The 228202-nt window shown below is 73.4% G+C and carries 204 protein-coding genes, 2 tRNA genes and 1 pseudogene (2 of these 207 running past the window's edge); 63 read left to right on the plus strand and 144 right to left on the minus strand.

Annotated elements, in window-relative coordinates; all coding sequences use genetic code 11:
• Positions 1-49: the 3' end of a CehA/McbA family metallohydrolase gene (locus tag ACYU96_RS10945; RefSeq protein WP_460752930.1), read on the plus strand. It extends 1190 nt beyond the left edge of the window; 49 of the gene's 1239 nt are visible here — the last part of the coding sequence; the start codon falls outside the window, past its left edge; its stop codon occupies positions 47-49.
• Positions 50-88: 39 nt separating this feature from the next.
• Here ACYU96_RS10945 and ACYU96_RS10950 read toward each other — a convergent pair whose 3' ends face one another.
• The 3 genes from ACYU96_RS10950 to ACYU96_RS10960 all read right to left on the minus strand — a co-directional run bounded on the left by ACYU96_RS10950 (position 89) and on the right by ACYU96_RS10960 (position 2620).
• Positions 89-643, minus strand: coding sequence for a cupin domain-containing protein (locus tag ACYU96_RS10950; RefSeq protein ID WP_460752932.1), 555 nt, complete (start codon positions 641-643; stop codon positions 89-91).
• Between the two features lie 178 nt (positions 644-821).
• The gene (locus ACYU96_RS10955; RefSeq protein ID WP_460752935.1) at positions 822-1463 is read right to left on the minus strand and encodes an FMN reductase; all 642 of its coding nucleotides are present in this window, start codon (positions 1461-1463) and stop codon (positions 822-824) included.
• Positions 1460-2620: an LLM class flavin-dependent oxidoreductase gene (locus ACYU96_RS10960; protein ID WP_460752937.1), complete on the minus strand. Its 1161-nt coding sequence runs from the start codon at positions 2618-2620 to the stop codon at positions 1460-1462. The genes ACYU96_RS10955 and ACYU96_RS10960 overlap by 4 nt, the downstream gene beginning before the upstream one ends.
• Before the next feature lie 316 nt (positions 2621-2936).
• On the opposite strand from ACYU96_RS10960, the gene ACYU96_RS10965 reads away from it, so the two are divergent.
• On the plus strand, positions 2937-3281 hold the full coding sequence (locus tag ACYU96_RS10965) for an RNA polymerase-binding protein RbpA (RefSeq protein ID WP_460752939.1): 345 nt from the start codon (positions 2937-2939) through the stop codon (positions 3279-3281).
• 22 nt (positions 3282-3303) lie between these two features.
• On the opposite strand, the gene lnt is transcribed toward ACYU96_RS10965, so the two are convergent.
• From lnt to ACYU96_RS11005, 8 genes are all read right to left on the minus strand, one after another.
• The gene (gene lnt, locus ACYU96_RS10970) at positions 3304-5010 is read right to left on the minus strand and encodes an apolipoprotein N-acyltransferase (protein ID WP_460752942.1); all 1707 of its coding nucleotides are present in this window, start codon (positions 5008-5010) and stop codon (positions 3304-3306) included.
• 30 nt (positions 5011-5040) lie between these two features.
• Positions 5041-6714: an amidohydrolase gene (locus ACYU96_RS10975; protein WP_460752945.1), complete on the minus strand. Its 1674-nt coding sequence runs from the start codon at positions 6712-6714 to the stop codon at positions 5041-5043.
• 53 nt (positions 6715-6767) lie between these two features.
• Positions 6768-9692: a DEAD/DEAH box helicase gene (locus tag ACYU96_RS10980; RefSeq protein WP_460752947.1), complete on the minus strand. Its 2925-nt coding sequence runs from the start codon at positions 9690-9692 to the stop codon at positions 6768-6770.
• Between the two features lie 101 nt (positions 9693-9793).
• Entirely contained in the window at positions 9794-10576 is a 783-nt protein-coding gene (tatC, locus tag ACYU96_RS10985; protein ID WP_460752950.1) for a twin-arginine translocase subunit TatC, read from the minus strand.
• Positions 10577-10579: 3 nt separating this feature from the next.
• Complete coding sequence (tatA, locus tag ACYU96_RS10990) at positions 10580-10849, minus strand: Sec-independent protein translocase subunit TatA (protein ID WP_460752953.1); 270 nt, start codon at positions 10847-10849, stop codon at positions 10580-10582.
• 128 nt (positions 10850-10977) lie between these two features.
• Positions 10978-11334: a hypothetical protein gene (locus ACYU96_RS10995; RefSeq protein WP_460752955.1), complete on the minus strand. Its 357-nt coding sequence runs from the start codon at positions 11332-11334 to the stop codon at positions 10978-10980.
• 27 nt (positions 11335-11361) lie between these two features.
• Positions 11362-12330, minus strand: a complete 969-nt coding sequence (locus tag ACYU96_RS11000; RefSeq protein ID WP_460752957.1) for a helix-turn-helix transcriptional regulator — start codon at positions 12328-12330, stop codon at positions 11362-11364.
• Positions 12323-13345, minus strand: coding sequence for a helix-turn-helix transcriptional regulator (locus tag ACYU96_RS11005; protein ID WP_460752960.1), 1023 nt, complete (start codon positions 13343-13345; stop codon positions 12323-12325). The genes ACYU96_RS11000 and ACYU96_RS11005 overlap by 8 nt, the downstream gene beginning before the upstream one ends.
• Before the next feature lie 84 nt (positions 13346-13429).
• Here ACYU96_RS11005 and ACYU96_RS11010 point away from each other — a divergent pair, with 84 nt between their 5' ends.
• Genes ACYU96_RS11010 through ACYU96_RS11035 form a run of 6 tightly spaced genes read left to right on the plus strand, consistent with a single transcriptional unit; the run spans position 13430 to position 18707 of the window.
• Positions 13430-14608 carry a DUF3866 family protein gene (locus ACYU96_RS11010; protein WP_460752963.1) on the plus strand — a complete coding sequence of 393 codons (1179 nt, stop codon included), beginning with the start codon at positions 13430-13432 and terminating at the stop codon, positions 14606-14608.
• Positions 14605-15324: a DUF4129 domain-containing protein gene (locus tag ACYU96_RS11015; protein ID WP_460752966.1), complete on the plus strand. Its 720-nt coding sequence runs from the start codon at positions 14605-14607 to the stop codon at positions 15322-15324. The genes ACYU96_RS11010 and ACYU96_RS11015 overlap by 4 nt, the downstream gene beginning before the upstream one ends.
• Positions 15321-15776, plus strand: coding sequence for a hypothetical protein (locus tag ACYU96_RS11020; RefSeq protein WP_460752969.1), 456 nt, complete (start codon positions 15321-15323; stop codon positions 15774-15776). Before ACYU96_RS11015 ends, ACYU96_RS11020 begins: the two co-directional genes overlap by 4 nt.
• A complete protein-coding gene (locus tag ACYU96_RS11025; protein ID WP_460752973.1) occupies positions 15773-16759 on the plus strand; it encodes an AAA family ATPase in 987 nt (328 codons plus the stop codon). The genes ACYU96_RS11020 and ACYU96_RS11025 overlap by 4 nt, the downstream gene beginning before the upstream one ends.
• Complete coding sequence (locus ACYU96_RS11030; RefSeq protein WP_460752976.1) at positions 16756-18141, plus strand: DUF58 domain-containing protein; 1386 nt, start codon at positions 16756-16758, stop codon at positions 18139-18141. Before ACYU96_RS11025 ends, ACYU96_RS11030 begins: the two co-directional genes overlap by 4 nt.
• Positions 18138-18707, plus strand: coding sequence for a hypothetical protein (locus tag ACYU96_RS11035; protein ID WP_460752979.1), 570 nt, complete (start codon positions 18138-18140; stop codon positions 18705-18707). Before ACYU96_RS11030 ends, ACYU96_RS11035 begins: the two co-directional genes overlap by 4 nt.
• 63 nt (positions 18708-18770) lie before the next feature.
• On the opposite strand, the gene thpD is transcribed toward ACYU96_RS11035, so the two are convergent.
• From thpD to ectA, 4 genes are all read right to left on the minus strand, one after another.
• Positions 18771-19682, minus strand: coding sequence for an ectoine hydroxylase (gene thpD / locus ACYU96_RS11040; RefSeq protein ID WP_460752982.1), 912 nt, complete (start codon positions 19680-19682; stop codon positions 18771-18773).
• A 65-nt stretch (positions 19683-19747) separates the two neighbouring features.
• Positions 19748-20161 (minus strand): ectoine synthase, encoded by a 414-nt coding sequence (locus ACYU96_RS11045; RefSeq protein WP_460752985.1) that lies wholly within the window; start codon positions 20159-20161, stop codon positions 19748-19750.
• 95 nt (positions 20162-20256) lie between these two features.
• A complete protein-coding gene (gene ectB / locus ACYU96_RS11050; RefSeq protein ID WP_460752987.1) occupies positions 20257-21531 on the minus strand; it encodes a diaminobutyrate--2-oxoglutarate transaminase in 1275 nt (424 codons plus the stop codon).
• A gap of 89 nt (positions 21532-21620) precedes the next feature.
• Positions 21621-22109, minus strand: coding sequence for a diaminobutyrate acetyltransferase (gene ectA / locus ACYU96_RS11055; RefSeq protein ID WP_460752990.1), 489 nt, complete (start codon positions 22107-22109; stop codon positions 21621-21623).
• A 142-nt stretch (positions 22110-22251) separates the two neighbouring features.
• On the opposite strand from ectA, the gene ACYU96_RS11060 reads away from it, so the two are divergent.
• Positions 22252-22902: a GNAT family N-acetyltransferase gene (locus tag ACYU96_RS11060; RefSeq protein ID WP_460752991.1), complete on the plus strand. Its 651-nt coding sequence runs from the start codon at positions 22252-22254 to the stop codon at positions 22900-22902.
• Positions 22903-22920: 18 nt separating this feature from the next.
• Here the strand turns inward: ACYU96_RS11060 and ACYU96_RS11065 are convergent, their stop codons facing one another.
• Positions 22921-23547, minus strand: coding sequence for a tyrosine-type recombinase/integrase (locus ACYU96_RS11065; RefSeq protein WP_460752994.1), 627 nt, complete (start codon positions 23545-23547; stop codon positions 22921-22923).
• A gap of 68 nt (positions 23548-23615) precedes the next feature.
• On the opposite strand from ACYU96_RS11065, the gene ACYU96_RS11070 reads away from it, so the two are divergent.
• Positions 23616-24296 carry an IMPACT family protein gene (locus ACYU96_RS11070; protein WP_460752997.1) on the plus strand — a complete coding sequence of 227 codons (681 nt, stop codon included), beginning with the start codon at positions 23616-23618 and terminating at the stop codon, positions 24294-24296.
• A 4-nt stretch (positions 24297-24300) separates the two neighbouring features.
• Here ACYU96_RS11070 and ACYU96_RS11075 read toward each other — a convergent pair whose 3' ends face one another.
• The 5 genes from ACYU96_RS11075 to ACYU96_RS11095 form a co-directional block, all read right to left on the minus strand.
• On the minus strand, positions 24301-26307 hold the full coding sequence (locus ACYU96_RS11075) for a M48 family metalloprotease (protein WP_460753000.1): 2007 nt from the start codon (positions 26305-26307) through the stop codon (positions 24301-24303).
• Positions 26308-26314: 7 nt separating this feature from the next.
• Positions 26315-26938 carry a LemA family protein gene (locus ACYU96_RS11080; protein ID WP_460753002.1) on the minus strand — a complete coding sequence of 208 codons (624 nt, stop codon included), beginning with the start codon at positions 26936-26938 and terminating at the stop codon, positions 26315-26317.
• Positions 26939-27097: 159 nt separating this feature from the next.
• A complete protein-coding gene (locus ACYU96_RS11085) occupies positions 27098-28552 on the minus strand; it encodes a UTP--glucose-1-phosphate uridylyltransferase (protein WP_460753005.1) in 1455 nt (484 codons plus the stop codon).
• 47 nt (positions 28553-28599) lie between these two features.
• Positions 28600-29223: an L-threonylcarbamoyladenylate synthase gene (locus ACYU96_RS11090; RefSeq protein ID WP_460753008.1), complete on the minus strand. Its 624-nt coding sequence runs from the start codon at positions 29221-29223 to the stop codon at positions 28600-28602.
• 12 nt (positions 29224-29235) lie between these two features.
• The gene (locus tag ACYU96_RS11095; protein WP_460753011.1) at positions 29236-30288 is read right to left on the minus strand and encodes a threonine ammonia-lyase; all 1053 of its coding nucleotides are present in this window, start codon (positions 30286-30288) and stop codon (positions 29236-29238) included.
• Between the two features lie 96 nt (positions 30289-30384).
• Here ACYU96_RS11095 and ACYU96_RS11100 point away from each other — a divergent pair, with 96 nt between their 5' ends.
• The 3 genes from ACYU96_RS11100 to ACYU96_RS11110 all read left to right on the plus strand — a co-directional run bounded on the left by ACYU96_RS11100 (position 30385) and on the right by ACYU96_RS11110 (position 33787).
• Complete coding sequence (locus ACYU96_RS11100; RefSeq protein WP_460753014.1) at positions 30385-31338, plus strand: LysR family transcriptional regulator; 954 nt, start codon at positions 30385-30387, stop codon at positions 31336-31338.
• A 31-nt stretch (positions 31339-31369) separates the two neighbouring features.
• Complete coding sequence (locus ACYU96_RS11105; RefSeq protein WP_460753017.1) at positions 31370-32845, plus strand: lipase maturation factor family protein; 1476 nt, start codon at positions 31370-31372, stop codon at positions 32843-32845.
• Between the two features lie 84 nt (positions 32846-32929).
• Positions 32930-33787, plus strand: a complete 858-nt coding sequence (locus ACYU96_RS11110; protein WP_460753019.1) for a hypothetical protein — start codon at positions 32930-32932, stop codon at positions 33785-33787.
• Positions 33788-33833: 46 nt separating this feature from the next.
• On the opposite strand, the gene ACYU96_RS11115 is transcribed toward ACYU96_RS11110, so the two are convergent.
• The 9 genes from ACYU96_RS11115 to ACYU96_RS11155 all read right to left on the minus strand — a co-directional run bounded on the left by ACYU96_RS11115 (position 33834) and on the right by ACYU96_RS11155 (position 48040).
• Positions 33834-35663, minus strand: coding sequence for an ABC transporter ATP-binding protein (locus ACYU96_RS11115; RefSeq protein ID WP_460753022.1), 1830 nt, complete (start codon positions 35661-35663; stop codon positions 33834-33836).
• A complete protein-coding gene (locus ACYU96_RS11120) occupies positions 35660-37531 on the minus strand; it encodes an ABC transporter ATP-binding protein (protein WP_460753025.1) in 1872 nt (623 codons plus the stop codon). The genes ACYU96_RS11115 and ACYU96_RS11120 overlap by 4 nt, the downstream gene beginning before the upstream one ends.
• A 90-nt stretch (positions 37532-37621) precedes the next feature.
• On the minus strand, positions 37622-38284 hold the full coding sequence (locus tag ACYU96_RS11125; RefSeq protein ID WP_460753027.1) for a GNAT family N-acetyltransferase: 663 nt from the start codon (positions 38282-38284) through the stop codon (positions 37622-37624).
• Positions 38281-40518 (minus strand): penicillin acylase family protein, encoded by a 2238-nt coding sequence (locus ACYU96_RS11130; protein ID WP_460753030.1) that lies wholly within the window; start codon positions 40516-40518, stop codon positions 38281-38283. Before ACYU96_RS11130 ends, ACYU96_RS11125 begins: the two co-directional genes overlap by 4 nt.
• Positions 40515-43103 (minus strand): GNAT family N-acetyltransferase, encoded by a 2589-nt coding sequence (locus ACYU96_RS11135; RefSeq protein WP_460753032.1) that lies wholly within the window; start codon positions 43101-43103, stop codon positions 40515-40517. The genes ACYU96_RS11130 and ACYU96_RS11135 overlap by 4 nt, the downstream gene beginning before the upstream one ends.
• Positions 43100-44506 (minus strand): lysine N(6)-hydroxylase/L-ornithine N(5)-oxygenase family protein, encoded by a 1407-nt coding sequence (locus ACYU96_RS11140; protein ID WP_460753035.1) that lies wholly within the window; start codon positions 44504-44506, stop codon positions 43100-43102. The genes ACYU96_RS11135 and ACYU96_RS11140 overlap by 4 nt, the downstream gene beginning before the upstream one ends.
• Entirely contained in the window at positions 44506-46128 is a 1623-nt protein-coding gene (locus ACYU96_RS11145; RefSeq protein WP_460753037.1) for a pyridoxal phosphate-dependent decarboxylase family protein, read from the minus strand. Before ACYU96_RS11145 ends, ACYU96_RS11140 begins: the two co-directional genes overlap by 1 nt.
• A gap of 539 nt (positions 46129-46667) precedes the next feature.
• The gene (locus ACYU96_RS11150) at positions 46668-47117 is read right to left on the minus strand and encodes an ester cyclase (RefSeq protein ID WP_460753040.1); all 450 of its coding nucleotides are present in this window, start codon (positions 47115-47117) and stop codon (positions 46668-46670) included.
• Between the two features lie 47 nt (positions 47118-47164).
• Positions 47165-48040 (minus strand): alpha/beta hydrolase, encoded by an 876-nt coding sequence (locus tag ACYU96_RS11155; RefSeq protein ID WP_460753043.1) that lies wholly within the window; start codon positions 48038-48040, stop codon positions 47165-47167.
• Between the two features lie 170 nt (positions 48041-48210).
• Here ACYU96_RS11155 and ACYU96_RS11160 point away from each other — a divergent pair, with 170 nt between their 5' ends.
• A complete protein-coding gene (locus ACYU96_RS11160; RefSeq protein WP_460753046.1) occupies positions 48211-48771 on the plus strand; it encodes a TetR family transcriptional regulator in 561 nt (186 codons plus the stop codon).
• Positions 48772-48854: 83 nt separating this feature from the next.
• Here ACYU96_RS11160 and ACYU96_RS11165 read toward each other — a convergent pair whose 3' ends face one another.
• The gene (locus tag ACYU96_RS11165) at positions 48855-49043 is read right to left on the minus strand and encodes a hypothetical protein (RefSeq protein ID WP_460753048.1); all 189 of its coding nucleotides are present in this window, start codon (positions 49041-49043) and stop codon (positions 48855-48857) included.
• A 137-nt stretch (positions 49044-49180) separates the two neighbouring features.
• Here ACYU96_RS11165 and ACYU96_RS11170 point away from each other — a divergent pair, with 137 nt between their 5' ends.
• Both ACYU96_RS11170 and ACYU96_RS11175 read left to right on the plus strand, forming a co-directional pair.
• Positions 49181-49975 (plus strand): hypothetical protein, encoded by a 795-nt coding sequence (locus ACYU96_RS11170; RefSeq protein ID WP_460753051.1) that lies wholly within the window; start codon positions 49181-49183, stop codon positions 49973-49975.
• A 25-nt stretch (positions 49976-50000) separates the two neighbouring features.
• Positions 50001-50588 carry a hypothetical protein gene (locus ACYU96_RS11175; RefSeq protein WP_460753054.1) on the plus strand — a complete coding sequence of 196 codons (588 nt, stop codon included), beginning with the start codon at positions 50001-50003 and terminating at the stop codon, positions 50586-50588.
• Between the two features lie 25 nt (positions 50589-50613).
• Here ACYU96_RS11175 and thiD read toward each other — a convergent pair whose 3' ends face one another.
• The 6 genes from thiD to ACYU96_RS11205 all read right to left on the minus strand — a co-directional run bounded on the left by thiD (position 50614) and on the right by ACYU96_RS11205 (position 58126).
• Positions 50614-51456, minus strand: a complete 843-nt coding sequence (thiD, locus tag ACYU96_RS11180) for a bifunctional hydroxymethylpyrimidine kinase/phosphomethylpyrimidine kinase (protein WP_460753057.1) — start codon at positions 51454-51456, stop codon at positions 50614-50616.
• Between the two features lie 239 nt (positions 51457-51695).
• Positions 51696-52541 (minus strand): HpcH/HpaI aldolase/citrate lyase family protein, encoded by an 846-nt coding sequence (locus ACYU96_RS11185; RefSeq protein WP_460753060.1) that lies wholly within the window; start codon positions 52539-52541, stop codon positions 51696-51698.
• Positions 52538-53056, minus strand: coding sequence for a MaoC family dehydratase (locus tag ACYU96_RS11190; RefSeq protein ID WP_460753063.1), 519 nt, complete (start codon positions 53054-53056; stop codon positions 52538-52540). The genes ACYU96_RS11185 and ACYU96_RS11190 overlap by 4 nt, the downstream gene beginning before the upstream one ends.
• A complete protein-coding gene (locus ACYU96_RS11195) occupies positions 53053-54204 on the minus strand; it encodes an acyl-CoA dehydrogenase family protein (RefSeq protein WP_460753066.1) in 1152 nt (383 codons plus the stop codon). The genes ACYU96_RS11190 and ACYU96_RS11195 overlap by 4 nt, the downstream gene beginning before the upstream one ends.
• A gap of 63 nt (positions 54205-54267) precedes the next feature.
• The gene (locus ACYU96_RS11200) at positions 54268-56403 is read right to left on the minus strand and encodes an acetyl/propionyl/methylcrotonyl-CoA carboxylase subunit alpha (protein ID WP_460753069.1); all 2136 of its coding nucleotides are present in this window, start codon (positions 56401-56403) and stop codon (positions 54268-54270) included.
• A gap of 13 nt (positions 56404-56416) precedes the next feature.
• Positions 56417-58126, minus strand: a complete 1710-nt coding sequence (locus ACYU96_RS11205; RefSeq protein ID WP_460753071.1) for a carboxyl transferase domain-containing protein — start codon at positions 58124-58126, stop codon at positions 56417-56419.
• A gap of 178 nt (positions 58127-58304) precedes the next feature.
• On the opposite strand from ACYU96_RS11205, the gene ACYU96_RS11210 reads away from it, so the two are divergent.
• Complete coding sequence (locus ACYU96_RS11210; protein ID WP_460753074.1) at positions 58305-59039, plus strand: TetR/AcrR family transcriptional regulator; 735 nt, start codon at positions 58305-58307, stop codon at positions 59037-59039.
• A gap of 246 nt (positions 59040-59285) precedes the next feature.
• On the opposite strand, the gene chrA is transcribed toward ACYU96_RS11210, so the two are convergent.
• The 6 genes from chrA to ACYU96_RS11240 form a co-directional block, all read right to left on the minus strand.
• A complete protein-coding gene (gene chrA, locus ACYU96_RS11215) occupies positions 59286-60590 on the minus strand; it encodes a chromate efflux transporter (RefSeq protein WP_460753076.1) in 1305 nt (434 codons plus the stop codon).
• A 340-nt stretch (positions 60591-60930) separates the two neighbouring features.
• Positions 60931-61932, minus strand: coding sequence for a hypothetical protein (locus ACYU96_RS11220; RefSeq protein WP_460753079.1), 1002 nt, complete (start codon positions 61930-61932; stop codon positions 60931-60933).
• A gap of 282 nt (positions 61933-62214) precedes the next feature.
• Positions 62215-63243, minus strand: coding sequence for an ornithine cyclodeaminase (locus ACYU96_RS11225; protein WP_460753082.1), 1029 nt, complete (start codon positions 63241-63243; stop codon positions 62215-62217).
• Positions 63240-64133: a dimethylargininase gene (gene ddaH, locus ACYU96_RS11230; protein WP_460753085.1), complete on the minus strand. Its 894-nt coding sequence runs from the start codon at positions 64131-64133 to the stop codon at positions 63240-63242. Before ddaH (ACYU96_RS11230) ends, ACYU96_RS11225 begins: the two co-directional genes overlap by 4 nt.
• Positions 64134-64455: 322 nt before the next feature.
• A complete protein-coding gene (gene katG / locus ACYU96_RS11235; RefSeq protein ID WP_460753087.1) occupies positions 64456-66663 on the minus strand; it encodes a catalase/peroxidase HPI in 2208 nt (735 codons plus the stop codon).
• Positions 66664-66693: 30 nt separating this feature from the next.
• Positions 66694-67122 (minus strand): Fur family transcriptional regulator, encoded by a 429-nt coding sequence (locus ACYU96_RS11240; RefSeq protein ID WP_460753090.1) that lies wholly within the window; start codon positions 67120-67122, stop codon positions 66694-66696.
• 109 nt (positions 67123-67231) lie between these two features.
• Here ACYU96_RS11240 and ACYU96_RS11245 point away from each other — a divergent pair, with 109 nt between their 5' ends.
• A complete protein-coding gene (locus tag ACYU96_RS11245) occupies positions 67232-68470 on the plus strand; it encodes an AI-2E family transporter (RefSeq protein WP_460753093.1) in 1239 nt (412 codons plus the stop codon).
• Between the two features lie 57 nt (positions 68471-68527).
• Here the strand turns inward: ACYU96_RS11245 and ACYU96_RS11250 are convergent, their stop codons facing one another.
• Together ACYU96_RS11250 and ACYU96_RS11255 are read right to left on the minus strand one after the other, a co-directional pair.
• Positions 68528-69394, minus strand: a complete 867-nt coding sequence (locus ACYU96_RS11250) for a formate/nitrite transporter family protein (protein ID WP_460753095.1) — start codon at positions 69392-69394, stop codon at positions 68528-68530.
• Between the two features lie 183 nt (positions 69395-69577).
• The gene (locus ACYU96_RS11255) at positions 69578-70018 is read right to left on the minus strand and encodes a winged helix-turn-helix transcriptional regulator (RefSeq protein WP_460753098.1); all 441 of its coding nucleotides are present in this window, start codon (positions 70016-70018) and stop codon (positions 69578-69580) included.
• A gap of 157 nt (positions 70019-70175) precedes the next feature.
• Here ACYU96_RS11255 and ACYU96_RS11260 point away from each other — a divergent pair, with 157 nt between their 5' ends.
• The 3 genes from ACYU96_RS11260 to ACYU96_RS11270 all read left to right on the plus strand — a co-directional run bounded on the left by ACYU96_RS11260 (position 70176) and on the right by ACYU96_RS11270 (position 72507).
• A complete protein-coding gene (locus tag ACYU96_RS11260; RefSeq protein WP_460753101.1) occupies positions 70176-70946 on the plus strand; it encodes an NAD(P)H-dependent oxidoreductase in 771 nt (256 codons plus the stop codon).
• A gap of 99 nt (positions 70947-71045) precedes the next feature.
• Positions 71046-71912, plus strand: coding sequence for an alpha/beta fold hydrolase (locus ACYU96_RS11265; protein WP_460753103.1), 867 nt, complete (start codon positions 71046-71048; stop codon positions 71910-71912).
• A complete protein-coding gene (locus ACYU96_RS11270) occupies positions 71905-72507 on the plus strand; it encodes a TetR/AcrR family transcriptional regulator (RefSeq protein WP_460753106.1) in 603 nt (200 codons plus the stop codon). The genes ACYU96_RS11265 and ACYU96_RS11270 overlap by 8 nt, the downstream gene beginning before the upstream one ends.
• Positions 72508-72577: 70 nt before the next feature.
• Here ACYU96_RS11270 and ACYU96_RS11275 read toward each other — a convergent pair whose 3' ends face one another.
• Positions 72578-74113, minus strand: coding sequence for an MFS transporter (locus tag ACYU96_RS11275; RefSeq protein ID WP_460753109.1), 1536 nt, complete (start codon positions 74111-74113; stop codon positions 72578-72580).
• Positions 74114-74165: 52 nt separating this feature from the next.
• Positions 74166-74891, minus strand: a complete 726-nt coding sequence (locus tag ACYU96_RS11280; RefSeq protein WP_460753112.1) for an SDR family oxidoreductase — start codon at positions 74889-74891, stop codon at positions 74166-74168.
• Positions 74892-74992: 101 nt separating this feature from the next.
• On the opposite strand from ACYU96_RS11280, the gene ACYU96_RS11285 reads away from it, so the two are divergent.
• Complete coding sequence (locus ACYU96_RS11285; RefSeq protein WP_460753115.1) at positions 74993-75841, plus strand: helix-turn-helix domain-containing protein; 849 nt, start codon at positions 74993-74995, stop codon at positions 75839-75841.
• Positions 75842-75913: 72 nt separating this feature from the next.
• Entirely contained in the window at positions 75914-76297 is a 384-nt protein-coding gene (locus tag ACYU96_RS11290) for a helix-turn-helix domain-containing protein (RefSeq protein WP_460753117.1), read from the plus strand.
• Between the two features lie 31 nt (positions 76298-76328).
• On the opposite strand, the gene ACYU96_RS11295 is transcribed toward ACYU96_RS11290, so the two are convergent.
• From ACYU96_RS11295 to ACYU96_RS11325, 7 genes and pseudogenes are all read right to left on the minus strand, one after another.
• Positions 76329-76916 (minus strand): ClpP family protease, encoded by a 588-nt coding sequence (locus tag ACYU96_RS11295; protein WP_460753119.1) that lies wholly within the window; start codon positions 76914-76916, stop codon positions 76329-76331.
• Positions 76913-77542, minus strand: a complete 630-nt coding sequence (locus ACYU96_RS11300; RefSeq protein WP_460753122.1) for a ClpP family protease — start codon at positions 77540-77542, stop codon at positions 76913-76915. The genes ACYU96_RS11295 and ACYU96_RS11300 overlap by 4 nt, the downstream gene beginning before the upstream one ends.
• Positions 77543-77661: 119 nt before the next feature.
• On the minus strand, positions 77662-78540 hold the full coding sequence (locus ACYU96_RS11305) for an MBL fold metallo-hydrolase (protein WP_460753125.1): 879 nt from the start codon (positions 78538-78540) through the stop codon (positions 77662-77664).
• Positions 78541-78625: 85 nt separating this feature from the next.
• The gene (gene ddaH / locus ACYU96_RS11310; protein WP_460753127.1) at positions 78626-79390 is read right to left on the minus strand and encodes a dimethylargininase; all 765 of its coding nucleotides are present in this window, start codon (positions 79388-79390) and stop codon (positions 78626-78628) included.
• Between the two features lie 82 nt (positions 79391-79472).
• On the minus strand, positions 79473-80126 hold the full coding sequence (locus ACYU96_RS11315) for a maleylpyruvate isomerase family mycothiol-dependent enzyme (RefSeq protein ID WP_460753130.1): 654 nt from the start codon (positions 80124-80126) through the stop codon (positions 79473-79475).
• Between the two features lie 40 nt (positions 80127-80166).
• A complete protein-coding gene (gap, locus tag ACYU96_RS11320; protein ID WP_460753133.1) occupies positions 80167-81165 on the minus strand; it encodes a type I glyceraldehyde-3-phosphate dehydrogenase in 999 nt (332 codons plus the stop codon).
• 243 nt (positions 81166-81408) lie between these two features.
• Positions 81409-82328, minus strand: a pseudogene (locus ACYU96_RS11325) (GlxA family transcriptional regulator).
• A 97-nt stretch (positions 82329-82425) separates the two neighbouring features.
• Between ACYU96_RS11325 and ACYU96_RS11330 the strand changes: the two are divergent.
• Positions 82426-82953, plus strand: a complete 528-nt coding sequence (locus tag ACYU96_RS11330) for a pyridoxamine 5'-phosphate oxidase family protein (protein WP_460753136.1) — start codon at positions 82426-82428, stop codon at positions 82951-82953.
• An 86-nt stretch (positions 82954-83039) separates the two neighbouring features.
• Positions 83040-83705: a DUF1684 domain-containing protein gene (locus ACYU96_RS11335; RefSeq protein ID WP_460753139.1), complete on the plus strand. Its 666-nt coding sequence runs from the start codon at positions 83040-83042 to the stop codon at positions 83703-83705.
• A gap of 23 nt (positions 83706-83728) precedes the next feature.
• On the opposite strand, the gene ACYU96_RS11340 is transcribed toward ACYU96_RS11335, so the two are convergent.
• Positions 83729-85630 carry an ABC transporter ATP-binding protein gene (locus tag ACYU96_RS11340; RefSeq protein WP_460754580.1) on the minus strand — a complete coding sequence of 634 codons (1902 nt, stop codon included), beginning with the start codon at positions 85628-85630 and terminating at the stop codon, positions 83729-83731.
• Positions 85631-85925: 295 nt separating this feature from the next.
• On the opposite strand from ACYU96_RS11340, the gene ACYU96_RS11345 reads away from it, so the two are divergent.
• On the plus strand, positions 85926-86999 hold the full coding sequence (locus tag ACYU96_RS11345; protein ID WP_460753142.1) for a winged helix DNA-binding domain-containing protein: 1074 nt from the start codon (positions 85926-85928) through the stop codon (positions 86997-86999).
• Between the two features lie 225 nt (positions 87000-87224).
• Here the strand turns inward: ACYU96_RS11345 and ACYU96_RS11350 are convergent, their stop codons facing one another.
• On the minus strand, positions 87225-88202 hold the full coding sequence (locus ACYU96_RS11350) for a LysR family transcriptional regulator (RefSeq protein WP_460753144.1): 978 nt from the start codon (positions 88200-88202) through the stop codon (positions 87225-87227).
• A gap of 70 nt (positions 88203-88272) precedes the next feature.
• Between ACYU96_RS11350 and ACYU96_RS11355 the strand changes: the two genes are divergently transcribed.
• Positions 88273-89214, plus strand: a complete 942-nt coding sequence (locus ACYU96_RS11355) for an EamA family transporter (RefSeq protein ID WP_460753147.1) — start codon at positions 88273-88275, stop codon at positions 89212-89214.
• Positions 89215-89228: 14 nt separating this feature from the next.
• Here the strand turns inward: ACYU96_RS11355 and ACYU96_RS11360 are convergent, their stop codons facing one another.
• Positions 89229-89567 carry a hypothetical protein gene (locus ACYU96_RS11360; protein ID WP_460753150.1) on the minus strand — a complete coding sequence of 113 codons (339 nt, stop codon included), beginning with the start codon at positions 89565-89567 and terminating at the stop codon, positions 89229-89231.
• Positions 89568-89846: 279 nt separating this feature from the next.
• Between ACYU96_RS11360 and ACYU96_RS11365 the strand changes: the two genes are divergently transcribed.
• Positions 89847-90566, plus strand: coding sequence for a mycothiol transferase (locus ACYU96_RS11365; protein ID WP_460753153.1), 720 nt, complete (start codon positions 89847-89849; stop codon positions 90564-90566).
• A 5-nt stretch (positions 90567-90571) separates the two neighbouring features.
• Complete coding sequence (locus ACYU96_RS11370) at positions 90572-91432, plus strand: alpha/beta fold hydrolase (protein WP_460753156.1); 861 nt, start codon at positions 90572-90574, stop codon at positions 91430-91432.
• On the opposite strand, the gene ACYU96_RS11375 is transcribed toward ACYU96_RS11370, so the two are convergent.
• Complete coding sequence (locus tag ACYU96_RS11375; RefSeq protein ID WP_460753158.1) at positions 91407-92894, minus strand: flavin-containing monooxygenase; 1488 nt, start codon at positions 92892-92894, stop codon at positions 91407-91409. The genes ACYU96_RS11370 and ACYU96_RS11375 overlap by 26 nt on opposite strands.
• A 188-nt stretch (positions 92895-93082) precedes the next feature.
• Positions 93083-93481, minus strand: a complete 399-nt coding sequence (locus ACYU96_RS11380) for a hypothetical protein (RefSeq protein ID WP_460753162.1) — start codon at positions 93479-93481, stop codon at positions 93083-93085.
• Between the two features lie 126 nt (positions 93482-93607).
• On the opposite strand from ACYU96_RS11380, the gene ACYU96_RS11385 reads away from it, so the two are divergent.
• Together ACYU96_RS11385 and ACYU96_RS11390 are read left to right on the plus strand one after the other, a co-directional pair.
• Entirely contained in the window at positions 93608-94687 is a 1080-nt protein-coding gene (locus tag ACYU96_RS11385) for a sigma-70 family RNA polymerase sigma factor (RefSeq protein ID WP_460753165.1), read from the plus strand.
• 147 nt (positions 94688-94834) lie between these two features.
• A complete protein-coding gene (locus ACYU96_RS11390; protein WP_460753168.1) occupies positions 94835-96547 on the plus strand; it encodes a RyR domain-containing protein in 1713 nt (570 codons plus the stop codon).
• Positions 96548-96592: 45 nt separating this feature from the next.
• Here the strand turns inward: ACYU96_RS11390 and ACYU96_RS11395 are convergent, their stop codons facing one another.
• Both ACYU96_RS11395 and ACYU96_RS11400 read right to left on the minus strand, forming a co-directional pair.
• On the minus strand, positions 96593-97264 hold the full coding sequence (locus tag ACYU96_RS11395; RefSeq protein ID WP_460754583.1) for a response regulator: 672 nt from the start codon (positions 97262-97264) through the stop codon (positions 96593-96595).
• A 56-nt stretch (positions 97265-97320) separates the two neighbouring features.
• Positions 97321-98694, minus strand: coding sequence for a sensor histidine kinase (locus tag ACYU96_RS11400; RefSeq protein ID WP_460753171.1), 1374 nt, complete (start codon positions 98692-98694; stop codon positions 97321-97323).
• 267 nt (positions 98695-98961) lie between these two features.
• Between ACYU96_RS11400 and ACYU96_RS11405 the strand changes: the two genes are divergently transcribed.
• The 4 genes from ACYU96_RS11405 to ACYU96_RS11420 all read left to right on the plus strand — a co-directional run bounded on the left by ACYU96_RS11405 (position 98962) and on the right by ACYU96_RS11420 (position 103487).
• Complete coding sequence (locus ACYU96_RS11405; protein ID WP_460753173.1) at positions 98962-99861, plus strand: alpha/beta hydrolase family protein; 900 nt, start codon at positions 98962-98964, stop codon at positions 99859-99861.
• 237 nt (positions 99862-100098) lie between these two features.
• The gene (locus tag ACYU96_RS11410) at positions 100099-101598 is read left to right on the plus strand and encodes a LuxR C-terminal-related transcriptional regulator (protein WP_460753176.1); all 1500 of its coding nucleotides are present in this window, start codon (positions 100099-100101) and stop codon (positions 101596-101598) included.
• A gap of 92 nt (positions 101599-101690) precedes the next feature.
• The gene (locus ACYU96_RS11415) at positions 101691-102659 is read left to right on the plus strand and encodes a DUF4097 family beta strand repeat-containing protein (protein ID WP_460753178.1); all 969 of its coding nucleotides are present in this window, start codon (positions 101691-101693) and stop codon (positions 102657-102659) included.
• Positions 102660-102737: 78 nt separating this feature from the next.
• The gene (locus ACYU96_RS11420; RefSeq protein ID WP_460753180.1) at positions 102738-103487 is read left to right on the plus strand and encodes a GOLPH3/VPS74 family protein; all 750 of its coding nucleotides are present in this window, start codon (positions 102738-102740) and stop codon (positions 103485-103487) included.
• A 124-nt stretch (positions 103488-103611) separates the two neighbouring features.
• On the opposite strand, the gene ACYU96_RS11425 is transcribed toward ACYU96_RS11420, so the two are convergent.
• A complete protein-coding gene (locus ACYU96_RS11425) occupies positions 103612-104232 on the minus strand; it encodes a TetR/AcrR family transcriptional regulator (RefSeq protein ID WP_460753183.1) in 621 nt (206 codons plus the stop codon).
• A gap of 37 nt (positions 104233-104269) precedes the next feature.
• Here ACYU96_RS11425 and ACYU96_RS11430 point away from each other — a divergent pair, with 37 nt between their 5' ends.
• On the plus strand, positions 104270-105241 hold the full coding sequence (locus tag ACYU96_RS11430) for a DMT family transporter (RefSeq protein WP_460753185.1): 972 nt from the start codon (positions 104270-104272) through the stop codon (positions 105239-105241).
• A 79-nt stretch (positions 105242-105320) separates the two neighbouring features.
• Positions 105321-106340, plus strand: a complete 1020-nt coding sequence (locus tag ACYU96_RS11435) for an epimerase (RefSeq protein ID WP_460753188.1) — start codon at positions 105321-105323, stop codon at positions 106338-106340.
• 54 nt (positions 106341-106394) lie between these two features.
• Here ACYU96_RS11435 and ACYU96_RS11440 read toward each other — a convergent pair whose 3' ends face one another.
• Entirely contained in the window at positions 106395-106601 is a 207-nt protein-coding gene (locus ACYU96_RS11440; RefSeq protein ID WP_460753191.1) for a helix-hairpin-helix domain-containing protein, read from the minus strand.
• 76 nt (positions 106602-106677) lie between these two features.
• Positions 106678-107370: a DnaJ family domain-containing protein gene (locus ACYU96_RS11445; protein ID WP_460753193.1), complete on the minus strand. Its 693-nt coding sequence runs from the start codon at positions 107368-107370 to the stop codon at positions 106678-106680.
• 117 nt (positions 107371-107487) lie between these two features.
• Between ACYU96_RS11445 and ACYU96_RS11450 the strand changes: the two genes are divergently transcribed.
• Positions 107488-108159 (plus strand): 4a-hydroxytetrahydrobiopterin dehydratase, encoded by a 672-nt coding sequence (locus tag ACYU96_RS11450; protein ID WP_460753195.1) that lies wholly within the window; start codon positions 107488-107490, stop codon positions 108157-108159.
• 34 nt (positions 108160-108193) lie between these two features.
• Here ACYU96_RS11450 and ACYU96_RS11455 read toward each other — a convergent pair whose 3' ends face one another.
• The gene (locus ACYU96_RS11455; protein ID WP_460753197.1) at positions 108194-108700 is read right to left on the minus strand and encodes a hypothetical protein; all 507 of its coding nucleotides are present in this window, start codon (positions 108698-108700) and stop codon (positions 108194-108196) included.
• A gap of 133 nt (positions 108701-108833) precedes the next feature.
• Here ACYU96_RS11455 and ACYU96_RS11460 point away from each other — a divergent pair, with 133 nt between their 5' ends.
• Positions 108834-110153: an acyltransferase family protein gene (locus ACYU96_RS11460; RefSeq protein ID WP_460753200.1), complete on the plus strand. Its 1320-nt coding sequence runs from the start codon at positions 108834-108836 to the stop codon at positions 110151-110153.
• 99 nt (positions 110154-110252) lie between these two features.
• Here ACYU96_RS11460 and ACYU96_RS11465 read toward each other — a convergent pair whose 3' ends face one another.
• The 3 genes from ACYU96_RS11465 to ACYU96_RS11475 are packed head-to-tail and all read right to left on the minus strand — an operon-like array spanning position 110253 to position 112968.
• Positions 110253-110828, minus strand: coding sequence for a hypothetical protein (locus tag ACYU96_RS11465; protein WP_460753203.1), 576 nt, complete (start codon positions 110826-110828; stop codon positions 110253-110255).
• The gene (locus tag ACYU96_RS11470; RefSeq protein WP_460753206.1) at positions 110825-112297 is read right to left on the minus strand and encodes an ATP-binding protein; all 1473 of its coding nucleotides are present in this window, start codon (positions 112295-112297) and stop codon (positions 110825-110827) included. Before ACYU96_RS11470 ends, ACYU96_RS11465 begins: the two co-directional genes overlap by 4 nt.
• The gene (locus ACYU96_RS11475) at positions 112294-112968 is read right to left on the minus strand and encodes a response regulator (protein ID WP_460753208.1); all 675 of its coding nucleotides are present in this window, start codon (positions 112966-112968) and stop codon (positions 112294-112296) included. The genes ACYU96_RS11470 and ACYU96_RS11475 overlap by 4 nt, the downstream gene beginning before the upstream one ends.
• Before the next feature lie 112 nt (positions 112969-113080).
• On the opposite strand from ACYU96_RS11475, the gene ACYU96_RS11480 reads away from it, so the two are divergent.
• A complete protein-coding gene (locus tag ACYU96_RS11480) occupies positions 113081-113914 on the plus strand; it encodes an SGNH/GDSL hydrolase family protein (protein WP_460753211.1) in 834 nt (277 codons plus the stop codon).
• On the opposite strand, the gene ACYU96_RS11485 is transcribed toward ACYU96_RS11480, so the two are convergent.
• On the minus strand, positions 113915-116413 hold the full coding sequence (locus ACYU96_RS11485) for a glycosyl hydrolase family 95 catalytic domain-containing protein (protein ID WP_460753213.1): 2499 nt from the start codon (positions 116411-116413) through the stop codon (positions 113915-113917).
• A gap of 206 nt (positions 116414-116619) precedes the next feature.
• On the opposite strand from ACYU96_RS11485, the gene ACYU96_RS11490 reads away from it, so the two are divergent.
• On the plus strand, positions 116620-117360 hold the full coding sequence (locus ACYU96_RS11490; RefSeq protein WP_460753216.1) for a metallophosphoesterase family protein: 741 nt from the start codon (positions 116620-116622) through the stop codon (positions 117358-117360).
• A gap of 144 nt (positions 117361-117504) precedes the next feature.
• On the plus strand, positions 117505-118884 hold the full coding sequence (locus ACYU96_RS11495) for an MFS transporter (RefSeq protein WP_460753219.1): 1380 nt from the start codon (positions 117505-117507) through the stop codon (positions 118882-118884).
• 84 nt (positions 118885-118968) lie between these two features.
• Here the strand turns inward: ACYU96_RS11495 and ACYU96_RS11500 are convergent, their stop codons facing one another.
• A complete protein-coding gene (locus tag ACYU96_RS11500; protein ID WP_460753222.1) occupies positions 118969-119754 on the minus strand; it encodes a DUF899 family protein in 786 nt (261 codons plus the stop codon).
• A gap of 138 nt (positions 119755-119892) precedes the next feature.
• On the opposite strand from ACYU96_RS11500, the gene ACYU96_RS11505 reads away from it, so the two are divergent.
• Both ACYU96_RS11505 and ACYU96_RS11510 read left to right on the plus strand, forming a co-directional pair.
• On the plus strand, positions 119893-120786 hold the full coding sequence (locus ACYU96_RS11505) for an aminoglycoside phosphotransferase family protein (RefSeq protein ID WP_460753225.1): 894 nt from the start codon (positions 119893-119895) through the stop codon (positions 120784-120786).
• A gap of 123 nt (positions 120787-120909) precedes the next feature.
• Positions 120910-120983: transfer RNA gene (locus ACYU96_RS11510), tRNA-Pro, on the plus strand.
• Between the two features lie 186 nt (positions 120984-121169).
• Here the strand turns inward: ACYU96_RS11510 and ACYU96_RS11515 are convergent.
• The 5 genes from ACYU96_RS11515 to ACYU96_RS11535 all read right to left on the minus strand — a co-directional run bounded on the left by ACYU96_RS11515 (position 121170) and on the right by ACYU96_RS11535 (position 127157).
• Complete coding sequence (locus ACYU96_RS11515; protein ID WP_460753228.1) at positions 121170-121871, minus strand: response regulator transcription factor; 702 nt, start codon at positions 121869-121871, stop codon at positions 121170-121172.
• Positions 121868-122998, minus strand: a complete 1131-nt coding sequence (locus ACYU96_RS11520) for a sensor histidine kinase (RefSeq protein ID WP_460753231.1) — start codon at positions 122996-122998, stop codon at positions 121868-121870. Before ACYU96_RS11520 ends, ACYU96_RS11515 begins: the two co-directional genes overlap by 4 nt.
• A 104-nt stretch (positions 122999-123102) precedes the next feature.
• Positions 123103-125637 carry an FtsX-like permease family protein gene (locus ACYU96_RS11525; RefSeq protein ID WP_460753234.1) on the minus strand — a complete coding sequence of 845 codons (2535 nt, stop codon included), beginning with the start codon at positions 125635-125637 and terminating at the stop codon, positions 123103-123105.
• Entirely contained in the window at positions 125634-126425 is a 792-nt protein-coding gene (locus ACYU96_RS11530) for an ABC transporter ATP-binding protein (RefSeq protein WP_460753237.1), read from the minus strand. Before ACYU96_RS11530 ends, ACYU96_RS11525 begins: the two co-directional genes overlap by 4 nt.
• 168 nt (positions 126426-126593) lie before the next feature.
• On the minus strand, positions 126594-127157 hold the full coding sequence (locus ACYU96_RS11535; protein ID WP_460753240.1) for a GtrA family protein: 564 nt from the start codon (positions 127155-127157) through the stop codon (positions 126594-126596).
• Positions 127158-127378: 221 nt separating this feature from the next.
• On the opposite strand from ACYU96_RS11535, the gene ACYU96_RS11540 reads away from it, so the two are divergent.
• Positions 127379-128158 carry an LppU/SCO3897 family protein gene (locus ACYU96_RS11540; RefSeq protein ID WP_460753242.1) on the plus strand — a complete coding sequence of 260 codons (780 nt, stop codon included), beginning with the start codon at positions 127379-127381 and terminating at the stop codon, positions 128156-128158.
• A 30-nt stretch (positions 128159-128188) separates the two neighbouring features.
• On the opposite strand, the gene ACYU96_RS11545 is transcribed toward ACYU96_RS11540, so the two are convergent.
• From ACYU96_RS11545 to ACYU96_RS11560, 4 genes are read right to left on the minus strand one after another with little or no spacing between them, the layout of a single operon-like run.
• On the minus strand, positions 128189-128941 hold the full coding sequence (locus ACYU96_RS11545) for a succinate dehydrogenase/fumarate reductase iron-sulfur subunit (RefSeq protein WP_460753245.1): 753 nt from the start codon (positions 128939-128941) through the stop codon (positions 128189-128191).
• A complete protein-coding gene (locus ACYU96_RS11550) occupies positions 128938-130881 on the minus strand; it encodes a fumarate reductase/succinate dehydrogenase flavoprotein subunit (RefSeq protein WP_460753248.1) in 1944 nt (647 codons plus the stop codon). The genes ACYU96_RS11545 and ACYU96_RS11550 overlap by 4 nt, the downstream gene beginning before the upstream one ends.
• A gap of 58 nt (positions 130882-130939) precedes the next feature.
• A complete protein-coding gene (locus tag ACYU96_RS11555) occupies positions 130940-131752 on the minus strand; it encodes a hypothetical protein (RefSeq protein ID WP_460753250.1) in 813 nt (270 codons plus the stop codon).
• Positions 131749-132033 (minus strand): hypothetical protein, encoded by a 285-nt coding sequence (locus tag ACYU96_RS11560; protein ID WP_460753253.1) that lies wholly within the window; start codon positions 132031-132033, stop codon positions 131749-131751. Before ACYU96_RS11560 ends, ACYU96_RS11555 begins: the two co-directional genes overlap by 4 nt.
• Positions 132034-132357: 324 nt before the next feature.
• Here ACYU96_RS11560 and ACYU96_RS11565 point away from each other — a divergent pair, with 324 nt between their 5' ends.
• A complete protein-coding gene (locus tag ACYU96_RS11565) occupies positions 132358-133134 on the plus strand; it encodes a class I SAM-dependent methyltransferase (RefSeq protein ID WP_460753256.1) in 777 nt (258 codons plus the stop codon).
• Here the strand turns inward: ACYU96_RS11565 and ACYU96_RS11570 are convergent.
• The 10 genes from ACYU96_RS11570 to ACYU96_RS11615 form a co-directional block, all read right to left on the minus strand.
• Entirely contained in the window at positions 133124-133930 is an 807-nt protein-coding gene (locus ACYU96_RS11570) for a hypothetical protein (protein WP_460753258.1), read from the minus strand. The genes ACYU96_RS11565 and ACYU96_RS11570 overlap by 11 nt on opposite strands.
• 162 nt (positions 133931-134092) lie before the next feature.
• Positions 134093-134698 carry a hypothetical protein gene (locus ACYU96_RS11575; protein WP_460753260.1) on the minus strand — a complete coding sequence of 202 codons (606 nt, stop codon included), beginning with the start codon at positions 134696-134698 and terminating at the stop codon, positions 134093-134095.
• 132 nt (positions 134699-134830) lie between these two features.
• Positions 134831-135577 carry a YqjF family protein gene (locus ACYU96_RS11580; RefSeq protein ID WP_460753263.1) on the minus strand — a complete coding sequence of 249 codons (747 nt, stop codon included), beginning with the start codon at positions 135575-135577 and terminating at the stop codon, positions 134831-134833.
• 60 nt (positions 135578-135637) lie between these two features.
• Complete coding sequence (locus ACYU96_RS11585; protein ID WP_460753266.1) at positions 135638-137149, minus strand: RICIN domain-containing protein; 1512 nt, start codon at positions 137147-137149, stop codon at positions 135638-135640.
• Between the two features lie 157 nt (positions 137150-137306).
• Positions 137307-137987, minus strand: a complete 681-nt coding sequence (locus tag ACYU96_RS11590; protein WP_460753268.1) for a response regulator — start codon at positions 137985-137987, stop codon at positions 137307-137309.
• Entirely contained in the window at positions 137984-139225 is a 1242-nt protein-coding gene (locus ACYU96_RS11595) for a sensor histidine kinase (protein ID WP_460753271.1), read from the minus strand. The genes ACYU96_RS11590 and ACYU96_RS11595 overlap by 4 nt, the downstream gene beginning before the upstream one ends.
• A 47-nt stretch (positions 139226-139272) precedes the next feature.
• Positions 139273-141288: a serine hydrolase domain-containing protein gene (locus tag ACYU96_RS11600; RefSeq protein ID WP_460753274.1), complete on the minus strand. Its 2016-nt coding sequence runs from the start codon at positions 141286-141288 to the stop codon at positions 139273-139275.
• Positions 141289-141379: 91 nt separating this feature from the next.
• Positions 141380-142639 (minus strand): RNA polymerase sigma factor, encoded by a 1260-nt coding sequence (locus ACYU96_RS11605; RefSeq protein WP_460753277.1) that lies wholly within the window; start codon positions 142637-142639, stop codon positions 141380-141382.
• Positions 142636-143046 carry a YciI family protein gene (locus ACYU96_RS11610; protein WP_460753280.1) on the minus strand — a complete coding sequence of 137 codons (411 nt, stop codon included), beginning with the start codon at positions 143044-143046 and terminating at the stop codon, positions 142636-142638. The genes ACYU96_RS11605 and ACYU96_RS11610 overlap by 4 nt, the downstream gene beginning before the upstream one ends.
• Before the next feature lie 83 nt (positions 143047-143129).
• Positions 143130-144893: a BCCT family transporter gene (locus ACYU96_RS11615; protein WP_460753283.1), complete on the minus strand. Its 1764-nt coding sequence runs from the start codon at positions 144891-144893 to the stop codon at positions 143130-143132.
• Between the two features lie 237 nt (positions 144894-145130).
• Between ACYU96_RS11615 and ACYU96_RS11620 the strand changes: the two genes are divergently transcribed.
• On the plus strand, positions 145131-146168 hold the full coding sequence (locus tag ACYU96_RS11620; protein WP_460753286.1) for an N-acetylglucosamine kinase: 1038 nt from the start codon (positions 145131-145133) through the stop codon (positions 146166-146168).
• Between the two features lie 173 nt (positions 146169-146341).
• Here ACYU96_RS11620 and ACYU96_RS11625 read toward each other — a convergent pair whose 3' ends face one another.
• The gene (locus ACYU96_RS11625) at positions 146342-146812 is read right to left on the minus strand and encodes a hotdog fold domain-containing protein (protein WP_460753288.1); all 471 of its coding nucleotides are present in this window, start codon (positions 146810-146812) and stop codon (positions 146342-146344) included.
• A gap of 98 nt (positions 146813-146910) precedes the next feature.
• Between ACYU96_RS11625 and ACYU96_RS11630 the strand changes: the two genes are divergently transcribed.
• Positions 146911-147531, plus strand: coding sequence for a class I SAM-dependent methyltransferase (locus ACYU96_RS11630; protein ID WP_460753291.1), 621 nt, complete (start codon positions 146911-146913; stop codon positions 147529-147531).
• Between the two features lie 18 nt (positions 147532-147549).
• Here the strand turns inward: ACYU96_RS11630 and recQ are convergent, their stop codons facing one another.
• The gene (gene recQ / locus ACYU96_RS11635; RefSeq protein WP_460753293.1) at positions 147550-149412 is read right to left on the minus strand and encodes a DNA helicase RecQ; all 1863 of its coding nucleotides are present in this window, start codon (positions 149410-149412) and stop codon (positions 147550-147552) included.
• Positions 149413-149512: 100 nt separating this feature from the next.
• Between recQ and ACYU96_RS11640 the strand changes: the two genes are divergently transcribed.
• Positions 149513-150061, plus strand: a complete 549-nt coding sequence (locus ACYU96_RS11640; protein ID WP_460753295.1) for a GNAT family N-acetyltransferase — start codon at positions 149513-149515, stop codon at positions 150059-150061.
• Positions 150062-150085: 24 nt separating this feature from the next.
• Here ACYU96_RS11640 and der read toward each other — a convergent pair whose 3' ends face one another.
• The 7 genes from der to ACYU96_RS11675 all read right to left on the minus strand — a co-directional run bounded on the left by der (position 150086) and on the right by ACYU96_RS11675 (position 156304).
• Positions 150086-151672 (minus strand): ribosome biogenesis GTPase Der, encoded by a 1587-nt coding sequence (der, locus tag ACYU96_RS11645; RefSeq protein ID WP_460753298.1) that lies wholly within the window; start codon positions 151670-151672, stop codon positions 150086-150088.
• 24 nt (positions 151673-151696) lie between these two features.
• Positions 151697-152461 carry a (d)CMP kinase gene (gene cmk / locus ACYU96_RS11650; RefSeq protein WP_460753300.1) on the minus strand — a complete coding sequence of 255 codons (765 nt, stop codon included), beginning with the start codon at positions 152459-152461 and terminating at the stop codon, positions 151697-151699.
• Positions 152462-152464: 3 nt separating this feature from the next.
• Positions 152465-153391, minus strand: coding sequence for a pseudouridine synthase (locus ACYU96_RS11655; RefSeq protein WP_460753303.1), 927 nt, complete (start codon positions 153389-153391; stop codon positions 152465-152467).
• Between the two features lie 61 nt (positions 153392-153452).
• A complete protein-coding gene (scpB, locus tag ACYU96_RS11660; RefSeq protein WP_460753305.1) occupies positions 153453-154145 on the minus strand; it encodes an SMC-Scp complex subunit ScpB in 693 nt (230 codons plus the stop codon).
• Positions 154142-155224 carry a segregation and condensation protein A gene (locus ACYU96_RS11665; protein WP_460753308.1) on the minus strand — a complete coding sequence of 361 codons (1083 nt, stop codon included), beginning with the start codon at positions 155222-155224 and terminating at the stop codon, positions 154142-154144. The genes scpB and ACYU96_RS11665 overlap by 4 nt, the downstream gene beginning before the upstream one ends.
• Positions 155208-156098, minus strand: coding sequence for a ParA family protein (locus tag ACYU96_RS11670; protein WP_460754586.1), 891 nt, complete (start codon positions 156096-156098; stop codon positions 155208-155210). The genes ACYU96_RS11665 and ACYU96_RS11670 overlap by 17 nt, the downstream gene beginning before the upstream one ends.
• 71 nt (positions 156099-156169) lie before the next feature.
• A complete protein-coding gene (locus ACYU96_RS11675; RefSeq protein WP_460753310.1) occupies positions 156170-156304 on the minus strand; it encodes a hypothetical protein in 135 nt (44 codons plus the stop codon).
• A gap of 18 nt (positions 156305-156322) precedes the next feature.
• Here ACYU96_RS11675 and ACYU96_RS11680 point away from each other — a divergent pair, with 18 nt between their 5' ends.
• Both ACYU96_RS11680 and ACYU96_RS11685 read left to right on the plus strand, forming a co-directional pair.
• On the plus strand, positions 156323-157192 hold the full coding sequence (locus tag ACYU96_RS11680; RefSeq protein WP_460753313.1) for an HpcH/HpaI aldolase/citrate lyase family protein: 870 nt from the start codon (positions 156323-156325) through the stop codon (positions 157190-157192).
• 148 nt (positions 157193-157340) lie between these two features.
• Positions 157341-158291 carry a site-specific tyrosine recombinase XerD gene (locus ACYU96_RS11685; RefSeq protein ID WP_460754589.1) on the plus strand — a complete coding sequence of 317 codons (951 nt, stop codon included), beginning with the start codon at positions 157341-157343 and terminating at the stop codon, positions 158289-158291.
• Between the two features lie 32 nt (positions 158292-158323).
• On the opposite strand, the gene ACYU96_RS11690 is transcribed toward ACYU96_RS11685, so the two are convergent.
• Positions 158324-159385, minus strand: coding sequence for a heme o synthase (locus ACYU96_RS11690; protein ID WP_460753315.1), 1062 nt, complete (start codon positions 159383-159385; stop codon positions 158324-158326).
• A 318-nt stretch (positions 159386-159703) separates the two neighbouring features.
• Between ACYU96_RS11690 and tkt the strand changes: the two genes are divergently transcribed.
• The 5 genes from tkt (at position 159704) to pgl (ending at position 166480) form a co-directional block, all read left to right on the plus strand.
• Positions 159704-161812 carry a transketolase gene (gene tkt / locus ACYU96_RS11695; protein ID WP_460753318.1) on the plus strand — a complete coding sequence of 703 codons (2109 nt, stop codon included), beginning with the start codon at positions 159704-159706 and terminating at the stop codon, positions 161810-161812.
• Positions 161813-161868: 56 nt separating this feature from the next.
• A complete protein-coding gene (gene tal / locus ACYU96_RS11700; RefSeq protein ID WP_460753320.1) occupies positions 161869-162978 on the plus strand; it encodes a transaldolase in 1110 nt (369 codons plus the stop codon).
• A gap of 103 nt (positions 162979-163081) precedes the next feature.
• On the plus strand, positions 163082-164638 hold the full coding sequence (zwf, locus tag ACYU96_RS11705; protein WP_460753322.1) for a glucose-6-phosphate dehydrogenase: 1557 nt from the start codon (positions 163082-163084) through the stop codon (positions 164636-164638).
• A 43-nt stretch (positions 164639-164681) separates the two neighbouring features.
• A complete protein-coding gene (locus ACYU96_RS11710; protein WP_460753324.1) occupies positions 164682-165608 on the plus strand; it encodes a glucose-6-phosphate dehydrogenase assembly protein OpcA in 927 nt (308 codons plus the stop codon).
• The gene (gene pgl / locus ACYU96_RS11715; protein WP_460753327.1) at positions 165605-166480 is read left to right on the plus strand and encodes a 6-phosphogluconolactonase; all 876 of its coding nucleotides are present in this window, start codon (positions 165605-165607) and stop codon (positions 166478-166480) included. The genes ACYU96_RS11710 and pgl overlap by 4 nt, the downstream gene beginning before the upstream one ends.
• A 102-nt stretch (positions 166481-166582) precedes the next feature.
• Here the strand turns inward: pgl and ACYU96_RS11720 are convergent, their stop codons facing one another.
• The 5 genes from ACYU96_RS11720 to gap (ACYU96_RS11740) form a co-directional block, all read right to left on the minus strand.
• Positions 166583-166891 (minus strand): RNA polymerase-binding protein RbpA, encoded by a 309-nt coding sequence (locus ACYU96_RS11720; RefSeq protein ID WP_460753329.1) that lies wholly within the window; start codon positions 166889-166891, stop codon positions 166583-166585.
• Positions 166892-167001: 110 nt separating this feature from the next.
• A complete protein-coding gene (gene secG, locus ACYU96_RS11725; RefSeq protein WP_123814306.1) occupies positions 167002-167244 on the minus strand; it encodes a preprotein translocase subunit SecG in 243 nt (80 codons plus the stop codon).
• Positions 167245-167455: 211 nt separating this feature from the next.
• Positions 167456-168250 (minus strand): triose-phosphate isomerase, encoded by a 795-nt coding sequence (tpiA, locus tag ACYU96_RS11730; protein ID WP_460753332.1) that lies wholly within the window; start codon positions 168248-168250, stop codon positions 167456-167458.
• A gap of 44 nt (positions 168251-168294) precedes the next feature.
• On the minus strand, positions 168295-169503 hold the full coding sequence (locus tag ACYU96_RS11735) for a phosphoglycerate kinase (protein WP_460753335.1): 1209 nt from the start codon (positions 169501-169503) through the stop codon (positions 168295-168297).
• A gap of 178 nt (positions 169504-169681) precedes the next feature.
• Complete coding sequence (gene gap / locus ACYU96_RS11740; protein ID WP_460753337.1) at positions 169682-170686, minus strand: type I glyceraldehyde-3-phosphate dehydrogenase; 1005 nt, start codon at positions 170684-170686, stop codon at positions 169682-169684.
• 600 nt (positions 170687-171286) lie between these two features.
• On the opposite strand from gap (ACYU96_RS11740), the gene ACYU96_RS11745 reads away from it, so the two are divergent.
• Complete coding sequence (locus ACYU96_RS11745) at positions 171287-172750, plus strand: SDR family oxidoreductase (protein ID WP_460753340.1); 1464 nt, start codon at positions 171287-171289, stop codon at positions 172748-172750.
• Between the two features lie 37 nt (positions 172751-172787).
• On the opposite strand, the gene ACYU96_RS11750 is transcribed toward ACYU96_RS11745, so the two are convergent.
• The 6 genes from ACYU96_RS11750 to ACYU96_RS11775 all read right to left on the minus strand — a co-directional run bounded on the left by ACYU96_RS11750 (position 172788) and on the right by ACYU96_RS11775 (position 179935).
• Positions 172788-174131 carry a hypothetical protein gene (locus ACYU96_RS11750; protein WP_460753343.1) on the minus strand — a complete coding sequence of 448 codons (1344 nt, stop codon included), beginning with the start codon at positions 174129-174131 and terminating at the stop codon, positions 172788-172790.
• A gap of 130 nt (positions 174132-174261) precedes the next feature.
• Positions 174262-175242 (minus strand): DNA-binding protein WhiA, encoded by a 981-nt coding sequence (gene whiA, locus ACYU96_RS11755; protein WP_460753346.1) that lies wholly within the window; start codon positions 175240-175242, stop codon positions 174262-174264.
• 117 nt (positions 175243-175359) lie between these two features.
• The gene (locus ACYU96_RS11760) at positions 175360-176340 is read right to left on the minus strand and encodes a gluconeogenesis factor YvcK family protein (RefSeq protein WP_460753349.1); all 981 of its coding nucleotides are present in this window, start codon (positions 176338-176340) and stop codon (positions 175360-175362) included.
• 15 nt (positions 176341-176355) lie between these two features.
• Complete coding sequence (gene rapZ, locus ACYU96_RS11765) at positions 176356-177291, minus strand: RNase adapter RapZ (RefSeq protein WP_460753352.1); 936 nt, start codon at positions 177289-177291, stop codon at positions 176356-176358.
• A gap of 28 nt (positions 177292-177319) precedes the next feature.
• Entirely contained in the window at positions 177320-179362 is a 2043-nt protein-coding gene (uvrC, locus tag ACYU96_RS11770) for an excinuclease ABC subunit UvrC (RefSeq protein WP_460753354.1), read from the minus strand.
• 84 nt (positions 179363-179446) lie between these two features.
• Entirely contained in the window at positions 179447-179935 is a 489-nt protein-coding gene (locus ACYU96_RS11775) for an OsmC family protein (RefSeq protein WP_460753357.1), read from the minus strand.
• Positions 179936-180378: 443 nt separating this feature from the next.
• Between ACYU96_RS11775 and ACYU96_RS11780 the strand changes: the two genes are divergently transcribed.
• Positions 180379-181242, plus strand: a complete 864-nt coding sequence (locus ACYU96_RS11780) for a hypothetical protein (RefSeq protein WP_460753360.1) — start codon at positions 180379-180381, stop codon at positions 181240-181242.
• 111 nt (positions 181243-181353) lie between these two features.
• Here ACYU96_RS11780 and uvrA read toward each other — a convergent pair whose 3' ends face one another.
• The 3 genes from uvrA to ACYU96_RS11795 all read right to left on the minus strand — a co-directional run bounded on the left by uvrA (position 181354) and on the right by ACYU96_RS11795 (position 185099).
• Positions 181354-184311: an excinuclease ABC subunit UvrA gene (gene uvrA, locus ACYU96_RS11785; RefSeq protein WP_460753363.1), complete on the minus strand. Its 2958-nt coding sequence runs from the start codon at positions 184309-184311 to the stop codon at positions 181354-181356.
• 74 nt (positions 184312-184385) lie between these two features.
• A complete protein-coding gene (locus ACYU96_RS11790) occupies positions 184386-184694 on the minus strand; it encodes a YciI family protein (protein WP_460753366.1) in 309 nt (102 codons plus the stop codon).
• A 168-nt stretch (positions 184695-184862) separates the two neighbouring features.
• Positions 184863-185099, minus strand: coding sequence for a hypothetical protein (locus ACYU96_RS11795; protein ID WP_460753368.1), 237 nt, complete (start codon positions 185097-185099; stop codon positions 184863-184865).
• A gap of 215 nt (positions 185100-185314) precedes the next feature.
• Here ACYU96_RS11795 and sthA point away from each other — a divergent pair, with 215 nt between their 5' ends.
• Complete coding sequence (gene sthA, locus ACYU96_RS11800) at positions 185315-186727, plus strand: Si-specific NAD(P)(+) transhydrogenase (protein WP_460753371.1); 1413 nt, start codon at positions 185315-185317, stop codon at positions 186725-186727.
• Between the two features lie 91 nt (positions 186728-186818).
• Positions 186819-187559 carry an MBL fold metallo-hydrolase gene (locus ACYU96_RS11805; protein WP_460753374.1) on the plus strand — a complete coding sequence of 247 codons (741 nt, stop codon included), beginning with the start codon at positions 186819-186821 and terminating at the stop codon, positions 187557-187559.
• Positions 187560-187589: 30 nt separating this feature from the next.
• Here the strand turns inward: ACYU96_RS11805 and ACYU96_RS11810 are convergent, their stop codons facing one another.
• From ACYU96_RS11810 to ACYU96_RS11850, 9 genes are all read right to left on the minus strand, one after another.
• The gene (locus ACYU96_RS11810) at positions 187590-188600 is read right to left on the minus strand and encodes a TerC family protein (protein ID WP_460753376.1); all 1011 of its coding nucleotides are present in this window, start codon (positions 188598-188600) and stop codon (positions 187590-187592) included.
• A gap of 236 nt (positions 188601-188836) precedes the next feature.
• On the minus strand, positions 188837-190948 hold the full coding sequence (gene uvrB, locus ACYU96_RS11815) for an excinuclease ABC subunit UvrB (protein ID WP_460753379.1): 2112 nt from the start codon (positions 190946-190948) through the stop codon (positions 188837-188839).
• 79 nt (positions 190949-191027) lie between these two features.
• Positions 191028-191693 carry a pyroglutamyl-peptidase I gene (locus tag ACYU96_RS11820; RefSeq protein ID WP_460753381.1) on the minus strand — a complete coding sequence of 222 codons (666 nt, stop codon included), beginning with the start codon at positions 191691-191693 and terminating at the stop codon, positions 191028-191030.
• Entirely contained in the window at positions 191690-192355 is a 666-nt protein-coding gene (gene coaE / locus ACYU96_RS11825) for a dephospho-CoA kinase (protein ID WP_460753384.1), read from the minus strand. Before coaE ends, ACYU96_RS11820 begins: the two co-directional genes overlap by 4 nt.
• Positions 192356-192457: 102 nt before the next feature.
• On the minus strand, positions 192458-193951 hold the full coding sequence (rpsA, locus tag ACYU96_RS11830; RefSeq protein WP_460753387.1) for a 30S ribosomal protein S1: 1494 nt from the start codon (positions 193949-193951) through the stop codon (positions 192458-192460).
• A 170-nt stretch (positions 193952-194121) separates the two neighbouring features.
• Positions 194122-195897, minus strand: a complete 1776-nt coding sequence (locus tag ACYU96_RS11835) for a dipeptide ABC transporter ATP-binding protein (RefSeq protein WP_460754593.1) — start codon at positions 195895-195897, stop codon at positions 194122-194124.
• Positions 195898-195914: 17 nt separating this feature from the next.
• Positions 195915-196820, minus strand: coding sequence for an ABC transporter permease (locus ACYU96_RS11840; RefSeq protein ID WP_460754596.1), 906 nt, complete (start codon positions 196818-196820; stop codon positions 195915-195917).
• A gap of 68 nt (positions 196821-196888) precedes the next feature.
• Positions 196889-197896: an ABC transporter permease gene (locus ACYU96_RS11845; protein WP_460753390.1), complete on the minus strand. Its 1008-nt coding sequence runs from the start codon at positions 197894-197896 to the stop codon at positions 196889-196891.
• A 115-nt stretch (positions 197897-198011) separates the two neighbouring features.
• Entirely contained in the window at positions 198012-199655 is a 1644-nt protein-coding gene (locus ACYU96_RS11850) for an ABC transporter substrate-binding protein (protein ID WP_460753392.1), read from the minus strand.
• A 206-nt stretch (positions 199656-199861) separates the two neighbouring features.
• On the opposite strand from ACYU96_RS11850, the gene ACYU96_RS11855 reads away from it, so the two are divergent.
• Positions 199862-200713 carry a class I SAM-dependent methyltransferase gene (locus ACYU96_RS11855; RefSeq protein WP_460753395.1) on the plus strand — a complete coding sequence of 284 codons (852 nt, stop codon included), beginning with the start codon at positions 199862-199864 and terminating at the stop codon, positions 200711-200713.
• An 11-nt stretch (positions 200714-200724) separates the two neighbouring features.
• On the opposite strand, the gene polA is transcribed toward ACYU96_RS11855, so the two are convergent.
• The gene (gene polA / locus ACYU96_RS11860) at positions 200725-203460 is read right to left on the minus strand and encodes a DNA polymerase I (RefSeq protein ID WP_460753398.1); all 2736 of its coding nucleotides are present in this window, start codon (positions 203458-203460) and stop codon (positions 200725-200727) included.
• Here polA and ACYU96_RS11865 point away from each other — a divergent pair.
• Positions 203459-203905 (plus strand): hotdog fold thioesterase, encoded by a 447-nt coding sequence (locus tag ACYU96_RS11865; RefSeq protein WP_460753400.1) that lies wholly within the window; start codon positions 203459-203461, stop codon positions 203903-203905. The two genes, polA and ACYU96_RS11865, sit on opposite strands and share 2 nt — an antisense overlap.
• Positions 203906-203974: 69 nt before the next feature.
• Here the strand turns inward: ACYU96_RS11865 and ACYU96_RS11870 are convergent, their stop codons facing one another.
• The 21 genes from ACYU96_RS11870 to hisI form a co-directional block, all read right to left on the minus strand.
• Positions 203975-204634: a GNAT family N-acetyltransferase gene (locus ACYU96_RS11870; protein ID WP_460753403.1), complete on the minus strand. Its 660-nt coding sequence runs from the start codon at positions 204632-204634 to the stop codon at positions 203975-203977.
• A 155-nt stretch (positions 204635-204789) separates the two neighbouring features.
• Positions 204790-205407 carry an ANTAR domain-containing response regulator gene (locus ACYU96_RS11875; protein WP_460754599.1) on the minus strand — a complete coding sequence of 206 codons (618 nt, stop codon included), beginning with the start codon at positions 205405-205407 and terminating at the stop codon, positions 204790-204792.
• A gap of 210 nt (positions 205408-205617) precedes the next feature.
• Positions 205618-205699: transfer RNA gene (locus ACYU96_RS11880), tRNA-Leu, on the minus strand.
• A 209-nt stretch (positions 205700-205908) separates the two neighbouring features.
• Positions 205909-206838, minus strand: a complete 930-nt coding sequence (locus ACYU96_RS11885) for a carbohydrate ABC transporter permease (RefSeq protein WP_460753405.1) — start codon at positions 206836-206838, stop codon at positions 205909-205911.
• Positions 206835-207944 (minus strand): carbohydrate ABC transporter permease, encoded by a 1110-nt coding sequence (locus ACYU96_RS11890; protein WP_460753407.1) that lies wholly within the window; start codon positions 207942-207944, stop codon positions 206835-206837. The genes ACYU96_RS11885 and ACYU96_RS11890 overlap by 4 nt, the downstream gene beginning before the upstream one ends.
• Positions 207945-208081: 137 nt before the next feature.
• Positions 208082-209395, minus strand: a complete 1314-nt coding sequence (locus tag ACYU96_RS11895) for an ABC transporter substrate-binding protein (protein WP_460753410.1) — start codon at positions 209393-209395, stop codon at positions 208082-208084.
• Positions 209396-209593: 198 nt separating this feature from the next.
• On the minus strand, positions 209594-210913 hold the full coding sequence (locus ACYU96_RS11900; protein WP_460753412.1) for an ABC transporter substrate-binding protein: 1320 nt from the start codon (positions 210911-210913) through the stop codon (positions 209594-209596).
• 202 nt (positions 210914-211115) lie between these two features.
• Positions 211116-212555, minus strand: a complete 1440-nt coding sequence (gene pyk, locus ACYU96_RS11905; RefSeq protein WP_460753415.1) for a pyruvate kinase — start codon at positions 212553-212555, stop codon at positions 211116-211118.
• A 182-nt stretch (positions 212556-212737) separates the two neighbouring features.
• Entirely contained in the window at positions 212738-214234 is a 1497-nt protein-coding gene (locus ACYU96_RS11910; protein ID WP_460753418.1) for a glutamate synthase subunit beta, read from the minus strand.
• Entirely contained in the window at positions 214227-218768 is a 4542-nt protein-coding gene (gltB, locus tag ACYU96_RS11915; protein WP_460753421.1) for a glutamate synthase large subunit, read from the minus strand. Before gltB ends, ACYU96_RS11910 begins: the two co-directional genes overlap by 8 nt.
• A 106-nt stretch (positions 218769-218874) precedes the next feature.
• Positions 218875-219021 carry a hypothetical protein gene (locus ACYU96_RS11920; protein ID WP_460753424.1) on the minus strand — a complete coding sequence of 49 codons (147 nt, stop codon included), beginning with the start codon at positions 219019-219021 and terminating at the stop codon, positions 218875-218877.
• 61 nt (positions 219022-219082) lie between these two features.
• Complete coding sequence (gene trpA, locus ACYU96_RS11925; protein WP_460753427.1) at positions 219083-219961, minus strand: tryptophan synthase subunit alpha; 879 nt, start codon at positions 219959-219961, stop codon at positions 219083-219085.
• Positions 219958-221253, minus strand: a complete 1296-nt coding sequence (gene trpB, locus ACYU96_RS11930) for a tryptophan synthase subunit beta (RefSeq protein ID WP_460753430.1) — start codon at positions 221251-221253, stop codon at positions 219958-219960. The genes trpA and trpB overlap by 4 nt, the downstream gene beginning before the upstream one ends.
• 53 nt (positions 221254-221306) lie before the next feature.
• The gene (trpC, locus tag ACYU96_RS11935) at positions 221307-222122 is read right to left on the minus strand and encodes an indole-3-glycerol phosphate synthase TrpC (RefSeq protein WP_460753433.1); all 816 of its coding nucleotides are present in this window, start codon (positions 222120-222122) and stop codon (positions 221307-221309) included.
• A 158-nt stretch (positions 222123-222280) separates the two neighbouring features.
• A complete protein-coding gene (locus ACYU96_RS11940) occupies positions 222281-222541 on the minus strand; it encodes a hypothetical protein (protein ID WP_460753436.1) in 261 nt (86 codons plus the stop codon).
• 161 nt (positions 222542-222702) lie between these two features.
• Positions 222703-223140, minus strand: coding sequence for a DUF2752 domain-containing protein (locus ACYU96_RS11945; RefSeq protein WP_460753439.1), 438 nt, complete (start codon positions 223138-223140; stop codon positions 222703-222705).
• On the minus strand, positions 223133-223402 hold the full coding sequence (locus ACYU96_RS11950) for a DUF4190 domain-containing protein (RefSeq protein WP_460753442.1): 270 nt from the start codon (positions 223400-223402) through the stop codon (positions 223133-223135). Before ACYU96_RS11950 ends, ACYU96_RS11945 begins: the two co-directional genes overlap by 8 nt.
• Positions 223399-223644: an HGxxPAAW family protein gene (locus ACYU96_RS11955; protein ID WP_460753444.1), complete on the minus strand. Its 246-nt coding sequence runs from the start codon at positions 223642-223644 to the stop codon at positions 223399-223401. The genes ACYU96_RS11950 and ACYU96_RS11955 overlap by 4 nt, the downstream gene beginning before the upstream one ends.
• 58 nt (positions 223645-223702) lie before the next feature.
• Positions 223703-224314, minus strand: a complete 612-nt coding sequence (locus ACYU96_RS11960; protein WP_460753447.1) for a Trp biosynthesis-associated membrane protein — start codon at positions 224312-224314, stop codon at positions 223703-223705.
• An 8-nt stretch (positions 224315-224322) separates the two neighbouring features.
• Complete coding sequence (locus ACYU96_RS11965; RefSeq protein WP_460753450.1) at positions 224323-225912, minus strand: anthranilate synthase component I; 1590 nt, start codon at positions 225910-225912, stop codon at positions 224323-224325.
• Entirely contained in the window at positions 225909-226319 is a 411-nt protein-coding gene (hisI, locus tag ACYU96_RS11970) for a phosphoribosyl-AMP cyclohydrolase (protein ID WP_460754602.1), read from the minus strand. Before hisI ends, ACYU96_RS11965 begins: the two co-directional genes overlap by 4 nt.
• A gap of 340 nt (positions 226320-226659) precedes the next feature.
• Here hisI and ACYU96_RS11975 point away from each other — a divergent pair, with 340 nt between their 5' ends.
• A protein-coding gene (locus ACYU96_RS11975; RefSeq protein WP_460754605.1) for an ABC transporter ATP-binding protein crosses the window boundary here: on the plus strand, positions 226660-228202 show its 5' portion. 317 nt of this gene lie beyond the right edge of the window; 1543 of the gene's 1860 nt are visible here — the first part of the coding sequence; the start codon lies at positions 226660-226662; its stop codon lies beyond the right edge, outside the window.

Raw genomic sequence — 228202 nt, forward strand, 5'->3', positions numbered from 1 at the left:
GCACCGGCTCGAGGCCGCCGACCGCACCCTGCTGGCGGTCAGCCCCTGAGACCCGTGGCCGGTCCTCGTGCGAGGTCAGCCCTCGCGGTCAGCCGCCGCTGCTGAGCGCGTCGCCGTACCCTTCGATGGTCGTGACGAGGTCTCCCGTCGTGGTCTCGTGCGGGATGCGCGGGTCCACCCCGCCGGAGGAGACGAACAGCTCCGCCTTCTCCCCGGTGGGGTTCCACCAGATGCCGGGCCCGACGACGTCGTACGTGCTGTCGCCCGTCCGGTCCAGGACCAGGACGTAGGTGCGGCCGGGTTCCACGACGTCGGGCAGCCCGTCGGCGGGCCGCTCCCGCGTGCCGATCTGGCCGACAAGGATGTTGTCCGACTCCGGATTGCCCAGGACGACGTCGACGACGGAGAACGCGGTGCGCGTGTACGGGACGTCGTCGACCGTCTCCTCGGTGGACGTCTCGGCGGTGCCGCGCACGACCACATCGGCGTCGGCGACCATGTCGCGGAGGTTCTCGTACGACTTCGGGGACGGGGTGCTGCCGGCGTTCGCCGTGCTGGCGCAGGCCGCCAGGGTGGCGGTGGCGGCGGCGACAGCGGTGATGGCAAGCAGCGTGGCAGGTCGTCGTCGACGTGTGTGGCGCATGCGCGTTTCCGATTTCTCTGGGTCGGAGGTCCGCATCTGGGGGGCGGATTTCCCCCGATATTTGCGCGTGGAAGCGCATCCATGCAACGAGCTTCACGGGTGAAATCTGGTCTACGGGACGAAATGACCCTTCATCCACACGCACCGGGCCGCGGCGAACGAGTCCGCGGGCGACCGCTCAGGACTGCTCGCCCAGCAGGTCCAGGAAGTCCGGGGCCGCGGCGAACGGGTCCGCGGGGCCCTCGTTCCGGCGGGCGGCGACACGGTCCGCCAGGGCGCGGCCCGCGCGGTCGATCCGGCCCGCGAGCGGGTTCGCGTCCCGGTCCGTGCCGTGCCCGGCCCCGTCCCTGGCCCAGTCGTCGGTGGCGGCGAACACCGCGGTCGGCACGACGTCGGCCCGCAGGTACGTGAACAGGGGCCGCATCGAGTAGTCGAGCGCCAGGGAGTGGCGCGGCGTGCCGCCCGTCGCCGCGAGGAGCACGGGCATCCCCGTCAGGGCGTCCTTGTCGAGGATGTCGACGAACGACTTGAACAGCCCGGAGTAGGTGGTGGTGAACAGCGGGGTGACGGCGATGACGCCGTCGGCCCGGGTGAGCTCGTCGACCGCGCGCGCCAGGTCGCCCCCGGCGAAGCCGGTGAGCATGGCGTCCATGATCGCGTGCGCGTGCTCGCGCAGCTCGATCACCTCGACGCGTACCCTGTGCCCGTCCCGTTCCAGCTCCTGGGCGGTGGCGGCGGCGAGCCGGTCGGCCAGCAGCCGGGTCTGGGACGGCTGCGACAGGCCGGCGGTCACCACGACGACGGTGCGTGCCTCGCTCACAGCGCTGCCTCCTCGGCGACGGTCCCGGTGACGGGGTCGACGGTGTCGCCCACGGGGGTGGCCGCCGTGCCCCTCGCGGACCGTGCCGCGGCGACGCGCTCGGCGTGGGTGGGCGGGGCCGCCGGGACGTCGTCGGCGGGGCGCTTGGCCTCGGCGATCTTGCGCAGCTCCGGCACGATCTCCCCGGCCAGGAGGTCGATCTGCTCCAGCACGGTCTTCAGGGGCAGGCCCGCGTGGTCGGTCAGGAACATCTGCCGCTGGTAGTAGCCGACCTCGTCGGCGAACGCGCCGTAGCGGTCGATCACCTGCTGGGGCGAGCCCACGGTCAGCGGGGTGTCGCGCGTGAAGTCCTCCATGGACGGGCCGTGCCCGTACACGGGGGCGACGTCGAAGTAGGGGCGGAACTCGTCCCACGCGTCCTGCGAGCGGGGACGGACGAAGACCTGCCCGCCGAGGCCGACGATCGCCTGGTCGGCGCGCCCGTGGCCGTGGTGCTCGTAGCGCTGGCGGTAGAAGCGCACCATCTGCTTGGTGTGGCTCATGGGCCAGAAGATGTTGTTGTGCAGGAACCCGTCGCCGTAGAAGGCGGCCTGCTCGGCGATCTCCGGGGAGCGGATCGAGCCGTGCCAGACGAACGGCGGGACGCCGTCCAGGGGGCGCGGCGTGGAGGTGAAGCCCTGCAGCGGGGTGCGGAACTTTCCCTCCCAGTCGACGACGTCCTCGGTCCACAGGCGGCGCAGCAGCGCGTAGTTCTCGACCGCGAGCGGGATGCCCTGGCGGATGTCCTGCCCGAACCACGGGTAGACGGGGCCGGTGTTGCCGCGTCCCATCATGAGGTCCGTGCGGCCGTCGGCCAGGACCTGGAGCATCGCGTACTCCTCGGCGAGGCGGACCGGGTCGTTCGTCGTGATGAGCGTCGTCGCGGTGGACAGGGTGATGTGCTGCGTGACACCCGCCAGGTAGCCCAGCATGGTCGTGGGCGAGGACGCCACGAACGGCGGGTTGTGGTGCTCGCCCGTGGCGAAGACGTCCAGGCCCGCCTCGTCGGCGTGCTTCGCGATGGTGAGCATGCTGCGGACACGCTCGGTGTCGTCCGGGGTGTGGCCCCCGACCGGGTCACGGGTGACGTCGCTGACGCTGAAGATTCCGAACTGCACGGCCGGCTCCCCTATCGTTCGTTCCTGCATCGGTGCTGCGGACTGCTTCGGAGCGGACCTTCTCCTGCGGCCCGCTTCATGCTTTTGCATACAGTGGCCGGAACGCGGCCGGGGGCGGGTTCATTCCCGTGACATCGCGCACAACCGCCCTCAGTTTGCCGGATCCGGCTTGCACCCACCCGCGCGACGGCTAGCCTTGACAGATCATCGTTTCCGCCGGGCAAGACCTGGAACACGCCAGCGTGTCCGTGCGTTGAAACTTCGGGCGTTCGCAAGACCGTCCACAGTCACCTTTCCCGAGACCCTGGAGGACGACATGGCTGACCGCTCCCTGCGCGGCATGAGCATCGGCTCGAAGAGCATGGAGTCCGACGAGGGCGTGGACTTCGCCCCGCGGTTCCAGGCGTACTACGACTGCCCCAACGGGCATACCATCATCCTCCCGTTCGCGACCGACGCCGACGTGCCGGCCCTGTGGGAGTGCCGCTGCGGTGCCGAGGCGCTGCTGCGGGACGCGGAGCGTCCCGAGGCGAAGCCGGGCAAGCCGCAGCGTACGCACTGGGACATGCTTCTGGAGCGGCGCACCGTCAAGGAGCTGGAAGAGCTTCTCGACGAGCGGCTCGAGCTCCTGCGGGCGGGCAAGCTGCGCCGCTCGGCGTGACGCCCCGCGTCGTCCGGCCGCCTCACCTGACGAGCGCCTCGTGGCCCTGTGCCGCGGGGCGCTCGTCGTGTGTCCGCGTCCGTGCGGTGCGGCGCTCGCGCACGCGGGCCACGACGCCGGCGATCACGAGCAGCCCGGCCAGGCCGCCGGCGATCCAGCCCGGCCAGTAGCCGGCGGCGACGGCGGGCGTGATGCTGTTCCGCAGCGGCAGGGCGGCGGCGAGGGTCTCGTGGGTGAACAGCTCGGTGGTGGCCACGAGCGTGCCGTCGGGGGCGACGATCCCGGAGACGCCGACCGTGGAGACCTGGACGGCGGCCCGGCCGGTGGTGACGGCCTGCATGCGGGTCATCTGGAGCTGCTGGGTGGACTCCGCGGTCCGGCCGAACGCCGCGTTGTTCGTCGGGACGACGAGTACCTGGGCGCCGCGCTGCACGGCGTCGCGCACGATCTCGTCGTAGGCGACCTCGAAGCAGATGATCGTGGCGATGCGTGGGCCGTCGTCCCCGCCGAGCGGGCCGCCGGGCAGGTCCATCACGGCGGGCCCGGTGCCGGGCAGCATGTCGACGGTGACGCGGTCGACCTGGTCGGACAGGAGCCGTACGAGACCACGCAGCGGGATGTACTCGCCGAACGGCGCGGGCCGCTGCTTCGCGTACTCCTGGGTGACGCCTGTCCCTGCCTCCCACAGCAGGGACAGGTTGTAGCGTCCGCCGTCGTCGGGGTACTCCTGGGCGCCCACCAGGACTGGGGCTTCCACGGCGCGGGCGGCGTCGTCGAGCGCGGCCGCGACGCCGCTGTCGGTGCGCGGGTCGGCGCCGGACGAGTCCTCGGGCCAGAGGACGACGTCGAGCTCGCCGGCGAAGTCCTGGGCGAGCTCGTAGGTGCCTTCGAGGTGGTTGCCGAACATCTCGGGGCGCTGGGCGAAGACGCCGAGGTCGGGGTCGCCGACGTTGCCCTGCACGGCGCCGGCCCGCAGGATGCCGTCCTCCGCCTGGTCGCGGCCGGCGTCGTACACCTGGGCGCCGTCGTCGGCGGGGCGGGTGCCGGCGGTCGGTGCGCCGGGCAGGGGCAGGAGCAGGGGGGCGACGACGATCGCCGTCGCGGCCCCGACCGCGCCGGCGGAGCGTCCCCAGGTCGCCGCCGCACGCGGGTGGGCGGCGACCGCGCGGACGGCGGCCGCGAGGCCGAGGCCGGCGAGGCAGACGGCGAAGGTGACGAGCACGGCGCCGCCCAGCCAGGCGGCGCGCCCGAGCGGGGCGTCGGCCATGGCCCAGGCGAGCCGGCCCCACGGGAAGCCGCCGAACGGGACCTCGCTGCGCCACTGCTCGACCGCGGTGAAGACGACGGCGAACGCGACGGCCTGCCAGGCCGCGCCGAGCGGCACGTCCCGGCCGCGCGGGACCGCGCGCACGGCGCGTCGTGCCCACGTCCACAGCGCGCCGAACAGGGCGAGGAACAGGGCCTCCACGGTCGACATCGCGATCCAGGGAGCGACCTCGGTGGCGTTGACCGCCCACCACACGTGCGGGAGGAAGAACGTGATCCCGAACGCGAACCCCCACAGCGTGTTCCACCAGGCGTGGTCCTCGCGCAGCGCCCACCACAGCAGCGCGACGGCGACGAACGCGGCCGGCCACCATCCGGTGCCGGGGAACGCGGCCCACAGCGTCACGCCACCGGTCACGGCGAGGAATAGGTGCAGGAGCCTCTGGGGCGATCGACTGGCCACTCCTCACCCTAAACCGTCGCCGAGGGCGGGCTACGCGAGCGCGTCGTGGATGACGACCCCGTCGCGGACGGTCTGCAGGCACTCGGGCGCGGGGGCGTCGTCGCCGAGGGCGGGCAGGAGGGGCTGCCCGGCGCGCGCCTCCTGGCTCCAGGAGGACAGGCGGCTGAGGCGTTCGGAGCCGGTCTGCACGGTCAGCGCGTCGGCGCGCCAGACGGCGAGGTGGGCGGGCGCGCCGACGCGCAGCTCGCCGGCACCGGTGTGGTCGAGGCCGGCGAGGCGCCAGCCGCCGCGCGTGTGCGCGCGGAACGCGGCGCGGGCGGACATGCGCTGGTCGGGGTCCTCGTGCGCGGTCGCGGCCCGCACGGCGGCCCACGGGCCGAGGGTGGTCACGGGGGTGTCGGAGCCGAACGCGAGGGGCACCCCGGCGCCGACGAGGTCGGCGAACGGTTGCAGCGACCCGGCGCGCACGGGGCCGAGCCGGCCGGCGTACATGCCGGTGGCGCCGCCCCACAGGGCGTCGAACGCGGGCTGCATGGACAGGGAGACGCCGTGCAGCAGCAGGGAGGACAGCGCCTGCGCGTCCACGAACAGGCCGTGCTCGATGCGGTGCCGGCCCGCGCGCAGGCGGGACTCGCCCTCGACCTGCGCGGCGACGTGGAGGCCGAGGAGGACCTCGTCCATCGCGCGGTCCCCGATGACGTGGAACCCGGCCTGCCTGCCGGTGGCGGTCACGGCGCTGAGGTGGTTCGCGATCTCCTCGGCGGACAGGTACAGGTTGCCGTACCAGGCGGACCCGTCGGGGCCGGCGGCCAGGTCGGTGTAGGGGGCGCGCAGGGCGGCGGTGCGCGACCCGATGGACCCGTCGACGGTGAGGTCGCCGGCGATGCCGGTGAGGTAGGGCAGCTCGGCGAGGAGCCCGGTGGCGTCCTCGGCGGTCTCGCACAGCTCGCCCCGGTAGGCGACGACGTGCGGCAGCCCGCTCGCGGCGTCGGCGGTGGCGGTCATGATGTCGGTGAGGCCGTCGCGGGTGTCGAGGTGCGGGGCGCTCATCTCGTGCACGGACACGATGCCGCGGCGGGCCCACCCGGCCAGCGCGGACCGGGACAGGCGGGCGCGGCGCTCGGGCGACATGCGGCGGGACACGTCACGCACGTCGTGGTGCGCCTCGGCGGCCAGGAGACCGTCGGGCGCCGAGCCGGGCAGCCGGTCCACGCCCGCGGCCGACGCCAGGGCACTGGACACGACGGCGGAGTGGCCGTCGACGCGCCCCGCGTAGACGGGCCGCCCGCCGGCGACGTCGTCGAGCTCGGTGCGGGTGAAGGAGCGGCGCTCGGGCCACGCCTGCTCGTCCCAGCCGAACGCGAGGAGGCACTCGGTGCCGCCGGGGTCGGCGGCGTCGAGGCGGCGGGCACCGGCGGCCAGGGCGTCCAGCGCGGCGGCGAGGGTGCGCACCCCGGCGGACTCGGACAGGTCGACGGCCTCCATGGCCAGGCCGGTCTCCAGGACGTGCACGTGCGCGTCGACGAAACCGGGCGTGACCAGGGCGCCGTCGAGCTCGACGACACGGTCGGCGCGGGCTGCGAGCCCGTCGGCGGTGTCGTTCGCGCCGACCCAGGCCACGACGCCGTCGTCGACGAGGACCGCTTCCGCGAACGGGTCGGCGGACGTGTGCACGACGCCCCCGCGATAAAGAATCGAAGTCACGGCCCGAACCTTATGCGATCCGCCGCCTCGGCGACCGTCGGAAGCCGCCGCGGTCAGAGGCTCGAGTACGCGACCACGCCCCGCAGGACGCCGTCGTGCGCGCGGCGGGCGGTGCGGCGCAGCCTGTCCGAGGGGGCGGCGCCGGCGAGCTGGTCCAGGACGTCCAGCACCTGCTTGCACCAGCGCACGAAGTCGCCGGCCGCCAGCTCCGAGGCGGAGTCCAGGGCGACGCTCAGCGGCTTGCCACTGGCCCACCGGTGCACGGGCGCGACGATCCCGAGGTCGAGCCGCCCGGTCGCCTCGATGCCGTGCGCCTCCTCCAGGTCGTCGACCTCGGACCACACCCGCTGCGTGTCGTCCAGGGCGCGCGCCAGGCCCCCGCGGGGGCCGCCGGGCACGAAGGGGTCGCTCTCGCTCTCGCGCCGCCCCTGGTAGACGACGGCCGACACGACGGCGGCCAGACCGGCCGGGTCGAGGTCGTCCCACACGCCGCGGCGCAGGCACTCGGCCAGCAGCAGGTCGTTCTCCGCGTACAGGCGGCGCAGCCACCGGCCGGAGTCGGTCACGCGCAGCCCGGCGGCATGCTCCGGCGCCTCGGCGGCCTCGGCCACGTAGCCGAGCTCGGCCAGCACGTCGAGCGTGCGGTCGAAGATGCGCGCGATGCCACCGGTGCGGCCCTCCACGCGCCGCACGAGCTGGTCGTGCTCCGCCTGCAGCTTGCGCCACCGCTCCGCCCAGCGGGCGTGGTCCTCCCGCTCGGGACAGCCGTGGCACGGGTGCGCCCGGACCGCCGCCCGCAGCCGGGTCAGCTCCTCGTCCGAGGCCGCGTCCCCGCTGCTGCCCGCAGTCCCGCGCGCACCCTTGCCCGGACCGCCCCCACGCGGCGCGTCGGACAGGTCGGCGACCACCGCGCGCATGCGCAGCGCCAGGTCGCGGCGCACGTCCGCCTTGCGCGTGTTGGCGCCCTTGGGGATCTTCACGCGCGCGACCGCGCGCACCCCGCCCGGCACGTCCGCCAGGGTGAGGCGCTTGACCTGCCGTTCCTGGGTCAGCACCGTGGGACGCGGCCCGTCGAACCCGCCCGGCTCCCCCGAGTCCAGCACCAGCACGTAGCCGCGCCGCCGCCCCGTGGGCAGCTGCACCACGTCACCACGTCCCAGCTTCTCCAGCTCCGCGACCACCTCCGCCCGGCGCGCGCTCGTCGCCATCCGCGACAGCTCCTTCTCCCGCCGCGAGATGTCGGTACGCAGCCGCGCGTACTCGGCGAAGTCCCCCCGGTCGCACGTCATCGCCTTCGCGTACCCGTCCAGCGCCTCCGCGTGCGCCCGCGCCTGCTTGGCCAGCCCGACCACACCACGGTCCGCCTGGAACTGCGCGAAGCTCGTCTCCAGCACCTCCCGCGCCCGGTCCCGCCCCACCTGCGCCACCAGGTTCACCGCCATGTTGTACGTGGGCCGGAAGCTCGACCGCAGCGGGTACAGCCGCCGCGACGCCAGACCGGCCAGCGCCTGCGGGTCCAGGCCGTGATGGTCGACGACGACGGCGTGCCCCTCCACGTCGATGCCCCGCCGCCCCGCCCGGCCCGTGAGCTGGGTGAACTCCCCCGGAGTGATCGGCTGGTGCCCCGTCCCGTCCCACTTGACCAGCTTCTCCAGCACGACGGTCTTGGCCGGCATGTTGATACCCAGGGCCAGCGTCTCGGTCGCGAACACGACCTTGACCAGCCCCGCCTCGAACAGCTCCTCGACCGTCTCCTTGAACACCGGCAGCAGCCCCGCATGATGCGCGGCAACACCCCGCTGCAACGCCTGCGACCACGACCAGAAGCCCAGCACCTCCAGGTCCTCCGGCGGGATCGCCGCCGTACGACGCTCCACCACCTCCCGGATCTGCGCCTCCTGCGCCGCGCTCGTCAGCCGCAGTCCCGCCCGCAGGCACTGCTCCACCGCCCCCTCGCACCCCGCACGGGAGAACACGAACCAGATCGCCGGCAGCAGCCCGTCCCGGTGCAGCGCGTCCACCACCGCGAACCGCGGCGGCGTGCGGCGCCGCACCGCACCGCCACCGCCGTCGGACCCCACCTTCCGGCCGCCCCGGCCCCGGTACCCTCGGTCGCCACGCCCCCGGTAACCCCGGTCCCCGCCCCTGCTCCCGCCCCGGCCACCACCGTGGTCACCCGACCGGTTCCCGCGGAACGCCGCCGCCAGGTCCGGGTTGATCGGCGGGTTCGAGCCCGGGTCGAACGGATCCACGTGCCCCGCGTACAGGTCCAGCATCCGCGGGCGCCCCCGCGGCTCCGCCGAGCTCAGCTCCACGTGCTGCCACAACGGCACCGGCCGGCGCTCGCTGACCACGACGGCCGTGTCCCCGCGCACCATCTCCAGCCAGTCGCCGAACTCCTCCGCGTTGGACACGGTCGCGGACAGCGACACCAGCTGCACGTCGTCGGGCAGGTGGATGATCACCTCTTCCCACACCGGCCCGCGGAACCGGTCCGCGAGGTAGTGGACCTCGTCCATGACGACGTAGGCGAGCCCGTCCAGCGCCGCCGAGCCCGCGTACAGCATGTTCCGCAGCACCTCGGTGGTCATCACCACCACGGGCGCGTCGCCGTTGATGGTGGAGTCACCGGTCAGCAGGCCGACGTTGGCCGCGCCGTGCCGGGCGGCCAGGTCGGTGTACTTCTGGTTCGACAGCGCCTTGATCGGTGTCGTGTAGAACGCCTTGCGCCCGCCCGCCAGCGCCAGGTGCACCGCGAACTCCCCGACCACCGTCTTGCCGGCGCCGGTGGGCGCCGCCACGAGCACGCCACGGCCCGCCTCCAGCGCCTGGCACGCGGAGACCTGGAAACCGTCGAGCGTGAAGCCGAGGCGCTCGCGGAACGTGTCGAGCTCGGGGACGTCGGTGGCCCCTGCCACCTGCCTGCGGGACGCGGCGTAACGCTCGGCGGGACTGCGCTCATCGGCACGGCGGCTCATGGGGCACACACTACGTGCCGTGCCCGCCCGCGCGGGTCAGGTTTTCGCGACGCCCCTGCCGGCTCGCCCGCCCCTGCCCGTGCGGGCCGGTGCCGGCCCGGCTACGGCTCGGCGAGCATGCGCTCCTGGCGGCGCTCCTGGCGGCGGTCGTGCAGGTAGGCGAAGCCGAGGGCGACGAAGTAGAGCAGGCAGATCGGCAGGGCGACCAGGATCATCGTCCACGGGTCGGGGGTGGGCGTCATGACGGCGGCGAACGTGAACGCGACGAGCACGGCCCACCGCCAGCCCTTGGCCATGGAGGCGGCCGGCAGGACGCCGGTGAAGTTCAGGCCGGTCAGCACCACCGGGGACAGGAACGCGAGCCCGAACGCGATCAGGAGCCGCATCACCAGGGACAGGTATTCCTGGGCGTTGGTGAACGCGGTGGCGTCATCGGGCAGGAAGCCGGACAGGATCTGGATGGCGTGCGGGAACACGAACCAGGCCATGAGCGCGCCGCCGAGGAACAGCGGGATGGCGGCGCCGACGAACCCGTACGCGTACCGCTTCTCCCGCTTGGTCAGTCCCGGCGTGATGAACGCCCACAGCTGGTACAGCCACCACGGGCAGGTGACGAACACGGCGAGGAACAGCGCGGACTTGATCTTCAGGTCCAGGGCAGCCATCGGCCCGGAGAAGTTCAGCGTCATCTCGTTGCCGCGCATCGCCTCGGCGCTGACCAGCGGCTGCTGCAGGGCCAGGAGCAGCGGGTCGTACAGCAGCCAGCCGGCGACGGCGCCCACGAGGAGGCCGACGGCGATGAGCACGACGCGCTTGCGCAGCTCCCGCAGATGGTCGAGGAGTGGCATCCGGCCGTCGGCCGGACGCGCCTTCGTCCGGGGCACCTGTCAGGCCTTGGGGGCGTCGTCGCCCTTCGGAGCCCGCTGCTGGCCATCGGCCGCGGGCTCGCCCGTCGTGGTGTCCTTCTCCGTCGTGGTGTCCTTCGAGCTGTCCTTGTCGGCGTCCTTGCCGTCCGCGCGCAGCTCGTTGACCTCGGACTTGAAGATCTTCATGGACTGTCCGACGCTCTTGGCGAGCCCGGGCAGCCGGCTGGAGCCGAACAGCAGCAGGATGACGGCGATCAGGACGATCCAGTGCCACGGCTGTAGGGCGCCCATGGTGTCTCCTTGTTCGTAGGACGGCACCGGGGGTGATCGGCCGGCGCCGAACGGACTGATAGGTCGATCCTACGCACGAACGAGCGCCGAGCGGTAACCCTCGGCGGGACACGGGGTGCCCCGTGGCGTCAGTCGTTGAAGTGCTGCCACCGTTCCCACGTCTGCTCGTGGCGGGCGCGGCGCGCGACCTTGCGGTCCGCGCGCGCCTCGCGCACGGCCGCGACGCGCGCGTAGTGGGTGGTCAGGTCGTGCGCGAACATGCTCGCGCGCCGCTCCCCGTCGCTGTCCGACGACGTCCCCGCGCCCTGCGCCTCCAGCGCGGCGTCCAGCCGGACCAGAGCCGGCCCGTGCCGCTCCTCGGCACGCTCGACCTCGGTCGTCAGCGCCTGCAGCGCGCGCCACAACCAGCGTCCCAGCAGCAGCGCGCCGAGGACGGTCGCGACCACCAGGACGCTCCACAGCGTCACCCAGAACCAGACCGGCATGCGTGCCTCCTTCCGTCAGGGGTCTCGTCAGGAGACGAGCTCGTCGTACAGGGCGAGGGTCTCGGCGGCGCTGTCGCGCACCTGCCCGGCCAGGTCGGGCGGCCACACGGACCGCACCTGGGAGGCCATCTCCAGCAGGACGCGACGCAGCCAGTCCGGGTTCGTGACGTGCAGGGTGACCTCGAAGTCCCCGTCGGGCAGGTTCGTGACCGTCTCGACGGGCACCTCCTCGGCGAACCAGCGGGCCGAGGACGCGAGCACCAGCCGCGCCAGCGGCGCCTCCGCGGCCGACACGCCCGACAGGTCCACCTCCCCCACGTCCGGATGCTCGGCGACGGGCTCGTCCAGGAGCGTCGCGGTCAGGATCCGGTCCACCCGGAACGTGCGCGGCCCGCCGGCCCGGTAGCACCACGACGCGAGGTACGAGTGGTCGTCCGTCGTGTGGAGACGGACCGGGTCGACGTCCCGCTCGCTGGCGGCGTCGGACCCGGACACGTACCGGATGCGCAGCCGCCTCCCGGCGCGCAGCGCCGCGGTGAGCCTGGCCACCACCTGCGGGTCCCCGCCCGCGGCGAGCCGCACGTCCAGGGCGTCGGCCGCCTCCCCGGTGGCGTCGGTCAGCTTGGCCAGCGCGGACTCCACCAGGTCCGACTGCGCCGCGTCCGTGGCGACGGCGTCGACCTCCCGCATCGCACGCAACGCCGCCACCAGCGCGACCGCCTCGCTCGGACCGAGCCGCAACGGCCGCGTCATGCCACGCGACTCCGTCAGCCGCACCACGCCCGACTCGATCGAGTCCGCGTCGAAGTCGAGGAGATCGTCCGGCCAGTACCCCGGGGTGCCCGACACCCACAGCGCATCCACGTCCGCGTGGATCTGCGCCGCCGTCACCCCGAACCGGGCGGCGAGCTCCGCCACCGGCACCGGCCCCGCACCATCGAGATACGCGACCAGCCCCAGCAGCCGCACCAGCCGGTCGTCCGCCCGCTCAGCCACGTCCACCACTCCCCTCGACGACCCCCGCAGGCTCCGGCCCGACGACGGTCGCGGCCGCCTCCGACAGCCGCCGCACCACCTCGGACCGCAGCTCGGGAGGATCCAGCACCAGCACCGCCGCACCATACCCGGCCAGGTGCGCACCCATCCCGTACACGCTCCGGAACGGCAGCTCCACCAGGTCCCGCGGCCCGGCCACCCCCGCCGCCGCCAGCACGGCCGAGCCGTCACCCGCCACCTGCTTGCCCCGCGTGCGCAGCTCCGCCGCACGATCCGGAAGGATCGCGAGCAACGCCGTCCGCATCGGCACGTCACGACGCGACTTGCCCAGCATCCGGTCCGTGTCCAGCCCCGGCGGCACCTCGAACGCACCCGGCGGACCCGACAACCTCACCCGCCCCTCGATCCGCGACAACCGGAACACCCGCGGCGAAGAACGCTCCAGGTCATGACACAGCAGATACCAGCCACCACCCCGCGCCGCGATCCGCCACGGCTGCACCTTGCGCACCCGCACCTGCCCGTCCGACGCCGCCCGGTACCGGAACGTCACCACCCGCCGCTCCGACACCGCCTCCAGCAACGGCCCGTACGCGTCCCCCGCCGCACGCACCCGGGGCACCAGCCCCGCCAGCGCATCCCCCGCAGGCCCCGGCGCCCCCGCCGCACGCAGCTTCACCAGCGCCCGCGCCATGTCCGTGCGCAACGCCTTGTCCGCCCAGAACCGCGCCGCCAACGACAGCACCCCCAGCTCCGCCGGCGTCAGATCGATCTGCCCCAGCGCGTACGCGTCCCGATCCACCCGGTACCCCACCTCGTCCGTGTGACCACCCAGCCCCACGGTCGACACCGGGATACCCAGCGCCCGCAACGTGTCCTTGTCCCGCTCGAACATCCTCTCGAACGCCTCGTCGCTCGACGCGTCCGCATACCCCGCCACCGCCGCACGCACCTGCGACCTGGTCATCGCCACATCGGTGTTCACCAAGGCGATGACCAGGTTCAACATTCGCATCGCGGGATTCAGCTGGGGAGTCGTCACGGCACTCACACGGGTCGCAGTCGAAGCGGGCATCGGCACAACGGTAGCCTCGGATCCGTGATCACGTGGCGCATCGGCACCGTTCTGTCCACAGGCAAGCGCTGGCGAGGCGCCACCGAGCTCATCACCGCCCTCGACCGGCCCCTGCCCTCCACCGACCAGGACACCGGCCCCAGCGAGGTCCGCGCCCTGGCCTACACCGACCTCGTCGGCGACCCCCAGCCCGGCGACGCCCTCCTCCTCAACGTCACCGCCCTCGCCCGCGGCCTCGGCACCGGCGGATACGCCCTCGTCGTCGGACCCGCCAGCCGCCACGGCGAACCCCTCGCCGACGTCCCACCCGACCCCCTGCCCGGCCCCGGCCACCTCGTCAAGGCCCGCTACACCCCCCTGCAGACCATGGTCCTCGGCGTCGACGAACAAGAATCACCCCACCACCACACCCTCCGCGACGCCGACGACCTCACCGCCATGCCCGTCGTCACCGCCGACCTCCACTCCGCCCTCCCCGCCGTCATCGCAGGCGCCCGCCACGCCGCCACCCTCGCCGGCCGGCCCCCACCCCGCATCGCCTACGTCATGACCGACGGCGGCGCCCTGCCCGCCGCCTTCTCCCGCACCGTCGCCGCCCTCCGCGCCGCCGAATGGCTCGACACCTGCATCACCACCGGCCAGACCTACGGCGGCGACCTCGAAGCCGTCACCATCCACACCGGCCTCCTCGCCGCCCGCCACATCACCCGCGCCGACCTCGCCGTCGTCGTCCAGGGCCCCGGCAACCTCGGCACCGGAACCACCTGGGGCTACTCCGGCGTCGCCGCCGGCGAAGCCGTCAACGCCACCGCCGCACTCGGCGGACGACCCGTCGCCGCCCTCCGCGCCTCCGGCGCCGACCCCCGCACCCGCCACCACGGCATCTCCCACCACTCCCTGACCGCCTACGGACGCGTGGCGCTCGCGGCCGCCGACATCCCCGTCCCGGTGCCGGCGCCCGACGTGGAGGAGCTGCCCGGGTGGGGCCCCGACCTGACGGACCACATCCGGGCACAGGTCGCCGCGCTGGGCGCGGCCGGACGGCACCGGCTCGTGGACGTGCCGGCCGGCGACGACCTCGTCGCCACCCTGCGGACGTCCCCGGGAGGGCTGCGGACGATGGGCCGAGGGCTCGACGAGGACCCGGCCTCGTTCGTCACCGCGGCCGTCGCCGGCGTGCACGCCCAGCAGCTCCTCGCATGAGGCGGACGGTCGCCGCCACCGTGCTGCTGGTGCTGGTCGTCCTGGCCGCGGCCGCGACCACGCCCTGGGAGCTCAGCGCACCGCACCTGCCCGCGATCCTGCCGTCGAGCCCCACCGACCCGCCCAGCGTGCCGCCCGCACCGACGGGCGCCGCGACCAGCCCGCCGCTGGAGAACGACCTGGACCCCACGGCCCGCGCCGCCCTCCTGGTGGTGCTGTCCGTCCTGCTCCTGGCGTTCCTCGCGTGGCTCGGCACCGTCCTGGGCCGACGGCTGCGCGACCGCTACCTGCCCGAGACCGACGTCCCGCGGCACGCCCCCGCGGGCTCGGCCACCCCCGTCACGGCCACCGAGCTGGCCGCTGCCGTGCAGGACGCCGCCGAGCGTGCCCTGCACACGGTCGACCAGGCGGCCCGGCCGCGGGACGCCGTCGTCGCGGCCTGGGTCGCCCTCGAGGAGGCCGCGGCCGACCACGACGCCGCACGAGACCCCGCCGACACCCCCACCGAGTTCACCGGCACCGTCCTGGCGGCGACCGCCGCACCCGCAGCCGACGTCGCCACCCTGCGCGGCCTCTACCAGCGCGCCCGCTTCACCAGCCGCCCCGTCACCGCCGCCGACGTCGCCACGGCCCGCACCGCCCTCGCGCACATCGCCCGCGCCCTGGACCCCGCACCGCCCGCCCCCACCACGTCCGCCCCCGCGGAGACCCCATGACAAGCCCCGGGACGATCACCGTCGCCGTGCTCCTGCTCCTGACCGCCGGCGCCGTCGCGCTCGCCGGAGCGCTCCCCTGGACCCACGCCCTCGCCGGAGCGCTCGTCGTCGCCGTCCTCGTCGGCGTGCACCGCAGCAACGCGACGCCCGTCGACGACCCCACCTGGCCGCGCCGCGCCGAGGAGCCCCACGCAGGCGGCCGCCACGAGGTCTCCGACCTCGGCTGGTCCCTGCTCGACGGCGACGGCCACGTCAAGGACCACGTCACCCGCCGCGTCCGCACGCTCGCCGCCCGCAGGCTCCACCGCACCGGCCACGACACCCGAGACCTGCCCGCCGCCCTGGCCGACCGGCTCGGCACCGACCTCGGCCCCCGGCCCACCACCCGCACCCTCACCAGCTGGCTCGACGCGATCGACCGCCTCCCCGACGACAAGGATCCCCGCCCGTGAACGAGCACCGCACCGACCCGCTGCCCACCGACGACGTCGCCGCCCTGGCCGCACGCGTGCTGGACGAGGTGCGCACCGCCGTCGTCGGCATGGACCACGCCCTGCCCGTCGCACTCGCCACCATCCTCGCCGGCGGCCACGTCCTGTTCGAAGACGTCCCCGGCCTCGGCAAGACCCTCGCCGCACGCTCCCTCGCCACCGCCCTCGGCCTCGACTTCGCCCGCCTCCAGTGCACCCCCGACCTCCTGCCCAGCGACATCACCGGCTCCGCCGTCTTCGACCCCGCCACCCGCACCTTCGAGTTCCACCCCGGACCCGTCTTCACCGGCCTCTTCCTCGCCGACGAGATCAACCGCACCGCCCCCAAGACCCAGTCCGCACTCCTCGAAGCCATGGCCGAACGACAGGTCTCCGCCGACGGCACCAGCCACCCCCTGCCCCGCCCCTTCCACGTCCTGGCCACCTCCAACCCCGTCGAGTACGAAGGCACCTACCCCCTGCCCGAAGCACAGCTCGACCGCTTCATGGTCCGCCTCGCCGTCGGCTACCCCGACCCCCGCCAGGAGACCGACATCATCACCCGCCGCCTCGCCCGCCGCACCGAGGCCGCACCCGTCACCCCCGTCACCGACCCCGCCACCGTCCGCGCCATGCAGGCCGGCATCGAGACCGTCGAGATCGACCCCGACGTCGTGCGCTACTGCGTCGACCTCGTCCACGCCACCCGCACCCACCCCGCCCTCGAGGTCGGCGCCTCCCCCCGCGGCTCCCAGAACCTCACCCTCGTCGCCCGCGCCCTCGCCGTCACCGACGGCCGCGACCACGTCCTGCCCGAAGACGTCAAGCGCGTCGCCGTCCCCGTCCTCGCCCACCGCCTCACCCTCACACCCGACGCGTGGGCCCGAGCCACCCGCCCCGAAGACATCGTCACCAGCCTCCTTGCCACCGTCCCCACCCCAGCCACCGTCGGGACCAGCCGGTGACCTCCACCACCTCCCGACCCCCCACCTGGACCGCCACCACCAGCCGCCGCGCCGCCATCACCACCGGCCTCGTCCTCCTCGCCACCGCACTCCTCGCCGGCCGCCCCGACCTCGCCCTCCTCGGCACCCCCGTCCTCCTCACCGCCCTCTGGGCCGGCACCGCCCCCACCCGCCCCACCACCGCACGCCTCGACGAACCCCCCGGCGAGACCCGCGCCGGAGAGCTCACCGCGACACTCACCCTCGACGGTGGCGACACCCACCCCCTCGCCCACCTGCGCATCACCGCACCCGGCCACCGCGACACCGAGACCGTCGTCGCCACCGGCCCCGACCCACGCCCCCTCCACCTGCACCTCACCTCCGTACGCACCGGACCCCAGGACACCTTCGACGTCGCCCTGCGCGCCCACCACACCAGCGGCCACTGGGAACAACCCCCCTCCGGCGTCCACGGCGCTCGCCGCCTCGTCCTGCCGGCCACCACCCCGCTGGGCGCCGTCCCCCTCCCCGACACCCTGCGCGGGCTCACCGGCCCGCACACCTCCCGCCGCCTCGGCGACGGCACCGAGCTGCGCGACATCCACCCCTTCCACCCCGGGGACCGGCTGCGCCGCATCGACTGGCGCGCCACCGCCCGCCGCTCCCCGGACCTCGACGAGCTGTACGTCCGGCGCACCATGGCGACCGCCGAGGCCACCGCCCTGCTCGTGCTCGACTCCCGCGACGACGTCGGCCCCGACGTCCGCACCTGGCGCGGCTACGGCACCCGCCGCCCCGACGACCCCACCAGCCTGGACCTCGCCCGCCACGCCGCCGCCTCCGTCGCACGCCGGCTCGTGGAGAACGGCGACCGCGTCGGCATGGAGGACCTCGCCCGGAGACGCCGCCCCGTCCCGCCCGCCTCCGGCCGCCGCCACCTGCGCCGCCTCACCCACGGACTCGCCCTCGCCCACCCCGTGGACCGCGCCACCGGCCACGCGATCCGCGCGCCACGCATCCCCGCCGGCGCCATCGTCTACCTCTTCAGCACCCTGCTCGACGACGAGACCACCGCGCTCGCCCGCGCCTGGCGCGCCCTCGGGCACCGGGTCGTCGTCATCGACACCCTGCCCGGCCTGCGCCCCGTCCACCTGCCGCACCTCCGGCTCGCGTGGCGCATCACCCGCATGGAGCGCGACGACCGGATCGCCGGCCTGCGGCAGTCCGGGACGCCCGTGATCCACTGGGTCGACGCCGCAGCGGCCGGCACGACCGGCACGGGCGGCACCGGTGCACGACGCCGGCTCGAGGCCCTGGCCCGCGCCGGCCGCCGGCACGCGACGACATCACCGGCCGTCCCGGCGCCGCAGACGGTCCCGGCACCGAGGCCCGCGCCATGAGGAACCCCCTCCGGCGGCTCGGCCGGCAGTTCGGGCTCACCGAGGAGAAGCTGCCCCGCGTCGGCGTGCTCACCCGGCCCACCGTCCCGGGCTGGGCACTCCCTGCCACCCAGGCCGCCGCCGCGGCCCTGCTCCTCGCAGGAGCCGCCGGCGGGGCCGGCTGGGCCAGGCACGGCGCTTTCCTCGCGGGTGCCGGCGTACTCACCCTGCTCGTCGTCGTGCGACCCAGCCCCGGCACGGCAGGACTCCTGCTCTGCGCAGCCGGGGCCCTGCTGTGGATCTCCGGCGACGGGCCGTTCGACCCCCGCGTGCTCTGGCTCGCCCCCGTCGGCTACCTGCTGTGGCGCGCGACGTGGTGGGCGGCGCACGTGCCACCGTCCGGCCGCGTGGAGGTGGCCGCGCTGCTCGCCGGACGACGCCGCGCCGCCGCCGCCGTCGTCGCCACCGAGCTGCTGGCGCTGGCGGCCTGGGCGGTCACGACCCTGCCGGGCACCGCACCGGCGATCCTGCTGGGCGCGCTCGCCCTGGCGGCGCTCGCCGTGCTGGCGTTCTCCCGCGAGGGCTGAGACGGCCCCAGACGGCGGCGCGGCCTCGGGGAGGTCGCGCCGCCGTCTCCGGGAGCTGCTGTCTCAGAGCACCTGAGGCACCGGGGTGAAGTCCCGCGCGCCGAGGAACTCCGGGCGCCGGGCCTTGCCGGTGAAGGGCTCCACCGGCTCGTTCTCCACCGAGTTGTACACGAAGTAGAGCGTCGAGCTGGGGTACGGCGAGATGTTGCCGCCGGACCCGTGCATGCTGTTGGAGTCGAACAGCACGGCGCTGCCGGAGTCACCCTCCAGCACCTCGATCCCGTGCCGGTCGGCGAGCTGCGCGAGCGCGGCCGGGCTCGGCGTGCCCGACCCGTGCATGTCCAGCAGCGCCTTCTCCTCCTGGGTGGGCACGATGTCGCCGCACGACACGTAGGTGGTGTGCGAGCCCGGCATGATCATCAGCGGGCTGTTGAACGAGTGGAACTCGCTCAGCGAGATCGTGAAGCTCACCGCACGCATGCGGGGCATCCCGTCCTCGGCGTGCCACGTCTCGAAGTCCGAGTGCCAGTACACGTCGCCGCCGGCCAGGCCGGGCTTGGTGTTGGCACCGCTCTGATGGATGTACACGTCCGTCCCGAGGATCTGGCGAGCGCGCTCGACCAGGCGCGGGTCGTGCGCGACGCTCCGGAACACCTCGCTCGTCTCGTGCACCCCGAAGACGGAGCGCACCTCCTGCGAGGCTTCCTCGATGATCGTGCTGCGCTGGGCCAGGATCTCCGGGTCGGACACCATGCGCTCCAGCTCGGCGCGGAGCTCGGCGACCTCGGACGGCGTGATGAAGCCGTCGAACGTGAGGTAGCCGTTCTCCGCGAAGTCCTCCAGCTCGGAGGCGTCCAGCGGACCGTCGTCGGACGTCCCGTGCACCACGAAGTCTTCCCGCGGCATCAGGAGGAACTCACCCCCCGACCGTCGCGTGGGGTAGGCGTCAGCGACTTCCAGAGACGAGTCGGTCATTGCGGGTTCCTCCTGGACTGGGATCTTGCCAGCTTCGCGGATGAGCCCCGAGAGGCTCGGCACTTTCAGGCGCCGGGGGTCGGCTCGTCCTCCGTGATGAGCGGGTAGACGCCGTTCTCGTCGTGCACCTCGCGGCCCGTGACCGGCGGGTTGAACACGCACGCCATGCGCAGGTCGGTCTTGGCACGGACCGTGTGCTTCTCGTTGCCGTCGAGCAGGTAGCACATGCCGTCGCGGATCGGGTGGACCTCACCGGTCTCCCGGTTCACGAGCTCCCCCTCGCCGCCGACGCAGTACACCGACTCGATGTGGTTCGCGTACCAGAAGTCGCTCTCCGTGCCGGCGTACAGGATCGTCTCGTGGAAGGAGAAGCCGACGCCCTCCTTGGCCAGGACGATGCGGCGGCTGCGCCAGTTGCCGTCCTCGGGTGTGACGTCACGGTCGGTGCCGTCGAGGTCCTCGACGTAGGTGATCTTCACGGCGTGTGCTCTCGTTTCGTTCGGTGGGGTGGCGGGGGCGTCGCAGCACGCGACGACCCCGCCGGTGGGACAGGTGCCTGGGCCGTGCGGTGCCCTCAGGCCGCCGCGGCCTGCGGGGCGCCGAGCACCTCGGCGGCGGCGGTGGCGATGATGCCGAGACCGCGCTGCAGCTCCTCGGAGGTGATGACCAGCGGCGGCATGGTCTTGAGGACCTCGCTGTCGGGGCCGGACGTCTCCACGAGGAGGCCGTGCCGGAACGACGCCGCGGCGATCTTGCCGGCGGTCTCCTTGTCGGGGAACTCGATGCCCGTGAGCATCCCGCGGCCCTTGACGGCGGCGTCCTGGTAGCCGTCGGCGATCTTCTGCAGGCCCTCGCGCAGCTCGCCGGCACGCGCCTGGACCTGCTTCTCGAAGGTGTCGTCGGACCAGAACTTCCGCAGCGCGGCCGCGCCGGTGACGAACGCCGGGTTGTGGCCGCGGAACGTGCCGTTGTGCTCGCCCGGTTCCCACTGGTCCAGGTCGGGCCGGATCAGCGTGAGGGCCATGGGCAGGCCGTAGCCGGACAGCGCCTTGGACATGCAGACGATGTCCGGGACGATGCCCGCCTCCTCGAAGCTGAAGTAGGTGCCGGTCCGCCCGACGCCCGCCTGCACGTCGTCGACGATCAGCAGGATCTCGTGCGCCGCGCACAGGTCGGCCAGCGCACGCAGCCACTCCGGGCGGGCAGCGTTCAGACCGCCCTCGCCCTGCACGGTCTCCACGATGATCGCGGCCGGCAGGTCGACGCCGGACCCGCTGTCCTCGAGCACGCGCTCGAGCCACAGGAAGTCCTCGACGGCGCCCGAGAAGTAGTTGTCGTACGGGATCTTCGAGGTGTTGGTCAGCGGCAGGCCGGCGCCCATCCGCTTCATCGAGTTGCCGGTCACGGACAGCGCGCCGAGCGTCATGCCGTGGAACGCGTTCGTGAACGACAGGATGTGCTGGCGGCCGGTCACCTTGCGGGCGAGCTTCAGCGCCGCCTCGACCGAGTTGGTCCCCGTGGGACCGGGGAACATCACCTTGTAGTCGAGGCCGCGCGGGCGCAGGACGTAGTCCCGGAAGCTCGTGAGGAACTCGCGCTTGGCGACGGTCTGGATGTCGAGCGAGTGCACGATCGCTCCCGAGCGCAGGTACTCGACCAGCGGCTCGGTGAGGTCCGGAGGATTGTGCCCGTAGTTCATCACGCCGGCACCGGCGAAGAAGTCCAGGTACTCCTTCCCGTCTTCGTCCGTGACCGTGGAACCCTCCGCGGTCGCGAGCACGACGGGCCAGTTCCTGCAGTAGCTGCGGACCTGCGATTCGAGCTCGTCGAAGATGGTGGTCTGGGACATGGGGTCTCCGCTCCCGGGCATGGTCGTCGCCGCGGCGCTGCGCGTGGGCACGCCTGCGGTCGGTCTTGTCGTCGGATCGATGATGGTTGTCAGGCCGCCGTGGCGACCGGGCCGATACGGAACAGGTGCTCCGTGTCGTGGCCTCTCCCGAGCATCTCCTCGGTGAAGAGGGGGGTGCGTTCGACAACGGCGCCACGCGCCTGTGCGAACGAGGTGAACAGAGCGATCGACGCCGCGTTGTCCGCGGTGATCGTCGTTTCCAGGTAGGTGCAGCGCGGCACGGAAGAGACCACGTGGTCGAGCATCCTGGCGGCCAGCCGCCGCCCGCGGAACGCGGCGTCGACGGCGACCTGCCACACCATCAGCGTGGTTGGCTCTGCGGGACGGACGTAGCCGGTCAGGAAACCGGCGGGCTGTCCGTCGACCGTCGCGATCACCGACGTGGCGGCGAAGTCGCGGGCCCACAGCACGTAGGCGTAGGACGAGTTGAGATCGAGCGTCCGTGAGTCTCGGGCGATCCGCCACATGGCGGATCCGTCCTCGATCGTGGGCTCCTTCAGGCCCACTTCATCCTGCATAGTCCGTACTTCGTTGAGGTCTTCGTCGGAGGGCTGCATCGCCCATTAACCGTAACGGACTTTATTGACAGTGTCATGTTGCCGTCACAATTCGGCAACAGAGTGTGGGCAATCCCACGGCTCGAATCGATATCGTTCCCCTGTGATCGCCAACCACCGCGACAGCGGATCAACAATCCGGCCCTACCAGGCCAACGACCGGGATGCAGTGACCGAGATCTGCGTCCGGACCGCCGCCGGGGGCCAGGACGCCACGGGCATCTACTCCGACGACCTCCTCATGCCCGACGTGTACTGCCTTCCGTACGTCACCTACGCCCCCGACCTCGCCTGGGTCGTGGAGGCCGCCGACGGTTCTGCCGTCGGCTATGTCATCGCCGTGGCCGACACCCGGGCGTTCGCGACGTGGTGGGCCCGCGAGTGGGCACCCGGGTTCGTGGCACGCCACCCGGCGCCCGGGCCGATGGGCCGCCCGTTCGCGTACAGCGAGGCGGCACTCGTGCGCGACGGCGGCGACGGCGGCCGGATGGTGCGCGGGATCACGGACGAGGAGCTCACCGACTACCCGGCACACCTCCACATCGACCTCCTCCCCGAGGGCCAGCGCCAGGGTCTCGGCCGCCGCCTGCTCGACACCCTGCGCACGGAGCTCGCCGCCCGCGGCGTCCCGGGCGTGCACCTCGGCATGGACCCCGCCAACACGGGCGCCCGCGCCTTCTACGACGCCTACGGCTTCCACGAGCTCCCGTCCCACCGCGCGACAGCACCGCTGCTCGGGATCAGCACCTCCTGACGCCAGGCGGCGACCCGCCTACCGCTCCTGCTCCGCGCCCGTCTCCGTCCAGGCGCGCCGGACCTGCTCGAAGCGGGTGGGCAGCGGTGGGCGGGTCGCGCCGTACTTCGCGTTGGTGCGATGCACGAAGCGCCGCCACGACAGGACCAGGCCCTGGCGCGTGATCGGGAGGCCGCTGGCGACCGTGGTGCCGTTGTCGTGCGTGTGGTGCACCGTGAGCAGCAGCGCCCGCGGGACCGAGCCCTCCAGCTCCACGGCAAGCTCCTCGCGCACCGACATCCAGTGCTTCAGCAGCACCACCAGGTCGGACGGCAGCCGGTGCTTGCGCACCACGCGGTGCTTGCCGTGCCGCACCGTGGCGACCCCCTCTCCGGCGCGGGCCGCGTCCGGCCCCAGGTCGAGGTCCTCCACCCGTATCCGCAGCAGGTCGCCGTACCGCGCGCCGGTGGCGCGGACCAGGCCCGTGATGACAGCGAGCCGGGCGGTCTCCGGCTTCGCGCCCGGGCGCACGGCCTCCGTGGCGAGCTCGCGCCAGACCCACTCGGCCTCGTCGAGCGTGACCGGAGGGCGCGGGTAGCGGGCGTCGTCCGTCGGACCCCCTGGTGTCCTGGACTCTTCTGGTGACGCGCTGTTCTTACTGGCCATGGATGTATTCTACGCTTGGCACACTATTAATTCCAGGACGTCACGACACCTCACGTAGGCTCGGCGCCGTGACCGCGCCCGAACTCCCCAGCACGCTCGCCCGGCCGGTCGACCACGAGCTGGTGATCAAGAAGTCCCGGTTCCTGGCCCACGTCGCTCCCGTCGCCGACGGCACCGGGGCCGACGCCGTCGTCGCCCGGCTGCGCAAGCAGCACTGGGACGCGCGGCACCACTGCCTCGCCATGGTGCTCGGCGTCCGCGCCGACCACGCCCGGTCCTCCGACGACGGCGAGCCGTCCGGCACCGCGGGCGTCCCCATGCTGGAGGTGCTCAAGCACCGGCACCTGACCGACGTCGTCGCCGTGGTGTCCCGGTACTTCGGCGGCGTGAAGCTCGGCGCGGGCGGGCTGGTGCGCGCCTACTCGGGCGCGGTCTCGGAGGCGCTGGACGTCGCGGCCGGTGCCGGGATCGTGCTGCGGCGCGAGATCCTGCACGCGGTCGAGGTCCCGGTCCCCCACGCGGACGCCGGCCGGATCGACAACCTGCTGCGCGACTGGGCGGGGTCGCACGGCGCGGTCGTCGAGGAGCCCGTGTACGACACGGTCGCCAGGCTGCGCCTGCTCGTGCCCGGGGCACGCCTGGCGGCCTTGCGCGGGGACCTCGCCGCCGCGTCGTCGGGCACCCTCTCCCCCGAGGTCGGCGACAGCCGGGTCGTCGACGTGCGCGGTGACGTGCACCGGCGGTGGTGACCGGCTAGACGGCGACCGGCGGGAGCGGGCAGCGGAGCATCCCGCAGACCGTGCGGAGCAGCTCCAGCTCGGGGACGGTGAGCTCCCCGTCGTCGCCGACGACGGTGACCACCGCTTCGACCAGGCGCTGCTTCGCCGCCGGGCCCATCGCGTCGAGCGGGCCCCAGACCTTCTCGAGCGCGGCGACGCCCTCCGCAGGCGGGACGTACGGCGCGCCGGCGCCCCGCCCGTAGAGGCGGCCGAGCCCGGCCGCGAACGCGTGCCCGGCCGTGGACGGGTCCTCGTGCCCGGCGTCGGCGAGGACCGCGAGGAGGGTGACGGTGGCGTGCCGGACCGCCGCGTGCGGGTAGCGGCGGCCCGCCCAGGACGGGCGGTGGTGGCGCGCCTCGTGGAGCTGCTCCTGCAGCAGCCGCGACAGGCAGTACTCGACGACGTCGAGCCTGCCGTCGGCCCGCACCAGGTCGTGCACGGTGGCCATGATCGCGTCCTGCTGCGGGGCGTCGCGCTGCTGCAGCGCGGGGAACGCCAGCTCGGCCAGGGGCAGCCGCAGGTCCGGGGGCAGACCGGACAGGCTCTGCACCGCCCGCCGGACCGTTTCCGCGGCGGGCTCACCGAAGTGTCGCTCCACGGACGTCAGCTGGGCCGCCCGGACGTCCGGGCGGGCCGACAGCAGCAGCCCGAGCACCAGCGACACCGAGCCCTCCGGGCTGCGCGCCTCGGTCCGCAGGTGCTCGGGGATGCGCTCCAGCGTGCTGCCCGCCTGCTGGAGCGCCTCGGGGTCGAGACTCCCGATCGCGGCGACGACGGCGGCCGGGTCCGCACGCACCGTCCCGGGCGGCGCGACGCGCGACGCGGGCTCCGGCGCGGAGCCGCCGGAGCCCGCACTCGTAGGCGCCGACTCCGCCGCGGGGCCCGGTGCCGGCACCCGGGGAGCTTCCTGTCCGTCCCCTCCGTCCCCTGCGTCTCCGGCGCCCCGCGACCCGGAGAGCCCCAGCGCGCGGTCCTCCGCCGCGCCGGACGGCGGGCTCGTCGCCCACTGCCGCCGCAGCCGCTCCAGGTCCTCCGGGCTCGTGCCCGGCTCCAGCACCCGGATGCGGTCGATCAGCGGCGGGTGGGTCGCGAGCAGCTGCCCCTTCAGCCCCCGGGCGGAGCCGAACAGCATGTGGCCGACCTCGTCCGCGCGGGGACTGCGGACCGCCGAGCTCTCCGTCAGCCCCGCGATCTTCTTCAGCGCGCCCGCCAGGCCGGCGGTCTGGCGGGTGTACTGCACCGCGGACGCGTCCGCCAGGTACTCCCGCTGCCGCGACACCCCCGCCTGGATGACCTTGCCGACGCCGTACCCGACCAGCCCGGCCGCGATCATCGCCACGCCGAACAGCGGCACCGGGTTGCGGTTCCCTCCACGCACCATCGTCAGCACCCGGCCGGTGACGAACAGCACCAGCAGCCCGAACAGCAGCCCCATCAGCTTGATGTTGAGCCGCATGTCCCCGTTGACGACGTGGCTGAACTCGTGCGCGATCACGCCCTGCAGCTCGTCGCGGTTCAGCCGGTTCAGGGAGCCCCGCGTCACGGCGACCGCCGCGTCGGACGGCGACCATCCGGCAGCGAACGCGTTGATCCCCCGCTCGTGCTCCAGCACGTACAGGGCGGGCACGGGGGTCCCGGACGCGATCGCGATCTCCTCCACCACGTTGCGCAGCCGCCGGAGGTCCGGGTCCCGCGTGTCGGCGGGGACCGCCGTCCCGCCCAGCGACTCCGCCACCCGCGCACCGCCGCCGTTGCGCAGCGACATCGACTTGAACAGCGACGACAGGCCGATGAGCGCCACCGTGAGCACGCTCGCCACGGTGAGCGACACCGCGACGGTCTCGGCGGGCGACCCGACGCCGATCGCGAACCAGACGGCGAGGTCCACCACCGCCACGGTCCCGGCGACGGCGAGCGCGAAGAGCAGGACGAGGCGCGCGGACATCCGGCGGAGCTGCCGCTGTCGCTCGAAGAAGTTCATCCGGCGCTCAGGCGGGGTAGTCGGGCAGGCCCAGGTCCACCTGCGGCGCCTCGCGCTCGGCCGGGTCCTCGATCTCGAACAGCGCGGCCTCGGTGAAGCCGAAGGGCCCGGCGATCAGGCTGGCCGGGAACACCTCACGCTTGTTGTTGTAGAACATGACGCCGTCGTTGAACGCCTGGCGGGCGAACGCGACCTTGTTCTCCGTGGAGCGCAGGTCTTCCATCGCCTGCAGGAGGGTCTGGTTGGCCTTGAGGTCCGGGTAGCTCTCGGTGAGGGCGATGAACCGGCCCATGGCCTGGGTGAGCATGTTCTCGCCCTCGGCGAGCGCCTGCATCGCCGCAGGGTCGCCGGGGTCGGCGTTGGCGGCGGACTGCGCGTTCACGGCCTGCGACCGGGCCTGGATGACGGCCTCGAGGGTGGAGCGCTCGTGGACGAGGGATCCCTTGGCCATCTCGACGATGTTCGGGATGAGGTCGTGGCGCCGTTTGACCTGGACGTCGACCTGCGCCCACGCGTTCTTGTAGGCGTTGCGAGCGCGGACGAGGCCGTTGTAGATCCCGACCGCCCAGAACGCCAGCACGAGGAGGATGACGACGACGATCGCCAGCACGATGACTGCTCCGATGTCCATGACCGCTCTTTCCGCTCGACCCGCCGCACGTCTCGGGTGCACGTCGCGGGTGCATGTCTCAGGCTCTCGCGGCCAACGTATACCAGGAGGCCGACAGGGTCCCGCAAAGTGCGGCGCCGCCGGGCGGCACCCGCCCGCGACGCCGCCCCCGCGGCGTGGTCAGACGATGCCGTCGGCCCCCACGGTGGCGCCGTCGGGCACGCGGCCGGGCGTCGCCTCGCCGGGCAGGCCGGGCAGCTCGGGCAGGGCTGCCTTGCCGACGGCCGTCACCCCGGAGCCGAAGGTCCAGTTGCCGGCGACCGTGAGGGACTCGGCCGCGGCGAGCGAGGGCGCGCCGGCCTCGAAGCGGGCGCTGAAGTCGTCGATGAGCTTGTAGTAGCGCTTGTCCAGGTCGACGAGCGGGGCGGACTCGCCGGCGCCGGCGTCGAACGTGGCGTTCAGCCGGTAGTCGTCGCCGAGCTCGTACACGTCGGAGCGGAGCAGCAGCAGGTCGTTGGTCGTCTTGACCGGCAGGAAGCGGCTGCGGGGCACGTCGATCGCCGTCGCACCCTCGAAGACGCGCACGGCGGCGCCCATGGCGGACTCGATCTGCACGACGGCGGGCGAGGAGGCGTCCGACGGGTCGACCGTCTTCTCGTTGCGGATGAGCGGGAGCTCCAGGACGCCGCCGGTACGCTCCAGCTCCGCGCCGAGCGCCTCCAGGTCGAACCAGAGGTTGTTGGTGTGGAAGTACGGGTGGCGGGTCGCGTCGAGGGCGTGGGCGAGGTCGTCCGGGTGGGTCTGGGCGGTCTCGCGCTGCACGATGCGGCCGTCGGACCGGCGGCGCACGAGCTGGCCGCCCTTGACGTCGGCGGGGGTCTTGGCGCACATCTCGGCCGCGTACGGGGCGCCGGAGGCGGCGAACCAGCCGGCGATGTCGGCGTCGGGGGCGGCGCCGAGGTTGTCGGAGTTGGAGACCGAGAGGTAGCGGAAGCCGGCGTCCAGGAGCGCGGTGACGATCCCGTTCGCGTGCAGGGCGGCGTAGAGGTCGCCGTGCCCGGGCGGGCACCACTCGAGGGTCGGGTCGGCGGCCCACTCGACGGGTTCGAGGGTGTCGGCGAGGAGCTTCGGCTCACGGTTCTGGAGGAAGTCCAGGGGCAGGCCGTCGACGGCCAGGTCGGGGTACCCCGCGAGCGCGGCCAGCGTGTCCTCGCTGGTGCGGAAGGAGTCCATGAGGATGAGCGGGAGGCGGGCGCCGGTGGCGCGGCGGGCGGCGCGGATCTGGCCGGCGATGATGTCGAGGAAGCTGAGGGTCCTGCCTCCGGCGTCCCGGACGGGCAGGAGGCTCTTGGCGCGGTCCATGCCCATCGAGGTGCCGAGGCCGCCGTTGAGCTTGCAGACGGCGGTCCTGCCGAGGGCGTCGGCGGCGGCCCGGGGGTCGATGTCGAGGTCGGCGTGGCGCGGGATGCCGGTGAGGGGCTCGACGTCGTCCTCGCGGACGAGGCCGGTCTCGCCGGAGGTGAGGATCCCGTAGAACCGGGTGAAGGTCTCGACGGCGGCGGGCGCGACGCCCGCCTCGGTCATCTTGGCCCGTGCCTGCTGCAGGCCGTGCGGCTGTGCGGTCGCATCGCTCATGCCGCCCAGGTTATGCGACGTGGTGGAGCCGGGTCGCCGGGTGCTCGTCAGGCGAAGCGTTCCGGGTCTCCGGCGCCCTCGCGCACGACGTCGGGGTAGCCGCCGGACCAGTCGACGACGGTGGTGGGCTCGGGTGCGCCGGCCTGGCCGTCGTCGAGCACGACGTCGATGACCTTGCCGAGGGTCTCCGAGACGGTGTAGCCGTCGGTGAGGGGTTCGGTCTCGCCGGGCAGGATGAGGGTGGCCGAGAGCAGGGGCTCGCCGAGCTCGCGCAGGAGGGCGGCCACGACGCGGTGGTCGGGGATGCGGACGCCGACGGTCTTCTTGCGCGGGTGCGCGAGGCGGCGGGGCACCTCGGCGGTCGCGGGGAGGATGAACGTGTACGGGCCTGGCGTGGCGGCCTTGATGGCGCGGAAGGCGTTGTTGTCGAGCTTGACGAGCTGGCCGAGCTGGGCGAAGTCGGCGCACACCAGGGTGTAGTGGTGGTGGGCGTCGAGGCGGCGGATCTCGCGGATGCGGCGCACGGCGTCGTGGTTGCCCATGGTGGCGCCGAGCGCGTAGCCGGAGTCCGTCGGGTAGGCGACGAGGCCGCCGTCGTGCAGGACCGAGACGGTGCGGCTGATGCTGCGCGGCTGCGGGTCGACGGGGTGGACCTCGAGGTATTGGGCCATGGGCCGACGCTACTACTCCCCCGCACCGTTCTGCTGCGCCATGCCGCTCGGCGGCACGAGGGCCCGGCGGAGCTCGGCTGCCGACGCGTTGCCGCCGGTGCAGACGACGCCGACGCGGCGGCCGGCGAAGCGCGCGGGATGCCGCACGACGGCGGCGAGGGCTGCCGCGCCGGCCCCCTCGGCCACGGTGCGCGCCGCGGTGAGGTAGGTGTGCTGGGCGGCGGTGATGTCGTCGTCGGACACGAGCAGGAAGTCGGCGAGGTGCTCGCGCAGGACAGCCTGGGTGAGACTGAAGCCGGCGCCGACGGAGAGCCCTTCGGCGCGGGTGGCGGCGGGGCGCTCGACCAGCTCGCCGGCGGCCCAGGAGTCGTGCGCGGCCCGGGCTGCGGCGGACTGGACGCCGACGATCTCGACGTGCGGCGCGACGGCGGCGGCCACGAGGCAGGCGGCCGCGGCGCCGGAGCCCGCGCCGACGGGCACCACGATCGTGTCGAGGCCGGGATCCTGCTCGAACAGCTCGAGGTAGCAGGTGGCGACGCCCGCGACGAGCGCGGGCTCGTTCGCGGCGGACACGAGCCGGGCGCCGGTCGACGCGGCGAGGCGGGCGGCGTGGCCGGCGGCCTCGATGAGGGACTCGCCCACGAGCTCGACGCGGGCGCCCAGCGCGCGCACGGCGCGCTCCTTGACGGGGTTCGGGGGCGTGGGACCGGCGGGCATGAAGATGGTGGCGGGCGCGCCCGTGTGGCGGGCGGCGTAGGCCTGCGCCTGGGCGTGGTTCCCGGTGGAGTAGGCGACGACGCCGCGCTCGCGCTCCTCGGGCGTCATCGACAGCAGGAGGTTGAGGGCGCCGCGCACCTTGAACGCGCCGGTGTGCTGCAGGTTCTCGTGCTTGACGACGACGCTCGCGCCGGTGGCGTCGTCGAGGCCGGCGTAGGAGGTGGCCGGGGTGCGCACCACGAGGGGCTCGATCCGTGCCCGTGCGGCCAGGACGTCGTGCATCCGGGGCACCGCGGGCACGGCGGACGAGGCGGTCGGGGGCAGGGCGATCGGGGCTGCTGCGGACATGCCCATCACTCTGCCTCGCGCCCGACCCATAGGTCCAATACGAGGTTTCGTCAGAACACATAGCATTCACCGATGCGACAGGCGTAGGCTGGTGCCATGCCCGCAGACCTCGACCTGACCCGGTTGCGCGTGCTCGCGGCCGTCGCACGCACCGGCTCGGTGACGTCGGCCGCCCGCGAGCTCGGCTACGCACAGCCGTCGGTCAGCCACCACCTGTCCCGCCTCGAGTCCGAGGCGGGCATCCCGCTGCTCCAGCGCGCCGGGCGCGGCGTCCGGCTCACGGAGGCCGGCCGGCTCCTGGCCGACCGTGCCGAGGAGATCCTGGCCCGCGTCGACGGCGCCGCCAGGGAGCTGGAGGCCCTCGCCGAGATGCGAGCCGGGCGCGCCCGGCTCGCCGCCTTCCCCTCCGCGCTGGCCACCATCGTCCCGGCCGCCGTCGCGACCCTCCGCACGGACCATCCCGGGCTGGCGGTCAGCCTGCTGGAGGCAGAGCCGCCGGAGGCCGTCGACGCGCTGCGCGCCGGGAAGGTGGACGTCGCGCTCGTGTTCGAGCACACCGACGTCGCGCACACCCGCAGCATCGAGGACCTGTCCCGCTTCGAGGTGACCGACGTGTTCGACGAGCCGGTGCACCTCGTCCAGCCCCTGTCCGACGCCCCCGCCGACGTGCACGACGGCATCTGCCAGGCGCCGTCGCTGGCCACCCTGTCGGACGCCGACTGGATCGCCGGCTGCGAGCGCTGCCGCGCCGACCTCATGGCCCGCTGCGCCCAGGCGGGCTTCGCCCCGCGCATCGCGTTCGAGACGGACGACTACGTCGCCATCCAGGCGCTCGTCGCCTCCGGGGCCGGCGTCAGCACCGTGCCCGCGCTCACGCTCCGGGCCCACCGCGACCCCGGCATCGTCACCGCGCCGCTGGCCGGGGCCGTCCGGCGCATCATGGCCCTCACCATCGGTGCGCCCACGCCGCCCGCCCGCGAGCTCATCTCCCGGCTGGCCGAGGTCGGGCGCCGGTTCGCCGACGAGGACCAGCTCGCCGCGGTGTCGTAGCACCCGCCGCACAGCCACGAGGAGCGCCGCCGTGCCCGACTGGACGACCTGGTGGACCACCACCGACTACGACGTCGCGCGCGAGGTGCTCCAGCGCGGCTTCGGAGCCCTCTACGTCGTCGCGTTCTGGGGCGTGCTGCGCCAGTTCCGCCCCCTGTGCGGCACGCACGGCATCACCCCCGCACCCCGCCGCCTCGCCGCCACCACCTGGCGCGACGGGCCCAGCCTCTTCCGGGTGCGGTACTCCGACCGGCTCCTGGCGGTCGTCGCCTGGTGCGGGACGGTCCTCGGCGCCGCCGTCGCGGCCGGGCTGCCGCGGGCCGGGCCCTGGTGGGTACCGATGCTCTGTCTCGGCGCCCTGTGGGCCGGGTACCTGTCGGTGGTGAACGCCGGCGGACGGTTCTACGGGTTCGGCTGGGAGACGCTGCTGTGCGAGGCCGGGTTCCTCGTCGCGTTCCTGGGCTCGCCGGGGGCGTCCCCGGTCGTGGCGTTCCTCGCCGTGCGCTGGCTCCTGTTCCGCGTCGAGCTCGGCGCCGGCCTCATCAAGTGGCGCGGCGACCCCGCCTGGCGCGACCTGACCGCTCTCGACCACCACCACGAGACCCAGCCGATGCCCGGGCCGTTCTCCTGGCACGCCCACCACCTGCCGCGCTGGTGGCACCGGTTCGAGGTCGTCGGGAACCACGTCACCCAGCTCGGCGTGCCGTGGCTGCTGCTCCTGCCCCAGCCGTTCGCGTCCGCCGCGGGCCTCGTCGTCGTCCTCACGCAGGGCTGGCTCGTGGCCACCGGGAACTTCGCGTGGCTCAACTGGGCCACGATCCTGCTCGGGCTCGGCGTCGTGTCCGACGGGACGTGGGCGTGGCTGCTGGGCCGGACAGGGCTGCTGCCCGCCGCCGGGGACGCACCGGTCACGGCACCGTCGGTGGCGCAGGCGGCCGTGGTCGGCGCGGCGATGCTGCTGCTGGCCGTCCTGTCCGTGCGGCCCGCGCGGAACCTCGCCTCCGCACGCCAGCGCATGAACGCCTCGTTCGAGCCGTTCCGGCTCGTCAACGCCTACGGCGCGTTCGGGTCGATGACGAAGCGCCGGATCGAGATCGTCGTCGAGGGCACCTCCGCCGACGCCCTCGGGGCCGCGGCGGACACCGTGCCCGGCGACCCCGCCGTGTGGCGCGAGTACGAGTTCCGCGGCAAGCCCGGCGACCCGGCCCGCCGCCCGCGACAGTGGGCGCCCTACCACCTGCGGCTCGACTGGCAGATGTGGTTCCTGCCGCTCGGGCACGCGTCGGACTGGTTCACCGTGCTGCTGCGCCGCCTCCTGGAGGCCGACCCGCCCACGCTCCGGCTGCTGCGCACCGACCCGTTCGACGGCGACCGTCCCCGCTGGGTCCGGGCGGTGGCCTGGCACTACCGGTACACCACTCCCGCGGAGCGGCGCGAGACCGGACGGTGGTGGGTGCGCGAGGAGCCGCGCGTCGTCGTACGACCGCTGCGGCTCGATAGCGTGTAACGCTCTCGTAAAACGACTTCACTCAAACGTGATATGTCCGTCCCAGTCCTTTTTTTCAGAGTGTGATCATGGCAACATCAGGGTGTGCACCTGATCCGTGAGTTCAGCCCGGCCGCCTACGACTTCGCCCTGTCGTCCTGGGGCTGGCTGGGCGTCACCGATCAGGTGCCCCGGTTCGCCTCGTGCTTCGGTGACATGTTCCTGGAGTCCCGGACCGGCTGGTGGTTCCTGGACACCGTGGAGGGCACGCTGGAGCTGCGCTGGCGCTCCATGGACGAGATGTTCGCCGAGCTCGAGTCGGCGGACGGGCGCGCCGAGTACCTGCTGGAGGAGACGCTGCACCAGGCCGAGAGCCGCGGCATGTCGATCGCCGACGACGAGGTCTTCGCCTTCCTCCCCCCGCCGGCGGTGACCGGCTCCATGGCCGTGGCGAACCTGGCCCCGCTGCGCTTCGCGATCGCGGCCAGCCTCGCCGGGCGCATCCACCACGAGCTGCGCCTGGCCGCGCGGCCCGCGCTGCCCGCCGCACCGGCGTACACCCAGCAGCCGGCGCAGCACTCCGCCCAGTACCCCACGCAGTACTCGCCCCCGCGCCAGGGCGCGCACGCTGCGCCCGCAGCGCCCGAGCCGTACGAGCCGCGGATCTGGTCCACGCCGACCCCGCGGGCGCCGTACGCACCGTCGGCGCCCTACGCGCCCTCGGCCCTGTCCGCGCCGACACCGCAGGCGCCCGCGCCGCGCAACCCGGCCCCCGCCCCGTACCAGGCACCGGCCGCGTACCAGTCGCCGCCGAGCAACCCCGCGCCCGCTCCACGCGCCGCCCCGCGTGCCGTGCCCGAGCCGCTGCCGGCCTGGGCGCCCCCGTCGCACGTCCCGCCGGAGACCACCCTCACGGGCTCCTACCCGGCGGCGCCGCCGGCGCGGGCACGGCACTTCGCCTGACCGGGCGGGACGCCGGGCCCGTCGTGCGGCGCCCGGGCCCCGCGCGTCAGACCAGCGACTCCTGCCAGGCCGCGTCCAGCGCGGCGAACCGGCCGCCGCGCCGCACCAGCTCGTCGGGGCTGCCGTCCTCCAGCACCTGGCCGTCCTCCAGCACGAGCACCCGGTCGGCGATGTCGACGGTCGACAGCCGGTGGGCGATGATGATCGCGGTGCGGTCCGCCAGCAGCGTCTGCAGACCTCGCTGCACCAGCCGCTCCCCCGGGAGGTCGAGGGACGACGTCGCCTCGTCGAGCACCAGCACCGTCGGGTCCGCCAGGAACGCGCGCGCGAACGACAGCAGCTGCTTCTGCCCCGCCGACACCCGCCCGCCGCGCTTGTTCACCTCGGTGTCGTAGCCGTCCGGCATGGCCGTGACGAACTCGTGCGCGCCGACGGCGCGCGCGGCCGCCTCGATCTGCTCGGGCGTCGCGTCGGGCCGCCCGAGCGCGATGTTCTCGGCGACGGACCCGCTGAACAGGTACGCCTCCTGCGTCACCATGACCACGTTGCGGCGCAGCACCGGTGCGGCGATGTCGCGCACGTCGACGCCGTCGAGCAGCACGCGCCCCGCGGTCGCGTCGTAGAACCGCGTCACCAGCTTCGCGATCGTGGACTTGCCCGCACCGGTGGTGCCGACCAGGGCGACCGTCTGCCCGGCGGGGATCGTCAGGTCGAGGCCCGGCAGGACCACCGGCCCGTCGCCGTAGCCGAAGCGCACGTCGTCGAGCCGCAGCTCGCCGCGCGGCCGCGGCAGGTCGGCCGGCCGCTCCGGCTCGACGACGGTCGGTTCCTCCGCCAGCAGCCCCGACACCTTCTCCAGCGCCGCCGCCGCGGACTGGAACGCGTTGTAGAACATCCCGATCTGCTGGATCGGCGCGAAGAACCGCTTCACGTACAGCAGCACGGCGATCAGCACGCCGACCGCGAGGGACCCGGTCAACGCCCGCCAGCCGCCCACGGCGAGCGCGACGACCACGGTCATGTTGCCGATGAGCAGGAGGCCGGGGGCGAACCGGCCGTTGATGCCGAAGATGCGGAGGTTCGCGTCGCGGTACGCCTCGCCGATGCGGTCGTAGTCGGCCTCGGTGGTGTGCTCGCGGTGGAACGCCTGCACGGCGCGGATGCCCGTCATCGTCTCGACGAACTTCACGATGAGGCGTGCCGACCAGGTGCGCTGCTCGCGGTAGGCGGCCTGGGAGTGCTTCTGGAACCACCGCACGAGGAACCAGGCGGGCACGAGCCCGACCGCGAGGACGAGCCCGGACAGCGGGTCCAGGATCGTGAGCCCGATCGCGGTGAACAGCATGACCAGGAGGGACGAGATGACGCCGACGAGTCCGCCGTCGAGCAGCTCGCGCAGGGCCTCGAGGTCGGAGGTCTGCCGCGCGATGATGCGCCCCGAGGTGTAGGACTCGTGGAACTCGAGGCTGAGGCGCTGGGTCTGGCGGAAGACACGGCGGCGCAGCTCCAGCAGCACGTTCTGGGCGATCCTGGCGGCGACCCGGCGGTAGGCGCCGATCGTGACGCCGGCGATGACGGCGGCGGCCAGGTAGGCGCCGCCGATGACGGCGAGCGGCACGACGTCGTCGGGCAGGGCGGGCAGGGCACGGTCGATGGCGAGCGAGACGAGCCACGGCCCGGCGACCTGGGTCGCCGTGGACGCGGTGACGAGGACGCCGGCCCAGACCAGGGTGCGGGTGTGCGGCCGCAGGAGGTTACCGAGCAGCGCGATGGAACGGCGCCGGACGGTACGGGAGGTGGCGCGGTCGAGCCGGGTCTCGTCGTCGTGGTCCGCGTCCGTGGGACGTCGGCGGTCCGTGGCGGCGGGGGCGCTCATGCGTTCACCGCCTCGTCGTGGGCGGAGCCCTGGGCCGGCCGGCACCCGGGATGGTCGTGCGTCACGTAGTCCTCCTCGAGGCTCGAGATGATGTGCCGGTAGTGGGCGCTCGTGGCGAGCAGCTCGCTGTGCGGGCCGACGGCGGTGATCCGGCCGTCGGCCAGGACGGCGACGCGGTCGGCGAGGGCGACGGTGGAGGGCCGGTGGGCGATGACGAGCGTCGTGGTGCCCTCCAGGACCTGTTCGAGGCGGGTGGTGACGGCCTCCTCGGTGGTCACGTCGAGCGCGGACAGCGGGTCGTCCAGCACGAGCACGCGCGGGCGGGCGGCGATGGCGCGCGCCAGGGCGAGGCGCTGGCGCTGCCCGCCGGACAGGGACAGGCCCTCCTCGCCGATGCGCGTCTCGAGGCCGTCGGGCAGGTCGTGGACGAAGCCGGCCTGGGCGACCTCGACGGCCTCGTGCAGGCGCCGGGTCCGTTCGGCCTCGGGGACGGCGTGCGGACCGTCCTCGGGGACGCCGAGGAGCACGTTCTCCCGCACGGACGCGGAGAACAGCGTGGGGTCCTCGAACGCGACGGCGACGTGGCGGCGCAGGTCGTGGCGCGTCAGGTCGCGCACGTCGACGCCGTCGAGCAGCACCCGGCCGCCGGTGACGTCGTAGATGCGCGGCACGAGCATCGCGAGGGTGGACTTGCCGGAGCCGGTGAGGCCCACCAGGGCCGTCGTCGTACCGGCGGGGAGGTCGAGGTCGACGCCGCGCAGCACGTCGGTGTGCGCGTCGGGGTAGGCGAAGGCGACGTCCCGGAGCGCGACGTCGCCGCGGGCCTCGGCGGCGGGCACGACCGGGTGCTCGGGATCGGTGAGGTCCGGCGCGGTCTCCATCACCTCGAAGTACCGGTCGACGGCGGTGCGGGCGTTGAGCGTCATGGACAGCGTCATGCCGAGGTCGACCACGGGACCGTTGACGACGGCGGTCGTGGCGAAGAACAGCACCAGGTCCCCGACGGTCATCTGCCCGGTGCCGGTCAGCCACACGCCGATCATGAGGCAGACGCCGAGCGTGACCTCGGGGATCAGGGTCAGCGCCGTCATGAGGCCCGCGTCCACGGACGCCTTGTGCATCTCGGTGCGGCGCAGGGTGTCGGCCTGGCCGGTGAAGGAGTGCAGGGCGTCGCGGCCGCGGCCGAAGGCCTTGAGGACGCGGATGCCGTGCACCGACTCCTCGACGGTGTTGGCCAGGTCGCCGGACTGGTCCTGGGAGCGCCGCGAGATGACGCGGTACCGCCGCGAGAAGCGGAACACGATGACCGTGACCGGGACGGCGCCGGCGAGGTAGACGAGCCCGAGCCAGCCGGCTGTGGCGACCAGGATGCCGACGCCGACGGCGATGGTGCAGACGTTCAGCACCACCTGCAGCAGGCCGAAGATCAGCCAGCGGCGCAGCAGGCCGAGGTCCCCCATGATGCGGGACAGGAGCTGGCCGCCGGGCCACTTGTCGTGGAACGCGGCGGGCAGGTCCTGCAGGTGGCGGAGCATCGACATGCGCATCGTGTGCTCGACACGCGTGCCGGGGAACATCACCAGGGTGCGGCGCAGCGCGACGAGACCGGCCTCGGCCAGCCCGAACGCGAGCACCAGCACGACGGACCAGGCCAGGCCCGTCCAGTCGTGCGAGGCCATGCCGCGGGTCAGCGGGCCGTCGACGACGTACTGCAGGACGTACGGGATCGCGAGGGCCGCGAGGCTCGCGCCGAGGGCGGACAGGAGGCCGCCGGCCAGGCGCGGGATGGCGGGCCGGACGTAGGGCAGGAGGCGTCGAAACGATGCGAACGTGGACAGGGTGGAGCCTGCGGGATCAGTGGATGGCATCGCCTCCATGATCCCACCGATGGGCAAGTCATTTGCCCGGGCGTACAGTAAGCGGACGCGCTAGGCACACTTTTTCTGGCGCGTGGCCGGTCAGAGCCCTGCCTTCTCGCGTGTCAGGTACGCCAGCTGTGCGTCCTTCGGGCCGTGCGGGGACTCGAAGCGGACCTGGTCACCGGGTTCGAAGCCGATCGCGATCATGCGGGCGACCGCCGCCGTGTTGCGGGCGTCGGGCTCGGCGACGAGGCGCCGGGTGCCGGGCCCGGCGAAGAGGAAGCCCGCGAGCGCCGGCCCGAGGACCGCCCAGCTCTCGGCCGCTCCCCCGGCGCGGGCCGGGAGCTGCGGGGCGCGGAAGAAGTGCAGGCCCAGATCGCCGTCGGCCACCGGGTAGGCGGTGGCGACCGGGTCGTCCTCGGGGTGGTAGGCCTGCACGAGCGCCACCGGCTCGGTGTCCCAGCGCACGAGGTAGGCGTTGTGGGTCGGCAGGGAGTCGACGAGCTCGTAGGTCTCGCGCAGCTCGTCGCGCGTCAGGTCGCCCAGCCCCCAGAACCGGGCGCGCGGTGTGGTGACCCAGGCGTGCACGACGTCGAGGTCGGCCACCGGGTCCAGCACCCGGGCGGTGATCACGCCGTGGGGCGTGGTGGTGCGCCAGACCTCGGCGCCGCGGGGTCCGTGCAGGAGGCGTGGTCCGCCGCCGGCCGGGGTTCCGGCGGTGGGGTCGGGTGTGGTGGGGTCGGGTGTGGTGGGGGTGTTCATCGGTCGTGCCTTCCGGGTCGTCGGCTCAGGTCCACGTGCTCGAGGCGGTCCCAGTCGGTCTCGACCGGGACGGTGTCGCCGGCGGCCCAGGTCGTGTGCTGGTCGGCCGTGTGCGGCGTGCCCGGGCGGCCGCTCGCGCCGAACGGGACCACCCAGCGGCTGTCGCGGCGGTCCGCGAGGTCCCAGATCCAGCGGGCCACCGATCCGCGGGCGGCCCGCGGGGACACGCCGGGCGTGCCGCCGGTGCAGCGGACGGTGTCGTTGTCGCCGGACACCTGTGCGGCCGGGAACCGCAGCACGGGGCCGCCCGGGAGTCGTACCGGGGCGAGGGTGTGCAGGTCGCCCCAGGTGTCGGGGCCGGGGTGGGCGTCCGGGGCGGGAGCGTGCTCGACCGGGGCGGCCGGGACGCCGAGCGCGTCGAGGATCCGCGGCAGGCCGTGGCCGACCACGGCCCGGACGTCGAACCACGGCGCGAAGATCTCGTCGTACGCGGTGGCGCCGGCGCGCAGGCCGCTCAGCCGCGGGTCCGCCGCGACCCGCCGCACCAGCGCGTCGCGCCACCGGGCGAACGCCGCGGCGTCCGTGCTGTCCGCGTCCATCGGCGCTCCCGCGGCGACCCACGCCCGGAACTGCTCCGGCACGCCGGTGCGCTGCATGAGGACCGGTGCCGCGCCGCTCGCGACGTCGGCGTGGATCCGGCGCTGGGTGGCGGGCGACTCCCCGCCCTCGGGCGGGTCTGCCAGCAGGTGGCGGATCCGGTCCGCGCGGTAGGGCGCGTACGACCAGCCGAGCGCGTGCGCCTCCCGGTCCGTGCGGGTGTCGCGCGGGGAGCCGGTCGGCGCTCCGGCCCGCACCGGCGTGACGGGCCGCTCGTTGGCGTCCACGGCGATGCCCGACGTGACCGGCTCCGGGTCGGGCAGCCTGGTCCAGGGACGCTCGCGGGCCGCGTCCGTCCACGCCGGGACGGGCAGGACGCGCTCGTGCCCGGCGCGCCGGGCGACCCGGCCGGCGGTCAGGCTGAGCACCTCGCCGCCCGAGTCCGCGGTGAGCACGCGGTTCACGGGGTCCACCCAGCCGTCCGCGAACGCGTCCGCGACGTCGCGGGCGGTCCGCGAGCGCAGGAGGCGGCGCCAGGTCGGGACGCCGCTGTCGGCCAGGACACGGACCGGCCAGCGGACGGTGAAGCAGGGCGTGTCCTCGTCGGGGGTGCGCTGGTCGGGGCCGTGCTCCTGGCGGGAGCCGATCCAGACGCCGCGCGGGGTCTCGATCCAGCCGACGGGCTCGTCGTCCGCGATCGTCTCGTGGCCGGACGTGGCGGGTTCCCAGCCGTCCGGGCCGCGGGCCTCCCAGCCGTCGTCGGCCGTCCTGCGGAGGCGTTCCTCGAACACCTCGACGTGGTGGGCCTGGGCGTTCGTGATGCCCCAGGCGACGCCGGTGCCGTCGTCGGACACGGCGTGCCCGAAGTGCTGGATGCCGGGCACGCCGGGGAACGCGAGGCCGAGGACGTCGTACGGGACCTCGTCCGGGCCGCCCCGCGCGGTGCAGGCGAGCCGGATCTGCTGGTACGGGCCGGGCAGCTCGAGGATGCGGTGCGGGTCGCCGGCCAGCAGGGGCTTGCCCGACGCCGTCGCCGCGGGGGTGATCGCCCAGGCGTTGGACCCGGAGCCGGTGTCCGCGCCGGGACCTCCGTCGGCCGCGAACCACTCGCAGAGGGTCTCGGGGGGCACGTGCGGGAACGCCGGTGCGAGCGTGCGGGCGACGTGGTCGCGCCACAGCACGGCGGGGAAGCCGTTGAACAGGACGTGGTCGACGAGGAACACGCCGACCGGGGTCCACGGCCGCCAGGGGCCGTCGGGGGCGGCCCCGGCGGCCTCCGGCCCGCCCGCCACGTGTCCCGCGGCCGTGAGCCCGGCGTTCACGCCGCGGGCGTACGCGGCGAGCCAGGCCCGTTCCGGCGCGTCGAGGGCGTCGGTGACGCGGCGGGCGGTGTCGGCGAGGCGGACGCGCACGGCGAACCGGTCCCAGGCCAGGCCGTCGGACCCGGCCTGGCTGGTCAGGGTCGCCTCGGCGCGGTGCCGGGCGGTCTCGACCTGGTCGGCGCGGTCGAGGGCGGTGACGTAGCCCTGGCCGTGGGCCAGGGCTCGTTCGGTGGCGGCACGCAGGTGGGGGATGCCGTGGGTGTCGCGGTAGAGCTGGAAGGGGGGTGTCCGGGGCAGGTTGTGCGGGTGGTTCACGCGGGCACCGTAGCGCCGATCGGGTTGCGCAGGCGGCCGGCGTAGATGAGGGAGGACGCCTGGTCGGCGAGGTCGACCATCTGGCGGGTGTCGCGCAGCTGGAGCCGGTTGAGGCAGGAGTGCGCGAACGTCTCGGCGCGCAGGTCGACGCCGAGCCCGCGGCCGTGCCGGGCGGCGAGGCCGGGGTGCTCGTCGCGGTGCCGGTCGACGACGTCGCCGACGAGCGCCCAGAAGCGTTCGGTGCCCAGGACGCCGTCGGCGGCGAGGATGCCGGACAGGTGGCGCAGGACGCCGTCGAACACGTCGGTGAACACTGACAGGGCCTTCTCCGCGTCCGGCACCACGGCGCGGACGCGCTCGGCGCCCGCGGGCAGGGCGCGCGGTCCGAGCACGGCGGTCTCCTCCCCGATGTCCTTCATGAACGTCCTGGTCACGACGTGGTCGCGGAGCACGAGGACGAGGTTCTCGCCGTGCGGCATGAACACGAGGTCGTGGGCCAGGAGGCAGTGCACGAGCGGGTACAGGTAGGCGTCGAGGTAGGACCGCACCCACTGCTCCGGGCCGAGGCCGGAGGCGGCCACGAGGGCCGTGGCGAGGGCCTGTCCGCTCGCGTCGCGGTGCAGCAGCCCGGCCATGGTCATGGCCCGCTCCCCCGTTTCGAGCCGTGGCACGGGCGACTCGCGCCAGAGGGCGGCGAGCATCTTGCGGTAGGGGTTGGGGGTGGGCGTGCGGTGGTAGACGTCGCCGGTGTAGCCGATGGCGGCGAGCTCGCGCAGCACGCCGAACCGGGCGCCGCGCAGGGTCTCGTCGCCGGTCACGACGCCGGCGACGAAGTCGTTCACCGCGGGGGTGTCGCGCATGTACCGCGGGGACAGGCCGCGCAGGAAGCCCATGTTCTGGACGGCGGTGGCGACCTTCACGTAGTGCCGCCCGGGCCGGGTGGTGTTGAACAGGGTGCGGATGGACTGCTGCGGGGTGTACTCGTCGGCACCGGGGCCGAGGGGCACGAGGTTCTCCCGGGCGACGTCGGCGGCGAACGTGATCGCGACGCGGTGCTCCCACTGCCACGGGTGGACCGGCAGGTACAGGTAGTCGGCCGGGTCGAGGCCGCGGGCGGCGAGCCGGTCGGCGAAGGCGGCGCGCTCGGCCCCGGACAGCTCGCCCGCGGCCGGCGGTCCGCCCGGTCCCGGCCCGGGCGGCGCCGCCCCGTACAGGCCTGCCTCGGTCTGGTCCGCCGCGAGCGACAGGTGCGTGTGCTCGCGCCGCGCCGCCAGCCACAGGAGCCGCAGGGTGCTGCCGCGCTCGGGGGCGTAGGCGCGGTAGTCGGACAGGGAGAAGCCGATGCGGCCGTTGTTCGCGAGGAAGCCCGGGTGCCCCTCGGTCATGGCGGCCTCGACGGCCTGGAAGGAGGCGGTGACCTCAGGCCCGGACAGCGCGTCGACCAGCCCGGCCGACGACGGCGTCGCGCCGAGCTGCTCCCGCTCCCGCTTGGCCATGGCGCCCGCCAGCGTGGAGGACAGCTCCTCGAGGTACACCGGGAGCAGGTCGTCGGGCACGCCGAGCAGGGGCCGCAGCTCGGTGACCAGCTCGAGCGCGTCCGGCGGTGCCGGTGTCGCGGCGCCGCCGGGAGCCGTGCGGGTGCGGGTGATGCTGGGCTCGTCGATCACCCAGTGCTCCAGCGGGTAGCGGCGCGCGGTGAACCGGTAGGTCACGCGGCCCGGCGCGGCGTCGTCCCCGGCGCCCGGCCCGGGGGCGGGGTCCAGCTCCAGCACGTACTCGCGGGGCTCGTCGTGGCTGTCCGCGGTGTCCGACGGCGTGCGGTCGGCACGCTCCGGGAGGAACAGCCGCTCGTGGGTGAGCTCCGCGAGCGCCTTCGCGACCAGATGGCGGTGTGCGGTCCCGGCGAGCGCGGGGCGCAGGTGCGCGGCGGGTGCCGCGCTGAGCGGGCCGGTGCCGCCGCCGAGCGGGGAGGCCGCGAAGTCGTCGCGGGTGCAGGCGCTGAGGCGGGCGCGCTTGGCGTGGCCGTCTGCGACGAGGTCGACGTCGCGCAGCACGCGGAAGCCGGCGGCGGCGTTCTTGGCGTGGATGGCGGTGTTGCGTGCGTCGGGCTCGACGACGACGCGCAGCGCGCCGCGCCCGGGCCGGGGTGCGAAGCAGAACCGCAGGACGGTGGTCATGACCGCGTCGGTGAGGCCGGAGAGGCGCGGGGTCGCGCCGTCGGCGGGGGGCGGGGGCGCGACCAGGACGTGCATGCCGAGGTCGCCGGGCCGGTGGTCCAGGACGTCGGGCGGGAGGCCGTCGAGGACGACGCGGGACGGGTCGTACGTCTCGGCGTAGGCGACGGGTTCGCCGTCGCGGCGCAGCAGCCAGCCGTGCTGGGTGTCCGCGGCGGTCAGGGACGCGAGGTAGTCGTGCACCTGGCCGTGGGTCAGGTCGCCCATCTCCCAGAAGCGGGAGGCGGGGTGGGAGAGCCAGCCGTGCACGAGCGCGGCGTCGCGGACGGCGTCGACGGGTTCGACGCTCGTGGCCCCCACCCGGGTCGTGGTCCGGAAGGTCGTGGTGCTGCTGGTCACGCCGTCGTTCATCGTGCCCCCTCCTGGCCGGCTGCGGTGCTGTGCGTCCGGTCCCTGGTCTCTCCCGGTGGCTCCGCGTCGCGGAGCCCGAAGGTCTGGAACGCGGTCCTGCGCTCGATCGGGTACGGCTCTCGCCCGGTGACCTGGGCGAGGATGACGGAGGCGCGCCAGGGAGCGAAGCCGAGGTCGGGGGCGGTCACGCCGTGCGTGTGCTCCTCGCCGTTGACGACGAAGACGCGTCGCTCGGCGTCGACGGTGTAGTGCCGGGCGACGACGAACCGGCCGCGCACGTCCAGGTCCAGCCGGTCCAGCACGGGCGCGAGGAACTCGGGGGTCTCCTGCGCGTAGCCGGTGGCGGCCACGACGGCGCGGGTGCGGTGCTCGGCCTCCTGGCCGGTCTGGCCGTGGCGCAGGCGCAGCACGTACTCCCCGGTGCCGTCCGCCCCGTCGGGGTCGAGCCGGGCGGCGGTGACCTCGCAGTCGATCAGCAGCGTCGTCGGCGGCTCGGTCCCGTGCACCGACTTGCGGTACAGCGTCTCGTGGATGTCGTCGACGAGCGCGGCGCTGAGGCCCTTGTACAGGCTGCGCTGCTCGCGGCCGACCCGGTCGCGCAGGTCCTGCGGGAGCGCCACGTAGTGGTCGGTGTACTCGGGCGACGTCATCTCGAGCGTGAGCTTCGTGTACTCCATCGGGAAGAAGCGCGGGCTGCGCGTCACCCAGTCCAGGCGCTCGGGACCGGGACCGTCGCCGACGGCCGCGAGGTCCTCGAGGAGATCGCGGTACACCTCCCCCGCCGACTGCCCGCTGCCCACCACGGTCACGGTGCCCGCCGCCGCGAGCGCCGCGCGGTGCGGCAGGTAGCTCCCGGTGTGCACGACGGGGCCGGCTCCGGCCAGGTCGCGCAGCACGGCGGGCACGCGCGGGGCCGTCCCGGTCCCCAGCACGAGGTGCTTGGCACGGTATTTCTCCTCGGTGACGCCGTCCGGGCCGGCCACCTGGGCGGTCAGGACGTAGACGTCGTCGGCGGGGTCGTGCTCGACGGCGGTCACGCGCCGCCCCCACCGCAGCGTCCCGGGCTCCCGCTCGGCGATGCGCCCGGCCGCCCAGCGGCAGTAGGCGTCGTACTCGGCGCGCAGGGGGTAGAACGACTCGCGGACGTAGAACGGGTAGAGCCTCCCGGTCTCCTTCAGCCAGGCCAGGAACGAGTACGGCGAGGTCGGGTCCGCCATCGTGACGAGGTCCGCGAGGAACGGCACCTGCAGCGTGGTGCCCTCGATGAGCATGCCCGGGTGCCAGGAGAAGCCGTCCCGCTGGTCGAGGAACACGCAGGTGACGTCGTCCAGGGGCTGGGCGAGCGCGGCGAGCCCCAGGTTCATGGGGCCGATGCCGACACCGGCGAGGTCGTAGGTGCGCATCAGCTGCTCTCCTCCTGGGCGTCGTCCCGCAGCAGCCGGGGATGGGCGGACCGGCACGGCGGCACGTCGAGGTCCGCGAGCTCGTCGCCCGCGAGCAGCCCCTGCGCGGCCTGCCGGACCAGGTCCAGGACGCGGCGCGTGTCGTCGAGCGTCACGTCGGGGTTGAGCAGCGTGAGCTTGAGGCAGGGCCGCCCGTCGACCACGGTCTTGGCCACGAGCGCCCGGCCGGAGTCGAACAGGACGCGGCGCACCTGTGACACGAGGCCGTCGGCGCGCTCGGGCGCGAGGCCGTCCGGCTCGTAGCGGAACAGCACGGTGGACAGGTCCGTGGGGGCGAGCAGCCGCAGCTCGGGGTCGCCGTCGAGGTCGGAGTGCACGGCGGCGGCGAGGTCGCACACGGCGTCGACCATCCGGCCGATGCCGTCGGCGCCGAGCGCCCGGAGCGTGACCCACAGCTTGAGGGCGTCGAAGCGGCGCGTGGTCTGCAGGGACTTGTCGACCTGGTTCGGGTCGGGGTTGAGCTCCCCGTTCTCGTGGGCCGGGTTGAGGTAGTCGGCGTACCAGGACCCGCGGACCATGTCGGCCGCCTCGCGCACGATCAGGGCGCTGGCGGACACCGGCTGGAAGAACGCCTTGTGGTAGTCGACGGTGACGCTGCGCGCCCGCTCCAGGCCGGTCAGGAGGTGCCGCCGGGTGGGGCTGACCAGCAGTCCGCCGCCGTAGGCCGCGTCCACGTGCAGCCAGGCGCCGGTCGCGTCGGCGAGGTCGGCGACCGGGACGACCGGGTCGACGCAGCCGCGGTCGGTGGTGCCGGCGGTCGCGACGACGGCCATCACGGTGTCGCCGGTGCGGGCCACGTCGGTCAGGGCGCGGCCGAGGGCGTCGGGGTCCATGCGGCCGTCGTCGTCCGTCGGCACGGCTACGACGGCGTCCTCGGCCATCCCGAGCAGCAGCGCGGACTTGGCCACCGAGAAGTGGCTCGCCGCGGTGGCGAGGATACGCAGCCGGGACTGCGCGACGGCGCGCTCGGTGCCGCTGGTCCCCTCCAGCGCCCGCTGCCGGGCGAGGAACATCGCCTGCAGGTTGGACTGGGTGCCGCCGGAGGTGAAGATGCCGTCGGCACCCGCGGCCTCGCCGCGCTCGTCGCGGCCGACGGGGAAGCCGATGCGGTGCGCCGTCCAGTCGATCAGGCGGCGCTCCATGAGGGTCGCGGCGCCCGACTGGTCGTACGTGTCGACCGAGGTGTTGATGGCGGCGAGCATCGCCTCCGCGGCCACGGCGGGCAGGGCCACCGGGCAGTTCAGGTGCGCGGCGTAGGCAGGGTGGTGGAACCACACCGCGTTGCCCGCGTACAGGTCGGCCGCCTCCGCCAGCGCGCCCTCGGTGCCGATGCCCGGGGCGTCGAGGTCGACGGCGTCCGTCCGCGCACCGAGCTCCGCGCGGCCCGTCCCGGCGAAGGGCTGGGTGACGGTGGCCACGCGGGTGGCGACGTCGTCCACGACGGCACGGGTGATCCGGGCGTACTCGACCGCGGTGGCGCCGCGCAGCAGCGCGGTCGTGTCGTGCGCGGCCGGCGCGGACCGGCTCGTGGTCCGGGACGTGGCGGGCAGGGGTGCGGACATGCGTGAGGCTCCTCGCGTGGGGCCGACAGGACGGGCAGCACACCTGGCTCCACCGCCGGAGAACGGCACCAGGTTAGGCTTGCCTGACCTAAGTTAGCCGACACTTCACCCTTGTCCAACCGGGTGCCGCGGACCGGACACGGGCCGCGCCGCACGTTCCGGGCTGCCGTTCCGCGGCACCGCGCCGAAAATGCCGCGCGCAGCGGGTCCGCGGGGACCCTCGCCCCCCGGAAGTGGGCTTCGCCACGCGGACCAGACCATCCCGGACAGGTGGCCTTCGCGACCGCGACCGGACCAGCAGGTCCGGTACTCACGAACGACCGAACTGCCGCGGAGACCCGGGCCGTTTCCGTACCGCGGCGTAGGTCAGCGCGTCGGAACCGAGCAGCAGCCGCAGCGGCGGCTGCTCCATGCCCCCGACCGTGAGCGGGGCGGCAGCCGCCTTCCCGGGGTCTCCGACCGGCCGCCGAGTGAAGAGATCCGGACGACGTGTCCGACCCCCTGCCTCCCGAGGGTCGGAACTGCCGCCTTGCTCACGTTCACGACTCCGAAGAAGCTGGTGCCCCGGGAAGGGAGACGATGTCGAGCTGCATGAGCATGTGCAGGACGTCCTCGCCGAACCAGCCCTCGACGATCTTGCCGTTCTCGAGCGTGTAGATGGCGATGCCCAGCCACTGAGCCTCTTTCCCGCTGGCTGGGTTGCCCATGAACGGCCCGACGTTGCGTCCGGAGTTCGTGAATCGGACGACGACCTTGTTCCCCTGGGCGATGAGGTCCTCCACGGCGAGGTGCATCCCCTCCCAAGCACCGGTCGAGTTCGCTGCGTTGAACGCGCGGAACTGCTCGATGCCGTGGAAGGTCCCCATGCTTCCTCCGTTCCAGGTCAGGTCGTCGGCCCACAGCTCGCCGAGAACGTCCGCGTTTCCGCCGTTGACGACCTCGTCGAGGAAACGCCGGACGACAGCGATGTTGCGGTCCACTTCGTTCATCTTCTCTTCGTCTCTTTCTTCCGTCGGGGTGGTCGGCGCGGGTCGAGTCAGGCGCCGGCCGGGCCATGGGCGGCCTGGAGATGGGTGCCGATCATGACGATCGACTGCCGGGCGACGTCGACGGGCCGGGAGTGCGTGAACCCGTGGTCGACGCCGTCGAACTCGCGGTGGGTGACGGGCGCGCCCGCCGTCCGCAGCGCGTCGGCGAAGTCGTTCATCTCGTGCTTGAGGGTGTCGAGCTCGGCCGTCATGACCAACGTCGGCGGGAACTCGCCGAGGCGCGAGTACATGGCCGGTGAGACCCGCGGGTCGTGCAGGTCGGTTCCGGCGAAGTAGGTGTCCTTCACCAGCTGCATCATCCACGTCGGAACGACCGGGCGGGCCTTCGGCGACTGCCGCAGCTCATCGGGACGCGAGAGGTCGGCGACCCCGTACTCCGCCGACACGGCCCGCGGGGCGAATGCGCCGGCGTCGATGGCCTGGGTGACGACGCTGAGCGCCATCTTGGCGCCCGAGCTCGGGCCCCCGACCGTGGCGCGGTCACCGTCCCAGCCGTTCTCCGCCCCGTGGGCATGGATCCACTGGAAGATGTCGAAGCTCTGCTCCTCCGAGACGGGGAACCGGACCTTCGGGGCCGTGTCGTAGTCAGGCACGACGACGTAGGCGCCGATCTCGGAGGCCAGGTAGCGGGCGACGTTGTCCTCCTGCTGGGGGCGCCGCACGATGAACGCACCGCCGTGCAGGATGAGGTGGACCGGCGGGCGCTGCCCCTGCGACGCGGCCGTCGCGACGCACTCCGCGGTCGGGGCATAGACGAGCGCTGTGACCTCCCCATGCCGGGTCGGGATGCGCAGCCGCGACGGCTTGCCGATCCGCCGTGTCGCGAACTGCACCTCCGGCGACATCGACTGCAGCCGGAACATGAGAGGGAAGGCTGCCTGCATCAGGCGCGCAGAGCGGGCGGACGACCTTGAGATGGCGGGATCGGTGGACAGCATGGGAAGCCCTCCGTGAGTCAACTAACTGGACAGTTAGAAGATAGACCGCGATGACCCGAGTGTCAACTACCTAGTTAGTTGCTAACATGGGGAACATGATCAGAGACGCGCAAGCCACGCAGCAGCGGCTCCTCGACGCTGCCACCGCCGAGTTCGCCGAGTTCGGGATCGAAGGTGCCCGAGTGGACCGGATCGCGGCGGCCGCGTCATCGAACAAGGCGCAGATCTACCACTACTTCGGCAGCAAGGACCGGTTGTTCGACGCGGTGTGGGCGTCCCTCGTCGAACGTGTCGTCACAGACGTGCCGCTCGACGTCGACGACCTTCCCGCATACGCGGTCCGGCTCGCCGAAGGCTACGCACAGAACCCCGCACTGGCCCGCCTCATCACCTGGCAGCGGCTCGAGCGCTCGACCGATGCGCCACTGCCCGCGTCGGTCACCAGCGTGAAGGACAAGATCGACGCCATCCGCAGCGCTCAAGAGCACGGCTTGGTCTCCACGCGGTTCAGCGCAGACGCTCTGCTCATGCTCATCCTGCACATCGCAGCGATGTGGAGCATGTCGAGCCCCGACGTCCTCGCCGCGATGGGGGCGCGAACCGGTGAAGAGATGCTGCAGACAGTCCGGGTCGCGGTGGAGCGCCTGCTTGCATAGCGCGAGCGGCCTCGCCGCGAGGCGTCGCAGGCCGAGCCGGATCTGACCCTCCGCGGTCACGGACGACGTCATGGACCACGACGTCACGTCCGTCCGCGTGAGATCGGCCGGGCGCGTTCCGCGGCGTCGCGCACCTTCGGCGGGGTCCACTCCCCACGGTCGACGAGGATCCTCTCGGCATCCAGCCAGGCCTCGCCCGCCAGCTTGTCGACGAACGGGCGCTCGTACCCTTCGGTGTTCGGGCCGGTGTGACGGGCACGCCAGCTCGTCACCTCCGGTGGGGGGCCAGATGGCCGCAGGTGGCCATCCACGTCCACCACCGCCCAGCGGCCGAGTACCTCTCGCCGGCGAAACGACGCGCCCTGCCGAGGTAGTCGACGCAGAACCGGCAGAGCAGTACGTTTCCCCCATGAGCGACGAGCGCCAGGTCACATCTGACGACGCCGGGGACGACGGCCGCATCGAGCGCCTGCGCGAGCTCCTGACCGCGCCGATCAAGATCCCCGAGTCCGAGAGCAGCGGCGAGCAGCCCGACGGCGGCGACGGGGCGCAGGACGCCGCCGCCGAGGAGTACCCGGCGCCCTCGGTCGACATCCCGCCGCACGTGCGCGCCGCCGCCGAGGCCGCCGCCCACGCCGGCGAGGACGAGCCGCGCCGGACCCGCACCGGCAAGAAGCGCCGGACCTGGGCCGACGCTTTCCTCGACACGGGCAAGCGGGACCTGCCCGCCGACGGCGGCGACGCCGCCGCCCAGCTCCTGGCCCGGCTCGACGAGCTCGACCGCCGCGTCGGCGAGGAGGTCGCCCGCACGCGGGCGACCGCCGACGACGCGGCGGAGGCCGCCGAGGCCGTGCGCCGGGACCTCGGCACGGCACGCACGGAGGCACAGGAGTCGGCCGAGGCGGCGACGGCGCGGATCGACGCGGCCGATCAGGTGGCGACCGAGACGGCAGGGAACCTCGACGGGCTGCGCGGGAACCTCGACGGGCTGCGCGAGAAGGTCGACGGGCTGCGCGAGAAGGTCGACGGGCTGGACGGGACGGCCAAGGAGCAGCGGGACGAGATCTCCCGGCTCACCTCGTCGCTGGCGACCGCCCGCGACGAGACGTCCGCCGCCGCGCGACGGGCGGGCACGGCGACGGTCGTCGCGGTGGTGGCCGTCGTCCTGGCGCTGGTCGCGGTGGTAGCGGCGTTCCTGGTCTGACGCAAGCGCTGGTACCTTCGTCGCCATGGCGCCCCTCGACGACTCCCCCCGGCACGCGACGCCGAAGTCCCAGCGTTCCGGCTGGGATCCCCGGCCGCTCCTGGCGGACCTGAAAGCCGGGGTGCAGGCGCAGCTGTCCAGGACGGACATGCCCGCGCCCTGGTTCGAGGACGAGGCGACGGTCTCCCAGCCCACGGTCGACGCCGGCCTGAGCGATCCCGCCGGGGCCGACGACGCCCGCGTGGGTGGCTCCGCGATGGTGCGGGCACCCGCGCCGGCGGGATCCGCCGAGGCGAAGGACAGGCGGCACGTGCGCCGTGCCGCCGACGCGGCCGAGGCCGCCGCCGCGCAGGCCGCGGGCGCGGCGTCGCAGGCCGCCATCACGGCCGAGCGGGCCCGGTCCGACGCGCAGGCCGCCCGCGCCGAGGCCGCCGCCGCGAAGGCGTCCGCCGGCTCCGCGCTCGGCGAGCTGCAGGCCGCGCGCGAGGAGGTCACGGTGCTGCACGAGGCGCTGGAGACCGTCCGCGCCCGCGCCGGGCGCGACGTGCTGATCGCCTGGAGCGGCGCGGGCGTCGCGCTCGTGGTCGCGGTGGTCGGGCTGTTCGCCGGGTAGCGGCCGGCGCCGTCGGCCTCCTCCCTCAGGCCTCCAGCGCCCGCGCTCGCACGCCGGCGGCGTCCCAGAGCATGCCGAGGTGGTCCACCGGGCCGTGCCCGCCCCGCAGCCCCACCTGAAGGCTCTCGCCGCGGGCGATCGCCGCGCGCAGCCACGTCGTCGCCCGGCGCAGGGCCTCCGGCCACGAACCCGTCGAGACCCGCAGCGTCGCGAGCGCCGAGGAGAGCGAGCAGCCGGTGCCGTGCGTGCTGGTGGAGACCAGGCGCGGGCCGCTGACGCTCGCGATCTCGCCGTGGGCGGAGACCAGGGAGTCCGGCGTGTCGGAGGCCATCAGGTGGCCGCCCTTGGCCAGGACGAGCGCGTCGTGCACGGCGGCGACCTCGCGGGCCTGGGCGAGGGCCATCTCCCAGGTGAGCGCCTCGGGCTCGCCGGTGAGCACGGCGAGCTCGGGGAGGTTCGGGGTGACGACGTCGGCCAGGGACAGCAGGTCGCGCAGCGCCGCTTCCGCGGCGGGATCCAGGAGCCGGTCGCCGCTGGTGGCGATCATGACGGGGTCGAGCACGACGACGGGCGGGCGGACGCGCTCCAGCCAGACGCCGACGACGTCGGCCACGCGCGCCGTGCCCAGCATGCCGACCTTGACGGCGTCCACCTCGATGTCGTCGCTGATGGCGTCCAGCTGCTGTGCGACGAAGGCCGCCGGCGGGGCGTGCACGGCGCGCACGCCCTGGGTGTTCTGTGCGGTCAGAGCCGTGATGACGGCCATCCCGTAACCGCCGTGGGCGGCGATGGACTTGAGGTCCGCCTGGATCCCGGCCCCTCCCGAGGGGTCGGACCCGGCGATGGACAGCACCCGGGGGACGCTCATGCCCGCGCCCCTGCTTCCCGGGGCAGGACGTGGTCTCCGGCGGTACGCGGTGCGACGGCGGTGCGCATATCGACGATCCCTTCGCCAGGACGAGCCAGATCAGGTTCGACGGGTGTGTTCTCGGCTGCCACGATTGCAGCACTCTGTGTCGATTTCTTTCCCAGTTTAGGTCGCCAGCGACGGCTTTGTCGAGAAAAGTCCGGCTCCGCCGTGCTGTCGAATGGGTCACATCCCCCGGGTCAGGGCACCGCTCGGGCCAGCACCGCGCGGGCATGGCGCAGGACCGGTTCGTCCACCATGACGCCGTCCAGGGCGAAGACCCCCGCGCCTCCCCCGGCCCCGCGGTCCGCGCCCACCTCCTGGTCCGCCGCGGCCGCCAGGATCTCACGGGCCCGGGCGACCTCGTCCGCCGTCGGCGCGTACGCCTCGCGGATGACCGGGACGTGCGTGGGGTGGATGCAGGCGGTGGCCGCGAAGCCGGAGGCGACGGCGTCGGTGGCCTCCGCGCGCAGTCCGCCGAGGTCGGCGATGTCCAGGTGGACCGCGTCGATCGCCTGCTTCCCGGCGGCGCCCGCGGCCAGCAGGACCGCCGACCGGGCATGCCGTGCGACGTCGCGGTACTCCCCCGGGGCACCGCGCTCGCCCGGTCCGAACCTGCTCGACGTGCCGCCCAGGGAGGCCACCAGGTCCTCCGCCCCCCACATCAGCGCCACGACGTCGTCCCGCCGGGCGAGCACGGTCGCGTCCACGACGCCCGGCGCCGTCTCGCACAGCGCCACGACGTCCAGCCCGCCGAGCACGGGCAGGCTCGCGTCCGCCTTGGCGACCATGACGGTACGGAACGACGTGGCGCGCACGGCCGCGAGGTCGGCCTCGTGGTCCGGCGTGCCGGGCGGGTTGACGCGCACGATCGTGCGCGCCGGGTCCAGGGAGGCGGCGGCCAGCGCCTCCCGAGCGGCGGGGCGCGCCCCGGGCGCGACGGCGTCCTCGAGATCGAGGATCACGCCGTCGGCCCGGGACGCCGCCTTGGCGAACCGGTCCGGCCGGTCCGCCGGGCAGAACAGGAGCGCGGGTCCGGGGATCACGCGCCGGACTCCTCGTGCGCGACGCGGAGCCAGAACAGGCCGTTGCGCACCGCGCGCGCCACGACGACGTCGTCCTGGTTGCGGCCCACGTGCTCCAGCGTGACGACCCCCTGGCCCGGCCGGGAGGCGGACTCCCGCTTGGCCAGCACGTTCGTCTCGGCGTACACCGTGTCGCCGTGGAACACCGGGGCCGGGAACCCGACCTCCTCGAACCCGAGGTTCGCCACGAGCGTGCCGAGCGTGACCTGCCACGTGGACAGGCCCACCAGGGTGGACAGCGTCCACATCGAGTTCATCAGGCGCTGGCCGTACGGCTGGGTCGCGGCCCACGCCGCGTCCAGGTGCAGCGGCTGGCCGTTCATGGTCAGCGTCGTGAACTGCACGTCGTCGGCCTCGGTGGCGGTGCGGCCGGGGCGGTGCAGGTACCGGTCGCCGAGCTCCATCTCGTCGTAGTACCTGCCCCGCTGCAGGATCTCCCGGCCGGGCCCGCCGTCCGCCGTCGTCGGCTCCGTCACTGCAACCCCATCTCCCGGGCCAGCACCATCAGCTGCACCTCCGTGGTCCCCTCGCCGACCTCCAGGACCTTCGAGTCGCGATAGTGCCTGGCCACGGCGTTCTCGTTGAGGAAACCGTACCCGCCCCAGATCTGCGACGCGTCGCGGGCGTTCGCCATCGCCGCCTCCGACCCGATGAGCTTCGCGAGCGACGCCTCCTGCTTGAACGGCACGCCCTCCACGAGCTTGCGCGCGGCGTCCATCCACGCCAGCCGCGCCGAGTGCGCACGGGACTGCATCCGCCCCAGCATGAACGCGACGTGCTGGTTCGACCCGATCGACCGGGAGAACACCTCGCGCTCCTTCGCCCGCTCCAGCGCCAGCTCGAAGCAGCCGACGGCCGCGCCCGCGCACAGCGCGGCGAACGCGACCCGGCCCTCGTCCAGGGCACGCAGGAAGTTCGCGTAGCCGCGCCCCTGCTCGCCCAGCATCGCCGAGTGCGGCACCCGCACGTCGGTGAACGTCAGCGGGTGCGTGTCCGACGTGTGCCAGCCGACCTTGTCGTAGGGCGGGTGCACCTCGAAACCCGGCGTGCCGGTCGGCACGACGAAGCACGTCAGCTCCGGGCCGCCGTCCGGCCGGCGTCCCGTCACCGCCGTGACCGTGACCAGCGACGTGATCGGCGTGCCCGAGTTCGTGATGAACTGCTTGGAGCCGTTGATGACCCACTCGTCGCCCTCGCGCACGGCGGTGGTCCGCGTGGCGCCCGCGTCGGACCCCGCCTTGTCCTCGGTCAGCCCGAAGCCCGCCAGCGCGCGGCCCGAGAGCAGGTCCGGGAGCCAGCGCTGCTTCTGCTCCGCGCTGCCGTGGCGGAAGATCGGCACGATCCCCAGCCCGACGCCCGCCTCCAGCGTGACACCGAGCGACTGGTCCACCCGGCCGATCGCCTCCACGGCCAGGCACAGCGACACGTAGTCCTTGCCCTGCCCGCCGAGCTCGACGGGGAACGGCAGGCCGAACAGCCCCATGTCGCCCATCGCCGCGATGATGTCGAGCGGCAGCTCGCGCTTCGTGTCGTAGTCGTAGGCGCGGGGCGCGACGACCTCGTCGGCGAACCGGCACACCTCGTCGTACAGCTTGGTCTGCTCGTCGGTGAGCAAGTACTTCATGGTTCCTCCCGGGGTGTTGGGAACGACCGGGACCGCGGGGGTCGTGCGGGCCCGGGGGTCTTCTCAGGCCGTACCGGCGGTCACCGTGGCGAGCACCTGGTCACGACGCACCTGGTCGCCGACGGCGACCCGCACCGCCGCGGCGCCGTCGTGCGGCGCGACGAGGGGGTGCTCCATCTTCATCGCCTCGACCACGACGACCGTCTCGCCGGCGGCGACAGGTCCTTCGTCCGCGACCCAGGCGACGGTGCCGGGCATCGCGGCGCGCAGGTCGGGGCCGGCACCCGCCGCACCCGCCGCCTCCACCGCGGCGGCCGCTCGCCGCTGCGCGAACGCCTGCTCCCGCGTGGGCGCGGCCAGGGCGAGGGTCCGACCGGCCCGGTGCAGCCAGACGGTACGCACGGCACGTCCGGACTCCTGCACGACGGCGACGTCGCCCGGCCCCGTGCCCGGCCCGGGCGCCGCTCCGGCAGGGTCTGCCGCCGTGACCGTGCGGCCCGCGATCAGGTGGCGCACCGGTTCGGGCGGGGCGCCCGGGCGAAAGCCGTCCAGGGCCCACGGACCACCGGAGACCCCGGCACGCTCGCCCCGCACCGCCGAGGCGCCCGGCTCCGGCGCCCACGTGCTGTCATGGCGAGGGCCGCGAGAGCCGGCGGCCCGGCCGGCGGAGGTCGCGAGCGCGCGGGCCGCCGCCGCCAGGTCCGCGTCGGCCGGCACCGGGTCCGTCGGCGGGTCGAGGCGTTCGACGAGGCCCGTGTGGATGTCGCCGGCGCGCACGTCGTCCCGGGCAAGGAGCTCGCGGAGCCAGACGAGGTTCGTGTCCAGGCCCAGCACCACCGTGTCCGCGAGCGCCCGCCCGAGCCGGTCGAGGGCCTGGGTGCGGTCGGTGCCGTGGGCGATGACCTTGGCGAGCATGGGGTCGTATTCGCCGCCGACGACGTCCCCGGCGGCGATGCCGGAGTCGACCCGGACGCCGGGCCCGGCCGGTTCGGTGTAGGCCAGGACGGTGCCGGTGTCGGGCAGGAAGCCGCGGGCGGGGGCCTCGGCGTAGGCGCGGGCCTCGACGGCGTGGCCGGTGAGGGTGACGTCGCCCTGGGCGAGGGGCAGCTTCTCGCCGGCGGCGACGCGGAGCTGGAGCTCGACGAGGTCGAGGCCGGTGACGGCCTCGGTGACGGGGTGCTCGACCTGGAGGCGGGTGTTCATCTCGAGGAACCAGAAGTCGAGGGCGCCCGGGTCCTCGGCGGTCGCGTCGCCCGGGACCAGCATCTCGACCGTGCCCGCGCCGACGTAGCCGCAGGCGCGCGCGACCTCGCAGGCGGCCTCGCCCATGCGGGCGCGGACGGCGGCGGCGACCGGGCCGGGCCGGCCGGCGAGGAGCGCGGAGGGGGCCTCCTCGACGACCTTCTGGTGGCGGCGCTGCAGGGAGCACTCGCGCTCGCCGAGGTGGATGACGTCGCCGTGGGTGTCGGCGAGGACCTGTACCTCGATGTGCCGGGGGTCGGGTACGTAGCGTTCGAGCAGGAGGGTGTCGTCGCCGAACGCCGCGGCCGCGACGCGGCGGGCGGACGTGAGGGCGGCGGGGAGGGCGGCGGCGTCGTCGGCGACCTGCATGCCCTTGCCGCCGCCGCCGGCGGCCGGCTTGACGATGAGCGGGAAGCCGACGTCGCCGGCGGCGGCGATCAGCTCCTCGTCGGTGAGGGTGCCGGTGGTGCCGGGCAGGACGGGGACGCCGCGGGCGGCGACGAGGTCGCGGGCGGCGATCTTGTCGGCCATGGCCTCCATGGCGGCGGGCGGCGGGCCGACGAGGACGACGCCGGCGGCGGCGCACGCGCGGGCGAAGGCGGGGTTCTCGGACAGGAAGCCGTAGCCGGGGTGGATGGCGTCGGCGCCGGTGGCGCGGGCGGCGCCGATCACCGCGTCGATGTCGAGGTAGGACTGCGTGGCGGGGGCGGGGCCGATGCGGACGGCCGTGTCGGCGGCCCGGACGTGGGGCGCGGCGGCGTCGGCGTCGGAGTGGACGGCGACCGAGCGGATGCCGAGCCGGCGCAGGGTGCGCACGACGCGGACGGCGATCTCGCCGCGGTTGGCGACCAGGACGGTGCCGAACGGCCGGTGTCCGGGCTGGCCGTCGCCGCCACGGGAGGCCTCGGGCAGGATGTCGGGGCTGCTGAGGGGTGCGCCGAGGTGCCGGCTGGTCATGGTCTCCTCCCTCTCACATCCGGAACAGGCCGAAGCGCGGGGTCGCGCCGGCGTCGTCGAACGGCACCCGGGAGCAGACGTCGAGGGCCATGCCCAGGACGCGGCGGGTGTCGCGAGGGTCGAGGATGCCGTCGTCCCAGCCGCGCGCGGTGGCGTGGTAAGGGCTGCCGGCGCGCTCGTAGGAGTCGCGCACGGGGGCCTCGAAGGCGGCCTGCTCGTCGTCGGACCAGGTGCCTCCGGCGCCCTCGATCTGGTCGCGCTTGACGGTGGACAGCACGGACGCGGCCTGCGGGCCGCCCATCACGGAGATGCGGGAGCCGGGCCAGGACCACAGGAAGCGCGGGGAGTAGGCGCGCCCGCACATGGAGTAGTTGCCGGCGCCGAACGAGCCGCCGACCATCACGGTCAGCTTCGGCACGCGGGTGGAGGCGACGGCGGTGACCATCTTGGCGCCGTCCTTCGCGATGCCGCCGGCCTCGGCGTCCTTGCCGACCATGAAGCCGGTGATGTTCTGCAGGAACAGCAGCGGAATGCCGCGCTGGTCGGCGAGCTCGATGAAGTGGGCGCCCTTGAGGGCGGACTCGCCGAACAGGACGCCGTTGTTCGCGAGGATGCCGACCGGGTGGCCGTGCAGGCGCGCGAACCCGGTCACGAGGGTGGTGCCGTAGCCGGGCTTGAACTCGTGCCAGCCCGGGACGGGGCCGCCGGGGCCGGGCTCGGGGGCGGCGTCGACGAGGCGGAAGATCACCTCGTGGGCGTCGTAGGGCGCGTTGACGTCCACGGGGACGACGTCGTACAGGCCGTCGGGGTCCGACGACGGCGGCAGCGGGCGGGGGTGCACGTCCCAGACGGGGGCGGGATCGGGGGGCAGGGTGCGCACGATGTCGCGGACGATCTCGAGGGCGTGCTCGTCGTCGTCGGCGAGGTGGTCGGCGACGCCGGAGCGGTGGGCGTGCAGCTCTCCCCCGCCGAGCTCCTCCGGGCTGACGACCTCACCGATCGCGGCCTTCACCAACGGCGGGCCGCCGAGGAAGATCGTGCCCTGGTTCCGCACGATGACGGTCTCGTCGCTCATCGCGGGCACGTACGCGCCGCCCGCCGTGCAGGAGCCGAGGACGGCCGCGATCTGCGGGACCCGTTCCGCGGACAGGCGGGCCTGGTTGTAGAAGATGCGGCCGAAGTGGTCCCGGTCGGGGAACACGTCGTCCTGCAGCGGGAGGAACGCGCCGCCGGAGTCCACCAGGTAGACGCAGGGCAGACGGTTCTCGCGAGCGATCTCCTGGGCGCGCAGGTGCTTCTTCACTCCTGCCGGGTAGTAGGTGCCGCCCTTGACCGTGGCGTCGTTGCACACCACCATCACGTGGCGGCCGGACACGATCCCGACGCCGGCGATGACGCCGGCGCCCGGGACGGCGTACTCGTCGGTGTCCGGGGTGCCAGGGGTGCTGCCGTCGCCGTCGCCGGAGGTGCTGCCCCGGCTGCCGCCGCCCTGGCCGCTGCCGGTGCCGTACATGCCGTAGGCCGCCAGCGGGGAGAGCTCGAGGAACGGGCTGCCCTCGTCCAGCAGCCGCCGCACCCGCTCGCGGGGCAGCAGCTTGCCGCGCGCCAGGTGCTTCTCGCGGGATCGGGCGGGGCCGCCCTGCGCTGCGCGGGCGATCCGCTCGCGCAGCGTGGCGGCGAGGTCGCGCTGCGTCGTCGGTGACGCGGCAGTGGTGGTCGCCATGGAGGCAGCATATCCCCTGGAGGTTAATGGTCGTTAACCCGACACGCGGGTGCGGCGGGGCGTGATCGGCTCGCTCGCCACCGGACACGGCGCGACCTGCCCGGTCCCGACGCGGTACGCCCCGCCGCATCCCGGCGTCCACCGAGGCGCCGCCCGGCCGCTGTCTAGACTGCGACGCGTGACACCCCGGCGCCAGCAGATCCTCGACACCGCGGCCGGCCTGTTCGCCGACCGCGGGTTCCACGGCGTGAGCGTGGGTGACATCGGGGCCGCCGTCGGCATCTCCGGGCCCGCGCTGTACAAGCACTTCGCCGGCAAGGAGGACATCCTCGGGCAGTGCCTGCTGCGCGCCTCCGAGCGGCTCCTGGAGGGCGCGCGGGCGCTGACCGCGGACCGGCCAGAAGGTGGGGCGGCGTCAGGGGCAGGGGCGGCATCGGCATCGGCATCGGCATCGGCATCGGCATCGGCATCGGACGACGGTGGCGGGGTCGCCCCGGGAGGCGGCGCAGGAACGGTCGACGACCGCGCGGCGAGGGTGGACGGCGGCGCGGATACCGCTCACGAGCGCCAGTCCCGCGAGGACGACGTTCCCGGCGACACGCTGTCCCGGCTGATCGCGTTCCACACCGACTTCGCCCTGTCCCAGCCGTCCCTGATCGTGGTGCAGGAACGCGAGTGGGGCGCCCTCGGCCGGGCCGCCCGCGCCCAGGTCCGCGAACGCCAGCTCGCCTACATCGACGTGTGGACCCGCGCCCTGCAGCCGCACCGCCCGGACCTCACCCCGCCCGAGGCGCGGGCCGCGGTCCAGGCGGCGTTCGGCCTGCTCAACTCGACGCCCCACTCGGCCCGCATCAGCCGCGCGGCGATGCGCGCCCTCCTGACCCGCATGGCCCGTGCAGCGCTGGTGGCCTGACGCGCCAGGAGTCACCACACCGCCGCGGCCGAGCACCTACCACGCACCACGGCGGCGGCCACCGACCGGCCACGACATCGTGGCGGCAGGCGCTCTTGTGCCGTGGGACGGCGACCACCACGCAGACGACGTGGTCGCCCAGGGCAGCGGGGGCACGGCAGGTCGTGCGGCCACGCAGGATGGCGTGGGCGCCGCAGATGACATGGCCACCCAGGACGGCGTCGCCACGATGTGGCCGGGTGGCCGCTACAGGAAGAAGGCGCCCAGGACGCCGGCCGCGATGACCACCGCCCAGGGCGGAACCTTCCACATGGTCAGGGCCACGTAGGCCGCGACCACGACGGCGAGGGCCGACGACGGCGACGGCGCCGCCAGGACACCCTGAGTGACGACAGGGTCGTAGAAGGCGGCCGCCAGCAGGCCGACCACGCCCGCGTTCACCCCGGCCAGCGCCCGCTGCGCGCCGGCCGCACGGCGCAGCCGGTCCCAGTACGGCAGCGTGCCCACCACGAGCAGGGCCGACGGCGTGAACACCGCCACCAGCGCGATCGCCGCGCCGAGCGCGCCGCCCGGCCCCGACGTCGAGACCGCACCCAGGTATCCGGCGAACGTGAACAGCGGGCCCGGGACGGCCTGGGCCGCGCCGTAGCCGGCGAGGAACTCGTCGTGGGTGACCGCGCCGGCCGTCTCGGCCTGCAGCAGCGGCAGCACGACGTGCCCGCCACCGAACACGAGCGACCCGGTCCGGTAGAACACGTCGACGAGCATCGCGATCCCGCCCGGGCCGGAGAGCGCGGCGAGCAGCGGCAGCACGGCGAGACCGAGGCCGAAGACCACCAGGCACGCGACGGCGACACCGGGCCGGGCGACACCGGCGAGCCGCTCGCCGTCGGCAGCCCCGTCACCCTCGGAGCGCCTGCCGTCGGCGGAGCGCCTGCTGCTGTCGGGCGCCGCAGCCGCTTCGGAGGCTGCCCGTGCAGACGGCGACGACGGCGCTGCCCACCACAGTCCGGCCAGCCCTGCCGCGACGATCACGCCGATCTGGACCAGCGCGAGCGGTGCGCCGGTAGCCGGTAGGAGGAGCAGGACGATCACGGTGCCGCCGGCGATCGTGGCGGTGCGCGGCCCGGAGGCGAGGCTGCGAGCCATGCCGAGCACGGCCTGCGCGACGACGGCGACGGCGGCCGCCTTGAGCCCGGTGATCCAGCCCGCACCCTCCAGGTCCCCCACCGCATCGACCCCGTACGCGAACCCGAGCAGCAGCAGCGCGGACGGCAGGGTGAACCCGGCCCAGGCGGCGAGCAGGCCCGGGATCCCGGCCCGGCGCCAGCCGATCGCCATCCCCACCTGGCTGGAGCCGGGCCCGGGCAGGAACTGGCAGAACGCGACGAGGTCGGCGTACGCGCGCTCGGAGATCCAGCCCCGCCGGGTCACGAACTCCTCGCGGAAGTACCCCAGGTGCGCGACGGGCCCGCCGAACGAGGTGACCCCGAGCCGCGAGAACACCGCGAGCACCTCACGGACGGAGCCAGGACGGCGAGCGGTCGACATGGTGCTTATCGTGCCCGAACATCGCCGGCCCCCGGCGCTCAGGGCCCGGTTTCCCTGACCGGCAGGAGCCCCCTGCCGGACCACAGTTCCAACGACCGGCAGGAGCCCCTGTCCGGTCGGCCGTTCCGTGAGCGGTCGGTCTGACTGTGAGTGATCGGCAGTTTGAACTGCCGATCACTCACAGACCGACCGATCACGTTCCCAGCCGGACGCGATACCGGCCGGAATCTGCGTCGGCCGGACGCCATGACCGATCACGCTGCCGACCGGTCGTGCGATGACCGGTCGCGGGATGACCGGTCGCGGGATGACCGGTCGCGAGAGCGTGCCGGTCCGGGTCTCAGCGGTAGCCGTTGCTGACGTACGCGCGGGAGAAGTCGCCCGGGATGGTGAAGTACTCGGCCATGAGACGTGCCGGGTCGGTGGCGAGCTGGCCGCGGCCGGGGACGTCGTCGCCGTCGTCCCAGCCCCAGGGTGCGTTGGCGGAGTTCGTCGAGCAGCCGATGGCGCCGCTGCCGCAGCCGCCGGAGGTGTTGCCGGCGAACGAGCCGTAGCTCGCGAACGTCGCGGCGTCGTCCCGGCGCTCCCAGAGGCCGCCCGGCGCGAAGATGTCGATCAGGCCGTAGCGCACGTCGCGGTCGTCGGCGTGCTCGGGCGTCTCGCCCGTCCCGGCCGGGAGGTAGACGACGCCGTCGCCGACGATGTCGTACCCGCCGCGCGCCTTGAGGCCGTGCCCCTTGGCTTCCTGCGCCGTCACCGGGTGCACGGCACCGTCGTGCGGGTTCGTCTCCATCGGCAGGGTGCCGTCCACGGTCTCGCCGCCGCCCGACCAGGTGCTGCCGTCCGGCAGGTAGGAGTAGAAGTCCGTGTGCGCCACGGTGACGGCCGCACGCAGCGTGCCGTGCTGCGACCCGTCCTTCTCGACGGCGAGGAGGACACCCTCGGCGTCGTTCTCGTGCTCCGTGTCGAAGAAGGAGTCCGTCCAGTCGCGCGGGTGGAAGAACATGTAGGTGAGGAACCAGTGGGTGCCGGTCTCCACGGCGGACCAGTAGGCGTACGCGTCCAGCGACCCGGAGCCGGTGTTGTCCCAGTTGTTGGTGGCGTTCCAGTCCCCGTCGAAGTCGACGCGCGTGATGTAGTCGGACCGACCGCCCAGTGCGTGGGAGCCGGTCTGGTCGACGTCCTGGTAGTGGATCGGCGCCCAGCGGCGGGCGAGGTCGGCGCTGTCCGTGGAGACGGGTGCGCCGCTCGCGTCCGACGGCGCGGCGGCCGCGGGCACGAGCACGGCGGCCGGCAGGAGAAGTGCACCGGCGGCGAGGGTGGCGGTCAGGGCACGGTTCATGGAGGTCCCCCATGGATCGGGTCGTGGAAAGCCGGCAACGCGCCGGCCAGGGCCGATGGTCCAGGCCACCGGTAGCGATCCCCCGGCGACGAAGAAACCACCGGGTGAATATTCCACCCGGTCCCCGCCCCGGCCAGGGCCCGAGGACCTACCCGGCGCCACTGCCCGGCGCGACTGCCCGACCTCCCAGCCCGGCCGACCCGGCCGACTCGGCCGACCCGGCCAGCCCGGCCGACCCGGCCAGCCCCGCCGGCCGGGTGGCGCCGGGGGTTCCGGCGTGGGTCAGGATTCCGCGACCAGGGAGAAGAGGTCCTTCGGGTCCTCCGGCTCGGCGATGAGGTCCAGGTGCTGCAGGAGCTCCGGGGCGGTGGCCGCCACGTCCGCGGCGACGAACTTCAGGGTGGTCCAGTCCTCGACCGCGAACCCGACCGAGTCCCACACCACCAGGTCCGCGTCGCTCTCGCGGCCCGGCTTCCTGCCCGTGACGACCTCCCACAGCTCCGTGACAGGGAAGTCCGCCGCCTGCTTCTGGATCTCGCCCTCGATGCGGGTCTGCTCCGTGTGCTCCACGAAGACGCGCGCCCGCGCGGTCGTCGCCGGCTCCAGCTCGGTCTTGCCCGGGCAGTCGCCGCCGATCGCGTTGACGAACGCGCCCGCCGGGATGTCGGCGTCGTGCAGCACGACCGCGTTGCGCTTGTCGGCCGTGCACGTGGTGACGACGTCGGCCCCGCGGGCGGCCTCCGCGGCGTCGGACGCGATCACCACCTCGAAGCCCAGCGCCTTCGCGTGCCGGGCCAGCTTCTCGGAGGCGGCGGGGTCGACGTCGAACACGCGCAGCGACTCGATGCCGAGCTCCGCCCGCATGCCCAGCGCCTGGAACTCGGCCTGCGAGCCCGCGCCGATCAGCGCCAGGGTGCGCGAGTCCTTCCGCGCCAGGTACCGCGCCGCGAGCGCCGACGCCGCCGCCGTGCGCAGCCCGGTGAGCAGCGTCATCTCGGCGAGGAACGACGGGTAGCCGTTGTCGACGCGCGCCAGCATGCCGACGGCCGTGACCGTCTGGAAGCCGCGAGCCGGGTTGGACGGGTGGCCGTTCACGAGCTTGAAGCCGTACGTCTCGGCGTCGGCTGTGGGCATGAGCTCGATGACGCCCTCGGCCGAGTGCGTGGCGATGCGGGGCCGCTTGTCGAGGCCGGGCCACTGCGCGAAGTCGCGGTCCATGGCGTCGGTGAGGCCTGCGATGACGGCCTCCGGGCCGCGGCGGGCGGCCCAGCGGGCGGCGCCGGCGACATCGAGGAAGGGGACGGATGTCATGCGGGGACCTCCCGGACGGTGGCGGGGCGCAGCTCGAGCGTGCAGCACTTGACGGAGCCGCCGCCCTTGAAGAGCTCGGACAGGTCGACGGGGACGACGTCGAACCCGGCGGCCGCGACGTCGTCGGCGAGGCGGCCGGCGCGGTCCGTGAGGAAGACGGTCTTCCCGTCGGAGACGACGTTGAGGCCGAGCACGGCCGCGTCCTCGGCGGAGGCGATGACGGCGTCGGGGTACAGGCGCTCGAGGGTGGCCCGCGACTCCGCGGTGAACGCACCCGGCAGGTAGGCGATCAGGGGCGGGTTCCCGCTCGCGCCGGTGTCGAGCACGGCGAGCGCGGTGTCGAGGTGGTAGTAGCGCTCGTCGACGAGCTCGAGCGGGACGACGTCGATCCCCTGCTCGGCGAGCCCGAGCCTGCGTGCGGCCTCGTCGTGGGCGGCGCGCGTGGTGCGGAACCCGTGGCCGGCCAGCAGCCGGTCGCCGACCAGCAGCAGGTCGCCCTCCCCCTCCTGGGTCTCCCCGGACTGGCCGAGCGCGGTGATGCCGCGCTCGCGGGCGGCGGGGCCTGTGAACCAGGCGTCGTAGGCGGGGCCTTCCTTGGCCCGCTCGGGGTAGGTGAAGCGTGCCGCGAGCGCCTGCCCGCCGACGACGACGCCACCGTTCGCGGCGTACACCATGTCGGGCAGGCCCGGCTCCGGGTCGATGACGTCGACCGTGTGGCCGTGCGCCTCGTACGCCCGCCGGAGGGTCTCCCACTGGGCGAGGGCCCGGCCGGTGTCGACCGGGACGCTGGTGTCCATCCACGGGTTGATGGCGTAGACGACGTCGAAGTGCTCGGGTGGGCACATCAGGAAGTGTCGCGTCGTGGCACGGCGCGAGGTGGGTTGCGTCATGCTGCGACGCTATCCGGCGCGATGTTGCACGGCGGCGGCGTTCCGTTGCGTTCTCACCACGGGTTTCTTGGTGGATCTGGCCTGGGGCTGAACGGATCGCCGCTCCGGGGTCGGCGACCGGGGGGTTCGCCGCTGCACGGCAGGGTGCGCTGCCCGGGTCCTCGTCGGTGGCCCGGAGACCGTCCTGCGGCCGGCCGGCCGGAACGGGCCGGAACCACCGAGGCAGCCGGCGGCGGGTGCCGCCGGCGGCCTCGGTGGTGCGTGTCCCCCGGCGGGGCGGTACGTCACGGCTGTGACGCGCCGCCCCGCCGGGGTGGTGGGGTCACTTCACGTCGAAGCGGTCCAGCTCCATGACCTTCTGCCAGGCCGCGGCGAAGTCGCGGGCGAACTTCTCCCCGGCGTCGTCCGAGGCGTAGACCTCGGCGAGCGCGCGCAGCTCGGAGTTCGAGCCGAACACGAGGTCGGTGCGCGAGGCCGTCCACTTCCCGTCGCCGGAGGTGAACGTCTGCTCGTCCTCGGACGGCTTCCACTCGATACCGAGCTCGAGCAGGGTGGTGAAGAAGTCGTTCGTCAGCGTGCCGGGACGCTCGGTGAGCACCCCGAGGTTCGAGCCGTCCCAGGTGTTGCCGAGCACTCGCAGGCCGCCGACCAGCACCGTCATCTCCGGGGCGGTGAGGCCCAGGAGGTTGGCGCGGTCGATGAGCAGGAACTCGCTCGGCAGCTTGAGGAAGCGGCTGTCGTAGTTGCGGAACCCGTCGGCGACCGGCTCCAGCCAGTCGAAGTTCTCGGCGTCGGTCTGCTCCTGGGTCGCGTCCACGCGCCCGGGGGTGAAGCCCACCTCGACGTCGACCCCGCCGGCCCGCGCGGCCTGCTCGACGCCGACGCCGCCGGCGAGGACCAGCACGTCCGCGAACGACACCTGGACGTCGTGGGAGGCGTTGAACGCGGCGGTGATCTCCTCGAGCCGCGCCACGACCGGCGCCAGCTCCTCGGGCCGGTTGACCTTCCAGTCCTTCTGCGGCGCCAGGCGGATGCGGCCGCCGTTCGCGCCGCCGCGCTTGTCCGACGTGCGGTGGCTGGCCGCCGCCTTCCACGCGGTGGACACGAGCTGCGCGACGCTCAGGCCGGAGTCCGCGAGCTGCTGCTTGAGCTCGGCGATCTCGGCGTCGCCGACCGTCCGCTCCGGCGCGGCGGGCAACGGGTCCTGCCAGGGCAGGTCCTCGGCGGGCACCTCGGTGCCGAGGTAGCGCGCCTTCGGGCCCATGTCGCGGTGCGTCAGCTTGAACCAGGCACGGGCGAACGCGTCGGCGAACGCGTCCTGGTCGGCCAGGAACCGGCGGGAGATCGCCTCGTAGGCCGGGTCGACCCGCAGCGACAGGTCGGTGGTGAGCATGGTCGGCAGCCGCTTCGCGCCACCCTCGTCCGGGGCGGGGATGACCGCCTCGGCATCCTTCGCGACCCACTGGATCGCGCCGGCGGGCGACTCGCTCCTCTCCCACTCGTAGCCGAAGAGGTTCTCGAAGAAGAAGTTGCTCCACTGCGCCGGAGTCTGCGTCCAGGTGACCTCCAGGCCAGAGGTCAGCGCGTCCTGCAGGACGCCGCTGCCGTGACCGTTGCGCCAGCCGAAGCCCTGCTCGTGCAGCGGCCCGGCCTCCGGGTCCGGCCCCTGCCGGTCGTCCGGGTGGGCGCCGTGGGTCTTGCCGAACGAGTGGCCGCCCGCGATCAGCGCGACCGTCTCCTCGTCGTTCATGCCCATGCGGCGGAACGTCTCGCGGATGTCGCGGGCCGCCGAGGCCGGGTCCCCGTTGCCGTTGGGGCCCTCCGGGTTGACGTAGATCAGCCCCATCTGGACCGCGGCGAGCGGTGCCTCGAGGTCACGGTCACCCGTGTAGCGCTCGTCGTCCAGCCAGACCTTCTCCGGGCCCCAGTAGACGTCGTCGTCGGCCTCCCACACGTCCGGGCGGCCGCCCGCGTAGCCGAAGGTCTTGAAGCCCATGGACTCCAGTGCCACGTTGCCGGCGAGGATCATCAGGTCGGCCCAGGAGATCGCCTGGCCGTACTTCTTCTTGACCGGCCACAGCAGACGGCGCGCCTTGTCCAGGTTGCCGTTGTCGGGCCAGGAGTTCAGCGGGGCGAACCGCTGCTGGCCGGCGCCACCACCGCCACGGCCGTCGTGCGACCGGTACGTGCCCGCGGAGTGCCAGGCCATCCGGATCATCAGGCCGCCGTAGTGCCCGTGGTCCGCCGGCCACCAGTCCTTGGAGTCCGTCATGACGGCCCTCAGGTCCGCCTTGACCGCGTCCAGGTCGAGCGTCTCGAAGGCGGCCCGGTAGTCGAAGCCCTCGTCGAGGGGGTCGCGCGCGGCGGTGTGCTTGGCCAGGATCTTCAGGTTCAGCCGGTTCGGCCACCACTCCGCGTTGGCATCGCCGCGCGTCGGGTGCACGCGGCCGGCGCCGTGCGCCACCGGGCACCCGCCCACGGTGTCCTCGGTCGGGGCCACGGTCTTGGTCTCAGCCGTGCTGTCAGACATGGGGGACTTCCTTCCAGGTACAAGGAACGCTCATTCGGTCGTGGCACGACACCCGGGGCACAGCCCCCAGTAGACGATCTCCGCCTCGTCCACCGCGAAGCCGTGGTCGTCCGGAGGCGCGAGGCACGGCGCCTCACCGACCTCGCAGTCGACGTCGACGATCGCGCCGCAGCCGCGGCACACCAGGTGGTGATGGTTGTCCCCGACCCGCGTCTCGTACCTGGCAGTGGCCCCCGACGGCTGGATGCAACGCACCAGCCCGGCGGCGGTCAGGGTGTGCAGCGAGTCGTAGACGGCCTGGTGGGACACCTCGGGCAGGTCCTCGCGCGCCGCGGCGAGCAGCTCGCCCGCATCGGCGTGCGGGCGACCCGCCACGGCGGCCAGCACCGCCACGCGGGGGCGGGTCACGCGCAGACCCGCCTCCCGCAGACGCTGCTGGATCCCGTCGGTCGTGCTCACGGGTGAAAGTCTCCCTCCTTTTCTTGAATCAGTCAAAAGAACACCGGATGGACGACGTCTTGCGGACTTTGCTCGTTCATGTCGGACATTCCCGCTACGGTGGCGGCCCATGACCGCCAGCCCTCTCACCGAGACCGAGGACGACGCCACGAGCGCCGCCGCGCACGAGACCGAGCCGGCCACGACCGGCGCCGCACCGCAGGACGCCGAGGACGCCCGGACCACCGAGCCTGCCGGGGCCGACGACGACCCGCCGCGCGGGTCGTCCGGGTCGAAGCACCCGCCGCGGTGGCTGCCGCGGGCGTTCGCCCTGGGGATCGTCGCGGTCTTCGTGGGGATCTTCTCGTGGCACGCGCTCGGAGCGCTGCAGAGCCTGTGGGTGGCACTGCTCATCGCGTTCTTCCTGTCGCTCGCCCTGGAGCCCGCGACCGTGTGGCTCGTGCGGCGCGGGTGGAAGCGGCCCGCCGCGGCCGGGGTCACGCTGCTCGGGTCGCTCCTGGCGATCCTCGGGATCATGGCGCTGTTCGGGAACCTGTTCGTGCAGCAGGTGGTCGAGCTCGGCCGGACCCTGCCGGAGTACTACGGCGAGCTGCGGGCGCTGATCCTCGGGTTCGTCGACGTCCCCCTGCCCGCGCAGGACGAGCTGGTCGGACAGGGCCTCGACCAGTTCGGGAACGACCTCGCGGCGAGCGCGCTCGTCGTCGGCAGCGCCCTGCTCAGCGGGCTCTTCTGGGGCATCACCATCCTGCTGGTGGCGTTCTACCTGCTCGCGGCCGGCCCCCGGTTCCGGCGCGCGGTGTGCCGCTGGGTGCCCACCGACTACCAGGACGAGGTGCTGCACCTGTGGGAGGTGGTTCAGCGCAAGGTGTCCGACTACATCGACACCCGGCTCGTGCTCGCCCTCATCTCGACCGTCGTGACCTGCGTCTTCCTGCTGATCCTGCGCACGCCGTACGCGATCCCGCTGGCCGTGTTCGTCGGCGTGGTCTCCCAGTTCGTGCCGACGATCGGCGCCTACCTCGGTGGCGCGCTGCCCATCATGGTGGCGCTGACCGGGCAGGGGCTGTGGCAGGCAGGGGCCGTGCTCGTGTTCGTCGTGGCCTACCAGCAGGTGGAGAACCTGTGGCTGGCGCCGATGCTGTCCGAGCGGGCGCTGGAGATGAACGCCGCCGTGAGCCTGCTGGTGGTGCTGGCGTTCGGAGCCGTGTTCGGGGCGCTCGGCGCGTTCCTGGCCCTGCCGGTCGCCGCGACCATCCAGGCCATGGCGACCACCTACCTGCAGCGGCACGAGCTCATCGAGTCGCACATGTTCACCGACCCGGAGGACAAGTGGGTGGCGGCGGGGTGACCTCCGCGCGGGGTTCGTGGCGGGGCCGGGCCCGGCCCCGCCACGAACCCGCGGGCCTCAGTGGACGAGCTCCTTCTCGGACTCGTCCGAGGACTCCGCGGACGGGCGCGGCGCCGGCACGGCACCGGCGTCGGCGCGCCGGCCGTGCGCGAGGTACAGCGTCAGGCCGACGAACGTGAAGCCGCCCACCAGGTTGCCCACCACCGTGGGGATCTCGTTCCACAGCAGGTAGTCGCCGACGGTGAAGTCGGCACCGAGCATCAGGCCGGACGGGAACAGGAACATGTTCACGATCGAGTGCTCGAAGCCCATGTAGAAGAACAGCATGATGGGCATCCACATCGTGATGACCTTGCCCATGACGCTCTTGCTGATCATGGCCGCGACCACGCCGGTCGAGACCATCCAGTTGCACAGCACGCCGCGCACGAACAGCGTGAGCATCCCGGCGGCGCCGTGGTCGGCGTAGCCCACGGTCCGGCCCTCGCCGATGGTGCCGATCGCCTGGCCGACCTCGTCCGGCTCCACCGAGAAGCCGTACGTGAAGTAGATCGCCATGAGCACCGCGACGAGGAACGCCCCGGCGAAGTTGCCGACGAACACCAGACCCCAGTTGCGCAGCATCCCGGGCCACGAGACCCCGGGCGCCCGCGCCAGCCACGCCAGCGGCACCAGCGTGAACACGCCGGTCAGCAGGTCGAAGCCCATCAGGTAGAGCAGGATGAAGCCGACCGGGAACAGGATCGCCCCGGCCAGCGGGTTCTCGGCACGGACGGACACCGTGACGGCGAACGCGGCGGCGAGCGCGAGGATCGCGCCGCCCATGACGGCGCGCACGAGGGTCTCACGGGTGGACAGGAAGACCTTCGACCGGCCCGCGGCGATCAGCTCGGTGACGAGGTCCGGTGGCTTGACGTAGGACATGGTGGTCTCCCAGGAGGGTCAGGACCCGCTCGCGCGGGTCGGGTTTCGGGCCTGCCCCGAGGCTGCCGCGTGGGCCGTTTCCCGCGAAACCCGCGAGCGTAACCTCTCTGGCACGGAGATCTCACAGTCCGGACGAGGCGGCGGTGAGTTCCGGTGCCGGACCGCACGGCCGGCAGGAGCGGCTCAGTCCGCCTCGCGTGCCTCGTCCCCGCTCTGCGCGCCGGGCTCGCCCTGCGCGCCGGACAGGCGCTCCGCGTACTGCGCTCCCCAGGCGTCCAGGTCCCGGACCAGGTCGGCGAGGGACTCGCCCAGCGGGGTCAGGGAGTACTCGACGCGCGGCGGCACCTCGGGGTAGATCTCGCGGTGGACGACGCCGTCCGCCTCAAGGTCACGCAGCTGGCGGGTGAGGACGCGCGGCGTCACCGGGCCGACGGCGCGGTGCAGCGCGCCGAAGCGCACGGGGCCGTCGAGCAGGTTCTTGACGACGGTCATCTTCCATGCCCCGCCGACGACGGCGATCGCCACCTCCACCGGGCACGCCCGCGTCGCACGGCGCACGGGCTCGCGCGGCGACGGACCCGTCCCGAGGCCCTCCCCGGTCCCCGCTACGGTCTCGACCTCCATGGCTCCCGCTCCCCTCCTGCTCCTGCTCCTGCTGAGCACTCTGACCTGCACACTATCCATATTGTCACTACTGGACGAGATAGTGCGTACTTGCCTGGACGGTACCGCAGTACGAGCCTGGAGGCATCATCCGGCAACAGCGTGAAGGAGAACCGCCGTGCGCATCCTCTGGGTCCTCGCCCATCCCGAGCCCGCATCGCTCAACGCCCGTCTGCGCGACGCCGTCGTCCCGCGGCTGCGCGAGCTGGGACACACCCTCGTGGAGTCAGACCTGTACCGGATGGCGTTCGACCCGGTGCTGACCACGGCCGACGTCGTCGGTGAGCCGCCCGCGCCCGGCACCCCGGTCTCGGACTGGCAGCGCACCGCGTACGACGAGGGCCGGCTGTCCGCCGACCTCCGCGCCGAGCAGGCCAAGCTGCGCGACGCCGACCTGATCGTGCTGCAGTTCCCGCTGTGGTGGTACGGCGTCCCGGCGATACTCAAGGGCTGGATCGACCGGACGATGGTCAACGGGTTCGCCTTCGGGCTGGTGGACCCGGGCACGGGGCACGTGCGCAAGTACGGCGACGGCGGCCTGGCCGGGCGCCGCGGGCTCGCGGTGGTCTCCGCCGGCGACCGCGCCGGGGCGCTCGGACCGCGCGGCGTCAGCGGGCACGTCGACGACGTCCTCTGGCCGCTGCTGCACGGCACCTTCCACTACACGGGGACGGCACCGTTGGCGGCCCACCTGCTCAGCAGCGTGCACCACTGGCCGGAGGGCCAGTTCCGGCGCGAGGTGGAGCGACTGGTGGACCGGGTCCACCACGCCGAGACCGAGAGCCCGATCCCCTACCGGACCCTTGCGGGCGGCGACTACGGCCCGGACCACGCCCTCCGCCCCGCCGTCTCCCCCCACCTCACGAGCAACGACGCCCACCTCCGGTGACCTGTCTCCCGCCCGGACGACCCCGTGGCGGAAGACGCCCGGACGGCCGGGCGACGGAGCCCCTTGCCCTCTCTGGCTAATAGGCGTAGCTTTAGGGCTATGAACACTCCGCAGACCATCGACACCCTGCGGCGCCCCGAGGGCGCCATCGCCTACACCGACGCCGGTTCGGGCCCGCTCGTCGTGGCCGTCCCGGGCATGGGCGACCTCCGCTCCACCTACGACGACGTCGCCCCCGCGCTGGTCGAGGCCGGCTACCGCGTCGTCGTCACCGACCTGCGCGGCCACGGCGACTCCGACACCACGTTCCGCGCCCACGGCGACGACGTGACCGGCGCGGACCTGCTCGCGCTCGTCGAGCACCTCGGCGCCGGGCCGGCCGTGCTGGTCGGCAGCTCCATGGGCGCGTCGTCCGCCGCGTGGGCCGCCGCCGAGCGCCCCGACCTGGTCCGCGGCCTGGTCCTGATCAGCCCGTTCCTGCGCGACCCGGTGTCACCCGCCGCGCAGCGGCTCCTGCGCGTGCTGTACCGCGTGCTGTTCGTCGGGCCGTGGGGCGCGGCCGTGTGGGCGTCCTACTACTCCTCGCTGTCGAAGGGACGCCGCTCGCCGCGGCACGCCGAGCACGTGGCCGCCGTGCGCTCGACCATGCGGGAGCCGGGGCACCTGCGCTCGTTCCGGCACCTGGCCGTCGCGCTGGACCACTCGGTCGTCGAGGAGCGGCTGCACGAGATCAGCGCCCCGGTGCTCACCGTCGTCGGCGAGCACGACCCCGACTACCCGGACCCCGCGGCCGAGCTCGACCGGGCGGCCGACGCGCTCGGCGCGACCAGCCTCCTCGTCCCCGAGACCGGCCACTACCCGCAGCACCAGGCGCCGGACGTCGTCGTGCCCGCCGTGCTCCGGTTCCTCGCCGGGCTTCCCGGCGCCGTGACCCGGCCGGCGGCCGACGGCGGGCACCGTGCCTAGGGCCGGCCTCTCCCACGCCGCCGTCGTCCGGCTGGCGTGCGACGTCGTCGACACGGCCGGCCCGCGCGGGTTCGCCGACCTCACGCTCGCGAAGGTCGCCGCCGAGGCCGGCGTGGCGCCCCCCAGCCTCTACAAGCACGTGGGCTCGCTGGCCGCCCTGCGGCGCGAGATCGCCGTGCTCGCCGTGCGGGAGCTCACGTCCGCGGGAGCGTCCGCGACGGTCGGGCTCGCCGGACCCGACGCGCTCCGCGCGCTCGCCGGCGCCTGGCGCCGCTACGCCGCCGACCGCCCCGGACGCTACGGCGCCACCCAGGTCGGCGCCGACCCGGACGACCCTGCCGACGCCGCGCTCCAGGCGGCCGGCACCGAGAGCGTGCGGGTCGTGACCGCCGTGCTGCAGGGCTTCGGGCTCCCCGGCGACCGGCAGGTCGACGCCGTCCGCGCCGTCCGCTCCGGCGTGCACGGCTTCATCATGCTGGAGCTCGGCGGCGGCTTCCGCATGCGGGAGGACGTCGACCGCAGCTTCGACGTCCTGCTCACCATGCTCGTCGCGGGTGTCGAGGCGCTCGCCCGGGACGACCGGGAACGGCACTGACCGGCTCCGGGGGGCGGAGCCGACACCGGTCCCCCGCCGCCCGGCGGCCGGGCTCCCGGTGACGGTCGGCCTACGACGGTCGTGCCGTCGGCGCCGGGCCTGTCGCCGTCACCGGGCCCGCAGCCGGCGCCGGGCGCAGGAGCCGGGACACCGTGGCCGCGCCCAGGAGGCACGCCAGCGCGGCCACGCCCAGGACGACGTGGAACCCGGTGTCGTAGGCGGAGCGTGCCGCGGCCAGGACCGCGTCGTCGGACCCGGCGACGGCGATCGCGCCGGTCATGCTCTCGTACGCCTCCGGCGGGACGCCGGCGGGCAGGGTGACGATCAGTCCGTAGACGAGCACGAGGCCGGAGCCGAGGATCGCCGTGGCCAGGACGTTCCCCATCTCGTAGGCGACCTCCTCCACGGAGGACGCCATGCCGGCCCGGTGCGGCGGGACGCTGGTCACGATGGCGGTGGACGCCACGGCCACCGGGGCGCCGACGCCGAACCCGGCCACGACCAGCCCGGTGACGAACACGGGCATGCTGCCGGTGCCCAGCAGGGCGACCACCGTGCCGACCGAGCCCAGGAGGAGCCCGCCCGCCATGGGGAGGCGTTCCCCGGTGCGGTGCGCCAGGACCCCGCCCAGGAGGCTGGAGGGCAGCGCGCCGAGCGCGATCGTGGCGATCAACAGGCCGGCCTCCTGCGGCCCGTACCCGGCGACCAGCTGGAAGCGCTGGGCGACCACCAGGGCGATCCCGCCGATCGCGAACATGGCGGTCACCGCCGCCACCACGCCAGCCAGGAACCGCGGGACCCGGAACACGTCGAACTCCAGCAGCGGGTCGGTGAGCCGCTGCTGCCGGGCCACGAACGCCCAGCCGGCCAGGACTGCCACCCCCACCCCCGTCGCGGCCAGGGGCAGGGAGGGGGGCACGTGCGCGAGCTCCTTGATCGCCAGCACCGCCCCCACGAGGGTGGCGGTGGACAGCAGGCTGGACGGGAGGTCCCAGCGGCGTGCGGGGTCGGGCCGGTCGCGCCGCACCACCAACGGGGTCACCACGAACACGACCACCCCCACGGGCACGTTGATCAGGAAGACGGCTCCCCACGGGAAGTGCTCCAGGAGGAACCCGCCGAGCACGGGCCCGGCCACGCCGCCCACGACGCTGACCGCCGCCCACACGGCGATCGCGGTGGCGCGTTCCCGGTCGTCGTGGAAGGTGAGGCGGATGATGGCCAGGGTGGCCGGCATCATCGCGGCCGCGCCCACGGCCAGCAACGCGCGGGCGGCGATCAGCGCGGTCACCGAGGGCGCCAGCCCGGCCAGCAGCGACGCGGCCGTGAAGACGACCAGCCCGCCCAGGAACATCCGGCGGTGTCCGGCGCGGTCCCCGAGGGTCCCGGCCCCCAGCAGCAGCCCGGCCATCACGACCGGGTAGGCGTTGAGGATCCACAGCTGCTGCGCGGAGGTGGCGCCCAGCTCCTCGGACAGCACCGGCAGCGCCGTGAACAGCACCGACGCATCGACCACGACCAGCATCAACGCGATGCTGATAGTGATCAGGGCGACCCACCGCCGCCGGCGCGAGGCCGTCGCCCCGCGATCCTCGTCGACGTGCACGACGACCTCCTCCCCGGTCCTGCAGCGTAACCGGGGCCGCGCCGGCGCCGGTTCAGCGCTGCCGGGTCGGGCGGACGACGATCTCGTTGACGTCGACGTCGGACGGCTGTTCGACGGCGTAGGAGACAGCCCGGGCGATCGCGTCCGGGGCGATGGCGTGCGCGCGGTAGGTGCGCATCGCCTCGGCCGCGCCGGGTTCGGTGATGGAGTCGGCGAGCTCGGAGACGACCACGCCCGGGGAGACGGTGGTGACCCGGATCGAGGGGTCGCACTCCTGGCGCAGACCCTCGGTGATCGCCCAGGCCGCGAACTTGGTGCCGGAGTAGACCGCGCCGGTCGGCACGACCTCGTGGGCGCCGACGCTCGCGATCGTGACGAAGTGGCCGGACCCCTGCGCGGCGAACACGGGCAGGGCGGCGGCGATCCCGTGCAGCAGGCCGCGGACGTTCACGTCGATCATCCGGTCCCACTCCTCGACGAGCAGGGAGTCCAGCCGCGAGAGCGGCATCACCCCGGCGTTGTTCACCAGCACGTCGACGCGGCCGGTGAGGTCGCGCGCCGTCGCGACGAAGGCGGCCATGTCCTCGCGGTCGGTGACGTCGAGCGGTACGGGGTGCAGGTGGCCGTGGGCGCGTTCCGCGAGCGCCCGCAGCCGGTCGGTGCGCCGGGCGCCGGCGACGACGTGATGCCCCGCGGCCGCCGCCCGCGCGGCCACGGCCTCGCCGATCCCGCTGCTCGCGCCGGTCACGAGCACTGTCTTGGGTGTGGTTCGGTTCATGCCCACCACGATGGCCGTGGGCGAGGCGCCGTGACAGGCCGCCGCTCTCGGGGGAGCGGCGCACCCAGGACGGCCGCCCGGGTGCGGCCTACGATGCCGGCATGGCCTCCTCCGAGCTCGGCGAGTACCTCCGCACCCGGCGCGCGCGGGTCGGCCCCGGGGACGTGAACCTCCCGGCGGTGGGCCGGCGTCGGGTGCCGGGCCTGCGGCGCGAGGAGGTCGCGCTGCTGGCGGGGGTGAGCGTCGACTACTACGTGCGGCTCGAGCAGGGCCGCGAGCGCGGGCCGTCGGCGCAGGTGGTCGACGCGCTGTCCGCCGCGCTGCGCCTGGACGACGACGGGCGCGGGCACCTGTCCCGGCTGGCCGGGCTCAGCCCGCGTGCCCGTGTGGCCGGGGTGCGCGACCGGGTCGACCCGAGCCTGCTGCAGCTCATGGACGCGTGGCCGGACAACCCTGCCGTCGTGCACAACCGTGCCTACGACGTGCTGGCGTCCAACACGATCGCCGACGCCCTGTTCCACGACTGGGCCGGCTCCCGCAACCTCCTGCACGTCGTGTTCACGGACCCCGCCGCGCGCAGGTTCTACGTGGACTGGCACGACGTCGCCCGCAACTCCGTGGCGGGGTTCCGGCTCGGCCACGGCGAGGCGCCAGACGACCCGCGGATCCGGCAGGTGCTCACCGAGCTGCTCGACCGGAGCCCGCAGTTCGCGCGCCTGTGGGCGGCTCACGACGCCCGCGGCAAGGCGCTGGAGAGCAAACGCTTCGACCATCCGGCGGTCGGCCCGCTCACCCTGACCATGCAGACGTTCGACGTCCGCTCCACCCCTGGGCAGGCGCTCGTCGTCCACCACGCCGAGCCCGGCTCGCCCAGCAGCGCGGCCCTCGCCCTCCTCGGCTCCCTCGCAGCCATCACGCGGGTGCCCCGGGACGGGCTCTACGACATCTGATCCCCCAGGTCCCGCGCGCTGCTCTCAGCAGAAGCGCGGCGGTCTGCCGCGGGGCCCGTTCTACGCTCAGGTATGACCGACACCGCTCCGCCTCCGCGCCCACCGCGTGACACGACCTCTTCGGGGTCCGGCGCCGCGTCGACGACGAGACGGGAGCCGCTCTGGCGGCACCTGCTCGGCGAACGGCTCCGGCACCTGCGTCATCTGCGAGGCGAGACCCTCGACCAGACAGCCCGCCGCGCCGGGATCTCACCGCAGTACCTCTCGGAGATCGAGCGCGGCGTCAAGGAGCCGTCCAGCGAGATGATCGCGGCGATCACCGGCGCGCTGGACATCACGCTGGTCGACCTGGTGGTCGCCGTCGCCAACCGCCTGGTCGCGGTCGGCGAGACGTTCCCGGCGCGCGGGACGGTGCGGCAGCCGACCTGCCGGGCGGTGTTCGCGCTGGCGGCGTGATCCCCGGGCGGGCCGGCTGCTGCCCGGCGCCTCACCGCCGGTCGATCACGTGGTCCAGGAGTCCGTAGTCGCGTGCTGCGGCGGCGGTGAAGATGCGGTCGCGGTCGGTGTCGGCGCGGAGGGTCCCGACGGTCTGGCCCGTGTGCTCCGAGAGCGCGGTCTCCATGTCCGCGCGGATCCTGACGACCTCGTCGGCCTGCAGGATCAGGTCCGGGATCGCGCCGCGGCCCTGCGTCGCGGGCTGGTGCAGGACGACCCGCGCGTGCGGGAGCGCCGCCCGCTTCCCCTCGGCCCCGGCGGCCAGGAGCACGGCACCGACGGCGACGGCCTGCCCGACGCACGTCGTGGCCACCTGGGGGCGGATGTAGCGCATCGTGTCGTAGACGGCCATCCCGGCGCTCGGGTCTCCGCCCTCGCAGTTGACGTAGAGCTGGATGTCGCTGTCCGGGCTGCTCGACTCCAGGTGGATGAGCTGGGCGATCAGGGCGTTGGCCACGCCGGCGTCGATGGCGGTGCCCAGGTAGATGATCCGCTCGCTGAGCAGCTGGGAGTAGACGTCCATGATCCGCTCGCCCCGCGGGTGCGCCGCGATGACGTTGGGGATGGTGTAGCTGCTCATCGTGCGTCCCCCTCGACGGAGGCGGCGAACCCGGTCTGCTGGCGGTCGTGCGGCCTCATGCCGTCGAAGCTCCGCACGATCGTGTCGACGAACCCGAAGTCGAGCGCCTCCTCGGCCGTGTACCAGTGGTCGTGCAGCGAGTCCTCGAAGATCCGCTCCACCGGCTGCCCGGTGTCCTCGGCGACCAGCCGCAGGATGGTGTCGCGGGTGTGCCGCAGGTCGTCCGCCTGCAGCTCGACGTCGACGGCGGTGCCCCCGATCCCCGCGGAGCCCTGGTGCATCAGGACGCGCGAGCTGGGCAGGGCGCGGCGCTTGCCCCGGGTGCCCGCCGACAGGAGGAACTGTCCCGCGCTGTAGGCGATGCCCAGCACGAGCGTCGAGACGTCGTTGGGGATGATGCGCATGATGTCGCGGATGGCCAGCATCGACGGCACCGAACCACCCGGGGAGTGGATCCACAGGTCGATGTCGGTCGACGGGTCCTCGGCGGCCAGCGCGACCAGCTGCGTCATCAGCAGCGCGCCGTTGTCGTCGTCCAGCGGGCCGTCGAGGACCAGGACCCGCCGCTCGTACAGCTCGCGTCGTGACTGTGCGCCGAACAGCGGCGGCTTCGGTGAATCGGTCATGACCTCACCGTGCCCTGCGGCACGAGGCCCGGGAAGGCGGATCTGCCCAGAGCAGGGCTGCCCAGAGCAGGGCCGCCGGGGCAGCGGGCGCGACCGGGCGCACCGATGCCGCCCAGAGGTCAGGACCCGCCCGAGACGATCTCCCGCACGCGGGCGTGCTCCGCAGCCATGCCGGGGTTGCGCAGGCGCGGGTCGTCGGGGTCGCGCCCCGCCAGCACGGCGTCGAGGTAGCGCCGGTCCGCGTCGAGCCGTTCGGCCGGCGCGCACGACGGCGTGCCGTGGCCCGGGACGAGCACGGACGCGGCACGCACGTAGGGGGCCAGCCGGTCGAGGCCGGCGACGTACGCCCCGACGTCGTCCGGGTCGAACGGGAGCGGGATCTCGACATCGCTGAGCATGTCGCCCGCCACGAGGACCCCGGCCTCGGGCAGCCACAGGGCGCTGTGGCCGGGCGCGTGGGCGTCGTGGATCACGACCTCGTGGCGCGGCAGGACGCCCGCGGGGTCGGGGATGCTGGACCGGTGCGGGTATCCGCCGTCGGGCAGCCCGGTGACCTGGCCGAACAGGGCGAGGACGGCGTCCGGGTAGGGGCGGTCGGCGTCGTCGGCGAGCGCCCGGGAGAGCTCGGGCCCGCGCGCGGCGACGGCGGCGGCCGTGCCCGGCGACGCCCAGCGCGGCACGTCCGCGCCGTAGCGCGGGTGCCACAGCAGGTGGTCGTGGTGGGCGTGGGTCGCGAGGCCTGCCGCGACCCGGACGCCCAGGGAGCCGGCGTCGTCGGCGATCGCCTCGAGCTCGTCGGGGTCCCACGAGGGGTCCACCAGGAGCGCGGGACGGGCCAGGGCCGCAGTGCGGGCGGACCCCGCGCGGCCCGCCGCGGCGGAGCCGGCCGGGTCGGGGCGGGGTGGGTCGGGGCGGGGCCCGAGAGCGAGCGTCGTCGTCGTGCTCAGGCGACGGCCGGTGCGCACCAGCACGCCGTCGGCCACCGCGGTGAAGGTCACGCGGTCACCGTAGCCGCCATCCGGACCGCCGTCGCAGGTGCCGTCGTGACACCGTCGCGCGCGGCACCACCGCGGCCGTGCCCGCTCAGCCGCGCAGCCGGACGGAGAGGCAGGTGACGCAGCCCTCGAGCTTCTCGAACTCGGTCAGGTCCACCGCGACGACCCGCAGGCCACGCGCCTCGAGCAGCTCCTTGGTGCCCGGCGCGCTCGCCGACATGAGCACCGTCGTCGCGTCCAGGACCACGACGTGCGCCCCCTCCTCCTCCGGCACCGCCAGGAAGGCGGGCCACACGGACAGGTCGTCGACGAGCGGCTCGTAGCCGACGACGGTCCCGTCGGGCAGCGCCGTCACGGCGGACTTGAGGTGGAGCACCTTCGTGAGCGGCACGCCGACCACCGTCGCGCCGAGCGGCTCCAGGTAGGCGGCGAGCTGGTCGACGCCCGCCTGGTTCGTCCGGCCACCGAGGCCGACCCAGACCGTGCCGTCGTGCTTGAGCACGTCCCCGCCGTCCAGCGTGCCCGGGGCCGTGATGTGCGCGATGCGGTAGCCGAGGTCGTGGAGCGCCTGCTCGGTGCCCGACGTCTCCGGCTTGCGCTCGTCGGCGCCCGGCCGGGAGATCACGGCGAAGTCGCCGTACACGACCACGGTGTCCTCGACGAACACCGAGTCGGGGCAGTCCTCGGCCGGCGGCACGTCGACGGTCTCCCAGCCCGCGTCGTGCAGGGCCGCGACGTACGCCTCCCACTGGCGGCCCGCCAGGGCGACGTCGACGGGCCTCCGGTCGATGTGCGTCACGAGGCCTTCGGCGAGACGAGGGCTGGGACGGCGGACGAGCGCTCTGCGGGTCATGCCGCGATCCTCCCAGAGAGCGGCCGTGTCCGGTCCGCGACGAGGATCGCGCCGATCGAGGGGCGGTCCATCGTCGAAGTCATCACACCGTCAGGCGCCGTCGGAGCTCCGGTACGCCGGCGCCGTCGAGGCCCTCGAGGAAGGAGGGGCGCCCGGCCATCACCATGACCAGCCCCAGGAGCGGGCCCTCCACCAGGGGCAGCGTGGGGTCGTCGTTCGCGGCGAACGCCGCGTCCGTGGCCCGCAGGCGCAGCCCCTTGATCTGGGACCTGCTGTTGACGGCGTAGTCGCGACCCGCGAAGAACTCCGCCACCCGGACCAGGCCCGCCTCCGGGTAGGTGTGCTCGATGCCCAGGGGACGGCGGACGTCCTCGCCGTGCACGATCACCTCGCCGAGCCAGGGCACCGGGTCCTTGGTCGGCATGCGCACGGGTTCGCCGCCCGCGGTCCCGAGGGCGGCGAACCGGCGCAGGGTGTCCTGGGGCGTGGGCCCGCGGAACCGTTCCAGCTGGCGGCGGTTGTGCACGTCGGGCCGCAGACCGGACCGGACGATGCTGACCATCCAGCCGAGGGTGCCGATGGTCATCGCGGCGCCCAGGTGCGCCACGACGTCGTCGACCGACCATCCGGCACACAGCGACTCACGGCTCCGGTCCTCGTCGGTCAGTCGGCTCAGGTCCTGGGCGATCGCCTGACGTTCCGACGCGATGACAGCTTCGAGCGCGCCTCGTTCCATGGCGGTCACCGTACCGTCGTGGCCGGCCCCCGAGTACCGGTCAGCCGCGGGCGAGCAGCTCCAGCGTGTCGATCACCCGGTTCGAGAAGCCCCACTCGTTGTCGTACCAGGCCACGACCTTGACGTGCGTACCCTCGACGCGCACCAGGCCGGCGTCGAAGATCGCCGATGCCGGATGGCCGGTGATGTCGCTGGAGACGAGCGGATCCTCCGTGCAGGCGAGGATGCCGCGGAGCGCGCCGTCCGCCGCGGCGCGGTAGGCGGCGAGCACGTCGTCGCGGGTGACCTCACGGGACACCGTCGTGTTGAGCTCCACGAGGGAGCCGACCGGGACGGGCACGCGGAGGGAGTCGCCCGACAGCCTGCCGTCGAGGCCCGGCAGCACCAGCCCGATCGCCTTCGCCGCGCCCGTGGTGGTGGGCGCGATGTTGACGGCCGCGGCCCGCGCGCGCCGCAGGTCGCGGTGCGGGCCGTCCTGGAGGTTCTGCTCCTGGGTGTAGGCGTGCACGGTGGTCATGAAGCCGTGCTCGATGCCCGCGAGGTCGTCCAGCACGGACGCCAGGGGGGCCAGCGCGTTCGTGGTGCACGACGCGCTGGAGACGATCACGTGCCGTGCCGGGTCGTACGCGTCCGTGTTCACGCCGTAGGCGAGCGTGACGTCGGCGCCGGCGGAGGGGGCGCTGACCAGCACCCGGCGCGCGCCGGCGACGAGGTGCGCGCGGGCGGCGTCGGCCGAGGTGAACCGGCCGGTGGACTCCAGCACGACATCGACGCCGAGCTCCGCCCACGGGAGCTTGCCGGGCTCGCGCTCCCCGAGCACGCGGATACGGCGGCCGTCGACCACGAGGTCGGTGCCGTCGATCTCGACCGGCCGTCCGAGACGGCCGAGCGCGCTGTCATACCTGAGCAGGTGCGCGAGGGTCTCCGGGGAGGTGAGGTCGTTGATCGCGACGAGCTCGAGGGCGCTGTCCCGCTCCAGCAGGGCACGGACGGTGTTGCGGCCGATGCGGCCGAAGCCGTTGATGGCGATACGGGTCATGGGTTTCCTTTCGTCACCTCCATGCTCAGCGGCCGGACGCGGGACCGACAGTGGCCGGAACGCCATGGTGCGCAAGGATCCCGCCCGACGCTTCGCCACCGTGCGCAAGGATCCCGCCACCGCCGGGTGGCAGCGGCGGGCCCGGGCGGCGGCACCGGGCGACAGCGACGGATGACAGCGGCAGCGCCGGGGCGCGGAGCCGGGCGGCGGCGCCGAGCAAGGATCGGAGTGCCGGGGCGCGGATCAGCGCGCGAAGGTGTGGCGGTACTCCGTGGGGGACGTGCCGAGGATGCGCTGGAAGTGCAGGCGCAGGTTCGCGGCGGTGCCGAGCCCCACCCGGTGCGCGATCTGCTCGACCCCCAGGTCGCTGCGTTCCAGCAGCTCGCGGGCCAGGTCGACGCGTGCGCGCAGCACCCACTGCATCGGCGTGTAGCCGGTGTCCTCCACGAAGCGCCGCGAGAAGGTCCGCGCGGAGACCCGCGCGTTGCTGGCGAGCGACTCGAGGGTCAGCGGCTCGGCGAGGTGCTCCAGGACCCATTCCCGGGTCCCGGCGAACAGGTCGCCGAGCGGCTCGGGCACGCTGCGCGGCACGTACTGCGCCTGCCCCCGCTGCGGTAGGGCGCCGCCACGAGCCGCCGGGCGACGACGTTGGAGAGCCCGACGCCGTGGTCGCGCCGCACCAGGTGCAGGCAGAGGTCGATGCCGGACGCCGCCCCGGCCGAGGTGAGCACGCCGCCCTCGTCCACGAACAGGACGTTCCCGTCCACCTGCACCCGCGGGTGTCGCCTGCTCAGCGCGCGCGTGTAGTGCCAGTGGGTGGTCGCCCGCCTGCCGTCGAGCAGGCCCGTCGCCGCCAGTGCGAACGCGCCCGTCGAGATGGCCGCGAGCCGCGCGCCGCGCGCGTGGGCGGCCCGGAGCGCATCGACGACCACCGCCGGCGGGTCGGCGTCGGCGGGCGTGCGGTAGCCGGGCACGAAGACGGTGTCGGCGCGCCCGAGAGCGTCCAGCCCTTCGGCCACGTGGTACGAGAGTCCGTCGCCGCCGGTCACCAGCCCGGGCGCCGCGCCGCACACCCGCACCTCGTACGGCATGCTCGGCCGGTTGGAGAACACCTGCGCCGGGATGCCGACGTCGAGCGGCTTCGCGCCCTCCAGCACGAGCACGGCGATCTGGTGGTTCTTCCGGCCCGGAACGCTCACCCCACGGATCCTAGGACGTGCGCGACCGATGAGTCCCGCCGTCCGCCCTCGTCGACCGTTCATGGACACGCACGACCTCGCCACCCTGCACGACGCGCCCGAGATGGACTGGCAGGTCGTCCGGACGCAGGTCCGCGCCGCGTCGGCGCCCGGTGCCGGCGGGCCCGACCGGTACACCTGGTGGCTCACCACGCTCAACGCGGACGGCAGCCCGCACACGAACGCGCTCGGCGCGCTCTGGCACGACGACGCGGTCTGGTTCGTCACCGGCCGCGGCACCCGGCGCGGCCGCAACCTCGCACGCGACCCCCGCGTGACGGCGTCGACCTCCGTCCCGGAGTTCGACCTCGTCATCGAGGGGCGCGCCCAGGAGATCACGGACCCGGCCACGGTCGCGGCCATGTCGGCACGCTGGAACGAGGCCGGCGGCTGGCCGTGCGAGCCCGACGCGTCCGGTACCGCGCTCACCGCCCCGTACAGCGCACCGTCGGCCGGGGCGCCGCCGTGGCACCTGTACCGCGTCGCGACCACGTCGGCCCACACGGTCGCGACCGTGGAGCCCGGCGGCGCGACGCGCTGGCGCTTCTGACCTCCGGCCGCCTCCGGCGACGGCGACGGCGACGGCGACGGCGACGGCGACGGCGACGGCGACGGCGACCCCCGATGATGGAGCACATGGAACCAGATGCGATGCGCGAGGACGTTACGGCCACGACCGCCGGCGCCGGACCCACCTCTCCCCTGACCGTCGCCGACTGGCGGCGGCGCGTCTTCGCCCTGTACGACGACGTGCGCACACGGTCCGACGTCGACCCCGCCGACGCCCACGCGCTGTGGGCCGCCCGGCGCGACGAGCTGTTCGCCACCCACCCGGCCTCGCCCCTCCTGGCCGCGGACCGCGCCGGGTTCGACGGGTTGCGCGTGGCGCCCTACGACCCGGCATGGCGGTTCGAGGCGCGGATCGTCCCCGCGCCGGAGGCGCTGCGCATGGAGGTCCCCACCGGGACGGACGGCGTCGTCCCGTTCGAGCTGCTCGGCACGGCCGAGCTCCCGGGTGTCGGATCGCTCGACGTGTGGCGCCTCGCCTCGTACGGCGGCGGGCTGTTCGTCCCCGTGAAGGACGCCCTCGCGGGACGGCCGGGCGGGACCTACGGCGGCGGGCGGTACCTCGTGGACACGATCAAGGGCGCCTGGCTCGGCGGTGGCGGCGACCACATGGTCCTCGACCTCAACTTCGCGTACAACCCCTCGTGCGCGTACGACCCCGCCTGGGCGTGCCCGCTGGCCCAGGCCGGCAACACGCTCGCAGTGCCGGTCCCGGTCGGCGAGCTCACCCCCTGACCTGACGCCCCGGCCACGGAGCGTCAGGCCCGGGCGTCACCGGCCGCCGCGAACTGGGTCCGGTACAGCTCCGCGTACAGCCCGCCCGACGCCAGGAGCTCCGCGTGCGTACCCCGCTCGGCCACGCGGCCGTCGTCGAGCACGACCACGAGGTCCGCGCCGCGGACGGTGGAGAGCCGGTGCGCGATGACAAGCGACGTGCGGCCCGCGAGCGCCTCGTCGAGCGCGGCCTGCACGGCGGCCTCGGACTCGGAGTCGAGGTGAGCCGTGGCCTCGTCGAGGATGACGACGTCGGGTGCCTTGAGCAGGAGCCGCGCGATGGCGAGCCGCTGGCGCTCGCCGCCGGACAGGCGGTACCCGCGGTCACCGACGACGGTGTCGGTGCCCTGCGGAAGGCGGGAGACGAGCTCCCAGATGCGGGCGCGGCGCATCGCCTGCTCGAGCTCGGCGTCGGTGGCGCCGTCGCGGGCGTAGCGGAGGTTGGCGGCGACGGTGTCGTGGAAGAGGTGGGCCTCCTGGGAGACGACGCCGACGGTGCCGCGCAGGGAGGCGAGGGTGACGCCGCGCAGGTCCTGGCCGGCGATGGCCACGCTGCCGGACGTCGGGTCGTACATGCGTGTGACCAGGTGTCCGATGGTGGTCTTGCCCGCGCCGGAGCGGCCGACGAGGGCCACCATGGCGCCGGCGGGGACGGTGAAGGTGAGGTCGTGCAGGGTGTCGGACGTCGGCTCCTGGGCCGGGGCGGCGACGGCCTCGAGGGAGGCCAGCCCGACGTCCCCGGCCGCCGGGTAGCGGAAGGTGACGCCGTCGAGGGAGATGCTCGCGCCGTGGCGGGCGACGGCGTCGCGCAGGTCGGTGGCGTCGTCGGCGTCGGTGACGGTGGGCCGGAGGTCGAGGACCTCCAGGACGCGTTCGAAGCTGACGAGGGCGGTCATGATGTCGACCTGGACGTTCGCCATGGCGGTGAGGGGCCCGTAGAGGCGGTTGAGGTAGGCGGCCATGGCGACGACGACGCCGACGGTGAGCGTGCCGGCGATGGCCTGGAGGCCGCCGATCCCGTACACGACGGCGATCGCGAGGGACGCCATGGTGGTGAGGCCGACGCGGAACCAGGTGCTCAGGAGCGCACGCCGGACGCCGATGGCGCGGAGCTCCTCGACCGGGCGGACGTACTCGGCGGACTCGCGGGCCGGGTCGCCGAACACCTTGGCGAGGTGGGCGCCCGCGACGTTGAAGCGCTCGTTCATGAGCTGGCCGGCATCGGCGCTGAGCTCGTAGGTGCGGTGGGTGAGGTCCGCCAGGCGGCGTCCGAACCAGCGGGCGGGCAGCACGAACAGCGGGGTGACGACGAGGGCGAGCAGGGTGAGGCGCCAGGACATGGCGAACATGGCGGCGAGCGTGAACACGACGGTCAGCGCGTTGGACACGACGGTCTGCAGGGTGGAGGTGAACGCCTGCTGCGCACCGAGCACGTCGCCGTTGAGGCGCTGGACGAGGGCGCCGGTGCGGGTGCGGGCGAAGAAGGCGAGCGGCATGCGCTGCACGTGGTCGAAGACGGCGGTGCGCAGGTCGACGATCAGGCCCTCCCCGATGCGGGAGGAGACCCAGCGTTCCGCGACGGCGAGCCCGGCGCTCAGGAGCGCGAGCCCGCCGGCGGCACCGGCGAGGGCGACGACGAGGCCGTCGTCGCCGGCGGCGATGCCGTCGTCGATGAGGTAGCGGAACAGCAGCGGGACGGCGGTGCCGGCTGCGGCGTCGAGCAGGAGGAGCCCCGCGAAGACGGCGAGCTGTGTGCGGTAGGGGCGGGCGAACGCGAGGATGCGCCGGACGGTGTCGCGCGCGAGCCTGTGCCGCGCGACCGCCGGGTCCTGCATGAAGCCGCGCATCGTCCTGCCCTGTCCCAGGCCTCGCGTCGAGTTGTTCATGGTCACGCGGCAACGCTACGCGGAGAGACCGACACGGCCGGACCCCGGACCCCGGGACCTCTCGCTCGGGTCGCCGGCCCCCGGTTCCCGCACCCGGACCGCGGCCACGACGTCCCGGACCCCAACGTTCCGGTGGTCCCGCACGTGTAGTGACACGTGGGTGCGGCGGCCGACCCCCTTGTTCCGCCGCACCCACCTCCGGACCGTCCCCCGGCGCGAGCGCCCCGCGGTGGCGCGGACGCCGGCCGCGCGGTGTGCGCGCGCTGTGTCGGACACTCCGCATAGCCTTCGAGTCATGTCCTCTCCCACGGTCCTGACCCCTGACGCCGCCCGGCGGCTGCGGCTCCGCGCGCAGGAGCTGGTGCCGCGCGGGGACCTGTCGCCCGCCGCCGTGGTGCGTCGCATGGTCGCGCTGCAGGGCCAGGACCTCCCCGCCGTGCTGCGGGCCGTCGCGGTCCGGTCCCGCCCCGGCACGACGCTCGACGACGTCCGCGCCGCCTTCGACTCCGGCCAGCTCGTCCGCGGCTGGACCCAGCGCGGCACGCTCTTCGCGACGACGCCCCGGGATCTCGCGGCGCTCCTGTCGCTCACGGCCGAGCGGACGAAGCACCAGATGCGCAAGAATCGCGCGGACGAAGGGCTCGACGACGACGTCGCCCGGCGCGCGGCGGCGGTGGCCCGGGAGGCCCTGGCCGACGGCGCCGTGTCCCGCGCCACCCTGCTGGACCTGTGGCGGCAGGACGGGGTGAGCACCGAGGGGCAGCGCGGCTACCACCTCATCGCGCTCCTCGCGCTCGACGGGGTGCTGCACTGGGGACCGTTCGCGGGGACGCAACAGCTCATGGTCGCCCCGCGCACCGCGGCGACCGCGGTCGCCACGCAGGCCGCCGGCAGTCCGGGCGCGGAGCTGCGCCGCATCGCCCGCGCCTACCTCGCCACCCGTGGCCCGGCCACGGCGGACGACCTGGCCTGGTGGCTGGGGCTGCCGAAGACGCCGGTCCGCGCGGCGGTCGCGGAGATCTCGGCAGAGCTCCGCCACGTCGAGGTGGACGGCAGGCCGATGCTCGTCGCCGGCGACGAGGACCTGGCGGCGCCCGGTCCGTCCGGCGTCACCCTCGTACCCGGGTTCGACGAGATCGTGCTCGGGTACCAGGACCGCGGCCTCGTCGCGTCACCGGAGGCGATGAAGGCGGTGGTCCCGTTCGCCAACGGCGTCTTCCGCCCGGCGGTGCTCCTGGACGGGCGCCTGATCGGCAGCTGGCGCCGCGCGCCGAAGAAGGACGAGCCGCCGTTCGAGCTGATGGACGGCGTCCGCGCCCGTGACCGCAGGGCCGTCGAGGCTGCGGTCGCCGCCTGGGAGCACGGCTGAGCGATCGCGCGGGTAGGGGACGACGGCGAGGTAGGGGCGAGTGCTCACGTAGGGGCGTGGGGAGCGCCCACTGGCGCCTACCTGAGCACTCGCCCCTACCTCGCGCTCGTGCCTACCCGCGTGATCTCCCAGGACCGGAGAGGAGCGCGCCACCGGCAGGCTCGGGGCCGCGCCGATCGCGCGGGTCTTGCGCGACCGCACCCGGACCACGGCACCGCTTCCGCCTCAGCCGACCACGGCGCCCGCCCGGCGAAACGCGTCCAGCACCGTGCGGACCGCCAGCCGCTCCGCCCGGTCGGGGCGCGTCATCGCCACGATGTGCCGACCGGCCGCGATCCCGGCGACGGGCCGCAGGACGATCCGCGGGTCCGACGTCGTGTACCGCGGCAGCACCGCCACCCGGTCGCTCGTGGCGACCATCGCCTCGATGAGACGGTTGTCGCGCAGCCGCTGCACGACGGTCTGCGGCACGCCCGCCGCCGTCTCGACGGCGAGCCGCAGGCTGTCGAACGGATACCCGGCCGGTACGCCGTACCACTCGCAGCCCGCCAGGTCCGCGGGCGTGACCTCGGGACGCTTCGCCAGCGGATGCCCCGCGCGCATCGCGATGTCCAGCGGCTCGCGCAGCAGGTGAACCGTGGTGAGGTGCGCGGCGCCGTCGGGCACGGGCGAGGTGAAGCTGTGCCCGACGACGACGTCGTGGTCCCCCACCAGCTCCGCGTACGCCGTCTCCACCACGTCCACGTCGGTGCACTCCAGCCCGACGTCGGTCCCCGCCAGCCGCTCCAGCACATCCGGCAGCAGGATCGTCGCGGCACTCGGCAGCGTCGCCACGGTCACCGTGCCCGACGGCGCCCCCAGGTACGCGTCCCACCGCGCCTGCACCCCGGCCACGGCCCGGGCGACGTCGCGGCCGCCGTCGGCGAGGAGCCGGCCCGCCTCGGTGAGCCGCACTCCCCTGCCCGCCGCCTCGACGAGCGGCAGGCCGCCCAGCTCCCGCTGCACCGTGCGCAGCTGCTGCGACACCGCCGACGGCGTGCGGAACGTCGCCGTCGCGACGGCCGTCACCGAGCCACGGTCGGCGAGCTCGCGCAGCAGCTCCAGGTGACGCGGATCGACACGGCTCGGGCGCGCACGGTCGCCGCCGTCACGGCTGCCGTCGTCGCGGCCGTCGCCGCTGGCCCCGTCGCTCCGCTCGTCCATGAAGGCAGCCTACAGAGACGTGTAGCAACATTCACTTGTCCTACAGAGCAATCCTGCGCAGACTCAGGTCATGCCGCTCAAGCACCGCCTGCTCGCCTTCTCCGTGGCCCTGATGTGGGGTCTCAACTTCATCGCGATCAACGCCTCCCTGCAGCAGTTCCCCCCGTTCTTCCTCGTGGCGCTGCGCTTCGCGATCATCGCGGTCCCGACGATCCTCCTCGTGCCCCGGCCGCAGGTGCCGGCGAGGTGGCTGATCGGCTACGGCCTCGGGTTCGGCACGCTCCAGTTCCTGTTCCTGTACTGGGGCATGGCGGCCGGCTTCCCGACCGGGCTCGCATCGCTCGTGCTGCAGTCGTCTGCGCCGTTCACGGTGCTGCTCGGCGCGACAGTGTTCCGCGAGCGCGTGTCGGGCCGCCAGCTCACCGGGCTCGGCGTGGCCACGGCGGGGCTCGCCGTCGTCGGCTGGCAGCAGGCGCACGCCGCGTCGTTCCTGCCGTTCCTCCTCGTGCTCGCCGGCGGGTTCGGCTGGGCGATCGGCAACATCTCCAACGCCCGGGCGATGGCCGGGGCGGGGCGGCGGCCGAACCCCCTGCACGTCACGCTGTGGATGTCCGTGGTGCCGCCGGTGCCGATGGCGCTGCTGTCGCTGGCCGTCGAGGGGCCGACGGCGATCGCGCGGTCCTTCGCGCCAGGGCCCGAGCTGCTTCCGGCCCTCGCCGGGCTCGCCTACACGGTGGTGGTCGGGACGCTCGTCGGGTCGGGGATCTGGACGTGGCTCATGGCCCGGCACCCGGCGGGGATGGTGGCGCCCTTCTCGATGCTCGTGCCGGTGGTGGGGCTCACCGCGGCCGCGGTGCTGCTGGGCGAGGAGCTCGGCGCCCTGCAGCTGGTGGGTGCGGCGCTCGTCATCACCGGGGTCCTGTGGGGCTCGCGGCCACGGCGGGGAACGCCACGCCGCCCCGCTCCCCCGGCGACGGACGAACCCGCGCCCCGCGCGACCGCGGCTCGATGACGGCCCGCAGGCGGTCAGGCGGGCACCGGCTCCGCGGCCCGGCGACGACCGGGCAGGACCGCCGCGACCGTGAGCACCGCCGCCAGCCCGAACCCGGCGACACGCAGGAGGTTCAGCGCGGCGAGGAGCCGTAGCCCGGCGATGCCCAGCAGGTCGCCCACGCCGAGCACCGCGAGCCCGGCAAGCAGCACCGCCGCCGCGACGTCCCAGCTGTCGTCGTAGTACGCCTGCGTGAAGAGACCGGACGGCAGCAGGCACAGGCCCGCGGCGGCCAGGAGCAGCGCAGTGATCAGCGAGGCGGCGTCGGTGCTACCGCGTGCGGCGTCCTGCGTCTCGGCTGTGGGCTCAGGCATGGCCGATACCATGACAGACGCCCGGCATACCAGGAGACCTTTCTTCCCCTCCCCCCCGGTCTTTCCCTCCCCCCCCCGGCCGAACCACCACCAACCCACCGCCCGAACCACGCCCCGGCACCTGAACACCAGCTCGGTCGGTCTTCCTGTGAGAGATCGGCACATCGAATGACCGATCTCTCACAGAAGGACCGACCGCACGCCCGGCTCGCCACCGGATCACCGCACCGACGGTGCGCGGGCGCGCCCTTTTCGCCGGCAGCGGGTTCGCGTGGCATCGTGGCCGGTGACAAGCGGCAGTGCAGGCAGTCGGCGGCGCCCCCGGCGGCGCCCCCGGCGACGCCCCGGCGGCGCATCCCGGATCGCATCCCGGCGGCGCTCCCCGGCGTCCCGGGCGTCCCCGACGGCGCATCCCGGCTCGTTCCTCGGAGCGGCGCCCGCCTGCACGGCCCGAGCTGCGACGGGGCCCGGAGGGCGATCAACATGAATGGTGCGGACCTGCTCGTGGACGCGTTCGGCAGGATCCTTCAGGAGGTGCACGCCGCCGTCCGCGGGCTGAGCGCGGAGGAGCTCGCGTGGCGCGCCGACGCCGAGGCGAACTCCGTCGGCTGGCTCGTCTGGCACCTCACGCGGGTCCAGGACGACCACGTCGCCGATGCCGCCGGCCGCACCCAGGTCTGGACCGACGCCGGCTGGGCGGACCGGTTCGGCCTGCCGCTCCCGCCCGGGGACACGGGGTTCGGACACTCCCCCGACGACGTCGCGGCCGTCCGCGTCACGTCTCCCGACCTGCTCACCGGCTACCACGACGCCGTCCACGAGCGCACGATCGAGTACGTCTCCGCCCTCACGGACGCGGACCTCGACCGCATCGTCGACAGCTCCTGGGACCCGCCGGTCTCGCTCGGCGTCCGCCTGATCAGCGTGTTCGACGACGACGCCCAGCACGCCGGCCAGGCCGCACTCGTCCGCGGCCTCCTGCTGCGCCGCCGGGGCTGACGACGATGGAGACGACGCCCGCACCCGCACCCGCACCGACGAACACCCTCACCTGGAACGGCCGCACCGTCGCATGGGAACGACTCGGCGACGGCCCGCCGCTCGTCATGCTGCACGGCACACCGTGGTCGTCCTGGCTGTGGCGGCCGTACGCCGAGGTGCTTGCCTCCCGGTTCACCGTGTACCTGTGGGACATGCCGGGGTACGGGGCCTCGTCGAAGCGGCCGGAGCACGATGTCGACCTCGGGGTGCAGGGCGAGCTGTTCGCCCACCTGCTCGCGGAGTGGGGCCTGGAGCGCCCGCACGTCGTCGCGCACGACTTCGGCGGAGCCGTCGCCCTGCGCGCCCACCTGCTGCACGAGGCCCGCTACGCGTCGCTCTGCCTGGTCGACGTCGTCGCGCTGCGCCCCTGGGGCTCGCCGTTCTTCCGGCTCGTGAACGACCATCCCGACGTCTTCGCCTCGATCCCCCCGGTGATGCACCGCGGCCTCCTGGAGGCCTATGTCGGCACCGCGGCCCACCGTCCTCTGCGCGACGACGACCTGGCCCGTCTCGTGGAGCCGTGGACGGGCGAGGCGGGACAGCCCGCGTTCTACCGGCAGATCGCCCAGGCCGACGAGCGGTTCACCCGTGAGGTCGAGCCGCACTACCCGGAGATCACCGTTCCCACCCACGTCGTCTGGGGCGCCGAGGACGCCTGGATCCCGCCGGACCGGGCGGAACGCCTCGCCGGGGCGATCCCCGGGGCGACGCTCACGCTCGTGCCCGGCGCCGGCCACCTGGTCCAGCTCGACGCCCCCGTGGCGCTGGCCGCCGAGCTGGAACGCTGGCTCGGGACAGTCACTCCTGCGCCAGGCGCACCTTGAGGCGCTCCACCGCCCCGCCGTACACGGTCGGGTCGATCGGGAGGAGCCACTGCTTCACCTTGACGCTCTGCGACACGTTGAGGCCGATGTCGTCGAGGGTCTCGTCGACGTTGTGCATCGAGAACGGGATGACGCACGTCCCGCGCGCGTGACGGCCCTGGGTGCGTGCCTCGGTCCAGCGCAGCCGCTCCAGCACGAGGCGGCGCCGCGTCTCCAGGGGCGGCATGGGCACCGCCCGGGCCAGGTGGGCGCCGATCCAGAGGGCCCCGGCCTCGGCGCTCAGCGGGCTGAAGTAGGACGAGTTGTAGCCGTTGAACGTCAGGTTCGGCACGTCGTGCGGGAGGATCTGCCGCCACAGGTGGAAGTTGCCCTCGTCGTCGTGCAGCCGCTGCTGGATCTTCCGGTCGAGGAACGGCACCCGCTGGTGCCACCCCGTCCCGCACACGACCAGGTCCGCCGCGACGACGCGCCCGTCGGACAGCTTCGCGCAGGGACGCCCGTCCACGGCGAGGAACCGCTCGATCGACGTGTCCCGGTGCACGACGATCCGCCCGCTGGCGATCTGCTCGAAGAACTGGTCGCTGACCAGCGAGACCGTGTGCCGCGCGATGTCGGTGAACTGGCCGTGCGGCAGCAGCCCGAGCTTGCGCAGCCGCAGCTGCCGGGTCGTGATCCCGGCGATCGACCCGATCATCGCGCGGGTGACGCCGCGCCCGGGTCCGTGCAGGAACTTCTCGATCCCGACGGGCTGGAGGTAGCGGAACAGCCCTTCGCCGAGCCGGGTGAGCAGCAGGCACTTGAAGTTGAGGACGCGCCCGATCTTCTTCGGCATCTTCCACAGGAGCTGGCGGGCGATCACCCGGGTGCTCGCCGCGACCGGCCCGAGCGACGTCGCGATGTCGCAGGCCGACTTCCCGTAGCCGACGACGAGGACGTGCTTGCCCACGCCCTCGGCGATGTCGTTGAGCTGGGACGGCGCGAGCAGCCGCCCTCCGTTGCGCACCAGGTCGGAATAGCCCTCGAACCGCGGCAGCACCGGGTCCGAGAAGATCCCGTTGGCGATCACGAGATGGTCGAACTGCTCCGGTGCCAGCAGCGACGCTCCTGCCGGGCGCGCGGTGACGAGCCAGCCGTCCTCGGCGTCGGTCAGCTCGGCCCGCACCACCTCCGTCGACAGCCGCAGGCCCGACCTGAGGCCGAACTTGCGCACGTAGGCCTCGAGATAGGACTGCACCTGGGCACCCGACGGCCACTCCGGGAACTCCGCGGGCATCGGATGGTCCGAGAACGTGTAGGTGTCCTTGTTGTTCTGCGTGGTCAGCCCCGAGTAGCGGCGCGTGCTGCTCCACACGCCGCCCACGTCCGGGGCCTTCTCGAAGACGACGACGTCGTGCCCCAGCTCCCGCAGGATCTTGAGAACCGCCAGCCCTGCGAACCCTGCTCCTACGACCGCGACCCGCACGCCCGCTCACCCCATCTCGTCGACGCTGCCGGATGTAGGAGTCGAAAGGTAGTGACTGTCCAGGAGTCGGGCGACCACGACGGTGATTGACATGCGCGGACGGCGGACCGCGCGCGGGCCGCCGACGTGCGTGGACGCAGGGCCGGCGCGGCCCGGACGGCCGGCGCCCCAGGCGCCCTCGGCAGCCGTCAGGTGCCGAGGACCACCGGGTCGTCCGCACGGCGGGGGCGCAGCGCCGCCGGGGCGGGCCAGGGCAGCACGATGCGCTCGACGACGGCGTCCACGGCGCCGAAGTCGTCGGTCTGCACCACGACGCGGCCCGGCCGGACGTCCGCGATCCGCACCCGGAGCGGCACGTCGCCGGGACGCTCCAGGGTCCAGATCTCCGCCAGCCAGCGCAGCCCGAGGACCTCGAGGACCTCCTCGGCCGCCAGCCAGTCGACGGGGCCGGACGCGTCCCTCCCCAGCAGCGACACCGCCGCCCAGTCGCCGTCCGCCGGCCGGATCCAGCCCAGCAGCTCGCCGTCCTCCCGCCGGTGCGGGACCCACCCCTCGGGAACCCGCTCCACCGTGCCCCCGTCCACCATGCCGACGACGCTAGCGGCCGCCGGGACGCCGCGGCGAACGCTTTTCCCGGCACCTGTCACGTCTCCCGCCGCCGTCCTGTCGGTGGGGCACGACGACGAACCGCTCGCCGACGAGAGGATGGCCCCATGTCTGACGACGACCACCCGGCGACCACCACCATCGACGACGACGCGCTCAGCCGGCTCCGGCCGCTGTCGTTCGCGGTGGCGTACCGGATGCTCGGGAGCGTGGCCGAGGCCGAGGACGTGGTGCAGGAGGCGCTCCTCAAGGTCTCGCAGCAGGCCGGTACCCCTGACGGCGTCCGCAACCCCGACGGCTTCGTCACCACCGTCACCACCCGGCTCGCGATCAACGTGCTGCGCTCGGCACGGGCCCGGCGCGAGACGTACGTGGGGCCGTGGCTGCCCGAGCCGCTCGTGTCGGGGACGGCGGGCTGGTCGGGCGAGACGTCCCCCGTCGCGCACGCCACCGCCCCGCCCGACGCCGCCGAGCACGCCGAGCTCGCCGACGACCTCTCCACCGCCTTCCTCGTCGTGCTCGAGACGCTCAGCCCGACCGAGCGCGCCGCCTTCCTGCTGCACGACGTGCTCGGCTACCCCCACGGCGAGGCCGCCGAGATCATCGGCACGAGCGTGGTCTCCGCCCGCCAGCTCGCCTCGCGGGCACGGCGGCGGATCGAGCAGGAGCGGGCCGACGCGCTGGAGCACCACCGGCCCGCCCGGCACGACCGGCAGGAGGCGGACCGGCTGGTCGGCGGGTTCCTCGCCGCGATCGAGGACGGCAAGATCGAGGCCTTCGTGGACATCCTCGCCGAGGACGTCGTCTTCACCGGCGACGGCGGCGGCAACGTCCCGCCCGGCTTCGCCGTGACGAAGCCGCTCGCCGGCCGCGTGCAGGTCGCCCGCGCGCTGTCCGGCTTCAGCCGGCGCGGCGCGGCGGGGCTCGCGCGCTACGAGCCGCGTGACGTCAACGGCACCCCGGGCCTCGTCGTCGTGGCCGACGACAGCCTGGGTGGCGGCGTGCTCGGCACCCTGGCCTTCGAGCTCGGGCGGGCCGACGACGGCGCCACCCGGATCGTCGCCTGCCACGGCGTGGTGAACCCGGCGAAGCTCGGCCACCTGGGACGGCTGGCGGACCTGGACCGGATCGCGGCGCACCTGCGCGCGACGCGGGACGCCGTGCGCAGGGCCCGCACGCGGGAGTGACCGGCCGGCTCGGCACCGCCGAGGCGCCTCCCGAGACACCCCGTCCCGGTGCCCGGCTCGGCACCCGTCGGGGTACCTGTTCACCGCACCGTCGCGGCACCCGTCAACCGTTTCCGACATAGTGGAGTACTGGGGTAGCGTGCCCCCGTGATCCGCGCCCGCCTGCCCTGGACACGGCTCGGCTTCGTCGGCCTCGTCGCTGCCTCCCTCGCGCTCGGGGCCTGGGGCTTCGCGCTCGACACGTCCGACGTCCCCGGCCGCACCTGGTTCGACGTCGTCTACCACGACCTCCAGCTCTTCGTGCTGGGCGCCGACCCCGCGAGCGACGGCGGCGACCTGTCGTGGCAGCTCCAGCTGGCGCGCTTCGTCGCCCCGGCCGCGGCGGTCTGGGCGATCATCGAGGCCGTCCGCGCGCTGTTCGCCGAGCGGCTGCGGCGCATGCGGGACCGCCGCACGAAGGGTCACGCGATCGTCGTCGGCCACACCGACGCGGCGCACGCCGTCGCCGACGCGCTGCGGGCCGCCGGGCACACCGTCCTGCGCGCGTCCGAGGGCGAGGACCTGGACGACGCCGGGCTGCGGGGCGCGGCCGTCCTGTACGCGTGCGCGGACGAGTCGCGCAACGCGTCGGTCAACGTGCTGGCGGTGGCCCGCGTCGCCGGCACCGTGCGCGAGCGCGGCGGCCGGGGACCGGAGCGGCTGTACGCGCACGTCGGCGACCCGGACCTGGCCCTCGCGCTGCAGGCCCGCCACCTCGCGGGCGCGGAGACGGGCGTCGACTTCTTCACGCTCGACGTGCTCGCCGCCCAGAGCCTCGCCGCGCGCGAGGCGGAGGCGCTCGTCGCGGCGCAGTCGGTGGCGGTGATCGGCTCGGGCGACCTGGCCCGCGCGCTCGTCGTCGCGCTGGCTCGCGAGTGGGAGCTCGAGGCCGGCGTGCGCAGCCGCCTCACCCTCACGCTCGTGGCCGACGACGCCGCCACCGTCGCCGCAGAGCTGAACACCCGCTGGGGCGCCGTCACCGCCGCCTGCAACCTGGAAGCCGTGACCACGCTTCCCGACGCGGAGAGGTTCGACCGGATCTACGTCTGCCCCGACGACGAGGACGCGGCCCTGCGCACCGTCCTGACCGACCCGGGGCTCTGGCGCGGCGCGCCGGGTTCGCTCGTGCTGGTGCTGGACCGCCTGTCGGGCCTCGCGGGCGTGTTCGACGGCGACGGCACGCGCGTCCTGGACGACCTGGACGGGAGGCTGCGGACCGTCGTCGTGCACGACCTGCTCGCCCACACCCCGCACCCGGAGCCGCGCATCCACGAGGACGTGTACGAACGCCTCGCGCGCTCGGTGCACCACGTCTACCTGCGCAACCAGCTCGAGCGCGGCGTCGTGTGGGCGAGCGCGCCCGCGATGCAGCGCTGGGAGGACCTGACGGAGGACCTGCGCGAGTCGAACCGTGGCTGGGTAGAAGGGCTCCCGGACCGGCTCGCCCGCGTGGGCGGCACGATCGCCCCGCGCAACGGGAGCACCGGGCTGACGATCGCCGGGCCGATGCTCGACACGCTCGCCCAGGCCGAGCACAGCCTGTGGGAGTCGGTGCGCGTCGAGCTCGGCTGGCGGCACGGCCCGGTCCGGGACGACGCCCAGCGGGTGCACCCGATGATCGGGGTGTCGTGGGAGGACCTCCCGGACGCCGAGAAGGAGAAGGACCGGGACGTGATCCGCAACCTCCCGGAGATCCTCGCCGAGTTCGGCCTGGAGCTCGCGTTCTACGACGCCGCGACGGCCCAGGCCTCCCTGGACGGCTGGACGCCGCGCGACGGCGCGGGCCCCGGGCTGCGCGGAAGCCGGCCGGCGCGAACGTGAGCGGCCGCGGCGCGGCCACCGCACGAGCTGCGCCGGCGTCCCGTCTCAGGCGTCGATCCCCAGGTGCCGCAGCACCGCCAGCACCCGGCGGTGCGCCGCCGAGTCCTGCGGGAGGTCCAGCTTCGTGAAGATCGCCGCCACGTTCTTCTCCACCGCCCCGTACGACAGCACGAGCTGCTCCGCGATCGCGCCGTTCGACCGGCCCTGCGCCATCAGCGCCAGCACCTCGCGCTCGCGGGGCGTCAGCCGCTCCATCCCGGGGTCCGCACCGGCCCGCGCCGCACCGAGGAGCTGTGCCACCACCTCCGGGTCGAGCACCGTCTCCCCCGCCGCGACGCGCCGCAGCGCCGAGGTGAAGTCCCGCACGTCCGCCACCCGGTCCTTCAGCAGGTAGCCCACTCCCCGCGCGTCAGCCTCCAGCAGCCGCGACGCGTACGTCGTCTCGATCCACTGCGAGAACAGCAGCACGGGCAGCCCCGGCAGCCGCTCGCGCAGCGCGAGCACCGCGCGCAGCCCTTCGTCGGTGTGCGACGGCGGCATCCGCACGTCCGCGACCACCACGTCCGGTGGCGCCCCGGCGGCGGCGAGCTCACCCACCGCGGCGACGAGGGCGTCGCCGTCCCCCACGGCCGTGACCACCTGGTGGCCGCGGCGCTGCAGGAGCGCGGCGAGGCCGTCGCGGAGGATCGCGGAGTCCTCGGCGATGGCCACCCGCAGGCCGTCGGTGCCGGGCCTGGCACCGGGTGCCGGGCGGGGCGTCGTCGGCCCGGCCGTCACGGGCGGGTGGTGGTCGGGAGCGTCACGGTCACCACCGTAGGCCCTCCGGCAGGACTGACCAGGTCGAACGCGCCGTCCACGGCGCGCACCCGTTCGGCGAGGCCGACGAGCCCGGTCCGCTCCCCGGACTCGTCGCCCACGACGACGACGGCCCCGCCGCCGCCGTCGTCCCGCACGCGGACCCGCAGGTGGCCGTCCAGCCTGTCGACCCGCACGTCGACGCCGCTCGCGGCGGCGTGCTTGGCGGCGTTGGTGACGAGCTCGGCCACGCCGTAGTAAGCGATGGACTCGACGGCGGGCGCGAGGCGGGGCTCCTCGACGTCGGGGGCGACGTCGACCCGGACGGGCAGGGGCGCCCGGGCACCGAGCGTCCGGAGGGCGACGGCGAGCCCGCTGTCGAGGGCGGCGGGGTGGATGCCGCGGGCGATCTCCCGCAGCTCGGCGAGGGTCTCGAGCGCGGAGGCGTGCGCGGTGTCCAGGAGGCCGGAGGCGAGCCGGGTGTCGCCGCCGTCGGCCAGCTGCTCGCGGGCCTCGTCGACCTGCATGGCGACGGCGACGAGGCGGGCCTGCGTGCCGTCGTGGAGGTCGCGCTCGATGCGGCGCAGACGGGCGTCGGCGCCCTCGACGGCACCGGCACGGGAGGCGCGCAGCTCGGCGACGCGCAGCGCGCCGCGCGTCGGGCCGAGCAGGGCCTGGGCCAGGACCCGCAGCAGCGTCGTGAACAGGCGCATCGTCCAGGGCCACAGGCACAGCACCAGGACCCCGGCGGCGACGGCCAGCGCGAGGCGGGGCGGCTCGTCGACGTACCACTCGTCGGCGAACCCGGCGCCACGGTGCCAGGTGCCGTCGGCCGCCTGCTCGAGGGGGAGCCAGCGGTACCAGACCGGGTAGGTGACGGCACCGAGCCCCAGGCAGACGAAGGTGGTGCTCACGATGAACCCGGCCACCGTCACCGGGAAGGACGCCACGAGGTACAGCAGCGCGCGCCAGCCGGTGCTGTCGCCGAGCAGGGCACCGATGCCGCGCCAGAAACCGCGCCCGTGCCGGAACGGCGGCGGCTCGGCGATCCGGATGCCGAGCGACTGCCGCAGGAGACCACGGTGCAGGGCGCCCCAGCCGCGCGACCCGACGACCATCCCGCCACCCACCCACAGGCCGCCCACGGTGACGGCGAGCACGACGACCAGCACCGCCGACACGACCGCGTAGGCGAAGCCGAACGGGGCCAGGAGCAGCGCGACCCAGAGGTACCCGTACTCGCTCCAGGTCCGCAGGCGGAACGGCGCGGTGACGAGACCGGGCCGACGGGCGGGGAGCGGCGCGGGCGTGCGTGCGGGCGGTGCGCCGCCGGGCGGGGTCATGGTGTCCATGTTCCCAGCCTGCTGTCAGGGAGTGCCGCGGACCATGGTGCTCTCCGGCCGACCGGGGTGGGGTTGTCCCCCGCGAGCGGTGCGACGGGCGGCGCACGACCGGGCCGGCCGAGACGGGCCGGCGACTGCCCGGGCGGGTGAAGACCGGTGATCTTGCCGATGTGCGCCCGCCCGGTGAGGGTGAATCTGTTTCTGCGGGCCGGGGCCCGGCATCGGGCCTCGGCCGCAGCCAGGGGAAGTCAACGGGAAAGTCAAGGAGGACGAACCGTGCAGCACTCACACGCCATCACCCGGCGCCCGCACCGCATCGCCGGAACCGTCATGGCCGCGCTGGCCGCGACGGCGCTCGGGATCGCCGGGCTCACCTCGGCGGGGGCTCCCGCCGCAGCGGCGGAGAACCCGTACGAGCGGGGCCCGGACCCCACCGAGTCCAGCATCGAGGCCACGCGCGGCCACTACTCGACATCCTCGACGAACGTCTCGTCGTTCGCGCCGGGCTTCGGTGGCGGCACCATCTACTACCCGCGCACGACCACGGACGGCACGTTCGGCGCCGTCGCGATCTCGCCCGGGTACACCGGTACGGAGTCGACGATCCAGTGGCTGGGCGCCCGCCTGGCCTCGCAGGGTTTCGTGGTGATCACCATCGCCACGAACACGCTGTACGACCAGCCGGCCTCGCGCGGCCGTCAGCTGCTGGCGGCGCTGGACTACGCGGTGGACCACAACACCGTCGGTGACCGGATCGACGAGGACCGCCTCGCCGTGATGGGCCACTCGATGGGTGGCGGCGGCACGCTCGAGGCGGCCAAGGACCGCCCGTCGCTGAAGGCGATCGTGCCGATGACCCCGTGGAACCTGGACAAGACCTGGAACGACGTCGACACCCCGGCGCTGATCTTCGGCGCCGAGCGGGACAGCATCGCCTCGGTCAGCTCGCACGCCAAGCCGTTCTACAACACGCACGGCGGCGAGAAGATGTACATCGAGCTGAACAACGCGACGCACTTCGCGCCCATCAGCTCGGACGTGACGATCGCGAAGTACAGCATCTCGTGGCTGAAGCGCTTCGTGGACGACGACACCCGCTACGACCAGTTCCTCTGCCCGGTCCCGACCTCCCCGACCTACATCGAGGAGTCGGCGGGCACCTGCCCGCTGGGCTGATCCGCACGACCTCCGGAGCCGGCCGTGCCGGTCACCGGTAGCCGTGGAGACGGACCGGGCGACGGTCCGGCCGCAGTGCGGCCGCCCGTCGCCCGGTCCGTCTCGTCTCCCGTGCACCGCGGGCCCGGCGCGAGCGGTCCCCGGCACCAGCGATCCGGGGCCGGACAGGCAGTGAGCTCGCCTTTTTCACCCCCTCGCGGGGTACCAACCGACCGGACGGTATCGTATCTTCGGGAGATGGCTCGCCGGACGACGACGTCCCCTTCCGGTACGGCCGCCCTCCTGCGCGGGCGGGCCGCGCTCGGCTCCGGGCCCGTGTCCGACGCGTACGCGTCCTTCCGGCTCGCGCGGGACCTCCTGGACGACGACCCGCACCTCACCCTCGCAGCCACCCTCGGCGCGGCCGACGCCGCCTGGGCGGCCGGCGACCGCGGCGCCTGCCTCGCCGAGCTGGACTCGGCGGCGCGGTACACGGCGGCCCACGGTCCCGCGGCATCACGCCCGACGCCGGAGGCCGATCTGCTCACCGACCACCTCGCCGGCATGCGCGCCCTGCTCACCGAGCGGATGGCGGAGGCGGTCGGCCCGCTCCGGAGGGTCGTCGCACGCGGGTCGGCCGGCGACGACCCCGAGCACCTGTTCCGTGCCACGGTCGCCGCACTGCTGCTCGGCGAGGTGCGGCTCGCGGCCCGCACCGGTGCCCGGGCGCTCGCCGCGGCACGCGCCCACGAGCACGACGAGCTCGTGGCCCGGACCCTCGAACACCTCGCCTACGCCGAGATGCGCGCCGGCCACCACGCCCGTGCCCGCGCGCACGCGGACGAGGGCCTGCGCTCAGCCGTCATCACCGAGCAGCACAACACCGCCGCCCACCACCGGGCCGTCCTGGCGCTGACGGCGGCCGTCGAGGGCGACGTGGACGAGGTCGCCGCCCGGGCCACCGAGGCCCTGACGACGTCGCGCCGGCACTGCCTGGCGCAGACCCGCACCCTGGCGGAGTGGGCGCTGGCCCGCGCGGACCTCGGCGCGGGCCGGGCGGGGGACGCGGCCGGGCGGCTCGCGATGCTCGTGTCGGCGGGCCCGGGTGGCGGGCACTTCGCGATCAGGGCGCTGCTGCTGCCGAGCTTCGTGGAGGCCGCCGTGGCCGCCGGACAGGCCGACGCCGCCCGACCCGTCATGGCCGAGCTCGCCCTGTGGGCCGGGTTCGGCGCCGACTCCCTCGCACCCGCGCTGCTGGCCCGCAGCCGGGCGCTCCTGGCCGGGCACGTCGGCGACGACGGCGCGACGGAACGGCACTGGCTCCAGGCCCTGGGCCTGCACGGCGCCGACCCCGGCGACTTCGAGCAGGCCAGCACGCGGCTGCTGTACGGCAAGTGGCTGCGACGCCGCCGGCGTCCGTCCGACGCGCGGGGCCAGCTCCGTGAGGCGTTGCACGCCTTCGAGCGCAACGGCGCGAGCGCGTGGGCCGCGCAGGCCCGGGAGGAGCTGCGCGCGACGGGAGAGACCACCGGCCCGTCGTCGGCGTGGGCACGGAACGGGGCCGGTGACGGTCCGCTGGCCCGCCTCACCCCGCACCAGCAGCGGATCGCCCGCTACGTCGCCGACGGCGCCACGAACCGCGAGGTGGCGAGCAGACTGTCGGTCAGCGTCCGCACGGTGGACCACCACCTGCGCAACATCTTCGCGACCCTGGGCGTGCGCTCCCGCGTGGAGCTGGCCCGGCTCGTGGCGGGCTGAGGCGCCGGCGCGAAACAGTAGGGTCATCCCCACCACAGGTTCAGGGGCATCCCCCTGTCCGGGCGGGCGGGGCGCGACCTAGGCTCGACGTCATGACCTTCCCGGAGAGCCGACAGCCCACCCCGCCCGTCACGAGCGGGCACGCGGACCCGGTCCCTCCCGGCGGCCCGGGGCAGGTGCCCGGGGCCTACCCGCCGCCGGGGCCCGCGCCGAGCTCCGGGCGGGGCATCGCCCTGTTCGGCGGTATCGGGGCGCTGGTCCTGGCCGCGGTCGGCGGAGTGTTCCTCGTCGACTGGCGGAGCGCCACGACCACGAGCACGCTCGAGTCGTACGAGCCGGTCGGGACGGTGGAGCTCGTGGCCGACGGCGACATCTCCGTCCGCGCGGCCGACGACGACGTCGTCCAGGTCGAGGCCGTCGCACGCGGCGGCCTCTCGCACCCCGACTACACGGCCCGCGAGGAGGGCGACCAGCTCGTCGTGACGCACGAGTGCGCCTGGTTCCCGCAGTTCCCGCAGTGCCGGGGCGGTCTCGACGTGGCGCTGCCCGCCGGGACCGACGTGGTGGTGCGCTCGTCCGACGGCGAGGTCCTCGCCACCGGGCTCGCCGGGTCCCTCGAGGTGGGCACCAGCAACGGCAACGTGGGGTCCTCCGACGTCACGGGGCCGCAGCGGCTCTCGTCGAGCAACGGGGACCTCACGGTGCGGGACGCCGGGGACGACGTCACGCTGGAGACGTCGAACGGGGACGTCCTCACGGAACGGGTCGCCGGGACGGTCGGCACCTCCGCGAGCAACGGCCGGATCACGGTCGTGGACGCGGAGGACACCGTCACCGCCGAGTCCAGCAACGGCGACGTCCGGATCGAGGGCTTCGGCGGCGACGTGCTGGCCGAGACGAGCAACGGCGACGTCACCGTCGTCGGGGACGGCGAGCCCGTACGGCTCGTGATCACCACCGGAAACGGCTCCGAGACCGTCGAGGGCCCGACCGACCCCGACGCCGACCGGACCGTCGAGATCGAGACGGGCAACGGCGACAGCAGCTACCTGGCGCGATAGTGCGACGTGGCCTGGACGGGGAGCTCAGCCCTGTCACTAGTTCGCTGTTATCCCGCTTAATCGACATATGATGCGGCCATGCTGATTGCTGAAGACCTGCTGCTGCTTGCCGTCGACGACGAGACCGGCAAGACCGCCAACGTTGACAACCTGAGCGCCCGCCTCGCGGGGGCCCTGCTGGCCGACCTCGCCGACGCGAACCGGATCCTCACCCAGGGCGGGCCCGAGGCCGGCGCGTCCAAGGAGGAGCGCAAGGAGGCCGCGGACGCCAAGATCCTCATCACCAACAACGACCCCGTCGGCCACGTCGCTCTGGACGCCGCCCTCGAAGCCGCTCAGGGTGAGGAGCGCCGCGCGTCGAAGGTCGTCGAGCGCATCGCCGAGGACGCCGAGGACAACCTGCTCGCGGGCCTCGCCGAGCGTGGCATCCTGGAGAAGGAGGAGACCAAGCTCTTCCGCATGCTCCCGCAGACGCGCTGGCCCGCGGCCGACTCGAGCCACGAGGACGCCCTGCGCTCGACCCTCACGAAGGTCCTCGTCGAGGGCGCCGAGCCCGACGAGCGCACCGCGACCCTGGTCTCCCTGCTGCACGGCACGGGCCTGGTCGGCAACGTCGTGGGCAAGGAGAACCGGAAGGCCGCCGAGGAGCGCGCCGAGGAGATCGCGGGCAGCGAGTGGGGCGCCGCGAACGTCGCCGCGCAGGTCGCGATCGCCGCTTCCGCCGTCGCCGTCGTCGCCGCCGCCGGTGTCGCCGCCGCGCTCATCCTCGCCGCCACCAAGGAGGACGAGGAGTCGGCCGAGCCGGCCGAGGCCACCTCGCAGGCCTGACCCGCGCCCCCGCCGGCCCGCGGCCGGCACGGCACGACCTCCCACGATGCCGGGGTCGTGCGCTGGCGATCCCGGTGCACGGCCCCGGCATCGCGCGTCCGGCCGGAGCTCTCGGCCGGACCTGTCACCCGGACCCCTCGGCCAGCACCAGGGCGGCGAGCGCCCGCCCGTGGCGCACGGCGTCGGCCAGGCCCCCCGCGGTGCTCTGCACGATCACGCCCTCGTGCACGATCGCCAGTGCCGTCCCACGCTCCTGCGGCCGGTCCTTTCCCGCCTCGGCGACGAGCCTGACGTAGGTCTCGCGCATCATCGTCTTCTCCTGCGTGATGACGGCGAGCCCGGCGTGCCCGGTGCCCGCCAGCTCGGCGTAGGCGTTGACGAAACCGCAGCCCCGGTCGTGGTCGCGCATCCACTCCGCCAGGGCGTCCAGCGGGACGAGGACCCGGCCGGCCCCCGTGGCCGGCGACGCGTCGAGATACTCCGCGAGGTAGGCCTGCCAGGCGGCGCACCGGTTCCGCAGGTACGCGGTGGCCAGCCCCTCCTTCGAGCCGAAGCGGTCGTAGAGCGTCTTCTTGGTGACGCCCGCCTCGAGCGCGATCGCCTCCACCCCGACCGCGCCGATGCCGCGCGCGTAGAACAGGTCGCTCGCCGTGGCGAGGATGCGCCGCCCCGCCGGGGGCAGCCGGTCGATGTCGATGTCGGCGCTGCGCGCCGGACCGCCCGGGCGGTCTGTCGTCTGAGCCATACTGCAAGTATACCGACCGGTATGGTTACCTGCCGGCATGAGCACCGCACCCGCCCTGTCACGCTCCCCCGGGACCGTCGTGACCGCCCTGTCCGGCTTCGCGCTCGTCGTGCTCTGGAGCTCCGGCTTCGTCGGCGCCGAGCTCGGCCGCGTCGTCCACGCCCCCGCCCTCACGCTCCTGACCTGGCGCTACCTGATCAGCACCGCGATCCTGGTCGCCGCCTGCGCGCACCTTCGCCGGCACGTCTCGTGGCAGACCGTGCGGCGGCAGGCGCCCCTGGGCCTCCTGCTGCAGGCGGGGTACGTCGCACCGGTGTACCTCGGCGTGGCGTACGGCGTCCCGGGCGGCACGGCCTCCCTGATCACGTCGCTCCAGCCGGTCCTCGTCGCCGTCGCGGCCGCCGCCGTGCTGCACGAGCGCACGACGGCGGCGCAGCGGGCGGGCCTCGTCGTCGGCCTCCTGGGCGTCACGCTCGCCGTCGCGGGCGACCTGAACGGCGGCGGGGCGCCATGGTGGGCCTACCTCCTGCCGGCCGCGGCGACGCTGAGCCTCGGCGCCGGGACGCTGCTGGGCGGCCGGGCGCACGACGGGATCCTCGCGTCGCTCACGGTGCAGTCCGCGGCGACGGCCGTCTGCCTCCTCGTGATGAGCGCCGCCACCGGGCAGGCCGCACCGCTGCCCGACCCCGGGTTCTGGGCTGCCGTGGGCTGGACGGTCGCGCTCGCCGGGTTCGGCGGGTACGGCGCCTACCTGCTCGTGCTGCGGACCCAGGGAGCGACGGCGACCAGCGCCTGGGTCTACCTCGTCCCGGGGACGACGACGGTGTGGGCGTGGCTCATGTTCGGCACGCCGATCGGTGTCGTCGGCGTCGCCGGGCTCCTCGTCGCCACGCTCGGCGTCGGGCTCACGCTCCGCCGGCCGGGGCGGGGGGCCCGCACCCGTCCTACCGCGCCCGGAGGAACTCGTCCGCCGTCGCCACGAGGAGCGGCTTCTCCCTGGCCGCCGTGAACCCCGGCTCCACCGCCACCCGCTCCAGGAAGCCGTCCGTCAGCAGCATCTGCCGACCCCGGCGATACGATCGTGAACCATGACGGGTCGGCAGCAGGCGGTCGTGGCGGGCTGGAACGGTTTCATCGGGCAGGCTCTGGTGCGGGACCTCATCGGGCGGGGGTACGACGTCGTGCGGGTGGGTCGCAGCGGTCCCGACGTCCGGTGGGCCGACGGCGAGGCCGCGCTGGCGCGGGTGGTCGACGGCGCCGACCTGCTGGTCAATCTCGCGGGCAAGAACGTCGGCTGCCGGTACACCGAGGCGAACCGCGACGAGATCCTGCGATCCCGGATCGCCACGACGCGCGCCCTGCGCCGGGCGGTCACCGTCGCGTCGGCGCCGCCGCGGCTGTGGCTCAACGCCAGCACCGCGACCATCTACCGCTACGCGACGGACCGGCCGCAGACGGAGTCCGACGGCGAGCTCGGCACCGGGTTCTCCGTGGACGTGGCCCGCGGCTGGGAGCGCGAGCTCTTCGCGGACGACCTTCCGGGTACGCGGCGGGTCGCCCTGCGGATGGCGATCGTGCTCGGCGGACCGGCGTCGGACATGCTGGCGAGGATCGCCCGGCTCGGGGTCGGCGGGCCACAGCTCGACGGCTGGTGGTTCCAGCACCGGCGCTATCGCGGCATCGGACCCGAACCGACCGGTGGCCCGGTGCCCGTGCACCGGTCGCACGGCCGGCAGAGGTTCTCCTGGATCCACCTCGACGACGTGCTCGGCGCCGTCCGGTTCATCGACGAGACGGACTCCCTCTCCGGGCCGGTCAACCTCACGTCGCCGAACCCGAGCGACAACCGCACTCTGATGGCTGAGCTGCGCCGGGCGGTGGGGGTGCCGGTCGGCCTGCCGGCGCCACGCTGGCTGCTGGAGCCCGCCCTGTGGGCGCTGCGCAACGAGGCCGAGCTCGTGCTCAAGAGCCGGTGGGTGCTTCCCGGACGGCTCACCGCCGCCGGCTACGTGTTCCGCCGGCCGGACCTGGCACCCGCGATCGACGACGCGGTACGCCGCCGGCACAGGTCGACCGCGGCTTCCCCACCGCCGTCCGACGCGCACTGAACAGCGGCAGCCTCCTCACCCGAACCCGCAGGTGCCCTGCACCGGGGGTTCTGGTCAGCGGCCGTCCTCCCGCGCCTGCGTCAGGAGCCGGACCGCCCTGGGGCCCACGCCGTGCAGCGACAGCAGCTCGCCGAGGTCGTCCGGCAGATCCGGGAGACCCCGGTAGCCGGCGCGCAGCAGGGCACGGTTCGCGGGGCGTCCGACGCGCACACCGTCGAAGACCGGGCCGGAGTCCGGGACCTCGTCCATCAGGGTCGACATAGGCACATCCTGGCACCGGACGACGCCGGGCACCTCACCGCGCGCGTGCCGCCGGCCGACGCCCGGCGGCCCGGCGTCACCACACGTGCCACCAGGGCTTCCTGCGGCGGGCGGCCTTCCGGTCGCGGCCGTCCGGGGACGACGTCGCGGCGCCGTCCGGCGCCGACCCCGGACGGGCGGCACGGCGGGCCTCGCGGCGGGCGCGCCACTGCGCCACCTCCGCGTCGACGTCGCGGGTGGGGGTCACCACCGGCGGGCCGCCCGTGAGCTGGCGGCGCGCGTCGATCACGCGGGCGTTGAACTCCGCGACGATCTCGCGGACCCGGTCCTCGGCGGCCTCGCGGTCGAGGTCGTCCGCGAGGCGGGCGTCGTCGTTCCGTAGCTGCGCCGACGGCAGGACGCCGGTGATCCGCTCGCGCTCGACCAGGTTCTTGAGCCACCAGTCCGGGTCGTGCGTGCCCTTCACCCCCGGGATGGGCTTGCCCTCCAGCGGCAGGTTGTCGAACTCGCCGCGGCGCATCGCCTGGTCGATCACCGTGTCCACGAACCGGGACCGCTCCAGCTCGCTCATCGCGCCGATGCGAGGCGCCTCGCCGGAGTCGTCGCCGCCGTCGTCGGCTGCGCTGCCGCTCGCCGGACCGTCCCCGGCGACGGTCTCCGCCTCGGCGCGCTCCCGGGCTGTCTCGCGGTCCACCCGGTACTGCGCGGCCCGCCGCACCGGGTCGCCGTCGCTCCCGCCGGCCGGCATCCCACCTGATCTCGACACCATGAAAAGCACGGTACCGGCTCTCGCCAGGAGGTCCCACGACGGACCGGAGCCGGTGGGCACCTCCGTGACGCCCGCACCGCCTCGTCGATGTCACTGTCCGGTGGCACGATCGAGGCCATGAGCACACTCACCGGACAGCAGATCGCCAGCCAGGGCCTCACCGGCTGGGTATTCCTCGGGGACGCCCTCTACACGCGGGTCGCGACGGGCAGCTTCGCGGCGGGCCTCGCCCTGGTCGAGGCCGTGGGCGCAGCCGCCGAGGAAGCGAACCACCATCCCGACGTCGACCTGCGCTTCCCGCACGTGGACATCCGCCTCACCAGCCACGACGCGGGTGGCGTGACCGATCGGGACCTCGCCATGGCTCGCACGGTCACGGAGCTGGCCGTCGCGCAGGAGCTGAGCCTGGACGGCTCGGCCCTGTCCCGCGTGGAGCTGGCCCTCGACACGCCCGCCCGGGGCGACGTCCTGCCGTTCTGGCGCGGGTTCCTCGCCTACCGGAGCACCGACGGGGACGACGCGCACCCCTGGGCGGCGGACGAGATCCGCGACCCGGCGGAGAGGCAGCCCGTCGTCTGGTTCCAGGAGTCGGGCAGCGAGGAGCCGCGCCAGCGCTGGCACCTCGACGTCTGGATCGACCCCTCGCAGGTCCAGGGCCGCATCGACGAGGCGCTGGCCGGCGGCGGGACCGTCGTCGACGACACGCACGCCCCCGCGTTCTGGGTCCTCGCGGACGCCGAGGGCAACCGCTCCTGCCTGTGCACGTGGCAGGACCGGGACGGCGCCTGACCGGCGCCGGAGCCGGGACGCGGCCCCGGCGGCCTCAGGCCCGGCGGGGCAGAGGCTTGAGGCTGCCGTCCTCCGTGCGTGCCTGCACCATCGACTCGGGGGCCGGGGCCGGCGAGCTCATCAGCTCCGAGGCGTCGGCCGTGGCGCGGCAGTAGACGCCACCCCCGCCCTCGCGGCACAGCGTGTGCAGGCCGGCGGCGAAGCCGTACAGGTCCTCGTCGGCCGTCCCGCGGCGGAAGCGGCGCGACAACGACCACTGGTCCACCAGGAGCTTCACCGTGTCCGGCTGCACGCGCGCGTACAGGGACAGGATGTGCGCGGACAGCCGGATCACCAGCCGCGCACCGTCCTCGCTCTCGGCGATCATCTGCGCGCTCAGGAGACCGTCGTCGTCACGTCGTGCGCCGAGCAGCCGCTCGAGCTGGCCGAGCACCGACGCCGGGTCGACGACGTGCGACGGCACGGTCGGACCGAGCGGCCGTCCGTCGATGGTGGCGGCTGCGGTCTCGTCGTCTGGGGAGGCGAAGTACTCGAACAGCATGCGGAGCATCATCCCCTATGTCATACCCTGCTCCCAAACGCCGGGCACAGGACGGACACCTCGCTCCGGATCACGACAGCACTGCGACACGCCGCGGACCCGACCGGGACACGCACCCGGGACCGTCGTGGCCATGACGCAAGCCCAGCCCACGACGACGCGTCCGGCCGACGCCAGCCCCCCTCGCCACCTCCCCGCCCTCGACGGCCTGCGCGGTGTCGCCGTCCTCGGCGTGCTCGCGTTCCACACCGGCCTGCTGCCCGGTGGCTTCCTCGGGGTCGACCTCTTCTTCACCCTGTCCGGCTTCCTCATCACCGGGCTCCTCCTGCGCGAGGTCGGGACCACCGGAACGGTGGCGCTCCGCCGCTTCTGGGCCCGGCGGCTGCGCCGGCTGCTGCCCGCGTGCGCGGTCGTGCTCGCGGTCGTGACCGGCGCCGTCGTCACCCTGGAGAGCAGGGGGGCCGCGTCCGCCGACCTGGTGCGGACGACGCTCGTCGACGGACCGTGGGTACAGCTGAACCTCGCCAACTGGCACTTCCTCGCCGAGCAGGCCGGCTACTGGGACCGCTTCGGGCAGCAGCGGGTGTTCGCGCACCTGTGGAGCATCGCGGTCGAGGAGCAGTTCTACCTCGTGTGGCCGCTCGTGGTCCTGGCCGTCGCCCGGCTCTCCCGGAGGCTGCCGCGCGGCCGACCTCGCCCGGCCCGTCCCGGGGCGCGACCCGACCTCCCCGGCCTCTCGATCCTCCCCGGCCGCCTCGCCCGTGCGGTCGCGGTGACCGCCGCAGCGGTCTCGCTCGCCTCGCTGGCCCTGATGGTGGCCCTGCTCGACCCCGCCGACCCCACCCGTGTCTACACCGGGACGGACACCCGCGCCTTCTCGCTCCTGCTCGGCGCCGCGGTCGCCGCGCCGCCGGCACGCGCCGGGCTGCTGCGCGCCGCCGGCCGGTGGTCCGGCACCGCGGCCGCACTCCTCGTGGCCGGGACCGCCGCGCTGTGGCTGCTGGCCGACGGCACCGCGTCCCCCTGGCTGTTCACCGGCGGCCTGTTCGCCCACTCGCTGGCCTCCGCCCTCCTGGTCGCGCTGTGCGCCGAGGCGCCCCGGACGGCCGCCGCCCGCGCCCTGGCGTGGCGTCCGCTGCGGTGGCTGGGCGGGATCTCGTACAGCCTGTACCTGTGGCACTGGCCGGTGGTCGTCCTCCTCTCCCCGGAGGCGACGGGCCTGGAGGGCGGGCCGTGGGCGACCACGGTGTGGACGACGACGGTGTGGGCGGTCTCCCTGGCCCTGGCGGCCGCGTCGAAGTACCTGGTCGAGGACCCGGTCCGGTTCCGCGCCACCTGGGCGCGGGGACGGCGGGGCGCGCTCGTGCTCGGTGCGGTCACGCTGGGCCTGGCCCTCCTGTGGCTGCTGCCGGCCCCGGCCCCGGCCGAGATCGACGTCTCCGAGCTGGGCTGACGGCCGGGACCGAGCCGCTGACGGGTCCCTGGCCGGCGCTCCGGCCCGGGGCCCGCCGGCGGCAGCCCGGAGCCCGGAGCCCGTGGCCGACGCGCCCGCTCACCCGAGCGCCGGGCAGCCCCGCGGCTCCCCCGCCTCCGACCCGGGCTCGGTCACGGTGAGCACCACGCGCACCGTGACGTCGCGTGCCCCGCCGGCCTGGACGTGGGAGGCGAGCGCCGTGCACGCGATCTGGTCGAGGCCGCGCGGCGTCACGTCGGACTCGGCGACCGGCATGCGCAGCTCGATGGTGCCACCGGCGTCCGTCACGCCGACCCGCGTCACCCCGCCGGGCGCGATCTCGGTGTGCAGCGCGGGATCCTCCGTCCCGGCCAGCAGCAGCGCCAGCGCGTCCGAGACCGTCCCGAGCCGGCCCGTGTCCCGGGTCTGCGGGACGAGCTCGCCGTCGTCGTCCACGAAGTACAGCGTCGTGCCGGGCGCGACACCGGTCGGCGCGCGCCCGCCGTCCGCCACGCCCGACGGCTGCACCCCGCAGCCCGCCGCCGGCCCCGCCAGCAGCAGCACGAGGACGGCCGTCGCCCACCGGCCGCGCCGAGCGGAGGCCGCGTCCCGGCCGGGCCACGCGGCCCTCGCGCCCCGGCCACGCCGCACCCCCGCCGTCCGGTACCCCGTCATGCCCTGTCCCCCTCCCGTGCCGGTTCGCGCGGGTCCGCCGGCTCCTGCACCGGGGACCAGGGCAGCTCCAGCACGAACCGCGCCCCGCCGCCGACGCCCGCGCGCGCGGTGAGGTCGCCGCCGTGCAGGCGGGCGTTCTCGCGGGCGATGGCGAGGCCGAGGCCGCTCCCGCCCGAGCGGGTGCGGGCGGCGTCGGCCTTGTAGAACCGGTCGAAGACGTGTTCCACGACGTCGTCGGACAGGCCGGGTCCGTCGTCGGACACCTCGATCCGGATCCCCCCGGCGCCGCCGGAGACCCGCACGACCACGGGCGGCCCGCCGTGCCGGAGAGCGTTGCCGACGAGGTTCGCGACGACGACGTCGACCCGGCGCGGGTCGAACCGCCCGGGGACCGGGCCTGCGGCGAGGAGGGCCACCCGCCCGGTCCAGCCGCGCGTCCGGAGCGTCTCGCGGACGACGGCCCTCGCGTCGGTGTCCTGCACCTGGAGGCGGGCGGTGCCGGCGTCGAACCGGGAGACCTCCATGAGGTCCTCGACGAGCCGGACGAGGCGGTGGGTCTCGGTGACGGCGAGCCCGGCGGCCTCGCGGGCGTCGGGGGCGAGGGTGTCGGTGACGCCGTCGAGGACCTCCATGACGGCGGTGAGGGTGGCGAGGGGGGTGCGGAGCTCGTGGGAGACGTCGGCGGCGAAGCGGCGGGCGTCGGCCTCCAGGCGGGTCGTGGCGGTCATCGAGGTCTGCAGGGACTCGGCCATCTCGTTGAGGGTGTCGGTGAGCTCCGCGAGCTCGTCGGTGCCGCGGGGCGGGGTGCGGGCGGCCAGGTCGCCGGCTGCCAGGCGGCGGGCGGTGTCGCGCAGGTCCCGCACGGGACGCAGCACGCTGCGTGCGGCGAGCAGCGCGAGCAGGACCGCGAGCGGCAGGACGAGCGCGGCGGTGGCCAGCGCACGCACGGTGAGGCCGTCGATCCGCTCCTGGACGCCGGTGAGGTCGCGTGCGGCGTAGACCTCGATGCCGGACGGCGACCGGGTGCCGTCGGGGGCGGTCGCGACGACCGGGGTCCCGACGAGCAGCCAGGGCGTACCGTCGGCGACGACGCGCTGGGTCACGAGCCGGTCCCCGCCGGCCACGGCCGCACGCAGCTCGCCGGGGACGATGCCGGCCTCCAGGCCGTCCGCGGACCGCCGGTCGCCGTGCACGACGAGGACCGGCTCGCCGACGGCGTCACGCAGCCGGTCGAGCGTCACCCGGCCGGGCGGGAGGTCGAGGGTGGGCGCGATCGTGGCGACCCTGCCCGTGACCGCCGCCGCGGTCTCCCGCCGGTCCTGCTCCAGCAGGGCGTCCCGCGCGGAGACCGCGCTCGCCCACGCGGCGACGCCTGCCCCGAGCACGCCCACCACCACGAACGCCACGACCAGGCGCCCCCGCAGCCCGCGCACGGGTCTCGGGGCCGGGGCCGGGGCGGCGGGTGTCATACGGGGCCGAAGCGGTAGCCGAAGCCGCGGACGGTCTGGACGTACTCCGGGGCCGCGGGGTTCGCCTCGATCTTGGCGCGCAGGCGCTGGACCCCGTTGTCGACGAGCCGGGAGTCACCGAGGTAGCCGTGCTCCCACACCTCCTCCAGGAGCTGCTGGCGGGACAGCACCCGGCCGGGGCCGCGGGACAGCGTGAGCAGGAGCCTCAGCTCGGTCGGGGTGAGCGCGACGGGCTCGCCGGAGAGCGTGACGGTGAGCGCGGTCGTGTCGATGCGCAGGTCGCGATGCACCCGCACGCCGTCGGGCAGAGTGCTGCTGCGGCGCAGGACGGCACGGATCCGCGCGTCCAGGACGGAGGGCCGGGCGGGCTTGACGACGTAGTCGTCCGCCCCCGCCTCCAGCCCGCCGACGACGTCGAAGTCGTCCCCGCGCGCCGTGAGCATGATGACGGGCACCTCGCTGCCGGCCCGCAGCCGGCGGCAGACGGCGAAGCCGTCCATGCCGGGCAGCATCAGGTCGAGCACGACGAGGTCCGGCGCCGACGCCCGGAACTCCGCCAGGCCGTCCTCGCCGGTGCCGGCGGTGCGCACGTCGTGCCCGTGCCGGGTCAGAGCGAGCTGGAGGCCGCGGCGGACCGCCGGGTCGTCCTCGACGATCAGTACGGAAGCCACGCCCGACAGTATGCGGGCCGGGACGCGGCGGGACACCGGCACCGGCGCGCCTGCGACACGATCGCGACACGGCGGCGGCGTGGCCGGGACACCGGGCCGCGAGCGTGAAGGCATGAACACGACGAACCCAGCACTGCACCCCGCTCGCCGCACGACCCACGCACCGGCCGGTCCGCTCGCCCTCGGCGCGGGCGCGCTCCTGCTCGCACTCACCGCCGCCTGCACCGGCCAGTCCGACGTCGCCGGGGCGGACGGGCCCGGCGGTGGCTCGGGCAGCCGGGCCGCAGGGCTCGACGCGCCCGCGCCGGGACTGTCCCGGGTGGTCCTCCTCGGCGACTCGGTCGCCGCCGGTCAGTCCGTCCCGCTGGCCGCGGCGTTCGGCGCCGCCGGCGTCGAGTTCAGCTCGCAGGCGTCCGAGGGCGGCGGGAACGTCGTCGGCCCCAACTCCGAGAACATCGCGCCCGAGGTCGCCGACCTCATCGGGTCCGCCCGGCCGAGCACCGTGATCTACCAGGTCACCACCTACGACTGGGGGACCGCCGACGAGCAGCGCGACGCCTACGAAGGGCTCCTGGACGCCACCACCGCGGCGGGCGGGAAGCTGGTGCTCGTGACGATGCCGCCGATCGAGGCGGACGAGTTCTACGAGCCCCACCTGGCCGAGCTCGCGAGCGCGTCCGAGGCCGCCGCGCACGTCGCGGACGGCTCCGACGACGCGGTCCTGCTCGACGCGGGCGAGGTGTGGGGCGACGCGTACCAGCGGGAGCTGGACGGCACGGCGGACCGCAGCTCCGACGGCATCCACACCTGCCCGCAGGGCGCCGCCCGGTGGACGTCCTGGCTGCTGGACGAGCTCGCGCAGGCGTACCCGGACTTCACGCCGCCCGCGCCGGAGGACTGGGCGAACACCGGCTGGTCCGACGACGACGCGTTCGTGGGCTGCTGATCACCAGCCGGTGACGGCGACGCGGCGGCCGGCGGCGAGGTCGGCCGTGACGGTCCGCGTGCCCCAGCGCACCCGGTGGGGTCCCGCGGCGCGGTCGTGCATCGCGCGGAGCGTCACGGCCCGCAGGCCCGCCACGCCGTGCGCGTCGCGGTCCCACGCGACGTCGACCTCCACGCCCGGCCGCGCCACGAGACCCCGGACGCTGCCCGCGGGCAGCGCGGCCGGGAGCGCGGGCAGGAGCTCGATCTCGCCGCGGTGGGACTGCAGCAGCGCCTCCGCGAGGCCGGCGGTGAACCCGAGGTTCCCGTCGATCTGGAACGGCGGGTGCGCGGCCAGGAGGTTCGGGTACAGGCCGCCGCTGTGGGCGCCGCGGTCGGTCTCCATGTCGCGGAACACCAGCCGCAGCAGGGCGTCCACCGCCTCCGGCTGCCGGAGGCGTGCCCGCAGCCCGAGCTTCCACGCCAGCGACCAGCCCGTCGACTCGTCTCCGCGCTCGTCGAGGAACCGGACCGCGGCGTCGAGCCACTCCGGGTCCGGCTCGGCGGTACCCGGGTACAGGCGAACCAGCGGCGACAGGTGCCGGTGGTGCGGGTCGACCTGCTCGAGGTCGCCGTCCCACTCCGCGAGCGCCCCGGACCGTCCCGCGCGCGGGCGCCGCAGGTCCGGCAGGACGGCGCGGGCCCGCTCCACGACGGGGTCCTCGGCGCCGCGCCGCTCGCCCTCGGCGACGACGAGGGCGAGGTGGTCGCGCACCAGGTCGAGGTCGCAGGCCGACGACGCCGCCACGCTCGCCACCCGCCCGTCGGGCGTGCGGAACTCGTTCTCGGGCGAGGTGGACGGGCTGGTCCCCCACAGCCCGTCGGCGTCCCGGACGAGCCAGTCGAGCGCGAAGGCGGCCGCGTCGCGGAGCACGTCCGCCAGGTCGTCCGGGAGGGTGTCGTCGGGGGCGAACGCGGCGTGGTCGGCGACGTGCCGCGCCAGCCACAGCCCGGCCATCGGCCAGAAGGCCCACTGGGGGTCGTCGCTCCCGTGGCCGACCGGGAGGCTGTAGGCCCAGGCGTCGGTGTTGTGGTGAGCGGTCCAGCCGCGAGCGCCGTACAGCCGCCGGGCGGTGCGGCGGCCCGTGACGGCGAGGGCGCGGACGAGGTCGAGCAGGGGTTCCTCGGTCTCGGCCAGGTGTGTGGTGCTCGCCGGCCAGTAGTTCATCTCGAGGTTGATGTTGGTGGTGTAGTTCGAGCTCCACGGCGGTCGCAGCTCGCGGTTCCAGATGCCCTGGAGGTTCGCGGGGAGGCTGCCGGGCCGCGAGGAGCAGACGAGCAGGTAGCGCCCGTAGTGGAACAGCGTGGCGACGAGGTCCGGGTCGCGCTCGGGGTGGGCGACGGTGCCGTCGTTGATCGCACGCAGGCGCCGCGCGGTGTCGCCGGCGAGCGGCCTGTCGAAGGTGAGCTCCGTGCGCTCGTAGAGCCGCCGGTGGTCCTCGACCTGGGCCCGGCGCACGGCCTCCGGCCCGGCCTCGGTCGCGCGGTCCACCCGCGCCGCGGCGTCGCGGGCGGCGTCCCGCTCGTCACCGCGCAGCGCCGCGGTCGGCCCGCGGTACGTGGTGGCCGTCGCCAGGACGACCGTGAGCCGGGTCGCTCCGGTCACGACGAGGCGGCCGTCCTGCGCGCCGGCCGTCCCGTCGTGCAGCACCCGGGCCACGAGCGCGCCGCGCTGGGACGCCCCGGGCCGGTCGTCGTACCGGACGGGCGGGTCCACGGGTGCGTGACCGGGTGCGACGTCGGACGGCATCTGCAGGTGCACGACGACGCGAGCGGCACCCGCGAGAGGGGCGGTGCCCGCGACCGGGTCCAGGCCGGGCACGTCGGCGTCGGCGTCGGCGTCGGCGTCGGCGTCGGCGTCGGCGTCGGCGTCGATCATGGTGCGCAGCACGCGGAGCCGGCTCTCGGTCGTGATCGTGAGGTCGCGCGGCCGTGCGGCCGTCACCTCGTGCACGAGCACGTGGTGCGGCCGACTGACCCAGGTGCGCCGGGACACCTGGTCGGGGCCGTCCCCGCCGGTGGTGGTCTGGGTCGCGGTGCGGAAGTCGAGCACGCGGCGCAGGCCGCCCATCCCGCCGTCGTCGGCGACCGCGACCTCCAGCTCCGCGAACGGCAGGTACGACTGGCTGTGCCGGTGCTGGAACCGTCGCACCACGTTCCCGGCGCCGACGTGGTCACCCTCGGCGACCAGCGCGCGGGCGAGCTCCAGCAGCTCCCGGGCCTGCTCCGGGTCGATCAGGCCGGGCTCGTGCGCCGACGCCGGGCTGCCCGACCAGGCGGTGTCGTCGTTGACGACCAGCCGTGCGGTGCGCGCGTCCCCGAGCACCATCGCGCCGAGGCTGCCGTTGCCGAGCGGGAAGCCGTCCTCCGTGCAGGTGGCCGGCACCGAGGCGACGAGCCCGTGCGCTCCCGGGCCGTCGGGCACCGGCGGGAGTGGCTCGGCGGCCGGAAGCTCGCTCACGGGCAGGCCCTTCGGGTTCGACGACGGGGGACGACGCCGAACCTAGCGCCCGACGCCGGCCCGCCGCGCGAAGGGCTCGCCGCCGGGCCGCCGAGCGCGCGGACCACGCCGCCCGGGCCTGGGCGCCGCTCGGCGCCACGGTGGACGCACTCTCCGGCCCCCGGTAGTACGCCTGACCCCTCGTGATGTATGACACGATCCGATACGTGTCTCTCGATCGCATCGCACTGATCTCGGACGTGCACGGAAACCTGACGGCCCTGGAAGCGGTCCTGCGCGACATCGACGCGCGAGGCGTCCGGCGGATCATCAACCTCGGTGACTTCGTGGGCAAGGGCCCGCGGGGCGCGGAGACGGTCGACCGGTGCGAGCAGGTGTGCGACGTCAACATCCGCGGCAACTGGGACGACTTCATCCACACCATCGGCGACGACGACGTCCCCGAGATGATCTGGTGGCGCGACGAGCTCCGTGACGACCAGCTCGACTGGCTCCGCACCCTGCCGCTCAGCCACGACCTCGTCCTGAGCGGGCGCCGGGTCCGGCTGTTCCACGCGTCCGCCGCCAGCCCGCACCACCGGGTGCGCGAGACGCACACGCGCGAGGAGTTCGAGGGCATGTTCGCGACGACGGCGATGACCGGACCGGGCCCGGCACCCGCCGTCGTCGGGTACGGCGACATCCACCTGACGTACGTGAAGGCCCGGCCGGGCCGGACGCTGTTCAACGTCGGGAGCGTGGGCAACCCGCTCGACGAGCCGGTTCCGAGCTACGCGATCCTCGAGGGTGTGCTCGGCGAGGAGGAGGCCGCGCCGTTCGGGCTCCAGATCATCCGCGTGCCGTACGACGTCGAGGCGGAGATCACCGCGGCCGCGGACCTGCACATGCCCGCGCTGCGGGCGTACGCGACGGAGCTGCGCACGGCCGTCTACCGCGGGCTCCAGTAGCACTGGACTCTGGTAGCGCGGGAGCCGCGGGCCCGTCGGCGTGCCCGGACACGTCCGCCCGCGGCGCCGCCGTGACGAACGAGACGCTCCTTCGACGTCGTCCGCGCCGGTCCGGCAGCGACGCGCGGCATATCCTCGACCCTCGTGCCACGCCTTCTCGCCGACCTCACTCCCCTGCGGGTCTCGCCGGCGTACCGGCGCCTCTGGTGGGGCCTGGGGGTGTCGAACCTGGGCACGCAGCTCACCGTCGTCGCCATCGGGCTCCAGGTCTACGGCCTGACCGGGTCCACCCTCGCCGTCGGGACGGTCGGGCTGTTCGCCCTCGTCCCCCTGGTCGCGCTCGGCCTCTACGGCGGCGCGCTCGTGGACCACTACGACCGCCGCAAGGTCGCCCTCGCGGCGTCGGTGGTGCTGTGGCTCGTGATCATGGCGATCGCCGCGCAGGCGTGGCTCGGCCTCGACTCCGTCCACCTGCTCTACGGGCTCGTCGCCGTGCAGTCGGCCGCGTTCGCGATCAACAACCCGGCGCGCACCGCGATCCTGCCGCGCCTGCTGGACCGAGAGCTGATGCCCGCGGCGAACGCGCTGCAGACGCTGTCGATGAACGTCGCGCTCACGGGCGGGCCGGTGCTGGGCGCCCTCCTCGTGGCGCAGGCCGGGTACGGCATCGCCTACACGGTCGACGCGGTCCTGTTCACCGCCGCCCTGTGGGCCGTGTGGCGGCTCCCGGACATCCCGCCGGAGCCCGCGGCGGGGACCTCGGCGGACGAGACCCCCGCACCGAAGATCCCGGCACCGGGCCCGTCGGCCGACGGAGCCCCTGCGGCCGACGGGCCGCCCGCACGACCTGTCCGGCGTCGCCCGGTCGGTCTCCGCTCCGTCGCCGACGGCCTGCGCTACCTGGCCACGCAGCCGAACGTGCGCACCACGTTCGTCGTGGACCTGGCGGCGATGGTGCTGGCGTTCCCGCGCGTGCTGCTGCCCGCGGCCGGCGTCTGGTACATCGGTGGCGGCGAGACGACCACCGGGCTGCTCTCGGCCGCGTTCGCCGTCGGCGGGATCGCCGCCAGCCTGCTGTCGGGCGGCCTGACGCGGCGACGCCGGCAGGGCCGCATCATCGTCTGGGCGATCACGTCCTGGGGGCTGTCCATCGCCGCGTTCGGCGCGGTCCTCCTGCTCGCCGGCGAGACGCGGCCCGACGGCGTGCTGCCGCTCGCGCTCCTCGCCGGCGGGCTGACGCTCGCGGCGGCCGGAGCGTCCGACGCGATCTCCAGCGTGTTCCGCCAGACGATCCTGCAGACCGCCACCCCCGACCACATGCGCGGACGCCTGCAGGGCGTGTTCATCGTGGTCGTCGCGGGCGGGCCACGGCTCGGCGAGATGGTGCTCGGCACCGAGGCGACCTGGTGGGGCGAGGGCTGGGCAGCCGTGGTCGGCGGGCTCGCGTGCCTCGTCGTGCTGTGGGCCGTGGTGTGGCGTCAGCCGCGCTTCTGGCAGTACGACGCCCGGCACCCGGAGCCGTAGCCGAGCACCGGGAGCCGCGGCCGGCGCACGCCGGGGCCCGTGCCACCGGCGGTGAGGGACGACGTGCCTGCCGTGGGCCGCCCGTCAGTGGTGGTGCCCCTGTCGTCCGAGCGTCTCCTGCGGGGTGGCGCCCGGCCGGGTCCACTGCGGTGCCGGGCGGCCCGTCCCGCCCCAGGTGGGGTTGCCGTCCACGTCGTTGCGCCAGTACCAGCAGGGCTCGTCGCCCTCGGGCCAGCCGTCGGGGGTGTCCTGCCAGGCCTCCCCGCGGCCGTACGGGGTCATGTCGAGCAGGGCGAGCGCCCCCTCGGCGGGCTCGATGCCACGGCCGGTCGTCTCGTAGGTGAGGAAGGCCCGGTCCCCGTCGCGCAGGTAGGACGTGAGGTAGCCCATCGGCCCGCCGACCGGCCAGTCGAGGCCCCGTACCGAATACCACGGCTCGGTGTACCCCATGAACTCGAGGTAGGGCGGGACCTCCTCCCACGGGCCCTCGGTGAACATCGCGAAGGACACGCCGCGCGCGTTGAGGTAGGGCTCGACGGACCGCAGGTGCCAGGCGGCGACCGTGCAGCCCTCGCACTGGCCCTGGTAGGGCGCGCCGTCGTGCCACATGTGCTTGTACAGGACCAGCTCGTCGCGGCCCTGGAACAGGTCGATGAACGGGACCGGGCCGTCGGGGCCGGTCACCTCGGTGGCCGGGTCGAGCTCGACCATCGGCAGCCGCCGCCGGGCCGCCGCGATCGCGTCGCCCTCGCGCGTGTGCGCCTTCTCCCGCAGCAGAAGCTCGTCCCGTGCAGCCCTCCAGGTGTCCAGGCCGACGACGGGCGGCCGCCCGGGCAGGCTGGTGGTCGCGGCGTCAGGGGTGGTGGTCATGCTGTCCTCCGTGAGGTCTCGTACCGGACACCGTCGAGCGCGGTACGACGACGGCCACTGGTACGGACGAACCCGGCGACCTGAACTCATCGGTCGGGCGGGGCCGGGCGCCCGGCACGGCCGGGTTACCGTGACGCCGTGCTCGCCGTCCCGGAATCGTTCCAGGCCTTCGCCGCTCGAGGCCCCGCATGGGCCGACTGGCTCGACCGCCTTCCCCGCCTGCTGCGCGAGCTGCTGGACGAGTGGGCCTTGGAGCCCGACGGCGCCGTCGGGCACGGGAACACCGCCGCCGTCCTGCCCGTCCGGTCCGACGACGGCGTGGCGTGCGTCCTCAAGGTCGGGTGGCCCCACCGGGAGGCCGAGCACGAGGCGCTCGCCCTGCAGACGTGGCACGGGAACGGCGCGGTCCGTCTGCTGCGCGCCGACCCGCGCCGCTGGGCGCTGCTGCTGGAGCGGCTGCACACCCGCGACCTGACCGGCGAGCGGGACGTGCACGCCTGCGAGGTGGTCGGCGGGCTGTACGAGCGCCTGCACGTGCCCGCGCCACCGCAGCTCAGTCGTCTGTCCGACCAGGCGGGACGCTGGGCGCACGAGCTGTCGGGCCTGTCCCGCGGCGCGCCGCTGCCGCGCCGGCTGGTGGAACGAGCCGCGGCGATCTGCCAGGACTTCGCGACCGACCCGGACACCGACGGCCGCCTGCTGCACACCGACCTGCACTACGAGAACGTGCTCGCCGCCGACCGCGATGACTGGCTGGTCATCGACCCGAAGCCGCTCTCCGGTGACCCGCACTTCGAGCTCGCTCCCCTGCTCTGGAACCAGTACTCGCTCTACGAGGGACGTCTGCGCGAGGGCGTCCGCCAGCGGTTCCAGACCCTCGTGGAGACCGCCGGCCTCGACGAGCGCCGGGCACGCGACTGGGTGATCGTCCGGATGCTGGTCAACGTCAAGGGAGAGCTGCTGGAGAACGCCACGGCGGACAAGGACTTCGTGACGGCGTGCCTCGCCGTCGCGAAGGCGGTGCAGGACTGATGGCCACGAGGCGGGCGGCACCACCACGCCTCCGAGTGCGGAACACACCCCGAGGTGGGGTAGTATTTCGGTCGGCCCTGCGGGGCCGAACAAGGTAGTCTCGGGCATGCTCGGGAACATCGACGGGCTGTGGCGCAGCTTGGTAGCGCACTTGACTGGGGGTCAAGGGGTCGCAGGTTCAAATCCTGTCAGCCCGACCGATCGCCCCTCACCTGATACACCAGGTGAGGGGCGTTTTTCATGTCCTCCGGCGGTGCCGTCGTCACTGTAGAACCGTCCCCTCCTTGGCCGCGGTGGGCGTGCCGGGTGTCGCGTCAGGCCGTCTGGCCTGGTCGGGATTCGGTGCGGGACACCGGCGCTCACCCGACAGAGGCTCGCCGTGCTCACCCGCCGAGGCTGACGAGCCCGGTCTCGTACCCGATGATCACGAGCTGCGCGCGGTCGCGCGCGTTCAGTTTGCCGAGGATGCGGCTGACGTGCGTCTTCGCCGTGAGCGGCGACATGTGGAGCGACTCGCCGATCTCGGAGTTGGTCTTGCCGCGTGCGACCTCGGCGAGCACTTCGCGCTCCCGCTCGCTCAGGACGTCGAGGGGCCCCGGGTCCCCCGGACGGGTGATCGGTCGGCGCACGAGGTCGGTGACCAACCGCTTGGTCATCGCCGGCGAGATGAGGACGTCACCGTCGGCGGCGGCGGCGATCGCCTCGAGCAGGAGCCGCGGCGGGGTGTCCTTGAGCAGGAAACCGGAGGCACCGACCCGGAGCGCCTCGTAGACGTACTCGTCGAGCGCGAAGGTGGTCAGCACGAGCACCTTGGTGGCGCTGAGCCGTTGGTCGCCGCAGATCGCTCGCGTCGCGTCGAGCCCGTCCATGCGAGGCATGCGGATGTCCATCAGCACGACGTCGGGGCGGGTCCGCCAGGTCTCGGCGATGGCCTGCGCGCCGTCCCCGGCCTCACCGACGACCTCGACGCCGGGTTCGTTGGCGAGCAGTGCTGCGAACCCGCGACGCACGAGCTCCTGGTCGTCGGCGAGCAGCACGCGGATTCCGCGTCCCGCCACGGCGGGCGCGTCGGGCCGGGGGTTCACGCGCCCCACCCGCCCGGTATGTGGTACGGCACGAACGCGCGCACCACGAACCCGCCGTCGTCGGTGGGTCCGGCCTGGACGGTGCCACCGAGAAGCTCCGCCCGCTCGCGGATCGCGACCAGACCGATGCCGGTGCCCGGCACCGTCACGCGTGCGGTGGCCGGGGCGTCGTTCGACACGGTGACGTGCACACCGCCGTCCGCGTGCCGGAGCCGGACGGTCGCGGGGACGTCGCCGGCGTGGCGGGTGACGTTGACCAGGCACTCGTGCACGATGCGGTGCACCGTCACCACGGTGCTCTCCGCCACGCCCCCGGGATAGTGACCGTCCTCGACCACCTCGGCTCCGCTGGAGTGCCCGGCGGAGACGACGACGTCGCTGAGGGTGGTGGTGGCCGCCGGCGCCGGGCGAAGCGGGACCGACTCGTCCGACCGGAGGAGGCCGAGGAGGGATCTCAGCTCGTCGAGCGAACGTCGGCCGGTGTCGTTGATCTCGACGAGCGCGGTGTGAGCGGCGGCGGGATCGCGCTCGAACCCGTGGGCGGCGATGCCGGCCCGGACGGTGATCGCCGACAGCGAATGGGCGACGATGTCGTGCAGGTCGTACGCGATGTGCAGGCGCTCCGCCTGGAGCCGCTCGGCGACCTGACGTTCCACGGCGTCGGCTCGACGCCGCAGGTTGGAGCGACGGGCGTCGGCCGCGGCGACCGGGAGCAGGAGGACGGCTGCGTCGGCGGCCCACTCGAACCAGAACTGCTCACCGGCGACCGGGGCCCCGAACCCGGCGACGACGATCGCGATGAACGACCCGAACCAGACCACCGAGCGATCGTCGCTCCGGCGCACGAGACGGAACAGCGCCACGACGAGCAGCGGCCGCAGCGCGAGCGGGCTGGAGGTCCATGCGATGGTGACGACGTCCAGCACACCGATCGCCACGACGGTGGCACGACCGAAGCGACCGGCGACGACGAGCAGCACCGCGGCGACGGCCGCGATGGCGATGCCGGGCAGCTGCCACCCGTCCACGACGTCCGGATCGGTGACCAGCATGCCGACCGACACCGCCAGTGCGACGACGATCGCGACGAGATCGGCGCGAGAGATACGGGGATCGCTGTGCGTCACGGGACCATCATGGACGGGACCGGCGGGACCGCGTGCTCCGCCGGGCGGTCCCTGTACCGGGACCGGCCGTGGGCCGCCCCGGCCCAGGTGCAGCAACCTTCGCATCAGCGGTCCCCGCTCACCAGGCCGAGCACAGGCGCCCGGGAGACCCGGAACGCCGGCCACGCGGCAGCGGCCACGCCCGCTGCGACCGCGACGACGAGCGTCGCTGCCAGACGGGGCCAGGGCATGACGGCGGACGGGATCTCCGCACCTCCCGTGACGTCGATCATCGCCCAGCCGAAGCCGGCCGCGACGACGATACCGATCGATGCCGCGACGAACGACAGGAGCGCCGCCTCGAGCCGCACGATGCGGCGCAGCTCTTGGCGAGTCGCCCCGACCGCTCGCAGCAGCCCGATCTCTCCAGAGCGTTCATTGATCGCGAGCGCCGTGGTGTTGGCGACGCCAAGGAGCGCGATGAAGCTCGCCAGGATGAGCAGCCCGTCGATGAAGTTCCCGAACGCGGCGATCTCGCTCCCGGTGGCGGCGACATGTTCGTCCCGGGTCGCCAGGAAGGACCCGGGCGTGTCTCGGACCAGGGCGCTCACGGCCTCGCCGGCGTCCGCCCCGGCTCCGTCTGCCAGGTCGACGAACACCTGCGCGTCGAGCAGACGGCCGGCCGTGTCGCCGAGCGTCGCGGTGTCGACGAAGTACAGCGGGGCCTCGAAACCGCCGGTGCTCCTCGCGACCACGGCGACGATCGGCGCGTCGATGGTCGATCGTTCGAACTCGATCTCCAGGGTTCCACCGAGCAGCGCCGGGTCGTCGCCGACCACGGCCACGCCTCCCGAGCTCAGGTCGGCGAGGTCGCCGGAGATCGGGTCGAGGTCGAACATGGTGGGCAGGGCCGTCGGGTCGATGCCGCCGATCGCCTCGGCCTTCCCCGCCACGATCCCTTCGGCGCTCGACAGCGCGGTGACCGCGCCGACGTCGGGCAGCGCGGATATCCGGCCGGCCAGGGTGGGGTCGATCGTCGAGAAGTCGGGGGTCGCCGACGTGACCACCAGGTCCGCGCGCAGCCCTTCACGGACGTCGGTCCCGACCCCGCTCGTCAGAGAGCTCGCGAAGATCGCGAACATCGTCACCATCGCGGTGCCGAGCATGAGCGCGAGCGCCGTCGACGCCGATCGGCGTGGGCTCGCAGCCAGGTTGCCCGCCGCGATCGAGCCGAACACGCCGGCGGCGCGGCGGGCCGCCGGCGAGCTCCACCGCGCCGCGGCGGTCACGAGCGCCGGGCCGCACAGCACGAGCGCCGGGACGATGGCAGCGGCGAGCAGGAGCCACACCGGGTTCGAGCTCACCACGGCCACGGCTCCTGCGGCGACGGCCGCCGCGGCGAGCACGAGTCCGCTCGCGGTCCGCGCCCGGCTCACGGCCCGGGGTTCCGCCGCGCTCTCGCGCAGCGCCTCGATCGGTGGTGTCGCCGCCGCGCGGCGGGCCGGGATCCATGCCGAGAGGATCGTCGCGCCGATACCGACGGTCGCGGCGACCGCGACCGAGGTGGGGCTCACGATCGCCGGCCCGGTGAGCAGGCTGACCCCGGTGAGTCCGACGACCCAGCGCAGTGCGCCGACTCCCGCGACCCCGCCGACGAGGCCGACGAGCGTGGCGATCGTCCCGACGAAGGCCGCCTCGATCAGCACTCCGCCGAGCACCTGGCGTCGTTCCGCGCCGATCGCACGCAGCAGCCCCGACTCCCGCCGGCGGCGGGCGACGGTGAGCGCGAACGTGCTGAAGATGATCGTCACGCCGATCAGGACCGCGACCACGGCGAAGGCCAGGAGGAACACTGTCAGGAACTGCAGCGGTGACGTCGCGGCGTCCTGCGCCGTCCGGATGTGGTCGGGCCCGTCGACGACCTCGGCATCGGACAGCGCCGACAGCCGGCCGAGCACCTCGGTGCGGTCGGCACCGTCGGCGACGTCGACGAGCACCTCGGTCGGCGCCGCGGTGCCGAGCCAGGCGGACACCGCTGTGTCGGGCAGCAGGACCGTGCGCTGCAGCGGTGCCGCGTCCGCCGACGCGAACGTCGCGGTACCGGTGACGGTCGCGTCGTGCATGCCCGTCCCGGTCAGGACCTGTACGACGTCCCCCGGAGCCACGCCTGCGTCGTCGGCGAGCGAGCGGTCGATCGCGATCTCTCCGACCTCGGCCGGTGGTCGCCCGCTCGCGAGCCGGAACGGGTTGAGCGCCGGGTCGGCGACCCAGTTGCGACCGACGTCGCTCGCCGTGCCGGTTCCGACCGACGATCCGTCGACGACCAGCTTCGCGAAGCCGGCCCACTGCGAGACGGCCCCGTCGACGCCGTCGACGGCAGCCACGCGCTCGGTCAGATCGGGATCCAGTGCTCGTTGAACCGACCGGGCCGGATCTCCCGGCCCTCCGCCGGGCTCGCCGAGCGAGACGCCCTGCACCACGGCGTCCGTCCCGGCCAGCGCTTCGGCGATGTCGCCGGCCGCTCGGCCGCGCATCGAGTCGGACAGCACCAGCGTCGCGAGGAGGAACGCCACCGCGAGGGCGGTCGCCGTGCCCGTGAGCAGGAACCGGCCCCGGCTCGCGAACACGCTCCGGGCCGCGCTGCGCACCATCTGGCTCATCGCCCCAGGCCCTTCAGCACGTCGAGCACCGAGTCGGCCGAGGGCCGGTCCACCACGTCGTGCACACGGCCGTCGACGACGAACACGACGTGGTCCGCCCAGGCAGCGGCGTTGGCATCGTGGGTGACCATCACGATCGACTGGTGATGCCGGTCGACCGCCGACCGCAGGAATCCGAGGATCTCCTGTCCGGACCGGGTGTCGAGGTTGCCGGTGGGCTCGTCGGCGAACACCACCTGCGGGCGGGCGACCAGCGCGCGGGCGACGGCGACGCGCTGCTGCTGGCCGCCCGAGAGCTCCGCCGGCCGATGGCGCAGGCGATCACCGAGGCGCAGCAGCGACACGACCTCGTCGAGCAGCGCGCCGGTGGGCCGACGGCCGGACAACGTCAACGGCAGGCAGATGTTCTCCTCGGCCGTGAGGGTCGCCACGAGATTGAACGTCTGGAACACGAACCCGATCCGTTCCCGGCGCAGCAGGGTCAGCTCGCGGTCGTCGAGGGTCGACAGATCGGTGCTGCCGACGAACGCGCGGCCCGACGTCAGTCGATCCAGCCCGGCGGCGCAGTGCAGCATCGTCGACTTGCCCGAACCCGACGGGCCCATCACCGCCGTGAACCTCCCCGCCGGGAACGCGATGGTGACGTCGTCGAGCGCGGCGACGGCCGATTCCCCGGACCCGTATCGCCTGGCCGCGCCGACGAGCATGGCCGCAGCGTCATCGGCGTCGGACGACAGCGAGCTCCCGGGCTGCGGACCGACGACTGTGGCATCTGGCTGTGGGGACACGTGACCTCCGACGAGTGGTTGGTGTCCACCACGATGGCGGCCGCCGCCGGCGACCACATCCACCCTCAGGAGGTGCCGCGTACTCGCACGGGAGTACAGGAGCGACCGAGCGGCCGACCTCGGTGGCCGGCGATGCGGCCGTCGGGATCGCGATCCGCCACGGCCCGGTCACCTCCGCCGCTCCCCCCGGAAGATCACCCACCGCAGCGCGCAGTACATGAAGACCGCCTCGCAGGCGCCCGCGAGGAGGCGCGACAGCCGGTAGTCCACCCCCAGCGCGGTGAGTCCGGCGCCGACGCCGAGCACCAGCGCCACGTAGTTGGTCGCGACGACCACCAGGTAGAGCCCTGCCTGCCGGCCCACCGGCGCGTGCGAACGGAAGTTGAGCACGCGGTTCAGCACGAACGCCAGGCCGAGCGCGCACGCGTACGCGAGCGTGACCGACACCGCGACCGGCAGCCCGAGGCCACCGTGCAGGGCCGTGAGCAGCAGGATGTCGAACGCGAACGTGCTGCCGTTGATCAGCGCGAACCCGAGCAGGGTCGGCGGCACGACGCGCGAGAGCCCCCACGGCAGCCGCAGCACGACGGCGGCGCAGCACCGCGCGAACCCCGCCGCCACAGGCGAGTCCCGCGCGCTCTCCGGCCGCGCGACGCTCCCGGCAGCGTCCACCACCGGCACGTCCACGCCGTCCGGTGCCGCCCGGGACGCTTCAGCGGAGTGAGTTGCCACGACGCGAGCCTGCCAGCAGATCCTGATCGTCCGATGAGAGACATGCCGGTGGCCTCCGGGGCGACGGCGGTGCGCCCGCGCCGGCCCGGACGGGGCGATCTCTCCGGACGCCCCCCGGACCAGCTCTCCGGACACCCTCCGACCAGCCGGTATGTTGGCGCCCGACCGGCGCACCGTTCGATCGGGCGAGGCAGCGCGCCGGCACTCCCCGGAAGGTAGAGATGTTGCGAAACATGATGGTGCTCGTCCTGGCCGTGGCCGCGGGCGGGCTGCTCAGCGCGTGCGCGCCGAGCCCCGAGGCAGGGTCGTGCGTCGCGGAGTCGGCCTCCTCGTTCGAGGTGGTCGACTGCGGCACGGCGAGGCTGAAGGTGCTCGACGTCGTCGACAGCAGCGACGCGAGCGGGTGCCTCGCCGTCGCGGGCGTCACGGCGTCGTACTCCGAGAGCGGGGCCGGCACCCTGTGCGTCGGCCCCGTCGACGCCGACCCCCGGACCGCGGTCAACGTCGCCACGCCCGGCGACTGCGTGGCCGGGATCGAGGACGAGGCGCAGGACGTGCGGCGGGTCGGCTGCGGCAGGCCTGCGGCCGAGGCTGCCGTCCTGAAGGTCCTCGAAGACGCCGCGACCGCCGGCGTCGACGGGTGCGCCGAGGTCCCGGGCACCACGTCGAGCTACGCCTGGAGCCTCGACCCGACCGGGGACAGCACGACGGCCGGCAGCGACGGCCGGACCTCCGACCTGCTCTTCTGCCTGGGGCCCGTCGGGTTCGACCCGAAGACCGCACCGGAGCTGGCGAAGGTCGGCGACTGTCTCCAGGAGCGCGTGGAGGACCCGAGGTACGCGATCGTGGACTGCGGGTCGCCCCGCGCCGCCTACCAGGTGGTCGAGCGCTCGAACAGCTCGGCCCTCCCGATCGGGACGGCGTGCGGCTCCGGCGCGACGTACGGCATCCAGGGCGGCTCGGCCGTGCACGGCTGGACGCTCTGCCTCGCGGCCCCCTGAGCCCGCGCCGGCGGGAGCGGCCCGCCGGCCTCAGCCCTTGCGCCGCGAGATCGTCCGGCCGAGCCAGACCAGCGGGTCGTACCTCCGGTCGACGACCCGCTCCTTCATCGGGATGAGCGCGTTGTCGGTGATCTTGATGCCCTCCGGGCACACGTCCGTGCAGCACTTCGTGATGTTGCACAGGCCCAGCCCGTGCTCCTCCTGCGCCGCGGGCACGCGGTCGGCGACGTCGAGCGGGTGCATCTCGAGCTCGGCGACCCGCATGAGGAACCGGGGACCGGCGAACGACTCCTTGTTCTCCTCGTGGTCGCGCACCACGTGACACGTGTCCTGACACAGGTAGCACTCGATGCACTTGCGGAACTCCTGCGAGCGCTCGACGTCGACCTGCGCCATCCGGTACTCCCCCGGCCCGAGGTCGGCCGGCGGCGTGAACGCGGGGACCTCGCGCGCCTTCGCGTAGTTGAACGACACGTCCGTCACGAGGTCACGGATCACGGGGAAGGTCCGCATCGGCGTGATGGCGAGCACCTCGCCGGGTTCGAACACGGACATCCGCGTCATGCACAGCAGGCGCGGGCGCCCGTTGATCTCTGCCGAGCAGGACCCGCACTTGCCGGCCTTGCAGTTCCACCGCACCGCGAGGTCGGGGGCCTGGGTGGCCTGCAGCCGGTGGAGGACGTCGAGCACGACCTCGCCCTCGTTGGCCTCCACCTCGTAGTCGGTCAGCGCGCCGCCGCCCGCGTCCCCGCGCCACACCTGGAGCCGGACGGTGTCGGTCATGCGGTCCCTCCCTGGGGGTGCGCGGCCAGCTCGGCCGCCGTGTAGTACTTCTCGAGCTCGGCGACATCGAACAGGGCGAGCAGGTCCGCGCGCATCGGGACACGCTCGGCCTGCTCGACGGCGACCCGCGGCACCACTGCACCCTCCCCCGCGTCGTCCCCCGCGACGTCGGGCGCACGGCCGGTGAGCAGCGCCCGGTGCCGCCACTCCGGGTCGAGGCCCGGGTGGTCCGCGCGGGTGTGCCCGCCACGGCTCTCGGTACGCAGCAGGGCCGACGTCGCCACAGCCTCGCTGACCAGGAGCATGTTCCGCAGGTCCAGCGCCAGGTGCCAGCCGGGGTTGTACTGCCGGTGCCCCTCGACGACGACGTTCCGCACCCGCCCGCGCAGCACGCCGAGGCGGCTGAGCGCGTCGGTCATCTCCGCCTCGGTCCGGATGATGCCGACGAGGCCGTTCATCATCTTCTGCAGCTCGGCGTGCAGCGTGTACGGGTTCTCGCCCACGCCGTCCGGCGCCGGGTCGAACGGCGCGAGCGCCAGCCGGGCGGCGGCGTCGACGTCGTCGGCCCGGGCCTGCGGACGGCTCGCGAGGCCGGCGGCGTAGTCGGCCGCGCCGACCCCTGCGCGGCGCCCGAACACCAGGAGGTCCGAGAGCGAGTTGCCGCCGAGCCGGTTCGAGCCGTGCATCCCGCCGGCACACTCCCCCGTCGCGAACAGGCCCGGCACGCGCGACTGCCCGGTGTCCGGGTCGACCTTGATCCCGCCCATCACGTAGTGGCAGGTCGGGCCGACCTCCATGGGCTCGGCCGTGATGTCGACGTCCGCCAGCTCCTTGAACTGGTGGTACATCGAGGGCAGGCGCCGCCGGATCTCGTCGGCCGGCATGCGGCCGGCGATGTCGAGGTAGACGCCGCCGTGCGGGGAGCCGCGGCCTTCCTTCACCTCGGTGTTGATCGCCCGGGCCACCTCGTCACGGGGCAGCAGGTCGGGGGTGCGGCGGTTGTTCTCCTGGTCGTCGTACCAGCGGTCGGCCTCGTCCTCGGTGTCGGCGTACTGGCCCTTGAACACGTCCGGGACGTACCCGAACATGAACCGGTCGCCGTCGGAGTTCTTCAGCACGCCACCGTCGCCGCGCACCCCCTCGGTCACCAGGATGCCCTTGACGCTGGGCGGCCAGACCATGCCGGTCGGGTGGAACTGGACGAACTCCATGTCGACCAGGTGCGCCCCGGCGCGCAGCGCGAGGGCGTGCCCGTCCCCCGTGTACTCCCACGAGTTCGACGTCACCTGGAACGACTTCCCGATGCCGCCCGTGGCCAGGACGACGGCGGGCGCCTCGAACTGGACGAAGCGGCCCGACTCGCGCCAGTAGCCGAACGCCCCGGCGATCGCGCCGTCGTCGTCGGTGAGCAGCTCCGTGACCGTGCACTCGGCGAACACGCGCAAGCGCGCCTCGTAGTCGCCTGTCTCGGCGTGGTCGGCCTGCTGGAGCGCGACGACGCGCTGCTGCATCGTGCGGATGAGCTCGAGCCCGGTGCGGTCGCCGACGTGCGCGAGCCGGGGATACGTGTGGCCGCCGAAGTTGCGCTGGCTGATCCGGCCGTCGGGCGTGCGGTCGAAGAGCGCGCCCCACGTCTCCAGCTCCCAGACGCGGTCGGGCGCCTCCTTCGCGTGCAGCTCCGCCATCCGCCAGTCGTTGAGGAACTTCCCGCCGCGCATCGTGTCGCGGAAGTGCACCTGCCAGGAGTCGTTCTCGTTGGCGTTGCCCATCGCCGCGGCGCACCCGCCCTCGGCCATGACGGTGTGCGCCTTGCCGAACAAGGACTTGCACACGATCGCCGTCCGCAGCCCGCGCTCGCGCGCCGCGATCGCCGCGCGCATGCCGGCTCCGCCCGCACCGATGACGAGGACGTCGTACTCGTGCCGTTCGGTCTCGGTCAAGGAGGGCTCCTGTCGGACGGGGGGCGGTCCGGTGGGACGGGCCGGCCGGTGGGGGGGTCTAGCCGATGAGGCGCAGGTCGGTGATGGTCCCGCTCGCGACGAGCAGCACGTACAGGTCGGTCCCGACGAGCGTGCCGAGCGTGGTCCACGCGAACGTCGCGTGGCGCGTGTTCAGGGCGGACACCCAGGTCCAGACCCGGTAACGCACGGGATGCTTCGAGAAGTGCGTGAGCCGCCCGCCCATCACGTGCCGGCACGAGTGGCACGACAGCGTGTAGCACCACAGCAGGACCACGTTCGTCAGCAGCACGAGGTTGCCGACACCGACGACGAACCCGTCGGTGGGATGCCGGAGGGCGACGATCGCGTCGTAGGTGTTGATCAGCGAGATCACGATCGTCAGGTAGAAGAGGTACCGGTGGGCGTTCTGCAGGACCAGCGGGAAGCGCGTCTCGCCCGAGTACGTGGCGTGCGGCTCCGGCACGGCGCACGCCGCGGGCGCGAGCCAGATCGACCGGTAGTACGCCTTGCGGTAGTAGTAGCAGGTCAGCCGGAAGACCAGCAGGAACGGCAGGCTGAGCGCGGCGTACGGGATCAGCGGGTGGTCCGGGAGGAACATGCCGAAGTGCGCCGCACCCGGCTCCGACGCGCACCCCAGCGAGACGCACGGCGAGTAGAACGGCGTCAGGTACCGCTCGTCGGCGAAGAAGTACTGCTGCTGGAACGCGCGCACCCCGCCGTACACGAGGAAGGTCAGCAGCCCGAGGGTGGTCGCCGCCGGCAGCAGCCACCACCGGTCCGTCCGCAGCGTCCGCGCGCCGACCTCGGCGCGGCCGGGTGCCTCGACCCCTCGCGGCGCGGTGGCCGTCACGACCGGTCGCCGTGGTAGCCGCCGAGTCCTTCTTCGTCGACGTCGTTCCACATGGCGGGGTCCTGCGGGGTGCTGTCCGGGACGTAGATGACGTCCGGGACCTCTGCCGGAGACGCCGGCCGCGCCGAGGCGAGCTCGCCCGCGTCGATCTCCAGCCGTTCCAGGTCGTTCACCAGGCGGCGTACCACGGGGCCGTCGCCGAACGCGTCGCGCACCTCGGTGACGCTGCGGCGCAGCTGCTCGATCGATCGGCGGAGCGTCAAGTACTCGGCGGCTGTCATCGGCACCTCCTCGGGGAGGCACCTCACATCGTCGTGAGGTGCATCACACCTGACTGTGCCGTGAACGCTCCCCGAAGGCAAGAGGGGCGTGCGGTGCGGTTGCCTCGTCGTGCGCCCGGATTCCGTGCGGCACGATTGCCGTCACCGCTTGTCCGTCCGGCCGGTGCGCGATGAGGTAGGCCGACGAAGCGTGCCGCCACCACCGGTCGGCGCGGGTCCGACGGCCCCGCCGACATCACGGTTGGGCACACATCCGGAACAGGGCTTTCCGCTCGGCCGAACTTCTGGAACGGTGAGCGCTTGTGACCGATGCCGAGGAGCGTGATGTCTGCCGAAGTCGCCGTGGCGCCTGAACGAGATCTCATCGGTCTTGCCAGCATTCTCCGGACCAACCATGCCGCCTATACGGATCTCGTGGGCTCGTATCAGAAGACCGCGGGTCCTCGCGCCACGGACGCGCCCAAGCTCCTCGACCCGGTACTGACGGCCGCACGCGAACTGGGCCCCGCCAGGTCCGTGCTCGAGCTCGGCTGCGCCGACGGGGTGTTCACCTCCTGGTTGGCGCGCGAGGGGCTCTCGGTCACGGCGATCGAGTACTCGGAGGGCATGCGCCGCGCCGCCGAGGACCGCCTTCGCGCCGACGGAGCACCCGTGGACCGGGTGACGTTCCTTCCGCACGAGTTCCACAACGGCGACGCACCGCTGGCGTCGCTGGAGGGCAGGCGCTTCGACGTCGTCGTCGCCATGGCGTTCGTGCACCTCTTTCCCGCGCGGATCGACCTGGAGGTGCTCCGGCGGATCAGGGAGCATCTCGCCCCGCACGGCGTGGCGTTTCTGACCACGACGGTCGAGCAGGAGGACCGGCGCGGCTTCGACCTCAAGCGAGGCCCGCACGGGTCCCGCGTCCGTTATCGCAGCCGGTACACGGAGGACACGTTCCTCGGGCTCGTGGCCGCCGCAGGACTCGAGGTCAGGGACAAGCGCTGCCTGGTGGACCCTCGGGCCGTCGGGAAGACCTGGCTGGACGTCGTCGCCGGACACCCGGGAGAGCCGGCTCTGCCCGACGCCGCCGCGGACGGACGCTCGTCGCTCACGTCATGATCTCGCGCTCGTCGCCGTTCCTCAGCGCCGGGGGCCGCCGTGGCGCGACCACGTCGTGGCCGACCGCCAGCGAGAGCGATCCCAGGACGTGCTCCAGCAGCGGCGGGTTCCACTCGTCGTCGTTCTCGTACTGCCGGACGCCGATGCCGATCCGTCCCACGCTCCTGCGGAACAGGTGGAACTCCACGTAGCCCTGCGCCTCGGTCGTGCCCGGGTCCCGCACGGCGCCGCTGTACTGGACGGTGCTGCCGAACACGTGGATCCGCAGCCGGCCGCCGTCGCCGTCGTTGACCTTCACGGCGATCTGCTCGAGCCGCTCGTGCGCCGCGACGACCCGGTCGATGAACCCGGCGTCACGGTCGTAGTAGCGTTCGATGTTGGCCGCGATGGCCGGGTGGTCCACCAGCCACACCGGGTCCACCTTGACGACGTCGATGTCGACGCCTCGTGCGACGGTCCTGGCGATGAGGTCCTCGTCGTGGGCCAGCGCGGTCATCCCGAAGCCGAAGGCGACGACGCTCTGCTTCGCCGACTTCCAGATCTCGAGCGAGGCGCTCTGGTGCTCCCGGTCGGCACTGACCCATGCGATCCCCCGTAGCTTGCGGAGCTCGGCGGCGAGCCGGCCGCGCTCCTCCGCCGCCCGCTCGCGGACGGCCATCGTCTGGTCGTACACGTAGGCGAGCGCGATCACGGCGAGCGCGGCAGACGTGCACCACACGATCGCGATCGAGACGCCCGAGGGAACGACGTTCGGCACGAAGCTGAGCGCCAGGTTCGCCGCGGCGCTGAATGCCACGACGAGAAGGCTCCGCTGAGTCCATCGCATCCGGATCACCTCCGGCCGCCGGCCTGGGTCCTCTTTTATCCAATGTATGGCAATGGATCAGTAACGTCCAGCAAAATCGGGCATGCCGGTTCGCGCCGCGCTCAGCCGGTCGCGGAAACCGCCCACGGCCCCTCAGCGGGAGAAGGTCCGGCGCACGCCCAGGGACCGCAGCTCCAGGTCGGCGAGCCTGCGGATCGCGTCCTGGTCACCGTCGCGCCAGGCGGCCACCGGGTCGGGGGCGATCGCGGTGAGCCTGCCGGCCGGCTGCTCGACGAGCGCGCGGAGCGCGAGGAGCGCCGGGTCTCCGGCGGCCGCACGGCGCGCGGCGGCCGCCCGCCGGACGAACCGGAGCCGCAGCGGCAGGTGGACGACGGCGACCAGCAGCACCGGGATCAGCAGCACCGCCAGCCCGACCGCGAACGCGAGCTGTTCGACCGCCTGGACCATGGCCGCGCCGGCCGCGGAGATGTCGTCGACCTGGCCGGCCATCCCGTTGAACGGCCCGGTGAGGTCGTCGCCCACCAGGGGGACGCCGCCGATCCGGTCCTCCACGTCGCGCAGCTGCCCGGCCACGCCGTCGGCCGCGTTCATCGTCGCCCGGCCGGGCGCCGCGAGCTCGAGCACCGCCTCCTGGGCACGGAGCCCCGCCCAGGCCCACACCCCGATCCACGCGAGGAAGAGGAGATCGCTGAACAGCTGTCGCGTGAAGCGTGCTGGGGTGGCGGCATAGAGCGTCATGGGGGACATAGTTGCAGAATGTCCGGAATCGGCGCGCCCCTTCGTCCGACCGGGCAGATGCCGCCGGGTGTCGCACACGCGCTTGGCACACTTTTCTCGCGAACCGGAGCTCGCCGCCGTCACCGCGCGGCGTCAGCGCATCCGCGAGCCCGGGCGGACCGTGACCGGGGAGCCGTCCGCGACGAACGCCGAGACCGGCGGTGCCAGGAGGGCCTCGGCGAACCGGGTGCCGTAGACGTGCGCGACGTCGCAGTCCAGCTCCGCCGCCCGCGCCTGCCAGACCTTCCACCGCGGGTGCTCCACCCGGTACTCGACGCAGCCGCCGTCGCGCTGGGCCGCGTAGCCCCAGTAGTGCTCGGTGACGAACTCCTCCTGGGAGCCGGGGCCCGGCAGGCGCGGGTCGCCGGCAGTCGTGGCGTGGAGGCGCTGCCAGGACCCGCCGTCGTACCAGGCGTGGCCGACGAGGCCGGCGGGGGTGACGCCGTCGTCGGCCAGGTCGACGCGGTGCCGCATGGGACGGGAGACGTAGCGCTCGCCGTAGGCCAGGCGCGCGACGGCGGCGAGCGCCGGGCGCGGCACGATCTCCTTGACGAAGACGACGCCGCGGCGGGGGCCGTCGTCGGTGTCGCGGCGCACGTAGAAGCGCAGGTTGATCTCGTCGAAGTCGCGGTGGAACGGCACGGGGACGCCGAGCAGGCGGGTGTCGAGGAACTCGAACCCGACCATGCTGACCAGGGTCCGGCCCTGCCACGAGTCGAGCACGACGCCGCGTGGCACGAGCGGTCGCAGCGCCTCGGGATCGGCCTCGTAGTTCAGCATGACGAGCCGCCGCCACTCGGCGGTGAGGAACGCACGAGGGCGCGCGGCGGAGCGGATCACGCCCGCGAACGTAGCAGAACGCACCGGCCGGACCGGACCGACCGGCCCGGCCGGTCCGGCTCAGACGGTCCAGCGCTGGTTGGCGCCGCCCCAGCAGGAGTACTGGTCGAGGCGGGCGTTGTTCTCGGTGGCCTGGTCCAGCACCTCGAGGCACTTGCCGGAGTGGCGGGCGACGAGCTCGACGCCGCCGACGGCGTCGCGCAGCGCCCACTGCTGGTTGGTCCCGCCGTTGCAGGTCCACTGGATGGCCCGCGCCCCGTCGGCGGTCGACGCGCCGTCGACGTCGAGGCACAGCCCCGAGCCCTGGTTGACGACGCGGTGGTACCCGTTGCCGAGGTCGGTCAGGGCCCACCGCTGGTTCGCGCCGCCGTGGCACGTGTACTGGATGATCTCGGCGCCGGGCTCGGTGGACGCGCCGACGACGTCGACGCACCGGCCGGAGCCCTCGTTCACGATCTGGGTGACCGTGCCGCCCGGGCTGCCGCCGTCCGGGTCGACGTCGTCGCCCCACGCCCAGCGCAGCCGGTTCGCGCCGGACTCGTTGCGGATCGTGAGCGACAGGTCGGTGCCGCTGCCCTGGAGCTCGAACATCGAGTAGCCGTCGTACCCGATGTCGCCGGGCTTGCCGCCGATCGCCGGCCAGTACGTGCCGCCCATGGAGTTCTCACGCATGACGTCGGTGACCGCGCGGATGTGGCGCACGAAGTTGTCGCCGCTGTCCGGGTCCCCGTAGTCCCGGCCGTCGTGCATCGCGCCGCCGAACTCGGTCAGGACGGCACGGTCGGCGCAGCCGCCGAGACGCGCGGTGACATGGTCGCGCCACCCCTGGTAGGTGTTCTCCCCGTAGAAGAAGGCGTAGTGGTGGTACGACAGGAGCGTGTCGTCGAAGCGGGCGTCGTCGCACACGTCGCGCAGGTCGGCGCTGTAGCCGACCCCTCCGATCAGGACGCGGCCCGCCGGGGCGGAGTAGTGGTGTTCGAGCCAGTCGGCGGCGACGTCGCGCCACTCGCCCGAGCTGTAGCCGTGCGGCTCGTTCATCGGCTCGAAGTACACCTGGCCGTTGCCGCCGTACTGGTCGGTCACGGTGGACCACATGGCGTTCCAGGCGGCGTAGTCGGTGATCCGGCCGCCGGAGGCGGCGCCGTCCTCCCAGTAGGCGAGGATGACCTTGAAGCCACGGTCGGTGGCGGCGTCGACGGCGCCGCGGTACCGGCTCCACCAGTCCGTGCCGACGGTGTGGGTGTTGACCGGGAGGCGGACGGTGTTGATGCCGAGCTGGGACTCCATGTCGTCGTAGACGGCGTTCGCCTTGGCCTGCACGGTGGCGTAGGAGTCGGAGTCGTCCAGCCCGTCCAGGACGAGCGGGCCGGTGCTGAAGTTGTCGCCCAGCACCGCCCAGTTCACGCCACGGAACTGGGCGGTGTCGGCGGCGGCCGGCTGTGCGGCCGTCAGCGCGGCGACCGGGAGGAGCGCGCACGCGGCGAGCATGCCCAGGAGCCGGCGGTGCAGCGGGTGCCGGGCGGCGGGGCGCCGTCGCGGCGGAGCGGAGCGGTGGTGGCGAGGGGTTCTCATGACGTCGACCGATCTCGTGCGACTCTGCACGGTAGGGGCTCGCGTTCAGGATGCCGACGTCTGATATGTCATGATGTTAACGTCAACATCCGGCTCCAGGATGACGAGTTCGGCGTCGTGAGTCAACAGGCCGACGGCGGTCCGTCGCCGCCGCGCCTCACGGCTCGGCCAGGCCGTGCCGGTAGGCCCACACCACCGTCTGCACCCGGTCGCGGGTGCCGATCTTCGTCATGGCGCGGCCCAGGTGGGACTTGACCGTGCTGGTCTCCACGTGCAGCTCGCCGGCGATCTCCGCGTTCGACATCCCCCGCGCCAGCAGCCGCACGATCTCCGTCTCGCGCTCCGTCAGCGCCCCGGCCACCTCCGGCGGCGGCTCGGCCTTGCGGGTGCGCCGCGCGAACTCGGTGATCACCCGCCGCGTCACGGCCTGGTCCACCATGGCCTCCCCGGCCGCCAGCCGCCGGATCGCCATGACCAGCTCCTCCGGCTCGCAGTCCTTCAGGAGGAACCCGCTCGCCCCGGCCTCGAGCGCCCCGAACACGTAGTCGTCGAGGTCGAAGGTGGTGACCACGAGCACCGCGGGCACGGAGCCGCCGAGCCCGGCACCACCCGGCGCGGGAGCCGCGGCAAGGATCTGCCGGGTCGCCGCGATCCCGTCCCCGCCGGGCATGCGCACGTCCATGCAGACGACGTCCGGGCGCAGCCGGGCCGCCGCCCGGATCGCGGCCGGGCCGTTGGAAGCCTCCCCGACCACCTCGATGTCCCCGGCATCCTCCAGCAGCACCCGGTACCCGGCGCGCACCACCGTCTGGTCGTCCACGAGCAACGTCCTGATCACGCGAGGTCTCCTGTCTCGTCGTGCGCACCGGCCGTCCGGTCGGCGTCCCCGGCCGGCAGGGTCAGCCTCACGCGCCAGCCGCCCTCGTGCGTCGGTCCGGCAGTCAGGTCGGCACCGATCAGGCCCGCGCGCTCCCGCATGCCGACCAGCCCGGACCCGCCGCCGCCCGCCATGTCGCCGGCGACCCCGGTGGCCGGGCCGTTCACGATCTCGAGCGCGACGTTCCGCGGACCGTAGACGAGCCGGACCACCGTCGCCGCACCCGGCGCGTGCTGCCGCACGTTGGTCAGGGACTGCTGGGCGATCCGATAGCAGGAGATGTCCGCGATCGGCGGCAGCCGCAGGGCGTCGCCGGCCCGTTCGAGCGCGACGTCGGTGCCCGTCCGGCGATTCTCCTCCACCAGCGCGGGCAGCGCCTCCAGGCCGGGGACCGGCGCGTTCCGGTCGACGCCGGCGTCGTCCCGGAGCAGGCCCACCACCTGCCGGAGGTTCTCCAGGGTCGCCTTGCCCTGCGAGCGGATCCAGGCCGCCCCGGACCGGGCGGCGTCGTCGTCCCGGCCGATGAGCCGGTCGACGGCGGCCGCCTGGACGACCATCCCCGACAGGTGGTGGGCGGCGACGTCGTGCAGCTCGCGGGCGATCCGCCCGCGCTCCGCGGCCACCGCTGTCTCGGCGCGCTCACGCTGCGCGGCGATCTCCGCCCACGCCCGCTCGCGCTCCAGGGCACGCTCGCGCCGGCGGGTGGCCACGTAGCTGCCGACGAAGGCCGCGCCCCCGTACGCCACCGTCGCCGACGCCGTCTGGCCCAGCAGCATCATCTGCCCGCCGGGCATGCCCCACCCCGCGGCGGCCGCCGTCGCCGACTCCGCCAGCACGGCCGGGACGATGACCCGGAGCGCGGTCGGGACGGACGTGCGCACCCCGACCGAGTAGGCCGCCACGAGCAGCGGCACGCCGTGCCCCATGATCTCCGGCACCAGGCCGACCAGGGCCACCTGGCAGGCCGTGACGGCCACGAGGACCGCCACGGGCCGCACCCGGCGCAGCAGCAGCCACGGCGCCTGGGCGACCGAGAGGGCGAGGAGCGCCCAGGACTGCGGGCCCGTCAGCCGGATCGTGGGATCGGTGGCGATGAACTGGAGCTCGCCCAGCACGACCCCGATCGTCACCATCGTCACGACGGCGGTCAGCAGGACGTCCTGCCGGTGCACCCGGCGTTCGCCGGAACGTGATGTCACGGGACTCATCTTGTCGCACCTCTCACCCGTCGCCGGACGGCTGCCGGTCAGTAGGAGATGTTCGGGGACAGGAGCTGGAACATGATCGCGAAGTTCATGACCGCCGAGAGCGCCAGGAGCGTCACCACCGTCCCCGTGACCGGGCGCCAGCCGACCCGGCGCCGGACCTCGTCGACCAGCCGCAGGATCGCGGGGACGATGCCGAGCGCACCGATCACCTGAAGCGCCTGCACCCCGCGGATCGCCGCCGGCGGGACCTCCGTGAGCCCCATGACGCCCACCACGACCGCCACCCAGCCGACGACGGCGAGCAGCGTGCTCGCCACGCCCACCCGGGTCAGCACCCGCCAGCGGCGTCCGTCGCGCACCGGGGCGGGAAGCCTGCGCAGCCGCCGCCAGATCGCGCCGGCCGGCACGGCCAGCAGACCGAGGACCAGGATCGCGACCGCGACCACGAGGATCGGCAGGCCCGCCGCCCGGTCGCCGTCCAGCGGGCGGATCGACATGGCGGAGTCGTGCGCGATGCCGGTGACCTGACCGTCCTTTGTGCGGACCGCGATGCGGCGGCTGCCGTCCGTCTCCTGCCACACGTGCTCGCCGACCTGCTCGTAGACGTTCGGGCGCTGCGTGCCCGGGTCCGGGTCCATGGCGAGGCGGCCGTCGTCGCGGGCGCTGACCTCGTAGGTCTGGAGCAGGTCGAGCGCGGAGAGGAACGTGCTGTGGAAGCCGCGTGAGGGGATGTACGTACCGGCGACCTGCTCGGCGTTCTCGCGCATCGTCTCCGGGTCGACGGTCGCGCCGTCGCCGGTCGCGCCCTCCGAGCCGGCGGGGAAGAACCGGTCGGCGAACTCCCCGAGCAGCTCCGTGCGCATCGCGTGCGTCTCCACCGGGTCGAACCCGGAGCTGTTGACGGAGACGAAGATCCCGGCGCCGTCGTCGGGGTAGAGCTGGAGGTGGGAGTGGAAGAACTGGGTGTCGCCGCCGTGCCCGACGATCCGGTGGCCGTTCCGGTCCTCCTGGAAGAGTCCGAGGGTCATGCGCTCGCCGTCGGCGAACGCGCCGAGGCTCTCCGCGGTCAGCGCCGGCGAGTACATCTCCTCACGGGTCTGGTCGCTCAGCAGCAGGTCTTGCTCGGGGACCGCGCCGAGCTGCGCCAGCATGAACCGCGCCATGTCGTGGGCGGAGACGGACAGAGACCCGGCGGGCGGCGTGCCGACCACCTCGAACGGCTGCGCCGGGCCGGTGGAGTCCACGTAGCCCTGCGAGACCAGGCCCTGCAGCTTCTCCGGGAGCGGCTGCCGGAACGAGGACGACTTCATCCCGAGCGGCTCGAAGACGTGCCGCTCCAGGTACTCCTCGAACGGCTCGCCGCTGACCCGCTCCACGATGTAGCCGGCCAGCGCGTTGCCGTAGTTGGAGTAGGCGGGCACGGTGCCGGGGGCGTAGACCTGCTCGGGCGGGTCGGTCACGAGGGCGTCCCGCAGGTCGACGGGGCCGGTGCCCTCGCCGATCAGCCCGGCGAGCCGCTCCTCGAAGCCCGGGGTGTGGGTGAGCAGGTGGCGGAGCGTGAGGTCGTCCTCGAAGCTCCGCTCGACGTCGAAGTCGAGGTACTCCGAGACGTCGGTGTCGAGGTCCAGCTCGCCGTGCTCGACGAGCTGCATGACGGCCGTGGCCGTGAAGACCTTCGACACCGATCCGGCCCGGAACAGGGTGCCCGCGTCCACGTCGACCGGGTCGGTGCCGCCCTCGCCGGTGTCGGCCCGGCCGAAGCCGCGCGTGGTGACCACCTTGCCGTCGTGCACGACGGCGACCGTCGCGCCCGCGATCCCGTTGCCCTCCAGGGCGGCGGGCACGGACCCGTCGAGCCACGCGTCCACGTCGCGGGTGGTCGGGGCCGCGGTGACCGCGGGCTCGGTGCTCTCGGCCTCGGGCAGGCCGGCGTCGGACGGGCCGCAGGCGGCGGTCATCGCGACGAGCGCGACGGCGCCGGCCGCAGCTCCGATCCGGGCGATCGGGCGCGGGGTTCTCGCTGCCCGGCCGTGGTCCGTCAGGACGGCGTTCATGTCTCCTCCAGGGAGTGCGCTGGGTCGATGTCCTCGGGAGGAGCGCTTCCCTCCCGAGGGCTCCAGCGTCGCCGTCAGACCAGGCCAGGCACTACGAGCGCAGGTCGGAACCTGTCCTACGACTTTTGGTGGAGGCGCGCAGCCGCGCCGCCTGCTTGAGCAGGTGGGTGCGCTCGGCGCCGTTGTCCGCGGCCTCGGCGGCGGCCGCGTAGCGCCGGGCGGCCTCGGCCCGCTCGCCCGCCAGCTCACAGAGGTAGGCGGTCGCGGCGTCGTACCGCGGGAGGCCGGGGTCGAGCTTCTCGAGCGCGCGCAGGCCGGCGTGCGCGCCATCCACGTGCCCGACGGCGACCGCCCGGTTCAGCTCGGCCACCGGGTTGCGGGGTGTCAGGGTCAGCAGCTCGTCGTACCAGGTCAGGATCTGGGGCCAGTCGGTCTCTGCGGTGGTCGCGGCGTCGTCGTGCAGGGCGGCGATCGCGGCCTGCGCCTGGTACTCCCCGAGCAGGCCGCGCGCGAGCGCGTGCTGCAGGATCTCGACGCCCTCCGCGATCGTCGCCGTGTCCCACCGGGTCCGGTCCTGCTGGTCCAGTGGTACGAGGGCGCCGCCCGCGTCGAACCTCGCGGCCCGGCGCGCGTCGTGCAGCAGCATGAGCGCGAGCAGCCCCGCGGCCTCAGGGTCGTCGGGGACGACGGCGGCCAGCCGGCGGGCCAGCCGGACCGCCTCGGTCGCCAGGTCGACCTCGGTGTGTGTCGCCCGCGTGGCGGGGGCCGTGGCGTCCTCGGTGCCCCGCCTGGCCTCGGGAGCCGGCCCGACCCCTCCGGTGAAGCCCTCGTTGAACATGAGGTACAGGACGCGCAGCACGGCGGTGATGTCGCCGGGGCCGTCGAACCGCTCGCCCGCGACGGTGCGTTTCGCGCGCGAGATCCGCTGCGCCATCGTCGCCTCGGGCACGAGGAACGCCCGGGCGATCTGCGCGGTCGTCAGCCCGCCCACGGCGCGCAGCGTGAGCGCGATCGCCGACGCCGGGGTCAGGCTGCGGTGGCAGCAGCGGCTGAGGACCAGGAGGGTGTCGTCGTCCTGCTCGATCGGTCCCGGTGGTGGCTCCAGGCCGGCCTTCACCTCGCGCAGCGCCCGGGCCGACGACGACCGGCGCGCGTCCAGGAACTTCCGCCAGGCCACGGTGACGAGCCAGGCCTTGAGGTCGTCGGGCGGGCCGTCGTCGTCGGTGACCGTGCCGCCCCAGCGGCGGACCGCCTCGACGAGGGCGTCCTGGACGGCGTCCTCGGCCGCCGCGAAGTCTGCTCCGCGACGGACGAGGACGCCCAGGACCTGCGGGACCAGCTCCCGAATCACTCGACCACCGGCGGGTGGGTGAGGAACGGCCGGACCTCGAGCCACTCGTGCAGCGGCTTGCCGTCCTTGCCGGGTGCCGACGAGAGGTAGGCCGCGGCCTCGTGCGCCCGTTCCTCGGAGTCGACGTCGATCATCATCCAGCCGGCGACGAGGTCCTTCGTCTCGGCGAACGGACCGTCGGTGACGGGCGCGCGCCCCGCGCCGTCGTACCGCACGAACGTGCCCTCCGGGGAGAGGGCCTGGGCGTCGACGAACTCGCCGCGCTCGCGCAGGTCGTCGGCGACCTTGCCCATGAACGCGATGTGGTCCGAGATCTCCTCGGGAGTCCACTCGTCCATCAGCGCGTCGGAGTTCGGGTGGGGCTTCGGACCGCCACGGTAGTGCTTGAGCAACAGGTACTTGGTCATGGTTCCATCCTCCGGTCCTCAGCAGCGCGTGTCGCTGCCGACATCCCAGGGACGGAGCCGGCGATGGTTTCTCGACATCCGCGTCACTCCTTCTCCGGCGCGGGGTCGTCGCCCGCCGGGACCGTCGTCGTCGGCTCCGGGGCGCCGGCCGGCGGCTCGGCCTCCGACGGCCCGGCCGCCCCCTCGCGGCGCCCGGCACGATGCGCGGCGCGGCGTTCCGCCCCGCGGTCCATCAGACCCTTGCGGGCCATCAGGTCGGCGAACTGGGCGTCGAACGCGGCTTCTCGTTCCTGTCCCAGCCCCTTGATCAGGCTGAACATCATCAGGAACACCATGATGAAGATCGGCAGCCCGATCACGGTGATCACCTGCTGCAGCGCCCCGAGCCCGTCCTGACCGGTGGCCCCGCCCAGGATGATGAGCGACGCCGCGAGCGTGCCCTCGCTCACGCCCCAGAAGACGCGCTGGCGCACCGGCCCGGCGTCGGAGCTGCCGACGCAGAGCATGTCGACCACGAGGGAGGCGGAGTCGGACGACGTGGCGAAGAACAGCGCGACGACGACCACGGCGATGCCCTGGACCAGGGTCGCGGCCGGGAACTGCTCGAAGAACGTGAACATGGCGAGGGCGACGTTCTCGGACACGGCCGCGGACAGCTCGCCGCCGGTCCCGTCGATGCCGTCGCTCTCCATGGCGGCCCAGCCGAAGATGGCGAACCACACGACGGTGAACAGGGACGGGGCGAGCAGCACGCCGCCCACGAACTGGCGGACGGTGCGGCCGCGGGAGATACGGGCGAGGAACACGCCCATGAACGGCGCCCACGTGACGGTCCACGCCCAGTAGAAGACCGTCCAGTCGCCCTGCCAGCCCCAGCCGCCGGCCTTCGTGAACTCCGACATGGAGTCGTTCCAGAGCGACAGGCCGACGATGTTCTCCAGGTAGGTGCCGAGGCTCTCGAAGACCTGGCGCAGCAGGAAGACGGTGTCGCCGGCGAGCAGCACGAAGATCAGGAGGCCGATGGCCATGAGGATGTTCAGGTTCGAGAGCCGCTTGACGCCCTTGTCGAGCCCGACGACGATCGAGCTCACGGCCACGATCGTGAGCACCGAGATGACGCCGACCTGGAGCAGCGTGTCGTTCGGGATCGCCGGGAACAGCGCGTTGATGCCGGCGCCCACCTGCGACGTGCCGAGCCCCAGCGAGACCGCGAGCCCGAACAGCGTCCCGAGCACGGCGAAGACGTCGATGGTCTTGCCGATCGGGCCGTGGATCCTGTCCTTGAGGAACGGGTAGAACACGGAGCTCACGCGCAGCGGGAGCTTGTACCGGTAGATGAAGAACCCGAACGCCAGACCGGGCAGCGTGAAGATCGCCCAGGTGTGGAGGCTCAGGTGGTAGAGCGAGATCGACATCGCGTCGCTCGCCGCCTGGGCCGAGTACGGCTCGACGTCCGGGAACGGCGGCGACGAGAAGTGCGACATCGGCTCCGCGACGCCCCAGAACATGAGCACGGTGCCGATACCGCCCGCGAACAACATCGCGAACCAGGAGAGGTTCCCGTACTCCGGGCGCGAGTCGTTCGGGCCGAGGCGCAGGTGCCCGTACCGGCTCAGCGCCACGTACGCGAGAAACACCAGCCACACGGTCACGCCAAGGATGAAGAACCATCCGAGGTTGGTGACGATCCAGTCCCGCGCCGCCCCGAAGCTGCTCCCGATCTGGTTCGGGAAGACGAGCAGCAGGAGCAGGAAGAGCACCATGAGCCCGGCCGAGAAGAAGAAGATGGTCGCGTTGGTCCGTAGCCCCAGCCTCTTCGCGAGGGCGTCCAGTTTCCGCTCGATCATGAAAGGCCTTTCGTCGCTGATCGCACCGGGCCCGCGCCCGCTGCTCCGGCAGCGCACCACATTGACACTCTCCGGGCCGCTTGTCGCGCCTATCCAGCGGAGAGTCCAGGATCGGATAAAGTCGGAGGTGGAAACCGTGCCCCGAAACTCTCTGACACCTCACCATCAGTCGGTGAAACTGTCTGTTTTTCGTGATTTCGTCGCGCACCGTCCGGTTCGTCATGCCACGATCAAGGCATGCGGACAGGGGAGGCCATGGGAGTTGCTTCCGGCACCATCGAGCAGCGTGACCTCGGGCTGACCTGGGAGGTCGGCATCGATGTCGGCGGCACCGGGTCGCGGCTGCGCGGCGCGCCGACCGGACCGGAAGCGGGCTCGGCCGAGCCCGTCGATCTCAGCGGAGAGCCGGTCCGCTTCACGTCGAGGAGGTCCGACGCGCCCGACGTCGTCGCCGACCTGTGCCGTCGTTTCGTCGAGCACGCGGGCCCGGGGACGACGGCGGCCGCCGTGGTCGGCATGCGCGGCCTGCGGTCCATGACGATCTCCCGCACCCTCAACCCCTACGACGTGCACGACGCCCTGGCCACCACGCTCGGCACCCTGCGCACCGCGGTCGCGAGCGACACCATCACCGCCCACCTCGGGGCGCTGCAGGGCCGCAGCGGCGCGACGCTCGCCGTCGGCTCCGGCGCGGTCGCCATCGGCGACGACGACATGGGCCGCCTGCACATCGCCGACGGTCTCGGCCCGCTGATCGGCGACAACGGCGGCGGGTCCTGGATCGGCGAGGAGGGCCTGCGGGCGGCCGGCCGCGCCAGCTACCACGACGCCCGCGGCTCGCACGCGCTGCTGACCGCCGCCGTCGCGACCCTCGGCCCGCCGGAGGTCTGGGAGTCCAGGCTCCGCGACGCCCCCGACCGCGTGCGGGTCCTCGCGGACTTCGCGCGCGTGGTGCTCGAGGCCGCATCCGACGGCGACGTCGTCTCCCAGCACATCCTGCGCGACTCCGCCGAGCTCCTCACCGGCTGCCTCGCCGCCGTCCTCAGCCGGCCCGGCGTGCGGCAGGTCGCCGCCACGACCGGCGGCCTGATGCAGGTCGGGTCACCGTTGCGGGCAGCCGTCCACGGGCTCATGCAGGTCAAGCGCCGCGGCGTGGAGCTGATCGACGCCGCCGGCCAGCCGCTCGACGGAGCGCTGCTCCTGGCCAGGCGACTCGTCGAGGACCCCGAGTTCCCGTCCTACCGGCCGCTGCTCACCGTGCGGGCGGCGCGATAGGGCGACCCGACGCCGCGCGCGAAGCCCCCGACAGCGACTCCCCCTCCTCCTCCGCGAACTCCTCCGCGGAGCGGGACCGCCGTCAGAGCCGACCGCCCCGTCTTGTGGGGTGATCGCGCTCCCGCCACGCGAGATGGCGTGGTCGGCGCCGGGCAGGCAGGCGGGGCAGGCTGTCAGGGTGTCGGGCGGGGCGTGACCCAGAGGTGGATCGTGCCCTCGGCGACGACTGCGCCGTCGTCGCGGCGGGCCGTGACGACCACCGGGAGGTCGGGGTCGTCCCGCAGCCATCGGGCCGGGTCCGACTCTGCCGTGCACGTGATGCTGCTCGTCGACTTCGCCGTGTAGGAGATCTCCATGCCCTTGGGGAGCCAGCGCTTGTGGTCGGGGACGGTGGCCTCGGCCATCGCACCCATCGCGGCCTCGAGCCCGTTGCAGACGGCGATCGCGTGCACGGTCCCGATGTGGTTCAGGACGGCCCTCCGCTTGGGGACGACCAGTTCGCCGTACCCGGGCCGCACCTGGGTGAAGCGAGGGTGGATGCTGCGGAAGTAGGGGACCTTGAGCCCGTATCCCACGCCGAAGAGACGCTTCCCGAACGGCCTGTCCGCCAGCCGTTGCCACAACGCGTAGACCTGAGTCGTCACGAGGTGGACTCTACCGTGCTGTGGGCAGAGTCAGTAGCGGCCCGGCGCCCGCGCCTGCTTTCCTGGACTGTGCCTGGACCCCATGTCAGCCTGCACCTATGGAATCTCCTGCGACGGCGAAGCAGCGCCGCCTCTGGGACCGCACCGCGGGCGAGTACGACCGTGGCATCGCCTGGTTCGAGCGCAACCTCCTGGGCGACGCCCGCGCGTGGCTCGGTGCACGCACCCGCGGCCGCGTCCTGCTCGTCGCGGTCGGCACCGGCCGCGACCTGCCGTTCCTGCACGACGACGTGACCTCCGTGGCCGGCATCGACCTCAGCCCGCCCATGCTGGAGCACGCCCGGCGACGCGCCACCGAGCTCGGCATCGACGCCCGCCTCCGCGCGGGCGACGCCGAGCGGCTCCCCTACGACGACGCCTCGTTCGACACGGTGACCTGCACGCTCGCCCTGTGCAGCATCCCGCGGCCTCGCGTCGCGCTGGCCGAGATGCACCGGGTGCTCGCCCCGGGCGGCCGGCTCCTGCTGGTGGACCATGTCGGCAGCACGTGGCCGCCGATCCGGCTGGGCCAGTGGCTCGTCGAGGCCTTCACCGTCCCGAGCGCGGGCGAGCACTTCACGCGCCGTCAGCTCCCGGCCCTGCGAGACCTCGGCTTCCGCATCCAGGAGAGGGACCGCTACGGGCTGGGCATGGTGGAGCGCGTGCACGCGGTCACGTGACGGCCTCACCGATGCCCCTCACCCGGCGACGATCTCCAGGATCCCCGCGCCGTACCTGGCGAGCTTGCTCTCGCCCACGCCGCTGATCCCGCCGAGCTCGTCCAGGCTCGCGGGCCGGGCGGTGGCCACGGCGCGCAGCGTCGCGTCGTGGAAGACGACGTACGCGGGTACGCCCTGCTCCTTCGCGACGCCGGCCCGCCAGGCGCGGAGCCGCTCGAAGAGCTCGGCGTCGCCGGCGGAGAGGTCGACGTCGGGTGCCGCCTTCTTCTTGGCTCTCGCCGCGGCCCGGCTCCGGGTGCGCTCGGGGTCGCGCCGGAGCCGCACCTCGCGCCGTCGCCCCAGGACGTCCGCACTGGCGTCGGTGAGCAGCAGCGTCCCGTGGTTGCCCTCCACGGTCAGCAGCCCCTGCGCCAGGAGCTGCCGCACGACGGTGCGCCACTCCCCCTCGGCCAGGTCCTCGCCCACGCCGAACACGGTCAGGCTGTCGTGCCCCCACTGGTTCACCTTGGGCGTCGAGCGGCCACGCAGGATGTCGACCACGTGCCCGACCCCGAACCGCTGGTTCCGTTCCTTGTCCAGCCGGTACACCGTCGAGAGCAGCTTCTGCGCGGGGACCGTGCCGTCCCAGGAGTCGGGCGGCATGAGGCAGGTGTCGCAGTTGCCGCACGGCTCGCTCGCCTGCCCGAAGTAGTCCAGGAGCTGCGAGCGCCGGCACTCGACCGTCTCGCACAGGGCGAGCATCGCGTCGAGGTGGGTGCCGAGGCGCCGGCGGTGTACGGCGTCGCCGTCGGAGCCGGCGATCAGCTTGCGCTGCTGGACGACGTCGGACAGCCCGTACGCGAGCCAGGCCGTGGAGGGCCGCCCGTCGCGGCCGGCGCGGCCGGTCTCCTGGTAGTAGCCCTCGACCGACTTGGGCAGGTCGAGGTGGGCGACGAAGCGGACGTCGGGCTTGTCGATGCCCATGCCGAACGCGATGGTGGCGACGATGACGAGGCCGTCCTCACGGAGGAAGGCGGCCTGGTTGCGTGCGCGGACGGCGGCGGGAAGTCCCGCGTGGTACGGGAGGGCGCGGATGCCTTCGTCGGTGAGGAGCCGGGCGGTGTCCTCCACGGACGCGCGCGAGAGGCAGTAGACGATCCCGGCGTCGCCGTCGTGCTCGGCGCGGAGCAGGTCGAGGAGCTGCCGCTTGGCGTTGTCCTTCGGCACGATGCGGTACTGGATGTTGGGCCGGTCGAAGCTGGCGACGAAGTGCCGGGCGTCGGTCAGGTCGAGACGGGTGGCGATCTCCTCGCGCGTGGCCTGGGTGGCCGTCGCGGTGAGGGCGATGCGCGGCACGTCGGGCCAGCGCTCGTGGAGGTGGGAGAGCTCGAGGTAGTCGGGGCGGAAGTCGTGGCCCCACTGGGAGACGCAGTGCGCCTCGTCGATGGCGAACAGCGCGATCTGGCCCTGCTCCAGGAGCCGCACCGTCGCCGGGACACGGAGCCGCTCGGGTGCGAGGTAGAGCAGGTCGAGCTCGCCGTCGAGGTAGGCGCGCTCGACGGCGCGCCGGGCATCGGCGTCCTGGGTGGAGTTGAGGAACCCGGCCCGCACGCCGAGCGCGTCCAGCGCGTCGACCTGGTCCTGCATGAGCGCGATCAGCGGTGAGACGACGACGCCGGTCCCCGGCCGCACGAGCGACGGGATCTGGTAGCACAACGACTTGCCGCCGCCGGTGGGCATGAGCACGAGCGCATCCCCGCCGGCGACCACGGTGTCGACGATCGCCCGTTGCTCCCCGCGGAACTCCTCGTAGCCGAACACCCTGCGCAGGGCGTCGAGGGCGGGGTCCACGGTGGTGTCGGCGAGAGTCACGGCGGCCAGTCTAGGGACGGTGACCGACATCCGTCACCGCGTCCGGGCGACCTGTGGATCGTCTCGTCGGCACGGCTCTCCGGCGGGGCGGCCGGCCACGCCCCTCCTGATCCGGCGGTAGGTTGGGGCCGTGAGCGAGACCAGGACCCAGGACGTGCCCGAGCTTGCCGTGCGGACCGCCACCCCGGCCGACGTCGAGCCGCTGGTGCGGCTCGTGACCTCCGCGTACCGCGGCGAGGCCAGCCGCGCCGGGTGGACCACGGAGGCCGACCTGCTCGACGGCGACCGCATCGACCCCGCCGTCCTGCGCACCGACATCACGCGCCCGCGCAGCAGGGTGCTGCTCGTGGACGACGGCGCGGGCCCGCTGGCCTGCGCACACGTCGCTGTCGAGGACGGTGCCGGCTACTTCGGGATGTTCGCGGTGCGCCCGGACCGGCAGGGGGGCGGCGTCGGCCGGGCGCTCCTCGCGGAGGCCGAGCGGGTGGTCCGGGGCGAGTGGGGCCAGACCACGATGCGCATGACCGTCATCGACGCCCGCGCGGACCTCGTCGCCTGGTACGTGCGCCGCGGCTACACCCGCACGGGCCGTCTCGAGCCGTTCCCCTACGGCGACACCCGGTTCGGCCGCCCCAAGCGCGACGACCTCAGGTTCGAGGTGCTCGAGAAGCACCTCTGACCGCCGCGACGGCGGCCCGGGGGCTCAGCGGCGGCGCTTCTCCCGGACACGGACCGACAGGGTGATCGGGGTGCCCTCGAAGCCGAACGTCTCGCGGAGGCGGCGCTCGATGAAACGGCGGTACTGCGCCTCGATGAAGCCCGTGGCGAAGACCACGAACCGCGGCGGGCGGGTCGAGGCCTGGGTCGCGAAGAGGATGCGCGACTGCTTCCCGCCGCGCAGCGGGTGCGGGTGCGCCGCGACGAGCTCGCCGAGGAACGCGTTCAGCCGGCCCGTCGGGATGCGCATGTCCCACGACCCGAGCGCCGTCTCCAGCGCCGGGACCAACTTCTCCGTGTGCCAGCCGGTCGCCGCCGACACGTTCACGCGCGGCGCCCACGCCACCTGCCCCAGGTCCTTCTCGATCTCCCGCTCCAGGAACGGGCGGCGGTCCTCGTCCATGAGGTCCCACTTGTTGTACGCCAGCACGAGCGCCCGCCCGGAGTCCACCACGTACGAGAGGATCCGCTGGTCCTGCTCCGTCAGCGACTCCGACGCGTCCAGCAGCACGACCGCGACCTCCGCCTTGTCCACCGCGGCCTGCGTGCGCAGCGAGGCGTAGAAGTCGGCGCCCTTGGCCAGGTGCTGCCGCCGGCGGATGCCGGCCGTGTCCACGAACCAGTACGGCACGCCCTTGATCTCGACCAGCTCGTCCACCGGGTCGCGGGTGGTGCCGGCGACGTCGTGCACCACCACGCGGTCCTCGCGCGCGATCTTGTTCAGCAGCGACGACTTGCCCACGTTCGGCCGCCCCACGAGGGCCACGCGCCGCGGCCCCACGGGCCGTGCCTCGCCGTGCTGCGACGCCTCGGGCAGCACGTCCATCGCGGCGTCCAGCAGGTCACCCGTGCCACGTCCGTGCAGGCCGGAGACCGGGAACGGCTCCCCCAGCCCGAGGGACCACAGGTACGCGGCGTCGGCCTCGCCCGCCGCGCCGTCCACCTTGTTGGCGCACAGCACGACCGGCTTGCCCGAGCGCCGCAGCATCTCGACCACGCGCTCGTCCGTCGACGTGGCGCCCACCTGTGCGTCCACCACGAACATCACGGCGTCCGCGAGCGAGACCGCCACCTCGGCCTGCGAGGCGACCTTCTCCTCGATGCCGGCGACGTCGACCTCCCAGCCGCCCGTGTCCACGAGCGTGAAGCGGCGCCCGGCCCAGTCGGCCGGGTACGACACCCGGTCCCGCGTCACGCCCGGCTGGTCCTCCACGACGGCCTCGCGCCGTCCCAGGATCCGGTTCACCAGCGTCGACTTGCCGACGTTCGGCCGCCCGACCACTGCCAGCACCGGCAGGATCTCCTCGGCCTCGGGCTCCTCGTCGATCCACTCGGACTCGAGGAGGGCCTCGTCCTCCTCGTCGAGCTCGAACTCGTCGAGCCCGGCGCGCAGCGCGCGCTCGCGCGCGACGTCGTCCTCGGTCTCGGCGATCTCGGGAGCCCCGTGCGCGGCACCGGTCCCGGTGGCGTCGCCCTGGGGTCCGACGTCCGCCGACGATGTCCGCCGGGTCCCCGTCTCGCCGGGCTCGCCGGACTCGTGCGGGTGTTCGGCCAGGCGCAGGTCGTCGGTCATTCGCTCATTCTCTCAGGCCGTCCGTCAGAGCGACGGCGCGGAAGCCGTCCTCGTACCTGTGACCTTGGCGACCACGGCCAGCACCGCCTCGATCGTCTGGTCGAGGTCCAGGTCCGAGGAGTCGACCGTGACCACGCCGTCGGCCGCGACCACGAACTGCGACACCGTCGAGTCGTCCCGGTCCCGCCGCACCACCTGGTCCCGCGTCGCCGCCACCGCCGACGCGTCCGCCGCCCCGTGCACGTCCAGCGCACGACGCCGCAGCCGCGCCTCCTCGCTCGCGGTGAGCAGGATCCGCACGTCGGCGTCGGGCGCCACGACCGTGGTGATGTCCCGCCCCTCGGCGAGGACCCCACGTCCGTCCGAGAACCCGCCGGCCCGCTCCACGTCGATCACCGCGCGCTGGCGCCGCTTCAGCTCGGCCCGCACGTCGAGGTTGGTCGCGACCTGCGAGACCACCTCCGACACCGCCGTCGACCGGATGAGCTGCGCGACGTCCGCGCCGTCCAGCGTCACGCCCGGCGCGGCCGGGTCCACGCCCATCTCCAGCGGCATCGCGACCACGTCCGTGGCGACCGCCGCGACGTCGGACAGGTCCGTCCCGCGCTGCGTGGACCACACCGTCGCCGCCCGGTACATCGCGCCCGTGTCCAGGTACGCCAGGCCGAGCCGCGCCGCGACGGCCCTCGACACGCTCGACTTGCCCGAGCCGGACGGGCCGTCGACCGCGATGACGACGGGGGTGCGCACAGCATTCACAGGGGTGATCTCCTCGGTCGCTTCAGTCACTCGTCACATCTCCACGTCGGCCATCAGCTGACCGAGCTCGACCCGGCCCAGCACCCGCGTCCGGCCCGGCTTCAGGTCTCCCAGCCGGATCGCCCCGATCCGCGTGCGCACCAGCCGGATCACCGGCCGCTCCACCGCGTCGAACATCCGCCGCACGATCCGGTTGCGGCCCTCGTGCAGCACCACCTCCAGCAGGGTCGCCTCCGCGCCCTCCTGCAGCACCTTCACCGAGTCCATCCGCGCCGGGCCGTCCTCCAGCTCGATCCCCTGCGTCAGCTCCTTGAGGATGCGGGGATAGATCGAGCCCTCGACCGTCACGACGTACGTCTTGGAGATCTCGTAGCTCGGGTGCGACAGCCGGTTCGCCAGCTCGCCGTCGTTCGTCAGCAGCAGCAGACCTTCGCTGTCCGCGTCCAGGCGGCCGACGTGGAACAGGCGCTCGCTGCGGTCCTTGACCATCTCCCCGACCGACGGCCTGCCCTGCGGGTCGTGCATGGTGGAGACGACGCCGTCCGGCTTGTTCAGCGCGAGCGTGATCTTGTCCTGGTCGAGCTGGATGCGCAGCCCGTCCACGTGGATGACGGCCTTGACCGGGTCCACCCGCAGGCCGAGCTCCGTCACCAGGACGCCGTCGACCTCCACGTGGCCGCGGGCGATCAGCTCCTCGCACGCCCGCCGCGAGCCGAGGCCCGCCTGGGCGAGGACCTTCTGCAGCCGCACCCCGTCGGCGACGTGCACGTCGCGGTCGGGCTCGGCGTCCTGCGCACGGCGGCGGGCCGGCCGGTCCGGACGGCCGGGCCGGGGGTTCGGCCCGCGCCCGCCCTGCGAGCGGCCCTGGCCGGCCCGGTTCTGTCCGGCGGGCCCGCGGCCGCTCTGGCCGGTGCGGTTCTGGTTGTTGCGGCGGCTCCCGCCGCGGCTTGACTGGTTCATCGTTCCGTTTCGGTTCGTCTCGTGGTGCTCGGTGACGCCGGGCTCGGTGGCACCGGGCCGTTCAGTCCAGACCGTCGAGCATGTCCAGGTCGGGAAGGTGCGGTGCCAGGGGCGGGAGCTCGTCGAGCGAGTCGTAGCCCATCCGCTCCAGAAAGTATCCCGTGGTTCCGAACAGGACCGCACCCGTGACCGGGTCCTGCTCGATCTCCGCGATGAGCCCGCGCGTGAGCAGCGTCCGCACGACGCCGTCGACGTTCACCCCGCGCACCGCGCTGACCTGGCCGCGCGTGACGGGCTGCCGGTAGGCGACGACAGCCAGCGTCTCCAGCGCGGCCTGGCTGAGCTTCGCCGTCTGCCCGTCGAGCACGAACCGGCCGACGACGTCGCCGTGCGCGGTCGACGAGTAGATGCGCCAGCCGTCCTGGGTGCGCCGCAGCTCGAAACCGCGCGGGCGCCCGCCGAGCTCGCCACGGTACTCGTCGGAGATCTCCTCCAGCAGCTCGCGCACCTCGACCGACGGCAGCGCGAGCGCGACCGCGAGCCGCTCCTCGGCGACGGGCTCGTCGGCGACCATCAGCACCGCCTCCAGCGCGGCGCGCGCCCCGCCGGGCAGCTCCTCGACGTCGACGAGGGGAAGCTCGGCCTCGGGAAGCACGGGCGACGCGGTCGCGGCCCCCTCCCCCGTCGCCGCGGGCGCCGTCCCGGGGACGGCGCCGTTCGCTGCCTCGTCCGTCAGCTCCTGCGTCTCGCTCACTGTGCTTCCTCCACCGCCGGCGCCGCGCCGTGCGCGCTCGCCGGCTCCCCGGTCTCGTCACGTCCGGACGGCTCCGCCGGCAGGGGCGGCGCCGTCAGGTCTTCCTCGTCGAACTCGCTCGGGCCCGCGTCCGGGTCGAGGTACTGGGCGCCGTCGCTCGGGCCGGCCGCCCAGCGGACCGTCAGCTCGCCGAGCGAGGTGACCTGCTCGAACCCGACCAGGCGGTCCCGGAACAGCTCCAGCAGCGCGAGGAAGCGGGCCACGATCACGACGCGGTCCGCCCCGGCGGTCAGCGCGCGGAACGTCAGCACGTGCTCGGCGCGCAGACGCCGCACGATGTTGCCCGCCTCGTCGCGCACGCTCACGGCAGGCGCGTGCAGGTGGGTGAGCGACACCTCGGGCGGCGGCTTGGGCTGCAGCGCCTTCGCGGCCAGCGCGGCGAGCCGGTGCCCGTCCACGGTCCACTTCAGCTCCGGCAGCAGCGCCAGGAGGTGCGGCTCCAGCGGCGTGAGGCGCGGCACCCGGCGCCCGGCGTTCGCCATCCGCTCGGCGAGCACCGCCGAGACCTCCTTGTAGGCACGGTACTGCAGCAGCCGGGCGAACAGCAGGTCGCGCGCCTCCAGCAGCTCCAGGTCCTCGAGGTCGTCCTCGACGACCCCGGGCAGGAGCCGGGCGGCCTTGATGTCCAGCAGCGTCGCCGCGATGACGAGGAACTCCGAGGCGACCCCCAGGTCCCACGACGGGTGGTCGTCGCCGCGGTCGGCAGCCTCCTTCGCCGCCTCCTCGGCAGCGCGGATGTGCGCCACGAACTCGTCCGTCACGGCCGCGAGCGCCACCTCGGTGACGTCCATCTCGTGCTTGGTGATGAGGCTCAGCAGCAGGTCGAACGGGCCGGTGAAGTTGTCGAGGTGCACCTCGAAACCGCCGGCGGTGCGCTGGGGGACGGGGCCGTCGCCGCCCGCCGGCGGTGCTCCGTCCGCGGGGGCCGGGGCCGCGCCCGTTCCGTCGTCGCTGGAGGCCGGGGCGCCGTCGGACAGGATGTCGCCGGGTGCCTCCAGGACCTCAGGCGGCGTGGCCACGGGCCACGAGCTCCCGGGCGAGCTGGCGATACGCGGACGCCCCGGGGTGGCCGGGTGCGTAGGCGGTGATGGGCTCGGCCGCCACGGTCGCGTCCGGGAACTTCACGGTGCGGCCGATCACGGAGTGCAGCAGCGTGTCGCCGAAGGCCTCGTGCACGCGAGCCACCACCTCACGGGAGTGGAGGGTGCGCGAGTCGTACATGGTGGGAAGGATACCGTCGATCTCCAGGGCCGGGTTCAGCCGGTCCCGCACCTTCTCGATGGTCTCGACCAGCAGCGCGACGCCGCGCAGCGCGAAGAACTCGCACTCCAGCGGGATGAGCACACCGTGCGCGGCGGTGAGCGCGTTCACGGTCAGCAGGCCGAGCGACGGCTGGCAGTCGATGAGGATCACGTCGTAGTCGTCGACGATGGGGCGCAGCGCCCGCGACAGCACCGACTCGCGTGCGACCTCGCCCACGAGCTGGACCTCGGCCGCGGACAGGTCGATGTTCGCCGGCAGCACGTCCAGGCCCTCGATGCCGGACGGGATGAGCACGTCCTCCACGCGTACGCCCCGCTCCATGAGCAGGTTGTAGACGGTGATGTCGAGCTCGTGCGGGTTGATGCCGATCCCCACCGACGCGGCGCCCTGCGGGTCGAAGTCGACGAGCAGCACCTTGCGACCGTGCTCGGCCAGACAGGCGCCGAGGTTGATGGTGGTGGTGGTCTTCCCGACGCCACCCTTCTGGTTGCACATCGCGATGATGCGGGCCGGGCCGTGACTCGTCAGGGGCGGCGGCTCGGGAAGCTCCGGCAGGACCCGGCCCACCACGTCCCGCGGGGCGTCATCCGGCTCGGGCCGTTCACCGGGCGTCGGACCGACGTCGACCATCGTGTCCGTCATCTCGCCCGCTCCCTCCGTACGGCTGGGTGCTCGCTCACGCCCGTCACGCTATACCAGGCTCATGCCAGGAACTCGCCGAAACCCCGGCGTGCCCGAGATTCCCCGCCGTCCCGCCACCGGACGACGTCACCCGACAACCCGCGCGGCGGAGCCTTGTCGACGACGACGTCGACGCCCGGCGCGCCACCGGGCATAGCATCGACCCTGTGACCGTGACCGACTCCACAGACCTCACCGCCCGCCGCGCCACCCGCGAGAAGACCCGCGTCGCACCCGACTACGCGCGCTCCTGGCTCCTGCTCTCGGCGATGCGGACCGACGCTTTCGACGACGCCCAGCTCTCCCGCGCCGACCAGATCCTCCTCGACTGCGAGGACGCGATCGACGACAGCCTGAAGGACGAGGCGCGGGGGCGCGTGATCGAGTGGCTGCGCGGGGGCGGCACCGGCTGGGTCCGGATCAACGACCGCACCTCGGAGGCCTGGGCCGACGACGTCGCGCAGCTGCGCGACGTCCCGGGGCTCGCCGGCGTCATGCTCGCCAAGACCGAGTCGGCCGACGACGTCGTCGACACCGCGCAGCGCCTCGGCGGCGAGGTCCCCGTGATCCCGCTCGTGGAGTCCGCCCTCGGCATCGAGGAGTCCGTGAACATCGCCCGCGCGCGCGGCACGTTCCGCCTCGCGTTCGGCTCCGGCGACTACCGCCGCGACACCGGCGCCGCGAACGAGCCCGTCGCCATGGCGTACCCGCGCACCCGCCTCGTGCTCGCGAGCCGCATCGGTGGCCTGCCCGGCCCCGTCGACGGCCCCACCGTCGGGTCCGCGCACGCCCTGCTGCGCGAGCAGTCCGCCGACGCGGTCGCGCTCGGTATGACCGGCAAGCTCTGCCTCGACCTGGAGCAGCCCGCCGTCATCAACGAGTGCTTCAGCCCGACGCCGTCCGACGTCGCCTGGGCCGTCGACTTCCTCGCCGAGTTCGAGGCCGCGGGCAACGTCATCCGCGACGGCTCCGACAAGCCGCGCCTCGCCCGGGCCCAGGTCATCCGTAGCCGCGCGGAGCTCTTCAACATCAACCCGTCGTGACCCGCCGGGCCTCCGGGCCCACCGGCGCGAACGTCCCCGGCGTCGACACGGCCGACGCCGTCGACACCGGGGGCGTCCCCGGCAGCCGCCCGGCGTGTCCGCCTCCGGCGGCGTGCCGCAGGAGGCCCGCGGAGGGTCTGACGGCATCATGGACGCCGTGACCAGCCCGACAGAGGTCGACGACGCCCTCGACGAGCCCCTCCGCGACTACCTCGCCCACCTGGGCGTGGAGCGCGGACTCTCCGCGAACACCGTCGCCGCCTACCGGCGCGACCTCGCGCGGTACGCCACCCACCTGGCCGGGCTCGGACGCACCCGCATGCACGACGTCACCGAGGCCGACGTCCTCGCCTACGTCGACACCATCCGGCAGGGCGCCGACGGGCGCGCCCCGCTGTCGCCGTCGTCCACCGCGCGGGCCCTCGCGGCCGTCCGCGGCTGGCACCGGTTCGCCCGTGCCGAGGGCCTGTCCGGCACCGACCCGACCACGGAGGTGCACGCGCCCACCCGGCTGCGCCGCCTGCCGCACGCGCTCGGCGTGGACGAGGTCGCCCGCCTGCTGGAGGCGGCCGGCACGGGCGACGGACCGGTGCCGCTGCGCGACCGCGCGCTGCTCGAGCTGCTGTACGCGACGGGCGGGCGGATCTCGGAGATCGTCGGCCTGGACGTCGACGACGTCGACGACGCGCCCGTCATCCGGCTGCGCGGCAAGGGGGACAAGGAACGGGTGGTGCCCGTCGGCTCCTTCGCGCGCGAGGCCGTGGAGGCCTACGTCGTGCGGGCCCGGCCGGAGCTGGCCGCCGCGGCGCGCCGGCGCGGCACGCCCGCCGTGTTCCTCAACATGCGCGGGGCACGCATGTCGCGGCAGACGGCGTGGGCGGCGCTGCAGGCCGCGGCCGGGCGCGCGGGGCTGGACGGGGTGTCGCCGCACACGCTGCGGCACTCGTTCGCGACCCACCTGCTCGCGGGGGGTGCGGACGTCCGCGTGGTCCAGGAGCTGCTCGGCCACGCGTCGGTGACGACCACGCAGATCTACACGATGGTCACCCCGGACGCCCTCCGCGAGGTCTACGCGGCGACGCATCCCCGGGCCCGCTGACGCGCGCGGCGCACGGCACCGGTGCCGACGGCTCAGAACGGCAGGAAGACGTCCACCGCGACCGCGAGGAACAGCACGGACAGGTAGCTGATCGACGCGTGGAAGACCTTCATCGCGCCGAGGCGCTTGCCCGCGGCACCCTGCTTGGCCCGGCGCAGCATGAGGATCGTGGAGGTCAGGAACCACACGCCCAGGCCCGCGGCCACGACGGTGTACACCCACGTCATGCCGGCGAGCGGGATGAGCACCAGCGAGCAGGCGATCATCGCGAGCGTGTAGCCGACCATCTCGGCGGCGACGCGGCGGTCGTCCGAGACGACGGGCAGCATCGGCACGTCGGCGGCCGCGTAGTCCCGCTTGAACTTGATCGACAGCGGCCAGTAGTGCGGCGGCGTCCAGAAGAAGATCACGCCGAACAGGGCGAGCGCCGACCAGCTCAGCCCGCCCGTCACGGCGGCCCAGCCGATGAACACCGGCATGCAGCCCGCGATGCCGCCCCACACGATGTTCTGCGGCGTGCGCCGCTTCAGGATCATCGTGTAGCCGACCACGTAGATCGCGATCGCCGCCGCCGTCAGCCACGCCGCCGCGAGGTTCACCACCAGGGCGAACCAGGCCAGCGCCAGACCGCACAGGATCCAGGAGAACACCAGGCCCGCCCGCGGCGAGATCTCGCCCGTCGCCAGCGGCCGCCGCTTCGTGCGGTTCATCAGCCGGTCGATGTCCCGGTCCAGGTACATGTTGAACGCGTTCGCGCTGCCCGCCGCCAGCGACCCGCCGACCAGTGTGGCGAGCATCAGCCAGACCGACGGCCAGCCGCGCTCGGCCAGGACCATCGTGGGGATCGTCGTGACCAGCAGCAGCTCGATCACGCGCGGCTTGGTGAGCGCCACGTACGCGCCCGCCCGGCGCAGGAACCAGCCGCTCGCGCGGCGGTCGTAGTTGGCGAGGCCCTCGCGGACGTCCGCGCTCTCGCCCGTCGGGACGGCGTCGTCCGTCGTCGGCTCCGTGACGCCCGACGGTGCGCTGTCCGAGGACGGCGCCGCGGCCCCGGCGGCAGAATCGCGGGCCATGGACGACGCTGGTGTGCTCACGGTGCGGAGTTTCCGTTCGGACGGCGGATCGGGCCTGCTCATGGTACGACGACGGCACCGTGGTGCGCGCACCCGGCAGGGCGGCCGAACCTGTGACGTTCGCCCCGATCCGGGACCCCTTCTCCGGCTCACCGCCACCAGGACGCCGACCAGGGCCGCGGACCCGTCTGACAGAGTGCGGACACCCCGGGACGGCTGTCAGTCTGCGGCTATAGGGTGAGTCGAGGCATCCGCGGCGGCCCCGCTCCAGGCGGGATCACGCCGCTCACCGTACGACCCGCGCGGCCCCGTCAGCCAGCGGTGAGAAGAGGATTCGAGATGACGTTCGACCCCCGCCTGACCCCGTTCGACTGGTCCGAGCTCGACCAGCGCGCGGTGACGTCGATCAAGGCGCTCGCCGCAGACGCCGTGGAGAAGGTCGGCAGCGGACACCCCGGCACCGCGATCTCCCTGGCCCCCGCGGCCTACCTGCTGTTCCAGAAGACGATGCGCCATGACCCGGCCGATCCGGCGTGGGTGGGTCGCGACCGCTTCGTGCTCAGCGCCGGGCACTCCTCCCTGACCCTCTACCTCCAGCTCTTCCTGGCGGGATACGGCCTGGAGATGGAGGACCTCGCGGCACTGCGCACCTGGGGCTCCAAGACACCCGGCCACCCGGAGTACCGCCACACCGAAGGGGTGGAGATCACCACCGGCCCCCTCGGGCAGGGCCTTGCCTCCGCCGTCGGCATGGCGTTCGCCACGCGTCGCGAGCGGGGCCTGCTCGACCCGGAGGCCGCCCCCGGCACGTCGCCGTTCGACCACCACGTGTACGTCATCGCCTCCGACGGCGACCTCCAGGAGGGCGTCACCAGCGAGGCGTCGTCGCTCGCCGGCCACCAGCAGCTCGGCAACCTCGTCGTGATCTGGGACGACAACAAGATCTCGATCGAGGACGACACCGACATCGCGTTCACGGAGGACGTCCTGGCCCGCTACGAGGCCTACGGCTGGCACACCCAGCGGGTGGACTGGGCCTCGCGCGGCACCGGCTACGCCGAGGACGTCGACGGGCTCGCGGCCGCCCTGGACGCCGCCCGGTCGGAGACCGGCAAGCCGTCGATCATCGCGCTGCGCACCATCATCGGCTGGCCCGCGCCGACCAAGCAGGGGACCGGCGGGATCCACGGTTCCGCGCTCGGCACCGAGGAGGTCGCGGGCCTGAAGCGGGTGCTCGGCGTCGAGCCCGACCTGTCGTTCCACATCGACGACGACGTGCTGGCGCACACCCGCGCCGTCGCGGAGCGCCAGGGCGACGAGCGCCAGGCCTGGGAGAAGGCCTACGCCGCGTGGCGGACGGCCAACCCGGACAACGCCGCGCTGCTGGACCGGCTCACCCGGCGCGAGCTGCCCGCGGGCTGGACCGGCGAGCTGCCCGAGTTCCCGGCCGACACCGAGAAGGGCATGGCGACCCGCGCGGCGTCGGGCAAGGTCCTGAGCGCCCTGAAGGACGTCCTGCCCGAGCTGTGGGGCGGCTCGGCCGACCTCGCGGGCTCGAACAACACGACGATGGACGGCGAGCCGTCGTTCGTCCCGTCCGAGCACGCCACCAAGAAGTTCCCGGGCGACCAGTACGGCCGCACGCTGCACTTCGGGATCCGCGAGCACGGCATGGGCGCGATCCTGAACGGCATCGTGCTGCACGGCCTGACGCGTCCGTACGGCGGCACGTTCCTCCAGTTCGCCGACTACATGCGCGCGTCGGTCCGCATCTCCGCCCTCATGGAGATCCCGACGACGTTCGTGTGGACGCACGACTCGATCGGCCTGGGCGAGGACGGCCCCACCCACCAGCCCGTGGAGCACCTGGCCGCCCTGCGCGCCATCCCGAACCTCGACGTCGTGCGCCCCGCGGACGCCAACGAGACCGCCTGGGCCTGGCGCGGGATCCTGGAGAACACGCAGAACCCGGCCGGCCTCGTGCTCACCCGCCAGGGCGTGCCGACCTTCCCCCGCGGCGCCGACGGCTTCGCCGGCGCCGAGGACACCCTCCGGGGCGGCTACACCCTCCTGGACACGGACGGGACCCCGGACGTGATCCTGGTCGGCACGGGCTCCGAGGTGCAGCTCGCCGTGCGGGCGCGCGAGCTCCTCGCGGCCGACGGCGTGCAGGCCCGTGTCGTGTCGATGCCGTCGGTCGAGTGGTTCGCCAGGCAGGACGCGGACTACCGGGAGCAGGTGCTCCCGGCGGACGTGCGGGCCCGCGTGTCGGTCGAGGCAGGCATCGCGCTGGGCTGGCGCGAGATCGTGGGCGACGCCGGTCGCTCCGTCTCGCTGGAGCACTACGGCGCCTCGGCGGACTACAAGACGCTCTTCACGGAGTACGGCATCACGGCCGAGGCCGTGGCCGGCGCCGCGAAGGACTCGATCGCCGCCGCGGCCTCCTGAGCAGCGTCTCGCCCCCACGAGGGGCCCGAGCGTACGTACGAGAGAGGAGCAGGCACATGAACGAGCAGGCGAACCCCACCAAGCGGCTGTCCGAGGCAGGCGTGTCCATCTGGCTGGACGACCTGTCGCGGGAGCGGCTGGACACGGGCAACCTGGCCGAGCTGATCGAGACGAGGGACGTCGTCGGAGTGACGACGAACCCGACGATCTTCGCCGGCGCCCTGTCCCGCGGTGACGCGTACGCCGGGACCCTCGCCGAGCTGGCCGGGACCGACGTCGAGGCCGCGGTCGAGAGGATCACCACCGACGACGTCCGTGCCGCGGCCGACGTGCTACGCGGCGTGTACGACGCGTCGGGCACGGTCGACGGCCGCGTGTCGATCGAGGTGGACCCGCGCCTGGCGCACGACACCGCAGCCACGATCGAGGTCGCGAAGCGCCTCTGGGCCACCGTCGACCGGCCGAACGTCATGATCAAGATCCCCGCCACGATCGAGGGCCTGCCCGCGATCACCGCGGTGCTGGCCGAGGGCATCAGCGTGAACGTCACGCTGATCTTCTCGATCGAGCGGTACCGGGCGGTCATGGACGCGTTCATGGCCGGCCTGGAGGCCGCCCGGGCGAACGGGCACGAGCTGGGCCCCATCGGCTCGGTCGCCTCGTTCTTCGTCTCCCGGGTCGACTCGGAGGTCGACAAGCAGCTCGAGGACGTCGGCTCCGAGGAGGCGCTCGCCCTGCGCGGCCAGGCCGCCATCGCGAACGCCCGTCTCGCCTACGCGGCCTACGAGGAGTCGTTCGCCGGCGAGCGCTGGTCCGCCCTGGCGGCGGACGGCGGCCACCCGCAGCGCCCGCTGTGGGCGTCCACCGGCGTGAAGAACCCGGAGTACCGCGACACCATGTACGTCGACGAGCTCGTCGTGGACGGCGTGGTGAACACCATGCCGGAGAAGACCCTCGACGCGTTCGCCGACCACGGCATCGTGCTCGCCGACACGGTCACCGGGACCGCCGGCACCGCGGCGGCGACCGTGGCCGCGATCGAGGCCCACGGCGTCTCCATGGACGGGGTCACCCAGCTCCTGGAGGTCGAGGGCGTCGGCAAGTTCGAGAAGAGCTGGGAGGAGCTGCTGGCCACCACCCAGGCCGGCCTCGACGAGGCGGGCTGAGCCCGCGTCGCGCGGACCGGGGCCCTGGCACGGGCCCGGTCCGCGCAACGGCACCGGCCGCAGGGCCGGCGCCGGCACGTACACACAATCCCGGAGGACGTCGTTGCGACCAGCAAGGATCAGTGCCGACCACAACCCGCTCCGTGATCCCCTCGACCTCCGCCTGCCCCGCATCGCGGGGCCCTGCGGCCTGGTCATCTTCGGGGTCACGGGTGACCTGGCGCGCAAGAAGCTCATGCCCGCGGTGTACGACCTGGCCAACCGCGGCCTGCTCCCGCCCGGCTTCGCGCTGACGGGCTTCGCCCGCCGCGAGTGGGAGGACCAGGACTTCGCCAAGATCGTGCACGACGCCGTCAAGGAGCACGCCCGCACCCCGTTCCGTGAGGCCACCTGGCGCCAGCTCGCCGAGGGCATCCGGTTCGTGCAGGGCTCCTTCGACGACGACGACGCGTTCGAGCGCCTGCGCGAGACCGTCGAGACGCTGGACGCCGAGCGCGGCACCGGCGGCAACCACGCCTTCTACCTGTCCGTGCCGCCGAGCGCGTTCCCGCTGGTGTGCAAGCAGCTGTCGAAGCACGGCCTGTCCACCCCGGACACCTACACGGCCGACGGCGAGGCCTGGCGGCGCGTCGTCATCGAGAAGCCGTTCGGCCACGACCTGGCGAGCGCGCGCGAGCTGGAGTCCGTCGTCTCCGAGGTCTTCTCCCCGGACTCGGTGTTCCGCATCGACCACTACCTGGGCAAGGAGACCGTCCAGAACATCCTGGCGCTGCGGTTCGCCAACCAGATGTTCGAGCCGATCTGGAACGCGAACTACGTGGACCACGTGCAGATCACGATGGCCGAGGACATCGGCATCGGCGGACGCGCGGGCTACTACGACGGGATCGGCGCCGCGCGCGACGTCATCCAGAACCACCTGGTACAGCTCCTCGCGCTCGTCGCCATGGAGGAGCCCATCACGTTCGACGCCGCCGAGCTGCGCGCCGAGAAGATCAAGGTGCTGTCCTCGCTGCGGCTCCCCAAGTCGCTGGGCCGGCACACCGCCCGCGGGCAGTACGCCCCGGCCTGGCAGGGCGGCGAGGAGGTCAACGGCTTCCTGCAGGAGGACGGCATCTCGCCGGACTCCACCACCGAGACGTACGCCGCGATCCGCGTGGACGTGGACAACCGCCGCTGGGCGGGCGTCCCGTTCTACCTGCGCAGCGGCAAGCGGCTGGGCCGCCGCGTCACCGAGGTGGCGGTGGTCTTCAAGAAGGCGCCGCACCTGCCGTTCGAGTCGTCGCTGACCTCCGAGCTGGGGAACAACGCCCTGGTGATCCGCGTGCAGCCCGACGAGGGCGTGACGATGCGGTTCGGCGCGAAGGTGCCGGGCACGGCCATGCAGGTGCGCGACGTGACCATGGATTTCGGGTACGGGCACTCGTTCACCGAGTCGTCCCCCGAGGCGTACGAGCGGCTCATCCTCGACGTCCTCCTCGGCGACCCGCCACTCTTCCCCACGCACGAGGAGGTCGAGCTCTCCTGGAAGATGCTCGACCCGATCACCGCCTACTGGGCGAAGCAGGGCCGGCCGGAGCAGTACGCGTCCGGGACGTGGGGGCCGCCGTCGGCGGACGAGATGCTGGCCCGCGACGGCCGGGCCTGGCGGCGACCATGACGTCGCCGGCGCTGCGCAGGAACCACCTCGAAGGGCGGACACAGTGATTATCGACATGCCGGACACCACCGCCAACGACGTCAACCGTCGGCTGGTGTCGCTGCGCGACGAGGGCGGCGCCGTCGCCCTGGGCCGCGTGCTCACCCTCGTGGTCCTCGCGGACGAGCGGGACGTCGAGGAGGCGGTCGCCACCACCAACGACGCCAGCCGCGAGCACCCGTGCCGCGTCATCGTCGTGGCACCCTCCCACGACGGCGCGCCACGCCTCGACGCGCAGATCCGCGTGGGCGGCGACGCCGGCGCCTCGGAGGTCGTGGTGCTGCGGGCGTCGGGTCCGCTGCTCGAACGCTGCGACACCCTGGTGATGCCGCTGCTCCTGCCCGACGCCCCGATCGTCGTCTGGTGGCCGCGCGAGGCGCCCGCCGAGCCCGCGGCGGACCCGGTCGGCGCCATGGCGCACCGCCGCATCACCGACACCACCGCCGTCGAGGACCCGGTCGCCATGCTCCACACCCTCCCCGGGGTGTCCAGGCCCGGCGACACGGACCTGGCGTGGGCCCGCGTGACGCTGTGGCGCGCGCTCATCGCCGCCGCCGTCGAGCAGCCGCCGTTCGGCCCCGTGCAGAACGTGCGCGTCGAGGGCGAGGTGCGGCACACGTCGCTGCACCTGCTGGCCGCCTGGCTCGGCGAGCGGCTGGGGTGCCCCGCCACGGTCGTGCCGGTCGACGGCGCGGAAGCCATCACGAAGGTGGTCCTGGAGCGCAAGGACGGCGACATCGTGCTGGACAGGCCCGACGGCCGCGTCGTCACCATCACCGAGCCGGGCAAGCCGGCGCGACGGATCGCGCTGCCGATCCGCAAGCTCAACGAGGCCCTCATCGAAGAGCTGCGCCGGCTCGACCCGGACGAGGTCTACGAGAAGGCTCTGGCCAAGGGGCTGCCCCTGGTCGAGGTCGAGGGGGCGGCATGAGCGACGTCCCCGGCACGGCGGCGGACCGGCCCGTCGCGGCCGCGGCCGGTCGTCCCGCCACCCGGCTCGTCGTCGTGCATCCCGACGCCGGGGTGCTGGCCGAGGCCACCGCCGCACGGCTGCTCACGCGCGTCCTGGACGTGCAGTCGGTCCGCTCCCCCGTGCACGTCGTCCTCACGGGCGGCACCGTGGGGATCCGTACGCTCGCGAGCGTGGCCGCGTCGCCGCTCGTCACGGCCGTGGACTGGAGCGGCGTGCACCTGTGGTGGGGCGACGAGCGGTTCCTGCCCGACGGCGACCCCGACCGCAACGAGACCCAGGCCCGCGAGGCGCTGGTCGACGCCCTGGTCGCCGAGCACGGTCTGCCGGCCAGGAACGTGCACGCGATGCCGGGGCCCTCCGCCGTCGCCTCACCCGAGGAGGGCGCCGCGGCGTACGCGGCGGAGCTGGCCCGGTTCGCGGCGCACGAGCCCGACGGTGACGGCCCGGCGGACCCCGCGGCCCCGGCCGTGCCGGCCTTCGACGTCCTGCTGCTCGGCATGGGCCCGGACGGGCACGTCGCCTCGCTGTTCCCGGGGCACGCGGCGCTCGGCGCCACGGGCGCCACGGTGGGCGTGCACGGCTCTCCCAAGCCGCCGCCGGAGCGGGTCTCGCTGACCTTCGGCACCCTCCGCGCGGCGCGCGAGGTGTGGATCGTCGCCGCGGGCGCTGAGAAGGCGGCCCAGGCCGCCGCGGCGATGGGTACGACGCCGGACGACGTCCCGGAGGCGGTCGCTCATGTCCCGGCGGTCGGCGCGGTCGGCGCCGTCCGGACCCTCTGGCTCCTGGACGCGGCGGCCGCGGGAAGCACGAGCCCGGCCCCCACCGCCTAGTACCACGGCAGGACGCACCGCCCCCGGGGTGGCGGGGCCTGCACGGTCCCACCACCTCGGTGCCGGGGCGGCTGCGGCGCGGAGCGCTGCGCGGGCCGCGGCTCAGCTCGCGACGCGGCCGCGGCGGATGTGGAGCGCTTCCAGAGCCTCGGCCAGGAGCGCCGCACCGTCCTCTTCCGACCTGCGCTCCTTCACGTAGGCCAGGTGAGTCTTGTACGGCTCGTTCCGGACCGGTGAGGGTGGATTCGCGGGGTCCATCCCCGCCGGGTACCCGCACTGCGGGCAGTCCCAGTGCACCGGGGCCTCCACGTCGGCACCGACCGAGAAGCTCGGTGCCGTCTCGTGCCCGTTGGCGCACCAGTAGGAAACTCTTACGCGCGGAGCAGCCTCGCCTCGCTCGGTCTCGCCCATGGGGCCGGCGCCTACCCGGCTACCCCTGATCGCATGCCCGCCAGATGCCACGTTCCTCGTCCCCTCCGTGAGGTTGGGTGGCCGACCGCCCGCGCGTCGAACCGCTCGGGTCAGCTGACCTTCTGAACCAGGCCGAGCAGCACGATCACCACGGTCCACACGAGCGCGAAGGCGACCGTGATGCGGTTCAGGTTGCGCTCGGCGACGCCGGAGGACCCGGCGCCCATGGAGATACCGCCGCCGAACATGTCGGAGAGCCCGCCACCCTTGCCCTTGTGGAGCAGTACGAGCATGGTCAGGAAGGCGCTGGTGATGACCAGCAGAACCTGCAGGATGATCTGGAGCACGTCCACGAACTTCACGTCCTCATCAACTAGTGTGCCGGAGATCACTCCGACGGCGGATCGGAATCAAGGGTAAGCGAGGGTTTGCCCGATGAACGAACCCCCAGGTCAGAGAACTGAACTGGGGGCTTCGTCCATCGGCACCGAGTCTCTCACACGACGCGGGCACGTCGCGCGCCCGGTCTGCGGAGTGTCGGTTCGGTGACCGCGGGGTGTCGGTTCAGACCGTCACGTGCGACTGGTAGCGCACGATCTTGGCGAACTCCTCCGGGTCCAGGCTGGCACCGCCGACGAGCGCGCCGTCGACGTCGGGCTGCGCCATGATCTGCGCGACGTTGCCCGACTTGACCGAGCCGCCGTACAGGACGCGCACCGCGCCGGCCAGGTCGGCGTCGTACAGCTCGGCGAGGCGGCCGCGGATCGCTCCGCAGACCTCCTGCGCGTCCTCCGGCGTCGCGACCTCGCCCGTGCCGATCGCCCAGACGGGCTCGTACGCGACGACGACCTTCGCGGCCTCCTCGGCCGCCAGGCCGGCCAGCGCCGCGTCCAGCTGCGCGAGCGTGAAGGGCACCTGCTCACCCGCCTGACGCACGTGCAGGCCCTCGCCCACGCACAGGATCGGCGAGAGCCCGTTCTTCAGCGCGGCGGCCACCTTGGCGGCGACCAGCTCGTCGGACTCGGCGTGGTGCTGGCGGCGCTCCGAGTGGCCGACGGCCACGTAGGCGCAGCCGAGCTTGGCCAGCAGCGGTCCGGAGACCTCGCCCGTGAACGCGCCGGACTCGTGCTGCGACAGGTCCTGGCCGCCGTAGCGGATGTCGAGCTTGTCGGCGTCGACCAGGGTCTGCACGGAGCGCAGGTCGGTGAACGGCGGCAGGACCGCCACCTCGACGGCGGCGTAGTCGTGCTTGCCGTCCTTCAGCGTCCAGGCCAGCTTCTGGACCGTGCTGATCGCCTGCTGGTGGTCCAGGTTCATCTTCCAGTTGCCCGCCATGAGCGGCGTGCGTCGGGTGGTCATGGTGTGTCTTCTCTCTGTGTCGATGTCGCGGCGGCCGCGGCGCCTCAGGCGAGGACCGTGAGGCCGGGAAGCTCCTTGCCCTCGAGCAGCTCGAGGCTCGCGCCGCCGCCCGTGGAGATGTGGCTGAAGCCGGCCTCGTCGAAGCCGAGGGCCCGCACGGCCGCGGCGGAGTCGCCGCCGCCCACGATGGAGAACGCGCCGTTCGCCGTCGCGTCCACGATGCCCTGCGCGACGGTCCGTGTCCCGGGCGCGAACGCCTCGAACTCGAACACGCCCATGGGCCCGTTCCAGGCGATCGTCCGCGCGTCGGCCAGCTGGGCGGCGAACAGCGCGCCGGACTCGGGGCCGATGTCCAGGCCCATGGTGCCGTCCGGGATCGCGTCGGCCGCCACCGTGCGGTGCGGCGCGTCGACGGCGAACGAGTCCGCGGCCTCGATGTCGGTGGGCAGCACGATCTCCACGCCGTTGGCCTCGGCCGTGGCGAGGTAGCCCCGGACGGCCTCGATCTGGTCCTTCTCCAGCAGGGAGCTGCCCACCGAGAGGCCCTTGGCCGCCAGGAACGTGAAGACCATGCCGCCGCCGATGAGCAGCCGGTCCGCCTTGGTGAGCAGGTTCGCGATGACGCCGAGCTTGTCGCTCACCTTCGAGCCGCCGAGCACGACGGCGTACGGGCGCTCCGGCTCTCCCGTCGCACGCGTGAGGGACTCGACCTCCTTGAGCACCAGCTCGCCGGCCGCGGCCGGGAGGAGCCGCGCGACGTCGTACACCGAGGCCTGCTTGCGGTGCACGACGCCGAAGCCGTCGGAGACGAACGCGTCCGCGAGCTCGCCGAGCTCGGCGGCGAGCTCGGCACGCTCCGCGTCGTCCTTGGAGGTCTCGCGCGCGTCGAACCGCACGTTCTCCAGGAGCGCGACCTGGCCGTCGGCGAGGTCGCCGACGGTCTTGCGCGCGGACGGGCCGGTCACGTCCTCGGCCAGCGCGACGGGGGCGCCGAGCAGCTCGCCGAGGCGCGCCGCGACCGGCGCGAGGGAGAACTCGGGCTTCGGCTCGCCCTGGGGCCGGCCGAGGTGCGCGGCCACCACGACGCGCGCGCCGGCCTCGGACAGGCGCCGCAGGGTGGGCAGGGCGGCGCGGATACGGCCGTCGTCGGAGATGGCCGGGCTGCCGTCGACCTCGGACAGCGGCACGTTGAAGTCGGAACGGACGAGCACGCGCTTGCCGCGCAGCTCACCGAGGGAGTCGATGGTCTTCACAGGGGAACCCTTCTGGAAGTGCCGGGCACGCGCGCGAGGCAGAGCCGGACGGCGCGAGGCAGAACGTGCGGACAGCACGACGGGACCGCCGAGGGCCCAGGTTCGTGCCGCCGGGCGCTGCCTCGCGGCGTCGGGCTCTACCTCGCGTCGGGACGAAGCGGAGCGCCGGAGCGGTAGGTCAGAGCTTCTCGCCGACGAACGTCGTCAGGGCGACGAGGCTGTTGCTGTAACCCCACTCGTTGTCGTACCAGGAGACGACCTTGACCTGGCCGCCGATCACCTTCGTGAGCTTGGAGTCGAAGATGCTCTGGTGCGGGTCGGTGACGATGTCGCTCGAGACGATCTCGTCGTCGACGTAGGAGAGGATGCCCTTGAGCGTGCCCTCCGCGGCGGCCTTGACCGCGGCGTTGACCTCGTCCACCGTGGTCTCCTTGGAGGCGGTGAAGGTGAGGTCCGTGGCCGACCCGGTGATGGTCGGCACGCGCAGCGCGTAGCCGTCGAGCTTGCCCTTGAGCTCCGGCAGGACGAGCGCCACGGCCTTGGCGGCACCGGTCGAGGTCGGCACGATGTTGGTCGCGGCCGCACGGGCGCGGCGCAGGTCCTTGTGCGGGCCGTCCTGCAGGTTCTGGTCGCCGGTGTAGGCGTGGATGGTGGTCATGAGGCCACGCTCGATGCCCAGCGAGTCGTTCAGGGCCTTGGCCAGCGGGGCGAGGCAGTTCGTGGTGCACGACGCGTTCGAGATGATGTGGTGCGTCGCCGGGTCGTACTGCTCGTTGTTGACGCCCATGACGAAGGTGGCGTCCTCGTTCTTGGCCGGGGCCGAGATGATGACCTTCTTGGCGCCGCCGTCGATGTGCGCCTTGGCCTTCGTGGCGTCGGTGAAGAAGCCCGTGGACTCGATGACGACGTCAGCGCCCAGCTCGCCCCACGGCAGGTTCGCCGGGTCGCGCTCGGCCAGGGCACGGATCTTCTTGCCGTCCACGATGATGTTCTCGTCGTCGAAGTCGACCGACAGCGGGAAACGGCCCAGCACCGTGTCGTACTTGAGCAGGTGCGCAAGCGTCTTGTTGTCCGTCAGGTCGTTGACCCCGACGATCTCGATGTCCGCTCCCGACGCGATGATCGCGCGGTAGAAGTTACGTCCGATGCGGCCGAAGCCGTTGATGCCGACGCGGATGGTCACGATGCCCTCCTCAGAGGCGCGCCAGCGCTCGGCCGACGCACACGGTTCGAATTCCTTGCGGGCGCCGCCACGTCCTGCCCGGTGGGGCGCGACGCACGGTGCCGTTTGTCGAGTGGTCAGCGCGAAGCCGCTGATCAGCGGCGCCCTCCACGAGGGCAGGCGGTGACCTGGCCCGAAACGTGGAGGTCACACCGTCGTCACCTGACGCGACCGAGCCTATACCCGAAGCGGGGACACGCGTGACCCGAGCCGGACTACCTGAGACGCGCTGTTTTGTCCGATCTCACAGAGCAGCAGGTACGACGCCTGCGCAGCGCGCGCGGAAAGCGCTCGCCGTCGCGCTCGTCTCCGGCGACGGGGCTGACGCCGATCGTCGAGCCGACCACATACCCCACGTAGCCGATCGTGACGAGCACCCGCCGCCGACCGGCAGGCCGTCGCCCCGCCGTGGGCGCCTCCCGGATCATGACCCCCTCCCCGGGCATCGAGGCGGTGTCGGACCTGCCGGAGGACAGGCCATCACGATAACATCTAGCCTGACTAGCAACTTGCCTGGCTTCCTGATCTCGGGATGGTGATCCCGACGAAAGGCGGTGCCTCATGCCCCTCGTCCTCGTGACCGGTGCGACCGGCTACATCGGCGGACGGCTGGTCCCCGAGCTCCTTGCCGCCGGGTACACGGTCCGGGTGCTGACCCGCCACGCCGAGCGGATCTCGTCCCGGGACTGGGCCGGCGACGTCGACGTCGTGACGGGCGACGCCACGTCACGGGCCGACCTGCGCCGCGCGCTCGACGGAGTGGACGTCGCCTACTACCTGATCCACGCCCTGGGCGCCGGCAAGGGGTTCGCCGAGCGCGACCGGGGCACGGCACGCGGCTTCGCGGTCGTCGCCCGGGAGGCCGGTGTCGGACGGGTGGTCTATCTCGGCGGCCTGCATCCCGAGGGCGAGCGGCTGTCCGACCACCTCGAGTCCCGCCGCGAGGTGGAGGAGATCCTGCTGGACGGCGGGGCCCCGACGATCGTGCTGCGTGCCGCCGTGATCCTCGGCTCGGGCAGCGCGTCCTTCGAGATGATGCGCTACCTCACCGAGCGGCTCCCGGCCATGGTGGCCCCGCGCTGGATCGACAACCGCATCCAGCCGATCGCCGTGCGTGACGTGCTGCGCTACCTCGTGGCGGTGGCGGACCTCCCGGCGTCGGTCAGCAGGGCCTTCGACATCGGCGGGCCGGACGTGCTCACCTATCGCGAGATGATGCAGCGCTACGCCGCCGCCGCGGGGCTCCACCGCCGGGTCATCCGCGCCGTACCTGTCCTGACGCCGGGGCTGGCGAGTCACTGGGTCGGTCTCGTCACCCCGGTCCCGCCGACTATCGCCCGCCCCCTGGTGGGGTCGCTCGTGCACGAGGTGGTGACCCGTGAGGACGACATCAAGGACCACGTGCCCGACCCGCCCGAGGGTCTGCTGGGCTTCGACGACGCGGTCACGCTCGCCCTGGCGCGGATCCGTGAGCTCGACGTCCGGACGAGCTGGGTGTCCGCGTCCGCCCCCGGGGCGCCGTCGGACCCGCTGCCCGAGGACCCGGACTGGGCCGGAGGGAGTCTCCTGGTCGACGACCGGTCCCGGGAGGTGGACACCACGCCCGAGGCCCTCTGGACGGTGATCGAGGGCATCGGGGGCGCGCACGGCTGGTACTCCTGGCGGCTGGGCTGGGCCGCCCGCGGCATCATGGACCGGCTGTTCGGCGGGCCCGGCCTGCGACGCGGCCGTCGGCACCCGGACCACCTCGCCCCGGGCGACGCCCTGGACTGGTGGCGCGTCGAGGCGATCGAGCCCGGCCGCCTGCTGCGGCTGCGCGCGGAGATGCGCCTGCCGGGCCTGGCCTGGCTGGAGCTGTCCGTCGAGGACGGCGACGGCGCGCGCCCGACCTTCCGGCAGCGCGCGATCTTCTCGCCGCGCGGGCTGCCGGGGCAGCTCTACTGGTGGGCGATCAGCCCGTTCCACACCATCGTGTTCGGGGGCATGCAGCGCAACATCGCCCACGCGGCGGAGGGCCGGCGGTGAGGTTGCCACGCCTCCGCACGGCCTGATCCCGTGCCGATCAGGCTCGGACCGGAGCCGCCTCCGGCGCGTCGTCGGAGGCGCTCCCGAAGTCCGCACCGGGGCAGTCCTGCGCTTCGCGTCTGCCCTCGCCGTGCGCGAACGTGAGCGCGCGCTCCACGTGCGCCTCCGTGGCGCCGGTGCGGTGCCCCTGGTACCGGATCCAGTCCGGCAGGACGGTGAGTACCTTGGGGTACCACTCGTCGTCGAACCAGTCCGTGATCGCCCCGCGGTTCCACACGATGCGGTGCGGCGAGATGACGCCCCAGGTGTCGCGCGGGATCAGATCGCACCAGTACTCCACGAAGGCCTCGGTCACGTCGCGCTCGTCGGCGGTCAGCGGTCTCCCGCGCTCGGCCTCGCACCAGGCGACGAAGTCGACCAGCGCGTCGCGCCAGTCGGCGCGCTCGTCCTCCGGCGAGGTACCGAGCCGGGATCCGACGAGCTGGGCGGCCCGCTGCGTCAGGTGCCAGTTGTCCATGAGCGAGCGGGTCTCGTCCCCGCGCAGGCCCATGAACGACTCGCGGTACAGGTGTCCCCACGGCACGTCGTCGACCCGTTCGGGCCTCGCGTCCCGCGCCACCGGTCCCACCCATGCCTGCCACGCCGCGTGCGCCTGTTCGACGTCGTCGAACACGCCGGCGTTGAGCGGTAGTGGGTGGTCGCAGACGTCGATGTCCCACGCGTAGACGAACGTGTCGCGTGCCCACTCCAGCTCCGCGAACACCACGCGGCGCGCGCCGCCGATCTCGTCCATGGCTCGCCACAGGCGACCCGTCGCGCGCAACTCGGGCTTCGACAGCAGCCACGGCGCCGCGGGAAAGCTCCGGGAGGCACCGACCGCGGCGAGATACCGGGCCCAGATCTCCTCGGCGTCGTCCGGGAGCGCCATCGCGCACAGGCCGTACAGGAGCCGGGCCAGGCGCTCGGGGTCGCCGACACCGTCCTGCAGGTCCGCGGCCGTGCGTTCGATCAGCTCCGCGGAGAACTCCTCGAAGAACATGTCCCGGCCGACCTCGTGCAGCACGTGGTGGTAGACACCGCCGAGCAGCTCGGCGGTCGCGACCATGACGGCACGCGGGCCGTCCAGACCGACCAGCGCGGCGGATCCGGAGCGGATGCTCTCCTGCGCGTCGGCGAACCAGCCCGCAGTGCGCTCTCGCGAGGAGCCGCCCAGCAGCTTCTGGATGGAGTCCAGGGCCGTGGTCGTACGGTCAGGTAGTGCGCCGAGCTGAGCCTCGCCCGGTGGGCCGTCCTGCCCGCGCTCCGCTGCGAGCACCGCTGCCCGCTTCGCGGGGTTGCCGTACTTCTTGGCCTTTGACCTGCGCTGACGCTTCGATCCCACGCGAGAACCATACGGGATCGGACTCCAGGGCGGCACCGGACGCCGGACCGGGACCGAGCACCTCGCACCGCGACGAACGCTCTCCGCTCGCGCTTCGGCCCGTCCCCGTGCAGGGCCCGCCCGCCCCTCGTCAGATGTCCAGCAGGTCCGGGCTCAGGCCCGACTCCGTGTCCGGGATGCCGAGCTCGGCGGCCCGCTTGTCCGCCGTCGACAGCAGGCGGCGGATGCGGCCCGCCACCGCGTCCTTGGAGAGCTGCGGGTCGGCGAGCCGGCCCAGCTCCTCCAGGGACGCCTGCTTGTGCGCGAGCCGGAGCTCGCCGGCCTGGCGCAGGTGGTCCGGCACGTCCTCGGCCAGGATCTCGAACGCCCGCTGCACGCGCGCCCCGGCGGCGACCGCGGCCCGGGCGGAGCGCCGCAGGTTGGCGTCGTCGAAGTTCGCCAGGCGGTTCGCCGTGCCGCGCACCTCGCGCCGCGCGCGGCGCTCCTCCCACACGGCCAGCGTCTCCGGGGCACCGATCCGGCGCAGCATCGTCGCGATGGCGTCGCCGTCCCGGATCACCACGCGGTCGATGCCGCGCACCTCGCGCGACTTCGCGGGCACGCCCAGCCGCCGCGCCGCCCCGACCAGCGCGAGCGCCGCCTCCGGGCCGGGGCTGGTGACCTCCAGCGACATGGACCGGCCCGGCTCCGTCAGCGACCCGTGCGCGAGGAACGCGCCCCGCCACACGGACTCGGCCTCCGCCACGCCCGAGGACACCACCTCCGGCGCCAGCCCGCGCACCGGCCGGCCCCGCGCGTCCAGCAGGCCCGTCTGCCGGGCCAGCGACTCGCCGTCACGCACCACGCGGACCACGAACCGCGACGACTTGCGGATACCGCCCGCCTGGACCACGATCAGCTCGCTGGTGTGCCCGTACAGGTCCTGGATCGTCTGGCGCAGCCTCGTGGCAGCCGACTCGTTGTCCAGCTCGGCCTCGATCACCACGCGGCCCGAGATGATGTGCAGCCCACCGGAGAACCGGAGCGTCGCGGACACCTCGGCCTTGCGGCAGGACGTCTTCGCCACCCGCACGCGTGCGAGCTCCTCCTTGACCTGTCCCGTGAGCGCCATGGCGGCCATCCTGCCACGTACTGCCCGACCTGCCGTGGGGAGAATCGCGGAGGACCGCGTGAAATGTCCCGGCGTGTCGAGGATGCCGTACCGGCGGGGCTCCACGTCCTCGCCTCGTCACACGTCCCCGAAGACGTCCTCGAACACGTCACGGTACGCCGCAGCCAGCCGCAGCGCGTCGTGCCGCGCGGTGCCGTCACCCCGCCGGACCTGCCGCATCAGGAGCCTGGCGCCCATCCGGCCGGCCGCGTCGGTCAGCTCGGACACGTCCTCCACCGCCGACGGGTCCGCCACCACGGCGTCGATCCGCAGGCTCGGGGCGTGCTTGTGCAGGGCCTCCAGGTGGTCGACAGCCGTCAGCCCCGCCGTCTCCCCCCGGTCCGCCGACAGGTTGAGCGTCACGCACCTGCGCGCCGGGGTCTCGTGCAACGCCTGCGCCAGCTCCGGGACCAGCAGGTGCACCAGCACCGACGAGTACCAGGAGCCCGGCCCCAGCACCACCCAGTCCGCCTCCCGCACCGCCTCGACGGCCTCCTGCGGCGCCGGCGGGTCCGACGGCACCAGCCGCAGCTGCTCGATCCGCCCGTCCGTCACCGCCACCCGGCTCTGCCCCACCACCGTCTCCGACACCGGGCGCCCCCGCCCCGCCTCGGACGGGTCCCTGTGCACGTCCGCCTCCACCACCAGCGGCACCGACGCCATCGGCAGCACCCTGCCGCGCGCCCCGAGCAGCCGGCCCACCCAGTCCAGCCCCGCCACCGGATCGTCCAGCAGCTCCCACAGCGCGACGATCAGCAGGTTCCCCACGGCGTGGTTGTCGAGATCACCGTCCGACCGGAACCGGTGCTGGAGCATCGCGCTCCAGGTCCGGCCCCACTCCGAGTCGTCGCACAGCGCGGCGAGCGCCATGCGCAGGTCACCCGGCGGCAGCACCTCCAGCTCGTCGCGCAGGCGCCCCGACGACCCGCCGTCGTCGGCCACCGTGACGACGGCGGTGAGCCGGTCGGACATCAGGCGCAGTGCCGACAGCGTGGCCGACAGGCCATGCCCCCCGCCGAGCGCGACGACCGCCGGGTTCTTGCTCCACTCTGGCCTCATCGGCACCTTCCTGCCCTACTCACGTCCGAGGTCGCGGGCCGTGACCCGCACCCGGTGCCCGGCAGCACGCAGACGTTCGGCGATGGCGTCGGCCATCGCGACCGAGCGGTGCTTCCCGCCCGTGCAGCCCACCGCGATCGTGGCGTAGCGCTTCTCCTCCTCGAGGTAGCCCGCGAGCACGGGCTCGAGGGCCGACGAGTACCGGTCCGCGAACTCGATCGCCCCGGGCCGGGCGAGCACATAGTCCCGCACCGGAGCATCGTGGCCGGTCAGGTGCCGCAGCTCGGTGATCCAGTAGGGGTTGGCCAGGAACCGTACGTCCACCACGTGGTCCGCGTCCAGAGGGATGCCGTACTTGAACCCGAACGAGAGCAAGGTGATACGCAGCGTCTCCGAGGCCGGGTCCGCCAGCGACCGCCGGATCTCCCGCGACAGGTCGTGCACGGACAGGTCGGACGTGTCGATCGCGATGTCCGCCCGCTCCTTGATGGTGGCCAGGAGGGAGCGCTCCGCGCTGATGCCGTCGAGGATCCGCCCGTCGCCCTGCAACGGGTGGGGCCGGCGCACCTGCTCGAACCGGCGCACCAGCGCCTCGTCCGACGCGTCGAGGAACAGGATCCGGTAGGCGACGTCCCGCTCGCTCATGTGCGCGAGCACCTTGTCGAGCTCGCTGAAGAACTCCCGGCCGCGCACGTCGACGACGGCGGCGACGCTGTCGATCGTCGATCCCTTGCTCATCAGGTCCACGAGCGGGACCAGCATCATCGGCGGCAGGTTGTCGACCACGTACCAGTCGAGGTCCTCCAGCACGGCGGCGGCGCGCGAACGCCCGGCGCCGGACATGCCGGTGATGATGAGGACCTCGGGCTGCGGGTCTGCGGGCGCGGGCGGCGCGGCGGCGTCGATCGCCGCGATGCCCGACGGCGCGGTCGTCGGGTGCGGTTCGTTCATGGGTCCCAGCATGCCAGCCACGACGCGCCTACCCCGGCTCCGCCTCGCCGGGGGCCACCTCGCCCGCAGCCGTCCCACCGGAGGCCGGCCTGCCCTCGCCAGCCCTCCCCTGGGCCGCCTCGCCCGGCGCCGGCGCCAGCGCCCGCACGACGGCGAGCGCGGTGGCCTCGCCCATGCCGCGGACGGTCGCGATCTCCTCGGCGCTCGCGGCGCGCAGCTTCCTGACCGAGCCGAAGTGCGCCAGGAGGGCCTTCTTGCGGGCGGGGCCGAGTCCGGGGACGTCGTCCAGCGCGGACGCGACCATGCCCTTGCTGCGCCGCCTGCGGTGCGCCTGGATCGCGAAGCGGTGCGCCTCGTCCCGCACGCGCTGGAGCAGGTAGAGGCCCTCGGAGGAGCGCCGCAGGATGACCGGGTACTCGTCGTCGGGCACCCACACCTCCTCCAGGCGCTTGGCGAGGCCGCACAGGGCGACGTCGGTGACACCGAGCTCCGCCATGGCGCGTGCGGCCGCGGCGACCTGGGGCGGGCCGCCGTCGACCACGACGAGGCTCGGCGGGTAGGCGAAGCGCTTGGTCTCCTCGGGGCGCGCGTCGTCGTCGGGGTCGACCTCGCCGGACTCGAGCTCCACGTCGCCGGCCTTGAGGCGGTCGGCGAGGTAGCGCTTGAACCGCCGGGTGATGACCTCGTGCATGGCGGCCGTGTCGTCGCGCGCGCCGTCACCGTCCGGGCCGCGGACGCTGAACGTGCGGTACTCGCCCTTGCGGGGCAGGCCGTCCTCGAACACGACCATCGACGCCGACTGGTAGGTGCCGCCCGTGTGGGAGACGTCGTAGCACTCGATGCGCAGCGGGGCGCTGTCCAGGTCGAGCGCCTCCTGGATCTCCTGCAGCGCCTGGCCGCGGGTGGTCAGGTCCCCGGCGCGGCGGGTCTTGTGCAGCACGAGCGAGTGCTCGGCGTTCCGCAAGACGGTGGCGGCGAGCTCCTTCTTGTCGCCGCGCTGCGGCACCCGCAGGTCGACGCGCGAGCCGCGCAGGCCGGTCAGCCACGCGATGACCTGGTCGGGGTCCGGCGGAAGGACGGGGACCAGCACCTCGCGCGGCACGGCGTCGCGCATCGCCTCGCGGTCACCGTCCGCGACGGCACCGTAGACCTGCTGCAGCAGGTGCTCGACGAGCTCCGCGTCCGAGACGTCCTCGACCTTCTCCACGACCCAGCCACGCTGGCCGCGGATGCGTCCGCCGCGCACGTGGAACACCTGCACGGCCGCCTCGAGCTCGTCCCCGGCCAGCGCGAACACGTCCGCGTCCGTCCCGTCGCCGAGCACGACGGCGTTCTTCTCGGTGGCACGGCGCAGCGCCCCGATGTCGTCGCGCAGCCTCGCCGCCCGCTCGTACTCCATGGCCTCGGCCGCCGCGGTCATCTCCGCGCCGAGCCGCTTCTCGAACCGCTTCGTCTCGCCGGACATGAAGTCGCAGAAGTCGAGCGCGAGATCGCGGTGCTCCTCCGGGCTGATCCGCCCCACGCACGGCGCCGAGCACTTGTCGATGTAGCCCAGCAGGCAGGGGCGCCCGGACCTCGCGGCACGCCGGTACACGCCCGCCGAGCAGGTCCGGATCGGGAAGACGCGCAGCACCTGGTCCAAGGTCTCGCGGATGGCCCACGCGTGCCCGTACGGGCCGAAGTACCGGGTGCCCTTGCGCTTGGCACCGCGCATCACCTGGGCGCGCGGGACCTCCTCGCCCAGCGTCACCGCCAGGTACGGGTACGACTTGTCGTCCCGGTACTTCACGTTGAACCGCGGGTCGTACTGCTGGATCCACGTGTACTCGAGCGTCAGCGCCTCCACCTCCGTGCCCACGACCGTCCACTCGACCGACGCCGCGGTGGTGACCATGGTGCGTGTGCGGTGGTGCAGGTTCGCGAGGTCCTGGAAGTAGTTGGAGAGCCGCTGACGCAGGTTCTTCGCCTTGCCGACGTAGATCACGCGCCCGTGCTCGTCGCGGAAGCGGTACACGCCCGGCGAGGTCGGGATCTCGCCGGGCCGGGGACGGTAGGTGGCCGGGTCTGCCATGCCCTGAACTGTAGTTCGACTGGCTGACAATGCTTTCCCGCGCCGGCCGGGCCGGCCCGGCCGGTCGAGGAACGGCCGGGCCGCTCAGGCGGTCGTGGCCGCCAGCGGTACCGGCTCCACGAGGACCTGGAAGTTCACCGAGCGGGCGATGAAGCACATCGCGTGCGCCTTGTGGTGCAGGGCGGCGATCTGCTCGTCGGTGGCCAGCTCGCCGTCGTCGGCCAGGATGCGGGGACGGAGCGTGACGTCGGTGAACTGCCCCTCGCCGCGCGACTCGACGCGCATCGTCCCGGTCGCGGAGTCCGAGTACTCACGCACCACCAGCCCGCTGACGCCCGCCAGGTGCAGGAACCACAGCATGTGGCACTGGCTCAGGCTCGCGACGAACAGCTCCTCCGGGCTGTACCGGGCCGGGTCCCCGCGGAACGCGGGGTCGGCGCTGCCGGGGAGCGGGGGCTTGTGCGGTACCAGCACGTCGTGGTCGCGGGAGTACGCGGTGTAGGACGACGTCCCCGCGTCCCCGGCGCCCGTCCAGGTCACCTCGACGGCATAGTCATGGGTGGCTCCACTCATGGGGCTCACCCTAGCGGCGCGGTGTGACGGAGGCCACGCCTCCCCGCGCCTCCGCGCTCGTTGCCAGGATCCTGCTCGTCAGCCACGTCCTCGATCTCGGCCAGAAGGTGTTCACATCGTGGGCTTGTGTCCTTCGTCACAGCAGCGCACACCTCGGGGCCGCGGGAGCCCGACCCTGCCGTCCGTCCGGAGCGCTCCGAGGCGCCGGCCGCCGACGCGGGGCGCTCAGTGATCGAGCGGGTTCCGGGCGTCGGACGCCACCGACGCCCCGACGGCGCTTGGCACATTTTTTCTCGCCGACGGGCAGGTCACGTTACGCCGGCGAAACGCCCGGCGAAGAAGGATTTCACCTGCCGATCGAGTCGGGGGTCTAGGACCCGTTTGCCGGATATGCGAGTCTTAGCAGAAGTTACCAACCCGTTGCTAACCCAGGGGTGATCCACGTGCCCACCAGCACGAACGCCAAGGTTACCTATGAAGAGATCGCGTCGCTCATCTGCGTCACGCGACCGTACTACGCCCTCGAAGGCCTCAGCAGCAACGAGCCCGGGCGCGTCCGCGCCATCGTCCCCGTCCAATCACCCCCCGGACGGCAGAGCCAGATCATCAGCCTCGGTGAGGTCGGACGACACCTCGCCGTGCTCGGACTGTCGGCGGCTGCGACCAGCAGCCCCACCGGCGGCCGCAACTACTACCTCGCGAACCGCGCCGTCGGGCGCATGTACCCGGCCGGAGAGCGGCCCGCTCCCGGGCCGCTCATCGGGACCGCCGTCGTCCAGGGACAGAACCGCCGGCTGGCCCTCGCCCACACCGAGCTGCGGGACTCCGCGGGAACCCTCGTCGCGCGGATGGACGTGCAGTACACGGTCATGCCGGCCGCCGTGTTCCGCCGCCTCGTGGGATCGCCCGCGAGGCCCGACGCAGACTCCCCCGACAACCCCTACGAGCTCGCCATGCCCGTGACCGACGTGTCCGTGCACGAACGGCGCGGCAGCGCGAAGCTCACCGTCGAGCCCGAGATGTGCCGGGGACACTTCGACGGGTTCCCCGCGCTCCCGGTCTCCATGGCGGGATACGCCTCGTTCTCGCTCTTCAACCGCGTGCTCGACCAGATCGCCGGGCCGGACTCCCGGTGGCGGTGCGGGCCGTTCCGACTGAAGACCGAGCACCTCGCCACGGCCGGGCAGACGTGCCTGGTCGAGATCGAGCCCACGAAGCCGCGGACCGCGGAGCAGGCGTTCCTCGGCACGGTCCGCACCGCCGAGCACACTGCCTTCCGCATCTGGGTCGACTACGACGTCGTGTGAGACCCGGCCGGCCCGGCACACCTGACCTCCGAACCTCCGACACCCGACCGGACCACCCGCCGGCAGACCCCCGACACCGGTGAGAGAGCCGGGCGCGCCCCGACGGCGTGCTCAGCCCGCGACCGCGGCCTTGCGCCGCCGCGCCCGGCTCCTCGCCGCGCCCTTGGCGTCCTCGCCCTTGTCGTCGGCGGCCTTCGGCTTCCCCTTCGCCGCCGCGCCCACGGGCACCGTCCCGTCGAGCACCTCGGCGAGGTACGTGCCGGTGTGCGACTCCAGCACCCGCGACACCACCTCCGGCGTCCCCTCCGCCACGACCGTCCCGCCGCCCGAGCCGCCCTCGGGACCCATGTCGACCACCCAGTCGGCGTTCTTGACGACGTCGAGGTTGTGCTCGATGACGATCACCGAGTTGCCCTTGTCCACGAGCGACTGCAGCACGCCGAGCAGCTTGCGGATGTCCTCGAAGTGCAGGCCGGTGGTCGGCTCGTCGAGCACGTAGACCGTGCGGCCCGTGGACCGCTTCTGCAGCTCGGTGGCCAGCTTCACGCGCTGCGCCTCGCCGCCGGACAGGGTCGGCGCCGGCTGCCCGAGCCGCACGTACCCCAGGCCGACGTCGACCAGCGTCTTCATGTAGCGCGAGATCGCGGGGAACGCCTCGAAGAAACCGGCGGCCTCCTCGATCGGCATGTCGAGCACGTCCGCGACGGTCTTGCCCTTGAAGTGCACCTCGAGGGTCTCGCGGTTGTACCGCGCCCCGTGGCACACCTCGCACGGCACGTACACGTCGGGCAGGAAGTTCATCTCGATCTTGATCGTGCCGTCGCCGGTGCACGCCTCGCAGCGCCCGCCCTTCACGTTGAAGGAGAACCGGCCCGGCCCGTAGCCGCGCACCTTCGCCTCGGTGGTCTCCGCGAAGAGCTTGCGCACCCGGTCCCACACACCCGTGTAGGTGGCGGGGTTGGAGCGCGGCGTGCGCCCGATCGGGCCCTGGTCCACGTGCACGACCTTGTCGAGATGGTCCATGCCGGTGACCCGTGTGTGCCGCCCGGCCACCTGCCGGGCGCCGTTCAGCTCGTTCGCCAGCACGGTGTGCAGGATCGAGTTCACCAGCGTCGACTTGCCCGACCCGGACACCCCGGTGACCGCCGTGAAGACCCCCAGCGGGAACGACACGTCGATGTCCCGCAGGTTGTTCTCGCGCGCGCCGACCACGGTGAGCCGACGGTCCCGGTCCACGGGGCGTCGCGCCGCGGGCAGCGGGATCTGCCGCCTGCCCGCCAGGTAGGCGCCAGTCACGGACTCGGCGGACTCGAGGAGCCCGGCCAGGTCGCCCGAGTGGACGACCCGCCCGCCGTGCTCCCCGGCCCCGGGCCCGACGTCGACGATCCAGTCCGCCGAGCGGATGGTGTCCTCGTCGTGCTCGACGACGATCAGCGTGTTGCCCAGGTCCCGCAGCCGCGTCAGCGTCTCGACGAGCCGCCGGTTGTCGCGCTGGTGCAGGCCGATCGACGGCTCGTCCAGCACGTACAGCACGCCCACCAGGCCGGACCCGATCTGCGTCGCCAGGCGGATGCGCTGCGCCTCGCCGCCGGACAACGTGCCCGCGGGACGTTCCAGCGTGAGGTAGTGCAGCCCGACGTCGAGCAGGAAGCCGAGCCGCGCGTGGATCTCCTTGAGCACCTCGGCCGCGATCTGCCGCTCCCGCTCCCCCAGCTCCAGGCCCTTGAGGAACTCCGCGGCCGACGCGATCGGCAGGCGGCACACCTCCGCGATCGAGCGGCCGCCGACCTTCACGGCCAGGACCTCGGGCTTGAGGCGCGCGCCGTCGCACGTGGGGCACGGCACCTCGCGCATGAAGGCCTCGTACTTCTCCTTCGACCAGTCCGAGTCGGTCTCGCGGTGCCGCCGCTCCAGGAACGTGATGACGCCCTCGAAGCCGGTGGAGTACTGCCGCTCCCGGCCCCAGCGGTTGCGGTACCGCACGTGCACCTCGTGGTTGCGCCCGTGCAGCACGGCCTCCCGCGCCCGCTCCGGCAGCGCGCGCCAGGGGGCGTCCATGTCGAACGTCAGCTCCTCCGCGAGCGCCGTGAGCACACGTTCGAAGTACTCGCTGGAGGTCTGCGCCCAGGGCACCACGGCGCCGTCGCGCAGCGACCGCTCCTCGTCCGGGATCACCAGGTCCGGGTCCACCTCGAGGCGGAAGCCGATGCCGGTGCACTCCGGGCACGCGCCGTAGGGGGCGTTGAAGGAGAAGGTGCGCGGCTCGATCTCGTCGAGCGCGAGCGGGTGGTCGTTGGGGCAGGAGCGCTTCTCCGAGAACTTCCGCAGGCGCTCCGGGTCGTCCGCGTCGAGGTCGACCATGTCGATCATCACGAGGCCGCCGGCCAGCCCGAGGGCCGTCTCGACGGAGTCGGTGAGCCGCCGCTGCACGCCCTCGCGGGCGACGAGGCGGTCCACGACGACCTCGATGTCGTGCTTGAGCTTCTTCTCGAGCGACGGCGGCTCGGCGAGCTGCACCACCTCGCCGTCCACGCGGGCGCGGGAGAAGCCCTTGGCGGTGAGCTCCTTGAACAGGTCGGCGTACTCACCCTTGCGCCCCCGCACCACGGGCGCGAGAACCTGGTAGCGGGCCCCCTCGGGGAGCTCCAGCACCCGGTCGACGATCTGCTGCGGCGTCTGGGACCGGATCTCCTCCCCGCACACCGGGCAGTGCGGCGTGCCCGCGCGCGAGTAGAGCAGGCGCAGGTAGTCGTAGACCTCGGTGATGGTCCCGACCGTGGACCGCGGGTTCCGGTTGGTGGACTTCTGGTCGATGGACACCGCGGGGCTCAGCCCCTCGATGAAGTCGACGTCGGGCTTGTCCATCTGGCCGAGGAACTGGCGCGCGTAGGCGCTCAGCGACTCGACGTAGCGGCGCTGGCCCTCGGCGAAGATCGTGTCGAAGGCCAGGGAGGACTTCCCGGACCCGGACAGCCCCGTGAAGACGATGAGCGCGTCCCTGGGAAGGTCCAGGTCTGCGTTCTTGAGGTTGTGCTCACGGGCACCAGAGACGACCAGCCGATTGCTCACGCGAGCATCCTAGGCCCGGAGCCTGACATTCGCACGCGTGTTCTACGCCACACCGTGCGAGAGATCGTTCGCGGTCATCGCGCGAAGCCACCGACCACCACGGTCCACTCGCGCACCGTACGTGCCGTGATCAGGCCCTGCACCCAGAACGGGTCCTCGTCGAGCGTCTCCAGCAGGGCCTGCGGGGAGTCGGACTCCATGGCGAGGAGCGCGCCCGCGGCCGTCGTCGTCCCGTCCGCAGCCACCACCGGGGGCTGCGGACCCGAGGCGTGCACCACCCCGGCGTCGTTGAGACCGTGCAGGAAGGCGCGGTGGGCGGCGCGGTGCTCGTCGAGCCCGGCGGCGTCGTCGGCGTACTCGTAGGTCACGGCGTAGGTCGTCATGACCGCCATTCTGCCTCGTCCGACCGCTCACGGCGGACGACGGCGCTCTGCCGCGCCCGCCCCGAGCACGGAAAGACCGCGGCGCCCGCTCCCGGTTCTCCCCGGGAAGGGACGCCGCGGTCGTCCGGGCCTACGCCGCGGCGCGGCCCGGAGGGGTGAGCGGGTGGCTCACGCGTCGGTGGAGGTCTCGTCGACCTCGGCGTCCGCCAGCGTCACGAGCGCCTGGGCGTGCACGGCGTGCTGCCACTTGCCCAGGTCGCCGACACTCTTGATCTTGAGCGCGGCGAGGGCCTCGTCGTGCTTGGGGCTCAGCCCGAGCAGCGCCGACGGAGGGGCGGCGAGGATCTCGTTGATGCTCTGGCCGCGGTAGCCCTTGTCGACGAGCTTGTCCAGGTTCAGGCTCACGGAGGAGTGCCTTTCGTCGTTGCGGATGAGTGCTTGGCCGGAGGAAGTCCGGCCGGTCGCAGGATGTCGTGGTTCGCCCGGTTTTGCAAGATCCGCGGGATTCCGGGGTGCAGCGGGGGTCCCGCGGCGGGACGCGCGGCCGGACACGCGGGCTCCGGACGACATTTCCCGGCGAAGGGGTCGCCAGCAGGGCCTCCGCCCGGCACACTCGGGGCATGGAGACGAACCAGTACGATCTCGTCGTCATCGGTTCCGGCCCGGGAGGGCAGAAGGCGGCCATCGGCGCGGCCAAGCTCGGCAAGCGCGTGGTCGTCGTCGAGCGGCCCCACATGGTCGGCGGCGTCTGCCTGAAGACCGGCACCATCCCCTCGAAGACCCTGCGCGAGGCCACGCTCTACCTCACCGGCCTGACCATGCGCGACATGTACGGGTCGAGCTACCGGCTCAAGGAGCACATCACCGTCCAGGACCTGCTGGCGCGGCTGCAGCACGTCATCGGCCGCGAGACCGAGGTGGTGCGCCACCAGCTCGCGCGCAACCGCATCGAGACCGTCACCGGCAGCGCGCACTTCGCCGGGCCGCACGAGGTCGAGGTGACCGACGAGGAGAACGAGGTCGTCGCGCGCCTCACGGGCGAGAAGGTCGTCATCGCCGTGGGCACGCGGCCCGCGCGGCCGGCCAACGTCGAGTTCGACCACGAGCGCATCGTCGACTCCGACGGCATCCTCGACGTGCGTGAGGTGCCCCGCACGATGGTGGTGGTCGGGGCCGGCGTGATCGGCATCGAGTACGCGTCGATCTTCGCGGCGCTCGGCACGCGCGTCACCGTCGTCGAGTCCCGGGAGAAGATGCTCGACTTCTGCGACGGCGAGGTGATCGAGGCGCTGAAGTTCCACCTGCGCGACCTGTCGGTCACGTTCCGGCTCGGCGAGAAGGTGGCGTCGGTGTCCGCGACGGGCGACGGGACCGTCACCACCCTCGAGTCCGGCAAACGGATCCCGGCGGACACCGTCCTGTACTCCGCCGGACGCCAGGGCGAGACGGACGGCCTGCGGCTCGAGGCGGCCGGGCTGGAGGCCGACGCGCGCGGGCGCCTGAAGGTCGACAAGCAGTTCCGCACGGACGTCGAGCACATCTTCGCCGTCGGCGACGTCATCGGGTTCCCCGCCCTGGCCGCGACGTCGCAGGAGCAGGGCCGGCTGGCCGCCTACCACGCGTTCGACGAGCCGGTCAGCTCCGTGCTGGACCTGCAGCCCATCGGGATCTACACCATCCCGGAGATCTCCTACTGCGGCGACACGGAGGCCGAGCTCACCCGCGCCGGCGTGCCCTACGAGGTGGGGCTGGCCCGCTACCGCGAGCTGGCGCGCGGCCAGATCGTGGGCGACTCGTACGGGATGCTCAAGCTGCTGGTCTCCACCGAGGACCGGCGGGTGCGCGGCGTCCACCTGTTCGGCACCGGCGCGACCGAGCTCGTGCACATCGGGCAGGCCGTGATGACCGCGGGCGGCACCGTGGACCACCTGGTGGACTCGGTGTTCAACTACCCGACGCTGTCCGAGGCGTACAAGGTGGCGGCGCTCGACGCGACGAACAAGATGCGGGACGTGGAACGCTTCGCGCTCTGACGCCCGGACCTGAGGACGCCGGGGCCGCGGACGGCTGACACACCACTACCAATAGGTGCGCAGAGGACCGTACCCCTGGCACACTCCCTCCATGGCGCCCTACACCGGTGATGTTGTCACGGGCTGCGACCCCGACGTCCGCCTGCTCGACGACGTCGCGATCCACAAGATGTCCGTGGGACCCATGGACAACAACGCCTATCTCCTGACCTGCCACGCCACCGGCATCCAGCTGCTCGTCGACGCGGCCGCCGACCCCCAGTCCCTCATGGACCTGATCGACATGTCCGAGGGCGACGGGCCGGGCAGCGGCCCCCTGGACGCGGGACCGCCGCTCGACGTCGTCGTCACCACCCACCGGCACGCCGACCACCTCGGCGCACTGGCCGACGTCGTCGCCATCACGGGCGCGCGGACCGTGGCCGGGGCCGACGACGCGGACGCCGTCGCCCACGCCTCCGGGACACCGGTCCTGGTCCCCGTGTCCGACGGCGACACCGTCGCGTTCGGCCAGGTCACGATGGAGGTGATCCACCTGCGCGGGCACACCCCGGGATCGATCGCGCTGGCGTACACCGAGCCCGGCGACGTGTCCGCCGCCGGAGCCGTCGCCGGACGCACCCACCTGTTCACCGGCGACTCGCTGTTCCCGGGCGGCCTGGGCAACACGGGCGGCGACCCGCACCGCTTCGAGACGCTCCTGAGCGACGTCACCACGCGGATCTTCGACCGCTTCCGCGACGACACGTGGGTCTACCCGGGCCACGGCGTGGACACCACGCTGGGCGCCGAGCGCCCCAGCCTGGAGTCCTGGCGGGCCAGGGGCTGGTGACCCGCTGACCTGCGGGCGATCAGCCGCAGGTCAGCTCTCGCGGCTCTGCTCGAGGGCCGCGGCCTCCTCCGCGCGGCGGTTGCTGCGGTCCTTGATCAGGGAGGCGACGGTGGTGACCGTCAGGACGACCAGGATGACCATCAGCGAGACCGACGTCGTGATCTCGGGGACCAGGTCGACCTCCTGGCCGCCGTTGATGAACGGCACCTCGTTGAGGTGCAGGGCGTGGTTGACGAGCTTGACGCCGATGAAGCCCAGGATGACCGCGAGGCCGTAGTTCAGGTAGACCAGACGCTCCAGCAGGCCGTCGATGAGGAAGTAGAGCTGGCGCAGCCCGAGCAGCGCGAAGGCGTTGGCCGTGAAGACCAGGTAGGCCTCCTGGGTCAGGCCGAAGATCGCCGGGATGGAGTCGACGGCGAACAGCAGGTCCGCCGAGCCGATCGCGATCATGACAATGAGCATCGGCGTGATCATCCGGCGGCCGTCGACCTTGGCGGTCACCCGGTCCGCGACGTACGACTCGGTGACCGGGAAGACGCGGCGCACCAGGCGCAGCACGGCGTTCTCGTGGTACTCGTCGTCGCCGTCGTCGCCCTTGGCCTGGGTCCACGCCGTCCAGAGCAGGAAGATGCCGAACAGGTAGAACACCCAGCTGAAGTGGGCCACCAGCGTCGCACCGAGCAGGATGAACACGGTGCGCATCACGAGCGCGATCGTGATGCCGATCAGCAGCACCTTCTGCTGGTACTCGCGAGGCACCTTGAAGCTGGCGAGGATGAGCACGAACACGAAGAGGTTGTCCACGCTCAGCGACTTCTCGGTCACCCAGCCGGCGAAGTACTCCCCGCCGTACTGCGCCCCCCACGCCCACCACACGATCCCGCCGAACGCGACCGCGATCAGGACGTAGACGAGGGACCAGCGGCCGGCCTCCGCGACGGACGGGGCGTGCGGCGTGCGCACGTGGCCGACGTAGTCGATGGCGATCATCACGAGGATCGCGAGGACGGTCAGGCCCCAGGCCCAGATCGGCACATTCATGAGAAAAACCCTCCGGTGGACACGTTTGAACACCGGAGGTCTCTCCCAACCCTCCGGACCAGCCCCGCCTCTCGACAGGAACCTGTCCGACGAGCCAGTGCGCCCGGGGCAACATCGTTGTCACCCGTACTGACGAAACGCACCGTGCCGGGATACTCCCCTCCTGCTGGAAAGCATACGCGACCAGAACGTTCGCAGGAAGCGTGAGCCGCCTCTCCCTGCGCGACGCAGCGCGCTCAGGCCGTGGCCGCCTGCATCTGCCGCAGCTCCTTCTTCAGGCCGCCGATCTCGTCCCGCAGGCGCGCGGCGACCTCGAAGTGCAGCTCCGCGGCCGCCCCGTGCATCTGGTCGGTGAGCTCCTGGATGAGCTCGGCCAGCTCGCTCGCCGCCGCGCCGGAGAGCCGGCTGCCGGTGGTGGCGCCCTCCTTCGGGCTGCCGGGGACCGGCGCCCTGCCTCGCGCACCGTCGCCGGGCGCCTTGCGGAAGCCGCCCGCGAGCAGCTCCTGCGTATCGATGTCCTCGCGGGCGAGCATGTCGGTGACGTCGGCGATCTTCTTGCGCAGCGGCGTAGGGTCCACGCCGTTCGCCTCGTTGTAGGCGATCTGCTTCTCCCGGCGGCGGTCCGTCTCGTCCAGCGCCTGCCGCATGGCCGGGGTGATCTTGTCGGCGTACATGTGCACCTGGCCCGACACGTTGCGGGCCGCGCGGCCGATCGTCTGGATGAGGGAGCGGCCGGAGCGCAGGAAGCCCTCCTTGTCGGCGTCGAGGATGGCGACCAGGGACACCTCCGGCAGGTCGAGACCCTCCCGCAGCAGGTTGATGCCGACCAGCACGTCGAACGCACCCATGCGCAGCTCGCGCAGCAGCTCGACGCGGCGCAGCGTGTCCACCTCGGAGTGCAGGTACTGCACGCGGACGCCGCGCTCCAGGAAGTAGTCGGTGAGGTCCTCCGCCATCTTCTTGGTCAGGGTGGTGACCAGCACGCGCTCGTCCTTGTCGACGCGGTCCCGGATCTCCCCGAGCAGGTCGTCGATCTGGCCCGTGGTGGGCTTCACGACCACCTGTGGGTCCACGAGGCCCGTGGGGCGGATGACCTGCTCGACCACGCCGTCGGACAGTGACTGCTCGTAGTCGCCGGGGGTCGCCGACAGGTACACCGTCTGCCCGATGCGCTCGGTGAACTCCTCCCACCGCAGCGGCCGGTTGTCCATGGCGCTGGGCAGGCGGAAGCCGTGGTCCACCAGGGACCGCTTGCGCGACATGTCGCCCTCGAACATCGAGCCGATCTGCGGCACCGTCTGGTGCGACTCGTCGATGACGAGCAGGAAGTCCTCGGGGAAGTAGTCGAGCAGGGTGTTCGGCGCGGTGCCGGGCTCGCGCCCGTCGATGTGCATCGAGTAGTTCTCGATACCGCTGCACGTGCCGATCTGGCGCATCATCTCGATGTCGTACGTGGTGCGCATGCGCAGCCGCTGCGCCTCCAGCAGCTTGTTCTGCCCCTCGAGCTCCGCGAGCCGGCCGGCCAGCTCCGCCTCGATCCCGGTGATCGCGCGCTCCATCCGCTCGGGGCCGGCCACGTAGTGGGTCGCCGGGAACAGGTACACGCTCTGCTCGGTGTGCACGACGTCACCCGTGAGCGGGTGCAGGGTCTGGATCGACTCGATCTCGTCGCCGAACATCTCGATGCGCACGGCCAGCTCCTCGTACACCGGGATGATCTCCACCGTGTCGCCGCGCACACGGAACGTGCCGCGGGTGAACGCCGTGTCGTTGCGGGTGTACTGCATGGTCACGAACCTGCGCAGCAGCTCGTCGCGGTCCACGACGTCGCCGACGTCGAGCCGGACCATCCGGTCCACGTACTCCTGCGGCGTGCCCAGGCCGTAGATGCAGGACACCGATGCCACCACGACCACGTCCCGGCGCGTCAGCAGCGACGACGTCGCGCTGTGCCGCAGCCGCTCCACCTCGTCGTTGATCGACGAGTCCTTCTCGATGTAGGTGTCCGACTGCGCGATGTACGCCTCGGGCTGGTAGTAGTCGTAGTACGAGACGAAGTACTCCACCGCGTTGTTCGGCAGCAGCTCGCGGAACTCGCTCGTGAGCTGCGCGGCCAGCGTCTTGTTCGGCGCCATGATGAGCGTGGGCCGCTGCAGCTTCTCGATGAGCCACGCCGTCGTGGCGCTCTTGCCCGTTCCGGTCGCGCCGAGCAGCACGACGTCCTTCTCCCCCGCCTGGACGCGCTCGGTGAGCTCGGCGATGGCGGTGGGCTGGTCTCCGGCGGGCTGGTACTCGGAGACCACCTCGATGGGGGCGACGGTCCGCTGCAGATCGGTGACGGGGCGCATGTTCCCAAGGTAGCCGGACTGTCTGACAGTGTTCTCCCGCACCGCCCTGCTCCGCCTCGTGGCGGGACGCTCCCGCGGGTCAGCTGTCCGCGCCGGCCGCCAGCGCCGGTTCCGGGACCTCGCCGCGGCGCACCGCCAGGGACGTCGCCAGGACGATCCGCAGCGCCTCGGACAGCACCTCCAGCGGGAGCCCGGGGTCGCCGTCGGCCTCCTCCTCCGCCGTGCGGGGGACGTGCACGAACCCCGTGACGTCGTCGGCGGCGGACGCCTCGCGCAGCGCGTAGAAGAGGGCGTTGCACACGAACGTCCCGGCGGTGTTGGAGACGACGGCCGGGATCCCGGCAGCGCGCAGCGCGGCGAGCGCGCCCTTCACGGGCAGCCCGGTGAAGTGGGCGTCGGGCCCGGCACCGGACAGCGGCTCGTCCGCCGGGGCGTAACCGGCGTTGTCGGCGATGCGCGCGTCGGCCACGTTGATCGCCACGCGCTCCAGCCGCACGCGGTCGGTCTGCGCGGCCAGCCCGACGCCGAGGACGACGTCGTACGGCGCGCCCTGCGCCTCCGCCGCCCGCACGGCCGCCCGCACAGGTGCGAACGCGCCGCCGAACGTGACCGGCAGGAGCAGGGTGTCGAGCGCCGCGCCGTCGGCCGCGGCGTCCCAGGTCTCGGCGAGCCGGGCGACCGCCTCGGCCGACGCGTTGACCCGGTCGCCCCCGAACGGCTCGAACGCCGTGACGAGCGCCCTCATGCGCCCGCCGGCCGGCTGTCGTGCAGGGCGACGTCGTCGGCCTCCGCGTCCGCCTCCTGCGCGACCTCCCGCTGCGCCCGCTCCCACAGCTCGTCGACCTGGGCGTGCAGGTTCTCCTCGGTCCCGGTGCCGTCGAGCACGACGTCGGCCACGGCGAGCCGGTCCTCGTCGCTCGACTGCGCACCGATCCGCCCGCGCGCCTCCGTGGCGTCCATGCCCCGCCCGTCCACGAGCCGCGCCAGACGCTGCTCCGCGGGCGCGTGCACCACGACCACGAGGTGGAAGGCCCCGGCCTGGCCGGTCTCGACCAGCAGCGGGATGTCGTGCACGACGACGGCCCGGGCGTCCCGCGCCGCGGCCTCCGCCTCGTGCTCTGCCGACAGGCGGCGCACCTCGGGGTGCACGATCGCGTTCAGCCGCTCCCGGGCGTCGTCGTCGGCGAAGACGATGCCGCCGAGCACGCCGCGGTCCAGGCCGCCGTCGGCGCCGATCACCTCCGGGCCGAACGCCTCCGCGATCTCCTCGAGCCCGACGGACCCGGGGGCCACGGCGGTGCGCGCGAGCCGGTCGTGGTCGACCAGGACGGCGCCGCGCTCGGCGAGACGACGTGCGGCAACGGACTTGCCTGCGGCGATGCCACCGGTGAGGCCGATACGGAACATGCCCCTATCCTGCCTCACGACCCGGGGGCCGCGCCTCCCCCAGCGTGCCCGGGGACGCGAAAAGGCCCGGGCGCCGTGCGCCCGGGCCCTCTCGCTACCGGATCAGTTGCCGGTCAGCTTCTCGCGGAGCGCGGCGAGCGCCTCGTCCGAAGCCAGCGTGCCGGCACCCTCTTCCTCGACCGGGGCCGAGGAGTAGGAGGACGACGCCGCCGGAGCCGACGAGGAGGACGACGCCGCGGCGACCGGGGCCTCGGCCGGGGTGTCGTTGTCCGCGGAGAGCGCCTCGGCGACCTGCTTGCGGTGCGACTCCCAGCGGGCGTGCGCCTTGGCGTACTCCGCCTCCCAGGCCTCGCGCTGCGTCTCGAAGCCCTCGAGCCACTCGTTGGTCTCCGGGTCGAAGCCCTCGGGGTACTTGTAGTTCCCCTGGTCGTCGTACTCGGCGGCCATGCCGTAGAGCGCGGGGTCGAAGTCCTCGGACTCCGGGTCCACGCCCTCGTTGGCCTGCTTGAGCGACAGCGAGATGCGGCGGCGCTCCAGGTCGATGTCGATGACCTTGACGAACACCTCGGCACCGACCGACACGACCTGCTCGGCGAGCTCCACGTGGCGCACGGCCAGCTCGGAGATGTGCACGAGGCCCTCGATGCCGTCCTCGACGCGCACGAACGCACCGAACGGGACGATCTTGGTGACCTTGCCGGGCACGACCTGGCCGATGGCGTGGGTGCGCGCGAAGGTCTGCCACGGGTCCTCCTGCGTCGCCTTCAGCGACAGGGAGACACGCTCGCGGTCGAAGTCGACGTCGAGCACCTCGACCGTGACCTCCTGGCCGACCTCGACGACCTCGGACGGGTGGTCGATGTGCTTCCAGGAGAGCTCGGAGACGTGCACGAGGCCGTCCACGCCGCCCAGGTCGACGAAGGCACCGAAGTTGACGATCGAGGAGACCGTACCGGGGCGGACCTGGCCCTTCTGCAGGGTCTGCAGGAAGGTGGAGCGCACCTCGGACTGGGTCTGCTCGAGCCAGGCACGGCGCGACAGGACCACGTTGTTGCGGTTCTTGTCGAGCTCGATGATCTTGGCCTCGATCTCCTTGCCGACGTACGGCTGGAGGTCGCGGACACGACGCATCTCCACGAGGGAGGCCGGCAGGAAGCCGCGGAGGCCGATGTCGAGGATGAGGCCGCCCTTGACGACCTCGATGACGGTGCCGGTGACGACGCCGTCCTCCTCCTTGATCTTCTCGATCGTGCCCCAGGCGCGCTCGTACTGGGCGCGCTTCTTGGACAGGATCAGGCGGCCTTCCTTGTCCTCCTTCTGGAGGACGAGGGCCTCGACGTCGTCACCCACGGCGACGACCTCGCCGGGATCGACGTCGTGCTTGATCGAGAGCTCCCGGGACGGGATGACACCCTCGGTCTTGTAACCGATGTCGAGGAGGACCTCGTCACGGTCCACCTTGACGATCGTGCCTTCGACGATGTCACCATCGTTGAAGTACTTGATGGTGGCGTCGATGGCAGCGAGGAAGTCCTCCTCGGTGCCGATGTCGTTGACGGCGACCTGAGGTGCGGACTTCGTGGTGGAGATGGTCATTGAGTTCGATGCTCCGATGCGGACATGGCGTAGTACGGACAGGGTCAGATGGTGGTGGGCGGCGCTCACGAGTGGACGCACGGCACCGCCGATCATCCTAGTCGCGCCGCGCCGGGCAGGTCAACGCGAGGACGGCCGCCACGGCACGGCGGCGGCGTGGCGGCCGGCGCTCAGAGCGCGAGCTCCAGATCCTTGCCCGGGATCGCGTCGAGCAGGGTACGGGTGTACTCCGTGCGCGGCGAGTCGAACACCTCGTCGACGGTGCCCTCCTCGACCAGCCTCCCGCTCTCCATCACGAGCACGCGGTCCGCGATCTGCCGCACCACGGCCAGGTCGTGCGTGATGAACAGGTAGGTCAGCCCCAGGTCCTCCTGCAGCCCGGCGAGCAGCCGCAGGATCTGCGCCTGCACGACGACGTCGAGCGCGGAGACCGCCTCGTCGCACACCACCAGCTCGGGCTTGAGCGCCAGGGCCCGTGCGATGGCCACGCGCTGGCGCTGGCCGCCCGACAGCTCTGACGGGAACCGCCGCAGCAGCCCCTTGCCCAGGGCCACCTGCTCGGCGAGCTCCTCGACGCGCGCCCGGCGCGCTGCCTGGTCGCCGAAACCGTGCGCCCGCAGCGGCTCCTCGATGGCCCGGTACACGGAGTACATCGGGTCGAGCGACGAGTACGGGTCCTGGAACACCGGCTGGACGCGGCGCCGGTAGGCGATCCGCTCCGCCTGCGTCCGCCCTCCGGCGGGCCGCCCGTCGAACTCGACCGTGCCCGCCGTCGGGGTCTCGATGTCGAGGATCATCCGCGCCAGGGTGGACTTGCCCGAGCCGGACTCCCCCACCACGGCGACGGTCGAGCCCCGCGGGACGTCCAGGTCCACGCCGTCCACGGCGGTGAAGTCCTTGCTGCGTCCCAGCAGGCCCTGACCGCGGATCTGGAACACCTTCGTGGCGCCGCGCACGCTCACGAGCGGCCCCTGCGCACCGGTCGCGGCTCCGTCCACGGAGCCTTCCTCGTGCGCCAGCAGCGCCTCCTCCAGGACGTCGTCCCGGCCGCGCTCGCGCGCCATCTCGATGCGCCGCGAGGCCAGCGACGGCGCCGACGCCATGAGCCGGCGGGTGTACTCGTGCCGCGGGTTCATCAGGACGTCGCGCGCCGCCCCCTGCTCCACGATCTCGCCGCGGTACATGACCACGACCTTGTCCGCGCGCTCGGCGGCCAGGCCGAGGTCGTGCGTGATGAGCAGCACGGCGGTACCGAGCTCGTGGGTGAGGTCGGACAGCTGGTCGAGGATGCCCCGCTGCACGGTGACGTCGAGGGCCGACGTCGGCTCGTCCGCGACGAGCAGCGCAGGACGGCCCGACAGCCCCATCGCGATGAGCGCACGCTGCCGCATGCCGCCCGAGAACTCGTGCGGGTACTGCGAGGCGCGGCGTGCGGCGTCGGGCAGCCCCACCTCGTCGAGCAGCTCGACGGTGCGGGCGCGCGCGTCGCGGCGCGTCCGCAGCCCGTTGTCGATCAGGCCCGTGTCGATCTGGCGCCCGATGCGCATCACCGGGTCGAGGTTCGTCATCGGGTCCTGCGGGACGAGCCCGAGCTCGGTGCCCCGCAGGCGCGCCATGCGCTGGGTGCTCACCCGGCCGAGGTCCTCGCCGCGGAACCAGATGTGCCCCTCGGCCACCGAACCGTTGCTCGCGAGCAGCCCGAGGACCGCCATCGCGAGCGTCGTCTTGCCGGAACCGGACTCTCCGACGACGGCGACCGTCTCGCCCCGCCGGATGGTGAGGTTCGCGCCACGCACGGCGCGCGCCGCGCCGCCCTCGGTCCGGAAGTCGACGGCCAGGTCCTCGACGCGCAGCACGACGTCGTCCGGGGCGGGGTCCGCCGGGCCCGTGGCCGTCGTGCCGGTGTCCGTGAGGTCGGTGACGTCCTTGCCGGTGCTCGTGCTCATCGTGGTCTTCTCGTCGCTCATCGCCGGGTCCTGTTCCGCGGGTCGAGGGCCTCGCGCAGGCTCTCGCCCACGAGGGTGAAGCCGAGGGCGGTGATCGCGATGCAGAGGCCGGGCAGGATCGCCAGGCGCGGCGCGACCGCGAGCTCCTGCTGGGCCGCCGTCAGCATGCGGCCCCACTCGGCCGTCGACGGCTCGCCGCCGCCGAGGCCCAGGAAGGACAGCGCCGCGGCCTCGATGACCGCCGTCGCCAGCGTCAGCGTGGCCTGCACGATGACGGGTCCGACGGAGTTCGGCAGCACGTGGCTCATCGTCACCGACCGCCGGGTCAGGCCGAGCGCGGAGGCCGCCAGCACGTAGTCCTGCCCGCGCTGGGCGAGCATCGAGCCGCGCAGCAGCCGGGCGAAGATCGGTACCTGGACCACCCCGATGGCGACGATCACCGACATCTGCGACTGGCCCGCGATCGCGGCGATCGACACGGCGAGCAGCAGCGACGGGACGGACAGCATGAGGTCGACGAGGCGCATCGCGGCGAAGTCGACCCAGCCGCCGAACCAGCCGGCGAGCAGGCCGATCAGCATGCCGCCGGTCAGGCCGAAGAGCGTCGCGACGACGCCGACCAGCAGCGACGCCCGCGCACCCCAGATCAGCTTGGACAGCTCGTCGCCGCCGTAACGGTCGAGCCCGAGCAGGTACTCGGAGGACGGGCCGGGGATGAGCGTCGGGCGCACCTCGGTGCGCCCCGGCAGCTCGTGGGGCCCGTACGGCGCGAGGAACGGCGCGAAGACCGCCACGAGCACGAACAGCGCCACGATGGCGAAGCCCGCGATCGCGACCGGGTTCCGGCGCAGCGTGCGCCACGCACGCGTCCACACGCCCTCGCCGGAGTGGTCGGCACCGCCGGTGCCGCCGTCCCCGTGGATGGACTCCGGCTCGTGCAGGGGCGCGCTCGCCGCGCCGTCCCCGGAGGTGGGGGGAAGCTCGTTGGCACTCACTGCTGCCTCCTCAGACGCGGGTCGATCAGTCCGTAGGACACATCGACCACCAGGTTCACCAGGGCGTACGTCACGGCGATGAGCAGCACGAAGCCCTGCAGCACCGGGTAGTCGGCGTTGAACACCGCCTCGGCCAGGAAGCTGCCGATGCCGCTGAACGCGAAGACGGTCTCCGTCAGCACCGCACCCGACAGCAGCAGCCCGACCTGGAGGCCGATGGTGGTCAGCACCGGCAGCATCGCGTTGCGCAGGATGTGCTCCCCGCGCAGGCGCGAGGGCCTGATGCCCTTGGCCCGGGCCGTGCGGACGTAGTCCGCGTTCTGCACCTCGGACACCGCGGCGCGAGTCATGCGCGCGATGATCGCCAGCGGGATCGTGCCGAGCGCGACACCCGGCAGGATCAGGTGCACCAGCGCGTCCCAGGCGGCGTCCCACTCGGCGGTGAGGATCCCGTCCAGGACGTAGAAGTTCGTGGGGTGCGTCGCCTCCATCGTCGGGGTCATCCGGCCGCTCGTGGGGAACCACCCCAGCTCGACGGCGAAGAGGTACTTGAGGATGAAGGCGAGGAAGAACACCGGCACCGTCACGCCGATCAGCGAGACGACCACGGCGGAGTGGTCGACGAACGAGCCGGCCTTGCGCGCCGCCAGGTAGCCCAGCGGGATGCCGACCCCGATCGCGAAGACGAGCGCGACCGTCGTCAGCTCGATGGTGGCGGGAAAGCGGTTGAGGAACTCCTCCAGCACCGGGCGGCCGCTGCGCAGCGAGGTGCCGAAGTCACCCTGCAGCAGGCGCAGCAGGTACTTGCCGTACTGGACGATCAAGGGCTGGTCGAGCCCCATCTCGGCCTCGATCCGCGCCGCCGCCTCCGGGGTGTAGCGCTCGCCGAGCATGGCCGTGACAGGCCCGCCCGGCAGTGCCCGCACCCAGGCGAACAGCAGCACCGAGAGCCCCAGGAGGAGCGGTATCAGGAGCAGCAGCCGCTGCCCGACGAGTCTGAGCATGTGTCAGTGGTCCTTCGGTCTTGTTCCGTGGCACATGGATGCCCGTGTCCGACGGCGATCGGCCGCGGACACGGGCATCGATGTTACGGCCTCGGCGAGGCTGCCAAGGTCACGCTCACTCGAACGTGATGCTGTTGTACACCTCGTCCTGCACCGGCGAGATCGGGTAGCCGACGACCTCCGGGGCCACGACGAGCGTGGGCACCGGGCTCGCGATCGGCAGGCCCGGCAGCGCGTCCATCACGACCTCGTTCGCCTGCTTGTAGGCGTCCTCCTGCTCCTCCAGCGGCGCGTTGCGCGCGTCGCTGATCGCGTCGAACACCTCCTGGTCGTCGAAGCCCCACTCGAGGGACTCCGAGCCGAAGAACGTCCCGATGAAGTTGTAGGTGTCGTTGTAGTCACCGGTCCAGCCCAACAGGTGCAGCCCGTGCTTCTTGCCGCCCTGGATCGTGTCGATGTACGTGGGGCTCCACGGCTCCGCCGTCGCCGTGACGGTGATGCCGACCTCCTCGAGGTCCGCGGAGATGGCCTCGAAGATCGCCGCGGGGTCCGGCATGTACGGGCGCGACACCTCGGTCGGGTAGTTGAACTCGATCTCGAGGTCCTCCGCGCCGGCCTCGGCGAGGAGGTCCTTCGCGAGGTCCGGGTCGTAGTCGTAGGTGGTCACGTCGTCGGAGTAGCCCATCACCGTGGACGGGATGAACTGCGTCGCCACCTCGGTGCCCTCGGGCAGCGTGGCCTCCGTCATGCCCTCGCGGTCGATCGCGTGGGCGATCGCCTCGCGCACCTTCGGGTCGTCCAGCGGCTTCTGCTGCTGGTTCATGCCGAGGTACAGGATGTTGAACGCGGGACGGTCGAGCAGCGTGAAGCCGGCCTCGCCGAGCGCGCCGATGTCGGCCGGGGCGACCAGGTCGTACCCGTCGATGTCGCCGGCCTCGAGCGCCTGGCGGCGCGCGGTGCCGTCCGCGATCGTGGTGAAGATGATCCGCTTCACGTCCGCGATCTCGTCGCGGTAGTCCTCGTTGGCCTCGAGCGTGACGCTCTCGCCCGACTTCCACTCCACGAACTTGTACGGGCCGGTGCCGACCGGGTGCTCCTTGCCGTACTCGGTCAGCTGCGGCGCGTCCTCGGTGCCCTGGACGTCGTCGGCGCCGTACTCCTCGACCGCCGTCGGCGACTGCATCGACAGCGACGGGAGGGACAGCGCGGCGATCAGCTCGGGGACGGGCGTGTTGAGCGTGACGACGGCCGTGGCCGGGTCGCTCGCCTCGCACGCGTCGTACTTGCTGTCCTCGCCGGTGCCGCCGAACACCGCCTTGTAGTAGTACGACAGGTTCTCGCTCGCGGCGAGGCCGGTCCAGCCGTGCCAGCGGTCGAAGTTCGCGCACACGGCCTCGGCGTCGAAGTCGGTCCCGTCGTGGAACGTGACCCCCTCGACGAGGTGGAAGGTGTACTCCAGACCGTCGTCGCTCACGTCCCAGCTCTCCGCGAGCAGCGGCTGCGGCTCGGCGGTGCCGGGCTCGACACCGACCAGGCCCTCGAAGATCTGGCGTGCGACCCGGAACGTCTCGCCGTCGCTGGCGAACGCGGGGTCGAGCGAGGACGGCTCGGCCGACGCGCCGAACACGAACGTGTCCTTCTCGCTGTCACCGGAACCCTCTTCGCCCCGCTCGCTCGCGACGCAACCGGACAGCGCGACGGCGGCGGCTGCCGCGAGCGCGACAGGCGCGCCCAGCCGGCGCATAGAACCCAGACGCATGGCGTCTCCTTCCATCGGACGCGGCGAGCAGGTTGCGCACGCCGCTGCGTGGTGTGCGCCTGAGCCTAGGTTCCTCCGAGTTGCGCCAGTGTTTCGCCGTGTGTCCGCTGTCCACATCGTGATCGATTCGTGACTCGTCGCGTCGTGCTATGGGAACCCCCGCTCCCCGCGGGCCCAACCGCCGGAGCGGCGGGCCGCGGGGCAGAATGACCCCCGTGCACCACCACGGATTCCGCGACGTCCCCGACTCCGAGGGCGGGGCCGCCTCGCGAGGTTGGTGGGACGCGAACGCGGGCGAGTACCTCGACGACCATGACGCCTTCCTGGCGGACGAGCTCCGCTGGGGACCCGAGGGCCTCACCGAGTCCGAGGCCGGTCTGCTCGGCGACGTCGCCGGCCGGGACGTCCTGGAGATCGGGTCGGGCGGCGCGCAGTGCTCCCGCTGGCTCGCCGGGCGCGGCGCCCGGGCCGTGGCGACGGACGTCTCGTGGGAGATGCTGCACGAGGGCAGGTCGCGCACGCGGGCGGGCGGCGTCCCGAGGCTCGGCGACGGTGGCCGCGGCCGGGCACCGGGCCGGGGTGACGACCCCGAGGTCCCCCTGGTCCAGGCCGACGCCCGGGCGCTGCCGTTCCCGGACGCGGCCTTCGACGTCGCCCTCACCTCGTTCGGGGCGATCCCGTTCGTGCCCGACGCCTGCCGCGTGCACGCCGAGGCCGCCCGTGTCCTGCGACCGGGCGGGCGCTGGGTCTTCTCCGTGACGCACCCGCTGCGCTGGGCGTTCCCCGACGACCCGACGGTGCAGGGCCTCACGGCGACGCGTTCCTACTTCGACCGCCGCCCGTACGTCGAGACGGACGGGGCCGGCCGCGTCGACTACGCCGAGTACCACCGCACGGTGGGTGACCACGTGCGCGACGTCGTCCGCGCCGGCCTGCGCCTCGTCGACCTGGTCGAGCCGGAGTGGCCCGCCTGGAACACCGAGGTCTGGGGCGGCTGGGGCCCGGAACGCGGACACTACCTGCCGGGCACGGCGGTCTTCGTGACGCGGAAGGACTGAGGCACCGCGCGTCAGTGCGCGGCGTCGTGCCAGCTCTGACCGGTGCCGACCGAGACCTCCAGGGGGACGTCCAGCTCGAAGGCCGCGCCCATCTGCGCGCGCAGCAGCGCCTCCGTCACCTCGCGCTCGCCATGGGCGACCTCGACCACCAGCTCGTCGTGCACCTGCAGCAGCACGCGGGACCGCAGGCCCTGGGCGTCGATCTCGCGCCCCACGCCCAGCATGGCGAGCTTGATGATGTCGGCCGCGGACCCCTGGATCGGCGCGTTGAGCGCCATCCGCTCCGCCATCTGGCGGCGCTGCCGGTTGTCGCTCGTGAGGTCCGGCAGGTAGCGGCGCCTGCCGAGCACGGTGGCGGTCCACCCGGTGGCCCGAGCCTCCTCGACGACCCCGGTCAGGTAGTCCCGCACGCCGCCGAACCGTTCGAAGTAGTCGTCCATGAGGCTCTGCGCCTCGCCCGTGGAGATCCCGAGCTGCTGGGACAGCCCGAACGCGCTCAGCCCGTACGCGAGGCCGTAGCTCATCGCCTTGACCTTGGCCCGCATCTCCGCCGTGACGTCCTCGGGCGCCACCTGGAAGACGCGCGAGCCGACGTAGCGGTGCAGGTCCTCCCCGGACCGGAAGGCGGTGATCAGGCCCTCGTCGCCCGACAGGTGCGCCATGATCCGCATCTCGATCTGGCTGTAGTCGGCCGTCAGCAGCGTCTCGTAGCCCTCCCCGACGACGAACGCGCGCCGGATGCGCCGGCCCGCCTCCGTCCGCACGGGGATGTTCTGCAGGTTCGGGTCGACCGAGCTGAGGCGCCCCGTGGCGGCGATGGTCTGCTGGAACGTGGTGTGGATCCGCCCGTCCGGCGCGACCGTCTTGAGCAGGCCCTCGACCGTGGTGCGCAGGCGCGTGACGTCGCGGTGGGTGAGCAGGTGCTCCAGGAACGGGTGCTGCGTCTTGACGAACAGGTCCTGCAGGGCCGCCGCGTCGGTGGTCCAGCCGGTCTTGATCTTCTTCGTCTTCGGCATCGCCAGCTGGTCGAACAGCACCTCCTGCAGCTGCTTCGGGCTGCCGAGGTTCACCTCCCGCCCGATCACGTCGAAGGCGGCGGCCGCGGCGTCGGCCACGCCGGCGGCGAAGTGCTTCTCCAGGTCCGTCAGGTACGCCTCGTCGGCCGCGATGCCGGCGCGCTCCATGGGTCCCAGCACCCGCGACAGGGGCAGCTCGACGTCGGTCAGCAGGTGCGTCGCGCCGCGATCGGCCAGCTCACCCCCGAGCACCTCCGCGAGGTCGCCGACGGCCGCGGCGCGAGCGCACTCCACCGCTCCGGCCGTCCCGCCCTCGAGGTCGAGTTCGAGCGCACCCTGGGCGGCCGGCGCGGCCTCGCTGAGACGGCGGCCCAGGTGCCGCTCGGCGAGGTCGCCGAGGTCATAGCCGCGCTGGTCCGGATGGCACAGGTAGGCGGCGAGCTCGGTGTCGAAGTCGACACCGCGCAGGTCCCAACCCCGGCCCGCGAGGGCGTGCCAGGCGGCCTTCGCCCCGTGCACCACCTTCGGTGCCGCCTCGTCGGCGAGCCAGGCCGCGAGCGCCGCGTCGTCCTCGGACCCGAGCTCGGTGGTGTCGTAGACGACGGCGTGCCCGTCCACGGCGAGGGCCACCTTCCACGCGTCCCCGCCCGCGGGCGACGTCGTGCCCGAGACGTCGATGCCGAGCCGGCCGGTGCGGGCGGCGAGCCAGGCGGCGAGACCGCCGGGGGCGACGTCGTCGACCTCGACCTCGACGACGACGGCGGCGGCCTCCGCCTCGTCCGGCTCCGCGGCCGGGTCGACGGCGAGGATGCGGTCACGCATCTGGCCGAACTGCAGGGCGTCGGAGACGCGGTGGACGGCCTCGCGGTCGAAGGCGGCCAGGGCGAGGTCGTCGAGGCCTGCCTCGAGGGTGACGTCGGTGAGGAGCGCGTTGAGCTCGCGGTTGGTGCGCACCTGCTCGAGGTGGTCGCGGAGCTTCTCCCCCGCCTTGCCCTTGACCTCGCCGGCGCGGGCGAGCAGCTCGTCGAGGCCGCCGAACGAGGTGACCCACTTGGCGGCCGTCTTGGGGCCGACGCCGGGGATACCCGGCAGGTTGTCGCTCTTCTCCCCGACGAGCGCCGCGAGGTCCGGGTACCGCCGAGGCGGCACGCCGTACTTCTCCTCGACCGCGCCGGGCGTCATGCGGGTCAGCTCGGAGACGCCCTTGACCGGGTAGAGCACGGTGACCCGCTCGTCCACGAGCTGGAGGGCGTCGCGGTCGCCGGAGCAGACGAGCACGTCCATGCCGGCAGCGGACGCCTGGCCGGCGAGGGTGGCGAGGATGTCGTCCGCCTCGATGCCCTCGGCGGACAGGTAACGCACGTGCAGGGCATCGAGCACCTCGTGGATGAGGGGGATCTGCGTGCGGAACTCGTCAGGGGTCTTGGCGCGGCCCGCCTTGTACTCGGGGTAACGCTCGGTGCGGAAGGTCACCCGGCCGGCGTCGAACGCGACGGCGACATGGGTGGGCTGCTCGTCCCGGAGCAGGTTGGTGAGCATGGAGGTGAAGCCGAACACCGCGTTCGTGACCTGCCCGGACGTGGTGGCGAGCGTGTCGGGCAGGGCGAAGAACGCCCGGTAGGCCATGGAGTGGCCGTCCACGAGCAGCAGCCGGGGGCGGGGCCCGGCGGAGGTCTGGGCAGGGAGGTCGGTTCGCGCTTCGGTCGTCACGGGTGCCAACCTATCCCTCATGACTGACACTCAGCCCGGCGGCGCCGTGAGCACCCCTCCCGCGGCTCTGGACCTGCGCACGATGTACCCGGACGCCCCTGAGGTGACGTTGATCGACAAGCTCGGCATCGTGTTCACGGAGATCTCCGCGGAGCGCACCGCGGGGCGCATGCCGGTCGAGGGCAACACGCAGCCCGCGGGCCTGCTGCACGGCGGGGCGTCGGCCGCGCTGGCGGAGACGCTGGGGTCCGTGGCGGCGCAGGTGCACGCGGGCGCGGACCGCCGGACGGTCGGGATCGACCTCAACGCGACGCACCACCGCGGTGCCCGCTCGGGCACGGTGACGGCCGTGGCCACGGCCATCCACCTGGGTCGCACCATGGCGGCCTACGAGGTCGTCGTCGAGGACGAGACGAACCGGCGCGTCTGCACGGCCCGCCTCACGTGCCTGATCCTGGACGGTTGAACGAGGGGGCGGTAGCGGGGCGGGGAGACCCGGCGGCGGCCGGGCGGCCCGGCCGCGAGGGCGGGCCTCTCAGCCCGCGATCCGCTCCGAGCGGGGCCGGTGGGCGGCACCCGGGAGCGCGCGGAGGTCCATCGGGCCCGTCCCCGTCGCGCGGGCACGGCGCCGGCTCGCGATCAGGTCCTCGAGGCCGGCCCTGACGGGGCCGCGGCGGCGCGGCCCCGCGTCCTTCGCCAGCGCGCTGTCGTGGGCGAGGCGGCGCAGCAGGGTCGTGGTGGGCACCACGCGGTGGCCGCAGGCCGGCTTGAAGCCGAGCCGGGCCAGGAAGCGCTGCACGCCGCGCGTGCCGGCCACCGGGGCGGCGTAGACCTCGTCGCAGTCGGTGTCGGCCGCGAGCACCGCGACCGCGCGCAGGAGGGCGTGGCCGACGCCACGACGCCGCGCGTCGGGCGCCACGAACACGGTGTCCAGGTAGAGCGCGGGCCGCAGGGCGAACAGGTGTGGGCCGACGACCCGGCCGAGCACGACGCCCACGATCTTCCCGGCCTGCTCCGCGACGAGCACCTGGCCCTCGACCGCCAGCAGCACGCTGAGCTGTTCCCGCAGCCGTTCCGTGTCACCGGCGGTGACCTGCGCCCCGGCGGGTGCCTCGTCCCGCCCGCGCACCGCGAGCTCTGCGACCGCCTCCAGGTCGGCGACGTCGGCCGACCGTACCTCGACTGTTTCTCGCACTGACGCCACCTCCGGGGTACTCACGCTCCCGCGGCACTGGATCTGCGCGGGCACCGGACGCTCTTGGACGATCGTCCGACTCAGCGCACGACACTATGCCCGGGAGCCCTCTGCCTCCAAGTCCCGAGGCCACGCCCCCGCTGCGGGGCGTCAGGTCAGGCGTTCCCGACCTGGTCGATGACGGCGTCCGCGACCTCGCGCATGGTGAGGCGCCGGTCCATCGACGTCTTCTGGATCCAGCGGAACGACTCCGGCTCCGTCAGCCCCATCTTCGTCATGAGCAGGCCCTTGGCGCGGTCGACGCGCTTGCGGGTCTCGAAGCGCTCCTTGAGGTCGGTGACCTCGGCCTCGAGCGCGCCGAGCTGCTGGTAGCGGGAGATGGCGATCTCCACGGACGGCAGCAGGTCGGCCGGGGTGAACGGCTTGACGACGTACGCCATCGCGCCCGCGTCACGCGCCCGCTCGACGAGCTCGGTCTGCGAGAACGCGGTCAGCAGGACCACGGGGGCGGCGTGCGCCTTGCCGATCTTCTCGGCCGCGGAGATGCCGTCGAGCTCGGGCATCTTGACGTCCATGACGACGACGTCCGGCTTGAGCTCCAGCGCCAGGTTCACCGCCGTCGCGCCGTCACCGGCCTCGCCGACGACGTCGAAGCCCGCCTCGCGCAGCGTCTCCACCACGTCCATGCGGATCAGCGCCTCGTCCTCGGCGACGACAGCACGCCGGGAGGTGCGCGCGGGTGCGGCTTCCTCGGCCTGGGCCTCCTCCGTCATGGGGGGAAGGTCCAGCTCCACCTTGGTGGTCTCGCCCTCGGTGGCCTCGGTCGTGGGGGTGGTCTCGTCGCTCACGCGTCACATCCTACTGTCCTGGTACCGCATCGGGCCTGCCGACCTGCGGCGCTGTGGGTTGTTCTTCATCACGTACGGAAGGCATGACGAGACGACATGGTCCACGAGCGTGAACACACCCCACCCACCGTCTCGTGCCCGCCGGGGGACTCGAACCCCCACCTCCGAAGAGACGCGGGTTTGAGCCGCGCGCGTCTGCCAGTTCCGCCAGGCGGGCCGGGCAGGGGTTACCTTACACGGCGAACCCCGCCACGGGCGGCTGCCGCTCACCGGGCTGCCGAGCCTCCGGCGCGGCGACGTGGACGGGCGGCGGCGGCCGGGAGCCAGGCACGGACGGGAGCCGCCCACCGGAAGACCCGGTGGACGGCTCCTGGCGCCGTCGGCGAGCGCTGCCGGCGCCCCGGAGGGTGCCGCGCCCGGCCGGGGTCAGCCCTTGACGGCGCCCTGCATGATGCCCGCGACGAGCTGGCGGCCGACGATCGCGAAGATGATCAGCAGCGGCAGCGTGACCAGGAAGACGCCGGCCATGATCAGCGAGTAGTCGTCGTGGTACCCCGCGGTGAGGTTCTGCACGGCGATGGGTAGCGTCGGATTCTGCGACCCGAGGACGATCGAGGGCCAGAAGAACATCGTCCACTGCATCACGAAGATGAACAGGCCCAGCATCGACGCGGCCGGCAGCGCGGCCGGCATCGCGATGCTCCAGAACGTGCGGATCATGGAGGCGCCGTCCACGCGGGCGGCCTCGATCAGCTCGAACGGCAGCGCCGACTCCAGGTACTGCGTCATCCAGAACACGCCGAACGCGGAGACCAGCGCCGGGACGATGACCGCCTGGATCTTGCCGATCCACGACAGCTCCGACATGAGGATGTACATCGGGATGACGCCGAGCTGGGTCGGCACCGCCATCGTCGCGATCACGAAGATGAGCAGCCCGTTCCGTCCGGGGTAGCGCAGCTTGGCGAACGAGAACCCGGCCAGCGTCGAGGTCAGCACCGTCGCGACCGACACCACCACCGCGATGATGACGGAGTTCGTCAGCGCGAGCCAGAAGTTGATCTGGCTCGAGGACATGACGTCCGCGAACCCGGCGAAGATGCTCGGGTCCGGCAGGAGCTGCGGGACGGCGCTCTGCGAGATCGACACCTGGTCGGACGAGCCCAGCAGCAGGGTGTAGTACAGCGGGAACGCCGAGATCACCAGCACGATCCCGAGCAGCGCGTACGTGACCCAGCCAGGCCGGCGCACCGCGGAGCCGGCCCCGTGGGCCTGCTGCATGCGTGCCCTCTTGCGGGCCGCGGCCTGCGCGGCGCCCTTGCCCGCGCTCTGCGCGGTGGCTGCGACGGAGCTCATGAGTCCCTCCGGTCGGTGGTCGTGGTGGTCTGCGTGCCGCGGTCGGTGCCGCCCGTGGTGCCGGCCCGCGCCGCGGCGCGGGCCTCCGAGCGCAGCTGCCGCGTCACGGACCGCCGCACGCGCGGGGTCTTCGTGCCCGAGGACGCGATCCGCTGGCTGAGCAGGAAGTTGACGAACCCGATCGCCAGGATCAGGACGAACAGCATCCAGGCCACGGCAGCCGCCCGGCCGAAGTCCCGCTGGTTGCCCCAGGCGACGTCGTACATGTACAGCACCGTGGTCATCCACTGCCGGTCCGCGCCTCCCAGGCCGCCGGTGTCGAAGAGCCGGGGCTCGTCGAAGATCTGCAGGCCACCGATGCTGGCGGTGATGACGACGAAGATGACCGTCGAGCGGATCTGCGGGACGGTGACGGAGAAGAACTGCCGCAACGGGCCCGCGCCGTCGATGGTCGCGGCCTCGTAGAGGTCGCGCGGTACAGCCTGCATCGCGGCCAGGAAGATCAGGGCGTTGTAGCCCGTCCAGCGATAGTTCACCATCGTCGCGATGGCGAAGTGGCTGGCCAGGCGGTCCTTGTGCCAGCCGATCGCCTCGATGCCGAAGGCACCCAGGATGTCGTTGATGAGACCGTACTGGTCGGCGAACAGACGCCCGAAGATCAGGGAGACGGCGATCGGCGCGACGACGTAGGGGATCAGGACCCCCATCCGCCAGAAGGTGGCGTTGCGGATGTTCTGGTCCAGGAGCGCCGCCAGCGTGATCGCGATGATCACCTGCGGCACCGCCGAGAGCAGGAAGATCGACAGCGTGTTGACCAGGGACTTCCAGAACGTCGGCTGGCCGAGGACGTCGGAGTAGTTCTGGAACCCGACGAACTCCCCCTGCCCACCGAGCAGGTTCCAGTCGTACACCGACACGACCGCCGTGTACCCGAGCGGGAAGAGCCCCGTCAGCGCGAAGAGGATGAAGAACGGGGAGATGTAGAGGTAGGGCGCGATCTTGACGTCCCAGCGGCCCAGAGTCTGGGAGAACCCCAGCTTGCGCGGCGTCCGGGGCGCCGGCGAGGTGGAGCCCGGTGCGGGCTCCGTCGTGGTGAGTGCGGCCATGTCGTCTTCCTGATCAGCTAGCTGCGCGTCGGGTGAGGGCAGGCACGTGGGTGTGCGTTGCGAGCCGGACGGTTGCCGCCACGTACGACGACGTGGCGGCAACCGTCCGGCTCACGGTGTGGAGCGGACCGAGCCGGTCAGAGACCGAGCTCGTCGTAGGCGCTCAGCGACTTCTCCCACGACTTCTCGGCGTCCTCGCCCGAGGTCTCGACGCGCGTGATGCCGTCCTGGACGGTCTGGTGGATCGCGAAGTAGTTCGGGCCCTTGAACGGGTTGCCCTCGATCGCCTGGGCGCGGTTCGAGAAGATCTGGCCCGCCGGGGCGTCGTTCATGAACTCGTTGACGAACGACTGGACCTGCTCGGACTCCTGCGCCTCGACCTGCGAGGGGAAGGTGCCGGCCGCTTCGAACGCCGTGGTCTGCTGCTCGGGAGCGGTCAGCCACGCCGCGAGCTCCTTGGCCGCCTCGGTGTTCGCACCGGAGGCCGGGACGGTGAGGAACGAGCCGCCCCAGTTGCCACCGCCACCGGGGAAGACGTCAGCGATGTTCCAGCCCTCGACGCCACCGGAGTTGGACTCGATCGGACCGGTCATCCACGCCGGGCACAGCATCGTGGCGAAGGCGTCGTTCTGGAACCCGGAGGTCCAGTCCTCGCCCCACTGCTCGAGGCCCGCCGACAGCCCGGCCTCGTTCTGCTCGACGACGGTGTCGTAGAGGTCCTTGACCTCGGCGTTGTCCGCGAGGGACTTGGGCGTGCCGTCCTCGTTCTCGTACGCGTAGTCGATCTGGTTGATCAGGCCCTGGAAGATGGCCACACCCGAGTCGTACCAGGCGGCGTCCGAGCCCTTGGCGAAGTCCGCCCCCGCGGCGAAGTAGTCGTCCCACGTGGCGTCCTCGCCGCCGAGCAGCTCGGCGACCTCGTCCGGGTCGGACGGGAGACCGGCGTCCTTCAGGAGGTCCTGGCGGTAGCAGATCGCCTCGGGACCGATGTCGGTGCCGTAGCCGATGAGCTTGCCGTCGGGCGTGGTGGCCTGCGCGACCTTCCAGTCCACCCAGCGACCCTCGAGCTCCGGGTCGGCCAGGTCCTCGAACAGGTCGGGGTACTGGGCCAGCTCGCTCATCCAGTCGACCTCGATGGCCTCGATGTCCGCCAGCCCCTCGCCGCCGGCGGCGAGCTTCGTGGTGAGGTTGTTCCGGGCGTCCGGAGCCTCCGCGGCGACCGTCTGCTCGACGGTGACGTTCGGGTGCTCCTCCGTGTACGCCGCGAGGAGCTCGTCGGTGTACCCGAAGTCGTTGAACGTGGCGACGGTGAGCGTGATCGGCTCGTCGGGGTCCGCCGCCGCACCGCCCTCGTCGTTCCCGCCACCGCACGCGGACAGTCCGAGGGCGAGGGTGGCCATTCCAGCGGTGACCGCGAAGCTGCGGCCACCTGATCGAGTGCTGCTGAGCACGTTGACTCCTTTGTCTGTCTTCCTGACGCACCGTCCTGGTGCGCCCCTGGGGACGCCGTCCACGAGAGCGTGGTAGCGCTTCCATCGTGTGATCGCTATGGTGCCGAACCTCCCGTTCACGCGTCAAGTCCCGGTCGGGCCCGAGACTCGCGATGCTCCGCGATCCGGCAGGTCAGCGGCTACTTACCTGCCGGATCGTTACTCATTCGTGCCCGTCTGCAGCTCCTCGACCCGGGCCAGCGCACGCTGCCACGCCTCGTCGGCGGTCACCTCGCCGAGGTCGAGCGCGGTCAGGGCCTCGCCGAACGCCTGCTCCTGGATCTGGGAGTCGAGCGGCCCCTTGAACTGCGCCTGCACGCCCTCCGTACGGCCCGACAGGATCGCGGCGGTCCGCGCCCCGCCGAAGACGGGGTCGCCCTCCTTGGAGCTGGAGAAGACGTGGATCATCTCCTCCGCGCTCGGGAACGTGCCGGCCACCCGGAAGGCTTCCTCCTGCTGCTCCGCCTTGGTGAGCCAGAGCGCGAGCTCGGCCGCCGCACCGGGGTGCTGCGACGTCTCCGGGACGCCGAGGAACGACCCGCCCCAGTTCGCCGCGCCGCCCGGCATCACGTCGGCGAAGTCCCAGCCCGTCTCGGGACCGCCGCCGGCGTTCGCCAGCTGGTCCTTGACGATGCCGAGCATCCAGCCCGGGCACATGAAGGTGGCGAACGACTCGTCGGTGAACGCCTTGCCACCGTCCCAGTCCCAGGCGGCCTCACCCGCCGAGAGCCCGTCGGCCTCGGCCTGCGCGAGCAGCTGGAACTGCGCCTGGAGCGCCTCGTTCTCGGCGACGATGACCTCGCCGTCGATGTTGTAGTAGCCCTCGCCGAGCTGGTTCACCATCGCGTTCCAGACGAACAGCGGCTGGTCGTACCAGGCGTTGCCGGTCTGCGCGCGATACTGGCGCCCGACCTCGAAGTACCGTTCCCAGCCGCCGTCGCCCTGGGCGAACAGCTCGGCGACCTCCTTCCGGCCGCCCGGGAGCCCGGCCGCCTCGAACAGGTCGCGGCGGTAGCACAGGCCCATCGGCCCGATGTCGGTCCCCGCGCCGATCACGCGCCCGGTGGGCGCGGTCCCCTGCTCGTACTTCCACGGCAGCCACTGCCAGCTCGACGTGTCGATGTGGTAGTCGCGCAGGTCGACGAACTCACCGGACACGGCCATGACCTGACCGAGCCAGCCCTCCTCGAGGGCGACGACGTCGGCCGGCTTCTCGCCGTTGTCGAGCTTCTCGAAGAGCGCGACACGGGCCGCCTCGCCGGTCTCGTAGTTCTCCGCCTCGATCGTGACGCCGGGGTGGGTCTTCTCGTACTCCTCGTACAGGTCGTCGTACCCCATGACGCCGAACGTGGTGATCTCGAGCGTGATGTCGCCGGGCTCGCCCTCGTCCCCTGACGCGAGGTCCACTCCGCAGCCGGCGAGCAGTCCGGAGACGACGATGATGCCTGCCGCCGCGGCGGCACGGGTATGACGAATCATGGTTGCGCTTCACCCTCATTGGTCATGCGGCCAGTCGAGCGGACGCCATCGCCCGCTCCCGAATGGCAACGCTTCCACACCCAAAGCCGACCGACAAGGATGAAATCTGCCCACAAGCCACCCGAGCACGGCGACGGCGGCGGGCGACGTCCGCGGCACCGGCCACGCTCCGTCGCCCGCCGCCGCGGACGTGCTCGTCAGGTCAGGCGCTCAGCGAGCGCCCGTCGGCCTGGGTCCCGATCCGGTGCACCAGGATCGAGTTCGTCGTCCCCGGCACGCCCACCGGCGCCCCGGACACCACCACGACGAGGTCGCCCTTCTCGGCGAGACCGTTGGCCTGCAGCGTCGTGTCGACCTGGTCCACCATCGCGTCCACGTTGCCAACCTTCGGCACCAGGTACTGGGTGGTCCCCCAGGTCATCGACAGCGCGTTGCGCACACCCTCCTCGGGCGTGAACGCGAGCAGCGGGATCGAGGACCGCAGGCGCGACATACGCCGCGCCGAGTCGCCGGACTGGGTGAACGTCACCAGGTACTTCACGCCGAGCCGCTCGCCGATCTCGGCGGCGGCGCGCGTGATGGCCCCGCCGCGGGTGTGCGGCGTCGAGCCGAGCGGGGCGATCCGCTCGCGGCCCGCCCCCTCGGTGGCCGTGATGATCTTCGCCATCGTCTGCACGGTGAGGATCGGGTAGTCCCCCACGGACGTCTCGCCCGAGAGCATGACCGCGTCCGCGCCGTCGAGCACGGCGTTCGCGCAGTCCGACGCCTCCGCGCGGGTCGGCGTCGGCGAGTTCGTCATCGACTCCAGGACCTGCGTGGCCACGATCACCGGCTTGGCGTTGCGGCGCGCGAGCTCGACGATCCGCTTCTGCACGAGCGGCACCTGCTCGAGCGGCATCTCCACGGCGAGGTCGCCGCGGGCCACCATGACGCCGTCGAACGCCGCCACGACCTCGGCGAGGTTCTCGACCGCCTGCGGCTTCTCCACCTTGGCGATGACGGGGACGGTGCGGCCCTCCTCCTCCATGATGCGGCGCACGTCCTCGTAGTCCTTGGCGGACCGCACGAACGACAGCGCGATGAAGTCGGCACCCTGCGCGAGGCCCCAGCGCAGGTCGTCGGTGTCCTTCTCGGACAGCGCCGGCACGGAGACGGCCACGCCCGGCAGGTTCAGGCCCTTGTTGTTGGACACCGGGCCGGGCACCTCGACGCGCGTGGTCACGCGCGGGCCGTCGACAGACTCCACCACGACGCGCACCTTGCCGTCGTCGATGAGGATCGGGTCGCCCACGCGGGCGTCCTCGGGGAGGCCCTTGTGCGTGGTGGAGACCAGCTCCCGGGTGCCCTCCACGTCCTCGGTGGTGATGGTGAACGTGTCGCCGGCCTCGAGGAAGTGCTTCTGGTCCCCGGCGAACCGGCCCAGCCGGATCTTCGGGCCCTGCAGGTCCACGAGGACCGCCACGGAGGTACCGGCGTCCTGAGCGGCCTGGCGGACGTTCTTGATGATCTGAGCGTGCTCGGACTGCTCGCCGTGGCTGCGGTTGATCCGCGCCACGTTCATCCCGGCGTCCACCAGCTCCCGCAGCTTCTCGGGCGACGCCGTCGCGGGTCCGATGGTGCACACGATCTTTGCTCTGCGCATGTCTCCAGCCTCGTCGTCTCGCGGTACCCGCGCATCTGTACGTGCGAGGCAGAAGCACGAACACAGGCTCGGGGTCCGCACGGCCCGGTGCGGGCCATGGGTTGTCTCTCGGTCTTCAGGCTATGCCCGTCCACACGCAGGATGCGCTGTGGACGGGCACAACGTCAGGTGAACTTTCCCGGTCACGCCCGCAGCGCGTGGGTCCTGGGACGCACCGGGGCGGGCAGCTCCGTGCCGCCCGACAGGTACTCGTCCACCGCGGCGGCCGCGGCGCGGCCCTCTGCGATGGCCCACACGATGAGGGACTGCCCGCGGCCGGCGTCGCCGGCGACGAACACGCCCGGCAGGCTCGCAGCATAGTCGTCCCCGCGCGCCACGAGACCACGGTCCGTGATCTCGATGCCGGTCTGCTCCTCGAGCGGCTGGGTCTCCGGGCCGGTGAAGCCCATGGCGACCAGCACCAGGTCGGCCGGGATCTCCCGCTCGGTGCCGGCCCGGGGGGCACGGCGGCCGTCGGGCAGGTACTCGGTCTCGGCGACCCGGAGCGCGCGCACCCGGCCCGCGCCGTCGTCGACGAACTCGACCGTCGAGGCGAGGTACGTGCGCTCGCCGCCCTCCTCGTGCGAGGAGGAGACCTCGAAGAGGATCGGGTCGGTGGGCCAGGGCTGCTGCCCGGGGCGCGCCACCGGCGGCTTCTTGCCGATGGCGAGCGTGGTGACGCTCGTCGCGCCCTGCCGGAGCGCGGTGCCGACGCAGTCGGAGCCGGTGTCGCCGCCGCCGATGACGACGACGTGCTTCCCCGCGGCCGACGGCGCGCCCTCGGGCAGGACCGGCGTCTCCCCCTCCGCGGCCGCGCCGTTGGCGTGGTTCTGCGGCGTGAGGAAGTCCATCGCGAAGTGCACGCCGTCCAGCTCGCGGCCGGGCAGCCGCAGGTCGCGCGGCACGGTCGCCCCCGTGGTGACGACGACGGCGTCGAACCGGCGGCGCAGCGCGTCCCACGAGATGTCCTTGCCGATCTCGGTGGACGGGCGGAACCTCGTGCCCTCGGCCTCCATCTGCGCCAGACGGCGGTCGATGTGGTGCTTCTCCAGCTTGAAGTCCGGGATGCCGTACCGCAGCAGGCCGCCGATCGCGTCGTCCCGCTCGTAGACGACGACGGTGTGCCCGGCGCGCGTGAGCTGCTGCGCGGCGGCGAGGCCGGCCGGCCCCGAGCCGACGACGGCGACCGTGGAGTCGGTCAGCCGCTCGGGCACGTGCGGGGTGACGAGCCCGCGCGCGAACGCCTCGTCGACGATCGACACCTCGATGTTCTTGATCGTCACGGCCGGCTGGTTGATGGCCAGCACGCACGACGTCTCGCACGGGGCCGGGCAGACCCGCCCCGTGAACTCGGGGAAGTTGTTGGTCGCGTGCAGCCGGTCGATGGCGTCGCCCCACTGGCCGCGCCACACCAGGTCGTTCCACTCGGGGATGAGGTTGCCCAGCGGGCAGCCCTGGTGGCAGAACGGGACGCCGCAGTCCATGCAGCGCCCGGCCTGCTCGGTGAGCCTGCCGAGGAACGGCTTGCCGGCCTCGCGCACGTCGCGCGTGTCCTTCCAGTCCAGCAGCCGCACCTCGACGGGACGGTTCGGCGGGAGCTCACGCTCGGTCACCTTCATAAAGCCGCGCGGGTCAGCCACGAGCCACCTCCATGATCCGGTCCCACCGCGCGGGGTCCCACTCGTTCTCGTCCAGGTCCACGCCTTCCAGCGCCTCGCGCACGCGCGCCCAGCCGGGCGGCAGCACGCGGGTGAAGCGCTCGCGTGCGCGGTCGTCCTCCAGCAGCTCGGTCGCCACGAGCGAGCCCGTCTCGGCCAGGTGCCGCTCCAGCAGGCCGCGGACGGTCTCCCAGTCGGCGTCGTCGAGCGGGCTCAGGGCCAGCTCGCCCGAGGCCACCGCGGCGGCGTTCGTCGCGCCGTCGCGCAGGTTCAGCACGTACGCGACGCCGCCGGACATGCCGGCGCCGACGTTGCGGCCCGTCGGGCCGAGCACCAGCACGGTGCCGCCCGTCATGTACTCGCAGGCGTGGTCGCCCACGCCCTCGGTCACCAGCGTGGCGCCGGAGTTGCGCACGCCGAAGCGCTCGCCCACGCGGCCGCGCAGGAAGATCTCGCCGGTCGTGGCGCCGTAGCCGATGACGTTGCCCGCGATGACGTTGGCCGCGCCGTCGAGCACCGCCGCCTTGTCCGGGCGCACCACGAGGCGGCCGCCCGACAGGCCCTTGCCCACGTAGTCGTTCGCGTCGCCGAAGAGCCGCAGCGTGATGCCGCGCGGCACGAAGGCGCCGAACGACTGGCCGGCGGACCCGGTGAGGGTCACGTCGATGGTGCCGTCGGGCAGCCCTTCGCCGCGGTAGCGCCTGGTCACCTGGTGGCCGAGCAGCGTGCCGACCGTGCGGTTCACGTTCCGCACCGGCACCTCCACGGTCACCTTCTCGCCACGCTCCAGGGCGGGCGCCGCCGCCGCGATGAGCTGGTTGTCCAGCGCGCGGTCCAGGCCGTGGTCCTGGTCCCTGGTGCGGCGCAGCGCGGAGCCGCCCACCGGCTCGATCCGCTCCAGGACCGGGCCGAGGTCGAGGCCCTGGGCCTTCCAGTGGTCCACGGCCTTGCGCGTGTCGAGCACCTGCACGCGGCCGACCGCCTCGTCGAGCGAGCGGAAGCCGAGCGCCGCGAGGTGCTCGCGGACCTCCTGGGCGATGAACTCCATGAAGTTCACGACGAACTCCGGCTTGCCCGTGAACCGCTTGCGCAGCTCGGGGTTCTGCGTGGCGACGCCCACCGGGCAGGTGTCCAGGTGGCACACGCGCATCATGATGCAGCCCGAGACCACCATCGGCGCCGTCGCGAAGCCGTACTCCTCCGCGCCGAGCAGCGCGGCGACGATCACGTCGCGGCCCGTCTTCATCTGGCCGTCCACCTGGACGGTGATGCGCTCGCGCAGGTCGTTGAGGACGAGCGTCTGCTGGGTCTCGGCGAGGCCGATCTCCCACGGCGTGCCCGCGTGCTTCAGGGACGTGAGCGGGGACGCGCCCGTCCCGCCGTCGTGCCCCGAGATCAGGACGACGTCGGCGTGCGCCTTGGAGACGCCCGTCGCGACCGTCCCGACGCCGAACTCGCTGACCAGCTTCACGTGGACGCGCGCGTCCGGGTTGGCGTTCTTCGCGTCGTGGATGAGCTGGGCGAGGTCCTCGATCGAGTAGATGTCGTGGTGCGGCGGGGGCGAGACGAGGCCGACGCCGGGCGTCGACCAGCGGGCCGACGCGATCCACGGGTACACCTTGTTGCCCGGCAGCTGGCCGCCCTCGCCGGGCTTGGCGCCCTGGGCAAGCTTGAGCTGGATGTCGTCAGCGTTCGTCAGGTACTCCGAGGTCACGCCGAAGCGGCCCGAGGCGATCTGCTTGACGCGGCTGCGGCGCACGGGGTCGTGCAGCCGGTCCGGCGTCTCGCCGCCCTCGCCGGAGTTCGAGCGGCCGCCGAGCCGGTTCATGGCCACGGCGAGCGTCTCGTGCGTCTCCTGGGAGATGGCGCCGTACGACATCGCCCCGGTGTTGAACCGCTTGACGATCTCCGAGACCGGCTCGACCTCGTCGATCGGCACGGGCTCGCGGTCCGGGCTGAAGCGCAGCAGGCCGCGCAGGGTCATGAGGCGCTGGGACTGCTCGTCCACCCGGCGCGTGTACTGGCGGAAGATGTCCATCCGGCCGGTCCGGGTGGAGTGCTGCAGCCGGAACACCGTCTCGGGGTCGAAGAGGTGCTCCTCGCCGTCGCGGCGCCACTGGTACTCGCCGCCGGTGGTGAGCCGGTCGGCCGGGCCGCGGTTGCCCGAGCGGGGGTAGGCCTCGGCGTGCCGGGCGGCGGTCTCCGCCGCGATGACGTCGAGCCCGATGCCGCCCAGGCGCGACGTCGTCCCGGTGAAGTAGTCCTCCACGAGCTCGTGCGAGAGGCCGACGGCCTCGAAGATCTGGGCGCCGCGGTAGGACATGATCGTGGAGATGCCCATCTTGGACATCACCTTGAGCACGCCCTTGCCCAGGGCCTTGATGAGGTTCGCCACCGCCACCTCGGGCGCGACGCCGAGGTAGTCGCGGCGGGCCAGGTCCTCGACCGTCTCCATGGCGAGGTAGGGGTTCACCGCGGCCGCGCCGTACCCGATCAGGAGCGCGACGTGGTGCACCTCGCGGACGTCGCCGGCCTCGACCACGAGCGAGACCTGCGTGCGGGTGTGCTTGCGCACCAGGTGGTGGTGCACGGCGCTGGTCAGCAGGAGCGACGGGATCGGGGCGACCTCGGCGGTGGAGTGCCGGTCGGACAGCACGATGAAGCTGGCGCCGGCCTCCACGTGCGCGTCGACCTCGGCGAAGATCTCCTCGAGGCGGGCGTGCAGCGCCGCTCCCCCGCCGGACACGTCGTACAGGCCGCGCACGACCTCGCTGCGGAACACGCCCTCCAGGTTCCGGTCGCGGTCGACGTGCACGATCTTGGCGAGCCGGTCGTTGTCCAGCACCGGGAAGCCGAGCACGAGCTTGCGCGCATGCTCGGGCAGGTCGGCGAGCAGGTTCGGCTCGGGGCCGATGGCGCTGCCGATCGACGTCACCAGCTCCTCGCGGATGGCGTCCAGCGGCGGGTTGGTGACCTGCGCGAACATCTGGGTGAAGTAGTCGAAGAGGATGCGCGGGCGCTGCGAGAGCACGGCGATCGGGGTGTCGGAGCCCATCGCGCCCAGCGGCTCGGCGCCGCTGGAGGCCATCGGGGTCAGGAGGATCTTCAGCTCCTCCTCCGTGTACCCGAAGGCGCGCTGGCGGCGGCGCACCGACGCCGTGCTGTGCGCGACGTGCTCCCGCTCGGGCAGGTCGTCCAGGTGCACGGAGTGCTGGTCGATCCACTGACGGTACGGGTACCGCGTGGCGAGCCCGGACTTGATCTCGTCGTCCTCGACGATCCGGCCGGAACCGGTGTCGACCAGGAACATCTTGCCGGGCTCGAGGCGGCCCTTGCGCACCACCGAGGCGGGGTCGATGTCGAGCACGCCGGCCTCCGACGCGAGGACCACGAGGCCGGCGTCGGTCACCCAGAACCGGCCCGGCCGCAGGCCGTTGCGGTCCAGGACCGCGCCGATCAGCTCTCCGTCGGTGAAGGTCAGGGCGGCGGGGCCGTCCCACGGCTCGATGAGGTTCGCGTTGTACTCGTAGAAGGCACGCCGGTCGGGGTCCATCTCGGCGTGGTTCTCCCACGCCTCCGGGACCATCATCAGCACGGAGTGCGGCAGCGAGCGGCCCGACAGGTGCAGCAGCTCCAGCACCTCGTCGAAGCTCGCGGAGTCGCTGGAGCCGGGCGAGCACACGGGGCGCAGCTGGTCGAAGTCACCGAGCACGTCCGAGGCCATGGAGCCCTCGCGGGCGGCCACCCAGTTGCGGTTGCCGCGCACCGTGTTGATCTCGCCGTTGTGGGCGATGGTGCGGAACGGCTGGGCCAGCGGCCAGCTCGGGAACGTGTTGGTGGAGAAGCGTGAGTGCACCAGCGCGATCTCGGTCGCGTAGCGCGGGTCCTGGAGGTCGCCGAAGAACGGCTCGAGCTGGGAGGTGGTGAGCATGCCCTTGTACGTGACGGTCCGCGACGAGAGCGACGCGAAGTACAGGTCGAGCTCCTTCTCCGCGCGCTTGCGCAGGCGGTAGCAGCGGCGGTCGAGGTCGATGCCGCCGAGCTCCCGGGACGGGTCGGCCAGCACGAGCTGGCGGAAGACCGGCATGGTGGCGCGGGCCGTCGGACCCACCATCGACGCGTCGACCGGGACGTCCCGCCAGGAGAGCACGTCGAGCTTCTCCTCGGCGGCGAGGGCCTCGACGCGCGCGACGGCCTGGTCCCGCTCCGTCTTGTCGGTGGGCAGGAACGCCGTCCCGATCGCGTACTTCCCGGCGGGCGGCAGCTCGCCGTCGACCACGTCGCGCAGGAACGCGTCGGGGATCTGCGTCAGGATGCCGGCGCCGTCGCCCGTGTCCTCCTCGGCGCCGACGGCGCCGCGGTGGTCCAGGTTCAGCAGCGCGGTCAGGCCGGCGTCCACGATGTCGCGGCCGGGCGTGCCGCGGAGCGTGGCGACGAACGCCACGCCGCAGGCATCGTGCTCCGCGGACGGGTCGTAGAGCCCTCTGGCTTCGTTCCGGTGCAACGGCATGGTCATGGATCCTCACATCGTCCGGGCATGCCGGACGCATCTCTAGCTCGTACCGGGGCGCCGTCGGCCCGGAAATCGGACTGGGGTGCGCGGCCGACGGGTGGTCGGTCGCTCACGCCCGTAGCGTGGTCCCGGGTGCCGGCTCGGTGGTGGCCGAGACCGGTACCCGCACCCAGACATCGAGCCGGAGACCCTGGAGGATCCCCGTCCCGTCGATCCGCGTCATCTCGATCCGGACCCGGGCGAGAGTGTAGAGCACGACGTACGCCCAGAATACCCGGCCATGACCGAACTTGAACCGCTGAATACTCGGTGGCAGGTCAGTTCGCGCCTTGTGGGGCGCGTGCAGACCGTACCCCGGATGCCAGGTCACGGGTGACACCCGCCAGATTCTTGAGACGGTCAGCCCACGGCTCGTCGGTCAGCAGAGGGCGCACGAGGGCGGACCCCACGATCACGCCGTCGGCCCAGCGGCCGATCTCGGCGGCCTGCGCTCCCGACGACACGCCGATGCCGACGCAGACGTGCTGCGCGCCCGCGGCCCGCGTGCGGCTCACGAGCTGCTCGGCCCGCTCGCCCACGCTGGCGCGCACGCCCGTGACGCCCATGAGGGACGCGGCGTAGACGAACCCGCGCGAGGCCCGCGCGGTGAGCGCGAGCCGGTCCGGCGTGGAGGTCGGCGCGACGAGGAACACCCGGTCCAGGCCGCTCTCGCCGCCGTGCCGGTCGCTCGCCTCGATCCAGGCGGCGGCCTCGTCGGGGATGAGGTCGGGCGTGATGAGCCCGGAGCCGCCGGCGGCGGCCAGGTCGCGCGCGAACGCGTCGACGCCGTACCGCAGCACGGGGTTCCAGTACGTCATCGGGAGCACCGCGACGTGCGGGGCGTGCTCCCGGATCCGCCGCATCGCCTCGAAGACGTGCGACACGCGGACCCCGGCGTCCAGCGCGCCCTGCGCCGCCTCCTGGACGACGATGCCGTCCATCACCGGGTCGGAGTACGGGATGCCCAGCTCGATGACGTCCACGCCGTTGTCGGCCAGGGTCAGCAGGGCCTCGATCGACCGCTCCACGTCGGGGAAGCCCACGGGGAGGTAGCCCACCAGCGCGGGACGGTTCTCCTCCTCGCGCAGGCGGGTCAGCAGGTCGCCCGTCGGGACGCCCGCGACCGCGCTCCTCGCCGTGCTCGTCGTCTCGCTCATCCCCGGCCCTCCATCTTCTCCAGCTCCTCGGAGGCCACGCCCTCGTCGAGCAGCCCGAACCAGCGCGCGGCGGTCGCCACGTCCTTGTCACCCCGGCCGGACAGGTTCACGAGGATCGTGTACGGCTCCCCGTCGGGCCCCGTCCGGCCCTGCGCGGCGGCGGTGCGGCCCAGCCGCAGCGCTCCGGCCAGCGCGTGCGCCGACTCGATGGCCGGGATGATCCCCTCCGTGCGGCACAGCAGGCGGAAGGCGTCCATCGCCTCGTCGTCGGTCACGGGCGCGTACGAGGCCCGGCCCAGGTCGTGCAGCCACGAGTGGGCGGGACCGACGCTCGGGTAGTCCAGGCCCGCCGACACCGAGTGGCTGGGGCGGGTCTGGCCGTCGCCGTCCTGCAGCAGGTACGAGCGCGCGCCGTGCAGCACCCCGGGCGAGCCGCCGGAGAACCGCGCGGCGTGGCGGCCGGAGTCGATGCCCTCGCCGCCGGCCTCGAAGCCGTGCAGCGCGACGCCGTCGTCGTCCAGGAACGCGTTGAAGATGCCCAGGGCGTTCGATCCGCCGCCGACGCACGCGGCGACGGCGTCGGGCAGCCGGCCCGTCCGCTCCAGCACCTGCCCGCGCGCCTCCTCGCCGATGATGCGGTGGAACTGGCGCACCATCTCGGGGAACGGGTGCGGCCCGGTGACCGTGCCCAGCACGTAGTGCGTGTGCTCGACGTTCGTCACCCAGTCGCGCAGCGCCTCGTTGATCGCGTCCTTGAGCGTGCGCGTCCCGGCGGTCACGGGGACCACCTCGGCACCGAGCAGCCGCATCCGGGCGACGTTCAGCGCCTGCCGGCGGGTGTCCTCCTCGCCCATGTAGATGACGCACTCGAGATCCATCAGGGCGGCGGCGGTCGCCGTGGCGACGCCGTGCTGTCCGGCGCCCGTCTCGGCGATCACGCGGCTCTTGCCCATGCGCTTGACCAGCAGCGCCTGGCCGAGCACGTTGTTGATCTTGTGCGAGCCGGTGTGGTTCAGGTCCTCGCGCTTGAGCAGGACGCGGACGCTGCCCGGGGACGCGTCGCCGGTGGCGTGGGCGGCGAACCGCTGCACCTCCGTCAGCGGGCTCGGACGCCCCGTGTACTCCCGGTGCAGCCGGGCGAGCTCGTCGCCGAACGCCGGGTCCCCGGCGGCCTTCGCGTACTCGGTCTCGAGCTCGTCGAGGGCGGCGATGAGCGCCTCGGGCACGAACCGGCCGCCGAACTCGCCGAAGTAGGGCCCGGTCGCGTCCGCCAGGCGATCGGCCAGGCTCATCTCGTTCTCCTTCTGCGTGACAGGTCGGTACAAGGGCTCATCGGTACGAGGGCTCAGGAGGGGCGCACCGAGCGCAGCGACGGGTGCGCGCCCGCGGCCACGAGGTCGGCCACCGACGCGCGGGGCGCCTCGCCGGTCACGAGGGCCTCGCCCACGAGCACGGCGTCGGCCCCGGCGCGCGCCATCTCCATGACGTCGCGCGGGCCGCCGATGCCGGACTCGGCGATCCGCACCACGTCGTCCGGGACGTACGGGGCGAGCCGCTGGAACACGGTCATGTCGATCTCGAGGGTCTTGAGGTTGCGGTGGTTGATGCCCACGACCCGCGCGCCGGCGTCCAGCGCCCGGCGCACCTCGTCCAGCTCGTGCGCCTCGACCAGCGCGGTCATGCCGAGCGAGTGCACGCGCTCGATCAGCGACGTCAGCACGGTCTGCTCGAGCGCCGCCACGATGAGGAGAACGATGTCGGCGCCGTGCGCGCGAGCCTCCCACACCTGGTACGGCGTGACGATGAAGTCCTTGCGCAGCACGGGGACGTCGACCCGCCCACGCACGTCGTCCAGGTCCGCGAGGGACCCGGAGAACCGGCGCCGCTCCGTCAGGACCGAGATCGCCGCCGCGCCGCCCTGGGCGTACTCGACGGCGAGCTCCGCGGGATCGGTGATCTCGGCGAGCGCGCCCTTGGACGGGCTCGACCGCTTCACCTCCGCGATGACGGCGACCGCCTCGGGGTCCTTCAGCCGGCCCACGGCATCGAGCGCGCCCGGGACGCGCGACGCCTTCTCCTTGAGGTCGTCGAGCGACGTGCGCGCCTCACGCTCCGCGAGGTCCTCGAGGACCCCCGCGACGATGTCGTCCAGGACCGCCATACGTGTGCCTCCTGTGTCCTTCACTGCGATGCCGTCCTCACCCTGCGTCTCATCGTAGGACGTCGCGCGCGATGTCCGGCCCATCCACCACCTGTCGGACGGCCCGCGGGCCCCCAGCATGACCCATCCTGGTCGCCCGGGCAGCCCGGCCGCGCCCTTCATGGCGCCGTCCGGGCGACGACGGCGGAGGCCCGCGCGATCTCGGCGGTGCCCCCGGCGAGCCGGCAGCCGTCGACCAGCGACGCGTGGTTCCCCGCGTCGGGCACGACGAGGCTGCCGCGCGGGGCGAGCGCGTCGTCGTCAGCAGCCCGGGGGTGGAGCTCGCAGAGCGGGCCCGCCCGGCGCAGGCGGTCGGTCTCGCCGCCGGTCCAGGCGAAGGGGTCGTGTCCGGACCGGCGGTGGCTTTGTAGGTTTCCCATCATCACTCCCGGGGTTGGTGCCGACGGTATCGGCCGCAACCCCTGGTACGAGATGGCGGGTTGCACACAGCCCGGGCGCGATGTTGGCGCTAACTCACAGTTCCTGACGGCGCTGTCGTTCGGTGAGGATCGTGGCGCGGAGAGCCACCCGGACCGGCAGGTCAGAGCCAGGGCGTGAGGTACGGGACGAGGAACGGCACGTTCCGCAGGACGGCGAACGCCGTCAGCACCCCCAGCAGCGACAGCGCCGTCCAGCTCGGCAGGTACGGGCCGGACCGGCCGCGGGCGCGGCGCACCAGCCAGACCGCCCACAGCACGACGAGCGTCGGCGCCAGGACGACCCACAGCGGGTTCGCCGCCCACGCGCCCGCGACGTCGAGGTGGGCCAGGTCGTGCGTGCTCCGCAGCCCGCCGCACAGCGGGCACGCGTAGCCCGCGAACAGGAGCAGCGGGCAGAAACCGTAGCTGTGCTCCACGTGCGGGTCGCGGACGACCACGAGCACCGTGCCCGCACCGACCGCCGCGGCGGTCACCAGCGGCGCCCGCAGGCGCCGCAAGACCGTCGGTCCCGCCACGGCCGCCGTCGCCGCCTCAGCCATTTCCCGCCGCCACCAGGTAGGCGACGACGCCGACGCCGACCAGGGTGGCGGCCACGGACGCCCAGCCCAGCAGGACGCCCGCGAGGGCGACCCGCTCGTTGTCGGCCTGCCCGGCCCGCACGGCGCGCCGGCCGCCGTTGCCGACGAGGATCGCCGGCACGCCGGTCAGCGCACCGAGGAGAAGGAGGAACGACGCGCCGCCGAGCACGAGGGACCAGACGCCCAGCGCGTTCCGGGCCCGGTCCGGCGCCGCCGTGCTCATCTCTGGCCCAGGCCCATCCCCTTGAGCACCCCGCCCAGCACGAGGCTGCCGACGCAGAGCACGAGGCCGGCCCAGAACAGCCAGAAGGCGCCGTCGACGACGACGCCGGCGGCGGACACCAGCGAGCCCAGCATGATGCCGATCATCGTCACCCAGGCGGCCACCGTGTGCCCGTGGTTGTGCGGCGGAACGGCCTCCGGCAGGTACGCGACCTCGGTGGCTGCGGCGTGGTTCTCGGTCATCGTGTCGTGGTGCCTTTCGACGTCAGGGGAACGGGCGGTCCCGCCGCCCGCACCCAGCCTAACGGTCCGTGCGGGTCGGGTCCTCGCCACGGGTGAGCGCGTCCCAGTCGTCGGCGGGATCGGGCTCGCCGGACGACTCCCCGGCACCGTCGGCGGACCCGGGCGGGGCGTCGCGCTCGTGGCGGCGGGACGCCTGGGGCCAGCGCCGGGCCGCGAGCGCCGCCGCGACGGCGACGAGGACCGCGAGCACGCCCGCGGCCGCCGTCGCCCACGGTCCGGCGGTCAGGTCGACGGGGGCGGTCAGGTCGGTGACGCCCGCGGCGTCGGCGGCGGCGGACGTGCCGGCCGTCTCGGGGTCGGTGACGACGGCGAGCGCGGCCGTGGCCACGCCGGCGCCGGCGAGCGCGGCGACGGCGAGGACCACGTACCGCCCGACGCGGCCGGTGAGAGCGAGCGCCGGGCCGCAGGCGAGCAGCACGAGCGCGGCGGCGCCGACGACGGGCGCGGCCTCGTTGCCGGTGGCCTGCACGGCGACGTCGGCCTGGACGGCCGTGGCGACCTCGGTGGTCACCCAGGTGACGGACGCCGTCGCGAGCGCGACGCCGCCGAGCGCGAGGAGCGCCAGCAGGGCGCGGGTGCGGGTGAGCGGGGTGGTGCGGGTCTCGGTCACGGGGCTGCTCATGCCTGGCGGAAGCGGGCGGCGAGCTGGACGGCGCGCACGGCGGCGGCGGCCTTGTTGCGCGACTCCTCGTACTCGAGGCGCGGGACGGAGTCGGCGACGATCCCGGCGCCGGCCTGCACGTGGGCGCGGCCGTCGGCGATCATCGCGGTGCGGATGGCGATGGCCATGTCCATGTCGCCGTCGAAGTCGAAGTAGCCGACGGTGCCGCCGTAGATGCCGCGGGAGGCGGGCTCGAGCTCGTCGATGAGGGCGATGGCGCGGGGCTTCGGGGCACCGGAGAGCGTGCCGGCGGGGAACGTGGCGCGCAGCGCGTCGAGCGCGGTGGCCGCGTCCCGGAGCCGGCCGACGACCGTCGAGCACAGGTGCATGATGTGGCTGAACCGGCGCACCTGCATGAACTCGACGACCTCGACGGAGGTGGGCTCGCACACCTTGACGAGGTCGTTGCGGGACAGGTCGACGAGCATCAGGTGCTCGGCGCGCTCCTTCGGGTCGGCGAGCAGATCCTCGCCCAGGGCCACGTCCTCCTCGGGGTGGGCGCCGCGGGGCCGGGACCCGGCGATCGGGTAGGTGGTGACGTGGCCGTCGCGCACCTTGACCAGTGTCTCGGGGCTGGACCCGACGACGGCGACCGGCCGCCCGGAGGTGTCCTGGAGGCGGAAGTAGTACATGTACGGGCTGGGGTTGATGGTGCGCAGCGCGCGGTACACGTCGAGCGGGTCGGCCGGGCAGTCGAGGTCGAGCCGCTGGGACAGGACGACCTGGAAGACCTCGCCGTCGCGGATCGCCTCCTTGGCGACGCCGACGGCCTCCTCGTACTCCTGCCGGGTGGAGCGGAACTCCAGCGTGGGCACGGGGTCCGGCACGGCGCCCGGCGTCCCGGCGGCCGCGGCGACGACCGTGGTGACCGGCGGCGCACCGGCCGCGAGGCGGGCCTGCATCGCGTCGAGGCGGGCGACGGCGTCGCCGTGCGCCTCGTCGACGCGCTCGGCGGTGTCGTCGGCGTTGATGGCGTTGGCGACCAGCCACACGGTGCCCTCGCGGTGGTCGACCACCGCGAGGTCCGTGGCCAGGCAGAGCGCGAGCTCGGGGGCGTGCAGCTCGTCGGGCGCCCGGGCGGGGAGCGTGGGCTCCCAGTGCCGCACGACGTCCCAGCCCAGCGACCCGGCCAGGCCGCCCGTGAACGGCGGGAGGTTCGCCAGGCGCGGGGTGCGCAGCACTTCGAGCGTCTCCCGGACGACGTCGAGCACGTCGCCCTCGGCGGGGATGCCGACCGGGACGTCGCCCGTCCAGCGGGCGCGGCCGCCCTGCGACGTCAGGACGGCGCGGGAGGCGACGCCGACGAACGACCAGCGCGACCACTCCCCCGTGGCCTCGGCGGACTCCATGACGAACGACCCGGCGCCGGAGGCGAGCGCGCGGTAGAGGCCGACGGGCGTGGTGTCGTCGGCGAGGATCTTGCGGACGACGGGGATGACGCGGCGGTCCGGGGCGAGCGCGCGGAAGTCCGCGAGCCCGGGCCAGGTGTCCCCCCAGGCGAGGGCGGCGGGTGCGCCGGTGGGGGCGGTGGTGGTCTGCGTCGTCACGGGGACTCCTCGCGGGCGGTGGTCGGACGGTCGGCCGGGACGGCCCCGAGGTCGCCGCCGGCCTCGAAGCAGGTGCGGGTCCCGGTGTGGCAGGCGGCGCCGACCTGGTCGACCCGGACCAGCAGGGCGTCGCCGTCGCAGTCGATGCTGACGGAGTGCACGTGCTGGGCGTGGCCCGAGGTGTCGCCCTTGCGCCAGTACTCGCCGCGCGAGCGGGACCAGAAGGTCACCCGCCCGGAGGTGAGGGTGCGGCGAAGCGCCTCGTCGTCCATCCAGCCGAGCATGAGCACCTCGCGGGTGTCGTGCTGCTGGACGACGGCGGCGACGAGGCCGTCGTCGTCCCGCTTGAGCCGGGCGGCGACGGAGGGGTCGAGGACGGGCGGCGGTGCTCCGCCGCCGCGCGTCACGGACTCGTTCTCACCAGTGGAACCTTGCACACGAGAATCCTGCCACCTACGAGGGGGCGAGGCGGTCGCGGCCGGGCGGCGTGCGGGACCTCCGGCGGCGTCGCGGGAGCGTCCGGAGCGCGGTCTGCCGCCCTCCCGACCTCATCCGCGGCTGAGGTCCTCACGTCGGTGAAGCCCTCGGCGAAAAGGTCTCGAATCGTTTCCCGGGCCATGAGAAGATCCATTCATCCCCCGACCGAAACGAGGACCCGCCGTGCCCTCAGCCGCGCCCAGAGCCACGTCCTCGGACGCCGCCGGTGACCCCGGCTCCGTCCACCGGCCCGGACGCCATCCCCGCCCGATGATGCTCTCCGGCTCGCGCACGCGCCGGTCGCTCGTCCTGATGTGGCGGGGCATGCGAGCCCACCCCGGGACCTACGTCCTGGCCGTGGCCGCGTCGGCGCTGTTCGGCGCCATGACCGTGGGCGTGAGCCGCGCCGTGGGCTGGGCCACCGACACCGTCGTCGTGCCCGCGATCGCGGGCGACGAGGACGCCCGGGGCGGCATCTGGGTGGCCGGCACGCTGCTCGGCGTCGTCGCGCTCACGCTCGCGCTGTCCGTCGCCGGGCGCCGCGTGTGGGCCGGCTACGGCTTCGCGAACAACATCGCCGACCACCGCAGCGCCCTGACCACCCAGTACCTGCGCCTGCCGGTCTCCTGGCACCGCGCGCACCCGGCCGGTCAGCTCCTCAACCACACCACCTCCGACGCGGAGGCGGCGAACGGCGTCTTCAACCCGCTGCCGTTCGCGCTCGGCGTGGTCGTCATGATCGCCACCGCCATGGTGATGCTCTTCTCGATCGACACGTGGCTGGCCGTCGCCGCCCTGGTGATCTTCCCGGTCACCGTCGTGGCGAACACGATCTACCAGCGCTACATGTCCCCGGCCGTCACCCGCGCCCAGCGGCTGCGCGGCGACGTCGCCGACGTCGCGCACGAGTCCTTCGAGGCCGCGCTGCTGGTCAAGGCCCTCGGCACGGAGGAGCGCGAGGAGACCCACTTCGGCGCCACGGCCGACGAGCTGCGCGTCGCGAACGTGCGCGTCGGCGTGGTGCGCGCGATCTTCGACCCGGTCATCCAGAACCTCCCGGCCGTCGGCACGCTGGTGGTGCTGGCGGTCGGCACCTGGCGCGCGACGTCCGGCGACGTCGACGCCGGCGACGTCGTCAGCGCCGCCTATCTGCTCACCATGATGACGGTGCCGCTCATGGCGTTCGGCTGGGTGCTCGGCGAGCTGCCGCGCGCGCTCGTCGGGTACGACCGGATCTCGGACGTCGTGGACGCCGCCGGGGAGCTCGCCCACGGCACCGGCCGGATGACCGCGTCCGAGAGCGGCCTGGGCGTACGGTTCGAGCAGGTCGGGGTCGACGTCGGGGCCACGGGCACCGGGACCGGGGTCCGCACGCTGCTGGACGGCGTGGACCTGGAGGTGCCCCCGGGCGCGACCGTCGCCGTCGTCGGGCCCACCGGGGCCGGGAAGACCACGCTCGTCTCGCTGCTCGCGCGGCTGTCCGACCCCACGCGCGGCCGCGTCCTGCTGGACGGCACCGACGCCCGCGACCTCGCCGACGGCGAGATCCCCGCGCGGGTCGCCCTCGTCACGCAGAGCACGTTCGTCTTCGAGGACACCGTGCGCGGCAACGTCACGCTCGCGGACCCGGGCGCGCCCGGCGCGCCGTCGGACGACGAGGTGTGGGACGCCCTGCGTCTCGCCCGGCTCGACGACACGGTCCGTGCCCACCCCGACGGGCTCGACGCCCCGCTCGGCGAGCGCGGCGCCAACCTCTCGGGCGGCCAGCGCCAGCGGCTCGCCATCGCGCGCGCCCTGGTCCGCCGGCCACGGC

The organism is Myceligenerans cantabricum (assembly GCF_054777735.1).

What these genes read in the sequence shown, in the direction of transcription:
- ACYU96_RS10950 (WP_460752932.1), bottom strand. Translation starts at nt 643, where the DNA reads ATGCGCCACACACGTCGACGACGACCTGCCACGCTGCTTGCCATCACC.
- ACYU96_RS10965 (WP_460752939.1), top strand. Translation starts at nt 2,937, where the DNA reads ATGGCTGACCGCTCCCTGCGCGGCATGAGCATCGGCTCGAAGAGCATG.
- ACYU96_RS10980 (WP_460752947.1), bottom strand. Translation starts at nt 9,692, where the DNA reads ATGAGCCGCCGTGCCGATGAGCGCAGTCCCGCCGAGCGTTACGCCGCG.
- tatA (WP_460752953.1), bottom strand. Translation starts at nt 10,849, where the DNA reads ATGGGCGCCCTACAGCCGTGGCACTGGATCGTCCTGATCGCCGTCATC.
- ACYU96_RS10995 (WP_460752955.1), bottom strand. Translation starts at nt 11,334, where the DNA reads ATGCCGGTCTGGTTCTGGGTGACGCTGTGGAGCGTCCTGGTGGTCGCG.
- ACYU96_RS11005 (WP_460752960.1), bottom strand. Translation starts at nt 13,345, where the DNA reads ATGCGAATGTTGAACCTGGTCATCGCCTTGGTGAACACCGATGTGGCG.
- ACYU96_RS11015 (WP_460752966.1), top strand. Translation starts at nt 14,605, where the DNA reads ATGAGGCGGACGGTCGCCGCCACCGTGCTGCTGGTGCTGGTCGTCCTG.
- ACYU96_RS11020 (WP_460752969.1), top strand. Translation starts at nt 15,321, where the DNA reads ATGACAAGCCCCGGGACGATCACCGTCGCCGTGCTCCTGCTCCTGACC.
- ACYU96_RS11035 (WP_460752979.1), top strand. Translation starts at nt 18,138, where the DNA reads ATGAGGAACCCCCTCCGGCGGCTCGGCCGGCAGTTCGGGCTCACCGAG.
- thpD (WP_460752982.1), bottom strand. Translation starts at nt 19,682, where the DNA reads ATGACCGACTCGTCTCTGGAAGTCGCTGACGCCTACCCCACGCGACGG.
- ectB (WP_460752987.1), bottom strand. Translation starts at nt 21,531, where the DNA reads ATGTCCCAGACCACCATCTTCGACGAGCTCGAATCGCAGGTCCGCAGC.
- ectA (WP_460752990.1), bottom strand. Translation starts at nt 22,109, where the DNA reads ATGCAGGATGAAGTGGGCCTGAAGGAGCCCACGATCGAGGACGGATCC.
- ACYU96_RS11065 (WP_460752994.1), bottom strand. Translation starts at nt 23,547, where the DNA reads ATGGCCAGTAAGAACAGCGCGTCACCAGAAGAGTCCAGGACACCAGGG.
- ACYU96_RS11075 (WP_460753000.1), bottom strand. Translation starts at nt 26,307, where the DNA reads ATGAACTTCTTCGAGCGACAGCGGCAGCTCCGCCGGATGTCCGCGCGC.
- ACYU96_RS11080 (WP_460753002.1), bottom strand. Translation starts at nt 26,938, where the DNA reads ATGGACATCGGAGCAGTCATCGTGCTGGCGATCGTCGTCGTCATCCTC.
- ACYU96_RS11085 (WP_460753005.1), bottom strand. Translation starts at nt 28,552, where the DNA reads ATGAGCGATGCGACCGCACAGCCGCACGGCCTGCAGCAGGCACGGGCC.
- ACYU96_RS11090 (WP_460753008.1), bottom strand. Translation starts at nt 29,223, where the DNA reads ATGGCCCAATACCTCGAGGTCCACCCCGTCGACCCGCAGCCGCGCAGC.
- ACYU96_RS11095 (WP_460753011.1), bottom strand. Translation starts at nt 30,288, where the DNA reads ATGTCCGCAGCAGCCCCGATCGCCCTGCCCCCGACCGCCTCGTCCGCC.
- ACYU96_RS11100 (WP_460753014.1), top strand. Translation starts at nt 30,385, where the DNA reads ATGCCCGCAGACCTCGACCTGACCCGGTTGCGCGTGCTCGCGGCCGTC.
- ACYU96_RS11115 (WP_460753022.1), bottom strand. Translation starts at nt 35,663, where the DNA reads ATGAGCGCCCCCGCCGCCACGGACCGCCGACGTCCCACGGACGCGGAC.
- ACYU96_RS11120 (WP_460753025.1), bottom strand. Translation starts at nt 37,531, where the DNA reads ATGCCATCCACTGATCCCGCAGGCTCCACCCTGTCCACGTTCGCATCG.
- ACYU96_RS11125 (WP_460753027.1), bottom strand. Translation starts at nt 38,284, where the DNA reads ATGAACACCCCCACCACACCCGACCCCACCACACCCGACCCCACCGCC.
- ACYU96_RS11135 (WP_460753032.1), bottom strand. Translation starts at nt 43,103, where the DNA reads ATGAACGACGGCGTGACCAGCAGCACCACGACCTTCCGGACCACGACC.
- ACYU96_RS11140 (WP_460753035.1), bottom strand. Translation starts at nt 44,506, where the DNA reads ATGCGCACCTACGACCTCGCCGGTGTCGGCATCGGCCCCATGAACCTG.
- ACYU96_RS11145 (WP_460753037.1), bottom strand. Translation starts at nt 46,128, where the DNA reads ATGTCCGCACCCCTGCCCGCCACGTCCCGGACCACGAGCCGGTCCGCG.
- ACYU96_RS11150 (WP_460753040.1), bottom strand. Translation starts at nt 47,117, where the DNA reads ATGAACGAAGTGGACCGCAACATCGCTGTCGTCCGGCGTTTCCTCGAC.
- ACYU96_RS11155 (WP_460753043.1), bottom strand. Translation starts at nt 48,040, where the DNA reads ATGTTCCGGCTGCAGTCGATGTCGCCGGAGGTGCAGTTCGCGACACGG.
- ACYU96_RS11160 (WP_460753046.1), top strand. Translation starts at nt 48,211, where the DNA reads ATGATCAGAGACGCGCAAGCCACGCAGCAGCGGCTCCTCGACGCTGCC.
- ACYU96_RS11170 (WP_460753051.1), top strand. Translation starts at nt 49,181, where the DNA reads ATGAGCGACGAGCGCCAGGTCACATCTGACGACGCCGGGGACGACGGC.
- ACYU96_RS11175 (WP_460753054.1), top strand. Translation starts at nt 50,001, where the DNA reads ATGGCGCCCCTCGACGACTCCCCCCGGCACGCGACGCCGAAGTCCCAG.
- thiD (WP_460753057.1), bottom strand. Translation starts at nt 51,456, where the DNA reads ATGAGCGTCCCCCGGGTGCTGTCCATCGCCGGGTCCGACCCCTCGGGA.
- ACYU96_RS11195 (WP_460753066.1), bottom strand. Translation starts at nt 54,204, where the DNA reads ATGAAGTACTTGCTCACCGACGAGCAGACCAAGCTGTACGACGAGGTG.
- ACYU96_RS11200 (WP_460753069.1), bottom strand. Translation starts at nt 56,403, where the DNA reads ATGACCAGCCGGCACCTCGGCGCACCCCTCAGCAGCCCCGACATCCTG.
- ACYU96_RS11205 (WP_460753071.1), bottom strand. Translation starts at nt 58,126, where the DNA reads ATGGCGACCACCACTGCCGCGTCACCGACGACGCAGCGCGACCTCGCC.
- chrA (WP_460753076.1), bottom strand. Translation starts at nt 60,590, where the DNA reads ATGTCGACCGCTCGCCGTCCTGGCTCCGTCCGTGAGGTGCTCGCGGTG.
- ACYU96_RS11220 (WP_460753079.1), bottom strand. Translation starts at nt 61,932, where the DNA reads ATGAACCGTGCCCTGACCGCCACCCTCGCCGCCGGTGCACTTCTCCTG.
- ACYU96_RS11225 (WP_460753082.1), bottom strand. Translation starts at nt 63,243, where the DNA reads ATGACATCCGTCCCCTTCCTCGATGTCGCCGGCGCCGCCCGCTGGGCC.
- ddaH (WP_460753085.1), bottom strand. Translation starts at nt 64,133, where the DNA reads ATGACGCAACCCACCTCGCGCCGTGCCACGACGCGACACTTCCTGATG.
- katG (WP_460753087.1), bottom strand. Translation starts at nt 66,663, where the DNA reads ATGTCTGACAGCACGGCTGAGACCAAGACCGTGGCCCCGACCGAGGAC.
- ACYU96_RS11245 (WP_460753093.1), top strand. Translation starts at nt 67,232, where the DNA reads ATGACCGCCAGCCCTCTCACCGAGACCGAGGACGACGCCACGAGCGCC.
- ACYU96_RS11250 (WP_460753095.1), bottom strand. Translation starts at nt 69,394, where the DNA reads ATGTCCTACGTCAAGCCACCGGACCTCGTCACCGAGCTGATCGCCGCG.
- ACYU96_RS11255 (WP_460753098.1), bottom strand. Translation starts at nt 70,018, where the DNA reads ATGGAGGTCGAGACCGTAGCGGGGACCGGGGAGGGCCTCGGGACGGGT.
- ACYU96_RS11265 (WP_460753103.1), top strand. Translation starts at nt 71,046, where the DNA reads ATGAACACTCCGCAGACCATCGACACCCTGCGGCGCCCCGAGGGCGCC.
- ACYU96_RS11280 (WP_460753112.1), bottom strand. Translation starts at nt 74,891, where the DNA reads ATGAACCGAACCACACCCAAGACAGTGCTCGTGACCGGCGCGAGCAGC.
- ACYU96_RS11285 (WP_460753115.1), top strand. Translation starts at nt 74,993, where the DNA reads ATGGCCTCCTCCGAGCTCGGCGAGTACCTCCGCACCCGGCGCGCGCGG.
- ACYU96_RS11290 (WP_460753117.1), top strand. Translation starts at nt 75,914, where the DNA reads ATGACCGACACCGCTCCGCCTCCGCGCCCACCGCGTGACACGACCTCT.
- ACYU96_RS11295 (WP_460753119.1), bottom strand. Translation starts at nt 76,916, where the DNA reads ATGAGCAGCTACACCATCCCCAACGTCATCGCGGCGCACCCGCGGGGC.
- ACYU96_RS11300 (WP_460753122.1), bottom strand. Translation starts at nt 77,542, where the DNA reads ATGACCGATTCACCGAAGCCGCCGCTGTTCGGCGCACAGTCACGACGC.
- ddaH (WP_460753127.1), bottom strand. Translation starts at nt 79,390, where the DNA reads ATGACCCGCAGAGCGCTCGTCCGCCGTCCCAGCCCTCGTCTCGCCGAA.
- ACYU96_RS11315 (WP_460753130.1), bottom strand. Translation starts at nt 80,126, where the DNA reads ATGGAACGAGGCGCGCTCGAAGCTGTCATCGCGTCGGAACGTCAGGCG.
- gap (WP_460753133.1), bottom strand. Translation starts at nt 81,165, where the DNA reads ATGACCCGTATCGCCATCAACGGCTTCGGCCGCATCGGCCGCAACACC.
- ACYU96_RS11330 (WP_460753136.1), top strand. Translation starts at nt 82,426, where the DNA reads ATGGACACGCACGACCTCGCCACCCTGCACGACGCGCCCGAGATGGAC.
- ACYU96_RS11335 (WP_460753139.1), top strand. Translation starts at nt 83,040, where the DNA reads ATGGAACCAGATGCGATGCGCGAGGACGTTACGGCCACGACCGCCGGC.
- ACYU96_RS11340 (WP_460754580.1), bottom strand. Translation starts at nt 85,630, where the DNA reads ATGAACAACTCGACGCGAGGCCTGGGACAGGGCAGGACGATGCGCGGC.
- ACYU96_RS11345 (WP_460753142.1), top strand. Translation starts at nt 85,926, where the DNA reads ATGTCCTCTCCCACGGTCCTGACCCCTGACGCCGCCCGGCGGCTGCGG.
- ACYU96_RS11350 (WP_460753144.1), bottom strand. Translation starts at nt 88,202, where the DNA reads ATGGACGAGCGGAGCGACGGGGCCAGCGGCGACGGCCGCGACGACGGC.
- ACYU96_RS11355 (WP_460753147.1), top strand. Translation starts at nt 88,273, where the DNA reads ATGCCGCTCAAGCACCGCCTGCTCGCCTTCTCCGTGGCCCTGATGTGG.
- ACYU96_RS11360 (WP_460753150.1), bottom strand. Translation starts at nt 89,567, where the DNA reads ATGCCTGAGCCCACAGCCGAGACGCAGGACGCCGCACGCGGTAGCACC.
- ACYU96_RS11370 (WP_460753156.1), top strand. Translation starts at nt 90,572, where the DNA reads ATGGAGACGACGCCCGCACCCGCACCCGCACCGACGAACACCCTCACC.
- ACYU96_RS11380 (WP_460753162.1), bottom strand. Translation starts at nt 93,481, where the DNA reads ATGGTGGACGGGGGCACGGTGGAGCGGGTTCCCGAGGGGTGGGTCCCG.
- ACYU96_RS11385 (WP_460753165.1), top strand. Translation starts at nt 93,608, where the DNA reads ATGTCTGACGACGACCACCCGGCGACCACCACCATCGACGACGACGCG.
- ACYU96_RS11400 (WP_460753171.1), bottom strand. Translation starts at nt 98,694, where the DNA reads ATGGACACCATGACCCCGCCCGGCGGCGCACCGCCCGCACGCACGCCC.
- ACYU96_RS11410 (WP_460753176.1), top strand. Translation starts at nt 100,099, where the DNA reads ATGGCTCGCCGGACGACGACGTCCCCTTCCGGTACGGCCGCCCTCCTG.
- ACYU96_RS11415 (WP_460753178.1), top strand. Translation starts at nt 101,691, where the DNA reads ATGACCTTCCCGGAGAGCCGACAGCCCACCCCGCCCGTCACGAGCGGG.
- ACYU96_RS11420 (WP_460753180.1), top strand. Translation starts at nt 102,738, where the DNA reads ATGCTGATTGCTGAAGACCTGCTGCTGCTTGCCGTCGACGACGAGACC.
- ACYU96_RS11425 (WP_460753183.1), bottom strand. Translation starts at nt 104,232, where the DNA reads ATGGCTCAGACGACAGACCGCCCGGGCGGTCCGGCGCGCAGCGCCGAC.
- ACYU96_RS11430 (WP_460753185.1), top strand. Translation starts at nt 104,270, where the DNA reads ATGAGCACCGCACCCGCCCTGTCACGCTCCCCCGGGACCGTCGTGACC.
- ACYU96_RS11435 (WP_460753188.1), top strand. Translation starts at nt 105,321, where the DNA reads ATGACGGGTCGGCAGCAGGCGGTCGTGGCGGGCTGGAACGGTTTCATC.
- ACYU96_RS11440 (WP_460753191.1), bottom strand. Translation starts at nt 106,601, where the DNA reads ATGTCGACCCTGATGGACGAGGTCCCGGACTCCGGCCCGGTCTTCGAC.
- ACYU96_RS11445 (WP_460753193.1), bottom strand. Translation starts at nt 107,370, where the DNA reads ATGGTGTCGAGATCAGGTGGGATGCCGGCCGGCGGGAGCGACGGCGAC.
- ACYU96_RS11450 (WP_460753195.1), top strand. Translation starts at nt 107,488, where the DNA reads ATGAGCACACTCACCGGACAGCAGATCGCCAGCCAGGGCCTCACCGGC.
- ACYU96_RS11455 (WP_460753197.1), bottom strand. Translation starts at nt 108,700, where the DNA reads ATGCTGTTCGAGTACTTCGCCTCCCCAGACGACGAGACCGCAGCCGCC.
- ACYU96_RS11460 (WP_460753200.1), top strand. Translation starts at nt 108,834, where the DNA reads ATGACGCAAGCCCAGCCCACGACGACGCGTCCGGCCGACGCCAGCCCC.
- ACYU96_RS11465 (WP_460753203.1), bottom strand. Translation starts at nt 110,828, where the DNA reads ATGACGGGGTACCGGACGGCGGGGGTGCGGCGTGGCCGGGGCGCGAGG.
- ACYU96_RS11470 (WP_460753206.1), bottom strand. Translation starts at nt 112,297, where the DNA reads ATGACACCCGCCGCCCCGGCCCCGGCCCCGAGACCCGTGCGCGGGCTG.
- ACYU96_RS11480 (WP_460753211.1), top strand. Translation starts at nt 113,081, where the DNA reads ATGAACACGACGAACCCAGCACTGCACCCCGCTCGCCGCACGACCCAC.
- ACYU96_RS11500 (WP_460753222.1), bottom strand. Translation starts at nt 119,754, where the DNA reads ATGACCACCACCCCTGACGCCGCGACCACCAGCCTGCCCGGGCGGCCG.
- ACYU96_RS11525 (WP_460753234.1), bottom strand. Translation starts at nt 125,637, where the DNA reads ATGAGCCAGATGGTGCGCAGCGCGGCCCGGAGCGTGTTCGCGAGCCGG.
- ACYU96_RS11540 (WP_460753242.1), top strand. Translation starts at nt 127,379, where the DNA reads ATGTTGCGAAACATGATGGTGCTCGTCCTGGCCGTGGCCGCGGGCGGG.
- ACYU96_RS11545 (WP_460753245.1), bottom strand. Translation starts at nt 128,941, where the DNA reads ATGACCGACACCGTCCGGCTCCAGGTGTGGCGCGGGGACGCGGGCGGC.
- ACYU96_RS11560 (WP_460753253.1), bottom strand. Translation starts at nt 132,033, where the DNA reads ATGACAGCCGCCGAGTACTTGACGCTCCGCCGATCGATCGAGCAGCTG.
- ACYU96_RS11565 (WP_460753256.1), top strand. Translation starts at nt 132,358, where the DNA reads ATGTCTGCCGAAGTCGCCGTGGCGCCTGAACGAGATCTCATCGGTCTT.
- ACYU96_RS11575 (WP_460753260.1), bottom strand. Translation starts at nt 134,698, where the DNA reads ATGACGCTCTATGCCGCCACCCCAGCACGCTTCACGCGACAGCTGTTC.
- ACYU96_RS11585 (WP_460753266.1), bottom strand. Translation starts at nt 137,149, where the DNA reads ATGAGAACCCCTCGCCACCACCGCTCCGCTCCGCCGCGACGGCGCCCC.
- ACYU96_RS11600 (WP_460753274.1), bottom strand. Translation starts at nt 141,288, where the DNA reads ATGAACGCCGTCCTGACGGACCACGGCCGGGCAGCGAGAACCCCGCGC.
- ACYU96_RS11610 (WP_460753280.1), bottom strand. Translation starts at nt 143,046, where the DNA reads ATGACCAAGTACCTGTTGCTCAAGCACTACCGTGGCGGTCCGAAGCCC.
- ACYU96_RS11615 (WP_460753283.1), bottom strand. Translation starts at nt 144,893, where the DNA reads ATGATCGAGCGGAAACTGGACGCCCTCGCGAAGAGGCTGGGGCTACGG.
- ACYU96_RS11620 (WP_460753286.1), top strand. Translation starts at nt 145,131, where the DNA reads ATGCGGACAGGGGAGGCCATGGGAGTTGCTTCCGGCACCATCGAGCAG.
- ACYU96_RS11630 (WP_460753291.1), top strand. Translation starts at nt 146,911, where the DNA reads ATGGAATCTCCTGCGACGGCGAAGCAGCGCCGCCTCTGGGACCGCACC.
- recQ (WP_460753293.1), bottom strand. Translation starts at nt 149,412, where the DNA reads ATGTCGGTCACCGTCCCTAGACTGGCCGCCGTGACTCTCGCCGACACC.
- der (WP_460753298.1), bottom strand. Translation starts at nt 151,672, where the DNA reads ATGACCGACGACCTGCGCCTGGCCGAACACCCGCACGAGTCCGGCGAG.
- ACYU96_RS11655 (WP_460753303.1), bottom strand. Translation starts at nt 153,391, where the DNA reads ATGAACCAGTCAAGCCGCGGCGGGAGCCGCCGCAACAACCAGAACCGC.
- ACYU96_RS11670 (WP_460754586.1), bottom strand. Translation starts at nt 156,098, where the DNA reads ATGGTCGACGTCGGTCCGACGCCCGGTGAACGGCCCGAGCCGGATGAC.
- ACYU96_RS11675 (WP_460753310.1), bottom strand. Translation starts at nt 156,304, where the DNA reads ATGCCCGGTGGCGCGCCGGGCGTCGACGTCGTCGTCGACAAGGCTCCG.
- ACYU96_RS11685 (WP_460754589.1), top strand. Translation starts at nt 157,341, where the DNA reads ATGGACGCCGTGACCAGCCCGACAGAGGTCGACGACGCCCTCGACGAG.
- tkt (WP_460753318.1), top strand. Translation starts at nt 159,704, where the DNA reads ATGACGTTCGACCCCCGCCTGACCCCGTTCGACTGGTCCGAGCTCGAC.
- tal (WP_460753320.1), top strand. Translation starts at nt 161,869, where the DNA reads ATGAACGAGCAGGCGAACCCCACCAAGCGGCTGTCCGAGGCAGGCGTG.
- pgl (WP_460753327.1), top strand. Translation starts at nt 165,605, where the DNA reads ATGAGCGACGTCCCCGGCACGGCGGCGGACCGGCCCGTCGCGGCCGCG.
- ACYU96_RS11720 (WP_460753329.1), bottom strand. Translation starts at nt 166,891, where the DNA reads ATGGGCGAGACCGAGCGAGGCGAGGCTGCTCCGCGCGTAAGAGTTTCC.
- tpiA (WP_460753332.1), bottom strand. Translation starts at nt 168,250, where the DNA reads ATGACCACCCGACGCACGCCGCTCATGGCGGGCAACTGGAAGATGAAC.
- ACYU96_RS11745 (WP_460753340.1), top strand. Translation starts at nt 171,287, where the DNA reads ATGCCCCTCGTCCTCGTGACCGGTGCGACCGGCTACATCGGCGGACGG.
- whiA (WP_460753346.1), bottom strand. Translation starts at nt 175,242, where the DNA reads ATGGCGCTCACGGGACAGGTCAAGGAGGAGCTCGCACGCGTGCGGGTG.
- ACYU96_RS11760 (WP_460753349.1), bottom strand. Translation starts at nt 176,340, where the DNA reads ATGAGGCCAGAGTGGAGCAAGAACCCGGCGGTCGTCGCGCTCGGCGGG.
- rapZ (WP_460753352.1), bottom strand. Translation starts at nt 177,291, where the DNA reads ATGAACGAACCGCACCCGACGACCGCGCCGTCGGGCATCGCGGCGATC.
- uvrC (WP_460753354.1), bottom strand. Translation starts at nt 179,362, where the DNA reads ATGGCAGACCCGGCCACCTACCGTCCCCGGCCCGGCGAGATCCCGACC.
- ACYU96_RS11775 (WP_460753357.1), bottom strand. Translation starts at nt 179,935, where the DNA reads ATGAGTGGAGCCACCCATGACTATGCCGTCGAGGTGACCTGGACGGGC.
- ACYU96_RS11790 (WP_460753366.1), bottom strand. Translation starts at nt 184,694, where the DNA reads ATGACGACCTACGCCGTGACCTACGAGTACGCCGACGACGCCGCCGGG.
- sthA (WP_460753371.1), top strand. Translation starts at nt 185,315, where the DNA reads ATGGAGACGAACCAGTACGATCTCGTCGTCATCGGTTCCGGCCCGGGA.
- ACYU96_RS11805 (WP_460753374.1), top strand. Translation starts at nt 186,819, where the DNA reads ATGGCGCCCTACACCGGTGATGTTGTCACGGGCTGCGACCCCGACGTC.
- ACYU96_RS11810 (WP_460753376.1), bottom strand. Translation starts at nt 188,600, where the DNA reads ATGAATGTGCCGATCTGGGCCTGGGGCCTGACCGTCCTCGCGATCCTC.
- uvrB (WP_460753379.1), bottom strand. Translation starts at nt 190,948, where the DNA reads ATGCGCCCCGTCACCGATCTGCAGCGGACCGTCGCCCCCATCGAGGTG.
- ACYU96_RS11820 (WP_460753381.1), bottom strand. Translation starts at nt 191,693, where the DNA reads ATGAGGGCGCTCGTCACGGCGTTCGAGCCGTTCGGGGGCGACCGGGTC.
- coaE (WP_460753384.1), bottom strand. Translation starts at nt 192,355, where the DNA reads ATGTTCCGTATCGGCCTCACCGGTGGCATCGCCGCAGGCAAGTCCGTT.
- rpsA (WP_460753387.1), bottom strand. Translation starts at nt 193,951, where the DNA reads ATGACCATCTCCACCACGAAGTCCGCACCTCAGGTCGCCGTCAACGAC.
- ACYU96_RS11835 (WP_460754593.1), bottom strand. Translation starts at nt 195,897, where the DNA reads ATGAGCACGAGCACCGGCAAGGACGTCACCGACCTCACGGACACCGGC.
- ACYU96_RS11845 (WP_460753390.1), bottom strand. Translation starts at nt 197,896, where the DNA reads ATGCTCAGACTCGTCGGGCAGCGGCTGCTGCTCCTGATACCGCTCCTC.
- ACYU96_RS11850 (WP_460753392.1), bottom strand. Translation starts at nt 199,655, where the DNA reads ATGCGTCTGGGTTCTATGCGCCGGCTGGGCGCGCCTGTCGCGCTCGCG.
- ACYU96_RS11855 (WP_460753395.1), top strand. Translation starts at nt 199,862, where the DNA reads ATGACCCCCGTGCACCACCACGGATTCCGCGACGTCCCCGACTCCGAG.
- ACYU96_RS11865 (WP_460753400.1), top strand. Translation starts at nt 203,459, where the DNA reads ATGACTGACACTCAGCCCGGCGGCGCCGTGAGCACCCCTCCCGCGGCT.
- polA (WP_460753398.1), bottom strand. Translation starts at nt 203,460, where the DNA reads ATGAGGGATAGGTTGGCACCCGTGACGACCGAAGCGCGAACCGACCTC.
- ACYU96_RS11875 (WP_460754599.1), bottom strand. Translation starts at nt 205,407, where the DNA reads ATGACGGAGGAGGCCCAGGCCGAGGAAGCCGCACCCGCGCGCACCTCC.
- ACYU96_RS11885 (WP_460753405.1), bottom strand. Translation starts at nt 206,838, where the DNA reads ATGAGCTCCGTCGCAGCCACCGCGCAGAGCGCGGGCAAGGGCGCCGCG.
- ACYU96_RS11890 (WP_460753407.1), bottom strand. Translation starts at nt 207,944, where the DNA reads ATGGCCGCACTCACCACGACGGAGCCCGCACCGGGCTCCACCTCGCCG.
- ACYU96_RS11900 (WP_460753412.1), bottom strand. Translation starts at nt 210,913, where the DNA reads ATGATTCGTCATACCCGTGCCGCCGCGGCGGCAGGCATCATCGTCGTC.
- pyk (WP_460753415.1), bottom strand. Translation starts at nt 212,555, where the DNA reads ATGCGCAGAGCAAAGATCGTGTGCACCATCGGACCCGCGACGGCGTCG.
- gltB (WP_460753421.1), bottom strand. Translation starts at nt 218,768, where the DNA reads ATGACCATGCCGTTGCACCGGAACGAAGCCAGAGGGCTCTACGACCCG.
- trpA (WP_460753427.1), bottom strand. Translation starts at nt 219,961, where the DNA reads ATGAGCGAGACGACGAGCACGGCGAGGAGCGCGGTCGCGGGCGTCCCG.
- trpB (WP_460753430.1), bottom strand. Translation starts at nt 221,253, where the DNA reads ATGAGCCTGGCCGATCGCCTGGCGGACGCGACCGGGCCCTACTTCGGC.
- trpC (WP_460753433.1), bottom strand. Translation starts at nt 222,122, where the DNA reads ATGGCGGTCCTGGACGACATCGTCGCGGGGGTCCTCGAGGACCTCGCG.
- ACYU96_RS11940 (WP_460753436.1), bottom strand. Translation starts at nt 222,541, where the DNA reads ATGGGAAACCTACAAAGCCACCGCCGGTCCGGACACGACCCCTTCGCC.
- ACYU96_RS11945 (WP_460753439.1), bottom strand. Translation starts at nt 223,140, where the DNA reads ATGGCTGAGGCGGCGACGGCGGCCGTGGCGGGACCGACGGTCTTGCGG.
- ACYU96_RS11950 (WP_460753442.1), bottom strand. Translation starts at nt 223,402, where the DNA reads ATGAGCACGGCGGCGCCGGACCGGGCCCGGAACGCGCTGGGCGTCTGG.
- ACYU96_RS11955 (WP_460753444.1), bottom strand. Translation starts at nt 223,644, where the DNA reads ATGACCGAGAACCACGCCGCAGCCACCGAGGTCGCGTACCTGCCGGAG.